The organism is Acinetobacter sp. ANC 4654 (assembly GCF_002135425.1).
Classification (GTDB): Bacteria; Pseudomonadota; Gammaproteobacteria; order Pseudomonadales; family Moraxellaceae; genus Acinetobacter; species Acinetobacter kyonggiensis.
The window spans coordinates 1-230,686 of record NZ_NEGL01000005.1 but is presented as its reverse complement, the minus strand read 5'-3'; the positions used below and the strand labels follow the sequence as shown (position 1 = coordinate 230,686).

The following is a 230,686-nucleotide window of genomic DNA, read 5'->3' as shown; positions in this document are numbered from 1 at the left end:
TATTCTCCAATATAATTGACAATCTCACTTTGAGGTAAATCTAAAATGTTCTTAGTTTGGGTCAAATCTGTTTTCACAATCTGAGCGCAGACTGCGAATAACTGTAAGCTATCTTCAAACGATACTTCTGTTAGAAGTGATTGATTTAATTTTTTAAAGTTTTGCATTTTTAAATCCTCTATTACTTCATTAGTGTTTGATATAAAGCTTCTGTAGTTTTGACTTGTTGAATTTTTAGAGTCTCAAGTGAAAGCATTGTTTCATTATGAGCATGAAAAATTTCTGCTATTTTTACCTGTTGAGGCATCGGTGGCACATTAATTTCAATATCCTTCAATGTACTTGCTGGAATATGCTGGATTGTTGCCCCTTTACTTAAGTTTTTAAGCATGGCTTGACCGTACTGACTATTTAAAAAAGTCACTAAAACCTCAGACAAAATTTTGTCTTGATTAGGTTGAATAACTAAGCAAGTTGCAGGTGCAAAAACTTTTTCACATTCCAGCCCATCGGTAACAAGAGCAGCTCGAAGATTTGTACCTTTTGAAAGGAAAACGATATCACCCACCTTAAGCTGCTTGCGTGTAGCTAAAGACTGTTCAACAAAAACTGATTTAGCACCTAATAAATTGATAAGTCCATTTTCACCAATGTTATGTCCTATGAGAAGGTGACCTTCTTTAAGATTATTGTTGGCATTCTGAATATCCTCAAAACGATTTATGCCTACAGAAATATCCTCGATCATGTCTGAAATTCTAAATAGTTTCATATTACACTCCAAATAGTTTTAGTAAAAATATTTTCTTGTTGAGTGGAAGATATACTGATTGCGATCTTACGTCAATGGTTTTGTGTAAACCTTTTTTATATTTTTATAAAAAATATTTACGGTGGAGATAAGGTTAATTTCATATATGTTTTAGGCTTTAATTAAGAACGGTCTTATTTTTATGGAATCAATTTTTTCGCATCTACATCTAACGCAGTTGCTATTTCATACAGTTTTTCTATGGTTATATTCACTTCACCTCGTTCAATTCTCCCTAAATAGCTACGATCTATGTCGCAGATTAAAGCTAATTTTTCCTGACTAATTTTTTTCTTGAGTCTAGCATTGCGTACTAACTGACCAATTACTACAGATAAATCTGACATTTGATTTCATTTGTTCAAATATCAGAACTATCACTATTTGAGGACTATACATCCACGGACTATAATCCTCTTTTTGGTGTTGGGCAGTTAAGTAGTGAAGAAAAACGTTAAATTACCTCTATATGATGAATTCTTAGAAATTTTTGATAACTATCAAATCAATAATTGGCGGGCAAGACACTTTTGGGAAAAAATAAAACTTGAGGACTGCTATAGAACTAAATGGTACAAAAGCCAAATGTATGCTGGTTTGAAAGTACTTTTAGAGTGTAAGTATTTGGAAGTTGACGAAGAAAAATCAACAAAAACCTCATTCAGTTATAAGGAAACTCCTCGTTTAAATGAACTCAGAGATCGACATAAGAAACAAAAACTTGAAAGATTTTTTAATACTAAAAAGCTAGAGTTGTCAGGTCGAATAAAAGACAAAGAAAATAATATTAATTTTATAAAATCACTGTTAGAAGATGATAAAACATTAGAAAAATATTTTATTAGCCATAAAGAAAAACTAGAGAATGATATTAAAAACATTAATTCAAATATTAAATTAATGGATAATATTTTAAATTAAAAACTTTATAATAATAAAAATAATCGAATAAAAACATAATATTAAATTAATGTTTTTCTACTTGACTCAGTAGAAATGTTTATATATTTTTCATCTAATTTCCTTCAAATTGATCCAATATGGTTAAGTCTATTCAGCAAATAAAAAATGAATTTCATTCAAAAGGAATTACATTTTCAGACTGGGCTAAAGAGAATAATTTTTCACCTGAACTTGTTTATAGAGTTTTAAAAATGAATCGGGTTCCAGTGCGTGGGGAAAGTCATAAAATTGCAATTAAACTAGGAATTAAGGAGCAAAAAAATATGGATTAATTCATTTAATTTTTCTTTTTTAATATACAGAAAGTATAAAGACCCATACGCTAGCGCATGAGTCCTTATAGATTTGTCTTTTACTTGGTCGTGCAAGACATCCATTCTAGTGAACATTGGTTTATTTATCAACGTTTAGAGTGCTTTCTGCTTTCAATTTTCATTTAGTTTGTTCACTAAGAGAATTTATTAATGCAGATAGTAAAAGTGAATGCAAAAGTAGTGCAAGATAATACTGGGGTATTTATTGAAATCCCTATTCTATTAGATGAAAAAAAAGAAGTTATTAAACCATTCTTAGAATTTATTTTAAAATTAAAACGTGATGGTAAGAGTCAATCAACAGTTAGCAATTACACTAGAGCCACGCAACTGTTATTGGAATACATGAATGCAAATCCACATGGTTTTTCCACACCTCAATCTATGTTTGAAACCTTTAGTAGTCGTTTATACACAGGTACAATTAGTGAAGATGGATTAGACCCTTCAGGCTTATATTGGTTGCCCCATAGCAAGCAAGTAGCCCGATTACACATTTATGCATTAAGTCAATTAACGGATTGGCTAGCTGAGAAATATGATGGAGTCTTAATGAATCCATTCATTAAAGCTGACACTCACACTCAACGTCTTAATTACGCAGCATGGTTCCGTAAAAACCAGCATGACTTTCTTGGTCATATCAAAAATAAACATATAAATTCAACTGTTCGTTATGTGCGCAGCATGCAAGGAAAGCATTCGCTAGGTAAACAGATGCAGGATGCTATCGAGTTCCCAGAAAACCAATTTGAAGCATTTTACTTCAAAGGTTTAGGTGGTGCATTGGATCGTCGAGTTGCTCTTCGTGATAAACTTATTTTACTGTTAATGCATGGTGGTGGTTTACGTGAATCAGAGGCTTTACACCTGTGGATAGAAGATGTATTGATTGATCCATTTAATAAGAATAGTGTGAAAGTACGTATTTATCATCCCGAAGGTGGCAAGGCCCCAAATAATTGGCGTGGACGTTCCGGTAAAACCACAAGAGCTGCTTACCTAAAAGAAAAATATGCCTTAAGTCCTAGAAATGACTTGATTGGAAAAAAGCATGTTGGCTGGAAAAGCCGAGTCACTGACAGCAAAGATGAATACCTAGAGGTATATTGGTTTCCAACGATATTTGGAGAGGTTTTTAGAAAACTTTGGCAAGATTATACTCGATTTATGATAGGGATTGAGCGTAATCATCCTTATGCATTTATCAGCTTTCATCGTGATCATAAAGGTCATCCATATACGCTTAATGCTTTCCATGATAATTACCGTAAAGGCTTAAAGCGTATTGGACTCAAACCCAGTAAAGCTGATGGATTATCACCTCACTCACATAGGCACAGTTACGGTAGACGCTTACGCAGGGCTGGTGTACAGGAAATTATAATTAAGAAGTGCCTACACCATGCTTCGTTAGAATCACAAGTAATCTATACAACTCCAACAGCAAAAGAAGTAACTACCAGTCTTAATGCAGCTTCAGCACAATTATTAACTTCAATAGCACCAGTGGAGCGAATAGGTACACCGAGTTGGGAAGTATTAACTATACACGGCTTTAGTGATATTGACCCTAAGGGGTTGTTTACGGGACAGAATCCAAAATTAGGTCAATCTAATGACTATTAAAATGACAAAAAGAAAAAGACACGATGGGCGTTCTTATGATTTAACTTTGCAATGGCTAACGAAAAATCATGGTCAAAAATGGGAGGCATGGCGACAACTTGGTGAAGAATGGATTACCAGTCAAGATACAGGCACTCATTTAAAACTTGATACTTTATGTATGTTTTTCGATATTTATCTTGTACAAACTGTTCCTTGGACTGCTGATGTCGTGACCTTTTTCGTTGGAAAAAATGGATGGCAAGCTTCAACTGTTGAATTTAAAAAAAATGTGTTTGAAAAAACTAATTGTGGTAATAACAAAGGAACGATAGATAAACTTAATTATGCATTTGGTTTTATTGAATGGGTGTTGGATACGCATTTCAGTGAAAAAAGAAATGCTATAAAAAGCATTCGTTTATATTCTAATCCATTTGAAAAAGTCAGTTCTAAAGGAAAGAATACTGAAACTGTTTATAACCCATTACCATATCGCTACATTTGTGATCTCCGGCATATATTGTGTCCAAAAACAAGAGGAAATTTTTTAGATTGGGTATGGGCACAACAACAAACAGGACAAGGTATAACAAGAAGTGGCGATTGGTTTGAAGTCGATGAAAACTTAATCGATAAGAATGACATGGATTGCGTGTGGCGTTGCAAGGAAATAACTCGCAATCATAAGTGCATTACAATTCATCAAATCTGGTCGCCTGTACCAGCGATGGTGTTATTTATTAAATTGCACTTGCCACTGCGAACTTATCAAGTTCGAATGCTAGATTCTGGCGAGGCAGACACGCTACGTTATGAAAATGGTAAATGGATTAAAAACTCACACCCTTTTGCCCTTTATCACCACAATAAAGGGGTGTTTCGGCAATTTAAGGATAATGCTATAGGGTTTGTGTCAACAGGGTTATATATCAGTACGAACAAAACTAATGACCAGAACAAAGATGAATTTGAGCGAGGTTATGAAATCCCTTGGCAAAACGACGATGTCTTGTACTGGCTTGAAAAACTACGTAACTGGCAAGAAAAATATAACCCAATTGATAAGCCTACAGACTGCACTACATTAGAAACAAAACACACAAACGAAAAAATGTCACTGGCTTATCTCAGTGCAATGGGACACATTTGTTTCCTATTTCGTAATGCTGCCGCAAATAATTCAGAGGATAAAACTAAGCCAATTATTGAAAATTCAATTGTCACTCTTTGGTACAAGTTATTACATCAATTAGAGAATAATCTTCTAGTATCAGGGGATACGTTGTTGAATGGTACTCCACTTCGATTAGTACATAACTATGGCGAAAACTATCAAAAATCAAAGAAAAAAACAGAATTTCCTCTGCATAGCCTCCGCGTGTCACTAATTACCTGTTACATCATGGATGCAAAGTTACCTTTACCTGTAGTTTCAAAGCTCTTAGCGGGTCATTCAAGAATTCTTATGACGGTCTATTATACAAAGCTTACCCCTGCGGTAATGAAAGAGAAAATGACGGAAGCGGATAGGCTACTTGATATTAAGTCACAAGAAAGCGTTAAAATCTTTCTTAAAGATGCTGAAATGCATCAAATCGAGTGCAAAATGGCATATAAAGATGGTCAAGCAATTGAAGCCGCTTTGGTTAATCGAAACCCGTTGGGATGGGAAAATCGTCATCATGGATTGTGTTTAGTAGGTGGTAATACAGTTCGGTCTGATGAATCTTCAACGGTAGCTGGCTGTTGGAATGGAGGTGAAGTAAGTAGAAATTCAGCTACAGCTAGTTACAAAATTTATAGCTCAGTGTCACATGGCCCAGAAAACTGTGTACGTTGTCGGTGGTTTATTACTGATGCGCGTTATCTTCCTGCCCTCAACGCTCACCTTAACTTTATGAGCTATAAAGCCCATGAAGCCGCTAATTTAGCTATTAAGTTGGAGGATGATATTGAGAAAATGGAAGAATTCAAATATGAAGCAGAAATGAATAATAAGCCTTTCATAAAACATAATGAATTACAGGCAGTTCAACGCAGATATGAAAAACAATTAGTGGAAGCAGATGAATACACTAAAGATTGGATTGCCACATTTGGCTTAATTCGTCGTTTGATTGAAATCGAACAAGATCGATCTGAAATAGATACCACTAATAAGCTTGTTGCAGTAGGCTCTAAAAACGATATAAAAATTGGTTTTATAGAAACCACATCGGAATTATTACATCTTTCTTTGTTGTGTGATGATGCCGAGATCTATCCTGATATGCTTGATGATGTAAAGAAAACATCCGTTATTCAAGATAGAACTCAAGGTCTAAGCCGAATCATGATGCGCAAAGGCTATATGCCACATTTATTAATGCTAGACAAAGATCAACAGCTTATAGCAGCAAACGCTATGATTCGCCAAATGGCTATACAAGAAAACTCTAGGGATAAACTCGATGGTTTTCAGCAAGTGGTAAGCTATTTAGAGCTTGGTCAATTTATGCTAGATAGTAAACTGCTTGATGCTGGTATGAGTGCTTTAGAGCGGAAAATAAATAAACCTGTAAATGGTATTTCGGTAAAGTCATTAACCAGTAAGGTAGTATATGGAGTTTTAGAAAATGCAGGTTGATATTAATATAACTTTGGAAAACCTTAAAATAGGCAAAACTCAATGCACGCAAAGGTCATTAGATAAACTTAATGCTTTATTAGAAAAGCGGTTTAATGCAGGTGAGAAAGACTATTCTATTGCGACTATTGGTCGTATATCTCAAGCTGATGGTGGTGTTGGTGACGTAAGTATTCGAAATAGAACAGGTCAACACTTTAAGGAGTTGATTAATGCTTGGGCTAGTAAAGCAAAAACTACAATGAAAAAACCGCCGGTGCCTCACTCTCGAAAACACGACACTCCATCTGATATGGATCTATTAAAAAGACTAGATGACCCTGCTATGCGAGCAGTGTTTGGTCAAATCATTACTGAAAAAAACAAATTAAAAGTGGAGAACCGTATTCTTAAACAAAATGTGGAAGTTATTGTTGATATGCGCCCTAACTATGTCAAGGGTATAGAGCAAGCTGTAGAAGTAGTGCCGGCATTAAGAGGAATCTTACTTAATAGCGAAATCGAAGCATTAGAAAATGCAATTAACGAGGGTAACATGGCAAACCGAGGTTGGTTAGTTACAAGATTGGGTGCAGTAAAAGATGAAAATGGTCACTTATTGTTTAAGACAGGATTTGTATCAGCTATACAAAAAATATTGACAGAAATATAAAAACTAACGTGCAGATTACTCGTTAATTTTTATATGCAGTTTTTATATACATATAAAAACTTAGTAGCTATATAACATACTGTATAACAAAGTAAAAACTCGTTATATCTAGTTTTTATATGATTTTAACTAGATATAACATTTGAAGCCTGTTTTTTTTGCTTTTAAGCTTGACCATCGAAGGTGATATTCGAATTTGCATGCATTAAGCGTTCAGTACCTTCTTCAGACAATTTAATTTGTAGACGAAGGTCGTTTGGTGAATCAGCATGTTTCAATGCATCTTTATAGGTAATTTGTTTGGCTTTATACAGGTCAAACAAAGCTTGGTCAAAAGTTTGCATACCAAGCTCACGCGAACGCTTCATCAATTCTTTAATTTCATGTACTTCACCTTTACGGATCAAATCTGAAATTAACGGTGAATTGATTAAAATTTCAATTGCAGCACGACGTGATTTACCATCAACGCTTGGAATCAGTTGTTGGGCCACCATGGCTCTTAAATTAAGTGATAAGTCCATAAACAACTGGTTATGACGGTCAGCATCAAAGAAGTGAATAATACGATCAATCGCTTGGTTGGCATTGTTGGCGTGTAGGGTTGCAAACACTAAGTGACCTGTTTCAGCAAAGGCAATCGCATAATCCATGGTTTCGCGCGAGCGAATCTCACCAATCAAAATCACATCGGGCGCTTGACGCAAGGTATTTTTTAGTGCGATTTCAAATGAGTCGGTATCAATACCCACTTCACGCTGGGTGATGATACAACCTGCATGTTGGTGGATAAATTCAATTGGGTCTTCAATGGTAATGATATGACCTTTAGAATTATGGTTACGATAACCAATAATTGAGGCTAAAGAGGTTGATTTACCCGTACCCGTTGCACCCACGAAAATAATGATGCCACGTTTGGTCATTGCCAATTCTTTTAAAATAGGCGGTAACTTCAGCTCATCCATAGTTGGAATGACGGTTTCGATACGACGTAACACCATACCGGGTTGATCACGTTGTTGAAATGCACTGACACGAAAACGTGCAGTTTTGTCACGGTTACTGATGGCAAAGTTACATTCACGCGTTTCAGCAAATTCCTTGCGCTGTTTCTCGCTCATGATGGAGTTTAAAAGTTGCCCAGTAATTTCACCCGTTAGCTTGGTTTTAGCAATGGGTAAAATTTGACCATTAATTTTCATTGATGGTTCAACATCAGCAGTAATAAACAAGTCTGATGCTTTCTGTTGGATCATCAAATTCAGTAAGTCGTTAAAATCCATAATAAGATCCTAAATCCATTTAAACTTATAAGAATGCTTCTGGTTGTTTCGCCATAGTACGCGCAGTTTGCGGGCTGATAATGCCTTTAGAAACTAAAGTTTTTAGGCTTTGATCCAGTGTGGTCATGCCGTAGTTAGCACCAGTTTGAATGGCAGAGTACATTTGAGCGACTTTGTTTTCGCGGATCAGGTTTCGAATTGCTGGAATACCAATCATGATTTCATGCGCTGCGACACGACCACCGCCATTTTTCTTCAGTAGTGTTTGAGAAATAACAGCTTGTAATGATTCAGAAAGCATGGCACGTACCATGTCTTTTTCTTCAGCAGGGAATACGTCAATCACACGGTCAATGGTTTTTGCCGCAGAAGTGGTATGTAGCGTACCAAAGACCAAATGACCCGTTTCCGCGGCAGTCAATGCCAAACGAATGGTTTCAAGGTCACGCATCTCACCGACCAGAATAATGTCTGGATCTTCACGCAGGGCTGAGCGGAGTGCTTCGTTAAAGCCATGCGTGTCACGATGGACTTCACGTTGGTTGACCAGACATTTTTTCGATTCGTGGACAAATTCGATTGGGTCTTCGACGGTCAAAATATGGTCATAACGCTGATCGTTAATATAATCGACCATTGCGGCAAGGGTGGTTGATTTACCCGAACCCGTTGGCCCTGTAACCAAAACGATACCACGTGGGAAATTACAAATATCTTTGAAGATTTGCCCCATGCCAAGATCTTCAATGGTTAAAACTTTTGATGGAATGGTACGAAATACCGCACCTGCACCGCGGTTTTGGTTGAATGCGTTGACACGGAAACGAGCCACACCCGGTACTTCAAAAGAAAAGTCAGTTTCAAGTTTTTCTTCAAAATCGCGGCGCTGTTTATCATTCATGATGTCGTACACCAATTTGTGTACTTCTTTATGTTCTAAAGCTGGTAAATTGATGCGACGAACTTCACCATCGACACGGATAAGTGGTGGCATACCCGCGGATAAGTGTAAGTCTGATGCCCCATTTTTAGCAGAAAAGGCCAGCAGTTCAGTAATGTCCATAATTTCCCCGAGATCATTTAAATGTTATTTATTTTGTTAGAATAATAAGGCTTTCCCAGAGCTTAACCAACAGTTAGTTTTAAGGGAAAGTGAAAAAAAGCTGAATGAAATGAGAACCTCGTCAATGAATAGTCTTCAAGCATCACGAAATCAAGTTTTACAGCATATTGCCGATGCCTGTAAACAAGCCCAGCGCGAGCCAGAAACCGTACAGTTATTGGCTGTTTCAAAGACTCACCCGAGTGAGTGCTTACGTGAAATGTATCAAGCAGGGCAACGCGCATTTGGTGAAAATTATTTACAAGAGGCTTTGGATAAGATTGAAAATCTAAATGATTTAGCCATTGAATGGCATTTTATCGGGCATGTTCAGCGCAATAAAACCAAACATTTGGCTGCAAGTTTTGCATGGGTGCATGGGGTGGATCGTTTAATGATTGCTGAGCGTTTATCCAAGCAGCGCGAAGCCAATCAAGCGCCACTGAATATTTGTTTACAAGTCAATATTGATGCCCAAGAAAGCAAAGATGGATGTCAGCCCAATGAAGTGGCGGAGTTGGTAAAAAATATTAGCCAATTGCCGCATTTAAAACTGCGTGGTTTGATGGTGATTCCTGCACCTAACAACACCCATGCTTTTCTAGATGCCAAGCAACTTTTTGATGCGGTTAAACAGGAACATGCACAGCCTGAAGACTGGGATACGTTAAGTATGGGCATGTCTGGAGATATGGTTGAAGCCATTGCCGCAGGTTCAACCATGGTACGTGTTGGTACGGCACTTTTCGGTGCGCGAGATTATTCCAATCAAGCATAAAATAGAGCATCAACAAGGCTGAGATTTTACAGCCTTGTTTATTTTTGCTTAACCGACCACTTGAATGGTACTGGCGCCTGCACCCAATGGTTTGACCTGAATTTGTACAGGAATGCGTTCATGCATGTCTTGAATATGCGAGATGAGTACAACTTTACGCCCTTGGTTTTGCAGTTGATCTAAAGCATTCATCACCATGTAGAGTGATGAGGCATCTAAGGTTCCAAAACCTTCATCAATAAACAGCGATTCAATTTTCATTGAACCCGATGCCATATTGGCAATCGCGAGCGATAAGGCAAGCGCAGTCAGGAATGATTCACCGCCTGAAAGGGAAGAGACGGAACGGGTTTCACCATCCATGTCATGATCGACAATCGCTAAGCTCAATGAGTTTTCCAAGCGCTTTAACGTGTAACGCTGAGAAAGCATTGCCAATTGTTGATTGGCATGTTCAAGCAGAATATCTAAATTATATTGTTGGGCGTAATCACGGAAATCTTTGCCTTTAGCGTCCCCAATTAAGCCAGAAATTTTGCCCCAACGATGTTCTTGCTGTTGAATCGCTTGAATTTGATTAGCGAATTGCTTTTGTTTGTCGATATTCCGTTGATGAACTTCCAGTTTGAGTTTGTAACCATCTCGCATGTCTAAGGTCGCTTGCAGATTTTTGACCAAGTTGGTCATTTGAGTTTGTAGTTGTTCAAATTCAATATTGGGCTGTTGTATGGCATGTTGTTGCAGTTGTTCCTGAATGGTTTTTAGCGCAGATTGCACATCATTTAGGCTGCGTTCGGCAGTTTGAATATTTAAACGAATCTGTTGTTGCTGTTCATTCGGAATTTGACGCAGTTGTTCAATCAAGATGGCATCAAAATCAGCATGCTGATTCAGCCATTGTTGGATCTCAAGTGTAGAGGCGGTTTGTTGTATTTCAAGTTGTGTCAGCTGTATTTTGAGTTGATCACGTTGGCGTTTTTGTTGTTCAAACTGTTGACGCGATTGATCGATGTTTTGCCGCGCTTGGTTGAATTGTATGTGTAGATTTTTGCGTTGTTCATCATGTTGAATTAACCATTCATGAGGTTTTTCAACATGAATCTGTGACATCTCAAAAATAAGTGTCATGGCCAATTCTTTATTATTTTGTCCTTGGCGTTCTAAGTCTGATTTTTCTGTTGTAGTGGTTTGAATCTGCTGATTTTTAAAGGCAATGTTTTGTTCAAGTTGCTTGAGGACTTGAATTTTTTCATCCAGTTGTTTGTTTAGAGTATCGGCAGTTTGCAGCAGTTGTAAGCGTTGCATCAGTTGCTGTTCAATGCTTTTAGCTGTGCTGGAGGTCTGGATTTTCCAAGCGTGTTTTTGCTCGGCTGAAAGCAGATCAATCAGGTGTTGAATATTTTGTTCAGCGTGTTGAATAGTCGATAAATGTTGCTGAATGTGTTGAATGGTTTGTAATTGCTCACGTTGATTTTTTTGTGCTTGATTGAGCTGCCCTAAAGTGTGATCAAGCTGTTGAATATCTTGCTGACATTTTTCGGATAATTGAAGCAACTGTTGAGCGGTACTTTCATGCATTGGATTGAAATCGAGTGAGATTTTCATCGTATCCAAAGCAGATTTTAACTGTTGTTCGAGTTGTGCACTTTGCTGTTGTAACTCATTCAAACGCATTGTATTTTGCGTTAAAGCCGCATGCTGTTGGGTGCAAAGCTGTTGTGCTTTTTGCCAGACATCAAAAGATTGCTTTTCAAGTTGAAGCGCCTGTTGCTCTTGCTGTTGTTGTAAGTTTAAAAGTTCTTGTGAGAGGGCAGAATGCTCTTGTTTAAATGGATGTTGTGTACTGCCACAGACCAAGCAAGCCTCACCTTCGAGCAATTGTTCACGCAGCTTTTCGATACTCTCGGTATGTAACAAGCGTTGCTGCTGCAATATACGTTGCAAGCTTTCACGTTCTTGTTTTTGCGTTAGATATTTTTGTTCAGTCTGTTGTTGCTGTTGTGTTGCTTGCTCAAGCTTTTGGGTCAACTCACTGTTCGAGCTTTTTACTTTTTCCTGCTCTGCATAGACTTGGCTGAATTGTTTAAATTGATTTTGAATTAAACCAATATGGTGTACTTGCTGTAATGTTTGCTCACGATTTTGACGCTGATCCACAAGTTTGCTGCTGATTTGATCGTCATTGCCAAATTGCTGTTGTAGTGCATTCAGTTGCTGCTGTTGTTCATTTAAAGCAGTTGTCGCAGCGGCAATATTGCCAAACTGCTGTTCAACGTTTTGGTACTGTTGAATAAAGCGTTGTAGCTGGGTCAAATGTGCCGCTAGACCCGCATCCAAACTGATGAAATGGGCAGATTGATGGAGTTGTTCAGTTTGTACTTGTTGTTGGTCTTTAAGTTTTTCTATCTCTGTATAGAGTTGAATTTGCTTTTGTAATAACGGTTGTTGCTCTTGATTGAGCTGTTGCAAGTTTGCTTGTGTCTTTTTAAATTGCTGACCAATAAATTCACGTTCTTGAATACAGGTTCTGACTTTTTCAATGGCTTGATGATAGGTTTGTTCAAAAGCTTGTTGTGTTTTGAATTGCTCATCAATCTGTTTAAACTGTTTTTCTTCGGCCTGAAAAGTATGTTCAATGACAATGAATTGTTGTTCACTGCTTTGAAGTTGTGGTTGAAGCGCGTGTAATTCAGCGAGCACTTTATGTTGTTGAATCACACTTGGTCGAATAGAGGCAAAGGCTTCAAGCTGTTTCAGTTGTATGCGCTGAGGCGCGAGTTGTTCAAACTGTTGTTGTTGCACTAACAGTTGTTGCTGACGAAGGTGTATATCCGTATCTAATTTTTGCTTGTGTTCAAACCATAATTGTTGCTGTTCTAAAAGCTTTTTTTCAGTTTCTAATGTTTTATATTTGGTATTGATGTTTATAAATTGCTGATTCAGTTCCGCAATTGCTTCATCAGATAGAATTTCAATATGACCGAGAACGTCTTCGAGTTTTTTACGTTCTTTTTCAATGTCAGCGGTTTTTCTAAAGGCAATTTCACCAATTTTGGCAAAGATGTTGGAGTTGGTTAAATATTCAAGCAAAGCACCACGTTCATTGTCACGTGCTTTTAAAAACGCAGTGACTTCGGACTGAGCCAACAGGACTGCACGGGTAAATTGTTCAAAACTAAGTTGGGTAATGTGTTGAATATGGGTTTCAACAGCTTTGGTTTTGTCTGCAACCACTACGCCATCCGTCAGGCAGGTTAAAGAGCGTTGCACATTTTGTAATTTACCCGCGGCATTTTCACGTGCACGTTTAATTTCCCAACGTGCCAAATAGTGTTTCTGATCTTGCGCGACAAAACAAAGTTCCGCAAAGCCATGTCCTGTACCCCGACGTAGTACGGTTAAAGGAGAATTGCTAGCCAGTTCAGAACCATCGACATCAAGCAATTTACCGTCACTGCCTTTTAGGCGGGGGACTTGATTAAATAGCGCAAGACACATGGCATCTAAAATGGTCGACTTTCCTGCACCTGTTTTTCCAATAATGGCAATTAAGCCTGCACTGGCTAAAGGTTCACTTTCAAAATCAATAAAATGTTCGCCAGCAAGAGAGGCCAGATTTTTTATACGTATTGATAAAATTTTCATGACAGATCCTTAAATGCTGTTTTTATCTTCAAGTGAATGACGCGCTTCTTGAACCAAAGTCTGAAAATCTTTGGCTACAGCAGCATCTTGTGCATAGCCTTTGTTTTGCCAGATTTGCTCAAATAATTGTTCTGGCGTTGGCGGCTCAAGCTGAATTTTTGTAGCATGGTTTTGCTGGTCATTATTTTTATACTGGCGTGAAATTTTAACCAGACGATAGCGCTCTTTAGGCAACACATCTTCAAACTGTTGTCTTAAATTAGGTCGTGGCGGGGTATCGGTATAATATTCAATATCGATATATTCACGTTGATCAATATTGTCTATTTTGCCACTTGCTAAGGCTTGGAGTTGGGTAAAGACTTCATTTAGCTCACCACGAATACGGTGTAATTGAATACTGCGAGGAATGTGCAGCGCTTCGAACTGAAGCTGAGATTCAGCAGGCTTTGTGGGGTCAATGGTGACTTCAACCACTTGGTGTTTATAATTAATTTCACTAAAAGACAAAGGAATAGGCGAGCCACTATAACGAATATGTGAATGCTGAACTTTTTGTGGTTTATGCAAGTGTCCTAGCGCGACATAATCAATCACCTCATCAAACAGTGCGGTTGAAAGTGCTTCTTCATTACCAATAATAATTGGGCGTTCAGAGTCAGACGTTTCACCGCCTTGCATATGAGCATGCGACATTAAAATGAGGGCTTGATCATCCGTTTTACGCTTTTTGGCTTCGCTAATCAGTTGTTGATGTAGGTAGCTAATGGCATTTTGGCTATTGCTGGTGTGCTCATTAAAGCCAGTAATTTCTGCACTACGTAAAAAGGGCAGGCTTAAGCACCAAGCGACAATATTCTGATCTACATCATAAATCGGTTGCAGTAACCGTTCGATATCTAAGCTTTTGTCTTCATTCCAACGAATTACGCCGACGGTTCTGGCATTATATTTTTCCAGTAACGGTTCAACTTGTTCAATGCGATAACCAGAATCATGATTTCCGGCAATCATCAGGGTTTGCATATGGGGTGCAAGCGCGTGAGCATCGGCTAAAAATTGGTACAGTTGCTTTTGGGCAGCAGATGCAGGATTGATGACATCAAAAATATCACCTGCAATGAGCAAGGCATTGGGTTGTTTTTGTTTAATTTGTTCAAGTAACCAAGTTAAAAACTGTTCATGTTCATACTGACGTGAGTGATTGTAGAAAAACTGACCTAAATGCCAGTCTGATGTATGAAAAAAATGAACAGCCATGTTTTTTGAAACCCATGAAAAATTGCCTCACTATACTATAGGTAAATAAATGGCTGTAAAGCTAGCTCAATTGTGATTTATAACCTACATTATCAGTTGGAATTTAAAATTTTAGATGATAAATCAAGCTTCACTTTTATTTTTTTTGATTGAAAAATATACTTGGGGTGAGCTATAAAATTAACTGTGCTACAGGGAGTCATAGTACAGATTTAGGTAAGGATGCCTTATGCTGATTAGGCTGAGGTGCATGTTCGAAATGTAAAGTCAGTGTTGTGTATGCTGTAAAAGTGACTTATGCAACTGTGCTGATTGAAATCAAAGTGAGTCAGTCTATGTCAAATAGTCCATTTAAAAATAATCAATTATATAATGAAGTCGTTTATAAAACATTAATTGAGTCGACCCTTGCTATTCCGTGGAGTATCGACTGGGAAAGTAAACAGTTTAGTTATATTGGTCCGCAAATTGAAAAATTGTTGGGTTGGCAACAAGCGTCTTGGAAAACGGTGCAAGATTGGGTCGATCGTATGCATGAGTTGGACCGTGAAAAAACATTTAATCTGTGTGTTGCACAATCGCTTGCAGGTATTGACCATGAAGCAGATTATCGCGCTTTAAAAGCAGATGGATCCTATATTTGGATTCGAGATGTGGTTCATGTGATCCGTACAGAAAATGGCGAAGTGGATTCTTTAGTGGGATTTATGTTTGATATTTCGGAACGTAAAAAACAAGAAGAGCAATTAGAAATATTACAGCGTCAGTTGGAGGAGTTTTCTTATAAAGATGGTTTGACTGGCATTGCGAATCGTCGTTTATTTGATGAATTTTTTGCACGTGAATGGCAAAGTGCCATGCGGTTACAAAAGCCGCTGTCAGTCCTCTTAATTGATCTTGATTATTTTAAACAATATAACGATGGACATGGTCATATTAACGGTGATCAGTGTTTGCGTGAGATTGCTCAATTATGGTCAACCTGCTGTAGTCGTCCACGTGATTTGGTTTCACGTTTTGGTGGCGAAGAATTTGCGGTTGTGTTACCAGAAACCAATGCTGACGCGGCTGTTCAAGTTGCTGAAAACTTAATGCAGGCTTTAAAAAATGCTAAATTACCGCATTGTACATCCACAGTTTCAGAATTTGTCACCTGTAGTATTGGTGTGAAAACCATTATTCCAACAGAACAGTGCGATCAAATGAGCTTCTTAGAGCAGGTCGATCAGAATTTATATCAGGCTAAACAACAAGGGCGCAATTGTTATCAAGCTGACTATGTTGATGCTTTAGAGGATTTAAAAGAGTAATTACTTTTTTGCCCCATAGCCACAACCGCCGAGGGATGGTTATGGGGTTTTTTAAGAATAAAAATATTGCGATTTAATTTTAAATAACGCTGTGCTGATCTAAAACAATTTTTAAACTCATATAACATTGTACGAGTCTTAGACTAATCTTTGAAATGCACAGGAATCCATTGATAGCTTTTTCCATCTGCTGAATAAATATGTCCAATCGCAGGGAAAGGAAGGTGTGGCGCTGCAATGGTTTGCCCGCCTTTTGCATATTCAGCGAATTGTTTTAAACGTGTTTCAACCGCTTTTTTCGGGTCGATATCATAATCAATAGCTGTTTCAGGTTTGTTGAATTGCACGGTATGTGAATGCACAATGTCACCAATAAATACCACGGTTTCATCTTTGGTTTTTAGCTCATAGCTAAAATGCCCTGGTGTGTGCCCTGCGGTATTAATCACTTTAAAGCCCTGAACCTCATCGCCCAATTGATACGTTTTAAAACGCTGTTTAGCTTGATAGGGCGCAAGAGCTTGTTTAATTTTTTCGACAGTCCCTAAGTAACCTGCTTGTTTTTCTTTCGGGAGTTTGCCGACTTGTTTCGGACTTAGCCAATAGTTTGCTTCATCGTTCGATACATAGACCGTTGCATTGGGAAAGTTAGCCACGCCATTTTGACTAATGCCACAGACATGGTCAGGGTGTAAGTGAGTCAGTAAAATGGTATCGACTTGTTCTGGTTTATAGCCTGATGCTTTTAAGTTGCTTAACACTGAACCTAAATGTGCGCCAAAACAACTTGCAGCACCGCTATCCACCAAAACCAGTGAATGACCTGTATTCACGAGGAAGGCATTGACAGAGGTCTGTACACCCTTGGCTTGGTCAGCAGCGTATTTCTTTAAAATTTCATGTACTTCTTTTTCTGGAATGTTTTGAAAGAGTTTAGGCGACATGAAGTTAGTACCATCGAGCAGGGCTGTAATTTGTACATCACCAGCTTGATATTGGTAATAGCCTGAAACCTGTTTTTGTTGCGAGATTGGGGCGGGCGGGGAAAGGGCAAAGGCTGAAATACTGACGAGACTGGAGGCAAATAAAGCTGAAGCAAGTAATTTATTCATTTATAAAGTTTCACAAAATTTGTTGAATTGTCTATTCTTTAGCATGCTATGGAGAACCTTTAAACTCTTTTTTATGAATTGTTATTTCAATAGAATTATTTTTATCATCTGGCATTTTCTGACGCAGATCCTCAACAATTGCAAATACTGTTGAAAATATAGATGATCTTGTTAATTGAATTAAATTTAGGAGGCTATTTTCGAAGTCAGTGATTTTTACATAAGTATGAGTAGAATCATTAGAAAGTTCAAAAGTATCTGGAACTAGAAATAAAATATGATGTTCGAGAGCATTTCGCCAAACTTTATAGAAACCAAATTGTCCATTTTTTTCATTTAAGTCAAAAATAAGACTGTTAATTGCAATCAAAGCAAAATTTTCTTTGCTTTCTAACACAGATTTATTCTGATGCCAAAAATTATTGAAAGCAGTATTTTTCTCAATTTTAAGTGAAAAATACTGACATAAGAAGATTGCTAACTTATCCAATATTGAGAAACACAGCCTGAAACAAGTTCTTAGCTTTTCAGATATTATATTAATGATTTCTTGATCATTTAGTTCTGAATAACAACTTTCATAATCAAACTTAGAGCTATCGGTGAATTTAGACTCGTAGTAAAGTACTCGAATTAAAGAAAACTCAGCCTTAATACGATTCAAGTATTGTTCAAATTGAAGAATATTTTCCGAAGAAATTACACCCTCTAAGAGAGTTAAATTATCTCGTTCATTAGCAATGCATGAACAATACATTCCATGAATATTTAACGTTAAATTTTCTTTAATACACCATTGTCTAAATTCAGACATTTCTGCTAGTTCATCAAGCTTCTTGTTTTTATCATCATCAAAAATAGACATTTTAGATTTTAGGAATTCAATTTTATCTAAGTAATATTGTTTATAGCTCGTAGGTGTAAAAGTAGATAGATATGCAAATTCATAGCCCTTTATAATTTCTTGAATCATTTTTTCACTACGATGATCAAGGAATCTATCAAAGTTTTCTAGGCAGGTACTTCTATTTATAAAAGCCTCAGGATAATCTAATTTTGTTTGGGCTATTCTTTCGTAGATATATATAGCTTCCGAGAAGCGATATTGTTGTTTTAACGTATTAGCTAAATTTATCAAGTTCTGATGGTAAAGATTTGGTTCAGATTCTTTATTTATGGTTTTAAACACCTGCCAATATAGGTTCTTTGCCTCACTATATAGCTGACTTTCCTTGTTGTTTATTAGGTTATTTTTATAGCCAAAATTATTAGCGATACTAATCTTTGCATTGGCTAAATTATAAAATAAATTGTTACCGTACTCTTTTTTATAATGTTCATAATTCTGTTCTAAAATTTGAATACCTTTACGGACAGCAATTTCATTTTTTAAAAATGAACCTGAATCGATGAATTGACTAGCTATATTAAAGTAAAACTGTAAAACAATGCTGTTTGTATCATGTTTATCCAATTCATTTAATATTATTTCACAACCCAATAGAGCCTCAGCCCATTCATCTTGATCAATAGAATTAGAAATTGCTTTTATTGCTTCATTAATCTTTTCTAGTGGAAGTTTCATTTCTAATTTTTAAAAAAAAGCCCTACTAAAATATAGCAGGGCTTTTACTAAGTGTCTAAATCTTAAGACACTTTATCACCAGCTTTAGCACCAGATTCAGGTGAAATCACCCAAACGCCTTCGCCATTCCCCGCTGCAAGTACCATACCGTTAGAAATACCAAAACGCATTTTACGCGGTGCAAGGTTAGCGACCATCACCACCAATTTTCCTTTTAAGTCTTCTGGTTGATAAAACTCACGAATACCGCTAAATACATTACGTGGTTCAGCTTCACCGACATTTAAAGTCAGTTGAAGCAATTTATCAGAACCTTCTACATGAGCAGCTTCAAGTACTTGTGCAACACGTAGGTCAACCTTCATAAAGTCTTCAATGCCAATAATCTCCGCTTCGCCGACTTTAGGTTCAACTTTGGCAGGTGCAGCTTTCTTCTCTTTTTTCTTTTCAACTTTTACAGGTTCAGCCGCAGCCGCTAAAGAGTCTTTAGAAGCATCGACCATTGCCGCAACAGCTTTCGGGTCTACACGCTGCATTAACGGTTGGAACAATGCAATTTCATGATTCACCAAAACAGTTTTACCTGAAGCAAAATCAAAGTTTTCAAGTTTTAAGAAGTCTTGCACTTGCACTGCCAAAGTTGGAAGTACTGGTGCTAAGTAAACAGCCAATTGACGGAATAAGTTAATCCCGACTGAGCAAACATCATGAACTTGTTGTTCTTGACCTTCTTGCTTTGCAAGTGCCCACGGTTTTTTCTCATCAATATATTGGTTGGCTTTATCTGCAAGCGCCATAATTTCACGAATTGCCGCAGAGAATTCACGCGCTTCGTATGCTTGTGCAATCGAATCGCCAGCATCAATAAAGCTTTGCACCAATTCTGGTTCTGCACAAGTTACAGATAATTTATTATCAAAACTTGTATTAATGAACTTCGCGCAACGGCTGGCAATATTCACCACTTTACCGACCAAGTCGGAATTCACTTTTTGCACGAAATCATCTAAGTTTAAGTCAGAATCTTCAACTTTATCAGACAGTTTAGAGGCAAAGTAATAACGTAAATATTCAGGATTTAAATGTTCTAAATACGTTTCAGCTTTAATGAACGTACCACGTGATTTCGACATTTTTTGACCGTTTACAGTCAAGAAACCATTGACGAATAAGCCTGATGGCGTGCGATAGTTTGCACCTTCAAGCATTGCAGGCCAGAACAGCGCGTGGAAATAAACGATGTCTTTACCAATGAAGTGATAGACCTCATTTTGAGAATCTTTTTTCCAATAGTCGTTAAAGTCTAAATCTGGACGTTTGGTTTTAATGTAGTTTTCAAAACTCGACATATAACCAATTGGTGCATCGACCCAAACATAGAAATATTTGTTTGGTGCATCTGGAATTTCAAAACCAAAATATGGCGCATCACGGGAAATATCCCAATCGTTCAAGCCATTTTCAAACCATTCATCGAGTTTGTTGGCAATTGAAACAGGCAAACGACCTTCATCACGTGTCCATTTTTGTAGATATTCAGCAAAATTTGGCAATTTAAAGAAGTAATGATCTGACGATTTTTCAACAGGTGTTGCACCACTTAAGGTTGAACGCGGGTCTAATAGTTCAGTTGCATTATAGGTTGTACCGCAAACTTCACAGGCATCGCCATATTGATCTTCTGCTTTACATTTCGGGCAGGTGCCTTTAATGAAACGATCTGATAGGAACATGCCTTTTTCAGGATCAAAAAGCTGATTTACAGGACGGATTGCAATGTTGCCAGCTTCACGATTTTTAATATAAATTTCTTCCGAACGATTTTTATTTTCATCGCTATTGGTCGAGTCATAATGGTCAAAATGCACGCCAAAACCATCAAAATCACGGATATGTTCTTTTTGAACATTGGCAATTTGCGCTTCAGGTGTAATACCGTTCGCTTCGGCACGTAGCATGATTGCTGTACCGTGAGCATCATCCGCACATACATAAGTCACGTTATGTCCCATTGCACGCATGGCACGAACCCAAATATCTGCTTGGATATAACCGAGTAAGTGACCCATATGGATGGGACCATTGGCGTAAGGAAGGGCATTGGTGACTAAAATATTTCGCACGGATATAACTCTCTCGTTCGTCGTTATGCAAAGTGTTGCAAGGTCAATGATTTTACCTGAGTTAATAGCAAGATGCACAAAGGAATAGGTGAAATGTTTTTAAAAGGTGCTTGAGCCAGTATAAATGGATCGGTCTGATTGAGTATTTATAGCCAATTTGAGTAAGATACTGAAAAAGAAAAATCAATAGGAAATATCTTGTCTAAAAAAAGCATCAAACAGTTCACTGATCTTTCTAATAAAATTTTAGATGGGGTTTTAAAGCTGGTCGGTTATACGTTTATATTGATGTTGGTTGTGATCATCATCTTATATCTTGCATTTTCGATTTGGCTTGGAAACATAAGAGATGAGAAAAATGCAGAAAGGTTGCTACAGAGTCAAAATTATGACCGTCAGACTTTCCCATATTTGGCTGAACCCATATTTTTTTATCAGCGGATGCATGTCGGAGATTCTGGCGCTTGGGTTGTGGTTTATCCTTTAGACGCACTGACTAAAAAAGAATTTTTACTTCAATATCGACATCAAGAAAATAAAGAACAAAGCAATCAGATTGAATGTATCAAACCGACCATCAAAAAACGTTGGAAAAGTTGGCATTCGAATATTCATTATGTACAGCCAGATGAATGGTCAAAGGGGCATAATGATCATAAAGTGCATGACTCTTTTATTGTTTATGGTTCGGAGCAACAGATTAAAATAGTAGAGCGGGCTTGTATGGATCGGCAGTTTAAAAAGCTCGCTAGCAAAGATGTGCGACCTCATCATTATTGGGCAATTTCTGAAAAGAAAAAACTGCTGTTTAGTGTGTATGAAATCGATTGAATTGATGCAGCTAAGCAGTGAATGGATTGCCTAAAGCCTCAAGTCTTGAAGGGCAAAAGCCGTTAAAGCGTATTTTCTTCTATATTCGCTTGGCAATAATAGGGATAATAGTGCCTTAAAGAGATAGCGTATGAGTTACAAGCACATGATCAATGCCGATTTCGAAGATAGTTTTGATGATTTTGAACAACAAGAAGTGACCCGAATTCCGCAACATGAAAAGGGTAAACAACTCGGGCAAAGCATTTTAAAAGATGCTGATCAATATCTACAATCGATGTCTGCTGCTGAACATAAACACCTCATTCAAATGTTAAAAGGACTTGCAACCCATGAGGCTTATTTTGATGTTTTGGCCAATCAGTTAGATCAGCCTATTGACAGTAAAGTTGCCAATGATGCGTTGAACTTGGTGCATATTTGGACGTTGATTAATCAGCATGAAAGCAATGTCGATTTTAATCTTTTAGATGTCATTCATACTGACTATTTCCAAGCTGAATTACTGCAAGCTTTTGATGCACTTGAGATTGGGGAGAATAAAGCTCAACGTCGTCTGGTGATTCAAGAAGCTTTTAAACTGTATGAAATGCAATGTTTTGCAGGCTGTATTCCGCTTTTATATGCGCAATTGGAAGGGTTGTTGACCGATGTGCTGATTGCCAAAGGTTATTTAAAACAGAACCATACCAAGTTTATAGATGTTTATAAAATTGTTCCCGGTTTAAAGGGACATGAAATAAAAAGTTTATGGCATAAGTCGAAAATTGCCTGCGAGTTGAATGTTTATTTTGCTGAATTAGACGCTTATAAAATGGATAGTAGTTCAACTGTGACTATGACCCGTCATAATATTGTACATGGGACAGATGTTGCGCACTTTACGCAGGAACGTAGTTTTGTGCTGTTTATTTGGTTGTTCTCAGTCACGAGCTTTATGAGTACATTGAAGTCTTAATATCATTGGAAGAGGAATGTATGGGCTTTAAATACTAAGCCTAGATTTATAATGGATGATTTGCATAAATCAAAAAATAATCATCAATTGGCAGTGAAATTAATATTGAAAGTTCCTTCTCTTGCGCCATATATGGCTCAGGGAGAAGGTTAGGATGAGGGGATTTTTTTAATAAAATCCTCACCCTGAGCGGTATTCCGCGCAAGTCTCCTTAAAAAGGAGAGGGAATATCCATTGTGAATTTATTATTGTTTAAAAAACGACTTATGAAAGAAGTCTAATGGAACCAATATGCTTAAACTTCTCGCAGAAGATTTTATTCAAATTGATAAAATTGATTTAGTTTTGCCTTTGTATCAAGAGTTGGTGGCAAAGACCAAATTAGAGCAAGGTTGTATCGCTTATGAGCTTTATCATGATCTGCGAGATCAAGGACATTTTGTCTTTGTCGAGGAGTGGGTTGACCGTGCTGCTTTAGATGCACATGTCCAATCTGAGCACTTTCAGCGCCTTGTTCCGCAAATTGATCAATATCAACGAAAACAGGCTATTTTTACTCATATGCAAAGCTTTGAACAGCTGCTTAAAAAAGCATAAGCTTACTTTTCTGTTTCAATCAGTTGCTTAATCTTGATTGCTTTTTCAAAATGATCGAGTTGATGCGTTTTAATCCACCATTCAGCCGCTTGCATTAGAAGTTCAGGATGGTCATTTTTATTGGCGAAAAAAGCATAAAAAGACAGTCCGACATTGTTGCCTTTTTTTGCAATTTTTTCATTGCAAACTTGAATGATTTTTTCACGTAGCTGCTTTTGCATTAATGGGCTCATAGACTAAATGCTTAATTTATTTTTTGATTTTACATTTTTAAGATGCAAGAAAGCATAATCCAAGTGATGTTCAGTTAAAAACGGGGTTATTTTAAAGCTTAATGCTAAAAAATTTAACACTTAAACAATCATGTTCAATTTCTAGCACCGTTGAAATCATTATTTTGGAAAAGTGTTTAAATTAGGGTCATAAATTGCATCATTGTATGACTTCAACTTAAAGTTGGGGGGAAATTGCACTCAAATTGAAATCATACAATATCGCTTTAACTTGATACAATTTAATTAAATTTATAGCTCTCGCCATATTTTATTTTTATCATTTAAAGAAACGGTAAAATTAAAATTTGAATCATCACAGACCAATAAACCTTTAGGTGTGTGCATGAGTACTTTTAAAATAGTACCTTCTTCAAAAATTAAAGGATGACAATTTTCTTTTTTTAGCGTGATTGGTTTTAATAATTCAATAATGATTTTTTCCATATCGCTTCCCCAGCAGTGGCCAGAATGTATTGCAATAATAACATGATTTGCTGCTTGTTTAATCAATTTTACCAAGATTGAGATATACATCAAAAAAAATTAGTATAAGTTTTGGTAATCAATATGCCGCTTATAGCATGGTGTTATTGCATCGCGTGACCCTGAATAATTTTGATTTTTAGCCTTTTTTAAGATGCTTAAATTTGAATATTATTCGATTATTTTTTTAAGATCTTTTTAATTAAAGGCGAATAGTATAGTAACAAACGACTAGAGATCGTCTATTCGGATTTGAAATGTAAATTAAATTTCAGAAAAAGGATAGTCAAATTTATGTTTTTTAAGTTTGTGATGATTTTTTGCTGTGCCGCATCAGTATAATTTTTTGGATGTGATCAAGAACATTTTTTATCCCTGAAGATATTGATATGCTAAGCGTTAGAGGCAGCCACAATCATTGAGTTAAAAGATAGGTGGTGTTGCTTGATGTGCTGCTAGATTAAAAATATTACATGCGAAAAACATTTCACAAACAGTGAATAAGTTGCTACAAAGATGAAAAGACTAGAATAATAGCCGATATCGCCATTTGTCTTAAAGCCTGTTGGGTTTTGATTGATGGGCGAAGTTGCCAATGAAAAATAAAGGAACCCCCAAACCGAATGTTTAAATCTTTTTTTCCGAATCCGAAATGGTTCTTTTTGTCGTTGCTGCTGTGGTTTGTCGTTAATATCAGTTTATGGTATTCCGGTGGTAGTGCTTGGGGCACATTTTTAGGCTTTGCATCAGGCTATACCGATGCTGAATTGCCGATTGGTGTAAGTCGTTTTTGGGCACCTTCATTTTTATGGTTTTATCTGTGGTTCTTTGTCTCGACTGTAATTTTTGCTTTGTTTTGGAAGTTTAAATCGAGCAACCCATGGCAAGGATGGTCTGTTTGGGGATCGGCCTTTATTTTATTTAATATTTGGTTCTCCGTACAAGTCAATGTGGTCGTCAATGCTTGGTATAGCCCATTTTATGACTTAATTCAGAAGATGCTGGGTAGCGGCGGTGGGGATGTCAATTTACTTTATAGTGAAACAATGACGTTTCTATATGTGGCTATGGTTTATGTCACCATTGCCGTGTTTAACCTATTCTTTGTCAGTCATTATATCTTTCGTTGGCGTACAGCCATGAATGACTATTACACCGCACATTGGGAGCAATTACGGCATATTGAAGGGGCATCGCAGCGTATTCAGGAAGATACCATGCGCTTTGCCAAAACCACTGAAAGTTTAGGGGTCAGTTTGATTCAAGCCGTAATGACTTTAATGGCCTTTTTACCCGTGCTATTACAGTTGTCTTCACATGTGAAGCAATTGCCTGTGATTGGTGAGATTCCGTATGCTTTGGTTTTGGCAGCCATTAGTTGGGCTGTACTGGGTACGGTTATATTGATGTTGGTGGGTTATAAATTACCCGGCTTAGAGTTCAATAACCAAAAAGTGGAAGCTGCATATCGTAAAGAGTTGGTGTATGGGGAAGATTATGCTGATCGAGCTGATCCACTCACTTTAAAAGAGCTGTTTAGCAAAGTTCGTTTTAATTATTTCCGTTTATATTTCCATTATGCCTATTTTAATATGGTGCGTATTTGGTATATGCAATTGGACAATCTGTATGGTTTATTTGTGCTCTTTCCCAGTATTGCCGCAGGGGCAATTACGTTGGGTCTAATGATGCAAATTTTAAATGTATTTGGCAATGTACGTCAGTCATTTCAATATTTAATTGAATCTTGGCCGACGATTATTGAATTACTTTCGATTTATAAGCGTTTAAGAGCATTTGAATCGACTTTAGATCGTTGAGTTTCAAGTATAGAAAAGTCCTGAAAAAATGAATGCCAGTCAGTTTGTAAATTGACTGGCATTTTTAATTCTAAAAGTTAAGTGCATAAAATGGTGCAGGAAGTTGTCGCATTTACGCCTTATTTTAAGTCATTAAATGACATTTAAAAGGGTGGTATTCTCGTTATAATGAATTAAAAAATGAGGATAAGAACAATATGAAAGCTTTTCAGCATCTCTTTGTTTTAGTTTGTTTTACTGTAACCAGTTCTGTGGGTTATGCCAAAGCCATTCAAGGCATGTCTTTTGCTCATCAAGATTGGGAAATCTATTGTAGTAATACAGGGACTTGTCGGGCAGCAGGGTATCAGGATGAGCGTATAGAAAATATGCCAGCATCGTTATTAATCATCCGTAAAGCAGGTGAAAAACAGGCTGTTCAGATGAGATTTGCATTATCGGAATATGATCAGACCCTAGATAAAAAAAACCTTAAAAACATTCACTTTTATATCAATGCAAAAGACTTTGGTGTTGTCACCGTCGATGGTTCAGAATCACCGTTATTGGGCGTGCTGAATACAGCACAAGTCAATGGACTATTACAACAAACGCAGAAGAATGTGAATATTGTATTTAAGAATGCCCATTATTCATGGAAAATTTCAGATGCAGGAATGAGCGCTACTTTATTAAAAATGGATGATTTTCAAAAACGTGTTGGTACAGTCGGCGCTTTAGTCAAAAAGGGCACAGCCGATGAATCGAAGGTTTTGGTTGCACAGCCAAAGCTGCTGCTCAAAAAAATTAAAACCACATCTAAGCCTTATTTAGTCCTTAAACCAGAGACCAAACCGTACAAAGCTTTATATGCAATTTTGATGGCAGCACAACCTAAATTGCAAGATGGTCATGGTTTTTGTGAAGGTATTTATACGGAAAATGGTGTGCAATCGCAAAAAATAGAGCTCTATAAACTCAGCAATCAAAAAATTTTAGCAACCACGCTATGTTGGCGTGGCGCATATAACGAAGGTTTTGGCGCGTGGGTCATAGATGGCGCTCTAAAGGGTAAAGCGACCTTTGTGACCGAGTCTGCCTCAGATTTTACTGAGGGTGAGATCAGTAGCTCACAAAAAGGTCGTGGCATTGGTGATTGTTGGTCAATGAGTGAATGGATATGGGACGGCAAAACGTTCATTCAGAGCATAGATCGTTGGTCGGGCATGTGTAAAGGCGTGGCGGCTGGTGGGGTTTGGAATTTAGATTTGATCGAAAGCGTGGTGAGGTAATCGGTTAAAGATTTATTTTTAAATCATGTCGAGATCTATTTATCATAAAGAGAATAGAGCTGAATTTGCTCATCATAGAAAATGTCGAATGTCGAATGTCGAATGTCGAATGTCGAATGTCGAATGTCGAATGGCGTGAAGGATCATCTTGCCTTGACCAATCATGAAAGGTTTAAAAGGGTAAATGAAGTGTTATCTGGTTGTTATTTTAACTTTAAAACCTTTGGAAGTTGGCAATTTCTGGTCTGTTTTGAGTGAAAAGTAAAAACTAAATTTAGTTAAATTGATAATAAAATCAAAGTTTTGTGTTTGTTATTTTTTGTCTTTTCCTATATTTTCTTTTATACAGCATAATTGGGCATTGATACGTGAATTTTAGAACATTAATCTTGATGGGGGGAGTTGGCATCGCTTTACATGGCTGTACCAGCATGGACAGTCTAAGCTCAGATTCAGTTAAAAACTTTACTTCACCTCAGGAATTAATTGCTCAAAAAAATATTAATCATGCAAATGGTCAAGCAAAGGAATATGTTTATGATTGGGGGGCGAAGCAAAGCAATAATGAAGCACAATCCTTATATCCAAGAAAATATTTAACCCATTATTGCTCTGCAAAAGGGGGCAAGTTTACACTTTTGTACAAAAGCAGCATGTCTTTAGTCAAGGACGCATCAGTGAAAAAACGCTTATCTGGCAATAGTCATGTTAAACAAGGAATTGGTGCATATAAGTGTGTGCAAAGTAATGGGCAAAGCTGGATTGTTTCAATTGAACCCACGGCTGAACGTAAGTTCACGGATGGCAGCGAAACGCGTGTGGTTAGCTTACAAAGTAAAGTAATGACGTTTCAAGAAAGTCAAAAATTTTATAAAAATATCTCAACCGATGCTGTGGTTAAAAAGAGTGCTGTAAATAATCAGACCGTGAAAACCACAACCAGCAAAGCGGCTATGGCTAAAGAAAGCGAAATTAAAAAAGAAGACAAGGCCGTGGTTGAATCACCTGTTAAACCCGTCGAAAAGGCGCTTGATACACCTCAACAGCAGCAGCTTAAAGCTTTTGTTGCTGCGCGTCGTGATTTGAACAAAGGGCAAAATCAATTGAATGCCTGTAATAATGCACAGCGTGCGTATAATTTTGGCAAATTACCCAATGCCAATGGTACAAATGTTTATGCTGAGTCGGGGATGTTGGTTGCACGTTGTTTTACCAGTGTGCCGAGTTATAGTAGTCGTTTTTCCAACTCAAAGGCTCAAGCGAAGAATATTTTGCAGAACTTAGCGAATAATCATAATCATGCTGGGGCGAAGCATATGTTGAAACAGTTGAAATAATTTTATCTGCGGGGTAATTCTTGAATAGCGGGCTTGTTTATACAATTTAATGTAGCTGCTATTGGGGTCTCATTTAGTTCGGTCTCATTCCACTGCATTGTAGTGGAATGAGTAAAATAGATCTGCATTTGAAGATTATTTTGACTGGTATTAAAGGGTAATGGTCGCGCCTAAGGCTTTAACAAACTGTGCTAACCACGCAGGGTGAGCCGGCCAAGCAGGGGCAGTGATCAGGTGCCCATCTGTTACCGCTTCAGTCACTGCGATATCTGCATATTGACCGCCTGCAAGTTTAACTTCCGCAGCACATGCAGGGTAAGCCGAGCATAAACGACCTTTAAGTACATCAGCGGCAGCAAGAAGTTGCGCGCCATGACAGACAGAAGCAATGGGTTTTTGTACTGCATCAAATTCACGCACAATTTCAATGACGCGTTCATTCATACGGAGGTATTCGGGAGCACGTCCACCCGGAATGACTAGTCCGACATAGTCCTGAGTATGGACAGCACTGAAGTCATAATTAATGGCGAAATTATGCCCACGTTTTTCACTATAGGTTTGTTCACCTTCAAAGTCGTGAATGGCCGTTGCAATACTGTCACCCGCTTTTTTGTCTGGGCAAACGGCATGTACGGTATAACCTAAACCTGTGAGGAACTGAAAAGGCACCATGGTTTCGTAGTCTTCGGCATAGTCACCAACGAGCATTAAGATTTGTTTTGACATGTTTTCCCTCTTTCTTTTCTTAGATCTGATTTATATAAGGTTTTGTTTTACCATAGCAGAATAAGATGGCTGTTTTAAGTAGGGTATTGTTTTCTTTAGTCGTAGGATTGATGAGGTCTAAAGTCTTTCTTTGAAAAGGTCATACGCTTCAGATATGTAACTTCACAACAGAGTCCTCCCGATAGTAATTCAATGTTAGGAGTTCTTTGGTTACTTTGGGAAAATCCAAAGTAACCAAAGATTTTTGTCATCCGCAGAACTCGTCAAATACCATCTCTTATTAAGTTGTTCGCAGAAACCTTACTTTCTTAATCTTGCGGTGTATACACCTCATGCCTCGAACAACTGCGAATGACGTTGTCATGTGATTTGATAAAGTATTTTATTAGAATATTTTGACTTGTGCAGGATTCGCTTTACCCTTAGATTTTCATGATTTGACCTAAAGAGTTATTAACGCTGTTTCTTCTATCCTATTACTTGTCGTTTCATTCATAGGTTGTGAATTTTCAATAAGCTTAATAAATTTAATACTTTCCGATATATCATCCGCTTTTTAAGACTTAGATTAGAATCTGAAGTGCAACACCATATTCTTTGATTCCAAGCGCATATAACGAAATGCGCTTAAAACATTTAAACTGCTTTATTACTTGAAAATAAATAGATGAAATAAAGAAATGAAACCAATGAAAAATATACTTTTTGTTTGCTGTTTCATGGCACTCAGTTCTGCTGCATTTGCTCAAGAAATAAAAGGAATTTCGACCACTTTGGCTGTACCTTTAGATATTTTGGCGTTTAAAAAAGTACAGTTGAGTCCAAATGAGCAGAATCAATTATGCGCACAAGTGAAAGAGCTTTGTCAGCATCGTGATCAATGGCGTAGCCTAAAAACCGCAGATCAGCGTTTATGGCTATTATCTGGTGCAGATATTGTTCAGTTTAGCGCATCTACAACGGGGCTTAAATTATTGAAAAAATGGCATGTAAATCTCTCAAGTCAAGAAGATGGCACATCTACTGGGCAGTTTGTTTTTCCCAAGCTGTTTCCGATGACACAAAACCGTTATGCCATTGCGGTGATTGATACTTTTTCTGAAATGTATTCGGGTGGTGGAGCTGGGATTGAACGTGCAAGTTTTTATGAGTTAAAAAATTCAGGAGAGATACATCAGTTTATAAACAATTATCCATTTAGCTTTAGCCGAATTATCCGTGCTTGTTTTTCCGAACAGGACTATGAGAGTTCACAAGGCAATTGCCATGATGAAGATGCTTTAAGTTTAGAGATTCGTCCCATCAAACCCATGCTGTGGCAATTCCGCTACCGTTATCATTTAAGTGTCTCACCAGCATCAGATTCAGGTGAAAAATCGTATCAAGGCAGTCGAAACTTGAATATTGATTTAAATAAAGCACCTGAACAACCGAATATTCCTGAAACATGGAATTATGCAGGGCAGGAATAAACTTTGAGACGTTGGTAGAACTATGCCTTCATTGACCGATTTTTCATTTCATAAAAAGCTTTAATGACTGTGGTTCATACAATTTACAGAGTCATAACAGGGGAAATTATAGCTGCTGTGATACAAAGAGACAGATGATTATTTGGAACTTAGTTTATGTCACGTCTTTATACTTCTGCCCAGCGTAGATTTTCTTTTTTAAGCCGCTCTGTGTTGATGGCAGTGGCTCTGTTCGGTACGACACAAATTACGATGGCTGCACCTGCACAAACAGTCGATCAACTCAGTGCTTGTTTAGTGAAAGCCACGACTGCAACGGATAAAACTGCGGTGTTGCAATGGACGTTTGCAGCACTATCGACCCATCCTGACTTAAAAAGTTTTAGCAATGTAACGGATGTACAAAAAGAACAACTCGATAAAAACTTGGCTCAAGTATTACAGCGTATTTTAGTTGAACAATGTTCTGCGCAGACCAAAGCGGTAATTCAGGCTGAGGGTTTGCAGGCAGTGGGTGACAGTTTTCAGGAGTTAGGCAGCATTACGGGGGAAGAAATTTTGAAGAACCCTGAAGTAAAGCAGCAATTAAAAGGTGTGGTGCGTTATTTGGATTTGAATAAATTGGTGATGACTTTTTTAACACCAGATTTGTTTAATAAGTTGGGGATTACGAGATAAAGATAAAAGTATCTCTTTGAAAAAAGAGATACTACTTAAAGTTCTTATTTTTAATGGTAAAAAGAATTGAGTTAAGCATTAAATTTGTTAATATTTGCGTAAAATTTTAAAGTAAGTTATTCAATACATGAAAAAAATAGTCATAAGTTTATTGGTGTTAGGGCTAATGGGTTGTAGTGCAGGGATGGTGAATCAGTCAAAAAAGATGTTAGGTTTAAAACTGTATCAAGATTCTAATGCTGCACACATTGCGAATATTCGTATTGAGCATAAAGATAATTTTGGCGTGAGATTGTATCCAAATGGTTGTATGACATCTATGCAACCTAAATTTCAAATGCTGCCAGAAGTGGCAAGTGTTGGAACATTTAAAGAACAAATGCAGAGTAAACAAATAAATTATAAACAAAAATTGCTTGGTATGCCTTTCCCTCCAAGTGAGATTGGTTTTGCTGAGTTTAAATTGCCAGCTGAACGGTTTTTAGCGATAAGTGCTTATAAAAGCTATCATAATGGTGTTGAACTGCGTGGTTGTGGTGTAGATGCGATTTATAAATTCGCTGCCAATAAAAATTATGAGCTATTAGATAACGCATCAAGTACGCAATGCTCATTAGAAATTAATGAAATTATGACAGATGGTAAGCGAGTTGAATTAAAACCTTTAAAATATCTAAATAATATTAATGAATGGGCTGGCTGTGATGCTCAGCTTGAGGGTTTAAAGTAAATTAAATGGAATTTTAATTTTATAAAAATCCTCTCCCTAACCCTCTCCTTAAAAAGGAGAGGGAACATTCATTATTAAATATATGGTGCTATCAAATTTAGAATGAAAGCTCCTTCTCCCACGGGGAGAAGGCGGGGGATGAGGGATATCAGAAATCACGTATAAAGAAGGGCTTTGAAAGTTGAATGAGTCTTAAGCCTTTGAGTTTGGTGATTGGGATACTTTTTGATTACTTAAGTAGTAGTTTGATTGAGATATTTAGGGTCAACATAGACTTGCTCTTGGATTTCTTTGACGAAACGGACTATGTTCTCAATTAATATTTCAAGGCTTTCTTTGGCAATTTCTATCTTTTTTTGATTTTTCGTATAACCACCTCGATGGGCGCAATCATGTCTAATTTCAACAGCATCTATAAGCCATGTTAAATCTTGTAAATCACATTTAAGAATATCTTTAAACATTGGGATAATTGTCTCCACATTATGGAAAGACATTTCTTGCAATGATTTTAGGACATCTTGTTTTAACAATTCTTTGCCCTGAACTAATTCATGAATTTTATATTTTTTATCTTTGATTTTTCCATCTTTACTAGCTTGTTCCAAAATAAGTTCATCGGAAGACATAACAGCTTTAATAAATGTATTAGATAGATAGTTTTCTAATGTTGCGATTAAAAAGCCATGTAACATTACATAAATTTCATCTTCAAGAAAATCTTGGTAATCTGCATTGAGTATTTTATTAGCTCTTTCTATTTGTGAAGAAAAAATATCAATTGGTTTTGATCTTAAATAAAGCCACTGAAATTCTTCATGTGAGGAGAAGCACATAGTTCGTTGAAAAGCTTTTTTAAATACTTGTTCTGGAAATACTTTTTCTTGTAGTTTGTTAACTAAAACATCCTTAATAATAATAAAATATTGATCTATTAATGCGGTGTTGTTAGAGAAAAAATTATTTATATCAGAATAGTATGAGTCATATTCAGGTAGAGAAAAGAAGCTAGTAGGTAGTGAATCAAGTGCACGATCATTCGCTTCTTTTGAAAAATAATCATTAAAAAATTCGTGAGATGAAATGGGATCTGAAAGAGATTGCCCCTTATATCCTATTTTAATAGCACCTAAATTTATAATTGATGGAGGAGTGATTGTATAATCAATAATCTGTGTATCAAAAGTAACTTTAAAGCCATAATCATCCCAACGACTTTTTGTTAAAAGAATTAAGTAATCTGGTTGTTGAGATAAAGTGGGAATATTCGTATCATCAGTTGATCTAAAATATAATTGTATTTTCATATAGTGCCTATAAATTATAAAAACCCCGCATTAAGCGAGGTTTTTATAACATGAAATCAATTGATTAGCGAATAAATCAACCAATCAACTTCTTCATCAATTCATTTACTTGAGCAGGGTTAGCTTTCCCTTTAGACACTTTCATCACTTGACCGACCAGACCGTTAAAAGCCTTCTCTTTACCCGCTTTGAATTCTTCAACCATTTTTTCATTGGCTGCAAGAACGTCTTTAATAATCGCTTCAATTGCACCTGTGTCAGTTTCTTGCTTCAAGCCTTTTTCGCTAATAATGGCATCGGCAGATTTGCCTTCATCCCACATAAAGCCAAAGACTTGTTTCGCAATTTTACCGCTGATGGTGTTGTCGACAATACGCGCAATCATGCCGCCTAACTGTTCAGCCGAAACAGGGGATTCAGCAAGGTCTAGGCTCGCTTTATTTAAAGCACCTGAGAATTCGCCCATCACCCAGTTTGCAGCGACTTTACCTTGAGCCGCACCGCCAGAAGCCGTCACAACAGCTTCATAGAAGTCTGCCATTTCACGTGAAAGCGTCAATACATGAGCATCGTATTCAGTCACTGCAAAGTCAGCGACAAAACGCTCACGCCGTGTCGCAGGCAATTCAGGCAAAGTCGCACGTGCTGCCTCAATCTGAGCATCAGAAATAATCACAGGCAACAAGTCAGGATCAGGGAAATAACGGTAATCGTTCGCTTCCTCTTTCGAGCGCATTGAACGGGTTTCCATTTTCACAGGATCAAAAAGACGCGTTTCTTGGTCAATTTTGCCATCCCATTCCAAAATTTCCATTTGACGTTCAATTTCAACATTGATCGCTTGTTCAATGAAACGGAATGAGTTGAGGTTTTTAAGCTCACAACGTGTACCAAATTCGTTGCCCGGACGACGCAACGACACGTTACAGTCACAACGGAACGAACCTTCGGCCATGTTGCCGTCAGAAATACCCAACCAACGCACCAAAGTGTGAATCGCTTTAATATAAGCAACCGCTTCTTCAACCGAACGCATGTCAGGTTCAGACACGATTTCAAGTAAAGGTGTGCCAGCACGGTTTAAGTCAATGCCTGACATGCCTTCAAACTGATCGTGAATTGATTTGCCTGCATCTTCTTCAAGATGGGCACGGGTCACGCCAATACGTTTGATAGAGCCATCTTCAAGCTGAATGTCGATATGACCTAAGCCGACAATTGGATTGTCCATTTGGCTAATTTGGTAGCCTTTAGGCGAGTCCGGATAGAAATAGTTTTTACGTGCAAATACCGACGCTTTGTCGATATAAGCATCAATTCCCAAACCAAAACGAATGGCAAGATCAACCACTGCTTTATTCAAAACTGGCAATACACCCGGCATCGCCAAATCAACAAGGCTGGCTTGTGTATTTGGGTCTTGTCCAAAAGTGGTTGATGAACCTGAGAAAATTTTAGAATTTGTGGCGAGTTGAGTATGAATCTCAATCCCGATCACCACTTCCCAACCATCAATCAACAGTGATTTAGCTTTCTTTTGAGCTGTTTTTGAGATATTTGTCATTTATGCATTCTCCTCAGCAATTGCCGCACGTTGAGTATGCCAATCGGTTGCTTGTTGATACTGATGTACTACAGACAACAATTGCGATTCAGACCAATAGTTACCAATCAGTTGTAAGCCAACAGGCAATTGATCTTTGTCAAAACCAACAGGTGCATTGATTGCAGGAAGTCCCGCCAAGTTTACCGCGATGGTGTAAATGTCGCCCAAATACATTTCAACAGGATCTAAAGATGCACCAATTTTATACGCTGTGGTTGGAGCAGAAGGAGCGGCAATCACATCAACAGATTCAAACGCTTTTAAGAAATCTTGTTGAATCAGACGACGTACTTTTTGTGCTTTCACATAGTAAGCATCGTAATAACCAGCAGACAACGCATAAGTACCAATCAAGATACGACGTTGCACTTCAGCACCAAAACCTTCTGAACGTGAGCGTTTGTATAAATCCATCAAATCAACTGGATTTTCACAACGGTAGCCATAACGCACGCCATCATAGCGCTGTAAGTTTGACGATGCTTCGGCAGGGGCAATCAAGTAATACGTTGGAACATAAGCTTCAGTCATGTTGAGATCAATCTCAACCAAGGTTGCGCCCATGTCTTCTAACTTTTTCAATGATTCTTCAACACGTGCTTTAACGTCAGCATCTAAGCCAGCAACATTAAAGTATTGTTTAGGAATACCAATACGTAAACCTTTTACCGCTGTGCCGTTTAGGTTTGCAACATAATCATCAACGTCTTTTTCCATAGACGTTGAATCTTTGTCATCATGACCTGCCATCACGTTCATCAGGTAAGCACAGTCTTCAGCCGAGCGAGCCATTGGACCGCCTTGATCTAAAGATGAGGCATACGCGATCATACCGAAACGTGATACACGACCATAAGTCGGTTTAAGCCCTGTAAGGCCACAGAAGGATGCAGGCTGACGAATTGAGCCACCTGTATCTGTACCTGTAGCAAACGGTGCAAGGTCAGCCGCAACAGCCGCAGCAGAACCACCCGATGAACCACCCGGAACATGATCCAGTGCCCACGGATTTTTGGTTGCGCCAAAGTAAGATGACTCCGAGGTTGAACCCATGGCGAATTCGTCCATGTTCACTTTACCTAAAGTCACCAGACCCGCAAATTTACCTTTCGCTACAACGGTTGCGTCGTAAGGCGAGATAAAGTTATCCAACATTTTAGAACCCGCAGTGGTCTTAATGCCTTGGGTACAAAAAATATCTTTGTGGGCAATTGGTACACCAGTCAGTACAGTTGCAGTACCTGCTTTGATTGCAGTATCCGCAGCATCCGCTTGAGCCAATGCTTGTTCTGGGGTCACGGTTACAAAACTTTGCACTTGAGCATCAATTTTATTAATGCGTTTTAAATAATGTTCAGTCAGTTCGCGAGATGAGAATTTAGCTTGGCTTAAACCCTCAGTGATTTCACGAATCGATAAGCGATGTAAATCAGTCATGAGAAAAAATTCTTTACCTTAAATTTGATTTAATGGGTTTAACTGAATAAAAACTATTCAATCACGCGAGGAACTAAGTACAAGCCATCCTGTGTTGCAGGTGCAACAGCTTGATATTCTTCACGATGATTCTCTTCAGAAACCACGTCTTCACGTAAAGGTTGTGGATGATCAAATGGGCTTTTAAGTGGTTCAACACCATCAGTGTCGATACCTTTTAAGGTTTCCATCATGCCTAAAATTTTATTTAGACTTTGAGCATATTCAGTAGATTGCGTGTCATCTAGCGACAATCGAGCAAGATTGGCGATTGCCGAAACTGTTTGTGCATTTAAATCCGCAGAATGCTGTGCATCCGATGTAGACATAACATCACCTGAGTCAGTATTAAAAAAATTCAAAATATCGTGCGTTATAATAAGCGATTGACTTGTTCAAATCATCACATTTAGTTAAAGTTGCCACCTTGCGTCCACATAAAGTTTAATCGAGAACGTCTCCGTGATTCTAAAAAGACTAATTGGCTTGTTTTCGCCCGATCTAGCCATTGATTTAGGTACAGCAAATACACTTATTTATGCACCAGGACGAGGCATTATATTAAATGAACCGACTGTTGTGGCAATTCGTCATAGTGGTTCACAGAAAATTGTTGCCGCGGTTGGTCTGGATGCAAAGCAAATGCTGGGTCGTACGCCTGCGAATATTTCTGCAATTCGTCCAATGAAAGATGGTGTGATTGCCGATTTTGAAGTCACAGAAACCATGCTGCATCAATTTATCAGTAAAGTGCATGAGAAACGTCTATTTCCACCTGCACCGCGTGTTGTTGTATGTGTGCCATGCAAATCGACATTGGTAGAACGCCGTGCTATCCGTGAAGCGGTTTTTAATGCTGGTGCACGTGATGTTCGTTTAATTGAAGAACCAATGGCTGCGGCAATTGGTGCAGGTATGCCGGTTGAGCAAGCATGTGGTTCAATGGTGGTCGATGTTGGTGGTGGTACGACTGAAATCGCGATTATTTCATTACAAGGCTGTGTCTACGCTGATTCATTACGTATCGGTGGTGATGTATTTGATGAGCAAATCATTAACTACGTCCGTAAAGCACACGGTTGTGTGATTGGTGAAACGACGGCTGAAGTGATTAAAAAAGAAGTCGGTATGGCTTTGCTCGATCCTGACTCAAAAGTACTTGAAATTGAAGTGCGTGGTCGTAATTTGGCAGAAGGCGTGCCGCGTGCAATTACCGTGACTTCGGTTGAAATTGCTCAAGCGATTTCTGATCCATTACAAAATATTGTTTCTGCGGTGAAGTCGGCACTTGAACAAACTCCACCTGAATTGTCTTCTGACATTGCCGAGCGTGGCATTGTATTGACGGGTGGCGGTGCATTATTACGTAATCTAGACAAACTCCTTGCACAAGAAACGGGCTTACCTGTGGTTGTTGCTGAAGATCCATTAACGTGTGTGACTCGTGGTGGCGGTAAAGTCTTAGAATTCTTTGATAATCCAAATCATGACATGCTATTTGTAGGCTAAGTTAAGGACGAGGCGGGTGCAAACAAATCTGTTTTCTAGACAACCGCCATCTTTTCGCTCATTTATCATTGCGGTCATCACATGTTGGGTAGTGCTCTTTTTTAATTGGCACATGCCGCATGTGATTCAACCCGCACGTGATGTCTTGTATGCGGCATATAATCCAATTTATGCCTTAGCAAGTTATCCAGTGTTATCGCGAGAATGGCTCAATCAACAAACCAAGTCCGAGGCGCAGTTACGTCGTGAAAATACCGCGATGCATGCTGAACTTTTACAGGCGCAAGTTCGTCTGCAAAAACTATCTGAACTTTCTGCTGAAAATACGCGTCTAAGAGGCTTACTCGATACTCCACTGATTATTGATGGTCGGATGGAAATTGCAGAAGTGATTGGTACAGATGCAGATCCACTGCGTCATATTATTGTGATTAACCGCGGTGCAAGTAGTCAACTGAAAGTGGGTCAAACGGTACTGGATGACAAAGGCATTATGGGGCAGATCATTAATGTCTATCCACATAGTAGTCGCGTTATGTTGCTGTCGGATAAAGAGCATTCTTTATCTGTACGTTTAGAACATACTGGAATGCGGGCCATTGTTTCGGGTACGGGTGATTTAGGTCATTTGAAAATGGAATATGTTCCAACCAGTGCCAATATTAAAGTGGGTGAAAAAGTCTATAGTTCTGGATTGGGCGCACATTTTCCTGCGGGTTATTTGGTCGGAACCGTGTCTAAGGTGAATCGACATAATTCAGGTGAATTTTCCAAAATTGATGTGATTCCAGCAGCACAGTTGGCCGGTGGACATCATGTGGCCGTTCTATTTTCCGATTCTTTAGCGATGGAGCAACCTTATGCTAATCGCTAAACTGCGTTCTGAAAAAAATCGTGATCCGTTAATTGCGATTGTAATTTCCGTCATTATTTGTTCAGTACTCATCGTTTATCCGTTGTCTTATGCTGTTTCAGGTGCGCGTCCATTATTCATGCTGTTGGTGGTGTTGTTTTGGGTCATGTGTCAGCCAACATGGTGTGGTATTTGGTTTGCTTTTGGGACAGGAATTTTTACTGATCTTTTGGTTGATGCGCCTTTAGGCATGAATGCCTTCAGTTTTGTCGTGATTACCTTTGTGGCAAGATTTTTAACCCGTGAACGACGTATTTTGACTTTTGGTAATCTGTGGGTGATTAGCTTTTTAGCCGTATTGGCTCATTTATTTATCACTTGGATTGCGCAAATTATGGGTGGGTTGCAGTTTTCGATTGCAAGACACTGGCAGCCTTTGTTGAGCAGCATTTTAGTTTTCCCATTGATTTATTTTGTACTTAGAAAATGGCGCATTTAATTCTTGCTTCAAGTTCTCCACGTCGCCGTGAGTTACTGCAACAACTGGGACTCGACTTTGACATTTTTAGTCCAGAAATTGATGAGTCTGTTTCAGTAGGCGAGAACATTGCAGCCTATGTTGAACGACTGGCATGTGCGAAAGCTCAAGCAGTTTTAGAGCAATTCCCAGATGCCATTATTCTTGCTGCTGATACCAGTGTTGGGGTGGATAATCAAATTTTAGGTAAGCCTGAATCTAAGCAACATGCTTTTGAAATGTGGCAATCCATTTCAGGGCGTAAACATGATGTATTTTCAGGTATTTGCGTGCGTACAAGTCGCGAAAAATCAAGTATAGTGGTACGAACGCAGGTTGAGTTTCAAGCATTAAGCCGCAATGATATGGAAGATTATTGGGCAACAGGTGAGCCTTTAGGTAAAGCTGGTGCTTATGCCATTCAGGGGATTGCAGCACGTTATATTCCTCGTATTGAAGGAAGTTATAGTAATGTGGTGGGCTTACCCTTATACGAAACAGTACAGTTATTAAAAGTAGTTAAGGCACTAAATTAACTGCTGAACAAGAATTTTTATAATGTTTTGAGTCTTATTATGTCTGACGAGCTACTGATTAACGTCACCCCTATGGAATGTCGGGTGGCTTTAATCCAAAATGGTACGGTCAATGAATTATTTGTAGAACGCACGGTTAAACGTGGTTTAGTGGGAAATATTTATAAAGGCAAAGTGGTTCGAGTTTTGCCGGGTATGCAAGCGGCATTTGTCGATATTGGTTTATCTCGCACAGCCTTTTTACATATCAATGATATGATCTGGCCACGTAATCAGCCCACACCCAATGTATTTGAATTGCTGCAACCAGGGCAAATTCTTACGGTTCAAGTGATGAAAGACATGCTTGGAACCAAAGGTGCTCGTTTAAGTACGGACCTGTCTATTCCTTCGCGTTATTTAGTCCTCATGCCGTATGGTCATCATATTGGTGTTTCACAGCGCATTGAATCTGAAGAGGAACGTAATCGCTTACGTTCAATGATTGAGCCTATTCAAACCACACATCAGCTACCGGGCAGTGTGATTGTTCGTACGGCTGCCGAAGGGATTCCCGAATCAGAAATTGCTCAAGATATGGCATATTTGGCCAAGCTTTGGGAATTTATTCAACGTAAACAAAAAAGTATTGTGGTGCCTTCACTTATTTTTGAAGAGTTACCTCTTCCGCAACGTGTGATTCGAGATTTAGCCAACGAAGCGACCTCTAAGATTTCTGTTGATTCACGTGAAATTCATGCCAAATTACAAGAATTTGTCGCTGAATTTGTACCCAGTATGCAAACAAGATTGATTCACTATCCAGGTGAACGTCCGATTTTCGATTTATATAATGTCGAAGAAGATATCCAAAAGGCACTACAAACGCGTGTAGCACTGAAGTCTGGTGGATATTTGATGATTGATCAGACTGAAGCCATGACTACCATTGATGTCAATACGGGTTCGTATGTGGGAGGGCGAACACTAGAAGATACGGTGTTTAAAACCAATATGGAGGCAACACAAGTCATTGCACGTCAACTCCGCTTACGTAACTTGGGCGGCATTATTATTATTGACTTCATTGATATGCAAGAAGCACAGCATCGTGAAGAGGTGATGAGTCAGTTCGAGCGTATGCTTGAACGTGATCATGCAAAAACCAAAATTACACAAGTTTCGGAACTGGGTTTGGTTGAAATGACGCGTAAGCGTACCCGTGAATCTTTGGAACATTTACTCTGTGAATCCTGTCCAACATGTCAGGGTCGTGGTTATGTGAAAACGGCAGAGACAGTGTGTTACGAAATTTTTCGAGAAATTTTAAGATATGCACGTGCTTTTGAATCAAAAAGTGGCTTTACTGTGATTGCTCATCCATTGGTGATTGACCGATTGTTAACAGCCGAAGCACCCGCAGTAGCCGATTTAGAGCATTTTATAGGGCGTGTGATTAAGTTTCAGGTGGAAAATTTATATACGCAAGAGCAATACGATATCATTCTGAGTTGAAATTGTAACAGAATATCGTTAAACACTTGTTACATCTGAAATTTTACTTTCGAAGTGTAATTTTTAATACTAGGCATACACAGTAGCCAAAGCCAAATTTTCTCCTTTTGGCTTAGCAAAAAAGAGGTATGACATGAGTATAAGCCAAGTAATTATTAAACAAAGTTCGAAAGTCTTAGATCATAAACCTGCCACTAATAGTGGTTATATTGTGGATGAACAAGGTAAAGAAGTTCAAATTACCACTGCTATGGTTCGTTCAGTCTGCCACCAATTATTAAATCGATGCCGAACTATTAAAAATTAAGGGGCTAATTTTAAGCCCCTTAATTTATTTCAGATTTATTTTTCAGAAATTGCGGTTAACTCACCGCCTGTAACTTTGGGTTTTCTTGACCTACGATTTGTTCAAATCGTTGAATTTCATCTTCTAAGTGGGTCAGTAAGTTTTGTATTTTAGGTAATGCATTTCGGCAACCCGTTAAACCAACTTCTAATTTGTCTAAATAGCTGGTCATCGTGATATTGAGTGCTTGCCCATCTAGGACAATAGATGCAGGGTAGAGCGCATCTAATTTTGCACCATTCCAATACAGCGGTTCGCGTGGTCCAGGTACATTAGAAATGACAATATTAAATGCTTGGCGCTTAGGCATCATGCCTGAAACGATATTGAAGCCAGCTGCACCATAAACCAATGCACTATAGTTCAAAATCTGATTTGAGTTCATGCGCTTAAAACGCTGTTTTGCATTTAATACACTACGACGAATAATTTGTAGGCGTTCTAATGGTGTTTCTTTATTTGTCCCTAAGTTGGCCAAAATCATGGTAATGCGATTCGATACCTCAGAATCATCATCACGAATTGATGCAGGAACCATTGCAATCAGTGGTTTTTTCGGTAAAGCCTGTTGACTAATCAGGTACTCACGTAAAGCCCCTGAGCAAATAGCCAATACCACATCATTAATGGTGACACCCAGCGCTTTAGCAATTTTGCTTAAGCGCTCCAGTTCAAAGGATTGTGCGGCAAAACGACGAGAAGAACTTACTCGTTGATTTAAAATACTGCTAGGTGCTTGAAAGCTAGATACATAATCTGGATTACGTCCCATATCTTTCATAATGGTTTGAGATAGCTCACGGAATACGATCGGGGTGGCTTCAAATTGTTGTTTGATTCCGCCCATAATTTTTTTAAATCTGCTCGACGTTGGTTCTTTCAAGCGTTTAGCACGTGGACCTTCAACACACCAAGGCGGCACAATACTTTTCGCGTCTGGATCCTGTGAGAGCGATTTTTCAACGAGGCGCATGCCTGCAATGCCATCCACCATAGCATGGTGAATTTTAAAGTACATGGCAAAGCGATTACCCTCAATGCCTTCAATAATATTACAGGTCCAAAGTGGCTTGGCACGATCAATCAGGGCACTGTGTTCTTGTGAAATATAGGTTAATAATTCACGGATTCGACCTGGGTGTGGAAGCGCAATATGACGGAAATGATGGTCTAAATCGAATTCTTGGTCTTCATCCCAAAACAGACCATTGAGTTTATTATTAAAAGGTGGAACGGGGATTGATTTTGAACTACGAATATCTGCAACAAGATCTTGAATAAAGGTTTTAGGTGCATGATCGGGAATTTGGAATAGAAAGAGTCCACCAACATGCATCGGTTGCTGTCGCTTTTCTAGTGACAGGAAAATAAAATCAATTGGGTGTAAAGGACGCATAGCGTTGGATGCCTCACTGCAATTTTATTGGCTGTTCATGTCTAAACTTTGAACAGGTTTGTTAGAATTATAAAAACCGTCTTTTTAGTATATCGCTTTTCAAATATAAAAAAACTTATTTCTGTGTAATCATGAGTATAAGAAAAACCACTGATATATAGTGGTTTTTTTGAAAAAAGTTATTTTTTTAAGTTGCCGGAATGCAATCCGCACTCTTTATGGGTTGCTTCTTCCCACCACCAGCGACCTTCACGTTCATGTTGATTTGGAAGGACTGGGCGAGTACAAGGTTCACAACCAATTGAGATAAAACCACGTTCATGGAGTGGATTATAAGGGATTTCCATCATCCGAATATAGTTCCATACGTCGGCACTTGACCAGTTTGCCAAAGGATTATATTTGATCAATTGCTTATCTGGACCTGAAAAACCAGCATCTGCTTGAATAACAGGAATTTCATTACGTGTGCCCGGACTTTGATCTTTACGTTGACCTGTAATCCAGCCATCTAATGTGGCCAGTTTTTTACGTAGTGGTTTTACTTTACGAATACCACAGCACTCTTGATGGCCATCTTCAAAAAAGCTAAAGAAACCTTTTTGTTTGACCAAGCTTTCGATTGCTTCGGATTCAGGAAAGCAAATTTCAATCTCAATATTATAGTGTTTACGCACCGTTTCGATAAATTGATAGGTTTCTGCATGTAAACGTCCCGTATCTAAACTAAAGACACGAAAGGGTTTACCGAGATGAGATGCCATATCAATCAAAACCACATCTTCAGCACCTGAAAATGAAATTGCAATTTCACCTTCTTGGCTTAAAGCCAGTTCTAAAATCTCACTTGGAGACTTATCGGTATATTCAGATGCAAGGGCATCGACAAGGTCAATGGTAGGGATAATTGTCATGACAGTTCCTGGCTATAGGCTTGGATACTTAAAAACCTATATTAATTTAATTCACAATGATTTTAATAGAATTGAAATAATCTGCTTAGCAATAAAAAATAAATACTTATGAATTAAATAGATTTAAAAAACAGCACCTAAGAAATCATTTTTTAAGCTATGATAGCGCAAAATTTTTTCACTGGCATTAGGAGAACCCATGGAAATCGTATGTCTTGATCTTGAGGGTGTGTTAGTTCCAGAAATTTGGATTAACTTCGCAAAAAAAACTGGTATTAAAGCATTAGAAGCAACTACGCGTGATATTCCAGACTACGATGTGTTGATGACGCAACGCTTGAATATCTTAAAAGAGCATGGATTAGGCTTAAATGATATTCAGGATGTCATTGCAGATATGGGACCTTTCCCTGGTGCAAAAGAGTTTGTGAAATGGGTCAGTACTCATTTTCAATTGATTATTCTTTCAGATACATTTTATGAGTTTGCTCATCCATTGATGAAACAGTTGGATTGGCCAACTATTTTTTGTCATAAATTAGAAACTGATGAAAATGGCATGATTGCAGCGTACAAACTTCGCCAACCCGATCAGAAACGTCAAGCGGTTAAAGCACTACATGGTTTGAACTTTCGTGTGATTGCTGCGGGCGATTCGTATAATGATACAACTATGCTCGGTGAGGCTGATCATGGTTTCTTATTCGATGCACCTGAAAATGTGATTGCTGAATTTCCACAATTCCCAGCGATTAACGGTTATGAAGCATTAAAAGAAGCCATTCGTAATGCTTCTGTACGTGATATTCCAGCTTAATTTGATCACTAAGTTATAATAGAGAAGGGCACCATTGGTGCCCTTTCTTATTTAATTTGAATCTTTGTAATCAATTAGAAGCGGTAGCCGATTTTCATACCATAGCCAAGAGCTGTATTGTCTTCAAAGCTACCAGCAACTCTTCCACCCGTTTGGGCTTGAGCATCACCTAACCAGAAGTATTTAACACCCGCTTGGATGAAATAATTCTCAGCAGGACTATATTGACCACCTAAGCCAACATTCCAATAACCTTCAACTGGACCTAAAGTCGTTACTGGGTTACCAGCACCTGAGTCCCAACCAACAGCAGCTGTACCAGACCATTTAGCATTAAATTTATGGCCTAAACCTACTGTTGCAGACCATTGATCATCAGAATAATCAATTAAATTATTTTTTGATTTTTCTTTAAGAACATTCGGTGTAACTGCAAACTGGCTCCAATGTACCCAACGGATATTAGCAAAAGCTAAAGTGTCTTTAGCAATACCTGATTGTAGATCGAGATTCACAGATTGTGGCGTAGTTATTTCAGTTGTGCTACTAGGAAATACTAACTTGCCTAAGCCAAATGTCTCAAATGTTTCGACATCATGTTTAATTTCAGAGCGATAAGTCACTGCAGCTTTTAGTGCAATTGCGGGAATTTGGTAGGCAAAACCTGCTAACCAACCATAAGCACCTTCTTCTTTAAGCGCAATATCATAACCACCTACAGCAGCTGAACCACCATAAGCAGCACCACGAAGGGATACGTCAGCTTTCACGGTTTGATAGACAGGTCCTGCATAAACATTCCAGTTTTTAGTTGGTTGGTAACCAATTAAAGCTGTAATATTATTGGTTTTAACTTCAACACCTGTACCTTGTGTACCGTCGCCAAATGCACCAGCATCAGTTGCGTATTGAGAATCTGCGCCATAAGGCTGGTCATAAAGTAAACCCAAAGAAATTTGATCTGTTGCTTGAATTTTTATAGCAGCAGAAGGAAAGAAGTAGTCTTCGCCCATATCGCTGACTTTATTGCCAGCATTGTCTTTACCTTGAACTTCTGGATCTAAAACTGAAATACCCGCTTCAGCATAGTTTCCCGGTTGTAAAAAGGCTGAAATAGACTGTCCTGAACGATCAAGTCCAGCGGCAAATGTTGCTGTAGTCGGAATTAAACTAAGTAAAATTGCTGAATGAATCGCTGTAAGCTTCATGAATTCTTTTCCTTGAGCCGCTTAATCGTTATTTAAAAGTTACGGGAAAATAACATAAATAAAAAAAGAGTAAATGCTCAGCTCTGATTGGGAAATGAACTGTGTAATTCAAAAAATGAACTTGAATAGAGTAAAAGTACTAATAATTGTTTGGTATGTAAATGATTTATAAGTAAAAAAATAGAGTAATCATTTTAAAAAATGAAAGTAATATAAGGGGTTCTTTTTGATTAAATTTAAAACATATAGAAAGCTAAGTTTAAAAAAACAATAGGCATAATGTAAAAAGACCATAGCAAACTATGGTCTTTTTTAAATATTGAATGACTTAAATTAGAATTTGTAGCCCATTTTCAGGCCGTACGCGATAGCATGGTTGTCTTCAAATTTAGCCACTGAAGCAGGAGTGTTGAATTGAGCTCCTGATTGAGCATCTGCATCACCTAGCCAGAAGTATTTTACACCACCAGCAATGAAGGTTTGCGGTGTTGGGCTGAATTGAGCACCTAAACCAAGGTTCCAGTAACCTTCAGTTGGACCTAATGTAGAAATAGGGTTGCCTGCACCAGAGTCCCAACCTACTGATACATTACCAGCCCATTGTTCGCTTAGTTTACGTCCAACGCCTACAGTTGCTGAAATTTGATCATCAGAATATGCAACTAAGTCAAAGCCATTCGGTTGTCCAACTGCAGGACCAATAGCAGCACTTGCTTTACCAAAAGCGTATGGGCGAATTGCGAATTTAGACCATTCAACCCAACGAACGTTAGCAAATGCAACGGTATTTGCCATGATGCCAGTTTGGAAATCTAAGTTGACAGATTGAGGTGTTGTAATGTCAGTTGAACCTTTATTTGCATTAAGATTAATTAGACCTGGTACTGGTAGAGCTGTTAAGTTTGTGCCAATAGATGATTCTTTAACATCTATAGTATGCTCAATTTCAGAACGATAAGTAAGAGATGCTTTTAAAGCAATTTCAGGAATTTGGTAAGCAACACCTGCTAGCCAACCTGCTGCACCATCTTCGTCAATATTGGCTTTGTAACCTGCAAATCCTGTACTAGGTGAAGCAGTACCACTATATGCTGTACCTTGTAGCTCTACACTTCCTTTTACAGTTTGGTATACACCACCACCATAAATATTCCAGTTTACAGTCGGCTGGAAACCAAAAATTAAAGATAAACTTTGTGTGTCGACTTCAACACTTGTATTGCCCAACGGGCTTGTAAACATATTTGAAGAAGTGTATTCAGCATCTGCACCAAATGGTTGGTCGTAAATTAAACCAACTGAAAAATTATCATTTAACTGTAATTTTAAAGCAGCACTTGGGAAGTAATAGTCTCCCGCCATGTCACCTGTCTCTTGGCTAGTAGGATTGGTAGCTGTAATGTTGGTTTTACCTGAAACAGTTGGGTCTAGAACAGAAAGACCTGCTTCAAAATAGTTGCCTGGCTGTAAAAATGCTGCGATTGATTGACCTGAACGGTCTAAAGCTGCTGCGAATGCACCTGTCATTGGTACGGTTGCAAGGATAATGGCTGTGGTAAGTGTTTTTAATTTCATGCTGTATCTTTCCTTGAGGTACAAATTTTATTACTGAAATTGCTGTTATTTATGTTCAGTGTTCATTTTTGGCAACATCGGTTTTTAAACCTGATATGATTTGTTACTCCATGTGACAAAAATAGCACAATAAAAAAAAGAGTAAATGCTCTAGAAAAACAAATAAGGATAAAAAACTATGTATTTAATTTTTTTTGTTTAAAAAATGTTAATTTTTTTATTTTAAGTTATTGAAAAGTAATTAAATAAATAAAAATTAATGGTGCTTAGTTTTGTTTTTTATTTGGTTATAAAATAATCGTTTATTGTGAGGAATAGAATGTTTATTTGTAGTTTTTATCACACTATTTAACAGTAAGTACCCTACGGAGCTAACGATAATCTTTTAATAGATTATATCATGATGATTGTGGTCTTGCAGAGCAATGCTCCTGATGCAGTATGAAACCATAGATATTCTTCTTTTGGTCGATTAATTGAGCTGATTAAGTCTGCAAATTAGGTGCTGATAGTCCTAACCAGAATAGCGAACTTTTTGTACTTAGCGGTGCGCTTTTTAATCCAAAAGAAGCGAATGCTGTCTTATTTGAATATATTAAAATTTACTACAATTCGGGTAACACAGTATTCTGAAAATAGTTGATTAAGTCCTAAAACCTTTGAACAAAATATTTAAGAATTTATAGGGATGAGGGGCATCATTCCGTAAATTTCATAATTTTTTAATAATTTTGTCTAGCATCAAAAACTGCATAGCCTTGATGTCACTGCAACTTATTGCATGGCCGTGCTTGCTGTTTCAATCCGATGATTTAAACTTTGAATAATGATATTGATATATTTTTCAACATCATCGTTAAAAATCATATATTGCAATGCTAAGCCATAACTTAATGAAATTAACTCAGCAGTAATCGTCTCAATCTGGTTTTGATCTACAGGTTGTGCAGTTGGAATGAGGCAGATTAAAATTTTGGCTACTTCATTTTTATGCGTCTGCCAAACTTTTTGATATTCCAATGCAAAAGATTCGTCACGCGCTGCATATAATTGAAGTTCAATTGATATTTTTAACCATTCAACGTTATTAAAAAAATCGCGTAGCCATACACGGAGTTTTTCAATTGAATGATTAATATTTAAGTCTTCTTTGGATATTATATTTTGCAGTTGAAGATTTTCTTTCTCAAATTGCAGTCGCATTAATTCTAATAAAAAATCTTCTTTATTACTGAAATTTGAATAAAAAGCACCTTGAGTGTAGTTGGCATGTTTAGAAATATTTCTAATAGAAACAGCACCATAACCATGACTGGAAATTAAAGAAAATCCTGACTCAATAAGGGCTAGGCGGGTTTTAAGCTGCTTTTCATCGCGTGATAGTTTTGTTGAATTCATGAAAGCGAAATAAATGAGATAACAATTGATATCTTAAATTTTATGAGATAAATTTGCTACTTATTTTTCAAATATCAGTTGTAATCTGAAAAATAAATATTTTAATTTAGAGATGATTATGAGCCATAGTGCATATAAACGAATAGTTGTTATCAATGGACATCCTTCAAAAAGCAGCTTTAATGCTGCATTGGTCGATGCCTATGTGACTTACGCCGCCCAGTACAATGTTCAGGTCGATTTGATTGAAGTGGGGCAATTGCATTTTGACCCTAATCTCAAAAATGGCTATGAAAAGAGAATGGAATTAGAGCCTGATTTAATCGCAGCTTGGAAAAAAATAGAGCTTGCTGATCATTTGGTCTGGGTTTTTCCTGTGTGGTGGGGTGGACTGCCAGCAGTGACTAAAGGTTTTATTGATCGTGTATTTTTACCGAGTACTGCCTTTAGCTATTATGAAAACAGTAATCGTATTAAAGGCCATTTAGTCAATAAGACAGCAAGAATAATTACCACATTGGATCAGCCAGGTTGGTTCTATAAGTGGTATTTTGCTGAACCAAGTACTCGGCAGCTGAAAAAAACGACCTTAGCGTTTTGTGGTGTCAAAAAGATCAAAACGGTGTATATCGGTTCTGTTCGCGGTTCAAGTGAACTGCAACGTGAAAAATGGTTAAGACAAATGGAAAAGTGTGCAAAGCAGGATTGTAATAATGCTCCAAGCTTGTACTTAAATAATAAGCCAGCAGCAAATTCAGACTGAGCTGTGAAAATGAATGCCTATGTGCAGTGTTTTAGCTTACGGTGGTTGAAGTTGCAGACAATATTGATCATTTAAGCTATTACTTCTGTGGGTGCTGACCATATGGCGAATGTCTAAATAGGCAATACAGTAAAGATTAAATAAGTGATCTATATTTTTAACGCGAAATTTATGGCGTATCGGTTTATTTTCACGACTCTGCTAAAAATCATCTGCTTCACATAAATTTCATGTCGGCTCGATTAAACTCATTCAAACAAAATCTAATAATTTTGAGATTAGGATTAGCCCATGTTCAAAAGTCTTATGCGATGGGTAGATAGTTGGTCCATAACTGTTCAGGCAGAGACCATTTTATCTGAGAAAAAGAAAATTCAATGGCTGCGGATTTTACCCTTTATTATTCTGCATATTGCTTGTCTTGGCGTATTTTGGGTGGGGGTGTCATGGTTTGCAGTTGCCTTCATGCTGATTTTTTATTTGATTCGAATGTTCTCGATTACTGCATTTTTCCATCGTTATTTGTCACATAAGACTTTTCAGACTTCAAGAATGGTGCAATTTATTTTTGTCTTGCTGGGCACGATGAGTGCTCAGCGTGGACCTTTGTGGTGGGCAGCGCACCATCGTTATCACCATCGATTTACTGATACAGAACAGGATCCGCATTCATCTACTCATGGCTTTTGGTATAGCCATGTAGGGTGGTTTTTAAATGAATATAACTTTGCCACACGCAAAGAAGTGATTAAAGATTGGTTGAAATATCCAGAACTTATTTGGCTTGACCGATTTAGCCTTATCGTTGTATTCATGACTGCTGGGGCAATTTATATACTCGGGGAATGGTTGGCTATAGCACATCCTCAAATTGGAACATCGGGTTTACAGTTGTTGGTCTGGGGGTTTGTCATTTCAACTGTATTACTGATTCATGCGACTTTGTGTATTAATTCACTTGCCCATCTCTACGGCAGTCGTGACTTTGAAACCCAAGATCAAAGCCGCAATAATTTATTTTTATCCATTATTACGTTAGGCGAAGGTTGGCATAACAATCATCATTTTTATGCAGGCAGTACACGGCAAGGCTTTTATTGGTGGCAAATTGATATCACTTATTACCTTTTAAAAATGATGTCTTGGTTTGGCTTGGTCTGGGGATTCAAGCCAATTCCAGCACGGGTTTATGAGCTAAGTAAAATAGCGCAATCATCCACGCAAACAAAAAAATTAATTAAGACCAATACAAAGAATATTCAAACTGGGGAGTCTTCATGAAAATTGCCATTATTGGTTCGGGTATTTCTGGGTTATATGCAGCATGGAAACTTTCAAAGCAACATCAAGTGACTGTTTTTGAAAAAAATAATTATTTTGGCGGTCATACAGATACGCATGATTTAGAAATAGAGGGGCAGATGCTTGCTGTCGATAGTGGTTTTATCGTATTTAACGACTATAACTATCCACTTTTTAGTCAAATGATTGCTGAACTTGGGGTCAAAGCTCAAAGTAGTGATATGGGCTTTTCTGTGAATAATCAGGTGACGGGGCTACAATATAATCCATCGAAAAAAATATCATTACTGTGCCGACCGCAGAATTTTTTCAAATCTAATTTTAGAGTAATGTTAGCCGATTTGTTTAGATTTTATGCAGCCAACAAAGAAGTGATGGTCAAGGATTATGATACAACATTAAGTATAGAAAATTATTTAGACCAAAATGGCTATTCAGAGGCCTTCCGCCAAGAGCATTTATATCCTATGTGCGGTGCACTCTGGTCATGCCCAATTGAGCAAGTGGGACAAATTCCTTATAAATTTGTGGTCAGTTTTTTTCAGCACCATCGAATGTTACAGCTCAAAGACCGACCACAATGGCAAACAGTCAAAGGCGGTTCTGCGCGTTATGTTCAAGCCATTCAGCAACAGTCACCCAACATTAAGTTTAAGCAATTGGCTGTCACCAGCGTATCACGCTTATCCGATCAGGTGATTGTTCAAACAGAAGTGGATACGCAGCAGTTTGATTGGGTGGTTTTTGCCAGCCATGCTGATGATAGTCTAAAAATTTTAGCGGATGCGACAGCGCTTGAACAAGATGTACTGGCAAAGTTTTCTTATCAAGATAACCGAATGGTGGTACATAGCGACCTGAGTATTATGCCGAAACGCAAGTCTCAATGGGCGAGCTGGCATGTGCATGTCACCGAAGCTGAAGCTGATGCTGAAGCCGTATTTCAGCATGCAAAGGTTCACTATGGTTTTAGCTACTGGATGAACAAGCTGCAAAATTTATCCTGTAAAACCCAAATTTTTGCCACGCTGAATCCGAATTTCCACATTAATCCCAAGTTTATTTGGGTCGAACGCCAGTATCGACACCCCGTTTTTAATGCAGCAGCCATTGCGGCGCAGACGCGTTGGGCAGAGATTAATGGACAAAATCGCACTTCTTATTGTGGTGCATATTGGGGCTGGGGATTTCATGAAGATGGTGCGCGCAGTGCGGCCAAAGTGGTGGAGCAATTGGCACAGTTCGTAGCCGAGCCTGCTTAGGAGCATGGTATGTTGATGACCTCACTTGCTGTTGCGCCTGCAATGATTAGACATCGTCGCTATTTACCGAAGTCGCATGAATTTGACGCGAAGTTAAGTTACTTATGGTTTGACCCCGATCAGATGGACTGCATTACGCAGCAATCATGGTTGTGGTCATTGAAGCACTGGAGTGTGCTGAGGCTAGATGCAGATGATTTTTTAATTGCAGAGCATGGTTCAATTCGGGAAAAAGTTAAAAAAATACTCCTTAAACAAGTCAATATTATCTTGGCTTCAGACACAGAAATTCGTGTGTTGGCACTACCACGCACCTTGGGTTTTTATTTTAACTCGGTGGTCTTTTATTTTATTTTGGATGCTACCGAACAGCCCATTTTTATTTTGAGTGAAATCACCAATACCCCTTGGAATGAACGTCAGGTTTATATCCACGATTGTCGCGATAAAGCAGTTCAACATTCACATTTTCAAAGCTATTCGTTCGCGTTTGAAAAATCATTTCATGTCTCACCTTTTATGCCGATGGATATGGATTATCGTTGGAGTTTTAATTTTTCAGAACAGCAAAATGTCATCCATATGCAGTTGTTTCAACAGGAGGTACTGCAATTTGATGCCACAATGCGCTTTTCACTGCATCCCATCACAGTTCCTTCACAACACTATCGTTATGCTATTTCCTGTGTCTTTGAACCTTTTAAAATGATGGCGGGTATTTATTGGAACGCTTTTCGTTTATGGACGAAAAAAGTTCCATTTTATCGGCATCCCAAGAAAAACAAGGGAAATACAATATTATGAAAACACTCATTTCCAGTGAACAAGATTCGCTACCTTTGGTTTTACGTAGTTTATTGAAGTTGCGTCACGGTCAAATTATATTTCAAGGGGTGTGGAATGGTTTTGTTGGCGACAGTATTGAGTTAAGTGTTGTTGTTCGAGTTCATAATAAAAAACTGATGGAGTTGATTTTTAAAAATGGTGTATTGGGTGCAGCCGAGGGCTATATTCGGGGCTATTGGAGCACGGATCATTTGGTCGAACTGATCCAAATTTTGGCGCGTAATCGAGATGTTCTCGATAAACTTAATCAAAATATCATTTCTCAAGCCAGCCAAATCTTTTTAAAGGCATGGTACAAAACACGTAAAAACTCAATTGACGGTAGTCGAAAAAATATTGCTGATCATTATGACCTGAGTAATGAGTTCTTTAAGTTGTTTCTTGATCCATCGCTGATGTATTCCAGTGCTGTATTTAAAGAACCGAGTATGAGTTTAGAACAGGCTTCAAATTATAAAAAAGAGCTGATTTGTCAAAAGTTACAACTTAAACCGATGGATCATTTGGTAGAAATTGGCAGTGGTTGGGGCGGGTTTGCAATTTATGCAGCACAAAATTATGGTTGTAAAGTCACCACAATTACCATTTCACAAGCGCAATATGATGAAGCCGTGGCGCGTGTAGACGCGGCTGGTTTGGCGCATCGTGTCGATGTACAGTTGAAGGATTATCGTTTGCTTGAAGGAAAATTCGACAAACTGGTTTCCATTGAAATGATTGAAGCCGTGGGTGAAGCATATTTATCGACCTATTTTAAACAGTGCCACAATTTGTTAAAACCGAAGGGTTTGGCTTTAATTCAGGCGATTACCATTGAAGATGCACGTTATAAAAAAGCGTTAAATACGGTGGATTATATTAAGCGTTATATTTTCCCTGGCAGTTTCATTCCGTGTGTCAGTGTCTTAACTCAAACGGCATCAGAACAAAAATTACGTTTAAAACATTTAGAAGATATTGGACAAAGTTATGCACAAACTTTGCATTGTTGGCGAAAAAACTTTTTAGCTGCACGTGAACAAGTCCTTGCACTGGGTTTTGACGAAAACTTTATCCGTATGTGGGATTTTTACTTGTGCTATTGCGAAGGTGGTTTTAAGGAAGGCGTGATTAGTGATGTGCACCTGTTGTTTGAGGTCAGTGCATATTAAATTTGAATCTTCTGCATGAATTTGCCAAGGAGAACGCTAAATGCTGCTAGATGTATTGTTACTTGACGTTTTCATTATGCTGTTTTGCTGGGTCATTGTGACTTATAACCACCGTGCAGGTTTAGTCGATGTTGCATGGAGTTTTAGTATTGCGCTCAATGTGATCTGGGCTGCATGTGTGCTTGATACTGCGCCTATAGCAGTACGAATTTTCATTGGTCTTGCGAGCAGTATTTGGTTCTTACGCCTGACTTGGCATTTATTGCGTCGTTATTGGCATGAAACCGAAGAAGATCGGCGCTATGCCAATATGCGCCGTGCTTTGGGGGTGTTTCAGCATCTTGGTTTTTTAGCTTTTTTCATGTTTCAAGCGGGTCTTGCGATTCTATTTTCATATCCAATGCTGTCGCTACTGAGTACCACACAGATGCAGTGGAATGACTGGAGCAGTTGGGTACTGAGCGCTGCCGCACTGATTATGCTGGTGGCATTTATGGGTGAAAGTCTGGCCGATCATCAACTGTATTGGTTTAAACAAAATCCTGCCCATCAGGGCAAAACCATGGATCAAGGTTTATGGAAATATTCACGGCATCCAAATTATTTCTTTGAATGGCTGCATTGGTTTGCCTATCCCATTTTAGGTCTTGCGGCTGGGCTGTATGTGTTATGGATTTATCCCGTATTGATGTGGTTGTTTTTGTACTACATCACCGGTATTCCGTTTAGTGAACAACAAGCATTACGGCATCGCGGTCAAAACTACCGAGATTATCAACAGCGCACGTCAATGTTTATTCCTTGGCAACCTAAAGAGTAGAACAACCTATGGATTTTATTATTCAACAGTCGCTAAGAATTGTCGAAAGTGGCTTGCTTCCAGATCAGGCGATTCGTGCTGCAATACGGGGCTTAAGTAAAAAACGCTTAATTCAAGAAGGACGTTATGATCCTGAACAGGGCGCCCAGCGTTATATGGACGTACTGAACATGCTGAAAAGCAGTGAAATTGCCATCGAAACCGATAAGGCCAATGAACAGCATTATGAGTTACCGACTGAGTTTTTTCAGGCGGTACTGGGGAAACGCTTAAAGTACAGTGCAAGTTTATTTGCCGATGCTCAAACCACTTTAGATGAAGCTGAGGAACTGGCTTTAGCGAGCTATTGTCAACGTGCGCAATTACAAGATGGTCAACATATTTTAGAGATCGGTTGTGGTTGGGGATCTTTAAGTTTATGGATGGCGGAGCGGTATCCAAATGCAAGCATCACCGTGGTATCGAATTCTGCAACGCAACGTAAATATATTCAACAACAAGCCAAATTACGACAGTTCAACAATTTGAGTGTAATCACTTGTGATGTGAATGTGCTGGAACTTGAAAGTGGCACATTTGATCGAGTCGTATCGGTGGAAATGTTTGAACATGTACGTAATTATCAAAAACTATTTGAAAAAATAAACACTTGGCTGAAGCCTGAAGGATTACTCTGGTGTCATATTTTTTGTCATCGGTTTTTACATTATCCATTTGAAATTAAGAATGAATATGATTGGATGTCAAAATACTTCTTTAGCGGTGGACTCATGCCATCGGCTTCAACTTTCTTACATTTTCAAGATCATTTACAGTTAGAGCAGCATTGGCAGTGGTCAGGGACACAGTATGAACGGACTGCCAATGCTTGGCTGGAAAATATGGATCGACATGAGCAACGCTTAAAACCCTTATTTGAAAAAACCTATGGCAAGGCTGCCGCAGCGTGGTGGCAACGCTGGAGGATTTTCTTTATGGCCTGTGCTGAATTGTTTGGTTTTGAGCAGGGGCAAGAATGGGTAATTGGTCACTTTTTGTTTAAAAAGAAAGTCCTATAATCTAAATTGAATTTGACACTTAGTTGGTCAGGTAAGGGATGAGTCTATGTTGAAGCTATTTAAGGGCAACCGTGCTCATCCCTTGGGTGAAGTCTTTAATCGTTACTATTGGTTGCAAATTGGACTGATTGCGTTATCGATTGTGATTGGTATTTCATGCAGTGCATGGGTGATTAAAGGCACATTGCTAAAAACGGCGCTTGAACAGGAAATGGAGCATTATTGGATGCGTGTTGAGCGTAATCCAAAGGCTGATTTACCCGATACTAAAAATTTGTATGGTTACCGATGGAGCGAGGTTAGACCAACTAAGTTTCAAAATATGCAGTTAAAATCAGGCATTGACCGTCATTTTATTGATGGCAAAGAGCGCATGACCGTTTATGGAGAACGTAATGGACAGCATGTACTTTTAGTTTTTGGTGAGAGTAACGTCAATAAGCTGGTTTGGTTGTTTGGTTTGGCACCGTTAATGTTTAGTTTGTTTATTCTTTATAGTGTGCTGTGGTGGTGGAATCGTCGTGCGCGCCGATACTTTTCTCCGATTACCCGACTGGCCAATGCTTTAGAAAATATTGACTGGGAACATCAGAATAAAGAAGCGTCACCGTTTCAGGGCATTAGCACGGATGCCAACATGGAAGCGGAATATTTAAAACAAGCACTAGAGAAATATCATCAAGTGTTAAGTGAGTTTATTCGTCGTGAACGTGAGTTTAGCGGTGATGTCAGTCATGAGCTTCGCACACCGTTGACGATTTTAAAAGGCAATGTGCAACTTTGCCAAGCACGTTATGGTGATAACAAAGCTTTTACGCGTTTGGGCAATACCATTGAAGATATGCAGTTATTGGTCGATACCTTGTTGGCAATTGCACGTAATACCACCAATACACTGACCCCAGAACATAAATCACTATTCAATATTTTACAGGAATTACAACTCGATTTAGACAGTGTGGGGCAGGTTAAAGGCATACAGATCAAACTTGAACAGGATGGAGATGAACAGACACGTCAACTTTATCCATCTATGACCAAAATGGTCTTTGGCAATATTTTGCGTAATGCCTTAAATTATTCGCAAGGTTCAGAAATTGATATTATTTTGCAAAAAAATAAAGTGTTAATTGCCGATAACGGCATTGGCATCAATTTACCCAATGATGTGAAAGTACAGGAATTGTCGAGTCGGCAACTCAAACTAGAAACCAAAGGGCATGGTATTGGACTGCAATTGGTACAAAAATTGTGTATGCAATTGGGCTGGCGTGTAGAATTGTTTGATCGTCAATATTATTTAACCATCCAGAGCGATCTTGATTTAAAGCCTTCAACGGGATTGATTGTGGTGGTGTATCTTAGTTAGTTTAAGTTAGGGTAAATCGGTTTCAATTGCAATTTTTAAGCCCACCCCAGATACAGTATGAATCAGTTTCCGGTTGAAAGGTTTGTCGACCATTTTACGTAGATTATAAATATGACTACGTAGCGCATCACTTTCAGGCTCGGCATCCCCCCATAAAGCCATGATAATTTCTTGTTTACTCATCACTTTGGGTGAGTTGCGCATTAATAATTTTAAGAGTTTAAATTGAATTGGCGGGAGTTCGATGCTTTGACCCGCACGGCTTAGACTTTGACGAGCGCTATCTAAAATGAGGTCATGAATTTGCAATTGGCTATTTGAAACCTCACCCAGTGATCTTTTAATTAAAGCCCGAACACGTACCACCAACTCATTAAAGTCGAAAGGTTTGACTAGGTAATCATCGGTGCCTGAAGCAAAACCTTTTAGTTTATCGTCTAAGGTATCGCGTGCAGTCAGCATCAGTACAGGCAGGTCTAAACTTTGTTCTGTCCTTAACCATGCACAAAGATCGTAACCTGAGCCATCTGGCAAATTAATATCTAATAACAGAATATGATACGGATGCTGCCTTAATAAATTGCGTGCGGCATCTAAATTACGTGCATGATCTATGACAAAACCATGCTCTTCTAGAAACTCACACAGGGTAGAGGCAAGCTCGTAATGGTCTTCGACGATGAGGATAAAATGTTTTGTCATAACAATTAATTCTGATGTTTAGTTTAAGAGTTGTTGCTTCAATTTAGCATTAAAAGGCTGTGGCCCTAGCCAAATTTTAAAATACTGATTGGCCTGATCATTTTGAATATGACCTAATTTTTTTTGATTCAGTGACAGGGTTAATGTTTTCGATGGATGTGTATACAGCAAAGCGTATAAATCGCCATTTTTGACAGGTTTATAGAGCTGTGTAATATGATTCAGGGCAGAGCTTTCTTGAAAATTAGTAATATTTTTCTTTAAAAAATGCGTGGCTGCGCGTTTAAATGCCCATTCTGGAATATCTTGAGTATAAGCAAAATTCAGCTGAATACTTTGACTATCCCAAGTCTTTTTACAAGACTGGGCAAAATAGCTGGCTTGGCCGACCTGTTTTTTGCCAATTAAAAGTGGCGCTGTTGCACATGGTTGTAGCGCTGTGTCGAGCGTTAAGGCACTGACCGATAAACTGGTCAGGCAAATAAGGCTTAAGGCGATTTTTTGAATGGTAATAACCATGAGTAAACACCTCCAACATAGGGGAGTGAACGATATAAACCATTTGCTGGATCCCAAAAATCTTGCTGAAAAATAATTTGCTGGGCAGCATTCACTTTAATTTCACTTATTCCGTGTGAAGCCATCTTTTTATCAGTCCCTAAAAATTTGAAATCGTAAGCCATATACCAATGCACATACGCGGAGTCTTGATGATAACTTGTGCTTAATAATTTGACCGTGACATTACTGACACGTTTATTCATGCCTTTGAAATGCTCAACTAAATTTTGTCGTGATGAAAACTGAGACAGTGTGTCATTAATAAAAAGGTGCTCTGCATACAGCGCACTGGCTTGATTTACAAATTCGGGCGTGCCCAACGTATTAAAAGTCGAGGTAAAACGTGTACCAATTGCTAAAGCTTGTGCGTCATTTAGCATGATGCCTGTAATGTCATTCTTGGCGCTATGATAATCAGAGGAATAACTTGGGATATTTTTACATCCAGATAAACACAGTAATGCCAGCAAAGAACTTGCTATTGTTTTACGGTATTTCATGATTATTATCCATCTTGAATCTTATATTGATACTTTAGAGCGATGGGCGTGAATGGAGTGTGAATATTTAAACTTTGAAAAGCTGACTTGCGGTTCAAAAGTTCAGAGTATGATCACTTTACTATTTTGATTGAGAATTTTACGCAAATTTTACGCCTAAGATCATTTCCATGATAGAGAGTTTACGTTGTTGTTTTTCATACTACATTCTGGAATATCCCCGATGTTTAGGATGGAAATGATGGACGCTAAAAACATAGCTCATCAACAGGTAAAGCAGCAAATTAGATGCTTACAATGCAAGACATTTAAAAATATAACATTGACGAATAGAGGCATTTCATCGAGAGGAGAAATGTCATGTTAGAGCTCATTCTACTTGTAGTGATTGTCACGCTTTTGGCTTTTCCGCTCGGAAAATATCTTGCCGCCATTATGCACAACCGTGCAATGAAAATTGATCCACTATTCAATTGGATTGAGAAACCGATTTATGCAATTTTGGGAACCAATCCTAAGCAAGGGATGAATGTTAAAACGTATATCTTGAGTTTTATGTTCAGTTGCACAGTCATTGGTTTTGCGGTGTGGGGCTTGTTTATGGTGCAGGCATGGTTGCCATTCAATCCAAATCATGCACCCAATATGTCATGGGATCTGGCTTTACATAGCATGATTTCCTTTTTGACCAATACCAATCAGCAACATTATTCAGGTCAGGCACAGCTTTCCTATTTATCACAAATGGTTGGAATTGTTGGCTTGCAAGTCATTACCCCAATGATGGGCTTGGCAATGGTGGTTGCCACTGTTCGTGCTTTATTTTTTGAGCGTTCAAATGATCAAACTACGGCAGCATCATCTTTATCGAACCAAAGCTTTACTGAAAAAATTAAAAGTATCAATGTTGGAAACTATTGGGCAGATGTGATTCGTCCAACCTTTCGCTTCTTGATTCCGCTGTGTATGGTTTGGTCATTATTTTTAAACAGCCAAGGTGTACCAGCCACATTTCAGGGTGGGCCAGAAGTTCAAGTTGTTGATCAGACTGCGGAATTAAAAGTACAAAAAATTCCACTCGGCCCCGTTGCACCGATGGTTGCCATTAAGCAACTCGGCAGTAATGGCGGTGGATGGTATGGTCCAAACAGTGCGGTGCCTTTAGAAAATCCAACACCCTTTTCCAACTTTATGGAAATGTTGGCAATCTTATTGATTCCAATCAGTGTAATTTTCATGTTGGGTTTTTTCACCAAACGTCCAAAATTTGCAGCCTTTGTTTTTGGTTCAATGTTGTTGATGTCGGTGATTTCAGCATCAAGTGCAATCTGGTCTGAAAGTCTTTCTCAAACCGCATCACAAATTTCTGCGATGGAAGGTAAAGAAATGCGTTTTGGTGAATCATCTTCTGCGCTATGGGCCGCATTAACCACACAAGTGAATAATGGTTCAGTCAATATGATGCATGATTCTGCATCACCACTGACAGGGCTAGTCGCGCTGTCCGATATGCTGATTAATGCCATTTGGGGCGGTATCGGTTGCGGCTTACAGCAATTCATTATCTATCTGTTTTTGGCTGTGTTTATTGCAGGTTTAATGACTGGGCGTACTCCTGAGCTTTTTGGTCGAAAAATTGAAGCGGGTGAAATCAAACTGCTTGCTGTCGTGATTCTGATTCAGCCGATTGTGATTTTAGGATTGACCTCAATAGCCTTATTTTTTCCTGAACTCACAGGCAACAGTAACCCTGCCTATCATGGCGTTACGCAGGTTTTATATGAATATGTTTCGGCATTTGCCAATAACGGTTCAGGTTTTGAAGGTTTAGCAGATAACACCGTATGGTGGAATGTCACCTGTAGCATGGCCTTATTGCTCGGACGTTTCCCCACTTTAATTATTCCCCTCATTATTGCGACACGTTTAGCCGCTAAACGTCAGGCACCTGAAAGTCACGGTAGCTTAAAAGTGGAAACGCCTACCTTTGCTTTAACCCTAATTGCCATTGTTGTGATGTTGACTCTATTACAATTTATGCCTGTCTTAGTTTTAGGGCCAATCGCTGATCATTTGTTATTGGTTCAAGGCTAAGGAGTGAAATTCATGAATAATTCAGTACAGTCTGAACAAAATACTTCAACGCTTTTTCAAGCTGAAGCATGGAAAGATGCGTTTATTAAACTGTTGCCACAACATGCATTTAAAAACCCAGTGATGGCAATTGTCTGGCTTGGTACGATTGTGACTTTAATCAGTACGATTTTAGGCAAAGCGAACTTTGTTTTTGGTTTGCTTGTGACTCTAATTTTATTTATTACCGTTTTGTTTGCCAATTATGCGGAAGCGATTGCCGAAGCCAAAGGACGTGGTCAGGCCTCCTCACTGAGACAGGCACGTCAAAACTTAACTGCAAGACGTATTGCAAATTTACACGATACTGATGGTGTGCAAATTGCTGCGGCTGCATTAAAGCTCAATGATTTGATCGAGGTGCGTGCAGGTGAACTGATTCCTTCAGATGGTGAAATTGTTCATGGTTTTGCCACCATTAATGAAGCTGCGGTGACAGGCGAGTCTGCACCTGTATTACGTGAGGCAGGAACGGATCGTTCAGGTGTGATTGGCGGAACCAAAGTTTTAACCGATCGTATTATCGTGCAAGTCACAGCAGAAGTGGGCAATAGCTTTTTAGACCGCATGATTGCTTTGGTGGAAGGTTCAAATCGTCAAAAAACACCGAATGAAATTGCACTGGGTATTTTACTGACTGTGATGACGATGACTTTTGTCATTGTTGTAATTAGCTTGCCGATTATTGGTCATTTTCTGAATATTGAAATTAATCCTATTTTGTTGGTGGCTTTATTGGTGTGTTTGATTCCAACCACCATTGGCGGCTTACTGCCTGCGATTGGTATTGCGGGAATGAACCGTGCTTTAAAAGCCAACGTGATTGCAAAATCAGGTAAAGCGGTTGAAATTGCAGGGGATATTGATGTCTTGCTTTTGGATAAAACAGGAACCATTACCTATGGGGATCGTCAGGCGACGGCATTTTATCCATTAGCTGGTGTTTCGGACGCGGAACTTCGTCAAGCTGCGGTATTGACCTCACTTGCAGATCCTACGCCTGAGGGAAAATCTGTGGTTGCACTGGCGAAAGAACAGGGCGAAAAAGTTCATGAACCTGAACAAGCTGAATTTATTCCATTTAATGCTTCAACCCGTATTTCAGGTGTGAATCTGGTCGATGGTCAGCAAATTCGTAAGGGTGCTTTGGATGCGATTTTAAAATTCACCTCACAGGATATTTCCCGTCATAGCGAACTCAGAACCCGTGTTGAACAAGTGGCATCGAAAGGGGCAACGCCTTTAGTTGTTGCTTATGGTCAAAACCTATTGGGTGTGATTGAACTGTCGGATGTGATTAAAGCGGGCATTAAAGAAAAGTTTGCACGTTTACGTGAAATGGGCATTAAAACAGTCATGGTGACTGGGGATAATCCGCTGACTGCTGCTGCCATTGCCGCTGAAGCAGGTGTGGATGATTATATTGCCGAAGCCAGACCTGAAGATAAGTTGAACTGTATTCGTGCTGAACAAAACAAAGGGCATTTGGTTGCGATGGTCGGTGATGGCACCAATGATGCACCAGCACTTGCGCAGGCAGATATAGGCTTGGCGATGAACTCGGGTACGCAAGCGGCCAAAGAAGCAGGCAATATGGTGGATTTAGATTCTGATCCAACCAAATTGTTGGCTGTAGTTGAAATTGGAAAACAACAATTGATTACCCGTGGCGCATTGACGACATTCTCTTTAGCCAACGATATTTCAAAATATTTTGCAATCTTACCTGCACTTTTTGTTGCCGCCATCCCACAAATGAGTGTGCTCAATGTCATGCAATTGGGCAGCTCTGAAAGTGCCATCCTTTCAGCACTAATTTTTAATGCCATCATTATTCCATTACTCATTCCCATTGCTTTACGTGGTGTGAAATTTAAACCGTCAACATCGACACAATTATTACGCCGTAACATGCTGATTTATGGTGTGGGTGGCGTGATATTACCATTTGTTGCAATCAAAGCCATTGATCTGGTGATCAGTCAAATATTGGTCGTTTAAGGAGCTGAACATGAATACTGTACATACAGAACATTTACTACAACCTTCATATGCCTCATTGCTTCGTGCATCTATTGGGTTAACCATTGTTGGTTTGGGTTTATGTGGTTTTTTATATAGTGCAACAGCGACAGGACTGGGACAGCTTTTATTTCCAGCGCAAGCCAATGGCAGTTTGATTGAATTAGATGGAGCGGTTTTAGGTTCAAATTTAGTGGCGCAACCCTTTACTGATCCGAAGTATTTTCAGCCCCGACCTTCGGCAGCCAATTATGATCCTATGGCCATGGCAGGCAGTAATATGGCGAGAACCAATCCTGAATTGACGAAAATGATTGAGCAACGTATAGCGGACATTGAAGCTAGGGACCATATAGAGGGTCGTCAAATTCCAAGTGATTTGGTGACTGCTTCTGGTAGCGGGATTGACCCTGAAATTAGTCTGAAATCGGCCATGATTCAGGTGCAACGTGTTGCAGCGGCTAGACATTTGTCTGATCAGCAGGTGATTGAGCTGATTCAGCAATATACCTTAAAGCCAACCTTTGGCGTGTTGGGGCAAGAGCGTATTAATGTACTTGAGTTAAATTTAGCTTTAGATCAGATAAAAGAATAATTCCTGTATATTTACCAGAAGGGTTGGTCATATTTTTTCACGACGGAGTCCTACCAGATAAAGTTTAATGGTAGGAGCTCGTTTATTACTTTTGTCATGGCAAAAGTAACCAAAACCGTTTGTCATCCGCTGAACTCGTCAAAATGCAATAGTGCTCAAATATTTCGCAGAAACATGATGGAATAGATTACTGTTTGCCTCGAACAGCAGCGGATGACGTTACCGCGTATCCTATTTTTAGTTCGGGTATAAATAATTTATATTTTCGAAAAGCAACATTGTTGATTTAATTATTTTAAAAAGATATTTCTATGGAAAATCGAAATAATAAAGTAGATGTTTTATTGCAACATGCCAAGCGCTATCAATCGGGGCGTTTAACCATCTTTTTAGGTGCTGCCCCAGGGGTAGGAAAAACCTATGCCATGTTGGTTCGAGCGCGTGATTTATTTCAGCAAGGGCAAAATATTGTTATTGCGTATATCGAAACACATGGTCGTGCGGAAACTGAAAGTTTAATTGAGGGATTACCCTGTATTCCCCGAAAAAAAATGCACTATCAAGGGCATCATCTTGAAGAAATGGATTTAGATGCCGTTTTAGCACAGAAAGCGCAAATTGTTTTGGTCGATGAATTTGCCCATACCAATATGCCCGGCAGTCGGCATGAAAAACGCTGGCAGGATATTAATGAACTGCTTGATGCTGGCATTGATGTTTTTACCACCATGAATATTCAGCATCTGGAAAGTTTAAATGATGTGATTTATCAGATTACAGGGATTCGGGTGAAAGAAACAGTACCTGATCGAGTGTTTGAACGTATCCGAGATATTCGCTTAATTGACTTACCAGTTAATGAGTTATTAGAGCGTTTAAATCAGGGCAAAGTGTATATTCCCGAGCAAGTTCAACATGCGCTACAGGGTTTTTTTAATAGTTCAAATTTAACCGCTTTACGTGAACTGGCCATGCAAACGGTTGCCAGTCATGTCGATAGCGATGTGCGTGAAAATTTCGCCTTACAAGGGCTGACCCCGATTCCCCTTAAGAATCATTTGCTGATTATGATTAATGGTTTAGGACAATCTGAAGCTTTGGTACGCGCAGGATGCCGTCTTGCTGAAAATCGTTTAGCCACTTGGACGGTGGTTGCTTTTATGGATGATCAGTATCAGCAGCAAAAAGAGAATCAACAGATCCATCAAACAGATGCACAAAGCAGGGAAATAGAACGGGCTTTGAATTTATGTCGGCAACTTGGTGGGATGACCGAAATTTTATACGGTCAGCAACATGCCAAAATACTGTCAGAATTTGCGCTTGAACGGGGCATTTCAACTTTGGTGTTGGCGCAGGAACAACCTAAAAAATATAGCTTCAACTTTAAATCCAATTTAATTGCGCAGATTTTAAAACATCATCCGCATTTTGAGCTGAGTATTGTTCCGATTCAATCGAAACAAAAAACGCTTCATCCTGTCACTCAAATTGGTTTATTTCTAAGTGTTAAAGAGTCACTATTGGTTTTGTTCACCACAATTGTCAGTATTATCATGGCAAATTTGGGGGAGAGGTATCTCGGCATTGAAGAACTTTCCGTCATTTTTATTACTGCTGTCGTGTTTGTTGCATCCAAAACCCGCATGATTGCAGCCGCATGTTCCGCGATCATTTTCTTCCTTGCATATAATTTTTTCTTTATTGCACCTAAATATACCTTCCAGATTTCGGCACATCAGGGCGTGATTACCGTTGTGGCATTTTTAGCTGCGGCACTGATTGCAAGTCGTTTAGCATCTCGTTTACGTGAGCAAGTGACCGCATTAAAAGCAGCCAATAGCTATAACAGCATTATGCAGGATTTAGGACAGAAGTTATCGACTGCTGTAAATAGTGAGCAGGTCAATGAAATTGCAAAACAAAGTTTAGAAAAAAATCTGCAAGCCGAGGTTCTACTCTATGGTCCTACCCCAGACTTGATGGGTAATGATCATACTGACTCGGCACTTTCAGATAAAGAGAAAATATCGGCAGCATGGAGCATTTCTAATCAGCAACCTTCGGGGCGTTTTACCCAAACTTTGACAGAAAATGAATGGTGGTTTTTGCCGCTTTTGGCATCGAAACAATGTTTGGGTGTGGTCGGCTTGAAGTTTACCCATGCTATGCAAATGCTGAGCGTTGAACAAAAGCGTTTAGCGGAAACCATGATTGAATATATCGCGCAGGCCATTTCACGAACCCAACTGAGTAAAGAATTGGAAATTGCCAATGTGACGTCTGAAACTGAAAAGCTACGTTCAGCCTTGTTATCTTCCGTTTCGCATGATTTACGTTCACCTTTAGCTTCAATGATTGGAGCCGCGGAGACTTTAAGTCATTATCGACATGCGATGGATGAGGCAGATCAAGACAGCCTACTAGAGGCGATTCATTTGGAAGGTGAACGCTTAGATCGTTATATCCAAAATTTATTGGATATGACTCGTTTAGGACATGAAGGCTTAAGTTTGAAACGGGACTGGATTGGAATCGATGAATTGGTCGGGTCAGCCGTGCGCCGTTTAAAGCGATATTTACCGAAAGTTCAGGTACGCATTAGCATGCCTGAAGAGGGGGTGAGTTTATTTGTACATGCTGCTTTAATTGAACAAGCCATTTTTAATGTCTTGGAAAATGCAGCGAAGTTTTCACCTGAAGATGAAGCCGTTGAAATTGAAGTTAAAAAGGTGAATGATGAGCAGGTACAAATTGCAATAAGTGATCAGGGTTTCGGGATACCTGAAGAAGAGCGTAATCGTATTTTTGATATGTTTTATACCATGCAACGTGGCGATCGTGGACAATACGGCACTGGTTTGGGATTGACCATTGTAAAAGCCATTATTGGGGCACATATGGGACAGATTTCAGCCACTGAAGCAAAAAATCATCGCGGAACCTGTATTCGCATTGTATTGCCGATACAGCATGGCATAAATGAGAAATGAATGAAAATGAATGATTTAAATGTTCCAAGCAATGCCGTGAATGTATTAATCATTGATGATGAACCACAAATCCGTAAGTTTTTGGATATTGCCTTACGTGCGCAAGGCTATAAAACTTTTTTGGCAGAAACTGGGCAGAGGGGACTGGAAATACTCGCCTTACAAGGTGCCGATTTGGTCATTTTGGATTTGGGTCTACCTGATTTAGATGGGAAACAGGTTTTAACAGAGCTTCGAGTTTGGTCACAAGTCCCCGTGATTATACTTTCAGTACGTGCGGATGAGACTGAAAAAGTGGCACTTTTGGATGCAGGGGCGAATGACTATGTGACCAAGCCTTTTAGTGTACAAGAGTTGATGGCACGTATACGGGTCATGTTGAGGAATCAGGTTGTACAGACAACAGAATCCGCTCTGTTTGATGATGGGGTATTAAAAATTGATTTTGCCCAACGACAAGTGTTTTTATCCAACGCGCTATTATCTTTAACCCGTAAAGAATTTCAACTCTTGATGCTGCTTGCTCAACATCGTGGGCAATTGATGACCCAACCCCAGATTTTAAAAGAATTATGGGGGCCGACACATCAGCAAGATACGCATTATTTACGCATTTTAGTGGCGAAATTACGCGCTAAGTTACAGGATGATGCCATTCATCCTCAATATATTGCGACGGAGTCAGGCGTGGGGTTAAGGTTTTTAGGTAAAGATGGTTTTCTACTGCATCGGTAAAAGAATAACCACGTTCATTCGTCATGGCGTTATCTTTAAGCATAGATGGAATGTGTCAGATGAATAACAAAAGGCAAACCTGACTCGAGATGATCAGGTTTGCTGTACACAATGCGCTAATGCTTAATTTATATTTCATTATTTTTATTGAATCAGAGTTTATGCTTTATAGGTGGACAGTAAAATACTGGTTTCGGTGTTATAAATTCCTGATATATTTCGTATTCTTTCTAATATTTTATCAAAACTTTCTAAGCTATCTGACTCTAATTCTACCAGTAAATCCCACTTGCCATTGGTCGTATGTAACGTCTGTACTGCCGAATCTAGGCGTAATGCTTTAACAACAGCACGGGTTTGGGTGCCTTCCACCATAATATTCATCCAAGCCCGAATGGTATTTTGGTTGGCACTGGGCTTAATCCGGATGGTATAGCCCATGATAATGCCGCTCATCTCCATATATTCAATTCGTTTTTGAACGGTGGCGCGTGAAACACGAATTTTATTGGCTAAATCGGTAATCGACATTCGGGCATTGTCACGCAGTAAACCAAGGATTTGGCTGTCGGTATCATTCATTTTGATTTTGTCACTTAGCAAATTGATAAAATTTATTTCATTTTAATTAAAATAACAACTTTTTTGAGTCAATTTGATTTTTCATACTATGTCTATGGACGCATACATGACATTTGGAAGCTTGTCTGGATAGATAAAGACCATGTTGTATGGCGTCACCTGTTTTTTTAATGGATTTGATCAAACGAATTTTACAAGGGAAAATATCTATGTCTTTGTCGTATGAAATGGAAAATAGCCGAGCATGGCAGACTTATCTTGCGCAGATTAATCAGGTTACTCCTTATTTAGAAGAAGATTTAATTCCTTTTGTGAATACATTAAAGCGACCAAAACGTGCGCTCATCGTAGATGTACCGATTGTGATGGATGATGGCTCTATTCAGCATTTTGAAGGCTACCGTGTTCAACACAATCTATCGCGTGGCCCGGGTAAAGGCGGAATTCGCTATCATCCAGATGTTGAGCTGAATGAAGTTATGGCATTGGCTGCTTGGATGACCATCAAGACCGCAGTACTGAATTTACCTTATGGTGGTGCCAAAGGCGGCGTTCGCGTCGATCCACGTAAATTGTCTCCTCGTGAGTTAGAGCGTTTGACGCGTCGCTTTACCAGCGAAATTAGCCCGATTATTGGCCCACAAACGGATATTCCAGCACCGGATGTAGGCACCAATGCCGACATTATGGGTTGGATGATGGATACCTATTCCAGCATTAAAGGTCATACCGTGACTAGCGTAGTAACGGGTAAGCCAGTGCACTTGGGTGGTTCATTGGGTCGTGTTCGTGCGACAGGTCGTGGCGTGTTTGTGACGGGCTTAGAAGTTGCCAAAAAAATCAATTTGTCAATTGAAGGCAGTCGTGTGGCGATTCAGGGTTTTGGTAATGTCGGCAGTGAAGCGGCTTACTTATTCCATAAAGCCAATGCCAAAGTGGTTTGTGTACAAGACCATACAGGCACGATCTATAGCGAGCAAGGTTTAGATGTTAAACAATTGCAAGAGCATGTAGCGCAGCATCAAGGTGTCGCAGGCTTCCCAGAAGCAAGCATGATTGATGATCAAGAATTTTGGACTATCGAGATGGATATCCTGATTCCTGCTGCTTTGGAAGGTCAGATTACTGCAGAACGTGCGCAAAATCTTACGGCCAAACTGATCTTGGAAGGTGCCAACGGTCCAACGTATCCAGAAGCTGAAGAGATTTTATTACAGCGTCAGATCAGCATTGTACCCGATGTATTGTGCAACGCTGGCGGGGTAACGGTCAGTTACTTCGAATGGGTACAGGACATGGCGAGCTATTTCTGGACGGAAGATGAAATTAATCAACGTTTGGACAAACTCATGATGTCAGCGGTTGAAGATGTTTGGAGTAAAGCGCAGGAAAAACAATGCAGCTTGCGTACCGCAGCTTACATTTTGGCATGTGAACGCATCTTGAAAGCACGTAAAGAACGCGGAATTTTCCCGGGCTAATCGTCGCTTCGCCACTGTTCACCATTTAGTTTAAGTAAAAATAAAGCCTTATTTATGTAAGGAAGAGGATCTCATGAGCCAAAATTTTCATCCGAATCGCCAAGACTTCAATCAGTATATGGTCCCTGTTTTTGCACCTGCACAATTTATTCCTGTACGAGGCGAAGGTTCTCGTTTGTGGGATCAGGCAGGTAAAGAATATATTGATTTTGCTGGTGGTATTGCCGTTAATGCTTTGGGGCATGCGCATCCTGTAGCGGTTAAAGCCTTGGTCGAACAAGGGCAAAAGCTTTGGCATATTGGCAATGGCTATACCAATGAACCGGTTTTGAATTTGGCAAAACAATTGGTCGAAAGTACTTTTGCCGATAAAGTCTTTTTCTGTAATTCAGGTGCAGAAGCCAATGAAGCGGCATTGAAATTAGCACGTAAGGTGGGCTTGCTTTCAGGTTCTGCCAATAAAAATAAAATTGTCGCTTTTCAAAATGCCTTTCATGGTCGCACATTATTTACTGTGACCGCAGGTGGTCAGCCAAAATATTCACAGGATTTTGCACCGCTGCCTGAAGGTATCCAGCATCTACCATTTAATGATTTGGACGCTGCACGTGCTGCCATTGACGCAGAAACTTGCGCAGTGATTGTCGAGCCGATTCAGGGCGAAGGTGGTGTGATTACCGCAACACCTGAGTTCTTAAAAGGCTTGCGTGAATTGTGTGATCAACATGGTGCTGTGTTGATTTTTGATGAAGTGCAAACAGGTGTGGGCCGTACAGGTTCGCTGTATGCCTACATGAATACTGAAGTGACACCAGACATCTTAACCACAGCGAAAGCTTTGGGCGGTGGTTTCCCCATTGGTGCGATGATCGCTACAGACAAATACGCCAATATGTTTGTGGTGGGTGATCACGGTACAACTTATGGCGGTAACCCGTTGGCGTCTGCGGTGGCAAGCGCGGTATTTGAGTTTATTAATACGCCTGAAGTCTTGAATGGTGTACGTACTCGTGCACAGATTTTTGCCGAAGGCTTAAATGAGCTGAATGCACGCTATGGCCTGTTTGAAGAAATTCGCGGCCAAGGTCTGTTAATCGGCTGTGTACTGAAAGCTGAATATGCTGGCAAGGCCAAAGACATTGTTACCCTTGCGGGTCAGGAAGGCTTGTTGGCTTTGGTGGCTGGCCCGAATGTCGTGCGTTTTACACCGTCATTAATTATTGCTGAAGAGCAGATTAAAGAAGGCTTACAGCGCTTTGACCGTGCTTTAGCGCGTTTCGTTAACGAGAAATAGGCTTCTCGCTATGATGATTGTTAGACATGCAGAGCATAAAGACCTCGACGATATCTATATTTTGGCAGGGAAGTCAGGCATTGGCCTGACCTCTCTTCCACAAAATAAAGAAATTTTGTCTGCCCGTATTTTACGCACCCAAAATACCTTGCAAGGCCAAGCTGCCCAAAGTGAACAGGGCTATCTTTTTGTCTTGGAAGATACCGAATTACAACGTGTGGTGGGGGTCAGCGCAATAGAGGTTTCTGTCGGTCTGACTGAGCCATTTTATAATTATCACGTGGGCAAGCAGGTGCATGCATCACAAGCGCTGAATGTTTATCAGACGCTGAATACGCTGTTTCTAAGTAATGACCATACGGGATGCAGCGAATTATGCACCTTATTTCTTGACCCTGACTTCCGCAAAAATCAGAACGGCAAATTTTTGTCCAAAATCCGCTTCCTATTTATGGCGGCTTTTCAGGACTGCTTTAAAAATACGCTGATTGCTGAAATGCGTGGTTACTCAGATGAAAATGGGCGTTCGCCATTCTGGGATGCGCTGGGTCATCATTTCTTTGATATGGACTTTGCTACCGCAGACTATTTAAGCGGCATTGGTCAGAAAGTCTTTATTGCAGAACTGATGCCACGTTTTCCAGTGTATATGGACCTGCTTCCTTCCGCTGCGCAGCAAGTGATTGCGCAAGTGCATCCACAGACTTTGCCAGCAGCGCATGTGCTGGAAACGGAAGGGCTACGCTATCAGGGCTATGTCGATATTTTTGATGCTGGCCCGACACTGGAAGCTGAAATTAAAGATTTGCGCGCTGTTCAGAACAGCCACGTCTGTAAGGTGAAGGTAGTGCCTGAAGTACAGGAAGGCACCATCCGCTATTTGGTTGCCAATGACTGCTATCAGCATTACCGCGCCATTCTGGTCAGCAATCAGGCGGATCACGCAAGCTTGCCTTTAACTGTCGCACAGGCCGAGGCCTTGGGTGTACAGGCTGGGCAGTGCGTTCGTCTGCTGCCTTTAGATATCATGGAGAAATAATAATGTCACAAGGAAATTTATATATTAACGGAGCATGGTCTCCTGCGCATGGCGCAGTGTGGAACAAACTTGATCCGGTGACTCAACAGCCAATTTGGCAAGGTGCTGAAGCAACTGCGGACGAAGTAGAGCAGGCTTGTCAGTCTGCACGTGCCGCTTTTGTAGCGTGGGCACGTCGTCCTTTAGCAGAACGTCTTGAAATTATTCAACGCTTTGCCACTTTGTTGGAACAGAACAAACAGCAGTTAGCGACGGTGATCAGTCGTGAAACCAGCAAACCACTTTGGGAAACCCTCACTGAAGTTCAGGCGATGATGGGCAAAGTAGCGATTTCAATTCGTGCCTATCATGAGCGTACTGGGGAAAGCCTGACTGAAATGGCGGATGGGGCTGCATCATTGCGCCACCGTCCACATGGCGTATTGGCTGTATTCGGACCGTACAATTTTCCGGGTCATTTACCCAATGGTCATATTGTTCCTGCCTTGATCGCAGGCAATACCGTGGTGTTTAAGCCGAGTGAGTTGACACCGTGGACGGCAGAAGAAACCGTGAAGTTATGGCAAGCCGCAGGTTTACCTGATGGTGTGTTGAACTTGGTTCAAGGTGGTCGTAGCACAGGCGAAGCGCTTGCACAATCAAGTGAAATTGATGGTTTATTGTTCACGGGCAGTGCCAACACAGGCTACCACTTACATCAGCAATTGGCAGGTGCGCCGGAAAAGATTTTGGCGCTCGAAATGGGTGGCAATAACGCACTGATTATTGATGAAATTACCGATATTGATGCTGTAGTGAATTTGACCATTCAATCGGCTTTTGTTTCTGCGGGACAGCGTTGTACTTGTGCACGCCGTTTAATTATTAAAAACGGTACAGAAGGCGATGCCTTCATCCAGCGCTTGCTTGAAGTGACGCGTGATCTGGTGGTCGGTCAATGGGATGCACAGCCGCAACCTTTCATGGGCGGTGTGATTTCCTTAAATGCTGCGCAACAGATTTTACAAGCACAGCAGCGTCTGATTGATTTAGGCGCAACCCCGTTATTGTCAGTGACACAGCCAGATGCGAATAGCAGTCTATTAAGCGCTGGAATTCTTGAAGTGACTGGTGTCAGCAATGTGCCTGATGAAGAATACTTTGGACCACTGAGCTGTATTTACCGCTATGACAACTTTGATGAAGCACTGAAAATTGCCAACGCAACACGTTTTGGTTTGTCTGTTGGCTTAGTTTCTCCAGATCGTGATTTGTTTGAGCGTTTGTTAATTGAAGCACGTGCAGGCATTGTCAACTGGAACAAACCCTTAACTGGCGCTTCAAGTGCAGCACCTTTTGGTGGCGTTGGTGCATCGGGCAACCATCGTGCAAGTGCCTTCTATGCGGCAGATTATTGTGCATGGCCAATGGCATCGCTTGAAAGTGATCAGGTAAATTTACCTGAGAAATTATCGCCAGGCATTGTGCTGTAGTTCAAGGATAGGGAGTTTAAAATGTCAGGCTATGAAATTAATTTTGATGGTTTAGTTGGACCGACGCATCATTATGCGGGATTGTCGTTCGGGAACGAAGCATCGACCAAAAACCGAAATAATGTTTCTAATCCTAAACTTGCTGCCAAGCAAGGCCTTTTAAAAATGAAGGCTTTGTCGGATATGGGCTTGAAGCAAGGCGTATTTGCACCGCAAGAACGTCCACATGTACCGACTTTACGTAAGTTAGGCTTTCGCGGTGATGATCACAGTGTGATTGAACAGGCGATGCGTACATCTCCTGCATTGTTGTCTGCACTCAGTTCAGCGTCATGTATGTGGACAGCAAATGCGGCAACGGTTTCTCCTTCGGCAGACAGTGCGGATGGACGTGTGCATTTTACTGCGGCCAATTTGAATAACAAATTCCATCGTTCTATTGAACATGAAACCACGTCACGTGTTATGGCCGCGATGTTTAATGATGAACGTCATTTTGCTCATCATGCTGCATTGCCACCTGTCTCATTATTTGGCGATGAAGGTGCTGCCAATCATAACCGTTTAGGCGGTGCTTATGATCAAGCCAGCGTACAAGTGTTTGTTTATGGGCAGCAATTTTTGGGTGGCGGTATTGGCCCGAAACATTATCCTGCACGTCAGTCGCTTGAAGCCAGTGAAGCCGTTGCACGCCTACACCAGCTTAATCCTGCGCAAACTGTATTTGTGCAGCAGCATCCGGATGTAATTGACCAAGGTGTCTTCCACAATGACGTGATTGCGGTGAGCAACCAACAGGTCTTATTCCATCACCAGCAAGCCTTCTTAAATCAGACCGAAGCGTTGACTGAAATCCGCCAGAAGATGGCGCATTTAGAACAGGACTTTATTTCGATAGAAGTGCCTGAGCAGCGTGTGTCGGTGCAAGATGCGGTGAATACCTATTTGTTTAACAGTCAGTTGTTGACTCGTCCAGATGGCGGTATGAGCATCGTTGTACCAGAAGAATCGCGTCAAAATAAAGCGGTATGGGACTATCTGAGTGACATGATCCAGATGGGTACACCGATTGATGACATTAAAGTCTTCGACTTGCGTGAAAGCATGCGCAATGGTGGTGGGCCAGCTTGTTTACGCTTGCGTGTCGCGGTAAATGAAGCAGAACTACAAGCGATTAATCCGAATGTGTTGATGAATGACAGTTTGTTCAATCGTTTAAATGTATGGGTAGATCAACATTACCGTGATGCAATGACTCAGCAAGATTTGGCCGACCCGATGTTGTTGATTGAAAGCCGTACGGCATTGGACGAATTAACCCAAATCCTTGGATTGGGTTCAGTTTACCACTTCCAGCAATAGTTCAGCACACGAGTTGAAAGCACATGATTGATTTCTTAGGTCTGGTTTTAGAAGCAAAACAACCCGCGTTATCGCGGGGAGTGCTAGACAGTTTTACATGGGAATGGCTGGCTGAAGGGGTTTTATCTTTGACCCCGAAACAGGCCTATGAAAAAGTTGTGGTGCTTTCAGCAGGTGTACATGGCAATGAAACTGCGCCAATCGAATTATTGGCACAGTTGAGTCAGGATATTTTTACGGGACAGTTGGAACTGAAGGTTCGCTTGCTGTTGATTTTGGGCAACCCTGAAGCGATTCGTTCAGGTCAACGCTATATTGAAAATGACATGAACCGCATGTTTTGCGGTGTACAGCAGCAATTTTTGGCAACGACAGAAGCACAGCGTGTGGTAGAACTGGAGCAAATCGTGACGGATTTCTTCACAAACAGCCATGCGCAAGCGCAGCTTTACCATTATGACCTGCATACGGCTATTCGCCCATCATTGCTGCCAACCTTTGCTTTATTTCCGTACCAAACCCATGCCTATGATGCTGCATTGCTTGCCAGCCTGAATGCTGCGGAGCTTGATGCTGTTGTGTATCACAATGCCGTAGGAAAAACCTTCACACATTTCACCAGTTCAAAATTTCAGGCCGCAAGTGCCACCTTGGAACTGGGACATGCCAAGCCTTTTGGTCAAAATGATTTATTGGCATTCTCTGCCATCGATCAGGTGTTGCGGACTGTATTGAGCGCACAAGATTTGCCAATGCGTAAGAAAAAGGCGATGCAAACCTTTCAGGTCGCGGATTCCATCATTAAAACGGAAGATGATTTTCAGCTTAATGTTGCAGATTCCGCACCTAATTTTTCAGTGTTCCAGTCTGGTGCAGTGATTGCCACACAGCAGGGTAAACCTTATGTGGTGGCGCAGCAGCCGATCTGGATTTTATTTCCCAATCCTCAGGTGAAAAAAGGTCTCAGGGCAGGCCTACTTTTAACTGAAGTCAATTAATTTGTTTTTAAGTGTCATATTTTAAAATGGTGAAATTATAGTTTTAGGCTGCATAGTTTTGGTTAACTTTTTAAATGGAATTAAATATATGGATATTGTTAACAATATAAATTTAATATATTCACGCGAAGATGATTTTTATATTAATCTTCAGCGGGAAGGTTTATATCGTGTTTTATTTAAGCTCATGTTTTTTAATAGAAAGTAATTTTATTTTGGCATGTATGTTGCATCTTGCGACAATTATATCAGGTAACTCTAGATTTTAAGGATATGGAATCTTGCACCTGAATAATATGCAGAATAAGTGTATTAAAAATATGTGTGGCTGAATATTGGATTGCGAAAATCAATGATTGATTTCTGCGTAATCCCATATTTACAACCTGATGTGTTGTAAATTGGAGTAATAAACATGATGAATGGCAACAAGAACAATCGATCAAATGAAGCGCTGGAAGGTGATTTGCTGGGCGGGCATCATTATGAGTCGGTTGAAGAAGAAAAATTAGAGCGGTCACTGACGAACCGGCATATTCAGATGATCGCCATTGGCGGTGCTATTGGCACGGGTCTATTTATGGGATCGGGCAAGACACTGGCTGTGTCGGGCACCTCGATTATTTTGACCTATTTAATTATTGGCTTTTTCTTCTTCTTCGTCATGCGTGCGATGGGAGAGCTTCTGCTTTCCAATACCAACTATAAGTCTTTTGCTGATTTTGCCACGGCTTATTTAGGCCCTTGGGCAGGCTTTTTCTTAGGCTGGTCATATTGGCTAAGCTGGATTGTGACTGCAATTGCGGATGTGATTGTGATTGGCGGCTATGCCCAGTTTTGGTATCCCGATTTACCCGCATGGATACCAGCTTTTAGCTCCATTGCCATTTTAACTTTGCTCAATTTTGTTGCGGTAAAATTGTTTGGTGAAGTCGAATTTTGGTTTGCTCTAATTAAGATTGTCGCGATTATCTTGCTTCTGATGGTGGGGATTTATTTGGTCACCATTGGTTTCGTCTCTCCAGATGGTGTTAAGGCTTCTTTGGCACATGTTGTCGATCGGCAATCCATGTTTCCATATGGCGTGAGTGGTTTCTTAGCAGGCTTCCAGATTGCTGTTTTTGCTTTTGTCGGTATTGAATTGGTTGGGACAACGGCAGCAGAAACCAAAGATCCGCATACTGCTTTACCACGTGCGATTAACTCTATTCCTTTACGAATTTTATTGTTCTACGTTGGCGCACTGGTATGTATTATTGCAGTAACGTCTTGGGCACATATCTCACCTGATAAAAGTCCGTTCGTGGAAATGTTTACCCTCATTGGCTTGCCTGCTGCGGCCAGTATTGTCAACTTTGTTGTCGCAACTTCTGCAATGTCTTCGGCAAACAGCGGCGTCTTTGCCACCAGTCGTATGTTATATGGTTTGGCGGTTGAAAAAGATGCACCTAAAAGCTTTGGTCGCTTGTCAAAAAGCAAAGTGCCTGTGCTTAGTTTGTTGTTTTCGATGTTGTGTGTGGTGATTGGTACATCCATTTTATTTGTTGTGCCGAATGTGATGACGGCCTTTATTATTATTTCTGCCTTTACCTCTATTTTGTGTATTTTCACCTTTGCGATGATTATTTTGTCCTATTTGGCATATCGCAAAAAAGCACCAGAATTACATCAACAATCTGCTTATAAGATGCCGGGTGGGGTCTTTATGGCGTGGATTACCTTGGCTTTTCTGATTTTTGTGGTTGCGATCTTGGCATTAGATCATGACACCATGATTTCTTTGGCTTTTTCACCTTTGTGGTTCATCGGACTCTTTATTGCTTATCGCTACAAGAGTAAAAAATACGTGCAACGTTCATGGATTTTGACCCATGGAAAGCGTATAGAACCTGAGGAATTTAACGAGAATAACTAGGGTCTGTTGAGAATTAGCGAGCATTTGTTGACCTTTGTTATTTAAAAATAGCGGGAAGTAAAATTCAATGAGCAAACTGAATTTACTTCCCGCTTTGACTTGTACAATGCTGACGAATCATAGTCCGTATACAAATCTCATTAAATGTATAACAACTGCTAGGATCATCCATGATGCAAAAGTTGCATCTGATTTAGGCGTTAAATTCGACTGAAGACAAAACCGAAATTGTTTGAAACCAGTTAAAGTGCCTAGTATCAGCTATACGAGATCAGTCATATTATGACCCAAGATCAATTAACGCATGGTGACGAATTCTTCGGCTGAAGTAGGATGTATGGCGACTGTATCGTCAAAGTCTTTTTTGGTGGCACCCATTTTTAGGGCGACGGCAAAACCTTGCAGGATTTCATCCATTCCGTAACCAATACCATGAATACCAATAATTTTTTCCTCTGTGCCAGAACAAATCAATTTCATTTTTGAAACTTGTCGATGCTGCGTGACTGCCGTATACATAGAGGTAAAAGACGAGCTATAGACCTTAATTTGATCTTGACCAAATTGGGCAATGGCTTGTTCTTCGGTTAAACCAACAGTCCCAATAGGGGGATGACTAAACACAACTGTCGGTATATTTTCGTAATTGAGATATTCTTCAGATTTGCCATTGAACAAGCGCTCTGAAAGTTTGCGACCAGCAGCAACGGCAACAGGCGTTAATTCTGCTTTTCCAGTAATATCTCCTACAGCATAAAGACCAGATTGGGTGGTATTTTGAAATTGATCAACTTGAATGTAGCCTGAATCATTCAATTGAATATGGGTACGCTCTAATTTAAGCGCTTTCGTGTTGGGCTCTCTTCCTATCGCCCAGATCAGACAATCAATTATATGCTGCGTGCCATCCTCAAGCTGTAAAAGCAGAGACTGATCTTCGAGTTTGGACACTTTAACCGGAGTCGCTTGCGTATGAACTTGAATGTGATCACTTCGCATACTTTCTAATAAGGTTTTACCTAAAAACTGGTCTAGACTACGTAAAGGCAAATGCTTACGTATGAAAAGTTGAACATCGGAACCTAAAGAATTTAAAACACCTGCGAGTTCAACCGCGATATAACCTGAGCCAATAATTGCGGTACGTTTTGGTAATTTTTGTAATTCAAAGAAACCATTTGAATCAATGCCATGTTCTGCCCCTTCAATATTCGGGCGCGAAGGCTGCGTTCCTGTGGCGATTAAAATATGCTCTGCTGTGAATGTTTCACCGTTGACTTCAATTGTTTTATGATCAAGAAATGTCGCGAAGCCATGAATAACATCGACCTGATTTTTGCTGAGGCCAGATTGATAAGAGGCATGAATTCTTTGGATATAAGCTTGTCTATTTTCGACGAGCTTTTTCCAGTCGAAGCTTTTGAGTTCGCTATTAAAGCCATAATCAGAACCATATTTTTGAATGGCATCCGCAATTTGAGCGGAATACCACATGACTTTTTTAGGCACACAGCCGACATTGACACATGTCCCACCCAGATCACCCGCTTCAATCAAAGCACATTTTTTGCCATAAGACGCAGCACGATTCACCGATGCAATTCCGCCACTCCCTCCACCAATTGCAATGTAGTCATAGTGTTTAGACATAAAGTACCTCGTTCTATTTTCAAGTTATTTTATTTGAGATGGACGCTTGATTGTAAACGCTCAAAGTAAGCATAAAAGAAGTTTAACATTGGCTAAATTTAAGTCATTGCAATGTTTTGTATCCATTTCTGCCAGAAGTTGTTGTTTGTTTGACGCTGAGTATTGACCAATATCTTGTAGCGAGTGATTTGTTTAGCTCACTTTTATGTTAAACAATTTACAGGAAATAATGTAGGGTTTTATCGTGGAAAAGACAGGGTGAAATTGGGATATGAGGAACTGTTGTAAATTTATAAAATCTTAATTTAAATATGAATGATCAGCACCTACAGCGAATACCACGCCAATAATAAATATAGAGCAGTAGATAAAGAACCACAAAATTGCTCGTTTAAATGCTTTATCTGAAATAGAGCTATCGGCATATTGGGGGGCCTTTCTTGAATTTTGATCTTTGTTCATTGTCAAATCTCTATCAATATTGAAGATAAAATGATTATGTAGCGTTTGACTTAAGAGCTGTAGATACAAAAAATGATTAAAAAAATATAACAAATTTTTGTGTTTTGATTCTTTTGTTATCGTGATCTGGATATAAATGCACCATCAGGCTATTTGCCTCAGTCATTTTTTGATTTATGCACGTTATCTAATACATGAATTTGCCTTTATATAAAATCAGCGAGTCAAAATACAGGTGTAAATGAAATCATTGCCAAGAATTTCAATATGTACTGATCCGCTAGAATGATGTTATAAAAATATGCTAGCTTTAGCTTATAGTGATCTTGAGTTGAGATTGTGAACTTTTAACAGACTCTATATAAAACAATATCTTATCGATATTTTTAGGGTCATTTGGGTTTGTGGGCAAAGTTTAAAAACCGATTCTGATGGCATTGTGCTGCATCATGATGTCTAATTTAGACTCAGCCCTGTATTATTTAAATAATGGATTCGTTCGGGATATGATCATGGATGGTTTATCTAAATTTTCTTGGCAGGATATCAAGCATAACTTTTATAACACTGGCGAGCTTCCAGAGTCTATTGAAAAAAATTCGCCTATTATTCAAGCATGGGAGCAATCTAAACAAGCAGGGCTAAGCCCATTTTTCAAAGTGACCTCTTTACAGGGCTTTCCTTTAGACAGCTTGTCATTAGAAGATCAAAATTTAGCTGCGCTTACAGAGGTGGTTTTAGACGATATATGGCAACTATTTGGACAGCAAGATGTCAGTGTCTATTTAATTAATAACCATTCAAAAATTATTGCAGAAAAGCACAATTCCTCCTTGGGTGAAAAATATCATTTTTTACAGCCGGGTCGAATTATTGAACTGTCAACTTTTGGCGCAATTGCTCCCACGTGTAGTATCCGTTCCAAACAACCTATGGTAATGGTGGGGCATCAGCATTATCTGAATGAATTTGCCGATTATTCCTGTGCTTCAGTCCCTGTTTTTAATGGCTGTGGTGATGTATTGGGGGCTTTGAATGTCACTTCTACACGAGGTTTATTGGCAACCAATTGGTTAAGACATTTACTGTATCAAAGCTATGTTTTAGAAAATAAAATTATTTTATCCAAGATAAAAACCAATCAGCGTGTTTTACATTTTCAGCACTCTAAAGATCTGTTACATAATGCTTATGCTGGACTGATTGTGATTGATGAATTTGGACAGGTGCTTAAAGTCAACCAAATGGCATTAAAGTTGTTAAATTGTACTGTTGAGCATTTATTGAAGCAGAATATTTCGGACTTCTTTGTTGCAGAGCATTTTTTCCAACATCAGAGCGAAGCGTCATTTTTTATACAAAGTCATGATCATGCCTTTTTCTATGCTTATTTAGAAACAATCGTTCAGAAGTCACAGGCTATTCATAAGCCAATTCAAACTGCGACGGATGTCGATAAAGCTTTTAAAGCACTTCAAGCGGATATTCCTATATTAATTACGGGTGAAACAGGTACGGGTAAAGATCATTTTGCGCAAAACTTACATCAAAAACTGAATGCAAGTTTGCCCTTTATCTCGATTAATTGTGGCGCAATTCCAGAAAATCTACTTGAAGCTGAATTATTCGGTTATGAGGGCGGTGCATTTACGGGGGCGAAAAAACAGGGTGAAAAAGGGTTGGTTGAATTAGCAGATCAGGGGATTTTATTTTTAGATGAAATTGGTGATTTACCCTTACATTTGCAAGTGAAAATTTTAAGAGTATTGCAAGATCAGCATTTTTACCGTGTCGGTGGGCGTAAGCCCATTAAATCATCATTTCGTTTGATTTGTGCAACCAATCAAAATTTAAAGAAAATGGTGGAACAACAGGCATTTCGCAGTGATTTGTATTATCGGATTAGAGGTTTTGAGGTTTATTTAGAGCCGTTACGCTTACGCGCAGACAAGCAATCTATTCTGCATTCCATTTTAACCAGTTTAGAGGTTTCCGATTGGACACTTCAGGTTGAACAGCAGTTTAATCAATATCCATGGCCGGGAAATATTCGTGAGCTGATTCATGTGCTTAAACTATCCACTGCATTTAAAGAAGGAACGTGTTTAGAACAACTCTGTTTACCCGAATCGCAGGTGTCCTTGCTGACATTAACTGAGGATAGCACTTTACTTCAAGCTAATTTAGAAACGGTGACTAAGCGATTAATTCTTCAGGTCTTACAAGAAGAAAAGGGTAATATTGCGCGTACAGCCAAACGGCTCAATATTTCTAGAACGACGGTATATAAATATTTAGATAGCTAATCTTTAATTTTCGCATCATTAAAAAAGTGATTGTCTGTTTATTGGACAGTCACTTTTTTATTGTGTCCATTTTATGAACATGGGTGAGTTTTTATTTTTATAAGATATTGATTAATAATGTTTAAATTATTGGCATGTAAACTGCAATTATTCTATTGCTCATACTCGATGAACAAGGACTCTGGATGATTTTTGGCAAAGGCTCAACTGATTTAACTGCCATTAAAAGTTCAAAAAAGAGATGAGTCATTAAGGATAATTTGAATGAAAGGAAACATATTATGCATTTTAGGAATAAAAATGCGTTACTTCTCATACTGAGTGGTTTACTCGCACAACATAGCCATGCCATTGATGTGAATGCGGGGGATTATACGGCTTTACCAAGTGGAACCAATGTCGGTGTTTTTTATTATCAACATGGTGAAATGGATGGCTATTATCAAAATGGTGATAAAGCCCGTGCCGAATCTACATCTGATATTGGGATTGCACGCTTCATTCATTACACCGATATTGCAGGCTTAAGAGCAACGCCACAAATTGTTATACCCTTTGGATCGGTGCGTAATACTCAAATTGCTGATGCGCATTTAAACAATGCATCGGGTTTTGCTGACCCCATCATTGCCTCCGCTTTTTGGTTCATCAATCAACCTGAACAAGGCGTTTCTGGTCGCTATCTTGCAGTAACGCCATTTATTTATTTGCCGCTTGGGCAATACGATAAAAATGATGCCGTCAATTTGGGTGAAAACCGTTTTAAATATGATTTGCAATTGGCTTGGGTACAACCGCTTTATGGCAAATTGGGTTTTGAGTTTTATCAAGATGCAATTTGGTATGGCGACAATGATGAAGCAGGCAGTGGCAATCAGACATTGTCTCAAGACACCAGCTATCAAACACAGGTCAATTTACGTTATGACCTGAATGCCAAGCAACGGATTGCCCTTGGTTATGCCGCAAATTATGGTGGTGATCAGTCCCTTGATGGCATCTCGCTTCAACAGAACATGGAAAAACAACAAGCTCGATTTGAGTTCCAGCAAATGGTTAATTCAAGAACCCAATTGAGTGCGCAGTTGGTTTCAGACACTCAGGTCGAAAGCGGATTCAAGAAAGATTTAGGATTGAATTTTCGACTTTTTTACATTTTTTAATTCAAAGCATGGTGTATGACAACACATGAATTGTTTTAGTTTTGCGACTATAAAATTTGAACAGTAAATAAATTGTCTCACTAAATTTTAAGAGGTCATGATGTCTATACTAGCAAAAGAGATTTGGGATAAAAAACTATTCAACGGTTCATGGCAGCCAGCTCAAGCAACTTATAACGTGGTTGAAGTGGCTACAGGTCAAGGACTGGGTGAAATTGGTTATGCCTCTGGAGCAGAGGTTGTAAGTGCTGCGAAAGAAGCGAAATTAGCACAAAAACAATGGTGGTCTTTGTCTTATCAAGAACGCCAAGCGGTATTTGAACGTGCAGCCGCTTTACTCACAGAAAACCAAGCAGATGTCATTGAATGGTTAGTGAAAGAAAGTGGTTCTTTACAACTTAAAGCTGGGTTTGAAGTCAGTATTTGTATACAAGTGCTCAAGCATTGTATTGGTTTACCTGCGGCTGAACAGGGCACATTACTGCCGACACAAAATGGCAAATTAAGTATCGCCAAACGCGTACCCTTAGGTGTGGTTGGGGTCATTTCACCATTTAATTTTCCGCTGTATTTAGCATTACGTGCGGTTGCACCTGCCTTGGCACTAGGCAATGCGGTGGTGCTTAAACCAGATGAACGCACAGCCGTGTGTAGTGGTTATGCGATTGCACGTATTTTTGAACTTGCAGGCTTACCGAAGGGGCTTTTACATGTATTACCGGGCGGTGCTGAAGTTGGGGAAGCACTGACACTAGATAAAAATATTGCCAGTATTCAGTTCACAGGCTCAACAGATGTTGGGCGTATTGTTGGTGCCAATGCCGCAAAGACTTTAAAGAAAGTATCTTTAGAGTTAGGCGGTAAAAACTCGCTGATTATTCTGGATGATGCCGATATTGAGTTGGCTGCCGAAAATATTGCATGGGGTGCATTTTTGCATTCAGGGCAGATTTGTATGACTTCAGGCAAAATTTTGATTCATCAAAATATTTACGAACAAGTCAAACAGCGTGTGATTGAAAAAGTGAAGAACTTTGTGGTGGGTAATCCGTGTGACAGTCAGGTCACCATTGGCCCTCTGATTAATGCTAAACAAGCGCAACGTGTAGAAAAATTGGTGAATGCAGCGGTTGCAGAAGGGGCAACACTGGAAATTGGTGGACATGCTGATGGCGTATTTTTCCAGCCAACTGTACTTTCCAATGTGAGCCAAGATAACCCCATTTTTAGTGAAGAAATTTTTGGCCCTGTTGCCGTTCTCATTTCCTTTAGTACAGATGAACAAGCGATTGAGTTAGCCAATGACGGTGACTATGGACTTTCCGCAGGCATTATTAGCTCAAATGTTGGACGAGGTATGCAGCTTGGTGCTCAGCTCAATGTTGGTTTACTACACATCAATGACCAAACCGTAAATGATGAAACGGTCAATCCATTTGGTGGTTTCGGTGCATCAGGAAATGGAACACGCATAGGCGGCCCTGCCAATGCAGATGAATTTACCCAGTGGCAGTGGATGACCGTACAGGCTCAAGCACCACATTATCCTTTTTAATGACTTGAATGACACATTACAGGAAGTAATCGTATGAACGAAATGAAAGACATTGTTGCCGCAGTGACAGCATGTAAAGGCGCAGACTTTGAGCTGCAAGCGCTTAAAATCCGCCAACCGAAAGGCGATGAAGTGCTGGTGAAAGTGGTCGCCACAGGCATGTGTCATACCGACTTAATTGTCCGTGATCAATATTATCCTGTACCGCTGCCTGCCGTTCTTGGGCATGAAGGGGCGGGCATTATTGAGGCCATTGGCCCGAATGTCACTGACCTTCAAGTCGGCGATCATGTGGTTTTAACCTATGGTTATTGTGGTAAATGTACGCAATGTAATACAGGCAATCCGGCCTATTGTTCAGAGTTTTTTGGCCGCAACTTTAGTGGTGCTGACCTAGAAGGGCACAGTGCAATTTGTACCCATGATCATGCTGTAGTACACGATCACTTTTTTGCTCAGTCCTCCTTTGCAACCCATGCTTTAAGCCGTGAAAACAATACGGTTAAAGTCACCAAAGATGTACCAATCGAGTTATTGGGGCCTTTAGGCTGTGGCATTCAAACGGGTGCTGGTGCGTGTATAAATGCTTTAAAAGTAACACCTGCGAGTAGTTTTGTGACATGGGGTGCGGGTGCTGTTGGCTTAAGTGCATTGCTTGCGGCAAAAGTATGTGGTGCTGCAATCATTATCGCTGTCGATATTGTCGAATCTCGTTTAGAGCTGGCAAAACAGTTGGGCGCAACCCATGTGATTAACAGCAAAACGCAAGATCCTGTCGCTGCAATCAAAGAAATTACGGGTGGTGGGATCAATTTTGCTTTGGAATCCACTGGACGACCTGAAATCTTAAAACAGGGCATTGATGCATTGGGTATTTTAGGCAAAATCGCGGTTGTTGGCGCCCCACCTTTAGGGACAACGGCTCAGTTTGATGTGAATGATTTATTGTTGGGCGGAAAAACAATTCTTGGTGTGGTTGAAGGCAGTGGTTCACCGAAGAAATTTATTCCAGAGTTAGTCACACTGTATCAACAAGGTAAATTTCCATTTGATCAGCTGGTAAAGTTCTATGCTTTTGATGAAATCAATCAAGCTGCTATAGATAGCCAAACAGGGATTACCCTTAAGCCAATTATCAAGATTGGCTGATTTTTGATGACCTGATCATATTGATGTGATCAGGTCATTTCATTTTTAAAAAATGTATAAATAATAAATTCAGGGAACAGAAAAATGGCGGATCAACCTTTTGTGGTAAACACCAATACCATGCCGTGGGAATTTATTCCGATTCCCTTTTTAAATGATGCGCTGCCTGTCAAAACCTGTTTACAGGACCCCGATACAGGCATGATGATTTGGAAGTTACGTTATCCAGCAGGGTTTAGAACCGTGGAGCATTGGCATCATTGTGCGCATGGCATGTATGTATTAGAGGGGCATTTAGTCACCAGTGAGGGCGAGTTTGGACCGGGGAATTTTGTCTGGTTTCCAGAAGGATCGGTAATGTTTCATGGCGCACGGAGTGATAATGATGTGTTAATGCTCTTTATTACCAATAAACCTTTTGACATTCACTTCACCGCAGAAGAAGGAATTCCTGTTTAAATAGATATATAGGAACGAAACAGAGAGATGAAGATTACAGCTTTATGAGCTTTCATTTAGCTGTAATGATCAGAAGTGAAAAATGACTTTTGTATAAAGTATTTTTAATCAATAGGCGAAATTTCTTCAAATCTAAGTGTTTTTGCTTAAAACCAACTAATTGAGTTGGTTTTTTAGCAACATTCACCAAGCTAGGGAGAACTTTGCTTAACCTTCGCTGCATTTAAAGCTAAACTATGACATTCAGTTGTATGTCCGTACTTGGAGTAAACGTATGTCATGGCTTTCTTCGCTTAAATCTGTTTTTTCGCCCTCGCAGGAAGTGAAGGAAGACGAAATCCAAACTGTGCTAGAAGGCTATTTATTGCCAGATTCAAACAATGCACTGAAGGATCGAATTAGCCAAGTGAATGTTGAAGGAAGAGTATTACAAATTACCATTAATACTTATCCTGCCGAAGCAGATCAACTGCAAAAAATTCATGATGATTTGGCGGATGCATTGGAAAAATGTGGCATCCAAGAACTGAATATGCATGTGATTCAGCAAAAACATGCACACGGAGAAGGTTGCTCCACGCATGATCATGGTAAAGAAGGGCATAGTTGTTCTAGTAAACCACCATCTGAAGCGGCAGCAGCTCAAACTGCAAAACTTCCACCTGTGGTGGATGCTTCAGGTAAAACAGCCCAAGCTGAAATGCAAAAACCGCAAGATGAAGACCCAAATAATCCACCTATTCAAAAACCAGCGCCGCAACAAAGAGATGTGCCTAAGCATCCACGTATTCAAAATGTCATCTTGGTTTCATCGGGTAAAGGCGGCGTAGGTAAATCGACGACAACCGTAAATCTGGCTTTGGCATTACAGAAATTGGGCTTAAAAGTGGGTGTTTTAGATGCCGATATTTATGGGCCAAGTATTCCAACCATGTTGGGAAATGCAGGTCGTACTCCCATGATTGAAGCGGAAAATTTTGTTCCGATTGAAGCTTACGGCATGGCTGTTTTATCGATTGGGCATTTAACTGGGGATAATAATACCCCTGTGGCTTGGCGTGGTCCAAAGGCAACAGGTGCATTGATGCAATTGTTTAACCAAACCTTATGGCCAGATCTAGATGTTTTGATGATTGATATGCCACCGGGGACAGGTGATATTCAATTGACACTGGCACAACGTATTCCTGTGACTGGTGCTGTCATTGTGACAACACCGCAAAATGTGGCATTAATGGATGCCATTAAAGGCATTGAACTGTTTAATAAAGTTCAAATTCCAGTCATGGGTGTAGTGGAAAATATGTCGACCCATATTTGTTCAAATTGCGGTCATGAAGAGCAGATTTTTGGGACAGGTGGCGGTGATAAATTATCAGCACAGTATCAAATTCCTTTGCTTGGGCGCTTACCTTTAAATGTACAAATCCGTGAAAATGCAGATGCAGGTAAACCATCTGTAATTGCAGGTGATGATGCCGCAGAAAGCTATCTTGCGATTGCGCAAAAAATTATAGATCAACTGCCTAAAGCGGAAAAACCTCAGAACCGAATTTTCTAAAAGACATGAAAATGCCATTTTAAGAAGCTCAACTTCGGTTGTTATGCTGATCAGTTAAGCATTTTTAAATCCTCCCCTTGCGAAACAGCGTTTCTCATCCTTTTTCAAAGGAGGGAGTTTCAAGAATATAAAATGATTTTAAATTTTCGAGAGTTCCCCTCTTTTTCAAAGAGGGGTTAGGGGAGATTTTTAAATGAGTAATAATTGAATTACCCTTAATTGATCAGCATTACAACCTCGGTTGGGCTTTTTATGATGTGTATATCTACTTTTGTAGTTTATAAAGTGTGATAAAACAAGGATGACGAGGGAAAATCTGAAATTTAAAATGGTTGTCATAACAAGAATAAAGAGATTAGCTTATCTAAAGGTTAGTTGATTATTTGATATAACGACGACGTTTATAATGCTGAATAATGCTCCATCGCCAAAATAATCGAGTAATGACAAATAACAAAATGGCAAAAATGAAAGCTTCCAACACTAAACCTGACAATAGAATTTTTGCCAAACTTAAGTCGATATGCCCGTGACCAAAATGACTAATCCAGTGGCTGATTTGGTGTAAAACACCAAGCATCATATCTTGATCAATCATATTGACCTGAAAGACCTGAGCCCCTAACCAAAAACCAATATATAAAATAGGGATGAGTGTAAAAGGATTGGTGAGCCAAGCGAGACATAAACTAATCGGTAAATTGACTTCAAACAGTAATACCGTCAAAACAATTAAAAGACTATGAAAAGGCAAAGGTAACATGCCCCAAAAGGTGCCAATAAAAATGGCTTTTGAAATGGACTTTCTGTTCACATACCACAGCAACGGATTTAAGGTACGTTGACCAAAAACCTTCATCAGCTTCATATTTGAGACTTTAAGGGGAGAGGGAAGCCATGACCGAAAGAACTGTTTTGCCATAAAAGTAGGATGCTTAAGTAATGAAATATTGTGCCTGAATAGAGCACTAAGTAACAGTTTAACTATCGGTTAATGTAGCGCATTGAGGGCCTTAAATGTGAGAGTCGAAATTTTTATTAACAAATGACGCTTAAGTTATATTGAATATATTTGTCTAACTTTTTAATTTTTATATATTTTTATGAGTGGTTTTAGTGTTTTGGATAAGGTGTGAAATTTCATATTTGCTAAGTATAATAAAGTGATTTACTCTTCGCGCACTCTATATAGAGAGGTCGCATATGATTTCATGGCTGTTCATTGGTTTGGTGGTCACTATTTTATTGACACCTGGCCCAACAAATACATTGCTTGCATCTTCTGGTATACAGGTAGGTGTGCGCCAATCATTACGACTTATTCCAGCAGAATCAATCGGTTATTTAATTTCAATCACTGTTTGGGGGATGATTATTGGGACGGTTTCAAGCCAATTTCCAATTATCCCGATATTACTCAAGCTGTTGAGTGCACTGTATATTATTTTTCTTGCCATTAAACTTTGGAAAACGGCTGATATCGAAGCCAGTTATAATCAACCGACCATTCGCGCACGTGAGTTGTTTTGTGCCACTTTACTCAATCCTAAAGCATTACTTTTTGCGTCTGCTATTTTCCCAACTACAGCTTGGCTGACCATGCAGGCTTATTTACTGCATATGGGGCTGTTTTTGCTTTTGATTGTGCCAATTGCATTGTTTTGGACATTTATCGGTTCTATTTTAGCCTCGAATAAAGTACGTTGGTTAAATCAATCGAACTTACAAAAAACTGCCTCTTTGGTGTTGATTAGTTTCTCTATTCCACTGAGTTATTCTGCTCTTTTAAGTTTTTAAAATAAGGCGATGAAAATGCACATTTGGTAAAAAATGACATCATCGCCTGATCATCATTTCCATTGCAGCCGATTTCAGTTAAAGTACAGCGCAATAATTGATTTAACTATTTTTGGATAGAAAGAATGGCAATTAAGTCTGATCGTTGGATTCGTGAAATGAGCGAAAATCACGGCATGATTGAACCGTATGCAGAAAACCAAGTTCGCTATGATGACGCGGGTGAAAAACTCATTTCTTATGGTGTTTCAAGCTATGGTTATGATGTACGTTGCGCACGTGAATTTAAAGTATTTACCAATGTGCATTCAGTAATTGTCGACCCAAAAAACTTTGATGATAAAAGCTTTATTGATATTGAATCTGATGTGTGTATTATTCCGCCAAATTCATTTGCCTTAGCACGTACGGTCGAATATTTCCGTATTCCACGTAATGTTTTGACGGTATGTTTAGGTAAATCAACCTATGCTCGTTGCGGTATTATTGTGAACGTAACACCACTTGAACCTGAGTGGGAAGGTCATGTTACCTTAGAGTTTTCAAATACAACAAACTTGCCTGCACGTATTTATGCAGGTGAAGGTGTGGCGCAAATGCTATTTTTTGAATCTGATGAAGTATGTGAAACTTCATATAAAGACCGTGGTGGTAAATATCAAGGTCAAACAGGCGTGACTTTGCCGAAAGCATAAATAGTATAAAGAGTTGAATAAGCGGATCATTTTGGTCCGCTTATTTTTTGTCGGATTCATTCATCGGAAACTCCTTACATTTACCCAGTTTTTTTTGCAATTGAATAAATATTCAGCATAATAAAAAGTTGTACAAACTTGGTCAGAATATTGTTGTCATGACAAATAAATAAAAATTTGACGTACCAAGCTTAGGACGAAATGAAAATAATGATGCGGAGCATCTGATAAAAAAGGAAGGTCGTGATGACTCAAAGTTGGAATACAGGATTGAAAAAGTCTTGTTTGGCCAGTGTAATTGCTGTTTTGATGAGCCAATCAGTTTATGCGCTTGAATCTTTGTCAGATGATCACCTTGCAGACACAACGGGTGAAGGCATGGCACTATTACCTGAAAATTTCAAAATGGTTTTTCAGGGTGCCAATGATTTATCGACCGCCTCAAGTTATGGTGTTTTAACCGATTCTGCCGCCTTACTCCAAGCATCGAAAAAAGATACTGGTTTTATACGTATTATTCCGACTGGTGAAAATTATGCCAACCTCACATTAACAGCCGCTCAAGCCGCAGCGAAAAGAACCAAAGCAGACATTTTTATTTATGGTTTAGCACTGTCTGCGAGTAATAGTAATTTAAATCAGCGTTTTAGTAATGTTGGCTTTAACTGGGGAAGTTCTATTAATCCTTGGTTATTTCGTGCAGGTACAGCGAATAATATTCAACAATTTTCGAGTAGTAATGCTGCTGGAGATATTAGTTATTTAGCTTTAGAAGCACCGTTAGCTCAAGTCACTGCAGACGAAAGCGATAATAATATTAAGTTAGGTTTCTGGTTAGATGCATTTTCGCGCAGTTGGAACTCAAGTAATGCCATTAATCCGATTACAGGTGCGCCAGTTGCAAAGCCAGTCGCAGGTGATCCCACCAATGACGTTGATTTAGATAAAAATCAGCGTTTAAGATTGCAGTATGTTGCAAATGGACTAAGTTTGAGTGGTTCACAAATACGACTTTTCCAAACTATGCCATCAACAACACCGCAATATAATCAAACTCTGGGAATGGCCAGTGTTTTACGTTTGAATACCAATGATGATCCTTCAAATCTAAAATTTACTGATGTTGGTTTAGATGCAAAAGCCATTCGCCTAAGTACAGCCACGACAAATGATGGAACATATTCAACGCCCGCATTACAACAAAATTCAGAGGCCCCTTTATTTAATGATAAAGAAGGCATGTACTTATATAGTCCGAATATTAATTTAGTTTTAGGAAATATGTATCAACCCTTTGTTTTGGGCTCTGAAGGCAATAATATTATTTTAGAAGTCACTCGTATACCGAATGTCCCTAATATTTATAAGAAAATTTATACAAATTATGATGTGGCTTATAGCAGTTTGTCTGCGACCAGTGAGTATCAAGGGTCTACTTGTAATGTCTACGTCTGTGGATTTAATACTTCTTCACTGACCTCTGGCTCAAACACCATTAACTATCAAGGAAATAATGCAACGCATAGTAGTATTGCCATTGGTAGTGTAACGCGTGATCCCACCACTAATTTGTTAAAAGCCAATACTGGAGCAGATGCCACAGGCGTTGTATTTAGAAGCCCGACAGGAACGGCAGTGAACTTGGGTTCTGTTGTAATAGATGGTGTGTTGATTCAACATCTTAAGTTTAAAACTACAGGTTTATAGGAAATTGAAATGTTAAATAAAATAGCTATTTCTGTTGCTTTATTACTTACTTGTACGGTTCATGCAGAGTTGGTCGGTCTCGATAATGCAGAATTGTTAGATGTGACTGGGCAGGGAGGTGCAGATTTGAGTTGGACATTGTCTTTAAACCATCAATATGCGAATGATATGAGTAAAAAAGATATTTCTAATTTGGCTCTGGTTAATGAAGGAAATATGACTGGCGCATATTATCAGTATGATTGTGTAGCCAATGTTTTATGTCGTTTTGCTTTTTCTCCAAATAATCATATTGAAAAAGTGAATGGTGTAGACAATAAGAAATGGTTGGTTTTTAAACAGATTCAAGGCACGATTCAAATTGATAAATTTTCTTTAGATGGTTCCACCATTATTAATAAAGATGGTAATCCGCAAACGGCCATGAACCTGACATTTTATGATGATAAGCCATTAAAAATACGTAATTTAGGTTTCTCTAGTTTAGCTGTGGAGAGTAATGGCGAAGAGGGTTATTTAAATAAAAATACCTATACTACCTATAATAATGGGAATGCAGTCCCTAGTTTTGATCAAGGTGCTGAAACAGGATTTATGGGAGTCAATGTGCATGGGAATTTGCATATGTCGGGTAATTTGAAAATCTTTAGTTATAACTGTGCAGGAACAACAAGCAGCCGTTGCTAAATAAAATTTTCGAAAAATAAGGATGTTAGAATGAAAAAAATAACAAAATTAAAATTACTTACGGTATGTATTTTTTTAGCACAACACAGTTATGCGTTAGAGCAATTAAATGATTCTTCACTGAGTACTGTGACAGGGCAAGATGGAATATCCATTACGCATGAAGTGTCTAAGGTGACTGTTGATCAAGTCAATTGGATAGACTATAGCAATACCGGCAGTATGAAATTAGGGCTTCATAATATTGAAGTGAAAGGCTTAGATAACAGTAACATTAAAAGTACCCTTGATTTTGATGTGGGAAAAACAGATCATGGTGCTGGCATCAAAATTCAAGCCAGTATCTCACCCTTTCAAGCAACGATTGAAAAATTGATGTTACTGTGTGGAGCAGCTGACTGCACTACTGCTTCACAAAATTTAGGCTCATTAAGTCTTTCAACGATTTCGCCTTTACAGATTTATCTGCAAACTTCTGCTGGTTTATTTAATCGTGATGAACTAGCACATTTAGATTTCCAATTGCAAAATGCCAGTATTGGTTATGCTTTAAATGGGCAATCGTTAACCTTAAAAGATTTCAATTTCAATTTTTCTGCCGATGGTTATTTGTATTTAGACCAGAATGAGGGAATAGCTTTAACCACAAAAAGTAAAGATGGTCAAACGGATCATATTGTAAATTTAGCTCGGGTAACGGACTTAACGGATGTTGATTCTAGTCGGACGGGGGCAAAAAATCCTGGTGTAAATATTGATTTGCGTTATGGATCAGATCCAAGTAATCAGAAAAATATCATTCGTATGGGAGCATCGGGTGCTGTTACCAACGGTAAGGTCTTTTTTAATGCCAATCAGGCAGGTCTTGCAGAATTTAACTCGGTTAATAATGCATCAGCAAACCTCACAGAAACCACAAAAACAGCAGCAGGTTATGAATTTGCGGGTGCTGGTGGTCTACATATGGGAGTTTCTGCTGACTTTACCCGAAAAGGAAATGCTTTATTAGGGGTTAATGATAATCCTACGACTTTAGAAATTGGACATACTGGGCATGGAAGTTATGCCGTTGAGTTCTCGAACTTATCACCTTTAACCATCCGTAATTCGACCGTTGTTTCAGATCTGAATACACGTAATGCATATATTGATTTTGGTGATCTTTATATTAATACAGCACAAGTCAAAACCTTGAGCTTTATTGTTAATGAGAATGTCAAAAAGGTTCTTGGTGCTGCGAGTACAGATTTAAAATATGACATGACACCAGCAGATAAGGGGCAGAATGTCGCTTTAATTGCCATTCGTGGTATGGATTTTCAAGCAATTGCGCGTAAAGCTCGTTTTATTTCTGATAACTCAATTGCTGAAATTACAAGTTCATCTGGGGAATGGGGAATTGGTTTACCCATCTTTAATTTAAATGCAAATTTAGCATTATTTTCTAAAACTTATAGTTATAACAATACGACAAAATCTGGCTTAGGGTATAACTTGGCCATGTCGACAGAAGGCTATGGTATTGATAAAAAAACCAATGCACTCAGTACAACCTCTATTATTATTGTTGATGGGGCTAAAGGTTTACATGATGAAGAAGTGAATTATTATGCTGGCTTAAGAAATATTGATTCATATTTAAAATCAGATGGGGTTATTGGTTTTGAAAATGATGGCATTTATATTAAAGCGGATAATTTATTATTTGCAGCAAAAGCCGAAATTGCAATAGGACAACTGCCAGGTTCTTTATATAACTGTCAGAGTGGTTCTAATAAGTGTGGTCAAGTTGTTCCAATAGATAATTTTGCCCGTAAAGATGATGTATTAAGTTCAATCGCTTTTAAACTCGATGGTAAAGGTGAGTTATTTATTATTCCAGGTATGAATTCTTCAACAACACCTGATACTAATTTTTTAAGTCTAAAAGCAAATTTTGAATTTAATCCCTTAACGACAGCAGAAAAAAATAATCAATCTGTATTGGGGAGTTATGTGAGCTTTATTACCGATGATGTGAAAAGCAATCAGTCTATTACTTCAACAAGTGTCAATTTAAATAAAATGCAAGGTCATATTGGTCTTGAATCAGCAATTCAGGTCAAAAAAGATAGCGTCGTTTTGGATAATAAAATAACTTTTAATCATCCATCGACATTGTTGACAAAAGCGCAAATTGATGCGGGAAATGTAGGACGTGTATTCCGAGCTGAAATGGCCATGTCTCCATCAGGGAGTATGCAAAAAGTGGCTGAATTTGCGATTACAGGAGGAGCAATGCGCAGTACTTTTGGAATTACACCTAGATAAATCATTATAATACAGGGAAATATAATGAAAAAAACAATAATAGCAAGCATGGCTGCTTCAGCTTTTAGTTTAACCACAATGACCTATGCGATGACGAGTTTGGATGATCAAGCATTATCGAAAGTGGATGGTCAAGCTTTATTGAATTTGGAATATTTACAGGGTAGCAATCAGACTGATGCCTTAGGCGTAAATTATAACCAATCCAATATCGGATTTTACAAACTAGGTTTAAATGCCGAAATGGAGCTGAATGCGAATATTAAAAAGCTTCAGCTCGGTTGTGGCGGTAGCAATGGTGCGGGAAAATGCGATATTGATATTGATAATCTTTCATTGAGCGGATTGCCTGCAAATGCAAACTATACTTCAGATGAGCGAGCTGCGACGTCAGCAAAAATTACCAATCCATTTATTCAGTTTGCAATCAAGAATCCAACGTCTGCTGCAAGCCGTGAGGTTTTAGGCTTTCGGGTCAGCGCAGAAAAAATTTCAGGGTTGATGACATTAGGTACTACAAATGATGTAGATGCTCAAGGGAATGGGATTCCGAATGGTATTAACAGTTTTAGTGGTTATATGAAAACTAAAGCGGCTTCAGGCACAGCTGTAACGGCTGAGAGAACGATGAGTTATTCTGATGTTAATCAGACTATCAATGGAATTGTACAGGGGCGATTATTCGGTAGTAGCTCTGGAACAACATGTCAGTCTGGCTTTCTTGATCCATGTTATGATATTTCCTACTCTTCGAATGATTATAATTTAACATTGTCCTCGACTTCAGCTCCTTTTACTATAGGTTCAACTATTGTCTCTGGAACTCGGATGACCGATGTAACGCTTAAAGGGAGTGGAACAGTAGGTCGAATTGATTTCTCAGGTGATTTAACAGCGACAGTTTTAGGTTTTCTTAATCTTGATAAAACGGTTACGGGAAGTATTACAGGGCTAAAAACGGATATTACGGTGAATCAGAGTTTGGGCTTAATTCATGCACTGTATTTAAATAATCCAGCATCATTATCGTTGCAATCACAAAGTATTTTATGGTCGGGCGCAGCGGTTGGGGCGAATAAGGGCTGGTGGTTGGCGATGGAGGATGAGGTAGAGCTAGGGAGTTTAAGCCCAACGACACAGGTTAAGATTACCAATGAAGTATTAAAACAGACGATTGCAGGAATTAGTAAGGATTTGACAGATAATCCACGTAACTGTGGAAATTTATTAACTGGATGTGTAGGTGGGAGTTCATTGGTCGTAGGAAATGTACCAATGAATTCGACGACATTAGATTTTCCCTTAACCAATTTGACCCTGCAAGGACAAAATTTTCGACCGAACTGCTATGGCGGTGTGAAGTTTTGTTAAGTCTATTCCGTGCTGAAATAGATATAAAAAATCCCGCATAAAGCGGGATTTTTTATATTAAAGAATTATTTGGCAATTTTAGCTAAAAGTTCTTCTTTACTGATATTTACAGACTCAGCATCAGTACGACCTTTGTATTCAAAAGTGCCTGCATCCAAGCCTTTCTCACCAATCACAATACGGTGTGGAATACCGGTCAATTCTAAATCAGAGAATTTAACCCCTGGGCGTTCGTTACGATCATCCAAAATAACGTCATAACCAGCAGCTTGTAATTCTGCATACAGTGCTTCAGCAGCTTCTACCGTACGTGGTGATTTATGGGCATTCATCGGTACAATAGCAACGTCAAAAGGTGCAATAGCAGTAGGCCAAATAATGCCTTTGTCATCGAAGTTTTGTTCAATAGCAGAAGCAACCACACGTGTTACCCCAATGCCATAACAACCCATAGTCACGACCAGCGGTTTACCATCTTCACCTAACACTTTGCAATTGAGTGCTTCAGAGTACTTTTGACCCAATTGGAAGATGTGACCGACTTCGATACCCCGTTTAATTTGTAGTGTACCTTGACCATCAGGAGAAACATCACCTTCAACGACATTGCGTAAGTCGTAAATTTCAGTAAATTGTGCATCACGTTCCCAGTTTACGCCAGTTGCATGTTTGTCGGCTTGGTTTGCACCAGCAACGAAATCTGAGAGTACCGATGCTGCACGGTCAACGATCACCGTTAAGCCTTGTTCAACTAAACCTTGTGGGCCAATGAAACCAGTCACTAAACCAAGCGCAGCAATTTGTTCTTCTGTTGCAAACGTTAAAGGTGAGGCAATCGCAGCATGTTTTTCAGCTTTAATTTCGTTTAATTCGTGGTCACCGCGAAGGAATAATGCAACCACAGGTACATGACCTTTTTCATCTGCTACGCCTTGAACCAAGAGTGCTTTTACTGAATCTTTCGCATCTGATTTTAGAAATGCAGATACATCAGCAATGGTTTTTTGATTGGGTGTATCAACCAGTGTTAATTCTTGCGTTGCTGCTGCGCGTGTGCCAACAAGAACTGCTTCAGCCATTTCGACGTTAGCTGCGTAATCAGATTCTGTTGAGAAGGCAATATCATCTTCACCACTTGAAGCCAAGACATGGAACTCATGTGAACCAGAACCACCAATTGAACCTGTATCTGCCTGTACTGGGCGGAAGTTCAAACCTAAACGGGTAAAGATACGGCAATAGGTATCGTACATCACGTCATAGGTTTCTTGTAATGATGCTTGGTCGACATGGAACGAGTAAGCATCTTTCATGATGAATTCGCGTGAGCGCATTACACCAAAACGTGGACGAATTTCATCACGGAATTTGGTTTGAATTTGGTAAAAGTTGATCGGAAGTTGTTTATAACTTTTCAGCTCATTACGCGCAAGATCGGTAATCACTTCTTCATGCGTAGGGCCAAGTACAAAGTCATTGTTATGACGGTCTTTAAAACGTAGTAGTTCTGGACCATATTGAACAAAACGACCTGATTCTTCCCAAAGGCTTGACGGTTGAGTCACGGGCATGAAGACTTCAAGTGCTCCTGCACGGTTCATTTCTTCACGTACAATCGCTTCCACTTTATTTAGCACACGTACGCCCATTGGCAACCAAGTGTATAAACCCGAAGCCAATTTACGAATCATTCCCGCACGTAACATGAGCTGATGTGAAATAACTTCAGCATCGTTTGGGGTTTCTCTTAACGTAGCAAACAAAAAGCGACTCGCGCGCATGGAAACTGTCCTAAAAATATAAGCATGAAAGCCAGATTATACGATAAAAAAATGAGGCGAACATTTCATAATATCGCTTACCTGCAAATTAACTCGTGAGACACGTTGTAAAATTGAGGCATTATGGAGGTTTTTGAGGTCATTTAACTGAGTGGCGACCACAGGCATAACCATTAAGGTGAGTTGTGTGGACATCACTCCACCATCAATTACAGCAGATGCCATAGAGTACTTTATTTACCATCTCTATCTAAACTTAATACCAGTGGAATAATCTCCATCAGATAGTACAGGTGATGATTGAAATATCATCCCCAATTGGTAAAAGGGGTGGGAAGTATAATGGTAATAGAGTGAGATACAGAGCAATACAGGTCAGTTCAATGGCTAATACCACAATCGTATCACCACTCAGCATATCCAAAATGAGAGAGCCAACATTGTTATCATGCTGATGATACAATTAAAAAATTAAAATAAAGGGAAATGTGTCGTATAGGGAAATGGGTAGGATCAAGTGGTCATTGTAGTCGAACGAAAAGTTCCTCAAAAAGTAAACTTAGCCATCCTAAAAGTGATTTATTCAAGTGTTTTTAAACGCGCGATAATATTGTCGTACTCTGCTTGAGTATTGCGATAGTTTGTTTGTAATGAATTAATAGTTTTCTTTTTTTCTTCAATATTTTTTTGGTTGTAATCTAAGTTGTTTTTTAAGGCAATCGGAGTGGTTTCAGCTTTACGTAAATGTTCCATTTGTTGGCGTTTAAAGTAGATTCGATCATTTTGTAGCTGTTTTAACTGATCTTGTTGAAAGGCAAGTTGTTTTTTAATGTACAGCAATGCATCATCTCGCTTTTTAATGGCGACTTGACTGTTGGTATAGGCTTTTTTAAGTTTTAAGTCTGCTGATTTTTGTTGTGCTTGTACGGCACGTAAGGGGGCTTTCTTTATATCGGCCTCACTATTGTAAGCACGATTACGCTGAATCACTTGCATGTTTTGATCTAAGGCTTCATAACCATGGCGAATATGGTTTGGTGTTACATTTGTACTAATATTGGCTACGCCTTTAGTATCATAGTAACGATACCATGTTGCTTTAAGTGGAGTTTGAGCAAAAATAGATGTAAATTGAAAAATCATTAAAAATAGAAAAATGAATTTTCTAGTCATTTTTTTTTGCGCAATGAAAGCGAGTTTTTGTTTAAACTGACTTTGCACTGTATCCCCCAATGTAATGTTAACTAAATTACTTATTTTGAAGTAATAAAATGGTATATTAGACTCAAAATTGAGAATAAAAAACCATTCTGAATCAAAAAAAAATCGTTGGTCGATAGAAAGTGTGAAGCTGTTGTGGTAAAAGCAAGAAAATGAGTCTTTGTTTGGAAAATGGTCGTTGAAAATGCAAGTAAAGATATGTTAAAAATGTTTGTAACTTGTAATAGAACTTTCTACTCAAATTGTTTGTACACTCAAAAAATGTGAAGGGTCATTAAATGGACGATAAATTCCAAAATCTAAAAGTTATGGTGATTGATGATTCAAAAACCATTCGTCGTACAGCAGAAACATTATTGCAGCGTGAAGGTTTTGAAGTCGTAACAGCAGTAGATGGTTTTGAAGCCTTAGCAAAAATTGCAGAAGCAAATCCTGATATTGTCTTTGTCGATATTATGATGCCTCGTTTGGATGGTTATCAAACTTGCGCATTAATCAAAAATTCTCAAAATTATCAAAATATTCCAGTCATCATGCTATCGAGTAAAGATGGTTTGTTTGATCAGGCAAAAGGTCGTGTTGTGGGGTCGGATGAATATTTAACCAAACCCTTTAGTAAAGATGAATTATTAAACGCAATTCGAAATCACGTAACAGCATAAGTTAATTTTTATTGGGGACAAGCATGTCACGTATCCTTATAGTTGATGATTCACCAACAGAAACATTCCGTTTTAAAGAAATTTTAACCAAAAATGGGTTTGAGGTTATAGAAGCGGCAAATGGTGCTGATGGTGTCACAATGGCACAAGCGGAGTTGCCAGATCTTGTGTTAATGGATGTGGTGATGCCAGGGGTAAATGGTTTTCAAGCAACGCGTCAAATTGCACGTGGAGACACGACAAAACACATTCCAATCGTGATTGTCAGTACCAAAGACCAAGCAACAGACCGAGTTTGGGGAAAACGTCAAGGGGCGAGTGATTATTTAACCAAGCCTGTAGACGAAAAACAATTAATTGATGTGATTAAACACCACCTCAATGCAGGATAAGCTCTATGGCAGCTAATGGATTTATCGAATTACTTCGGCTTGCTAAACGTGGTAATAAAAACTACGTTACAACTGAAAATGAAGTAAACCGATGGTCAGGCATTGCTTTTGAGATGATGGGGCAATATTTTGTTGCCCCTTTAGGTGAAGTAACTGAGGTGATTTATCCACCTAAATATACGCCAGTTCCAAATACTCAATCATGGGTGATGGGGTTGGCTAATATTCGGGGGCGTTTACTTTCAGTGGCTGATTTAGCTCAATATATTTCTGGGCATAGAAGTCAGTTTTCACCTACTCAGAAAGTATTGTGTATTAGTCATAATGACCATTATGTCGGTTTAGTTGTAGATCAAGTTTTGGGGATTCAGCACTTTAATAAGAAAAGTTTTTTTTCTAAAAATAGTGAGTTAGACAGCAATTTAAAAGAATATTGTCAGGGATATTTTTATCAACATAATCAACACTGGCATGTTTTCTTATTTAGTCGTTTATTGCAAAATCCAAAATACATGAATGCATCTATAAAATTTATAAATTAATAGTCGCGCGCTGAAGAATGATGGCGAAAGTCGGGGAGAAGCTGGATGGGCTTTAAACTTAAGAAGAAAAATACAGGTGAAGGCAGCAGTCGTAAGATTGGTGATGTTTTATTCGCTAAGATTCAATCACAGACAGATCAATTATCACGTGTATTTGGTGACAGTGAAAAGTCCAAACCATTAATTTTGGGTGCAGCTTTTTGTCTTGTCTTAGCAATATTCCTGTTATTGTACTTATTCTATAGTGTGCCGCGCAATAATGAGTTAACGCGTAGTGTTGGTGATTTACGTTTGTTATCACAAATGATTTCACGTCAAGCGACTGAAGCAACAGCATCAGGTACGAAAGAATCGATTGATAAATTAAAAAAATCTCAAGAAGCATTTACTAAAAATCTTGAAATTGTGAAAGATATTCATGTTCGTACTCAGCCACTCGTTGACGTAGAGACGCAATGGAAAAAAGTATCAGAAGAAATTGATTTAATTTCTGCGCAACAAAAAATGATTAACCAACTGTATGATACAAATATTGCGATTGGTGAAACCATTCCTGGTATTCAGGCTGAATATAACTTGATGGTTGACCAAATGGCACGTCAAAATATGCCAAGTAATCAGGTTGTTATTGCGAAAAATCAGGTGTTTATTGCAGAACGTATTCTTCGTTCTATCAGTTCTGTATTGACGGGTAGTGAAAACTCTCGTGAATCGGCAGATGACTTTAGTGCCGATACAGAAACGTTTGGTTCTTACCTAAATGCACAGCTCAATGGTAGTGCTGAATTAGGTGTAGAACGCATTACTGATCCAGCTTTACTTGAATCATTAACAGGTATTAAGGCTGAATATGATGATGTATTAAAATCAGCATCTGCAACGATTCTTAAAAACTCAGCACAAATTGTTAAAGTACGTCAGGCCTCTTCTGCAATTTTTGCACAATCAGATGAGTTGTTAGCAAACCTGTATAAATTATCAGTGGGTTCAAGTTTAACCATTGCAATTCCAGGTCTGTTCTTACTTTTATGTTTAGGTGGTTTCTTATTCTGCGTATTCAAATTACTTGGTTTACGTGGTGAATCAGATAAACAGCGTGTAGCACGTTTACAAGAAGAGTATGACCGTAACCAGAATGCAATTTTACGTTTACTTGATGAGATTGCCGATCTTGCAGATGGTGACCTTCGTTCATACGCAACAGTATCTGAAGATTTTACCGGTGCGATTGCCGATTCGATTAACTTCGCAATTGACCAATTACGTGACCTTGTTTCACGTATTACCGATACGTCTCAAGAAGTTGCACAATATACTGCAAATACGCAGGGCATTACCAACCAGTTAGCTGAAGCATCTGAACACCAAGCGCAAGAAATTGCGGGTGCATCTGCCGCAATTAATGAAATGGCTATGTCGATTGACCAAGTATCTTCGAATGCAACAGAGTCTGCGGTGGTTGCGGAACGTTCGGTAAAAATTGCTGCCAACGGTGCTGATGTTGTAAACCGTTCAATTGAAGGGATGGATACAATTCGTGAACAGATTCAAGAAACCTCAAAACGTATTAAACGTTTGGGTGAGTCTTCACAAGAAATTGGTAACATTGTTGCCTTGATTAACGATATTGCCGACCAAACCAACATCTTGGCATTGAATGCAGCAATTCAGGCATCGATGGCAGGTGAAGCAGGTCGTGGTTTCGCCGTGGTAGCGGATGAGGTACAGCGTCTAGCTGAACGTTCAGCATCAGCAACCAAGCAGATTGAAGGTCTGGTAAAAACCATTCAAACAGATACAAACGAAGCTGTAATTTCAATGGAACAAACTACATCTGAGGTTGTTCGTGGTGCGAACTTATCTAAAGATGCGGGCGTGGCATTGGATGAAATTCAAAACGTATCGAGTAACTTGGCGAAATTGATTGCTAACATTTCTGATGCTGCAAAACTACAGTCTGCTTCCGCAGGTCATATTGCAACCACGATGAATGTTGTACAAGAAATTACATCACAAACGACTACAGCAACATTCGATACAGCACGTTCAGTATCTGAATTGGCAAATATGGCCGAATCGCTACGTGAATCTGTAACTGACTTTAAATTACCAGACTAAGGTAAGGCTAAAGCTATGGGGTAATGTGCCTTACTTTCGAGTAAGGCACATCAATAAATCACAGATAAAGCATCGACAAGATGAACTTAGCTTCAAAGTTAGGTCTCGTGTGATGGTGATAATTAAGTTTGAGCGCCCTTCTTGGTGGCAGATAAACGTAAGAAGCCTAAGCTATGAAAGAAATATTAAAAAATTTAGTTGAAACGACTACGCTTCCTGAAGATAGTTATCTTGATCAAGATGCAGAAATTTTAGAAATTTTTGTTGAAGAAATAGAAGAGATCTTCGTTGAATTAAGCACTTTATTTAGCATATGGTTTAAAAGTCCAAGTGATCAAGAAACATTGAGCACAATTCGTCGCCATTTCCATACTCTAAAAGGGTCTGGGCGAATGGTTGGGGCAAAATCATCAGGTGAGTTGGCTTGGACTGTTGAAGACACTTTAAATCGCGCTATTTTGGGTACAATTCCTTTAGATGACAAAGTTCAATACTTTGCTCAAGCGGTATTTAAGATTTATCAATATAAGCTATACCCAGTTTTTAAGAGCGTTCAGCTTGCTGATATTGATTTGCGACCTTTGGTTTTATTGGGTCAGCAAATACAACAAAAATTAAGTTTGGAGCCTGCATTAGAAGAATTACTGGAGCTTTCTACACGTTTAACGACAGAAGATGATATTACTGGTTTAGAATTTAAAGATGAAGAATCCAGTACAGTTGCTACTGAAGCAGAAGATAATAATTATATAGAAGAAACAGTTGCTATCTTTATTGAAGAAGCTGAAGACCATTTAGCGACAATCGATCAGTTCTTGAAAAATGAAGAAGAGCAGACTCAAGATTATAATGGGCTTATTCGTGCCTTACATACTTTACGTGGTAGTTCATCAATGGCTCAAATTGAGCAGATTTTTGAAGCCAGTACTAAAGTAGAAAATTTATTTAAAACCCTATTGCAAGACGATATCATTTCTACATCAAATCAAACGGCATTACTCATTCAGTATGCTGAGTTTGTACGTGATTATTTACATATTTTAAGACAGGGTCAAACACAAAAACTAGATGCAATTTATGAAACATTTAATAATGCATGGAATAATTACGGTTTTGCTTCAACTGAAATAGATGAAGGCGTTAATCCTCAAGGCTTAGTTTCTAAGCTGATTGCATTGAATATTGATTTGTTATTGGATGCTGAGTTCGAGTTTGAGAAACGTGCAAAAGTTGAATATCCAGAATATATACAAGCTTTAACTGAACAAGCGCAACAATTATTAGATCATACGGATAATCGTGCTGCGATTGGAATTCATCAATTTACCCATGAATTAAAGTTAAGTTATGAAACATTGGTATTAAAGCCAGAACTTTTAAATATTGATTATGCGTATGAGTTGTTTGCACAGGCTCATCAAGAATTTATCCATTTGTTTGATACGTTGGCTGCTGGACAACGTGTTATTTTGTCGGCTGATGTTCAGAAAGTATTAAATGATCTTTCTGCTTTCGTTCAGCAAGATTTCGAGCAGTTTGATGAGGTGGAAGCACCTGTAGCAAGCAGCACAGCATTGGCTGTTGTCGATCTTGCGCAGATTTCACAAAAAATCCGTTCTGCTCGCGCTCAAATGCATGCAGCCGATGCGAATCATGATTTTGATACAGATTTGTTGGAGATTTTCTTAGAAGAAGCCGAAGAGCTATTGGTCGGTATTGACCAAGATTTGAATACTTGGGCTAAGGATCAGACCAATACGGCCTCTTTGAATAATTTAATGCGTTATTTGCATACCTTAAAAGGTGGTGCAAATATGATTCAAGCGACTCATATTGGTTTGATTTCACATGAGTTAGAGTCAATTTATGAACGTGTGATTCGTAAACAAATTGAGGTAACGCCACAGCTCGTTAGTATTGTCCGTTTAGTACAAGATGATGTTACGGATCGAATTCAAATTATTCGTGAAAATAATATTGACTATGCTGGCCGTGAATCAATTGAAATTTTACGTAATATTCAAGAGATTGCACAAGGTAAGTTTGTTAGTGTACCTACGCTTGAAACGGTTGCGGCTGAAGTTGAGACATTAGAAGCACCAATTGAAACATTTGAAGTAGAATTTGAGACAGAGCAAGAGCCTGTTTTAGCAGATGTCGCACATTTTGAAAGTCCAGAAGAAAGTATTCGCTTAATTGCAGAAGAAACTTTCTTAGAAGAAGCTGAAGAAATTCTTGAGTCTACAGACGAGTTCTTAACAAAATGGTTTGAGCAACGAAGCGATCGTAGCTTGCTTCTTCAATTACAACGTGCAGCCCACAGCCTTAAAGGTGGCGCACGTATGGTTGAAAATGAACCTGTCGCGGCAATTTCATATCAATTAGAAACTACGTTTGAACAGTTTGCAGTCCATCACTTTAATTCGAATGCTTACGATTTATTATTACAAACGACATTTTCATGGTTGAAGCAGGCCATCTTTGAGCGTGATTATAGTAATTTTGACAGTTTAAGATTAAGTTTAGAATCGATTGAGTTGGTGAATGTCACAGCTCAATTACCAAATCGCGTGGCTCAAGCAAATAGCTTATCAACGCCTAAAATCTTTGAGTTTATTCAAGGTGATGGTGCTGAACCACCTGCTATGTTGGGTGAGTGGGACTTAAGTTCTCAACAAGACAATAGTAATGAGATGATCCGTATTTCTGCCGATTTGGTGGAAAAAATGATCGACTTGTCTGGTGAGAATGCAATTAACCGTTCACGTATTGAAATGGACTTGGGTCAAATCGGTAATACCTTAAATGAGATGGAATTGGCGATGAAGCGTTTAGCTGACCAATTACGTCGAATGGAAGGTGAGTTAGAATCACAAATTATTGCAAAACATGGTTCAGAAAATTCACGTTATGCTGATTTTGACCCATTAGAGATGGATCAATATTCATCTTTAAATCAGTTGTCGAAATCTTTGGCGGAATCTGCATCTGACTTGGTCGATTTTAAAAGAACCTTGGCTGAAAAAATTCGTGATGCTGAAGGCTTGCTTTTACAGCAATCACGTATTCAGGCAGAGATTCAAGAAAGTTTGATGCGTACTCGATTAGTACCATTTTCACGTTTATTGCCTCGTTTACAACGTATTGTTCGTCAGACTTCATCGACCCTCAATCGTCCGACGGAATTGATTGTCAATAATACTGAAGGTGAATTGGACCGTACGATTCTTGAACGCTTGGTCACTCCGTTTGAACATATGCTCCGTAATGCGATTGACCACGGTATTGAAGATACTGAACAGCGTCTGCAAGCTAAAAAAGCAGAAGTCGGTCATATTGAACTCAATATTAGCCGTCAAGGTACTGATGTGTTGGTATCCTTTAGTGATGATGGTAAGGGGATTGATGAGTCTAAGATTCAAGAAAAAGCACTTAACTTAGGTTTGATTAAAGCGGATCAATTCCTTGATAAACAAGAAATTCTTCAATTGATTTTCCATCCTGGGTTCAGTACTGCGAAAGAAGTGACTCAAATTTCTGGTCGTGGTGTTGGTTTGGATGTGGTTCAAAGTGAAATTAAAGCACTGGGTGGACATGTTTCTGTTGACTCTAATCTTGGCGAAGGAACAACATTTACCATTCGAGTCCCAACCACTGTATCGGTGAGTGATGCCTTGATGGTGAAAGCAGGCGATCAACAATTTGCAATTTCACTTGCTCAAATTGACCGTATTGTACGAATTGCACCTTCAACTCTGGAAGCTTATTTTAATAGTAAAGATGACTTCTTTAAAATTGATAACACCAATTACAAGTTACGTTATTTATCTGAATTCGTTTCAAATCAGCCATTACCACGCTTAAGCAATATTGCACATTCTTTACCTGTATTGTTAATTAAGGGCAATAGTGGTCAAACCATTGCGCTGTTGGTCGATCAGTTGATTGGTTCGCGTGCACAAATTGTAGTGAAACCAATTGGTCAACAATTCTCAAGTGTCGGTGTGGTTGCTGGCGCAACGATTTTAGGTAATGGTCAAGTGTGTTTGATTTTAGAAGGTCAAAACATTGCTCGACAAATTCAAGCGACACAACGCATTAAACATATTGCTGATTCGCGAGATTTGTCACGACACAATAATGCACGTCGTTTAATTATGATTGTCGATGACTCGGTGACTGTACGTAAGGTGACTTCACGTTTACTTGAACGTCAAGGTTATGATGTGGTGACAGCTAAAGATGGTGTTGATGCGATAGAACAACTTGAAAATGTGAAACCTGATTTAATGTTGCTCGATATTGAAATGCCACGGATGGATGGTTTTGAAGTCACGAATTTGGTTCGTCATCATGAGGTACATCAAAATTTACCAATTATTATGATTACGTCAAGAACGGGTGAGAAGCATCGTGAACGTGCATTCAGTCTTGGGGTGACACATTATATGGGTAAACCATTCCAAGAAGCAGAATTGCTAAGTAATGTTGAAAATTTGTTAGATGCTATTCAGGGGGCAACTAAATGAGCCAAAATAGTGTTTCCAGCTCTGCTGTTGATAAAATGACGCAACAAGAGTTACATCACCTTATTACTGTATCGACTGGTTTTATTGATGCTTATATTATTGACTGTCATGGGAAAGATGCGATGTTATTACCACAAAACATTGTTTTGTCGGCACTCGATAGCGCCACGGATGTGTCCTTTGTGGAGTGGCATGAGCTTAAATTGCCGGTTTATGCTGTGAATAATCCTGAACATAAAGCTGGAGTTGCATTGGTTATTGAAGGTGATGATGTAAGTCAGCGTTTTGCATTAATGTGTAATGAGATGCCAAAAACCATCCGTTTACGTATTTCTGAAGTCATTGATGAAGAACATGCTTTAAGCGATCCAACAGTATTCCAATATGTGCGTATGGCTGATCAAGTTTTTCATATACCCAATTTAGCCCAAATTCAATCATCTTTAGGCTTTTAATTGTATTGAGTATTTCAAATACGAGACACAAAAAAAGGAACTGTTTATCGTTCCTTTTTTTGTTTTTTGGATTTTAGTTTGCCAATAAACCTTCTAATATTTGTTCGTAAATTTCAGCAAGCGGTTCTAAGTCAGCAACATTTACATGTTCATCAATTTGATGGATGCTGGCATTTAAGACACCAAGCTCAAGCACTTGTGCGCCTGTAGGTGCAATAAAGCGACCATCTGACGTACCACCACTGGTAGAAAGTTCTGTTTCAATTCCAGTGACATTACGAATGGCATTTTGGGCAGCATTGACCAATTCACCGACTGGGGTAAGGAACGGTAAACCCGATAATGTCCATTCAATATCATAATTCACATTATGACGATCAAGAATTTCTAAAGTGCGTGCTTTAAGTTGTTCTGCGGTCACTTCAGTAGAATAGCGGAAGTTAAACAAGGTATGCATGGTTCCTGGTACAACATTGGTTGCACCTGTACCAGAGTGAATATTTGAGATTTGGAAAGACGTTGCAGGGAAATATTCATTGCCATTGTCCCAAACGGTATCGCATAGTTCAGCTAATGCTTTAGAGACAGTGTGAATCGGGTTAATAGCAAGGTGAGGGTAAGCAACATGACCCTGTTTGCCTTTGACTGTAAGCTTGGCATTGAGTGAACCACGACGACCATTTTTAACAATATCACCCAATTGATTGGTGCTTGATGGTTCACCGACCAAACACCACGTCATTTTCTCATTGCGTGCTTCTAAGGCTTCAACCACTTTCACTGTACCGTTAATTGAAGGGCCTTCTTCATCAGAAGTAATCAGAAAGGCAATAGAGCCTTTATGATTTGGATGTTTTGCGATAAAGCGTTCAGATGCAACCACCATAGCTGCAAGTGCAGTTTTCATATCGGCACTACCACGACCGTAAAGTTTACCATCGCGAATTTCTGGTACAAATGGGTCAGAGTTCCAGTCATCTAAACTGCCTGTTGGAACAACATCGGTATGTCCTGCAAAACATAAAACTGGAGCTTGAGTTCCTTTACGTGCCCATAGATTATCGACATCTTCAAAACGCATTGATTCAATATTGAAACCAATTTTTTCTAAACGGTCTGCCATAATGTTTTGGCAACTATGGTCGACTGGCGTCACAGAAGGTTGACGTAATAACTGTAAACTAAGCTCTAGAGTTTCTGAGTGGTTCATACCGGTTAAATCAATCGAAAATGTGCCCAGTATAATAGGGGAATCATGTGGATAAGGTAAGGGGAGTTTTAAATATAAAAAAACCTTATCTAGAAATAAGGTTTTTTTGAGATCAATAACATTACATTTTGTCTTGCGTTTTTTCAGCCGTATTGGTGACTGCATCGCCAGCTTTTGAAACGTCTTTACCAAAACCTTTAAACGTATTACAACCCGTTAAAACAAAAGCCATAATGAGGGACGCAGCAAGAATTTTTTTCATCATCATCTCCAAGTGTGAATCATTATTTTGATGTGGTTTTAGGTTAATTAATGCTCATTGTAAACAATATGAGTTTTTGATGGTAGAAAAGTAACCAATTGTTATGCGTTAGAAGGATTTTTTAAAGACATTACGATAACGTAATTTACTCTTCAAATGTTAATCAACCCAAATATCTCTTTTATCAGATTCTCTTTTAAAACATTGAGAAAGCAGTGGTGCATTTCTAAACATATAGATATGAGATTGATCTTGTTGTTGATACAAACCATTGATCCACCAATGTGCAGTTTCACTACTTATGTCAGCTTGCGGGCAAATCCATTCTTGACGTTGTAAGCGATAAAATGCGGAGTCTTGAGCAGGAATCACACTTCCCCAACAGCCTAAGCGACGTTGTGAATTCACCCAAGTTGGAATGGGGTTTTGTGAATGCTCAATAGGAAGAAAAAGTTGACCTTTTAAGACCGCAAAGCGTTGTTCAATCTGATATTCAAGCGCATCTTCAAATTGAAATTGTTTCTGGCTAAAGTGATTTAATTTTCGTAACAATGTGTCACTACGATTTAAGCCGTACCAATAAGCGAGAGAAAAATCCCGTTCCGCCAAATAATATTTTAAAGCCACTTCCCAGTGTTCAATTTTATTGCTTTCTGTATTTCGCAATAGAAAGTCGAGTTCACCTAAAGTTTTAGGCCCCGCAATTTTTTGAATACTATGACCCAGCAACTCATAGGGGTGATAGCTTTGATCAAGTAACCAAAACCAGATAAACATTTCAAAACGTAGACCTAAACGGGTACTTTTTAGCTGTTGTAAAAAGACTTCTAATTCTTGAGGATGTTGATCTAAATGAAGCAGTCTAGCGTGATAATGTTGAAAATGCGTTGTCCATGTTTTAGTGTTATGCAATTCAAAGGTATATTTTAGTTCCAATTCAGGAGGAATAGAACTTAAAGTATTTGGACTGCATACGCAAAATGCCAACTGCCTAACCAATAAATTTTTAAATTGAAGCCAAGGTTCATGAAGATCAGAAGCTTGATTTAAAGCAAACATAGAAACACCCAACGCTAAATTAAAAAGTGCAGAATTACAACGGATCACAGATAAAAACACTTTATACTACCGCAATTAGTTGTATAGGGCAGTGCTATGAAAATGTTGTTTTGGCGGAGTTTAGTGATGATTTTTGTCATTCTAGGCTTTATCGGAGCGCTTTTACCGGGTATGCCAACAACAGTATTTCTTATTTTAGCAGCTTGGGCCGCATCAAAAGGCTGGCCACAAATGGATGAATGGTTACTCAATCATCCTAAGTATGGTCAAACCTTAAGAGCGTGGCGTGAAAGTGGGACTGTGCCGCGCAAAGCGAAATGGTTTGCCAGTATCATGATGTTGATCAGTGCTATGCTGATGCTATTGACCAATGCACCTGTGTTGGTCAAAGTGTTTACAGATTTGACGATGTTAAGCGTCGCAATTTGGTTGTGGCTACGTCCTGAACCTTCGACTGTACAGATCAAAAAAACCACAGATCAAAAAACCACAGATTAAAGAGCCTGAGTAATACCCATCATGTCATATTCTTTAGCACACGCAGATGTCTGGATTGATTTAGCAGAGCAAACCTTAACTTTACCGAAGCATAATAAGTGTTATCTGATTTCTTCAGGTCAAAATGGCATAGGTGAGCAAGAGAATACAGGGAAGACCCCGAGAGGTTGGCACAAAATTGCACTTAAATTTGGTCAAACAGCGCCTCAAAATGCAGTCTTTATTGCCAGACAAGAAACGGGTGAAATTTATGATCAAGCCCTAGCGGCAGAATTCCCTGAACGGGATTGGATTTTATCTCGTATTCTTTGGTTAAGTGGCTTAGAAGATAATTTTAATCAAGGTGAGGGATGCGACACTTTTAAACGCTATATTTATATACATGGTACGCCAGACAGCGAACCGATGGGCATTCCCATGTCGCATGGCTGTATTCGTATGCGTAATCAGGATGTGATTGAATTGTTTGATCTGATTGCTGAAGAGGCTTTAGTTTTTATTTCCGAACTTAAATTAAATTTAGCGGACTTGGAAATCAGTACAAATAGATAAAACAGCATCTAAAAATAAAATGATTTACTGTTTATTCAAAAATATGAATATTTATTGAGTGAAAATTAGACGATGAATTTAGCTGTTTTTTAGTAAAACCCTAAATAAGTTGCAGAAATTGTTTGTTTTTATAGCGAATCACCTATTTTTTAATCACTCAAACATAAAAAACTCAAAACAGGCAGAAAAGCGTTTGACAGGCTGCATAGATTCTCTATAATGCACCACACAAACGATGAAGTCGTAAAGGGCGCTTAGCTCAGTTGGTAGAGCGTCTGCCTTACAAGCAGAATGTCGGCGGTTCGATCCCGTCAGCGCCCACCAAGTCTTTACGTTAGGTACTTAAAGTGCAGCGGTAGTTCAGTTGGTTAGAATATCGGCCTGTCACGCCGAGGGTCGCGGGTTCGAGTCCCGTCCGCTGCGCCACTTTAGTTCTTAATAAATTGTTTGTACTTTAATAGCGATATTATGTAAGTGCAGCGGTAGTTCAGTTGGTTAGAATATCGGCCTGTCACGCCGAGGGTCGCGGGTTCGAGTCCCGTCCGCTGCGCCATTTACATGATAGACCTTTTAAGGGCGCTTAGCTCAGTTGGTAGAGCGTCTGCCTTACAAGCAGAATGTCGGCGGTTCGATCCCGTCAGCGCCCACCAGATTTTTTGTGATGCAGCGGTAGTTCAGTTGGTTAGAATATCGGCCTGTCACGCCGAGGGTCGCGGGTTCGAGTCCCGTCCGCTGCGCCATCTTAAAATCGAAATGTTAGACCCTTTAAGGGCGCTTAGCTCAGTTGGTAGAGCGTCTGCCTTACAAGCAGAATGTCGGCGGTTCGATCCCGTCAGCGCCCACCATATCTTCGGATATAAAACTTAGTGATAAGTTTACAATGCAGCGGTAGTTCAGTTGGTTAGAATATCGGCCTGTCACGCCGAGGGTCGCGGGTTCGAGTCCCGTCCGCTGCGCCATTTTTCAAACATCCTGATTTTGAAAAATGTGTGACATTAGCATAGATTACGCACAGCGTTGGTCTTGCATCAAAAATTCAATTCTTGAATTTTTTCTTCAGGGCGCTTAGCTCAGTTGGTAGAGCGTCTGCCTTACAAGCAGAATGTCGGCGGTTCGATCCCGTCAGCGCCCACCATATATTCTCCTTGCTCAAATTCTGTTTTTTTCATAGAATCTCAAGCCTATAATAATTTTAAATATTGAAAAACTATGAGAAATCAATATCAACGCAAAGCTGCGTCGAAAAATCAGAATAAAAGTTATAATGCGCAAGATATTTATAAACAATTTATTGAAACGATTGTTGCCCAAGGTTCATTGAGTGCTTTATTTGACGATGGATGGGCTTTATGTGCAACTCCCACAGGTCAGCGTGCTTTCGCAGTATGGCAGCATAAAAGCTTGGCAAAGTTATTGATTAAAGATAACTGGCAAAGGTATCAAATTCAGGAAATTTCACTCAAAGATTTTATTGAAAAAGTAATTCCTTTTTTACGTCAAGAAAATACCTGTATATCTATGGATTTAACCCCTGAAGGGCAAAATGTATTGGTTGCACCCGAAAAATTGCTCTTAGATCTGAAAAAGTATCTGTATCAGATCTATATGCAAAAACCAGAATTATTCAAGGATACGAAACTTCCTTTGCCGCGCAATATCCGTTTAAATTAATTTAATATTCTTGTAAGACCCAACCACTGATAAAAGCAAAGTACTCTCTTAACCATGCGTTATAACGCGTGTTTAAGGGCGTTTCTGCACTGCTCATGATGATATTTTGATAGCCCAGTTTTTTGGCAATAGCTGCTGCTCGCAATGTATGAAAGTCACTGGTCACAATGGCAATTGGCGCAGAGAGTGGAATGTTCTGATCTTTTAAAATGCTCTTTGAGTTCAGTAAATTTAATTCAGTACTGGTACTTTTATCTTCCAAATAAATGCGTTGTAGTGGAATGTTATACTGTTGATATAAATATTTTGCCATAATTTCAGCTTCAGTCTCTTTTTCAGTATAACCAATGCCACCCGTGACAATAAGAATAGCTTTTGTCTGTTGTTGTGCAAGTTCAGCCCCTTTATCTAAGCGTTTAGCTAAAGTTGGAGAGGGTTGACCATTTTGGATACCACTACCTAAAATAATAATCGTTTGTACGGTTTGTTCAGTATTTTGCTGTTGGGTATGTTGGTGAATATAAGCGAAAAATACAGCTACACTGATGAGCCAAAGTAAAAAACCACCCCATGCCCATTGGTAGAGCGCTTTAAGTTGTCCTTTTTGCGCTAAAAAGCGCTGAATGGCACGATAAAAAATGGCATGAATCAGCAATACAAAACCTAGCAATAGGGGTAATACAGTCCCCAGATGAATTTTATTTTGCGAAATTAAAAATAAACCGTCGCAGAACAAAACGCAGCCGAAGATCAAACTAAAAATTCTTTTTATTTTTTCAAACATAAAAACTGTTTTTGTGTAAATGAGATATTTTGCAGTCTAACTGAAGTGAGACATTTTTCTAGTCTTGATTAAAAAAACCGAGCGACTTAGGCTCGGTTTTTTTATCTGATTAAATGGTCTTTTTTTGAATTAATAGACATCGCGACGGTAACGACCTTCTTGACGAAGCTGATCAACCATTGCTTCACCTAGAATCGCAATCAGGGCTTGATCCACATCACTGGCCATACCTTGAATACTACCGCAAACATAAATCGCAGCACCATTGTTGACCCATGCTTGAAGTTCTTGTGCTTGTTCACGAAGTTTATGATGCACATACACTTTGGCTTCTTGATCACGAGAAAAAGCCAAATCAAGGCGTTGTAGCATGCCTGTAGTTTGCCATGCTTCAATGGTGCTTTGATAGAAGAAGTCATGCTCACGTTGACGTTCACCAAAGATTAACCAGTTTTGGGTGTAGTTTTGACGTGTACGCGCATGTAGCAAGCTCATTAAGCCCGCCAAACCTGTACCGTTACCAATACAAATGATAGGGCGGTTATCATCAATCAGGTGGAATGAGTCGTTGGTGCGAATACGCAGTGCAATTTCACTCTTTAATGCGGCATGTTGGGTCAACCAGCCAGAGCCTAAGCCGAGTTGACCTTGAGCATCTGATTGTTGGCGAACCACCAAACGCAATACCTGCTGCGATGGAATACTGGCAATAGAGTATTCACGTGCAGGTAGAGTCTGTAATTGTTCAAGCAAGTGTTCTAAATTGGCAAAAGGTTCAACTTCAGTGGTTAAATCTTTATCCCATAATGCTTGTTCAATTTTGATATTCAGTGATTCAACTGGGCTATGTGCAGCAATATGATATTGCTGCATAAAGTGGGCAATACGCTCAGCACTATTACCGGGTTGAACTTCGGCAATATCACCTGCTTGCCAATGTACTTCATGGGTTGGTTTGAGTTCAATATTAAATGCTGCTGCACCTAGGCTGTCAGGATTGAGTAGATCACGTTGAGTTAATGTCCATGAATCGAATATTTTTTCAATATTCATGGCTTGTAATTCAAGTTGAGTCACTTTTGCTAAAGCCGTATTCCATGCTTGGATTTGCTGATGATTGGCATTATTCACTTCAATGCTAGCAAACAATTGTTTTGCGCCATTTTGTTTTAACCAGTCATCAATAGCGTGCCCGAAACTACAGAAAGTTTCAGGATATTCTTGAGAACCTAAGGCTAAAACAGCATAGTTGAGATGGCTTAAATCAGCTGGTATTGGAAGTATTTTTTTCACAAAACTTGATGCTAAATCTGGTGCTTCACCCGTACCATAGGTACTGACCACAAACAGGACTTGTTCAGTATTTTTTAAGTCATCTACGCTTAGATGTTGTAATGCTTTGACGGTTACAGGTTGACGCGCCTCTTGTAAGCTGGTTGCAGTACGCCATGCCAATTGTTCTGAAGTACCCGTTTGTGTTGCATAAGCAATGAGCCAAGGTTTTGCATTTGGATCGAGCGTGACTGCGGTTGCAGCAAGGCGAGCTTGTTGGGTCAGTTTCTTTTGTTTACGACGTTTGAGATAAAGCATCCAACCTGTCACAAAGAACAATGGCATGACCAACGCAGCAAGCATGGCTAAGAATTGGTATACAGGACCAAAAAAACTACCGCGATGTACAGGCAACATGCTGCTCATGATTTTTTCATTTAATTTTTGATCTTCATAGAGATCCATTTTTTCAATGGTTGAAGTTTGATAATTAAATGTGGCTTTGTTACGAGCACGTTCATGTTGCGGAACGACATCAACAAAGTTTAACTCGATTTTGCCATCGGGGTTTTTCGGTAAATTGACCGTCAGGGTGGAATAGTCACGACCGACTTGTGCATTAAAGCCTGTCCAAGTTTGGGTTAAAGCGAGATTAATTTGCGTTGCTGAGAGTTCTTTTTTCGCCTCTTTGTGCTTTGAATCAGCTTCACCACCAGCTGCCTCATTTTTATTACGCTGTTCACCTGTATTTTGACGATTGCCTTTGCCTTCTTGCATTTCTGCTTGAGGAGACTCAACCCCCAATACTTTATACATGCTATTACGCCACCAGTCATAAGACCAATATAGTCCAGTGCAGGCGAGTAATAAGTAAAAAATTACCACCCAAGTACCCACAACAGCATGTAAATCCCAAAGGAAATTACGACCTTTGAGCTGTGGCTTAATCATGAACCATTGTTTTAAAGAGTGTTTTTTAGGCCAACGTAGATATAAGCCACTCAAAACAAAGAGAATGAGAATGAGAGTCGATGCGCCAGTAATTTGTTTTCCGACAGGGCCGACGGTTAAATTACGATGCAACTGTTGGACAAATTGGAAGAACTCTCGGCCTTTAATTTCAGGCAAAACTGCGGCAGTGTAGGGGTTAATCATCATGTTATAACCCTTACGCGCACCTTCTTTGACAATGTTAATGCTAGAAGAGGCAGTTGGGTCTTTGGCAATAGTAATGCTATTAATTTTTATTGTTGAGTCAGTATTATAGAAGTGCTGATACAGCTCTGCGGGTGTTAACTTATCTCGATTTTCAGCTGGTACGGTATAACTCTCTGGATTGAGCCATTTTTGAATCGGTTGTTCGTATGAGTAAATAGCACCTGTGACACCCATAATAGAGAGAATCAAGCCGGCAGTAATCCCGAGAAACCAGTGGATCTGAAAAAAGATTTTTTTTAACATAGCTGGAAAATGATATGAGTGGTGAACAGTAGTGCATCAATTATAACTGAACATTTAGTAGATACTATGGATTTTGAGAGCGATATATATTCTCATTCTCACTTATATTTGTGGTATTAAAAAACCCCCAATATTTTGGAGGTTTTTTTATTCAAAGAATTTGCCTTACAGCAGATCTTAAACTTGTTTGGCTTCACCAACAGTTTCAGTTAAATGCTTACGAATAGTATTGAATGAAAAGTTTCTTGAATCCATACGTTTTGGCAGAATATAAGCGCCTTGTTGACCTTTTACTTTGAAGTTAATCAACAAAAATTCTGGCGTGTTATACCATTCATAAATATCTTTCCAGCCAATTGCACCAACACCTTCTTGTGCACCCATTTTTTGGCGCATAATCAGACCATGCGGTTGCACGCCTAAACGAATCCCTTTAATTTCCTGAACTGGAAATTCATTCATTTTACGTTTAACGTACCATTCTAAACCGAATTTACGAATCAAGAAGTAAGCAATAACACCGACCAGTGCGACCCAACAAAAAATAGTCGAATAGTTTTTTAATAAGATAATACCCACAATGGATAATACAGCGACGACAGCCATGATAATCCATGATTTAGTGCTGATTTTGTTGGTACTACGCCAAATAGCAAGTTGAGCTTGACGTTGTTCAGCCTCTGAAATTTCATAGTTCACAGGCTGAAGGGTATAAGCGTATAAATTTTTCGCGGTCATAATGAAAATAACAAATTTAGAACTGTAAAAAGTTTAGCATTATTTATAGCAATTCAGTGAGTATATTGTTCCAAAATCATCCTATTTATAATGAGGCTAATTCGGTGGCTTTATCATCACGGTCATGACTCAAACTTTGCTTCAAACGGCTGAGTTGATTCAGGATGCTCAACATTAAAGATAATTGTTGTAACACAATCAGCGCTTTTTGATCATCTTTATTATTTGAGCTTAAGCGTTGCCGAATCGTATCCAACATATTTTGTGCATTAAGATCAGGGGCTTCATCTTTGAGTAAAGATCCTTGAATATTTTCTACAGCAAGATCTAAAAGCGTTAACACTTCTTGATCTTCTATTTTTTCACGATGTGCGCCTAAAGCCGCAATATAACTTAAAAGGGTGTGATTCAAGCATAAAAATTCAAAAGCTAAGCTTTTTTGGGTGGGATCAAAATCGGGTTCTGTGGCTAAGGTTGAAATGAGTGACGCAACTTCTGCATCATTATTATGTGCAGCACGACGGATCACACGATATTTCAAACCATTATTACGGCCATATTTGTATTGCTCTGCAACTTCAGCTAAGTAGTTGCATTGTGCAGTGAGAGAACGATTGATGGTGCGCGATAGACGACGAAATTTCCAGTCGGGGAAAATAAAACTGACCCCAAACCATGCCAATGCACAGCCAATTAATGTATCAATCATCCGAGGTAATGCTGCTGCAAAACCTACACCGTCAAGATTAAAGTTAATCATTGCGAGAATAGTAATAAAAGCAGTGGCTTGAGCATATTGTTTGCTGCGTAATTCAAAAAATAGCACGCCACTTAAAATCAGCAGCAATAATTGTCCCTCAATGGACGGGATAAAGTACAAAATGGCGTAACCTAAAATAATTCCGACCAAAGTGCCGACAATACGTAAACGTAAGCGACGCTTGGTGGCATTAAAATTGGGTTGGCTGACAAAAAGAGCGGTCAATAAAACCCAGTAACCATATTCAATATTGCTCACTTGGACAAAAATATAACCAATCAGTAAGACAATAGAGACACGTATGGCATGTCTAAACAGAACGGATTCGGGGGTTAACTGCTGTTTGATTCGGATAACAATATCATCCCAGCCTTTTAGGTCATCGTCTTTGAGTTGGTTTTCAATATGTTTGGCTCTATCAAATATCATATGACGTTCAGTTTCTACATTCCGCAGTTGAGCATCAATTGCCTTTAAATTTTGATAGAGCGAAAATAGGGCGTTGACCCAGACTTGATCATATTGTTGTTCTGTACGTAACTTTTCTAAAGACAGTTTTAAGTTGGCAAAGCTATGTTTAAAGCGTTTGTTGTGCTGATAGGTTTCACGATGCAAAATGCTGTGGCTTAAATCTTTACAGGCTTTGGCTTGAATAAATAAAATCCGTTGGAAGCGAAATAAAATATCACTGTGTTCAAAAATCTTGACTAGTTTTTGGTAGTCAATATGGGCTGAGTCAGCACGTTCATGAATATCTTGAGCAACAAAATAATATTGTAAGCTACGACGGGTATCTTTTTGTCCTCGGTCACCTTTTAAACGGGTCAGTAGCGCAGTTTTCATTTCATTAAAAATACCGACTAATTTGCCATTTTCTAAGGACAGTTCAATCATACTTTGCTGATAGCTGTGGGGTGTCATATCGACATCAAACAGGTTCGATTTTGCAAAGAGAAAATCACCTAAGGATGAATAACACTGCGATAACTTGTCTTGTACTTGGCGAACGGGAAACAATAAAAAGCTAATGGTTGAAATCACGCCATACCATGCTGCACCAATCACTAAAAGTAAAGGTTGGATATACCAATGGTCAAATAGTCCAACACCTAGCATTGAGTACACAGAAATGACTAAACAGCCATAGGAAATGGTGGCATAACGACGACCCAGCGAGCCAAGTAAGATCCAGCCAATGCAGGAAACAATCAAGCCTAAAGCAAATATAATTGGGTAAGGAAATAGGAAATAAACCGATGCGGCAGTAATAAAAAAACCAATATAAGTATAAATCAGGTTCATGATGCGGACCGAAAAACGGTCATCAATATCACTTAAACCCGCAGCAACCACCCCTAAAGTCAATGGAATAGTGGCGATCTGGTGTCCCATAAAATAAGGAACAAAGGCAGTCCCTGCAAATGCAATGACCATACGCAGGTTATACATAAAGGTGGTGTTATAGGTCGCTTGTTTAATACGCGTGAGCCAAGATTTCAAATTATGTCCTTACCACAAAGTGATCTATGCATCATGAAGTAAAATTATGTGATTTTTCACTCTCAATTCTTAGAAATAATACTATGTACAGTGTAAGCTTGTCTTCAAAGCTATCATTTAAAAATTAAATATCCATATGTCTGTACAACAGTCTACTCCACAATATTCCACGGCATGGATAATGCTGTTGGCATTATTGACATCCTTAGGTCCACTTTCGATAGATATGTACTTGCCCGCGTTGCCGCAAATGGCACAGGATTTTGGCGTAAGTACACAAATGGTTGCCAATACCTTACCTGCATATTTTTTAGGTTTAGCATTGGGACAATTGGTTTATGGGCCATTGAGTGATCGAATTGGACGTAAAGCACCACTGTATTTTGGTTTAATCCTTTATATTGTGGCAAGTATGTTATGTATTTTTGCGACCAATGAATGGAGTTTAATTGCGGCACGTATTTTACAGGCGGTTGGTGGTTGCGTTGGGGTGGTGATTGCTCGCGCTGCGATTCGTGACCGTTTAGATATGCATGCTTCTGCACAAGCTTTTGCCAGTATGATGATTGTGATGGGAATTGCCCCAATTATTGCACCTAGTTTGGGGGCGATGGTGCTTAAGTTTTTTTCTTGGCATGCCGTTTTTGTATTTTTGACTTTGATGGGTGTAGTCTGTCTCTTGTGCGTACATTTTTTCTTTAAAGAAAGTTTAGCGCCTGAACGTCGTTTAAAGTTAAATATTAACCAAATTCTAAATTTATATGCAGTGATTTTAAAAGATGAGAGTTTCCGTTGGCCCATGTTGGCAGGTTGTTTTTCTGGCGGCATTTTATTTTGCTATATCAGTTCATCAGCTTCAGTACTCATGGATGACTATGGTTTAAATCAACAACAATTCGCTTATGCTTTTGGTCTAAATGCTTTTGGTATTATGTTGTTATCGACCCTCAATAAAAAACTTGCCTATAAATTTTCAGTACTGAATCGTTTGAAAATGGGCGGTATGCTACAGCTGTTCGGTGCATCTATTTTATTTATTGTGGGTTTATTCAGTCATAGCCCTTTGTGGATTGTTTTTATCGGCATGTTTTTGGCGGTTTCAGGCATCGGTTTTACTGGGCCGAATGCTATGGCTTTAGCCATGTCTGAGCAAGGTGCGCGAGCAGGAACAGCCAGTGCTATTATGGGCAGTATGCAATTTGCCTGTGGTTTACTTGGTGGGGTGATTTTGAATTTTCTAGTTTGGAATGCACTTTTGAATATGGGAATCTTAATGTTGATTTTTGTTGTCATCACGCTGGTTGCCATTATGAAATTAACACCACCTGTAGAGCATCAAAGCAGTCATCGCTAATATGTGAATAAATAAAAAAGAGACCTTCATTCGGGGTGATGCCAGTCAGTTAAGGGCTTTAGAAATAAAGTCCTTAGCTTTCTAGTTATTCATGACGGAGTCTTATATTTTTTAAATCAAATATTTGGAGCTCATCTATTACTTTGGATAAGCCCAAATGAGAAACTCAAAATATATTTTGAGTTCGCAAGAAAGGCATCTTGCGGTGCTGTGCGCCTCACCGCAAAACTCGCCAAATACCTTTTATTGATTGCTTAATCGCAGAAACCTTACTTTTTCAATCTTGCGGTGTATACACCTCATGCCTCGAACAGTTGCGGATGACGTTTCCGCGTATCGAGTAAAATCATGAATTTAAAAAATAAAATGCCAATCAATTTCTTAATTGACTGGTGTTATTCATTCTGGGTCTCTTTTTTATATGGATGAATTGAATTATTGATCTAAGAAAACAGTAAATTCTTCAACGGCAATACGTGGGGTAATAAAAGTATTCACGATATCATCCGTATCGGCATAGCCTAAAGCAATGGTACAAACCAATTCTTCATCTTCAGGTGCACCCAGTACATCCAGTACAATCGGATGAAAATGATTCCATGCTGCTTGAGGGCAGGTATCGAGACCACGTGCTTTTGCTGCAATCATGACATTTTGAATCATCATGGCAATATCCATTTTAGAACCAATGCCCATGGCTTTGTTGACAGTAAAATACAAGGCGACGGGTGCATCGAACAATTGGTAATTGCGCAGTTGTTGGCGTGCCATTTTTTCTTTTTCACCTTTTTGGATATTTAATAAACCATATAATCCCCAGCCATTTTCACGGCGACGGTCAATGAAGGGTGAAATCCAATTTTCTGGGTAATAAGCAAAGGTTTCTTGATATTGGCTGGCAAGTTCAGGTTGTGTAAATAGCTCGATTTGTGCTTTACAAACACGCTCTACCATTTCATTGCGTTTTTTTCCAGTCACCACATAGATTTTCCAAGGTTGTGTGTTGGTTCCTGAAGGTGCGCGACTGGCTACGCTCAAAATATCTTTGATGATTTGAGCGTCAACCGTTTTATTGAGAAACGCACGAACGGAATGGCGTGAGGTAATGGCATCATCGACATGGTGAACTTGTTGCAAATTCATGAAAATTCCTTTTTAAAAGCAGTTTTTTAGCTGAACTTTACTATATACATTAGTCGAATATTTGTACGCAATACTTTATGTGAATAATAGCTAAGCTAAAGAATATATTCATTATTTTTAAATAAACATAAAGAAATAAGATAGTTTTTCAATCGTTGTTTGACAAAACTGATATTAATAAAGCAGAGAACTTGATAGATTGACAGTTACATATGGTTTACATATGTTGCACTTTTATAATATTTTGAGCTTTTTCACAGTACTACTAGCAGAAAATGCAATGATTTTTGAAGCTTTTTACAAAAATGAATCTATATTTTTCATTCATTTGTTGAGTTGTTCAGGATTATTTATGCACGGATGCGAGATATTTAAATTGGAGATTAGAATGAGTCGCTTACTCAACCGTAAATTTATGGCTAAAAGCCTAGCATTAGCCGTGACAGCTGTAATGGTAAGCACAGCACATGCGGGTAAAGCTGAGCAAGAACAAATTCAACAACTACGTAAAGAAGTTGATGCATTAAAATCTTTAATTCAACAACAACATCAAGTTCAACAACAGCAACAAACTCAAATTGAACAAGTAAAAGCGCAACCTGTACAAATTGCAGCAGTAGCAGTGAAAGCTGAATCGCCACTTACAGGTTTTAAATCTAAAGCAGGCGCAAATGTAAACCTTTATGGTTTTGTCCGTGGCGATGCTAACTACATTATTGAAGGCGCGGATGACGACTTTAATGCAGTACATAAATCTGGTTCTACTGGTGCTCCATTAGTAAATGATAAATTACGTGCGACGGCTAAAACCACACGTATCGGTTTAGATTTTAATACACCTGTTGGCGATGCAAAAGTCGGTGGTAAAGTAGAAGTTGACTTTGCAAGTTCAACTGAAAGCTTGCGTATTCGTCATGCTTATTTGACTTATAACGATTGGTTGTTTGGTCAAACAACCTCGAATTTCCTGTCGAATCATGCACCTGAAATGATTGATTTTAATACTAACCTTGGTGGTGGTACGGCGCGTGTTCCTTTAGTCCGTTATGGTGTTAAATTAGCGCCTGCAACACAATTATTTATTTCTGCTGAGAAAGGTAATAGCTTAGCAACTTTAGCAAGTGCAACAGGTTCTGACCGTATTACTGGTACAGCAGCTGATGTGAAGTATAGTTTGCCTACATTGACTGCTAAGTTAACCCAAGGTTTTGCCGAAGGCAAAGGTTCTGCTTCAGCTCGTGCATTGGTTGAAAATTATAAATCGGCTGTTGCTGATGATAATGAAACTGGCTGGGGTGTTGCAGCAGGTGTTAATTATCAAGTATCTGCGCCATTGAAAGTATCAGCTGATATTTCTCATGTTGTTGGTAATAGCAATTATTTATACGGTGCTAATTCAGCTTATGCTGTGAATACAACGAATAACAGCATTGAACAAAATGAATTTAATGCTGTTCAAGTCGGTGCAACTTATAAATTTTCACCTAACTTCCGTTCGACTTTAGCGTATGGTGCAATTTTTGCTGATGATGATACTGATTATGCAACGCTCAACACTGCGGGTAATGAAAAAGTTCAACAAGCATGGGTTAACTTTATCTATACACCTGTTGCGCCAATTGACTTAGGTGTTGAATACATCAATGGTAAGCGTGATACATTTGCTGGACAGTCATATAAAGATAACCGTGTAGGTTTAATGGCTAAATATAGCTTCTAATAATTTAAAAGTTTAGATAGAGCAAAAGAGGCGATTAATTCGCCTCTTTTTTATTAAAAAATATTGAAATTTGAATGTAATATAAAAAATAATAATTTACAGTAATTGATAAAATTGTAAAAAACTAAAGACATTAATAGCTAAATCTGCATAATGTATCCTCTTTTTTGAACATTACTTACCGTAATACCATTATTATTGTGAGTGATGTATGTTGATTTTTGCATACCCTGCGTGAATCAGCATGACCAGGACTAGAAGCTTTAGATGAGATAATCTCTCATGAGTCAGTCGGTTAGTTGGCATCAAATGAAATGATTCTTTTGTTTTGATCGCTAGAACGTAGTAACTCGCATTGTCTCTTTTTATGATTTTCCATCGTGATGGAAAAAGTCATCTCGCTGTCCTGTAGTTTCATCAAAAATGAATTTTTGTTCTTATACCTTTTTGTTGTATAGCTTTCATTGTGGTTGGGTATTTACCAAATGATGCTTGAAGTTTCATTTCTTTCAAGTGCTAATAAGGCTATAGAACAAAAAGAATCCAACTATTTTATGGACAATAATGATGGAATTTACTTTTAATGCCTTTTATACGCTGATTGCAGCGGTAATCGTTCTTTTATTAGGACGTTTTCTTGTCAATAAAATTGATTTTTTAAAGCGCTATAATATCCCTGAGCCTGTTGCTGGTGGTTTGGTTGCCGCGATTGTTTCATTGTTTGTACACAATATTTGGGGTTTGAGTATCTCGACCAGTAGTGCATTACAAACCAGTTTTATGCTGATTTTCTTTGCTTCTATTGGTCTAAGTGCAAACTTTGCTAAGTTAAAAGAAGGTGGTATCGGGCTGGTTATTTTCCTCGTCTGTGTTGCCTCGTTTATTGTGGTACAAAATTTTGTTGGTATTGGCTTGGCGACTTTATTGGGTATTGACCCTTTAATTGGTCTGATTGCTGGTTCAATTACGCTCACGGGCGGTCATGGTACAGCGGGTGCTTGGGGTGAGATTTTAGAAGTACAGCATGGTATTCAGGGTGCATTAGCCTTGGGTATGGCGAGTGCGACTTTTGGTCTAATTATTGGCGGTATTATTGGTGGTCCTTTAGCTAAAATGTTGATTAATCGTCATCAACTGGCTATCTCTCGTACCAATAAACAAATTGCTGATCGTGACTCAACCCTTAATGCTGATACCGACTCGACTGAGTTTACCCAATTTGAATATCCACATCAGGTTCGTTTAATTACAGCTGATAATGCGATTACTACTTTGGGTATGTTCGCAGCGTGTTTAGCATTTGCTGAATTTATGACGGGCTTTAGTAAAGGCACTTGGTTTGAACTTCCGACCTTTGTTTGGACGTTGGCTGGCGGGGTGATTCTACGGAATGTTCTAGAAGGAATTTTCAAAGTAGAGATCTTTGACCGCGCAATTGACGTATTTGGTAATGCATCATTATCACTTTATTTGGCAATGGCATTACTTTCATTGAAGTTATGGTTGTTGAGCGATTTGGCTGGTCCATTGGTTATTATCTTAGGTGCGCAAACCTTGACGATGGCGCTTTACGCTGCATTTGTAACTTTCCGTGTGATGGGTAAAGATTATGATGCGGCTGTGCTTGCTGCGGGACATTGTGGTTTTGGTATGGGAGCAACACCTACTGCCGTAGCCAATATGCAGGCCATTACCAATATGTACGGCCCATCGCATAAAGCTTTCTTGATTGTTCCATTATGTGGTGCATTCTTTGTCGATTTAATTAATGCGACAGTGATTCAGCTTATTCTTAAGTTTTTTGCATAAGCCTTGATATTGCTATGAAAAGCCTGTTTTTCAGGCTTTTCTTTTTTTTGGCGATGCTGCTATTACGCAAAGCTAACTCAATCAGTGCTGTGTTCTAGAATATTTAGGCTTTACTCGTATTGAGTAAAACTTGAGAAAATATACAGCAGGGCTGCGGAGTGAAGGGCAGGTGAAGTTAAACAAAGTCAGGAAAATAGTGCGATAATGAAGAGGTGAGATGGGCGGATTTATTTGGGGTATTCTTATACAGACTAATCTTTTTAGATGACAGTTTAACGAAATACTACAGTGTAAAAAATGGATCGTTTCTACACTATGCAACTTTTAAAAGCTAAGCTTATTTATCATTAGGTGATTCATGATCAAGATTAAATATGGTTTTATTGCTTTTGCAGTATTCAGTGTTGTGGGCTGCCAAACAATGCCGCAGTCCAAGATTACTGTGGGTTCTACAGGCCTATCTGAATCACCGAGTGTTGAGGCTCAAGTTCGTGCAGATCGGATCAATTTTAAAAAAATAAAGCAACAACAAAGTCGTCCCATCGTGGCTTTGGTACTCGGCAGTGGCGGTGCACGCGGCTATGCACATATCGGTGTGATTAAAGTCTTGGAACAACAGGGTATTCGACCTGACTTTATTGTGGGTACGAGTGCAGGAAGCATTGTCGGTTCAATTTATGCAAGCGGTAAAACAGCGGATGAATTGCGTGACATTGCGTTGAACATGAAAGCCAATGATGTACGTGATATCAAACTGGACATGAAAGGTTTTTTTGATGGCAAAAAAGTTGAAAATTATGTCAATCAACAAGTGAATAATACGCCTTTAGAATTGCTTAAAACACCGATGTATGTGGTGGCGACAGAATTAAAAGAAGGCAAAAAAGTGGTATTTAATTATGGTAACACTGGGCAAGCTGTACGTGCATCAGTGTCTATCCCGAGTATGTTTGTTCCCACAAAGATTGGTGAAGATGAATATGTCGATGGCGGTTTAGTCAGTCCTGTACCTGTCGATGTTGCTCGTGATTTAGGCGCGGATATTATTATTGCAGTCGATATTTTAGCTCAACCGATGCATACTGAAACCAGTAATGTTTGGGGGATGTTTAATCAAAATATTAATATTATGCAGAACCACTTAGCCAGAGAAGAGCTTAAACATGCAAATATCGTGATTCAGCCTGATTTAAGAGAGAAGGGACATATTTTTGATGTCAAAGGTCGTGAAATGACCATACAAGCGGGCATTGATGCAGCACAAAATCAATTACAGCAAATTTCAACGGTCTTTAATCAAAAACAGATGCCACAAGGGCAGAAGCTTCAGCAATTCAGTGTACATGATTAAGCAAACTGATGACTGCAATGATGCAGGTAGATTCAGCAAGTTTAAAATTAGATTTTATTATTCTTTTAAGCCGATGAGTGTGATTTTTTGATCGTAAAATAATCTCATTTGAGTGGGTTATATTGTAAAAGTAAACTAATTTATTGATATTTTTAATGAAAATAAATTAAGTGGCTAAAGGTCTTATTCTATATAATTTTTAGATTAATACTTTTTATTCAATTATTTAAGTTTACCCACTACAAGAAAGTCAATAAACTTCATCTCAATAAATTTGATACAAAAACCTGTATCTATAAGGATGGTTAAATGAATAAGAGTAATCCGAAGATAGAAAAAATTACCATAGGTCATAAAGTCAAAATGGCCTCTATGGAGCATCTGGTTTTTACCGTGATTTCGGAAAATACAGATGGTACATATGGGATTGAAACACAGTTAGATCAGCAAAATGTGCTGAATTATGGAAATATTTCTCAAGAGATGTTACGTAAAGTATAAGTATTTGCTTCATCTTGTTTATTCAGTTTTATCTTAGTCATTCAATATATTAGACCGTACCTGCAAATGGATTTGCATGCATGCTTGATCCGTAACAGGCAAAACATAAGAGAATGAACGGAGAAAGTTTTCAATTTATCGGTGGGTGTTTTTTGTAATAATTCTTTTTGAGCATTTATTCTATAAATCAGTGATATATAAAAAATTAATAATATACAGTGGCTTGAGTTGGTTTTTTGTATCTTTTTGGGAATGCTGCTTTTTTAACTATAAATAATAATGATGATTTTATTGTCAATTGGGACATTCAATTTCTTTGAAAAACGATATAATAATAGTTACATATACTATTGTCTGTTAAAGAGTCTAGAGAACGCGATGTCCCCATTAGATCAAATTGCTCCAGCATTAGATGACCAGGCTGAATTGACCATGTCAGTATTAATGACCCCTGATATGGCAAACTTTTCAGGTAATGTTCATGGTGGAACAATTTTAAAATTGTTGGATCAAGTCGCTTATGCATGTGCTAGCCGCTATTCAGGTTGCTATGTAGTGACTTTGTCGGTCGATAAAGTAAATTTTAAAGAACCGATCCATGTTGGTGAATTGGTTACTTTCCTTGCTAGCGTAAACCATGTGGGTCGGACGTCAATGGAAATCGGGATTCGTGTAGAAGCGCAGAACATTCAAAAGCGTACCGTGCGTCATACCAATAGTTGCTATTTCACCATGGTTGCTGTCGATAAAAGTGGTAAGCCACAACAAATTCCTGCATTAAATTTAGACAATGATTGGAAACGTTGCCGTTTTGAGGCTGCCGAACATCGTAAAGTGGCGCGTCTACAAGAAAGCCATCATCCATCATGTAGTATTTATAAAAAAACTTCATAATGCTACGCATTATTGATTGAATAAACAGACTGCTTCTAAGCGGTCTTTTTTTTGATTCAAAAATAAGATTTACGCTATACAGGCAGCATAAATCAGCATAATATAAAACGATACGTATCGTTTTGTTTGGATGGTGTAATGACTGAAGCGGAAAAAACTTCACGCCGTAAGCAGTGTATTTTAAATGCAGTGTCTGAGGCATTAGAAGAATATGATTATCGTCATTTAACTGTAGAAGACATCGCGGCACGTGCAGGGGTGGGTAAATCTACGATCTATCGCTGGTGGAAGCATAAGTCCGATTTGGTCTTAGATGCGTTTAAAGAACAAACTGCACCTGTGTTTGAATTAGATTTTCAACAAAGTTTGGCATTTAATTTTAACCAGCAACTTTTAAAGTTATCACAAGCATTAAACCATCCTGTGGGTCGAGCCTTATTGGTGGTGATGGCGGAACATCGTGAAGCTGCGGGTGAATTCTTTAAACAGTATTTATTACCACGCCGTGAGCAAATGCGTAAGTTGATTCAAATCGCCATTCAGCGTCATGAAATTATTGCTGAATATCCTTTTGAACTGATGCTGGATACGCTTTATGGCCCAATCCATTATCAAATTATTTTCTTCAATCGAATACCTGATCAAACCTACATTGAACATCTGGTCAGTTTAGTCATGCAACCCATTCTTGTTCAAAATTCACCATAGCTATGCAAGTAAGTTGATCATTATGATTACGACAGCCACTGAGCGTTTATGGAATCGCTCTTTTATCTTGTGCCTTTTTAATAATTTGTTTTTATTTACTTATTATTATGCACTACTGACCATTTTACCGATTTATATCATGAAAAATTTAGGTGGAACGGTAAAAGAAGCGGGTTTGGCATTGACCTTATTTTTGGTGTCTTCGATTGCGGTTCGTCCATTTTCTGGACTGATTGTTGAAAAATTAGGAAAAAAAATAGCGTTCCGTGGTTCAGCATTTTTATTTGTACTTTTTGCGTTCAGCTATTTATTTGCCGATAGTTTGTGGGCTTTATTGGTGATTCGTTTTATTCATGGTATTTGGTTTAGTGTTTTGACTACGGTTACAGTGCCTATTGCCAATGATTTTATTCCCGATCATCGTAAGGGTGAAGGCATGGGATATTTCGTCATGTCGACCAATCTTGCCGTGGTGTTTGGGCCATTGTTGGCATTAACTATTATTCAATTTACTGATTTTAAAAACCTATTTTTAATTTTAGCCAGTGTGGTTTGTCTGGGCTTTATGTTTTGTCTGATGGTTCCTGTAGCAAAAAATCAGATGGATTCAAGTGATGATCAAGGGGTAGAAAAGCGTCTAGGTTTTCATGACATTATTGAAATGCGTGTCGTGCCTATCGGTTTTGTTGCTTTGCTCACTGCATTTGCTTATGCCAGTATTATGAGTTTTATTACCGCATATAGTGAAGCTCAACAGCTGCTTGCCTATACCAGTTTATTTTTTATTGTTTTTGCCATTTCGATGATTATTGTACGTCCTTGGGTGGGTAAAATTTATGATCGTAAAGGTGCGAGTGCGGTGATTTATCCGTCCTTTATTTTCTTTGCGATTGGTTTGGTCATTGTCAGCTTTATCTCCAATCAATGGATGCTTTGGCTCTCTGCTATATTTATTGGTATTGGCTATGGTTCATTATTTCCATGTTTTCAAACGCTGGCTATACAGTCTGTGCCTAAACAGCGCATGGGTCATGCAATTTCGACCTTCTTCACCTTATTTGATTTAGGCATGGCGATGGGTTCAGTGATCCTTGGTTTGATCATTGCCTACTATGGTTATCAAATGACTTATCTATGCTGTGCTGTCATTACTGTGGCAACATTATTTGTCTATAAATACACCGTTTCAGCAACAGTTAAACAACCCAAATAAAGAGGTACGGCCATGGAATTACGTCATTTACGCTATTTCGTTGCAGTGGCAGAAGAGCTGAATTTTACTAAAGCTGCACAGCGTATGTGCACGGTACAACCTTCTTTAAGCCAGCAGATTAAAGACCTTGAACAAGAGGTCGGTGTGCAATTGCTGATTCGCTCGAATCGTAAAGTTGAACTGACTGAAGAAGGCAAAGCATTTTTAAAAGAAGCCTTGTTAAGTTTAGAGCATGCTGAAAAAGCCATTCAAGATGCACGGAAAATTGCCAATTTAAACAAAGACCAACTGAATATTGGTTTTGTTCCTGTGGCTGAAATGAAAATTTTCCCCTATATCATGCCGAATATTCGGGCGCATTTTCCTGAAATTAAAATTAATTTTCATAGTTTGACGGATGCAAATCAATTTAAAGCGTTAAAAAAAGGCGATATTGATATCGCTTTTACGCGCTATGTGGATGAGTCAAGTGAACTTGAGCATGTACAAATTTTTAGTGAGCCTTTGGCTTTAATTGTTCCCAAAGACTCGGCCATTGCTGCACAGCGTCATGTGAGTATTAAGAGCTTTAATCAGCAAGATTTTATTATTAGTGATGAAGTTGCATCACCACAACTGTATAAAATTATTACGGATTTCTTTAAGCAGTCCAAATTGAATGTAAATGTGGTGCAACAATCGACCAATATTTTATTGAATGTCAACTTAGTGGGGATGGGAGTGGGTTGGAGCTTGGTGCCCGCTTATGTGATTCCGCTTTTGGGCGATAAAATTGTGGTAAAAAATACCATTGAGCCGTTGCCGATGATTGACTTGCATGCAAGTTATCGTAAAGGTCAAAAAAATGAAGTCATTGAACTGATTTTAAAAATATTAAAAGAGCAGTTTTATATGGGCTTCTTTTAAAAATCTCAGCATTAAAATTCTAAATGTTGCGCGATGCTTTAAAAAATCAAAAGCATCGTGAGCGATTACACACATCACATAACAATAATGCACAAACTGTTTTAGCTTTTTATAATTAAAATCTAAAACAACAATATAGGCATGATAAGAATGATGAAGTTATATAACAATGCACAATCACGTGGTATGACCCTTTTTCCTTTGCTCAAAGAGTTGGGAATTGCAGAGCAAATTGATCAAATTCAGATTGCTTATGAAGATATGCATAAAGCAGATTATTTGAACATTAATCCTATGGGGAAAGTCCCTTGTTTGGTCGATCAAGGTATCGTAATTTCTGAAACGGCTGCAATATTTACCTATCTGGCCGATAAATATATTGAAAAGGGTTTGGCACCCGCATTGGATGATCCCAAGCGTGGGGCATATTTGAAATGGATGTTTTTTTGTCATGGTCCTTTGACTGAATATATGGATTTGCGCAGTCTTGAAGTATCGAATGAAAGAATCGAACAGAAAAAACGAGGCTTAGCATTTGGTGATCAAGAAACGTTATTTGCCTTTTTAAAACAGGGGATGCAGCAGGCGAATCCTTATTTGCTTGGGGAAAAAATTTCAGCAGCAGATTTATATTTGGGTTACTGGCTGGTTTTTGCAATTGCCTTCAAAATCCTACCTTATCTTGATGAGTTCAAACCTTTTCTTGAATTGATTAAGCAGCGTGATTCGATGAAAGATGTGGTTTGGTTTCAGAAATTAAATGGCTAATCTGTTTTATATGGTTAATTTAATCATCCAGATGAAATAAAAAGACCACGCTTTTGCGTGGTCAGATCTGTAAATATGATTCAGTTGATGAATTATTTTACATGCAGCTTTTTGAACAATTGTTGGCTGACCTGATCTAAAGTTTGTGGAATCGCAAGCGCGGCCACAAAGCGGTCAGGACGTAAAATAACAACAGATTCAGATGTTTTACCAAACCATGTACGAATGTCTGTACCAATATCACCTAAAGTAATCACGCCTTCAAACTTTTTACGGTTTTCATTGCCAAATTGAACTTCAGGAATAATTTGAATGAATTTAACCCCTAATTTTTTCCACACTTGCATATTGGCATCGTTAATTCCCCATTGAGGGTCGACACCCCAAGCGATAATGGCAAAGTCATTGCCAATGATGTCATCCAGTAAAACTTTTTCACCCGACTCCAGTTTTACATGCGGTTGGATGAACATTTTACCAATAGGCGATTCTTTCTTACCATCTGCCAGCAAGGCACCATCGTTATATTTAGGCATAGGTTTAAAACGCATTTCAAGCAAATATTGCTTAATCGGTTTGATGTAATTTAATGCATAAGCAATTCCATCACGGACAAAACCTTGCCATTTTTTCGGTGGCGCAAGCACGTGACCTGCCATCACAGAAAGATCAATCATCGCTTTGGCATGGTCTTTACGTTCAACTTGGTACGAATCCAATAGATCAGCAGTTACTTTACCTTGTACCACCAGCGCAACTTTCCACGCTAAGTTAAAGGCATCTCGCATACCACTGTTATAACCTTGACCTTGCCATACTGGCATAATATGTGCAGCATCACCCGCCAGTAAAATACGCTCGACACGGAACTTATCGGCAATACGTGCATTGTGGGTATAGACCCGTTGACGAATCACTTCAATGTTTTCAGCATTGGGTAAAACTTTAGACAATAATTTTGCAATATTTTCTGCTTTGCTAAGTTCTTCTTGAGTTTCACCGGGCATGACCATAAATTCGAAACGACGAATACCGTGTGGTAAAGCCGCCGATACATATGGGCGTACTGGGTCGCAGCATAAGTAAATGTGCGGTGTGGCTAAAGGATCATTTTCAATGTCGATGACGATCCATTGGTTCGGTGCAGTTTTACCATCAAAAGCAATATTTAAATTACGACGCACAATGGAATTGCCCCCATCACAGGCAATTAAATATTGTGCATGAATAGTTTCTTGTTTTTGATTTTTGTCTTGAAGCTTTAGTGTGACACCATTTGCATCTTGGCTAAATTCATTGAGCTGACGTGAAAATAAGACCTTTGTTGTTGGGTATTGTTTTAAACCTTGCAGTAAAACATTGTCAACTTGAGGTTGAATAAAGGCATTGCGACGTGAGAAACCAAATTCACGAGTCAGTGGTTGAATATCTGCGAAACAGCGACCTTTGGGGGTTAAGAAACGCATCGCATGGTTTGGTGTGGTATGTGGTAATACTTGATCGACTAAACCGAGAGATTGAATGGTACGCAAAGATTCATCATCAATCCCAATCGCACGTGGGTAGTCAATTAAACTATCCAACTGCTCAATAATAGTGACTTGTACGCCTTGCTTACTTAAATAATTCGCAATTGTTAAACCAACAGGACCTGCGCCCAATATAGCTACTTCAGTCGTATAATTCGTTTTGTTTGTGCTCACAGCGAATATCCATTCAATTCACAATAATGCTATTAACGATGAATTTGAGAGGCTGAACAAGCTATGCCATAGTAGATATGTTGATTAAAAAGAAAACATGCCAAAGACTATGTGATATATCAAAACATTGAAAAATATAAAATAATAATAAATTTAACCATACGATTTTTTAAATGAGTAATCATTTTTTTCTATGACTCATAATGACCTTCTTACAGATGAAAAGGCTTTTAAAATTTATAAATGAATTTGAATACGTTGCCATCTGGCAAGGAAGAAATTAAAGTGGAGCCATTCAGCAGATCTTGAGTGTGATTTGAGCTGATGATGACCTGAATTAATGTCCACTTTAGTTAAAAGCGAGTAAGTTTTGAAACTGATTTCTCCAACGCAAGCTGTACCTACTCATATTATTTCTGGATTTTTAGGCGCTGGAAAAACCACTTTGCTGAAGCATTTACTTAGCCAAAAGCCAGAAAATGAAGTCTGGGCCGTGTTGATGAATGAGTTTGGGCAAATTGGGGTCGATCAGCAGATGTTGCCGCAAACCCAAGGCTATGAAGTCAAAGAACTCTTGGGTGGTTGTTTGTGTTGTAGTAGTCAATTACCCATGCAAATTGCTTTATCGCGACTATTGTCAGAAACCAAACCAAACCGATTGTTTATTGAACCGACGGGTTTGGGGCATCCTGCACAATTGTTGGAACAACTGACCGAACTGCATTGGCAGCAAAGTATTGCGATGCGTGCTTTAGTGACCGTGGTGGATGGTTCACGCTTACATGATTGCCAATGGACTGAGCAAAATTTGTATGCCGACCAATTGAAAGCTGCGCAGATTATTGTGGTTTCTCATGCAGATCGTATGGATTTTGTCGATCAGCAAGCCTTAGAAATCTTACAGACAGAATATCAGGCGTATGCACAAACTTGGCTTAGGAGTGGGCAAGCTGATATTGCTCTTGAGCAGATTGATCAGCCTTATATTGGGACTGAACGTAAGATTCAACCTTTACTGAAAATTCAAAAAACATTGCTTGCAGGACAGACTTTGCCTGAAATTAAACAGTTGCCTTATCACTATGTCGAAACGACACAAGGGTATAGCGTGGCAGGCTGGAAATTACCTAAGCGTTGGTTGTTTGATTTTTATCCGTTATTAGATTTGCTCTGTGAGCAACAAAATTGGCTGCGCATTAAAGGTATTTTTAATACCAATCAGGGCTGGAAAACCTTTAATTTTAATCCGCAGCAATTTAATTATCAGTCTTCAGAAGAGGGGATTGATAACCGCATTGAAATTATTGTGCAAGATCAGCGTGATTGGCAACACTTTGAAGATCAATTATTTCAATGTCAGTTAAATGCCGATAATACGGATAAAACAACTCAGCAAATTTAGTTCAAATCTTATATGCTAAGCGCCAAATTTGAGGACTTTTTTATGGCACTTAAAGCAACGATTTATAAGGCTGATTTGAATATTGCCAATATGGATGATCATCAATATGCTGATTATCAGCTGACGATGGCTTTACATCCGTCAGAAACGATTGAGCGCTTGATGGTACGTATTTTGGCATATGCTCGTTTTGCTGATGAAGCTTTAGAGTTTACCAAAGATTTATTTGAAACCAATGAACCTGCTTTGTGGGAAAAAGATTTAACGGGTCAATTGATCAAATGGATTGAAGTCGGTAGTCCAGATGAAGATAAAGTTAAAAAAGCCAGCGCACGCTGTAAACAAGTTGCTGTGGTGACGTATGGCTCGGCTGTTGATGAGTGGTATAAGCGCAACAGTAAATTAAAAACCATGAGTAATGTGCAAGTCTGGAAGTTATCGACTGCCACAACGGATGCTTTGCCACAATTATGCGAACGCACCATGCAGTTACAATTAAATGTGATGGATGGCGAGTGGACGTTAATTGGTGATCAAGCTCAAGTATTGGTTGAATGGGAACAGTTACAGTAAATTATTTGAGGATGCAGGTTTAGGCTTGCATCCGAATAGCAAAATTGCGTATACCTTAAAAACAAGAATTTAAAACAGGTAGATCAATGGATCCTGATTTATATCATTTGCTGATTGCGCTTGGTATTGGTGCAATTATTGGTGCAGAACGTGAGTATAGAAGTAAATCTGCGGGCTTAAGAACCATGATTATGGTCAGTTTAAGTTCATGTTTGTTTACGATTCTATCGTTAAAAATTGGTGTGGAAAACCCTGATCGCTTAGCCGCCAATATCTTAACGGGGCTGGGTTTTCTGGGTGCAGGTGTGATTTTTAAAGATGAAAATCGCATTTCAGGCATTACCACGGCCACCACCATTTGGATGACGGCTGCATTGGGCATGGCTGTGGGTGCGGGCTACGAGCTGTTGAGTCTGTTGGGGACGCTGATTGTTTTGATCGTGTTAATTTTTTTAATTTATGTGCAAGAGCATATTGAGTCACTCAACCAAGCACGAACCTATCGAATTGTTTGTGAATTTCAACAAAAAACATTAGATCAGTACGAAGATTTATTTAAAACTTATAACATGAAGGTTGTCCGTAGCGCACAACATAAAACAGAACATAGAATTAGAGGTCGGTGGATTTTAATTGGTTCAGCGGAAAATCATAAAAAATTGACGGCTTATTTACTCAATGATGCCAATATTGAAGAACTGAGTTTTTAAATGTTGCAACATTCAAATGGGAAGGAATTCAACAGACCCTAATCCAGTTTATACTATGGATCGAAAACATAGCTGTAGGTTGGGTAAATGACAATGTCGAATGAATTAGAAATTATTGATTTGAAAGTGGGTGAAGGCAAAGAAGCGGTCAAAGGTGCGCTGATTACCACGCATTATACAGGTTGGTTAGAAGATGGCACCAAGTTTGACTCATCAATTGACCGTGGTAATTACTTTGAAACAGTGATTGGGACGGGCCGTGTGATTAAAGGATGGGATCAAGGCATTATGGGGATGAAAGTGGGCGGTAAACGTAAATTACTGGTTCCTGCACATTTGGCTTATGGTGAACGTAAAATGGGTAAAGTGATTCCTGCTAATTCAAACCTTATTTTTGAAATTGAATTATTTGACGTAAAAACACGTGATTAAGCACATTGCATGCTTTGATTAAAAAATATTCTACAAGAGACAAGGATGAATCTTGTAGAAGATACAAAAGTTATTTGAGTTTTATTTTTTTATCGTTACATTAAGATATAGCTAAGCGTAATTTAAGGAAGATTCGCTTTTTGTTTAAAATAAAATATTTAATACATTTTCTTAAATTTTTCCTTTTGGCATGTTTATGTTTATTCATGTGGCAAAAATACGCATGTGCACAATATGAAGCTGCGTCTGAGTCTTATTACTTACATCAGAAATTAATTAATCAGGTCGATTTTACCGATAAGACCACCAGTCCGTTAAATGGGCTGTGGCAGTATTATCCCGAACAATTGATTATTAAACCCAGTTCAGTCTTAAAATCAGAAACAGTACAGTTGCCAATTTCTTTCAAAGCACTGACTGGAACCAATCAAACCTACGGCACATTTATTGGGCATTTTAAAATACCGAAACAATATCTTGGGCGGCGTATCGCAATTTTTATTCCGAATCAATATGGTGCTTATCGTATGTACTTAAATGGAGATTTTCTACTCCGTTTAGGTGATGTCGGTCGGGATGCAAAAAGCCATCAAACAGAAAATGCACCTCGAATCGCTTTTTTTGTTGTGAATAAAGAATATTTTACCCTGACCATTCAAGCCTCCAATTTTAATCATCTGCATGGTGGTTTAGAAAACCCCATGCGAATTGGTATTTCTAAAACCGTCAGTCGGCAATACCAACAGTTGATGATGAGTATTGGTTTGGTCTGCGGTGCAGTATTGGGGATTGGAATATTCACCTTAATGTTTTCAATTTTTCAAGGTGTCATTGGGCGCAGTAACATTCGAGTATTTGTCTTTGGTATTTTTATCCTGTTTTTAGCCTTACATAATTTATTTTCAGCACCGTATGCTTACACTGCATTTACCGACATTAGTTGGTTGTGGGGAGCACGATTAGAATATCTGTTTACTTATTTGGCAGTGGTCTTTTTTCTGAGTTATATGTTTTTACTCAATCAGCGCTATTTGCATCCGATTGTGTATTTTGCTGCTATGGTTTTGCTGACGATTGATATTGTGGTCACAGTTTTAACCGTACCAGAAGTATTTCAGCATTTCGCATTTTATAGTTTTATGTTTAGCTTTGTGGTCATTTCAAATTTTGCCTATGGTTTTTATTTAATACTAAAACATAAAGAACCATATTCTATGGTCAATTTATGGGCGGTTATTTTGTTATGTGTCACTTTTTTACATGACTTTTTATTGACGCTTAATTTAATCGACTCTTTTAATCTTTCGTTTATTTCCACCAGTTTTTATGCGCTGCTGATTATGTTCCAGCAGGCAAAAAATTACGCCCATCATACCTATTATATTCAGCAATTGAATGACAATTTAGTGGAGCTGAACAGTTCTTTAGATCACAAAGTACAACAACGTACCTCACAATTGCATCAGTTAAATGAAAAGTTAGCACGGCAAATTCAAATTGATGCATTAACAGGAGCATTTAACCGCCGTGCTTTAAATAATGAAATTCAGCGTTTATTTATGCTGACTCAAAATAATCATACCAACAGCACATTGACCTTTGCTATGTTAGATGTAGATTATTTTAAAAATTATAATGATTACTATGGGCATTTAAAGGGCGATGCCATTTTGAAAGATTTGGTTACGGTGATACAACGGGCTTTACCCGAATCGGCCTATGTTGCACGTTATGGTGGCGAAGAGTTCGCGATTATTTTGCATGATGTCCCACATGCCGTGGTGCTCAATGTTTTGCAGCAGGTGCTTAATGCGGTCAGAAAAAACCACTTTGAACATTTAAATCGACCCGATAAAAAGCAATATGTGACTTTAAGTATGGGCATTGCGTGGATAGATCGAGAGCATCAATATGCAGATATTCATGAATTAATGAAAGCTGCGGATGTGCAACTCTATGCTGCGAAGCATGCTGGGCGAGATCAATATCAAGTGCATAATGCGATAAATAAAGCGAGATGCGCCAAACAAATTTAAAGATGCCTTTCGCGCTGCGGATGATTAAAAATACACAAATGAAGATTGGAAAATCACTTATAAAATAAGCTATTGTTGTTTTTTAACATGTTTGTTTCTTATAAAAATAGTCCTTTAATATTTATTTCAGTTTGGCTTGATAAAAGTGATGTTGCAATAACGCTAGACCATACATCATGCAAGGGAAAGCTCAACATGTTATTGATGGACGATGAGTGTTGTTCAGAGAATAAATAATTTTTGAGTACCATGAAATGAAGACTCGCTTGCTTTCCACTTTGCTTTCAATCTCACTTTCTGCTGTTTTATGGCAGCTTCCTCATTTGGCTTGGAGTGAAACCTTAGCGCATAATCCGACACTGACCGTCATTGGCTATCATGAAATTACCAATCGTAAAAATGCACTGATTCCTGAATATGCCGTAAGCACGACACACTTTAAACAACATATCGCGTGGCTCAAAAATAATGGTTTTCACTTTATTAGTGTGGATCAGCTGATTCAAGCGAATCAAGGTCAATCTCATTTGCCAGAAAAACCAGTTTTATTGACCGTAGATGATGGTTATGCATCTTTTTATCAAAATGCCTATCCGATTATTAAAGCCAATAGCATTCCTGTTGTATTGGCAGTTGTCGGTTCATGGTTAGAGCCGAAAGAAGGTCAAAACATTGATTTTTCAGGTAAACAGATTCAGCGTAATGAAATGTTGTCTTGGTCAGAATTGAAAGAGATGCAGGACAGTGGTTTGGTCGAAATCGCCAATCATAGTTATAACTTACACCGTGGGATTTTAGGCAATCCACAAGGAAATCTTGAATCTGCAGCAGTCACCCGTTTATATGACCGTCAAACTGCACGTTATGAAGATGATTCGCACTATCAAAAACGGATTTTTGATGATTTAAAACAAAATAACCAGTTATTGACAGCACATAGTTTGAAAGCGCCACGGGTCATGGTGTGGCCTTATGGTCACTATAATATGCAAACCGTCAACATGGCGAAACAGTTGGGTATGCCGATTACCATCAGTTTGAATGATGGTGCAGATTCGGCTAAAAGTTCCTTGGGGCAATTGAACCGTATTTTGGTTGAGGGTGATATGAGTATCACCGATTTGGCACAGGAAATTAAAGATCGTCAGCAGAATTTAGGCGATAATAATCGCCCGCAAAAAATTATGCATATCGATTTAGACTATATTTACGATCAAGATCCTGCTCAACAAGAACGTAACCTTGATCATTTACTGGACCGTATTGTAGAGGTGGACGGAAATACCGTGTATTTACAAGCCTTTTCCGACCCCGATGCCAATGGTTCTGCGGATATGGTGTATTTCCCGAATCGTTATTTACCCATGCGTGCAGATTTATTTAATCGAGTTGCATGGCAAATTCAGAGCCGTACCCAAGTCAGCCGCATCTATGCTTGGATGCCATTGTTGGCATGGGAATTACCAAAAAATAATCCTGCTGCACAGGATAGGGTAGAAACTCAACCCACACAGGACGTTAAACATTTAGATATGGGCTATCATCGCCTCAGTCCATTTTCAGCTGATGCACGAAAAATCATAGCCGGTATTTATACCGATTTAGCCAAATCTGTGCCATTTAACGGCATTTTATTTCACGATGACGCGACGTTGTCGGATTATGAAGATGCCAGTCCTGACGCGATGCGGGCTTATGCTTCCATTGGCTTACCGAACGATTTAGCCAAAATTCGCAGTAATGATGCAGACTTACAAAAATGGACAGCCTATAAAACCAAGTACCTTGATGACTTTGCGATGCAACTTGCCAGTGATGTACGTCAGTACCAGCCCTTTTTGCTGACGGCACGAAATTTATATGCACAAGTTGCATTGGAACCTTATGCAGAAAATTGGTATTCCCAGTCATTAGAACAGTCTTTAAAGCGTTATGATTTTACTGCCATTATGGCAATGCCTTATATGGAACAAGCACCGAATCATGATCAGTTTTATCGGAATATTGTGAAGCATGTGAAGCGTTTCCCGAACGGTATGAAGAAAACGGTATTTGAATTACAAACGGTCAATTGGCGTAACAATGAAAAAATTCCATCAGCGGAAATGGTGACCACGATTCAGTCTTTATATAGACAAGGGGTAATGCATGTGGCTTATTATCCAGATGATCCTATTCAAGATCATCCAGATACCGAAGAGTTACGTCAAGTCTTTGAACTGAAATCAGAAGATCTTGTTCCTTAAAAGCAATTGTATTGGTCAATGCTGCTGCATTTTTGGCATTCTGCAAGACTGCCTTTAACCCAAAATTGTAAAAAATCCCGAGTCTAGATCAAACTCGGGATTTTTTAGACTTTGCTACGGACTTGAAATGAATAGAGGGCTAATCCTAGACAGAGTAAAAACAGTCCCAAAATTAAATCTGGGCTTAATTGCTCCTGATTTAGCCAGTTGCCCCAAACCGTCGCCAGCACGGGTGTCATGATGGTAATGAGCATCAGTGTGGTCGGACTGACTTTGTTGAGTAAATCATAATAAAAAATCATCGCCAGTACAGAGGAAAATAAAGCGCTATAGATGAGTGCAATACTGCTCTGTAATGATGGCAATTGAGTTGGCATCTCCGACCAGAAAAAGGGCAACAAACTACCATAGCCGACCCATGATACGAGAGTTGCACCTGTCATTTGGCTGATCGGGTGGATATTCGCATTGACAGAGCGAACTGCAAAAGCAGAAAGGACATAAAGCAGCATTGCAATCAGTTCTAAACCCACGCCCAAATAGTTGAGTGTGAAGCTTTGAGAACCGAATCCGAGTGCGAAAAATAGCCCGAACATGCCCAGCATTAAACCCATCCATTGATAGACACTAAATGCTGCACTTTTAAAAATATAAATGGCCATTAAGCCTGATACCAATGGGGCAATACCATAGATCATTGAAATAATGGCTGAAGGCACTTTGGATGCACCCATATAGCAAAAAGCCATGGAGGCAAATAAGCCAATTGCACCTGCTGCATAGCTGAGTAATGCTTGCGGATGAACGGGTATTTTGATTTTAAAGTAAAGCTGACAGATGCAGGCCATTGTAATAGCCAAGCTAAATCGAATAAATAAACCCCACGCCCAATGAATTTCATTCACTGTCCAGACGGCTGCAAGTGGTGTCAGCGACCAAATCAGCACAACAGTAATAAATTGACCGGTTGTAGCGAGGCGTGAGTTTCGATTTAAAGACGCTGCAACCGGATCGTACAGTGGCGAGGATAAGTCTTTTGAATTGAATGGATTACTCATGGCTTATGTCCTTATTTTTTGGCAATAAAAAAGGCCGCTATTGAGGCGACCTGAAGTGATTTTATGCTGTGATGATTATTCTAAACAATGATCACGGTACAAATTCCAAGGCACCCCGCGTAAAAAGTCCACACGTCGTGAATGGGCCTTGTTGACTGGAATGTCCAAAGCAAAATAATTCACAAGCGGCTCTTGAGGGTATGGAATAGGGAACATGTAGAAAAAATCGATGAATGAATATTTTTTATAGCATAATATTTTAAAAATTGTATGAATTTTATTCAAATTGTTTTATATACTATAAAAATAACAACTATTTACTCGTGAGAGTGATGCCATGCTGAAAGTACTCATATGGTTGTGTTTTTTCATTGTGTTGATTGGATTTTGGAAAGTATTGTTTAAAATTCATATACATCGACATTTTCAGCAATACCGAAAGCAGCAGCAAGAAGATGTAAACAAACCTAGTGTCACTTCTATTGGCGAAATGCCCCTTGTCGTTGAAGCACCTATAGAAAAAGTGGAAGAATATGAACAGCAGCTTTTTGATGATGTCTGCGAAATCTTTTTTGATCAAAAACGGACTGAACGAAATTTGAGTCAAGCAATGTCCGTTCAAGAAGATGTACTGAGAAAAATGCCTGCAAAAACGCAGACCCAAATTCGTCAACTTGATTTAAATGAATGGTCTATTTATTGGACTTTTTACGATCAGTCTTTGGAATACTATGTGGGGTGTTATGGGGTGTTTTATACCCATGTTGACCGTTTCGGAGATGAGCATAAATTTGAAATGAAAGATGAGCATAGCCACGTTTAATCAAACTGACTCGCTTGAGTGCCAATACTTTTAGCTAAAGGATGAAATGCTCTACATCTTTATATGGTTGTTAACTGCTTTAAAATTCTGAGCTTGACCTGATCAAGATAAAAAACATCATCATTGAGGCGGTACATTAAAAGCGCACCTTCATAATCGGCTACGCTTTGTTTGGCTAAAATCTGGGCGTCATGATCGCTTAGTTGAACTTTAAAGAATTGATAAAATGCCATTTCCCAGTCTTTAAAAATACTGCGAATCTTTGCTAAAATATCGGCAGATTGATACAACGCTTCGATAGAAATAATCCCCACTAAACAGCCTTTAACGCCATAACTAAAAAATTCTACCGCACGCTCATGTATCTGTTCAAAATGTTCAACGACGCAAAGTGTTCTATGTTCACCGAGCTTAAATAAATACGTATTTAAATATTGTTGGGTCAGTTCGAGCACATCCATCAATAAAGCTTCTTTACTGGCGTAGTAATAGTAAAAAGACGCTTTGGTCAGTCCACAGGCTTTGGCGAGCATGCCCATACTGGTCGCTGCATATCCATACGTCTTAAACTGTAAGGCACATCTGTTGAGAATTTGCTCTCGGCTAAGTTTCTGTGGACGCATCTATTTGAAGTCTCTATCCATTTTTTGTGGCAATGAAGTCATGAAAGGAATGTAAAATTTCATCCCAGATTTTTTCTGAGCCTTTACGGAAATACCCCATATGTCCAATTTCTTTTAAGCCATAGTCTGAAGCTGAAATATTAATAAATTGCATCGCTGCTTGGCGGTAATGTTGCATAAAAGCATGGCGTGAATTGGGTAAAGCCCAATCATCATCCAATGCAGAGACTGCATAAATAGGGGTTTTCACCTGTGCATATTGTGCAATTAAGGCATGCTGTTCAGGGTCGGCAAAGAAATAAGTTGGGTTTTTACACCATTTCCGCCATTGCTGATAGACCCCAATCGGTAAATCTGCCCCCATATTGAGTTTGCTCCACGGTAAATAGCCTGTGACTGCAACCATCGGTGGGAAAATAATATTCCAAATCACCTGAACCTTCATTTTTTCTTTAAAAGGCATATAACCATGCCAACCTGCGCCCGTGCCAAAGCAATACATTGCCGTCACTTTGGCATGGTTGGGTGCTAAACCCAGTGCTTGTCCACCATAAGAATGCCCGACCATAAAGAGCGGAATGGGATCTTGTGCCAGAAAATCAATGGCCGCAGCAAGGTCTAAAGTGCCCCAGTCTAAGTAAGACATTTTAAAGCCTTTGAGCTGCTTCGGAGCAGAAAGTGCCACACCACGATAATCAAAGGTCAGCACTTGATAGCCAAACTGTGTGGCATATTCAGCAAAGCGACGATAAAACGCTTGTGGAACACCTGTTGCACAGGCCACTACGATATTGGCTTTTATGCCATGTTCTGGTGTGTAAAGTGTGCCAAACAGAGTATATCCATCGCTTGCGGTAAAGGATTGTGTGGCAACACTAAAATGTTGTTTTTGTGGATTCTGATTTAAATAGGGCATAACAAACTCATTTTCTAGGTAGATTTTGACTCAAATTATTGACCTTTAAACTGCGGAGCACGTTTTTGCAGCATAGCCATGACACCTTCTTGTACATCTTGCGTTTTTAACAAGGGGGTGAGGTGCTGTTGTAAATGATAAAAAGCCATTTCAGTGCCATGTTCAGCGGCTTCTTTGGCAGAGGCAAGCGTGGCTTGCACTGCAAGTGGTGCAGCTTGAGCAATGCGTTCAGCCAGTTCAATAGCGCGATTGAGCGGTGCTTCAGGGGTGATTTCATTGATCAGATTTAAATCGAGTGCCGTTGTTGCATCAAAGGCATCACCCGTGAGTAAGTAGCGCATGGCTTTTGACCAACCCGCAGCTTGTACAAAACGGGCTGTTGCACCGCCAAAAGGTAAAATGCCACGTTGTACTTCCATTTGGGCAAATTGAGTATTGTCTTGTGCGATGACAATATCAGCATTTAACATCAGCTCTATTCCTGCGGTATAGCAAAAGCCTTGTACTGCAACAATCACTGGTTTTTTACGTGGTCGTCCACTGGTTCCCCACGGGTTGATGTGCTGCTCATCATAATTAAAGATGCCACTATTGAGCTTGGGTTGTAATTCGACCAAATCTAGGCCTGCGGTAAAGTGATCGCCGTGGGCAAAAATGATTGCACAGCGTAGTTCTGGATGATCTTCATATTCTGTTAAGGCGAGGGATAAGTCATGAATAAGATGACTATCAAAGGCATTTCTTTTTGCTGCACGGTCAAGTCCGATCAAAAATAGATGTCCACGAATTTCACGACTGACTTTACCTTGTTGTTCTGACATTTTTATTCTTCCAAGTTGGTTGTTTTTTATATTTTTAAACGATCGTTAGAAAACTGTCAAATCTGTTCAGTCAAATTTCTGACAGAGGTTTGTAACTACACATTGTGATAGGAAAATGGAAACGCGATGCACAGCGAGTTAACAGACGAATCGGCATAATTTATCTTGCGTTCAGCGCCATTTTTTTCATAATAGCGGCACTATTTATACATTTGTTTATTGCTATGTCACCTTTAGAAATTATTGCAGTCATTATTAGTGTTATTGGTGTGACATTAACGGTTAAACGAAATATGTGGTGTTGGTGGTTTAACTTTGCGGCATTTGTTTTATATGCTTATTTATTTTATGAATTTAAATTGTATGGCGAAACCATCTTGCAGTTCTTTTTTATAGTGGTGAACTTTTATGGTTTCTATCATTGGTTCAAAGGTAAACAGCAAGATCATGAAATTCGTATTGAACCGATTGCTCAAAAAACAGTCATTTTCCAAATATTGTTGGCAGCGTTAGGTGGTTTGATTTTCGGTTTAACTTTAAAACATTTTACCGATGCTGCCGTACCGATGCTCGACTCACAATTGGCTGCTTTTAGTTTACTGGCAACCTATTGGACCAGTCGTAAACATATTGCAACTTGGGTGCTTTGGATTGTTGTCGATATTGTTTATGTGGGCATGTTTATTTATAAAGACTTATTCCTGACTGCGGGCTTATATGCCGCTTTTGTTGGTTTGGCAGCTTTTGGCTGGTGGCAGTGGGAACAGGTGAAAAAGAAACAGGTGCACAGCCATTTTAAGGGTGTATAACCTCTTTTAGGTTGTACTTGGATGAATAAAGATGCTGATTGATTTGGTTCAACATCAATTAACACAATTTGATGAAATGGCAGCACGAATTCAGGCTGCACCTGAAAAATATATCAATTTTGATTCGGTCTCCGATTTTTATAAAGCCAAATGGCTAAATGAGTTTCCAAAAGGAACCACATGGTCAGCCACAGGTCTAGATGATGGTGCTGAACAATTTTATGCAATCATTGAGTATCGAAAGCATTTTGTGAGTATTTCCTGCACCGAGAAAATTGAAATACGCTGTGGCATTCATCTAGAATAGTTTTGTATACTCGGTCAATGACAGCATGACTAAAATTCAATTAAATAAACCGCGCTAAAATATGCTAGATCAGTGCTGATCTAATAGTTTTAAGATATTTAAATAATTAAAAAATAAAGGATAGTAATATGGCACATCGTTTTACCGTCAATGCCACCATTCATGGTGTTTCTTTGGATGAGTTTCGTCGTATAGCAGCAGACCCAGAGATGCATGAGGCTGTTTGTAAACGTATTCCGGGAGAAAAATTAGAAATTTTAGAATCGCAAATTGTGGGTGATATTTACACTTTAAAGCGTGCTTATAATTTGGATGTCAATATTCCAGATATTGCTAAAAAGCTACTTAAAGATGCATTTCGCTTAAAACGTACAGATATTACCAATTTAGATGCTTTGACTTCGACCGTTGAATTGGGCGCAAATTTACCTTTAGAAGCACAAGGTGAGCGCTCTGTTACAGGTAATGCGCAGCAAGTGAATATTCAATTAGATTGGACTATTAAAATTAAAGTGCCACTCATTGGCGGTTTCCTAGAAAAACATGCAGAAGGTGAAATTCGTAAATTTAGTGATTTGGAACTCCAAATTGTTGAAGATGAATTAAAGAAAAATTTAATAGTTTAATTTAAAAGCCTGAGTTATTTAAGCTCGTTCTTTCTCTTGCTTAATTAATCAAATCGCTCTTATTTTTGTAAAATAAGGGCGATTTTTTTATAGAAAATAATGCTCACTTCTACTGAATAGGTTTATTTATTTAAAAAGTTATAATGAACATTATTCAAACTTGTTGTTATGCATCATGGTAGTAAAGAATGAGATGAGACATAGCACCTAAATGTAATACATTGCATGTTTTTGTCGCGGTTTAAAGTCGAATAAAATAAGGCAAGATTGAGAGCAGTATACCTATAGATGCCAACATTGCTGTATTTTCAATGAAGTAGGGAAAGATCATCAGCACTAAACCACAAACCAAAGGTACAGTCACTTTTTGTTTTTTACCATAGATAAAATAGCCCAAACCGATAGAACTAAAAAGAACGCCAAGGAGTAATTGTGTTGTGTTCATCTTTATTATGCTGATGTGGAATTAGGCTGATTATAAAGAAAAAGATTAAATTTAGCTTAAATGATGATGCTTTTTAGGGTAAATATAAAATCAATAGCTGTTGATTCATTTTGAATGTGATCGCCTCAAAAAAATATAAAAAAGATATGCTTAATATTGAAGGAACGTTAGTCTTATTAAAATTTGACATGGTTAAATTGAAATAGAGGAAAGAAAACATGAGTGGAATTTTAGCTGTAGCACAGCGTGGCGAAGTTATCTTAACTTTAAAAGCTGCATCAGTTGTAGAGTCGGAATTGAATAGTTTATGGCTAAATGAACTAGCCGCGGCCATGCAAGCAACTATGCTTGAACGTAATGGTGTTGGTATTGCAGCGCCACAAGTGTATGTGTCTAAACGCATTATTATCGTGGCTTCACGTCCAAATTTACGCTATCCCGATGCACCTGAAATGGATGCTGTGGTGATGGTCAATCCTGAAATTTTAGAACAATCTGAAAGTACCATTTTAGGTGAAGAAGGCTGTTTAAGTGTGCCTAATGAACGTGGGCAAGTGGCTCGGGCGGAAATGATTAAGGTGAGATATTTGACGTTACAAGGTGAGTCAGTTGAAGCCGTATTTCATGGTTTTCCTGCACGGATCGTGCAACATGAAGTTGATCATTTGAATGGGGTGTTGTTTGTGGAAAAAGTTTAAAAATTATTTTTTTAGAATATTAGGGGAAATTTTAGAACCCTATTTTTTCAAAATAGGGTTAGAGAAGACTGTTCATACTAAATGAATTCAGATTTTATTCTAGATCCTTTAATTGTTTAATACGTTCTTGTGTCAAATCAGCATTACATGAAAGTGTAATAAGTTTTGAACCTGCGCCTTGAGCTTGTGTAGCAAAGTAAGCGACGAGTTCATCACAGTGTGTGTTTTTATAGTTTAGCCATGATTTTTGTGAATTTTCTAAAGCTTTTTGACCCATAGTATCTAAAGATTTATAAAGTTTTTGATAGCTTTGGTTCAGTTTGGTTTTGTCTATCTTGAGCTGTTGCTCATAGCAATCAATGCTCTCATAAACATTCGCATTTTTACATTCTGCAAAGGTAAAGTTTGAATATAAAATTAAAATAAGAAAAGAAACACTTTTATTCATTATTAGTTTTAACCATTAAATATTGTATTCAAGATTTTACTAAAAAATTTAGTATTTAGTAATGTTAAAGCCCTACATTTAATAGACTTTGTATCTTGGAGCATATAGTGAAAGCTAATTACTACATGCTCCAAGATCTATTAATACAAAAATGAGTAAATTAATCCCTCCCAACCTCCCTTTAAAAAAGGGAGGAGTTGTCACGTAATTCGTTGGATACGCGAAAGTCCCCCTTTAAAAGGTGAGAAACTACGTTTCGTAAGAGGGGGATTCAATGCTTTTACAATAAAAAATCCCCTCAATCGAGGGGATTTTTACTCCCTCCTTTGCTTAAGGAAGGTCAGGGGGATTTACTTAAATATCAATCGAATCATCCAAATTCGGCATTAACCAACGCTTCGCTTCATCCATAGACCAGCCTTTACGCTCTGCATAACTGTCTAGCTGATCTTGCGCAATTTTACCAACATTAAAGTATTCAGATTGTGGGTTGCTGTAATAGAAACCACTCACGCTTGAAGGTGGCCACATCGCAAAACTTGTGGTTAATTGGGTGCCAATCTTATCAGTAGAACCCAACCAGTCAAACAAAACTGCTTTTTCAGAATGTTCAGGACAAGCAGGGTAACCCGGTGCAGGTCGAATCCCGACATATTTTTCTTTAATTAATTCTTCGTTAGATAGTTGTTCAGAAGCCTGATAACCCCAGAACTCTTTACGAATACGCTCATGTAAATGCTCAGCAAAGGCTTCGGCAAAACGGTCACCTAAAGATTGGGCAAGAATTGCAGAATAGTCATCGCCTTTGGCTTTGTATTCATGGGCCATTTCTTCTGCACCAAAGATTGATATAGTGAAACCACCGAGGTAATCTTCAATGTTTGTCTCTTCAGGTGCAATAAAGTCCGCCAATGATAAATTGGGTTTCTTAGAGACTTTATCTGACTGTTGACGGGTATGTTCAAATTGATGCGTTGCCGTTTGATTTTCATCATAAATGGAAACCGTGTCTGCACCCGTGCGTTTAGCCGAAGCGATATTAAAGACGGCACGAGCATCAAAACGCTTGTTCTCTACAATATCTTTTAACATCAGTTGCGCTTGTTCATACAAATCTGTTGCGGCTTCACCGACAATTTCATCGGTCAAGATGGCAGGGAACTTGCCAGCCAAACTCCAAGAAATAAAGAATGGTGTCCAGTCAAAATAGGGCACTAAGGTTTCAAGTGGGTAATTCTTCAGGACTTGGCTGCCGATAAAATTCGGTTTAGGCGGAACATAGTTGTTCCAATCAACGCTTAAACCATTTTTAATCGATTCTGCATAAGACAATTTTGCAGCTTTAGGCTGTTTGTTGGCAATACGTTCACGGACTTTTTCATATTCAGCACGATGCTCTGCAACAAAAGCAGGTTTCATTTCTTTCGATAGCAATGTTGTTGCAACGCCTACCGCACGTGAAGCATCGGCCACATAAATCACAGCATCATTAAAATATTGTGGATCAATTTTTACCGCAGTATGTGCTTTAGACGTTGTTGCACCACCAATCAATAGTGGAATATTAAAGCCTTTACGCTGCATTTCTTTGGCAACAAACACCATTTCATCCAATGATGGCGTGATCAAACCTGACAGACCAATGATGTCACATTTTTCATCAATGGCCGTTTGTAAAATTTTTTCCGCAGGCACCATTACGCCAAGGTCAACAATGTCATAGCCATTACAACCCAGTACAACACCTACAATGTTTTTACCAATGTCATGGACGTCACCTTTTACGGTAGCCATCAGGATTTTACCTTTCGATTGGCTACCTGATTTTTCAGCTTCGATGTATGGGTTTAACCACGCCACCGCTTGCTTCATCACACGGGCCGATTTCACCACTTGCGGTAAAAACATTTTACCCGAACCAAATAAGTCACCAACCACGTTCATGCCATCCATGAGCGGGCCTTCAATTACATCTAAAGGTCGAGTAGATTTTAAACGGGCTTCTTCGGTATCGACATCAATAAATGCAGTAATACCTTTAACCAGCGCATGTTCAAGACGTTTTTCTACAGGTTGATCACGCCATTCTAAGTTTTCAACTTGTTTTTGTGCAGCACTTTGACCACGGTATTGTTCTGCAACTTCAAGTAGTTTTTCAGTCGCATCCTGACCGCTTTCACCTTGATTCAGGTTGCGAACAACATCTTCAACTGCATCTTTGAGTTCTTTTGGAATATCGTCGTAAATTGCCATTTGGCCTGCATTTACAATACCCATGGTCATGCCTTGTTTAATGGCATAATACAAGAACACCGAGTGAATCGCCTCACGTACAGGCTCATTGCCACGGAATGAGAATGATACGTTCGAAACACCACCTGAAATCATGGCATGGGGAAGATTTTGTTTAATCCAACCTGTCGCTTCAATGAAATCAACCGCGTAGTTATTGTGTTCTTCAATACCCGTTGCCACAGCAAACACGTTCGGGTCAAAAATGATGTCTTCAGCAGGGAAGCCCACATCATTAACCAATACATCATACGAGCGTTTACAGATTTCACGCTTACGTGCCGCAGTATCCGCTTGTCCGGCTTCATCAAAGGCCATGACAATAATAGCAGCACCGTATTGACGGCATAAACGTGCTTTATGTACAAACTCGTCATAACCTTCTTTTAAGGAAATAGAGTTAACAATCGGCTTGCCTTGTACGCATTTTAAGCCAGCTTCAATGATTTCCCATTTTGATGAGTCAATCATGATCGGTACTTTGGAAATTTCAGGCTCGGACGCGACTAAATTTAGGAAATGCACCATCGCGCCTTGCGAATCGAGCATGCCTTCATCCATATTAATGTCGATGACTTGTGCACCTGAAACCACTTGTTGTAGTGCAACATCGAGTGCTTCTGCAAAGTTTTCTTCACGAATTAAACGTAAGAATTTTTTTGACCCTGTGACGTTGGTTCGTTCACCGACATTTACAAACAATGAGTCTTTGGTGATGTTAAAGGGTTCTAAGCCAGAAAGGCGACAAGCGGGTTCAATGTCAGGAATTTGACGCGGCTTAATATCTTTAACTGCATTGTAAATAGCGCGAATATGGTCAGGCGTAGTACCACAGCAGCCACCGGTAATATTAATCAAACCACTCATCGCAAATTCTTTTAAAAATGCTGCGGTTTCTTCTGGTGTTTCATCATAACCACCAAAAGCATTGGGTAAGCCTGCATTTGGATGCGCTGAAACAAAAGTATCTGCAACATCGGCAATGGTTTTTACATGCGGGCGCATGGCATCTGCACCTAGCGCACAGTTAAAACCAATCGAAAGTAAATCGCCATGACGTACCGAATTCCAAAATGCCTCAGCGGTTTGACCCGTTAAGGTACGACCTGAAGCATCGGTAATGGTGCCTGAAATCATCAGGGGTAATTCACGACCAATTTGATTGAAGACTTCTTTCACGGCAAAAATTGCAGCTTTACAGTTAAGTGTATCGAAAACAGTTTCAATCAGAATGATGTCAGAGCCACCCTCAATTAAGGCATGTGTGGCTTGAATATAATTTTCTTTGAGTTCATCAAAAGAAACATTACGAAATGCAGGGTCATTTACATTGGGTGAAATTGAACAGGTACGCGATGTTGGTCCAAGTACACCTGCGACAAAACGAGGTTTATCAGGCGTTGAATATTTTTTACAGGCTTCTTTTGCAATACGTGCTGCTTCAAAGTTAATCTCATGAACCAAATCTTCCATGTGGTAATCCGACATGGAAACGCGCGTACCATTGAAACTGTTGGTTTCAATAATGTCCGCACCTGCATCCAGATAGTCTTCGTGAATGCCTTGAATAATATGCGGTTGCGTCAGCACTAAAAGGTCATTATTGCCTTTTAAATCAGAGGCCCAGTCAGCAAAACGCTCACCCCGATAATCTGCTTCTTCGAGTTTGTGGCGCTGAATCATGGTGCCCATAGCACCATCAATAATCAGAATGCGTTGGGTGAGAAGCTCTTTTAGGGTGGCAAGCGTGGACATAAATAACCCCAATCCGATGGAATACAAAATGGGCATGATTTTAGCAGAATTACACTACATTTGAGGAATATTCAGCCGACTTAGTGAGACACAGTTTTTAAATAACCCTATTTGTGCTGAATTTTTCATCGAATTGAAATATGGCTCAGCTATGATCTGAGTCTAGATAAGAAAAAATTGAGTGATGAACGGAATTAGAAAGATTTTTTATGCAGCGATCCAAATATTTTGAAATATTGCGGTGCAAATTATTTTGAGCTTCAAAGATTGCAAAATGATGGATTTAAAAGAATTTAGCTCCCTAAAATGAAGCGGGAGTGATTTAAATTAGCTCAATTGTTAAAATTTGGCTTTATATGGTACCTGTTTGTCATATAATTGTCACAATTAAATTGAACAATAAGGGGATTTTATTATCCCCTTGAACCGTCTGCATGAATTCTAATATTCCTCCCGTCCAAGATCAGGTGCAATCCGTGCCACAGAAATCGACGAATGTGCATGTTGCCACACCGAAATTTTTTATGCCGGTGTTTCTCACGGTTATTATTTCTACTTTGGTGTACATCGGCTTTCAACTTGCAGCTGATTTGTCACATGTTCCAACTTTAAGTTTATATTCCGTTATTCTTTTAGCCACTGCGCTTTTGATTGCCTTAGGCTTTGAATTTGTCAATGGTTTTCATGACACTGCCAATGCGGTCGCTACGGTCATTTATACCAATGCCTTATCTGCACCTGTTGCTGTGATGTGGGCAGGCTTTTGTAATTTTCTTGGTGTAATGGTTGCAAGTGGTGCTGTTGCTTACGGCATCATTGCTTTATTGCCTGTCGAGTTGATTATGAATGTCAGCTCTGGGGCAGGTTTTGCCATGGTTTTTGCCATGCTAATCGCCGCTATTCTTTGGAACTTAGGGACTTGGTTCTTGGGTATTCCAGCGTCAAGTTCACATACCTTAATTGGTTCGATTTTAGGTGTGGGAATTATGAACTACATCTTGCATGCAGGTAGTGGCGCCAGTGGTGTAGACATGGACCAAGTGATGAAAGTCGGCAAAGCCTTGCTGTTTTCACCTTTAATTGGTTTTGCTTTTGCTGCGGTTGTATTCTTGTTAGTGAAAAAAGTTTTCAAAAAACAAGTCGAACTTTTTCAACCACCTGAAGGTAATAAGCCACCACCACCTTTAATTCGTGCCATCTTAATTTTTACCTGTACAGGCGTTAGTTTTGCACATGGTTCAAACGATGGTCAAAAAGGTATGGGCTTAATTATGCTCATTTTGATTGGTGTTGTGCCGCTCGCGTATTCGTTGAATAAGAACTTAGATACTCAACATATTCAGTCATTTGATCAATTATCAAATCAAACTGCGGCTGTTATGTACGCCAATCATAGCAATATTTCGGATACTCACGCACGTGAAGTCTTGACGTCATACATTCAAACCAAAGAAATGAATAAAGACGTCATTCCTGCTCTGGCAAGTTTAACGGATCATTTGGGTGATCGTGTAGCTCAGTATCGTGATTTAAAAGATATTCCTGAAGCAGATACCTCTATTATTCGTAATGACATGTATTTAAGTAGCACTGCATTTAAGCGTTTAGATAAAAATAAACAGTTACCTGCAATGTCGGAAGCACAAAACAAAGTGGTTAAAGAGTACCGCTCTAACCTAGACTCGTTCTTACAATATATTCCGACTTGGGTGAAAGTTGCAGTGGCACTGGCACTTGGTTTAGGCACCATGGTGGGCTGGAAGCGTATTGTGGTGACAGTGGGTGAGCGTATTGGTAAAAACCATATGACTTATGGTCAGGGTATGTCGGCTGAACTTGTGGCAATGACCACCATTGCAGCAGCAGATGGTTTTGGTATGCCAGTTTCAACCACACACGTTTTGAACAGTGCGGTTGCAGGTACGATGGTTGCCAATAAATCAGGCTTAAACTTCGCAACGGTGAAAACCATTCTTTCCGCATGGGTGTTCACTTTACCAGCCACGATTTGTTTATCTGGTGGTTTGTATTGGTTGTTTTTACAGTTTGTTTAAACAAGCTATATGAAATAAAAAAAACGCTGCAATTGCAGCGTTTTTTTTCTTGGTTTTTTGATGTGGTCTGACTTTGGTCGAAGCTTAGAGAGAACAGATAAACGCCTTATTACAAAGAGTCATTTTGGATTAAAGCCAAAACCGAGTTTTAGCTTTAATGGGTTAAAGATAAAAATTACTTCTTAAATAACCCGTATATTTTCTTCATCGGTAATTTATCATTGGCAAAGCCATAGATTGCTGCAAAAGGCAGAGCGGTACGTGCTAAATAAGCCACACGCCATAAACCACCATGGTTTGCACCTTTCATCATTAATTCTAAAGGATGAGCCAAAGGGGTTTCTGGATTAGCAACCGAGTCAGGATTGCGTAAGTCATGAATCCATAATGCCGCCATAAGTGCATTGGTGGTTTCTGGACTAAATGATTCAACATCAAATAGGCTGGCACCATTAAATGCGGCTTTTAATAACGGATTTTTAGTCACCGAATGGGTTGTGGTTGAAGGTGCAATATTAATACTGACACGTTGCCCAGAATGACGAGCCAAAGTTGCACGCCACTGTTGAATGCGTTTTGCCAAAGCATAGTTGGGGCCTTGTTCCACCACTAAACAATCGGCAATACCATATTCCTTGCCATTATCAGAAGCAATTAAGGTTTTTAGATTTTCTTTGAAGAAATGCTGACCCGAAACAGTGGAAATACTTTTGCTAATAATTTGCTGGGTTTTAGAGCGTTGTTGGAACTTCTCATGTGAAGCCTCTACCACTTCTTTAGGAACGGCATAGACATCGGTTGGCGTACACATAAACATTAAACTGGTGTCAGCCTTTCGCTCACTCACGTATTGCATAATACTGTCCATGGCCATAGAGACACGAACATGTTTTTCACCATCTAAATAAGCAATCGCAGCGAGATCAAGCTGATGTTCACTTTGGGTCAGCCAGTGTGCAATTTCTGGTGTTTGAGTCAGTAAATCGGCCCCCAATTTTTTTTTCAGCGTGGCAGTTGGGGTATTTTCAGCTAATTTTTCTGCGCAGGGTGCATATAGCGTTGCATTGCCTTGTTGAATCGTCTTTAAAATTTTGTCCCAAACACGACTATTGGGTAAATCGACAGCCACGATGTTGGCTTTCCATTTAGATAACCACGTAAGGGGGCCTGCTTCAGAGCCTGCACCAAATAAGACCATGGTACGGTCAGAAAGATTGAACCATTCAGGATGGGCCTGTGCTGCACGTAAAGCATCTGCATGGCTAAGCTCAATAATTCCTGCATCTTGCCATGTTTGAATTTGATCTAGTAAAGCCTGACCTTGCAATTTTTGTCCTTTATAAGGCACATACCATTCAGGTGCAGCATCACTTTCACCTCTAAGCTGAACGGTATGTAAATCTGCGGTATCGACATCATTCATGATGTCTTTGAGTAAATAGCGTTGACCATTGCGATAAAAATCAAAGCTATGATGGGCCTTGTGTAAGCCTTGTTTTGCGATGGTAATTGGATTGTTGGTGCTACGAATACCGTGTTCAACCAAAGCTTTAAAATAGATAGGATAATTTTTACGCCAATTTTTTTCTGTGAGTGCATCCATTGATGATTTATTGTCAACAATAGAAAGGGCTTCAGCAATAATTTCTTTACCTGTCTGAGACGTGCTGGCTTTATTGCTGGCAGAATTGATCGGGAATTGAAGACCATCTAATGAAGTAGACATGCAAAATATCTCGTTTTTTTGATTGTTAATATACAGATGTCTACATTATCTATGCCAAATTGATTTATGGGGTAGCATTTAATGACAAAATTGTGTAAATCTTTTTTAAAATGATTTTTTTTACAATGATTTTAGAGTCTTGAGAAAGAAGGGCAGTAGCGCTTTAAGCTTTAAATCTGCCATCTTAAAAGCTCAGTTTATTTGGCAAGACGTTCAGAGTTTTCTTTAAGCATGCCGTGATCAAATTCAATGACCTAATCAGAGTTTTATTTTTATTCTAAAAAAAGGACGTTGCAATTTAACGTCCTTGAATATTGATAAATAAAGCATAAATTTTAGAAAGGAAGTTGCATCAGCTTATTTAAAAAGTGTGGAAGCACACGTGGTTCTATAATGATGGTCATGATCACACCGTAAGCTGCTCCCCATAAATGGGCACTATGGTTGATGTTCGAATTGCCACGTTTGCCAGACCAAATACTATAGCCAATATATAAAATGGCAAAAATAATTGCAGGCACTGGAATAAAGAAAACAAAAATTAGTTTCCACGGTTCAAATAAAATATAAGCAAACAAGACTGCTGAAACTGCACCAGAAGCACCTAAGCTGGCCCAGCGATGGTCATTTTTATGTTTTAAATAACTGGGAATAATTGCGACAATTAGACCGCCTAAATAAAACAAAACAAAGCCAAGATCAAAAAAATACTGTCGATAAAAACTTTCAATGACACTGCCAAAAAAGAACAGCGTAATCATATTGAAGATTAGGTGTGCGCCATCTGCATGTACAAAACCATGAGTAACAAAGCGATCATATTGCCCACGTTGCATTGCAGGTGGCCAAAAAATAAGGCGGCTCATGACTTTCTGATTTGAAAATGCAATCAGTGAAACAACCACTGTAATGAGGATCAAGCTAACAGTATGGTTAAAAGGTAAATCTAGCATAAAGTGAAGGTTCAGCTTTTAGATATTTGCTTTAATAATGCCATTAAATGAAGGGCTAAGATGAAATTTTATAATAATTCCGACAATTTTAGTTGATTTTTTTTTATTACCCCGCATCTTCAGTTAAAATAGCCACTTCAGCTTGAGGAAATATTATTATGTCGACTGAGAACATCAGCGCTGCAGTTGCAGAAGAAATTCCAAATTTATTGATTACGCCAACAGCACAAGAGTATTTGTTTGATTTACTTGAAAAACAAAATACACCAGGCATTGCTGTACGTGTTTTTGTGGAAAATCCTGGTACGCCACGTGCTGAATGTTGTATGGCATATAGTGCGCCTGAAGAAATTATTCCTACAGACTATAAACAAGATTATCCAAATTTTGCGGCTTATATTGACGCGCCATCTATCCCATATTTGCTAGATGCTGTGATTGATTACAATAAAGACCGTTTTGGTGGGCAATTGACGTTCCGTGCACCTAATTCAAAAGTGCCACGTGTGGGCGCAGATGCTTCAATGGAAGAGCGTATTAGCTATGTATTACAAGCCGAAATTAACCCCGGTCTTGCTGGACATGGTGGTAACTGTGCTTTAGTTGAAATTATTGAAGATGAAGAACATGGTTTAACGGCTGTATTGAAATTTGGTGGTGGTTGCCAAGGCTGTTCAGCCATTGATGTCACACTCAAACAAGGTGTTGAAACGACCTTGAAACAGCATATTCCTGAATTATCTCGTGTGGTTGACCAAACGGATCATACTCAGGCAGAGGGTGCTTATTTTAAATAATTTTTGAAATAAGTTTAGGAAAACCTCCAATTATGGAGGTTTTTTTATGCAGAAAATAAGCATAATTTTTTGAGCTGAACTCAGTTTTAGATTGTGCAGAGAACATATAGGTCAAATTTAAATTGATGATGAAAATCGCTAATTTTGTTTAAAATCCATCAATAAATAGAAAGTATAATGATAATTATTATCAATATCGATTGCAATGTGACTACTTTTTGTTACACTGTGCAACGAAAATTGCAATACTTATCCACTATTTACCACTTGGGGACCTTGAATGACCAAGCATATTATTCGATCTGCATTATCTCTGACAATATTCTCCTTTATGATAGGCGCTACGCATGCTGCTGATTCACAAGAGACTTCAAGTGAAAATCAAATTCAAGAACCAATAAAGTTACAAACTATAGTTGTAACGGCTGAAGAACAGTTGAAACAATCATTGGGTGCTTCTGTTATTACAGAAGAAGATTTAGATAGACTGCCTGTTGTCAATGATATTTCTGAATATGTTCGACGTATGCCAGGTGTTAACTTAACAGGAAATAGTTCAAGTGGTGTACGAGGAAACAATCGTCAAATTGATATTCGTGGTATGGGACCAGAAAACACCTTAATTCTGATTGATGGAAAACCAATTAACTCACGAAATTCAGTTCGATATGGGTGGGGTGGTGAGCGTGATACAAGAGGGGACTCAAATTGGGTTCCAGTTGATGCAATAGAGTCTATTGAAGTTATTCGAGGACCTGCCGCTGCCAGATATGGATCAGGTGCTGCTGGTGGTGTGGTAAATATTAAAACAAAAAAAATTACGAATGAATTACATGGTTCTATTGATCTATATACCAATCAACCTGAGGATTCTAAAGAAGGTGAATCTAATCGAGTTGGCTTTAATGTAAGTGGTCCAATTATCAAAGATATTTTATCTTATCGTTTATATGGTAATTTCAATAAAACAGAGAGTGATGACTGGAATATAAATAACTCTATTGGTAGTACCGCTGCTGGACGAGAGGGGGTCAAAAACAAAGATATTGGTGCTCGTTTAGGTTGGCAAGTTACAGATAATCAGGCGTTAACTTTAGATATTACTGCAAGCCGTCAAGGGAATGTTTTTGCAGGTGATTCACAGTACAGTTCAGATGCAAATGCAAATAATATATTAAAAGAATTACTCGGCACTGAAACGAATACAATGTATAAAGATGGTTATGCCTTGACTCATGAAGGAGAGTGGGATTGGGGGGATAGTAAGTTTATTGCACAATATGACAAAACTAGAAATAAACGTTATTTAGAAGGTCTTGCTGGTAGTACAGAAGGAAGTATCAATACACTTACTGATAAACAAACATCTTTATTAAATACATTAAGATTATCTAGTGAAGTGAATATTCCATTCGATTTTTATGTACCACAAGTATTAACTTTAGGTACAGAATTGGTTGAAGATAAATTTAAAGATTCTTCATCAACAAGGCAGGCAGATGCAACTGGACAATTAGTTTCAGGTAATCGTTCAAAAATGTCTTCTAATATATATTCTGTATATATTGAAGATAATATGCATTTAACAGATAGTACTGATTTAGCATGGACAGTACGTTTTGATGATCACAATAAATCAGGTGATAATTGGAGTCCTGGTCTAAATATTACGCAAAAACTTGGTGATTATTTCACATTAAAAGGTGGCATTGCAAAAGCTTATAAAGCACCAAATATGTATCAAAATGCTGAGGGCTATTTACTTTCTACTCGAGGAAATGGTTGTCCAATTCAATCAAATGGCGTTGCACTATCAAATTGTTATTTATTAGGAAATCCAAATTTAAAACCTGAAACATCTGTTAATAAAGAACTAGGTATCCAGTTCGATAAAGATAATGTGAATGCAAGTTTAGCGTGGTTCAGAAATGACTATGAAGATAAAATCACTTCAGGCACTACAGTTTTAAATACGATTGGTATTTATAATATTTTACAATGGGAAAATACACCTAAAGCACTTGTTCAAGGTTTAGAAGGAAGCCTTAGCCTTAACTTTGATCGTATTAACTGGACCAATAATTTTACTTATATGATGGATTCAAAGGATAAAAAAACAGGTAATCCTTTATCAATTATTCCGAATTACACCATTAATTCTATTTTTAATTATGAAATTAATGATCAATTTGATACCAACTTTGTATTTACACAATATGGTCGTCAAAAACCACGCCAGTTTGCAAAAAGTAATACTGAACAGAATAATGGTATAAATCCTGAATCTGTAAAAAGTTATAGTATTACAGGAATTAATATGGGTTATAAACACAATGACCATTTAAAACTTACTATAGGTGTGAGTAATTTGTTTGATAAACAAATTTTACGTGATAGTAATTCAGATAGTCAGACTTATAATGAACCTGGTCGAGCTTATTATGCTTCAATTAAAACTTCTTTCTAATTGTATAAAAATATTTTTGAACATGATCTAGAGTAGTAATAGTTTATGAATTTCGTTTAATTTTTATATGTTTTTTGAGTGGAAATATATTGCTTTTGCTACACGCTGTGTGAATAGATTAATCGCATGCAAATTTCATAGTTTAAAAATTTGATTTGTGATTCATTTAAGCCCCGAAGTGGCTTGTCAGTATGAAAGTTATTGCTGTAAAAAGATAGAATCATTCAGTTGAACAATTCAAAAATGATTATGTCTTGCATACATTAATTTGTTTGAGAAAAAGTTATTTAAAGTCTTATTTAAAGTCTTATTTTTAGTCAAAACAAGAGTGACCTCAATTGAGGTCACTCTTGTTTTAAATTGTGAAGAGTTGGTGGTTACAAGCGGCTTTTTTCATGCCTGAATATTTAAAATTTTCTGCGCTGTTTCAGCATAATAAAATTTCTCTAAATAGGCTCTGGCACGTTCACGTAAATATTCAGAGGAAACCAAATTTTGCATTACAGGGGCTAATAAATGCTGTAATTCTTGTTGAATCAGCGCTTCATCAATATTTAAATCACGAAGTAATAGGTCAAAACTACGTTCTTGATTACGTACATACCAAGCATAAACACCATCATGAACCTGTTGTTTTAAATATTCTGTTTGACGGATATGATCCCAAATTTCATGCCCTAAATTGACAGTATTGGGAAGGTCTTGAATTTCAATATAGTTCTTCAAGACGCTTAAAGGCCAATCTTTGATTTTATGCCAAAGATTGGCCTGAAAGTGATACAGCTTGTCATTATCAAAATGTTGATTGAGCACATGCTCACTCATTTGGCTCAGTTTCAAAATATTTTTTTGTAAATAATGTCCGATGGTGTCATTTAAATTGGAATCTGTGACCGTCTCTAAAACAGATTTGCCCATTTTCATAAAACTAGACATACCCGGCATGCGTTTAGCCATGACAGAATTATCTAAATAATCTTGAATAGAGTGCTGAATTAATTGGGTAATCATGGCTGAAAAGGCAGGGCTATTCACCACAGTTTTAATTAAACGTTGACGATGAATACTTTTACTTGCCACATATTGGGCAATTTTATCGACGGTGAGTACAGGGATTACATCGGCAATTAGCGTGTTTTCATTGGCAGGATGAATTAAAGCAAAACGAAGATGTTCAGCAATTTGCTCAATGAGAACAGGACTGGCAGGTGTGGCTAAAATTTGCTTTTGTAACAGGGCATTGATGTGTTCAAATGACCAAATTTTCTGTAAGGTTTGTTTTCTAAACCAATGATAAAAATTTAGAAATTCGCTTTGAATGGTGGCAGCATGCGAAAACTCTTGTTCTAAAAAGTCAAGATGAGCATCTATTAATTGCTCAATCATCGGGTGTTTCTGCATACTGTCTCTGCAAGCTAATTTAAAGGAATGAGTTTATCAGCAAGTGGGTTCTTTAGCTTTTGGGTTTTTGCTAGAAAAGGTAAATAGTGTAAAGCCACTTGTTGTTCTGCTTCTAAAATCGGCATATGACCGACATTGTTTAAAATCACAGGCGTTTCTGCACGCTTCAATAAAGATTGTAATTCACTTGCTGCTTCAACATTAATAATTTTATCTTGCTTGCCCCAAAGAATCAGTGTCGGTGCTTCAATGGTACGGGTCAGACGGGCAAAGGATTCAGGGGTGTAAATACGATTGAGTGTCACGATTTGATCAATCATTTTACGGGTTTGTGAAGATTGCGAAATCAGCATTTTTTCTTGTGCTTTTTTAAAGTAAAGCGGTAGTTCAGGTGGTGTTTGCATAACTTGACTGAGTACATCTTCTAAATCACCCGGTTTAGAAACAATCAAATTTTTTAAAAAATAAGGATCTTTGGTATAGGCTGTATTGGCTTTTTTATAAATGCCTGCGCTATTGAGTAAAAATAAACTTTGAGTATCGAAGGGATACTGTGAGGCATAGATGGTTGCAATTGATCCGCCCAGTGAGTGTCCTGCAATATTCAGTTTGGTTTCGATATTAATCGCTTCAACAAAACGACGTAAGCGTTCCGTGACATTGGGCACAGAGAGATCAAAATTATCTGCAACTTTGGTTTCGCCATTGCTTGGCAGGTCTGGAATAATTACATGATAATAAGGCGTTAAAAAATGTGCTACGCCATTCCAATTGTCGCGATTTCCTGCCAAGCCATGAATGAGTAATACTGCGGGTTTATTGCTGGAACCCCCTTCGCTATAGCTCCAAGTAATGTCATCAATTTTTATAGTTTTACTGCGTAAGCCTGCTGCCTGACGTTCTTTGGCGAAATAACTCTGTAAAGAAAGAGGTTCATCTGTCGTCTTATTTGTTGCTGCATATGAAAAATGAGGCACACTGACTGCAAGTGCTAAACACATCGTGCTTAAGATGCGAGATAAAATCGAGTGTGTCTGTATCATTGATCATTATCCTTAATGTGTTCATGACGATAATATTTATAGAGGATATGATAAAAATAATCTAAATTTAGACTGCATTTTATTTTTCTAGAAATGTCTATAGCTTATTGTAAGTATTTTAAAGAAAATGTCACTGTATTGTTTGTTGAATTGGGTAGCTCGAAAGCTTAGAAGTGTGAACTGGATTCATTTTTCATGTGAAATAAAATATTTTGTAACATCGGTATAAACTAAACAGTCATTCTTTTTGCAAGTGACTTTCATTTTCACAGCGATTAAAATGTTGTAACTTCAAAACATTCTGGTGGGAAAGAAATGCTAACAGCTCAAGAAGCTTTAGAACGTCTTAAAATTGGTAACCAACGTTTTGTATCTGGCGAGACGACCCATCATAAACAACTGAGCCATCAGGAACGTGCAGAAATGGCGGGAGACCAAAACCCGTTTGCTATTGTTTTAGGCTGCTCAGACTCTCGTGTTCCTGCTGAAATGGTCTTTGATCAGGGGCTGGGTGATTTATTTGTGATTCGCGTCGCAGGCAATGTGGTTGCACCTTCTCAGGTTGGTAGTGTTGAATTTGCTGCTGAACGTTATGATTGCGCAGTGGTCGTAGTTTTAGGTCACAGTCATTGTGGTGCTATTCAAGCCACGATTGATACATTGATGAACCCTGCCAGTCCACCATCACAAAACTTAATGTCAATTGTAAACCGTGTGCGCCCATCGGTTGAAACCTTGTTGCAGACAGAATTGAAGGATGATTTGGCTAAACTATGCAAACATGCGGTACGATCAAATGTTTTTGCATCTGTGAATCAGTTGCGTCATGGTTCTGCTGTACTGGAAAGCTTGATTGCTAAAGGTAAGTTAAAAGTGGTTGGTGCAGAGTATTCTTTAGAAACAGGTGAAGTTTTATTCTTTGATTTTTAAAATCAAATAAATTTCAATGATTCATAAAAGGCGCTTTATAAGCTAATGCTGATCAGTTAAGGGGTTTTACAATGAACGCCTTAACTTTTTAGTTATTCACGACAGAGTCTTATTGTTTTAAATCCAATTTTTGGAGCTCGTTTGTTCTTTTGTTTAGCCAAAATGAGAATCCTCAAAATATATTTTGAGTTCGTAAGAAAAGCATCTTGAGAATAGTTTTAAATAATTTATTTAAAACTATTCTCATCGCAAAACTCGCTAACTACCGAAAATTAACAAAAAAATTGCAAAAACAATATATTGCCAATGTAGTCCTGCCTCAGACAGTTGCGAATGACGTTTCCGTGTATCAAATAAAATTATGGATTCAAAATAAAAAATGCCAGTCATTTTCTTAACTGACTAGCATTAGTTTATAAAGCGCCTTTTATATAGGGATAAGCATTGTTCAGTAAAATGCTTTGCGCTTTTGCATTCGGGTGAACCAGATCAGATTGCATCAGGTTTTTATTGCCAGCAATTCCTGTTAAAAAGAAGGGCATCAATTTCACTTTGTATTGTTGGCTGACAATACTGTAATTTTTTTCAAAAGCTTGACTATAAGCCGTGCCGTAATTGGGTGGAATTTTCATGCCCAAAACAACCACCGTCGCTTTGGCTTGCTGACTTTGTTGAATTAAATTGGCGAGGTTCTTTTGAATCAAAAGTGGCGATTGACCACGTAAACCATCATTTCCACCCAATTCAATCACCACAATATGCGGTTTATAGGTGTTTAATAATTTAGGTAAACGCGCTACAGCACCACTGCTGGTTTCACCACTCACACTGGCATTGACCACTTTATGTTTTTTCGGATACTGTTGGTCTAAACGCTTTTGTAATAAATAGACCCAACCTTGTTCTGCTTGCATGCCATATGCTGCGCTAATACTGTCCCCCACAATCATAATGGTTTTAGCAGAAACCACGGCTGGAATAAGACACAGGCTGAACATCGCCAAGTAAGAAATTCCACGAATTTTTAAATTGCGATTTTGCATATAGAGATATTATGACCCAAGTTACTCATGATCATTGCATCATGCCACAAGTGATTATTTCTGCCCAGCAACTGACACAAAAGATCAAAATTGCACAAAAAGAACTACGCATTTTTGAAAATTTAAATTTTGAAATTTATGCGGGTGAGCAAGTGGCAATTACGGGGCGTTCGGGTTCAGGAAAATCGACCTTGCTTGGAATTTTGGCGACGTTGGATCAAGCCAGTGCAGGAAAATTAACAGTTTGTGGAGAATCGATTGCTGAATTAAACGAAGAACAACGTGCTTTGGTACGTTTAAAACATATTGGATTTGTTTTTCAATCTTTTCAATTGCTACCGCATTTAACTGCGGTTGAAAATGTGATGTTGCCACTGCGCTTACAAAAGAATTTTAATTTTGCAGCAGCTGAAAAAAAAGCCTTGGCATTGCTGACAAAAGTGGGTTTAGAACGACAAGCGACACAAACGCCCAAAGTCCTTTCTGGTGGTGAGCAGCAACGAGTTGCGATTGCACGGGCTTTGATTAGTGATCCACAAATTATTTTTGCCGATGAACCGACAGGTAATTTAGACACACAAACAGCCCAAGAGATTGAGCAATTATTATTTCAGCTGAATCGTGAATTGGGGACAACCTTGGTTTTGGTGACGCATGATCCAAAACTGGCTGAACAATGCCAGCGTCATTTTGAATTGTTAGATGGACATGTAATTGAACATCGTAACGGTGAGGACTGAAATGAACCCTCTCTTTCAACCGTTACTCAAACAAAGTTTTAAAAGTAGCGGTGTTTACTTACTGATTATTGCGCTGGTTTTGGCAATTAGTGCAACCACAGCACTAAAATTTAGCAATGAACAAATTCAAAATGCCGTGGCACTACAAGCCGCAGAAATGTTAGCAGCGGATTTGGTTCTGACAGATAATCAGCCACTGGAAAAAAAGTGGCAAGACCAAGCCAACCAACTCACGTTACAACAATCTAAAGTCACCACATTTAGTTCAATGGCACATACCCATGAGCAATTTGTGATGGTGAATGTCAAAGCCATTGATGATGCCTTTCCGTTACGTGGAGACATTCGTGTTGTGCCAACAGCAGACAAAATTCAAGCAGGAGAGGTTTGGCTCAGCGTTCGTGCTCTGGATTTATTGCATGTTAAAGTGGGGGATACGGTCAATATTGCCGATGCAAGCTTTAAAGTCACGGCTCAAATTGCCCATGATTCCAATCAGGAATTGGGTTTTTCAGGTTTTTCGCCTACCGTAATTATTTCCCAAGCTGATGTTGCTCGAACCCATGCCATTCAAGTGGGGAGTCGGGTTGAATATCGTTTATTGATTGCGGGTACGGCAGAGCAAACCAAGAAATTTGAACAAAATTTCAAATTGCAGCAAGGTGTTCAAACACCAAGCGCAAATGAACAAACCAGCCTGAGGTTACGCAATGCCAGCGAAGGCAATACGCGTTTAATGAAGCCGATTGCCAATTTAGATACCTTCTTACAACTGACCAATATTTTGACTATTTTGTTGTGTGGTATTGCCATTGCCTTAACCAGTCAGCGCTATGTACAACAAAATCAGGACTATATTGCGCTTATGCGTTGTATTGGCGCAACAAAGGCTCAGATTCTTAACGCATATTTGGCTTTATTGAGTGTGGTTTTAATGGTGGCAATGGCGATTGGCAGTTTAGCGGGAGTTTCACTCGGCTATGGCTTATTGCAACTGATGCTACAGTTGATTCCACATCTGCACATTCAATTTTCTGTGTTGGATTTGTTGCTTGGGCCACTGCCTATCGCAATGCTCACCAGCGCGGTAGTGTTACTCGGATTTATTGTGCCAAGTTTATGGCAACTGTTGAATACACCGCCTATTCGTGTCATTCGTCAGCAAGAAAAAACGGTGCAGTCGATGTTATGGATGCTATTAATGGGCACGGCAAGTTTGGTGCTGTTTAGTATTGTGCTAACTGAAAATATTGTGCTCACTGCTTGGGTGATTGGTGCGATTATTTTATTGTGTACTGTGCTGTATTTGCTAATTTGGGGCGGGCTGAAATTCATCAAAAGCTTAAAAATATCCATTTCAGCTTATGTGCGTGCGCCTTATCAAACGGCTTTTCAAATTACTGCTTTGGCACTGGGTCTAAGTTTAATTACCGTATTGGCGGTGCTGCGAACGGATTTACTGGAGCGTTGGCAGCAACAATTACCTGAAGGTACACCCAATCAATTTGTTTATGGTTTACCACCATTTGATATGCCTGTATTCAAAGCCCAGCTTGAACAACAGGGTTGGCAGAGTACACCATTATATCCCAATATCCGTGGGCGATTGGTGGCGAAAAATGATCAGCCCTTTGCAGAGCAATTGCTGAAAAGCAATAACTCTTTACGCCGTGAATTAAATTTAACCCAAACCGCAGAATATCCGACTGACAATAAAATAGTGCAGGGCAGCGCAGCATTAAAACAGGTTGGTGATGTGTCTGTTGAAGTCAAAACTGCGGAAGAACTGGGGATTAAAATCGGTGATCGGCTGACCTTTAGCTTGCCAGAAGGTTTGGTTCACGCCAAAGTCATTAACTTGCGTAGTGTGGAATGGGAAAGCTTTAGTCCTAATTTTTTCTTTATTTTTGCACCCAAAACCATGGATGAAAATGCAGGCAGTTATTTAGGCAGTTTTTATGTGCCAGAGCAGGATAAAAAGCAATTGGTTTCGGTGATTCAGCAATTTTCCAATACTGTTTTTATTGATGTTAGTTTGATTTTGGATGAAGTCAAACGCTTGGTGAATGTGCTGGTGCAAATTATTACCATTCTGGCGTTATTGGTGAGTGTATCAGGTGTTTTAGTGCTTATTGCTTGCTTGAATTTATTGATGGATGAACGTAAACGTGAAGTGGCTTTGTTACGTTCATTTGGTAGTTCGAAACAAAAGTTAAAACAAATGATGAGCGTGGAGATTGGTTTTATTGGATTTGTGGCGGGTGTGGTTTCTTGTCTGTTTGCAGAAGTAATTAGTGCAATTGCGAGCTATAAAATGAATTTGGCAATTCAGGCACATGGGGAAATTTGGTTGATTTTACCGATTGTCATGACCTTACTGTGTGCCTTGATTGGACGTTATCGCTTAAGTTACCTGTGTGATATTCCACCTTTACAAAGTTTAAGAGAGATCAATCAATGATCTCTCTTATCTGATTTATGCCGCTTAGAAATGAAGTTGTGCGCGCATAGCAGCAAGAATTTGGCGCCAAATGGGTTCAAGGATTTGAACTTGTTGCATGCAGTAATCATAAAATAAATAACAGGTTACTGCACCCACAGCTAAGCCGATATAAATACCCAAATTCGGTTTATGTATCCGTTGTCCCATATACCAAATAATTGCCAATACAGCGCCCATCAGCATACCGCCAATATGGGCTGCATTATTAATTCCGGGCATGGTGAAGCCAATCAATAAGTTAATGCCCATGACCATGACCAAAGTTTTTTTATCTAAAATAAAGCGTTGCTTGGGTAAAACAGGAAATAAAGATAAAACCGTCAATGCACCACCAATGCCCATCACGGCACCAGAAGCACCCGCACTGACGGTTGGAAAAAGTTCAGGGTTTTGGGTTTGAAGTAGTTCGAAGGTATTTTGGATGTCGATGAAACCACTGAGCAAGCTGCCCATAAGACCTGCAAAAATATACACACCTAAATAATAGAATCGACCGAAAAGTTGCTCAGCGACACTGCCAAAAATATAGAGTGCCCACATGTTTAGCATGAGATGGATTAAGCCAAAATGAAAAAACATGCTGGTAAACAGGCGGATGGGTTCCTCTAAAAAGGTTAAAGGTGCATAATCAGCGCCCCAATGAATAGCATCGACAAGACTGGGACTGCTAATATTTACCCCTGTGAGCACTTGCCAGAGAAATAAACTGACATTAATGGCAATAAAAAGTGCAGTCAGCCACCAAAGGTGAACCTCGGGTTTACTTCGAATTGAGGGAGGTGAAAGTTCAGCCATGCTATTCTTTTATAATCTTTGCTATATTTAGCTTCAAGCTTAGCATGAAAAAATAGATATTTTGGAGTAACTCACTGACATGAAAGCTTTTATTGTTCGTAGTTTGTTAATACTTGTCAGTTTGGTACTTTTAGTACAACTTTGGATTTTTGCGAGTCTGGTTTGGTGGCGAACTCATCCGGTTGAAACCACCATGATGATGCGGATAGATTATTGGTCTGAACCGTCTAAGCCAATTAAACATGAATGGCGTGATTATGATCAAATCAGTGACTATTTGAAACATGCGGTGGTTGCAGCAGAAGATGGCAAATTTTTACAACACAACGGTTTCGATTGGGCGGGTATGCAATTCGCCTTAGAGCGTAATAAAGATAAAGGTAAAGTGGTTGCAGGTGGTTCAACGATTTCACAGCAATTGGCAAAAAATCTATTTTTATACAATAAGCGTTCATTTTTGCGTAAAGGTCAAGAAGCGGTTGCCACGTGGATGATGGAGCGGGTCTGGTCAAAAGAACGGATTTTAGAAGTATATTTAAATTCAGTTGAGTTTGGTGAAAATATTTATGGTGTGGAAGCAGCAACACAGCATTATTTTGGTAAAAGTTCGAAAAACTTATCGCGTGAACAAGCCGCTTTCTTAGCCGCGATTTTACCGAATCCAAAATATTATCAAGACCATCGTGAAGATCGGAAATTAAAGTATCGTAAACGGATGATTCAAAAATATATGCGTTATAGCCATATTCCTTAATTCTTTACTGTAAAAAAGCCCAAATTATTGGGCTTTTTTTTATGAAATTGTCACAATTTTGAAGCATACTTAAGTAAATACGAATTACTTTAAAATATGCATAGGTTAGGTATGAATACTGCAGCAGACCCATCTCCTACACAAATAGAATATACATATAATGATCGCTATATTAACCGTGAACTTTCTATTCTAGATTTTCATCTTCGTGTATTAGAACAGGCGGTTGATCCTCTGCATCCTTTGCTTGATCGCATGAATTTTTTGCTTATTTTTTCCCGTAATCTGGATGAATTTTTTGAAATTCGTTTTGCTGGTTTGATGGAGCAACTTGATTTAGGCAATGAAAGTCGCAGCCCTGATGGTTTAACCCCAAAACAAGTGCTAGATACTATTTCTAAAACAGCACACGCAGCAATTGAACGCCAATACCGTATTTTAAATGAAGCAATTTTGCCTAAATTACGTGAAGAAGACATTTGTTTTTTACGTCGTGGTGAGCTTACACCTGCTCAGTCTGCTTGGATTAAAAAGTATTTCCAAGAACAAGTTGCCCCTGTTCTGACCCCAATTAGCCTTGATCCAGCTCATCCATTTCCGCGTTTGGTGAATAAAAGTTTAAACTTTATTGTGACTTTGGAAGGGAAAGATGCCTTTGGTCGTCAAATTGATTTAGCTGTTGTTCCAGCACCGCGTTCATTACCTCGCGTGGTACGTTTACCTGATGAGCTAACCGATGGCAAAGAACATCATGTTATGTTGTCTGCCATCATTCATGAACATGTGTCCGACTTATTCCCGGGTATGACTGCGACAGGTTGCTATCAATTTCGCGTAACACGTAATGCAGATTTGGCATTAAATGAAGATGTTGAAGACTTAGCCAAAGCATTGAAAGGCGAATTGAACTCACGCCGTTTTGGTCGTGCGGTACGTTTAGAAGTGACCCACAATTGTCCTGAACATATTTATGAATATTTACTCGATGAATTTGATCTTGAAAAAGAGCAACTTTATAAAGTGGATGGCCCAGTTAATCTTGCACGATTACTTTCGAATTTTAAACGTCCACATTTACGTTATGATTCACATACACCCATTATTCCAAAAGTTCTGAAAAAATCTGAAAATATTTTTTCTGCTATGCAGAAACAAGACATTCTGTTACATCACCCATTTGAATCATTTGCACCTGTGATTAATTTATTGCGTGAAGCTGCACGTGATCCGCAAGTGCTTGCGATTAAGCAAACTTTGTACCGTAGTGGTCCCGATTCTGAAATTGTACAAGTGTTGGCAGAAGCCGCGCGCAATGGTAAAGAAGTCACCGCAGTCATTGAATTACGTGCCCGTTTTGATGAAGAGTCAAATATTGAAGTGGCAAATGTACTGCAAGAAGCGGGTGCTGTGGTGGTCTATGGCATTGTGGGTTATAAAACCCATGCCAAAATGATTTTGGTGGTACGCCGTGAAAATAACAAGCTCGTGCGTTATGTGCATCTAGGTACAGGTAACTATCACGCGGGCAATGCGCGTATTTATACTGACTATGGGTTGCTCACCACAGATAAAGAGCTATGTGAAGATGTACATCGTATTTTTCAAGAATTGACAGGTATGGGGAAAATGGCGAAGTTAAAGAAACTTCTGCATGCGCCATTTACCTTACATGCGCAACTTGTGAACTATATTGATGAAGAAATTGCCAATGCTAAAGCAGGTAAGTCTGCACAAATTATTGTCAAAGTGAATGCTTTAACTGAAATGCAGCTGATTAACAAGTTGTATGAAGCATCTCAAGCAGGCGTACAAATTGATTTAATTATTCGCTCTATTTGTTGTTTGCGTCCGGGTTTGCCGGGGCTTTCAGAAAATATTCGAGTGCGTTCAATTGTCGGACGTTTCTTAGAGCATACCCGTGTTTATTACTTTGGTAATAATGGCAATGCTCGAATTTACTGCTCAAGTGCCGATTGGATGGATCGTAATTTATTTAATCGTGTTGAGGCATGTTTCCCAATTGAAGATCCAGCGCTGAAAAAACGTATTTATCAGCAAGGTTTATTGACTTATTTACAAGATAACCAACAAGCATGGTTGTTGCAAGGAGATGGAACGTGGGTACGTGCTCATGTTGCGTCAGGTCAAGCGCCACATAATGCGCAAAGAATATTACTAGGCTTAATTAAATAATTTACTCGTAAGTCCTAAAATAAAGGAGTCTTCGGACTCTTTTATTTTATCTCGATACTACTTTTGAGATAAAAGGGAATTCGGGATATCTCATGCTATAAACAGGTAATTTTTTGATAAATATTTTTAATATGACCTTCAATCTTATATAAGGGCACAGTAAGCTGTTGTGCAATTTGTTGTGGGCTCAGTCCCTCTGATATTAAAGTCAAAATGTCATTTTCAATCGCTGTTAGGTGTATGGGTTGGTTTCTTTCAGTTGTTGTTTGGGTTTTATTAATGCCAAGTTGATGTGACAAAATATATTGCGCTAAAGCGTAATGAATGGGCGCGCCGCCACGTAGAATAGTTTTAATGTGGCTGAAAATTTTTGCTTCAGTATGTTCATAAAAAATATAGCCTTGTACACCCGCTTGAATTGCAGCAAACAGTAAAGAGGTCTCGTGCTGGGCTAAGACCACAATAATATATGCATCTGGATGAATCTTTTTTATTCTTCTTATAAATGAAGTTTTTTCTGATTGATTAAGATATAAATCAATCAAGATTAAATTGGGTAAATGTTGTTGCAATAATTGTTCAGCTTCAATCAGATTATCAGTATGAATCATTAATTCTGCCGGATAACCTAATCGCATGAGAATATTTTCGGATAGATGATTAAAAGTGGGTTGATCTTTTATCATCATAATAGGAACAGGTAATGTTAGTTCACCCACTAGGTATTTCTCACAATGGTTTTCTATTTTATTGAGTCACTTTGCTATAAAGTGAATGAAAGCGCTATCCCAAGAAATTGGTAATTTATAAGGTTTGAGGTAAACTTAAGTATTTGTTGAATAATACATATTTAAAAAATGTATATTTATTGTGTTTTTATTTTAAATTATTTTTGTTTGCAGCAGAGTGCTTTTGGGCAATGAAAAAATCCCTATTTATGGGGATACAAAAAACAGATTGAACCTTCTACTATGACAGCACTTCTTATTAGTCTGGCTAATTAGTAGTACTTCAACTTATCGGGAATCTAATATTTTATTGCTCTATTGAGTCATAATCTGTTTTTATCTTGAATGGCTTATCTGTATAGATAAGCCATTTTTTTATTTAAAAAAATATGAAAAATGTTTTAAGTTTGCATTCCATGAATTGATTTGCGTTAGGTGAATATGGAGTATAAAAAATTGAACATAAAAAAAGGAGCGATTGCTCCTTTTAATATATAGATGGTTTTTTAGTGAAGATTTTTGGTGATTTTTTGAAAAATTTGCAACAGCACATCAAATTCACTTTGCAATGGGGTGCTTTTACGCGTGACCAATGCAAGGGTACGACTTGGTGCTGCCTCAATCGCTTTGACCACTAAATCTGGATTTGCTTTAATCATATTGGTATGAATTGCAATTTCAGGAAGTAGGGTAAAACCTAAATCTGAAGAAACCATTTCTACTAATGTTGGCAATGAACTTGCTTTTAAGCGATGATCATTTTTACGTTCGCCAATTGGACAAGCACTCAAAGCATGATTACGTAGACAATGACCTTCTTCAAGCAAGACTAAACGCGATAGATCTAAGTCATCTAAAGAGTTTGCATTATTCGCATTTTGGTCTAATTTATTACAGACCAAATAAAGGTTTTCTTTTGCGATTTCAGCAACTTTTAAGCCACGCGTATCAAAAGGTAGAGCCAAAACAATCATATCGAGATTGCCATGTTCTAGTTTTTCGACGATTTTTTCACTTTGTGCTTCGTGCAAATGCAATTGAATTTTAGGAAGTTGTTTATGAACTTCATCTAAAAGTTTCGATAAAATAAAAGGTGCAATGGTTGGGATGATTCCCAAATGTAAATCACCAGTTAAAGGCTCGCTCATCTCACGACTTAAACGCATCAAGTCTTGTGCATCTGCCAATAGAACACGGGCTCGGGCAACAACCTGCTCGCCTAGCGGAGTTAAACGTACATTTTGGCGGTCGCGTTCAACGAGTACTCCACCTAACAAGCGCTCTAACTCCATGATCCCGCCTGACAAAGTCGATTGGGTCACAAATGAACGACGCGCAGCTTCAGTAAAATGCAGCGTTTCAGACAGTGTAACGAGATATGACAGCTGTCTTAAAGATGGTAATGCAGCCATAGTGTCCTAATGTTTTGATTTAAAGTGATCAGCAAATAATCCGCTAAGATATGGAATAAAATGCGGAGGCATATCATGCCCCATTCCATCAATTAATTCAAACTTAGCATCTGTAATTGCCTTTGCAACGGCTTTGCCATGACTCGGTGGAATTAAACGATCCCGAGAGCCATGTACCACGAGGGTCGGTTGCTGAATTTGCTTACCCAATTGTAGCAAAGAACCCGTACATAATATTGCTAAAAATTGTTGAAGTACACCCGCTGGATAATAACTTCGTTGATATAACTTGCGTGCGGTCTGAATAATTTCAATTTGGTTGATATATCCGGGTGAACCAATAATATTAAATACTTTTACACTATGATTCACAATACCATCTTCGTCGGTAGATTCAGGTTTACCAATCAGACTAAAAAGTTGTTTTGGAAAGGGGGGGGGGAGTAAGGGTTGATTGTTACTGGTAAACATTAGCCCTAGGTTGCTTACTTTTTGAGGGTGTTTTGCTGCCAGAATTTGCGCAATCATTCCCCCCATTGAAGCTCCGAGCACCGAGACATTATCAAGTTCTAAATGATCAATTAACAATGCAGCATCTTCTGCCATATCATATAAATTATAGGGTGCGCCTTGGTTTTCTAAACCTAAAGCAAAGCGACCCATGAGTTTTAATGTATTGAGTCGTGGACCTGAATGACGAATTTTTGAAGACAACCCAATATCTCGGTTGTCAAAACGAATGACTCGATAACCTTGGTCTATAAGTGATTTACAGAAAAAATCAGGCCAGAATAACAGTTGCGCACCTAAACCCATAATCAGCATGATTGCAGGATGTTCAGGCTTTCCACCTATTTCGACATGCAGCTCAATACCATTGCTTAAAGTGACTTTGGTTTCATGCATAAACGAAGTATATGGAGAGCCCGTGAATGTGAGTGCGCTATTCATTGTTATTTTCCTAAAAAAGGACATTTTTTTGAAAAAACATCCTTTATATTAAAACCTTAAACTGCTACAGGAATCAAGTCAGGTACTAATTTAGTTAGGCTTAAACGTTGTTTTGCCGCAGTTGCACCCAAGAGTACAAAACCACGTAAGGTATTTTGATTATCGAAAGCTTTTGCAATCATGCCATCTTCTAGTTCTTCTGTCTCCCACGTGACATCTACGTCAATTGGTGCTGGAAGTACAGTCAGTGGTGCAGTAGGTGTTTTAACGGCAACAGGCATTGCAGGATAGTGAACATGAGTGTTGTCACCATTTAAGGTTTTTGCTAAAGCGCGGGCTTGTTGCATGATTGGCATCACGTAAGGTAGCAGTAGACCATTGACTTCTGCACAGTCCCCAATTGCATAAATATCGGCTTGATTGGTTTCTAAAAGACCATTGGTCAAGATTCCACGGCTACATGTAATCTTGGTCGCTTTGGCTAATTCTACGTTGGGTTGCAAACCAATTGCAGAAAGGACAATGTCTGCAATGACAGACTGACCATTGGCTAGAGTAATTTGATAGTCGCCATTTTCAACTTTGGTGACTTTTTCAACCGTTGTCCCCAATACAAAGTGAATGCCAATATTTTCTAATTTTTCTTGGAACGAAGATGCAACATATTCAGGAATGAGACGTCCTAAAGGTTGAGCTGCTAAATCAATCACAGTGACTTGATGTTCAGTGTTTTGTAAGTCATTGGCAAATTCACAGCCAATCAGACCTGCACCTAAAATCACGACACGTTTGTCTTGACGTATAGCCAAATTTTTACGGAAAGTTTTGTAGTCATTCAAATTGTTAACCACATGAATGTCATCACTACCATCACCAGCAATGGCTAAGCGAACTGGATTTGCGCCAACAGCGAGAACCAATTTTGAGTAGGGCTGAGTACTTTGTTGCCCCTCTTTTTCTAAAATGAGTTGATGTTGTTCGGACTGAATTTCTTTGACCCAAGTATGTGCTTCAATACGCATCTGTAGTTGGGCACTCATTTTAATGGCATCACCCAAAGCGATTTGTTCTGGTGCTTTGTTACCAACCAAAGCATTTGACAGCGTGGGTTTAGCATAGTTTACCGCATCATCTGCACAAATCATGACCAGTTCATGCTCGGGATTTAGCTTGCGAAACTCACGTGCTGCGGTATAACCGGCCATACCTGAACCAATGATGACGATAGGGTGCATAGTTTTCTCCAAACGGTTTTCTAAAAGATGTAAAAAAGACCATGCGCTATGGTCTTTTGTATCAATGATTAGATTTCAATCATTTCAAAATCAACTTTTGATACACCACAATCCGGACATGTCCAATCATCTGGGATGTCTTCCCATTTCGTGCCTGCGACAATACCATCTTGTGGCCAACCTTCAGCTTCGTTATAAATCCATCCACAAACGATGCATTGATACTTTTTCATTTGACTCTCCAAAGCACTGACTTTTTAAAAAGTGAAGTCAGTAAAAATCCATATACAGCTTGACTCTAGTGATATGACTTTCAATGTACATATTCAAGCAAATTTTTACGCAGTTCCAGCGTTAATGTAAAGCAAATATCTGAGTTTAGTGAGTGAATTTGAAAGCAGAATTGCAGATGAGGACAAAACTTGTCATAAAAAGGCTGAAATATCATTTTTGTTTAACAATATGAATTAAATATACGCCTTTAAATAGCGCTGAATGAAAGGTGTATGTAAAGATTTAGATCACTTTTTTAAGTTTAAAAGTCAGTCTCTAGACTAAGGTCGAGGAGAAAAAGAATATCCGATTTGTTATTTTAGAATTGGCTAAATTTATACCTATTATTTATTTAATAAAATTAAGTACTTATGCATTATTTTTGTGTTTGGTTGTATTTTACGGGTGGTTGTTTACTGGTCATTCAGTGCATAAAGCGCTAAAATTGACATATTCTCTTTTTAAATTACTTTTCTCCCCATGAGCAATCTGTCTACAACTTTGTGGTCTAAAATTCGTACTGTCCAAAATTTCCCTAAACCTGGGATTTGTTTCTTTGATTTAACACCATTATTTATAGGAAATATTGAGCTATTAACAGATGCGTTAATTGCAAGTATTCCTGCTGAAAAGTTGCAAGAAGTAGATAGCTTTGTTGCTGTTGAAGCTCGTGGTTTTGTTCTTGCGAGCTTGTTGGCACAGCGTTTAGGCAAAGGTCTATTACTGGTTCGTAAAGCGGGTAAGTTACCGCCACCCGTGGTTGGAGTAGGCTACAGCTTAGAATATGGTATGGATCGTTTAGAAATGTCTGCTGAAATTGAGCCGCAAAAAATTATTATTGTGGATGATGTGTTGGCAACGGGCGGTACTTTAAAAGCAGTGAAACAATTGGTGGATAAATGCAACCATGAACTCTTGGGTGCCAGTATTTTCCTAGATTTACCTGACCTACATACTGATTTAGGTTTAACGGTTTGGTCAGTATTGGATGATAAAAGTCAGCCAGAAAAAGCTGTTGCATAAACGATCATAAATGATAAAAAGCCTTGGTTAATCCAAGGCTTTTTTACTTCAAGAAATGTATTTGCAAATGTTGAATTAAGTCATTTAAGTTTTCAGGGCTGGCTAAACGGTGATGTCCACCTTCAACAGCTTGAACAAGCATATATGGTTCAAGCTGTTCTTTCACTGCATGCATATCCAGCACTTCATCACCTAGCTCTAAATAAGCAATTTGAGCAATTTCATGTTCTAGATCATTTTCGGCAATCGGTGGGTAGTCTTCCCGAAAATTTGGGTTGAGACTTGGATTGGCAATAATTGCTGGAATTTTATGTAAGGCTGACATTTTGAGTGCCCAATAAGCACCTAAGCTGTGTCCCACCAATATTTCAGGTTTAATTTTGACGATAATGTCGTGATAAAAATTGGCGACAGTCTGAAAAGTAAGATTGCGATAATCGATATCAATGCAATACTTATGGTTGGCATCAATGGCATGGAATTTGGTCGATTCACGAGAAGAATCTAGTCCATGTAAAAATAAGATTTTTGAAGTACATGTACTCATTATTTTATCATTCACTCTGTCTTTATTTACAAAGATAGAAAGAGTTGAATAGTTTCCTTTTCAACTATTTTGCTTAAATCATTGTAAGGGACTCTGGTGAACAAAGAAGTTAGCTTTTGGTCTAAGAAATAGGCTGAATCAATAGCGTAGGTGTGTATTCAGATTGGAAGGTAATAGCTAAAACTGTTTTTCTGAATCAAAAGGGCAGTGGTGAAGCTGTTTTGAGTAAATCAATACTTTTGTTTGGCAATAAGTCATACGAAACTTTTACTGAATCTGCTATGCTATGCAACTTCCGTTTTTTACACATATACGAGGCAGAGATGACGCAACCTAACGCTCAATCGACTTCTGAACAACAAATTTCCGAAAACGATTTAATTGCACAGCGTCATGCCAAGTTAAAGCATATTGAACAACATGCTAAGGAAAAGGGCACTAGCCCTTGGCCGAACACCTTTAAACGTGAACACTACGCTCAAGATTTACAAGATCAATTTGCAGATCAGTCTAAAGAAGAAATTGAAGCTGGTGAAAAAGTTTATGTAAAAGTTGCAGGTCGTGTGATGTTGAACCGTGGTTCATTCATCGTGATTCAAGATATGACTGGTCGTATTCAACTTTATGTTGCGCGTAAAGAATTAGATCCAGAAGTACTTGCAACCATTAAAGGTTTAGACCTTGGTGATATTATTGCTGTTGAAGGTTATATCGGTCGTTCTGGTAAAGGCGATCTTTATGTTCATATTGAACACTTCGAACTTTTAACCAAATCACTGCGTCCACTTCCAGATAAATTTCATGGTTTAAACGATACCGAAATGAAGTATCGTAAACGTTATCTTGATTTGATGGTGAACGACGAAACACGTAAAACTTTTGAAATCCGTGCCAAAGTTGTTGCGGGTATGCGTGCATTTTTAACGGAACAGCGTTTCATGGAAGTTGAAACGCCAATGATGCATGTGATTCCGGGTGGTGCATCTGCGCGTCCATTTGAAACACACCACAATGCACTTGATATGCCATTGTATTTACGTATTGCCCCTGAGCTTTACTTAAAACGCCTAGTGGTTGGTGGTTTTGAACGCGTATTCGAAATTAACCGTAACTTCCGTAATGAAGGTGTTTCGACGCGCCATAACCCAGAATTCACCATGATCGAATTCTACCAAGCGTATGCAGATTACAAAGATTTGATGGCTTTGACTGAAAATATGCTGGAAAAATTAGCGCTCGATATTTTGGGTTCGACCGATGTGCCTTATCAAGGTGAAGTGTTTAGCTTCAAAGGTCCATTTAAGAAAATTTCGATGTTTGATGCCATTCTTGAACATAATCCAAACCTCACGCCAGAAAATGTGGCTGACCGTGAATTTTTGGCTAAATTTATTCAAGAAGAATTGAAAGAAAAAGTAAAACCGAGTTTTGGTTTAGGTCGACTTCAAACCATTGTATTTGAAGAAACGGTGGAAACTAAACTGCGCCAACCAACATTCATTACCGAATATCCAGCGGAAACTTCACCATTGGCGCGTCGTAATGATCATAATGCACACATTACCGATCGTTTTGAGTTCTTTATTGGTGGTCGTGAATTGGCGAATGGTTTCTCAGAATTAAATGACCCAATTGACCAAGCAGAACGTTTCCAAGCGCAAGTTGAAGAGAAAGATGCAGGTGATGATGAAGCAATGCATTACGATGCTGACTTCATTGAAGCACTTGAATATGGTCTTCCTCCAACAGCGGGTCAGGGTATTGGTATTGACCGTTTGGTGATGTTGTTTGCTGATGCAGCAAGTATCCGTGATGTGATTTTATTCCCTCACATGCGTCATAAAAACTAAGTCTTAAAATGAGAGTGAATACCAGTCAGTTGAGATTTGACTGGTATTTTCATCTTAATGCAGTGATGCATGACTCAATCTTATCTTAAATAATCCTTAGCTTTGCTATTGTTAAAAACCTTGAAAGGTTAGCCCCAAAGTAGCAAGCCCATATCGACGATCCAAACGCGATGCAGTCACTCCATTATACAAAAATGGTATATTTCCGACAAAATTGTGTTGGTAAAATTCCCCTTTCATAAAGGTCGATATTTTTGGGGTAACATCGTAGCTGAGTTTAAGGCCAAGACTATGATTGTTGTTAACTGGCGTATTACCAAAATTACGAACGCGGTCATCAATGTTGTCTCGCCATAAATGCTGATACTGGTAGGCAATCTGACTTTCAAATTGACGATATCTCCAGTTCCATGAACCGCCTAAGCTGGTAAAATAAGCGTTATAGTTCAGATCATCTTGAATCTCAATGCCATAATCACTGGCATTACCTGAAATATTCAGTTGGTTGATCAATAGATTATCGATAGAGCAGGGTTTATTTAACTTTCCTGAATATTGATTACTGGAATTAATATTGATATCCATCAAACAACCTTTATATTTTGCTTGAATATCTAAGCTATCTACTTTGACTTGGCTGTAACCGACTCCAGCAAATAAATTGATTTGATTCATGGGGTCAATCTTTCGAGAAAAAACACCATTGAGTTGAAATTGTAAGTCTTGCGGTTGATTGACCTGAAGCTGTTCAAGCCTTTGTTGGTTAACGATGGTTGCTGTAGATTTATTTAGCTCACTGGCCTGATCTCCCCATAGCGTTGCAGCAATGAAAAAACGATCTTTTTTGTTTAAATTTAACTCAGGGAAATAGCGGATCCCCAGTGAGCCAGAGTGAATGGTATTGGTGTCTTGAGCATAATCAATTTCTCTGTACCAATATGATCCATCAACAATCCACTGTGGATGAAACTGGTATTCCATGGCAAAATGTGCACCCATGTAGTCGCCAGCGTTGTTATTCTGTACGCCTTCACTTTGTCTTATATCCAGAAAGTCAATGCGGTCATTCACTGCATTTAGTTCTGCTGTAAATTTTAAAGATGATTTGGTTTCTTTTGCTAAGCTCTGTGCCTGTAAAAAAAGATCTTCAGGTGCAGCATATAAACCAGTTGGGCATATACATGCAGTATATATAATTAAATTATGATATTTCATATAATCCAAAGACAAATATTTAAATGCTGAAGATAAAAATGCCAGCTTGAAGGCTGGCATTGAATGGATTAATTTAGTTTAAAGTGAGCGACTAAGCTTGATCCTTGGAATTGAATTCCATTCACATTGATCGTATCATTTTGTAGTCCAAGAGCTGGATCCACTGTATAGGTGATAGGTAATACATAAGCCGATGCCTGTACTAAATCATTCACGGCAAGTTTGTCAATGTATAGATTATAATATTTCTGTAGGGTTGGACTGCTACTTACAACACTTGCTAGCGGAATTGAACCGTTGCTGACATTAATAACGATATCTGTTTGGGTAATAAACTCTAATTGAGTTACATCTTTAAGAGTTGAAGCAATATTAACCTTGGTATTCGACGGAATTTTAGCACTGAGTATTGTACCATCCTGTTTAAAGGTTACTTGAATATTATGAATGATGACATCTAGGTTTTCTTTTGCTGCGCCACGGCTACCATCGAGTTTAAAACCTAATTTAATCGTATCGGTTAATTCAGACTTGGTATTATTGAGTTTAAAGTTGACAGCCAAGGCAGTACTTAGGTTTGCATGACTTAACGCTAATGGTGCAGCAGTAGATGCTTTAAGTTCTGCCAATGAATAACCTGCTAAAGTAAAATCAGCATAAATTGGCGTTTTTAAGCTCTCTTTAATTGCCTGTGCTGGACTGTTAGGGTCTTGTAACGCTACGTTTAAAGCTGCTTGTAAATCCTCGCCCTTTCCACCTGACTGTGCAATCTTATTGATCTCTGTTGATACGGTGGTAATATTACCGCTGATATTACCTTGAATATTAGGATCTATTTGTACGCTAGGATCATTGATGGTTGTCCCAGCCATGGTTACAGCAGCAGTAAGAATGTCAGTTAAAGCAGTTGCTTGAAGTTCACCATTACTATTAAATAGATTTTTCCCTTGAGTCTTTAATGCACTTGCGATAGTCGAAAAAGCAATTTGTGTAGCCTGTTCTTGCGTCAATGCGACAGAGCCATCACTTTTGTTGATGGCTTGGAAGTTATCTTCAATTTGAGTTGCAAGTTGTTGTAGCGTGAAAATTACCGCCATTTCTTTTGCGCTGCCATCCGTGACAGGGTTGTATGACTTAATATTTGCTGCTGTTACAGTGGTCAGACCGAGATTATTTAAAACGACCTGAAGGTCACCAGAGCCAAGATAATATTCAAGTGATGTAAGTGGACTCGCAACTAAATCATTATTTGAAATGTTTTGTAAATCTGTTTTTTTGATTTTCAGTGTGCCAGTAAATGGAAGTCCTGTTCCTATATCTGTACCGCCAGTAATGGTAATTGCGGAGTTATTACAGTCGGCAGTGGTCTCAAAAGAGAATTGACCTTGTAAATCTGTTGTGGTTGTCAGGCCATTACAGTCATCAAATTTTACAGTGGCATTCTTTAAATAGAAATCGACAGCAGCCCCCGAAATTGATTTTGGTGCAAAGGGTGTTGTTGAGCTATTATTGCTACCATCGCTACCAGCACACGCAGTAAGTAATGTTGTTATCGTTGTTGCGAGAAAAGTATATTTTATATATTTGTTAAGTAACATATTTTAAACCCCGTATGAATTATAATCAGCTCTCGTTATTTATAACAAATTAAGAATTTAAAAAGAAGAACAAAATAAAGTTTATTTTATATACAAAAAATTTCTAAATATTAAATAAAAATGTTTAGTTTTAAAGTGGTTTATACATGGTAGTTGTTATAATCGTATAGACAAAAAAATACGCAACGATTGGGGTGATCATTGCGTATAACAACGAAGCTGTTTTCACAGTTTCGGTTAAGGAGAATGTTAAAACTCGATAGAGCTTTAAACACTAAAAACATCATAAAATGAATGATCAGTCATTTCATCATGCTTTCAGTTAAGTTGTGTTAATTAAAGTTAATAACTATTTGTGAGTGTGATTTATTTATCATTTTCTGAGCATAAAAAAGCCTTTCTACATAAAGAAAGGCTTTTTTATGATTAAACATGTTTAGAAGTGAAACATGCCTAAACCCGATTTAATTTCATCAAGTGTCTGCTGGGTAATATCGCGACATTTATCTGTACCTGTTTTTAAGATATCCATGATGTAATCGGGATCTTTAGCCAGTTCGAGACGACGTTCACGAATCGGTGTAATCAACTCTTTCAGCACACCTTCAAGGCGTTTTTTCACAGTGCCATCGCCTAAACCACCACGACGATAATGTGCTTTTAACTCTTCAACTTCTTCTTTATTTGGATCAAAAGCATCTAAATAAGTAAATACAATATTGCCTTCGACTTGACCTGGATCTTCAATTCTTAAATGATTCGGGTCGGTATACATGGCATTGACTGCTTTTTTAATGTCTTTGTCAGAAGCATCCAGCACAATGGTATTGCCTAATGATTTAGACATTTTTGCTTTGCCATCAAAACCGGGTAAACGACTCATGTTTGAAAGCAGAGCTTTACATTCGGGTAGCACATCATGACCAATTTGACGATTTAAACGACGAATAATTTCATTGGTCTGTTCAATCATTGGAATTTGGTCATCACCAACAGGAACGACTGATGCTTTAAAAGCAGTAATATCTGCTGCTTGTGCAACTGGATAGCATAAGAAGCCAGCAGGAATATCACGTTCAAAACCACGGAGTTGAATCTCTGCTTTAATGGTTGGGTTGCGTTCTAAACGTGACACCGTTACAAAGTTGAGATACAACATGGTCAATTCATTTAATGCAGGTAAGCATGACTGAACGCAAATTGTTGTTTTGGTTGGATCAATGCCGACGGCAAGATAATCTGTTGCCACTTCAATAATATTGCGACGTACTTTTTCAAAGTTATCTGCATTATCTGTTAAGGCTTGAGCATCAGCAAGGAGGAGATGTTGATGGTGAGAATCTTGTAATCCTACACGTGAACGTAAAGAACCTACAAAATGACCTAAATGAAGTTGTCCAGTTGGGCGGTCGCCAGTCAAAATAACAGGACGATTGTCTTGATTACTCATTATCTCTTTATTCCAAAGTTGTTAACACAACATGTATCTGCTGATGGATTGCCATATTGTACGGCATAATGTTTTTTAATGTCAGACACTATAAAAACAGAAGCTTGAAAAAATAAAAAGAATTTAATGAAGTTGATACAGTTTTCTTATATTTGTATTTAAAATACCCTATAGACACCTCAAGGATAAAAAGAATGGCGAGTAGCTTATTAATATTATTAGACGATATTGCCACCGTATTAGATGACGTTGCTGTAATGAGTAAAATGGCGGCAAAAAAAACGGCTGGGGTGTTGGGAGATGATTTAGCGCTGAATGCACAACAAGTCAGTGGTGTTCGTTCTGAACGCGAATTACCTGTGGTTTGGAGTGTCGCAAAAGGTTCATTCATTAATAAATTAATTCTTGTACCTCTAGCTTTACTGATTAGTGTCGTTGCACCGTGGCTCATTAATCCTTTATTGATGATTGGTGGTTTATTTTTGTGCTATGAGGGCGTAGAAAAAGTTCTGCATAGTTTGCATCATAAAAAAGCTCAAACAGAAGAAGCTGCACAAGCAGAACTGGTCGAAATAGAAACAGATTTAGTCACTTTTGAAAAAGATAAAGTTAAAGGGGCTATTCGAACGGACTTTATTTTATCTGCTGAAATTGTGGTAATTTCATTGGGTACGGTTGCCACAGCTGCATTTGGTACTAAAGTCCTAGTGCTTTCAGTGATTGCAATTTTAATGACTGTGGGGGTTTATGGTTTTGTTGCCATGATTGTGAAAATTGATGATTTAGGTTTATATTTAACCGAGCAAGCATCAAGTCTTAAGCAAAGTATTGGACGTGGATTGTTAGCATTTGCACCTAAATTAATGAAGACTCTGACTTTTGTGGGAACCATTGCGATGTTCTTGGTCGGTGGTGGGATTATTAACCATGCTGTGCCTCTGATTCATCATTGGAGTGAAGATTCAGTCGATTATATTGAACATATTCCAACAGTTGGCAATATTGTGGGTGCAATTACACCTACTTTAATTAATTTTGCTATTGGTTTTGTTGCGGGATTATTGGTTCTCGTGATGGTGAATTTCATTCAAAAGTTTTGGCCTAAATCCAAACAAGCATGAGCATCAATGCGCGGTAAAATCAAATAAATACAAGCTAAAGGAATATCACTATGCGCTGGAAAGGACGTCGTGTAAGTAGCAATGTTGAAGACCGCCGTGGTGGTGGAGGTGTTAAGGCGGGTGGTATTAGTATTTTAGGTCTTGTGGTTGCCTTTGTGGCGTGGAAGTTTTTTGGGGTTGACCCGCAACAAGCCTATCAAGCCACGAAGCAAGTCACATCACAAGCACAACCCACTGAAACGAAAGGCTTGGATCATCCCACAGCAGAACAGCAAGAAGCCATGGATTTTATTGGGACAGTCTTAGCAGATACCGAAGATACGTGGACGCAAGTCTTTCAACAGCAATTAAATAGTCAGTATGTTGCACCTAAATTGGTGATGTTTAGTGGAGTTGTGAATTCAGGCTGTGGTACAGCACAATCTGCGATGGGGCCATTTTATTGTCCTGCCGATCGAAAAGTTTATATTGATACGACTTTCTTTAAAGATATGCGTCAGCAAATGGGTATTTCGGGTGAGCAAAATGCGACCGAGTTATCTCGCCAAGACCAAGCGGGAGATTTTGCCCAAGCCTATGTGGTTGCGCATGAAGTCGGGCACCATTTACAAACCTTGTTGGGTATTTCCGATCAAGTGCAAAAAGCACGTGCTCAATCCAGTGAGGTGCAAGGTAATCAACTCTCTGTGCGTCAGGAATTGCAAGCAGACTGCTTTGCAGGAATTTGGGCACATCATAATCAACAACGCACCCAATTTTTAGAGCAAGGTGATATTGAAGAAGCGATGGATGCAGCGCATAAAATTGGCGATGATTATTTGCAAAAACGTGCTACAGGGCAGGTTGTGCCCGATAGTTTTACTCATGGTAGTAGTGAGCAACGCATGAAATGGTTTCAAACTGGTTTGAAATCAGGAAAGATCAACGATTGTGACACTTTTAATCAAGCGATTTAAGAAAATAAAAAGAGGATTTAAAACCCTCTTTTATTTTAAATTTTTAGCGACTTAAAAACTTTTTAAAGTTACGGATAATTCGAATAGAGACGTAAAGTGCAGCTAAAGCAAAGAGGCTGATGCTAAAAACAATATATTTTAAACTTGAAATATCGGCTTGATAAAATTGCTGAATTTGTTGTTTAGAATAAGACCACTGTTGCTGTTTTTGTGTCAGACTATCTTGATAATTAACGTCTTTAATATAATACTGTTGAGCAACTTTTAATAAATTAATCTGTTTGATTTGTCGAGTATGTGACTGGTTATAGGCATCCGTACAAATATCTTGTAAATAATGTTCGCAGTTTACTTTTGCAATATAGCCATTATGTGCAATCAGAATATAAATCGCTTTATCGGGTCGTTTATTATTCGAAACTAAAACCAGTTGTTCTTGAGTGGTCGATTTGAGCGAAATTTGTTGTGCTTGTTGGAAAGCTTGATCTGCATTTAAAATATCTTTGCTTTTTGAATAGATACTGAAAAATAAAGCGATTGTAATGAGAAAAATCACAACTGCAAAAAAAAGTCGAAATAGCGTTTTAACTGTTTGATGCATGAATAAATTCAACTTAATAGAGAGCTAGAAGAAAGCGTTGATACATTCAGCACTTTGATGGTGGTCTATGTTAATTCATTACTGAAAATATGTAAAAAACTTAACGATAGCCAAAAATAATTTAGCAGCTTAAAACTGATTGTTGGCTATAAAATTTTTTTTAAAAAGTCTTTTTCATGAATTGTACTCAGGTTGTTTTTATATTAAATGTTGTTCTAGACTAGCAGCATGAGTAAGTAAAATCATTTGTTCTCAAGGTCGAATGAGATGATTTAAGGACCATATATGCCACAACATGCCGGTACTTCCAGTGATGAATTAGCACGGCAAATATTACAGGTGGTTGCTTTAATTCCTTATGGAAAAGTGGCTTCATATGGACAACTTGCAAAGCTGGCAGGCTTGCCTAAACATGCACGTTTAGTTGGTTATGTTTTAAAACATCTGGATCAAGGGGCTGAAATTCCTTGGCATCGAGTGATTAATTCACAAGGGAGAATTAGCCTAAGTAAATTGGATCATTGCGGGGACAATATTCAACGCTTAAAACTATTAGACGAGGGCGTAATGGTTATTGCAGATAAGATTAATTTAAAACAATATCAATGGATGAATGATTGATCGATGAATAACTGAAATTGAATGAGAGTAGGGATTTTCCCATCTTTAGAGAAAGATGGGAAAAAGACAAGGATTATGGTTGACGAACAATTAAGACAGGAACATGAGATTCGCCTAGTAAGCTTTGTGCGACGCTGCCAAGGAATAACTTTTTAAAACCTGTACGACCATGTGAGCCAATGATAATCAGGTCAGCATGCAGTTCTTCTGCTGCTCGGATGATTTCACGATGAATCACTTGTCCTTCAAGCAGTTTGGTTTCTACTTCAATGCCTTGTTCATTAAATTTTGCTTTAGCGGCAGCAAGTGATTCCTCAATTGATGTACGAGCACGTTCTATTAAATCATTTGTTTGACTCGCAGAAATATATTCTGCTGCAATATATGGGTCGAGTACTAAAGCCTGAACCACTGTAATTTTACTGCCAAATGCTTTAGCAAATTCAACTGCTTTTTCAACGGCTGCATGTGATGTTTCTGAACCGTCAACTGGCACTAAAATATTATGATAAGCCATGTGAATTTCTCCTTATAATCGTTACTAAAACAGATGCGTTATAGAACTATAAATTGTTGTTTGTTAAAGCAGCTTACATTTTGATACTAACTACATTTTTTCTAAAATAAAACCTAGTAATTTCATGGGGATAATTCGTCACCGTAAAGTACTATTTCTAATTTAATCTAACATGTATTGCTTTGGAATATAGAGGCTTTAAAACTAAAGTCTGATGAAATTGTAAGCAGATTTTTTATTTGAAAGGATATGAAATATGCCTTTGAAAAATGGCATATCATAAGTGTAGTAACTTACTAATAATGAAATAGAAATGACTGAATTGAACCAGCTGGATTGGTAATAAGATAATTTTGAAAAGGGTTAAGTATTTTAAGAAAGAATTAAAATCTAACATGGTAAATGATGAGGTTTATCGTTTGTTTAAACTAAGATGCATGTTTTTTAAACAAAGTAAATTTGAACATCAGCAATTTGATGAAGAAAATTGGTCATTATATGCAGCGCTACAATTAGCGATTATGGGAGATTGCCCTTAAAGAGCTGCATTTTTAAGGGGGTATGAGCGAACAATGAAAGATCATAGATTTTCAAAATATTGAATTAAGTCCCCCACATCATCCTTCTGCAATTGTTCCCGCATCTTTAAAAACTGTTTTTCATCTAACTCATACAGCTGAAGTGAAAGCAGTTTTTCTATATCTTCCTCAGGAAAGCGGTATTTAATGATTTTTGCAGGTACGCCACCCACCACAGCATAGGCTGGAACATCTTTAGTCACAACAGCACCTGTCGCAACTACAGCGCCTTCGCCAAGCTTCACACCTTGCATAATCATCGCTCTGCTACCAATCCAGCAGCCATCACCAATAATTGTATCGCCAGCAGGGACAAAACTACGTGTATCGAATGGAAAGGCTGAAATCCAGTCGGTACGGTGTAATTGGTTACCGCCCATCATAATCACGCATTCAGCACCAAAACAGACAAAGTTACCAATATGGAGCTGATCTATCGGTTTTTCAACCGTAGCAGGTTTGTCATGTAGATAACGCACCACACAGCGCTCAAAACCTTGATCCCAGTAAGCGCTGTAATAGCTGTAATTCCCTTTAATATAGATATTGGGATTCTTCACTGTTTTCGAGATGAATTCGAATTCACACCAATGTTTTAGAGGGGAATTAATCAGTTGCTCAGACATGGGAATACAGCATTGGGAGGTGAGAGAATTATAACTTAAAATAAACCCCTCTTTGAAAAAGAGGGGTTTGGGGAGATTATTTAAATAACTGAATGAGGATTCAAAGAATAAAAATACTCTTTCGCAGTAGTGTTGCCTATCTCCTCAAAGAGAAAGGCTGATCAGATATTATGATTGATAAGCGTAATTCCGAATTAGGTGAAAAAATTCCAAAAAGCCTTAAACCAATGTGAAATAAGATTTGGAAACAGAAAACCACAAAGCGCTGAAATAAATGCAGTGATTAATATAATGTTTACTGAACTTGTATGGGTATTAATATAAAAAGACCATGCAACAGCAACCATCACACCTAAGAAGATTCCACCAATTGCATAATAAAAAGTTTGTATTAAGCGCTCATCCATTTTTCATTGTCATTTTATGTTGTTGATTGAATTGTGATCGAATGAAAAACAAAAATCCCCTCAAAAGAGGGGATCTGGAAAGCGATGAATCTTTAAAAATTAAAGATATTCAACTTTCACAATTTCGTATTCCACTTCACCTTGGGGAGTGGTAATTTTTGCTTCATCGCCTTCGCTTTTACCCAAAAGACCACGAGCAATCGGTGAGTTCACAGAGATCTTATTGATCTTAAAGTCTGCTTCGTCATCACCTACAATTTTATAGGTTTTCTTTTCTTCAGTGTCCAGATTTTCAATCGTTACGGTCACACCAAAAACAACACGGCCATTTTGCTCAAGTGATTTAATATCAATTTCTTGAGCTGCACCAAGTTTGCCTTCAATATCCTGAATACGACCTTCACAGAAGCCTTGTTGCTCGCGAGCAGCATGGTATTCTGCATTTTCTTTTAAATCCCCATGTTCACGCGCTTCAGCAATTGCAGCAATAATGCGTGGACGATCAACCGATTTAAGTTGAAGTAATTCTTTCTCTAAGGCAATTTTGCCTTCAGGTGTCATAGGATAACGTTTCATTGTTGTCCCTCACAGTTGTTATGTATTAAAAAATACAGATTAAAAATAAAAAAATCCCGCCACCGATAAGGTGACGGGACCTATCGGTAACTTAATTAGTCTTTAGTAAGGTCTTGCAAGCGGTAAACATCCATTGGTAATTGGATTGCTAGAGCTTGGCATACTGCTTCTGCACCATTCAAAGTAGTCGTGTTATACACTTTACCTTGAAGTGCTGAACGGCGGATCGAGAATGAATCTTCTTGAGCCTGTTTACCTTCAGTTGTGTTAATAACAAGGTGAATTTCGCCATTTTTAATGCGATCCACAATGTGAGGACGACCTTCAGTAACCTTGTTCACGCGTTCACACTCAAGACCAGCTTCGCTGATTACCTTAAATGTACCATCAGTCGCAAGAATCTTGAAGCCTAAATTGATTAGTTGTTTTGCAATTGCAACTGCACGTGGTTTATCTGATTCACGTACAGAGATAAATGCATGCTTGATTTCACCTTCAGTTGGTAGACCTGGTAAACGTTCATTGGCACCAAGTACCGCTTTATAGAACGCTTCGCCAAAAGTTTTACCAACACCCATTACTTCACCTGTAGATTTCATTTCAGGGCCAAGAATAGGGTCAACACCAGGGAATTTCGAGAATGGGAACACGGCTTCTTTTACTGCAAAGTGGGTTGGGATAATTTCTTTAGTAAATCCTTGAGATACTAAAGATTGACCCGCCATACAACGTGCAGCAACTTTTGCCAATGATTCGCCAATACACTTAGACACGAACGGTACAGTACGTGATGCACGTGGGTTCACTTCAAGAATATAAACGTCATTGCCTTTAACTGCAAACTGAACGTTCATCAAACCAATGACACCAAGCTCTTTTGCCATCGCCACAGTTTGGCGGCGCATTTCATCCTGTACTTCATTTGATAATGAATAAGGAGGAATAGAACATGCAGAGTCACCAGAGTGAATACCCGCTTGTTCAATGTGCTGCATAATACCGCCAATCACAACGTCTTTACCGTCAGATACGCAGTCTACGTCAACTTCAATTGCGTCATCTAAGAAACGGTCAAGAAGAACAGGAGCTTCGTTCGATGCCTGAACCGCATCACGTAAGTAACGTTTAAGCTCGTCATCGTTGTATACGATTTCCATCGCACGACCACCAAGTACATACGAAGGACGTACAACAAGTGGATAACCAACTTTAGATGCTTCAGCCATGCCTTCTTCAGCAGATTTTACAATACTGTTGTTTGGTTGACGAAGTTGTAAACGTTGAATCATTTGTTGGAAACGTTCACGATCTTCTGCACGGTCAATCGCGTCAGGTGATGTACCGATAATTGGCGCACCCGCTTCTTCTAAAGCACGAGCCAATTTTAACGGAGTCTGACCACCGTACTGTACGATAATGCCTTTAGGCTTCTCAATACGCACGATTTCAAGTACATCTTCTAAAGTGATTGGTTCGAAGTACAAACGATCTGATGTGTCATAGTCAGTAGAAACAGTTTCAGGGTTACAGTTCACCATGATTGTTTCGTAGCCGTCTTCACGCATTGCAAGGGCCGCGTGTACACAGCAGTAATCGAACTCGATGCCTTGACCAATACGGTTAGGACCGCCACCAATCACCATGATCTTGTCTTTGGTCGATGGGTTCGCTTCACATTCTTCATCGTAAGTTGAGTACATGTACGCAGTGTCAGATTCAAACTCTGCAGCACAGGTATCCACACGTTTGTAAACTGGCATTACGCCTAAGTTCCAACGGTGTTTACGGAATTGTTTTTGTGAAATGCCCATCAAATCTGCAATACGAAGGTCAGATAAACCTTTACGTTTGAACGAACGGATGTTATCGGCATTTAAATCACCAAAGCCAAGTGTTTTTACTTGTTCTTCAGTTTTAACAATGTCTTCAATTTGAATCAGGAACCATTTGTCGATATTGGTTGCAGCAAAAACTTCGTCTAAGCTAAAACCATGACGGAATGCATCTGCGATATACCAAATACGCTCAGGACCCGGAACTTTAAGTTCGTGTAAGATCTTTTCGCGCGCGCCTTCAGCGCCAACCGCAATTTGTTCGTCAAAACCACATACGCCAACTTCAAGACCACGAAGCGCTTTTTGCAGAGATTCTTGGAAGTTACGACCAATCGCCATCACTTCACCGACAGATTTCATCTGTGTGGTTAGAATTGCTTCAGCTTGTGGGAATTTCTCGAAGTTAAAACGAGGAATTTTGGTAACGACATAGTCAATCGACGGTTCGAATGACGCAGGAGTAATACCACCAGTGATGTCATTTTTCAATTCATCAAGGGTATAACCGACAGCCAATTTCGCAGCGATACGTGCAATTGGGAAACCTGTTGCTTTCGATGCAAGTGCAGATGAACGTGATACACGTGGATTCATCTCGATCACAACCATACGACCGTCTTTCGGGTTAATACCGAATTGAACGTTCGAACCACCTGTTTCAACACCAATTTCACGCAGAACAGCAATCGATGCATTACGCATGATTTGGTATTCTTTGTCAGTGAGTGTTTGTGCAGGTGCAACAGTGATTGAGTCACCTGTATGCACACCCATTGGGTCGAAGTTTTCAATCGCACAGACGATAATACAGTTGTCGTTTTTGTCACGAACAACTTCCATTTCGTATTCTTTCCAACCAATCAACGATTCATCGATTAACAGTTGGTGAGTTGGCGATAGGTCGAAACCACGTTCACAGATTTCAATGAATTCGTCACGGTTGTAAGCAATACCACCGCCTGAACCACCCATGGTGAATGATGGACGAATAATCGAAGGGAAGCCCAATTTTGCTTGGATTTCGAATGCTTCTTCCATCGTGCTTGCAACAGCAGCACGTGGACATTCAAGACCAATACGACGCATCGCATCATCAAACAATTTACGGTCTTCTGCCATTTCAATGGCATCTTTACTCGCACCAATTAATTCAACATTGTATTTCGCTAAAATACCGTGCTCATCCAGTGCAAGCGCACAGTTCAATGCTGTTTGACCACCCATGGTTGGGAGGACTGCATCTGGACGTTCTTTTTCAATAATTTGTGCAACAGTCTGCCAAGTAATCGGTTCGATATACGTTGCATCTGCCATGCTTGGGTCGGTCATAATAGTGGCTGGGTTAGAGTTCACTAAAATAACGCGATAACCTTCTTCACGAAGTGCTTTACATGCTTGTGCACCTGAGTAATCGAACTCACATGCTTGACCGATCACAATCGGACCTGCACCAATAATTAAGATGCTTTTAATGTCTGTACGTTTAGCCATGATCGCTTCCTTAATTACTTCTTAGATGCTTCGATAAGTTCGATGAAATGATCGAATAATGGTGCACAGTCATGTGGACCAGGGCTCGCTTCAGGGTGACCTTGGAAGCTAAACGCTGGCTTGTCAGTGCGATGCATACCTTGAAGGGTTTGATCGAACAATGATTTGTGCGTCGCTTTTAGGTTTGCAGGTAATGTATCAATATCAACTGCAAAGCCATGATTCTGAGAAGTAATCATCACTGTACCATCTTCAAGATTTTGTACAGGATGGTTGGCACCGTGGTGACCGTGAGGCATTTTTACCGTTTTAGCACCAGAAGCAAGGGCTAGAATTTGGTGACCGAGGCAAATACCAAATACAGGTAAATTTGTGGTTTCAACAATGGTTTTTACAGCTTCAATTGCATAATCACATGCCGCTGGATCGCCAGGGCCATTCGATAAGAACACACCGTCTGGATTTAATGCGAGAACTTTTTCTGCAGGCGTTTGAGCTGGAACTACAGTCAGTTTGCATCCACGATCCGTCAGCATACGTAAGATGTTGGTTTTGACACCGTAATCATATGCCACAACATGGAATTTAAGTTCAGGTTGAGAGAAGCCTTGACCCAGTGTCCAAGAACCTTCCGTCCATTCAAAACCTTCTGGATCGCAGCATTCTTTAGCAAGGTCTAGACCATCCAAGCCACCGAAAGCACGTGCTTTTTCTAAAGCTTCTTCTTCTGTGATATTTTCACCAGCAAGGATACAACCATTTTGCGCACCTTTCGCACGTAAAATTCGTGTCAATTTACGTGTGTCAATGTCAGCAATCGCAACAACATTATGTTGTTCTAGGTATTCACCTAAAGATTGATCAGCACGGAAATTGCTATGCAATAAAGGTAGGTCACGGATAATTAAACCGTTTGCCCATACTTTATGAATTCGACCTGACTCAGCGTCTTCTTCGTTGCAACCAGTATTACCAATATGTGGGTAAGTCAAAGTTACAAGCTGTTGTGCATAACTTGGGTCAGTCAAAATTTCTTGATAGCCAGTCATGGCAGTATTAAAAACGACTTCACCAGTCGTACTACCCGATGCACCGATAGACGTACCTTTAAAGATCGTTCCATCTGCGAGGGCTAAAATGGCGGGAGTGCTCAAACCAAAGCTCCTGAAATTTAGGCTGTAAAAAAGCGAGAAGACGAAAAAAAAGGAAGGCTATTTTTTTAACCAACCCTCCTATGTCTGCTCGCTTGAACTTAACAGCGCATTATACGGACGAAGTGTCTTGAAGTCCATTTAATTTATACTGAATATGCAATATAAATGCCTTGTAATTTATGTGGGAGTCTGCTCTTAAATCGTGTATATAAAATGTAAGCAAATAAGAATTGTCTGACAAATCAAAACTTAAATTTTATCAAATAGCGCTAGGCTATAGTTCTTATCTAATAACTACAGGAACAAAATCATGACTATAGAGCAAAAACAGGTTAAAGCTAAAACAGTATTAAAAGAAGTCGTTGCTGAAAGTGCTGAAAAGCTGGAACAAGTCTCTAAAGAAGCACAACAGAAAGTAACAGAAGTGGTTGCAGTGGTTACTGAAAGTGCTGAGAAATTGGAACAGGCCTCTAAAGAAGCTCAGCACAAAGTAACAGAAGCAGTTGCTGAATCAGCTGAAAATATTAAGGTTGAAGCTCAGGAATTACAAAGTAATGTACAAGATCAAATCCAAAGTTTGAAACAAGATATTATTCAGCGTATCGAACTTATTAAAAAGCAATTAAATTTTTCACCAAAAGATTTAGGCGAATTAAAAGAGTTTGTGAAATCTGAATTAAATGCTGTCATTAACGATTTATCTAAACTGGGTAAAGAGTTAAAAGAAGATGTCAGCCAAATTTCAGTTAAACATAAAGATACTTTAACTGAAACATTGAAACGTTCGAAAGAACATACCTTAGAAGCATGGAAAAAAGTGGTTCCACAGAAAGACGAAGCCACTAAAACAGAGAGCGATGCAGCGCTTAAAAGTTAATTGCGTGTGTAAATGTAAAAAATAAAAAAGTGAACGATGTAAAATGCATGGTTCACTTTTTTATGATCTGTTGTTCTTCTTTAAAAGAGATGGATCCTTTTCCTTGCGGGAAATAGTGTTTTATTTCTTGCTCAGGATAAAGAAGTTGGATGTTAGACGCATTGCTCACTATTTGAAAAGATATTTTATTTAAGCTGAGTAAGTCACAGACAATAAAAAAGTGAGGTGCTATGCCTCACTTTTTTATTTATCGAATATTAATGCGCTAGCTTAGAGCTGATGCAGCCAATCACGTTTATTGTGAAAGTCTGCATTTGGGCTACTGTGTTGCATCGCATAGTATTGATTACCTTGCGAAGTTTTAAGCACAGCACTTAAGCTTAAAAATAAATTCGACCATTGTAATTTGTGCTTTAACATAAACTCGGTGAGATCCAAATTCACACTTAAACCGTAATGTGTGCGTTTGAGTTGGTTGAGTTCAATGTCATGCGCTGCTTGCGGAGGCATATCTTCAGGATAACGATATTCCTCAAACTGATAAACCTGCCAAGCTTGTGAAGGCGAGAGGTTAATCTCACGATAGAAATCTTCACCGTGAACGCCAATAAAAATTTCATAACAGGTTTGTTCCCATAAGAAATCTTGGCGTGGGTTTCCACTCACCAATTCAGGCCATTGCATGAGTTGATTGGGATCACGTAACCAATAGCCCACATTTAAAGTATATGGACCTTGTTGTTCAATCGCTCCCACAAGGGATATAGATTGAAAGCGACGATCAAAAGCGCTAAGTTCGTAACTGGCCATAAAGCTTAGTTAGACAAATTTGCGTGGCGTACAAGGTTTGAAAGTTTTGGATTTTGTTTGGCTGCTTTTTTGTAAAGCAATGCAATTTTACCAATTGTTTGTACAACTTCAGCACCAGTTACTTGAGCAATTTCGCTAATTGCAGCAGTACGAGCTTCACGATCTTCACCCGCAATTTTAACTTTGATGAGTTCGTGATCATTTAAAGCGCGGTTTGTTTCTTCAATGACACTTTCAGTCAAACCTTGACCACCAAGCATAACCACAGGGTTAAGCGCATGTCCGATTTGACGCAAACGTTTGCGTTCATGAATTGATAAAGCCGCCATAAAGATAACCTAATTTTAAAAACGGCTTAGTATAACAAATGCCAAGTTTAAACGCTTTATATTCTGTTGAAATAATCGATTTGAATTATTGAAAAAAACATCACCAAAGATCAGATTTAGATACAGATGTATACTGCAAGGCATGTATTTTTCACGTACAATCATGAATTAGCAGTTTTTTATTATTTAGAGAGTTATGGCGACACGCATTACCAACCCAAAGTTATCGAAAAGTAGTCGAGATTGGATGAGAGAGCATTTAGACGATCCTTTTGTGAAAAAAGCACAAAAGGAAGGTTATCGTGCGCGTGCTGCTTATAAGCTGCTTGAAATGCAAGAAAAATACAAAATTATTAAACCTGGTATGACGGTTGTTGACCTTGGTGCTGCACCAGGAAGTTGGTCGCAAATTGCTGGAAAACTGGTGGGTGATAAAGGCTTACTTATCGCTTCTGATATCTTGGAAATGGATGCATTACCTGATGTAACCTTTTTACAAGGTGACTTCCGCGAGGAAGAAGTTTTCGAAAAATTGTTAAATATTTTAAATGGACGGACTGTAGACGTTGTAATTTCAGATATGGCCCCCAATACATCAGGTAATAAGGCTGTAGATCAACCTCGTCAAATTTACTTGTGTGAACTTGCTTTAGATTTTGCCAATAAGGTTTTAGGGCCTAAAGGTCAATTTGTAGTGAAGGTTTTCCAAGGTATTGGATTTGATGAGTTCCGTAAACAAATTGTAGATAGCTTTGATGTACTAAAAACAGCAAAACCTGCTGCTTCGCGTGCCCGTTCGAAAGAAGTATTTTTGATCGGACAGGGGCGTAAGAAGGCTTCTAAATAAAGTTTACTTGCCAAGACGTTAAAAATTGTGCATTTTGTACTTTTTTAAAATATTGCAAAAGCTGGTCTTTAGCTTAAATTAAGGTCACCCATTTTGGGCATGATCAAATTAGATTGATATGGGAATAAAGCTTTGAGCGATCTCTTCAAGAATGCCGTATTGTGGCTGGTTATACTCGGTGTACTGATCCTTATTTTCAGTAACATCAGTGACCGCAATCAACCGACTGCACTGAATTATTCAGAGTTTGTTTCAGCTGTGAATGCTGGTCAAATTAAGCAAGTCACAATTGATGGTGAAAGAATTCGTGGTGAAAAAACAAACGGTTCAGAGTTTGAAAGTATTCGCCCTGCGATTCAAGATCCAGACCTTATGCCAAGCCTCATTAAAAACAATGTTGTCGTAGAAGGTACTGCACCTGCACGTCAAGGTTTGTTGATGCAGCTTCTTATCGCTAGCTTCCCTGTACTTTTAATCATTTTGTTATTCATGTTCTTTATGCGCAACATGGGTGGCGGTGCAGGTGGTAAAAGCGGCCCAATGAGTTTTGGTAAATCTAAAGCAAAAATGCTTTCAGAAGACCAAATTAAAGTAACATTTAGTGATGTTGCTGGCTGTGATGAAGCTAAACAAGAAGTTGTTGAAATTGTTGATTTCTTAAAAGATCCAACCAAATTTAAACGCCTAGGTGCAAGTATTCCACGTGGTGTTTTAATGGTGGGTCCTCCAGGTACAGGTAAAACTCTAATTGCCAAAGCCATTGCTGGCGAAGCAAAAGTGCCATTCTTTAGTATTTCTGGTTCTGATTTTGTTGAAATGTTCGTTGGTGTGGGTGCGTCCCGTGTCCGTGATATGTTTGAACAAGCCAAACGCCATGCACCATGTATCATCTTTATTGATGAGATCGATGCTGTTGGTCGTCATCGTGGTTCGGGTACAGGTGGTGGTCATGATGAACGTGAGCAAACACTGAACCAAATGCTGGTAGAAATGGATGGTTTTGAAGGTAATGAAGGTATTATCGTCATTGCTGCAACAAACCGAGCAGATGTACTGGATAAAGCTTTACTTCGTCCGGGTCGTTTTGACCGTCAAGTGATGGTTGGTCTTCCAGACATTAAGGGTCGTGAACAAATTTTAAATGTTCACATGAAGAAATTACCGTCAGTAACAGGTGTAGATGTCAAAGTTCTTGCACGTGGTACACCGGGTTTTTCTGGTGCACAATTGGCAAACCTTGTAAACGAAGCAGCATTATTTGCAGCACGTCGTAACAAGAATACTGTCGATATGCATGATTTTGAAGATGCAAAAGATAAGTTGTACATGGGTCCTGAACGTAAATCGATGGTGCTTCGTGATGAAGAACGTCGTGCTACGGCTTACCATGAAGCAGGTCATGCGATTGTGGCTGAAAGTTTACCGGGTACAGATCCTGTGCATAAAGTCACTATTATGCCGCGTGGTTGGGCTTTAGGTGTGACTTGGCAGTTACCTGAATTCGATCAAACTAGCCATTATAAAGACAAAATGTTGAATGAACTTTCAATTTTGTTTGGTGGTCGTATTGCTGAAGAAGTATTCATTAATCAAATGTCTACAGGTGCATCAAACGATTTTGAACGTGCAACTAAAATGGCACGTGCAATGGTTACGAAGTACGGTATGTCTGACAAGATGGGTGTGATGGTGTATGAAGAAGATGCACAGCAATCCTTCATGGGCAGCATCGGTAGTCGTAGTATTTCTGAAACCACACAGTTAGAAGTGGATCGTGAAATTCGCCGTATTTTGGATGAGCAATATAAAATTGCACGCGATATCTTAGAAAGTAAGAAAGATATTGCTCATGCAATGGTGAAAGCGTTAATGGAATGGGAAACCATAGATCGTGACCAAATCCGTGACATCATGGAAGGTCGTGAACCACAACCACCTAAGGTATATGTTGCTGAAAATCCAGTGATTGATGTAACACCAAAGGATGGTCCTGTAACACCACCACCATTACCTGCAAATTAATTAAAAGCTTTATATAAAAAAGAGTCTCAATAGAGGCTCTTTTTTATGTTTAAAAGTTGAATTTTTGAGAACATTTCAGCAAGAATAAAAGTCACTCTTGATACACTGTGCTTAGATATTTTAGGAAAGTTACTATGCGATTGATGCCATTACCCAAACGAGTATTGCAATGTGGAACATTGCGCTTGGATTTATCTCAACCGCATGTGATGGGGATTCTCAATGTTACGCCTGATTCTTTTAGTGATGGTGGGAAGTATAATACACAAGAGCAAGCCATAGCGTATGCGCTGCAAATGATGGCTGATGGGGCAACCGTGATTGATGTGGGTGGGGAGTCTACCCGACCGGGTGCCTCAAGTGTTGAAGTTGAAGAAGAAATTCGTCGTGTCGTGCCTGTGGTTAAAGAATTATCTAAGCATAATGTTGTTATCTCAATTGATACTTCACAGCCTGAAGTCATAAAGGCTGCGGTAAAAGCAGGTGCACATATTTGGAATGATGTTCGTGCTTTAACCCGCCCACACGCTTTAGTTACTGCAGCTGAGCTGAATATACCCATCATTATTATGCATATGCGTGGTGAACCAACCACGATGAATCAGTTGGATCAATATAATGACGTAACAGTTGATGTAATGGGGGAATTACAACAACGTGTTAATGATGCCCTTAAAGTGGGGGTGAAGCCTGAAAATATTATGATTGATCCCGGTTTTGGTTTTGCTAAAAATGCACAGCAAAACTTAAAACTACTGCAACAATTTTATAAATTAAACCAAATGGGTTATCCGGTTCTATCTGCATTATCTCGTAAGCGGTTTATTGGTGAAGCATTGGGTGGAGCAGATGCTCAAAACCGTGCTGTAGGTTCGGTAGCAGCACATTTGATCAGTATTCAACAAGGTGCCAGTATGGTGCGTGCGCATGATGTAAAAGCGATGTCAGATGCAATTCAGGTTTGGCAAGCCATGCAGTCGGCTTAAGTTGAGGTAAGCCAGTTTGATTGGTGCAACTGGCTTGCCGTATTGATTTGTTAGCGCAAAATTACATAAAGGCAGTATGATAAAAATAAAAGTTGTTTATAGTGCAGAAATCTATTGATTTGTTTTTGATAATAACAACTTAGGATAAGTAATAATGTTTAAACTTAAATTTTTGACCGTCACGGTAAGTACATTCATATTGGCTGCTTGTGGACAAATGCCATCTCAGCAAATGAGAATGGGTGAAGTTGCGGTATTGTCGATGCCAGCGCCAGCGTTGAATATCGCTGCATATGAACGCGTCCAGCCATTGGTAGAAAATACTGAGAATTATCAAAAAATTGACACAAATTCTGTACATAGTGTTGCTCAGCAGCCTATTTCTACATTTAGTATTGATGTCGATACAGGAAGTTATACCAATGTACGTCGTTTTTTAACGAAAGAAGCACAGTTGCCCCCAGTCGATGCTGTGCGTATTGAGGAAATGGTCAATTATTTTAATTATGATTATCCTGAGCAGCAGGGAAAGCATCCATTTTCAGTTTCGACGGAAACTGTTAATTCACCTTGGCAACCAAATGCCAAAATTATTCGAATTGGGATTAGGGCTAAAGATATTGCAGCTCAACAATTACCCCCAGCAAATTTGGTTTTCTTAGTTGATGTCTCGGGCAGTATGGATGCAGAGAATAAATTACCTTTAGTCAAGAAGACTCTTTCGCTATTGACTGAGCAATTACGCCCGCAAGATAAAGTCACGATTGTCACTTATGCCAGTGGAGAGGATTTAGCCTTGGCTCCAACCTCTGGTGTAGAGAAAGATAAAATCCTAAAAGTCATTCATCGCTTGAAAGCGGGAGGTGCAACTTCAGGCGAGCGTGCCATTCAATTGGCATATGAGCAGGCAGAGAAGTCTTATATTAAAGCAGGAATTAACCGAATCTTGATTGCGACAGATGGTGACTTTAATGTGGGCATTACCGATTTTAATACACTAAAAGGTATGATTGCTGAAAAGCGTAAATCAGGTATTTCATTTACCACTTTGGGTTTTGGTAGTGGTAATTATGATGAGCAGTTGATGGAACAGCTTGCAGATGCTGGTGATGGTAACTATAGCTATATTGATAACGAGCGTGAGGCTAAAAAAGTGTTGCAACGTCAGTTGTCCTCTACTTTGGCAACGGTTGCGCAAGATGTTAAAATACAAGTCGAATTTAACCCAGCGACAGTTAAGGAATATCGCCTGATTGGTTATGAAAATCGCTTGTTAAAAAATGAAGATTTTAATAATGATCAAGTCGATGCTGGGGATATTGGTGCAGGGCATACTGTTACGGCACTCTATGAAATTATTCCTGTAGGGCAAAAAGGGTGGTTAAGTGAACCACGCTATCAAGCTGCACCTACAGCTTTAGCCTCGCTTAAACATGAGTATGCTGATGTAAATTTACGTTATAAATTGCCTAACCAAACACAAAGTATTTTGCTGAATTCACCTGTACACATTACGAGTAAGCCTTTGGCACAGGCCAGTACAGATACTCGTTTTGCCATTGCGGTTGCCGCGTATGGACAGCAACTTCGAGGTGGTCAGTACAATGCAAATATGCAATGGGATGACATTTTACGCTTAGCACAAAGTGCTGCAAAACCAGATACATTTGGCTTACGTGAAGAATTTATTGATTTATTGAAAATAGCAAAAAGTCTAAGTTCGGAGCAGAAAAAATCGTAGATGGTTGGGTTGTTTGAAGTAATGTAAACGAGCGGATGGAAATCTGCTCGTTTTTTCATTTGGTAAAATGTAAAGTTTATGTTATACAAGCTCGCTTTAATGCGTGTCTTTTTTGAGTTTTATATGTTTGAAGATTTACTTCTCCCTATGTTTGATGATGAATATTATCCAGATATTCTTGTCGCTGAAGTTAAACAGATCATTAAGCAGTTTGCGAAGAAAATAGCAAAAACGGATCTATCTGAAGTCGAAATTTATCGTTTTGCTGCTGAAACCGTTGTATCCATTAATAAAATGAAGCTACAGTTTGATGATCTTGATTCATCATTAGATGACACGGCAGCGGATTATATTGCTGAAGCGATGATGATGGTGGCACAAGATAATGGCTACATGAATATTGAAATGGAAGAATTGGTGTCGAATAGAGAGTGGTGATGCACTCTTTATTTTTAAAGTTTATTTAAATCTGACAATAAATCTGAAAGATGGCAACTTTCTTTAAGATGTACGTCTAATATCTCATCTACGGCTAAATGATATCGTTCATTTTTTTCATAAGCGCTGGCTTTAAGGCTGAGCCAAAAATGAGTGTCTTGTTTTAGTCGTTTTCGAATTATGTCTTCATCTTGAATATGCTTGAAATCAAGAAGATATTGATTTTTCGCTAAATTACAGCGCTGTAAGATCAGTTGATCTTTATCTTGTATGATTGTTCCAGAAAATAAATCATAAAGAACATCTACCTTGTCTGTTGCAACTAATTCTTCAGCATGGCTAAAAGGTGAAGTAATGAGTAAAAAGAAGCTGATATAGAACAGATGCTGTAATCCGTTGAAATTCATGTTTTATATTTCTTGTTCTGTGCTTGTTGGTATTTTAATAATTCAGACATAAAAAAACCAGCATAAGCTGGGATTTTTATTGCACCATTTTAAGAAGTATTAAAATGGTGCCCGAGGCCAGACTCGAACTGGCACGCTTTGTGGGCGGGGGATTTTAAATCCCCTGTGTCTACCGATTTCACCACTCGGGCATGAGCGCAATAATAGAGGACGAATGAAAACTTGGCAAGTATCTTTACGTTTGTTTGCTTTCTTTTCAATCAATTCATGTGCTTATCTAGCAAAATTCTTTATTTTTTATCAAGAAACAATAAATTGTCATGATTCTTTCATCGATTTGAGATCATAAAGCAACAATCCTTTTTTATATTAAAAGAATAAAAAATAAGGAAAAATATGATGTCTTTGAAAATTTCACGCCGTGAACTTCTGCAAAAAACCTTGGCCAGTTTTGGGGCTTTATCTTTACCGATATCACTGACGGCTTGTGGAGGGGATTCTGATGATGGCATGCAATCTGATAGTGTGAAAGCAGATTTTTTACATGGTGTTGCCAGTGGTGACCCTTTAAAAGATAAGGTTATTTTATGGACGCGTCTTACACCGAATGATGTATCTTTGCGTTTAGAGGTCATTTGGGAAATTGCTTTAGATCAAAAATTTATCCAATTGGTTAATACTGGCAAAGTACAAACTGCACAAGCACAAGATTTTACCGTAAAAGTCGATGCCAATAAATTAAAATCAAATCAGCGTTATTACTACCGATTCCGTTATGGCAATGTTATTTCACCTATAGGGCAAACCAAAACATTGCCTGAAATTAGCAATACAGTGAGTTTTGCGGTCTGTTCTTGTTCTAACTATCCAGCAGGTTATTTCCATGTTTATCAGGAAATAGCCAAACAGGATGTAGATGTGGTCATTCATCTAGGAGACTATATTTATGAATATGGTAAAGACGGCTATGCCACAGAAGATGCTGCTAAATTGGGGCGGGAGTTGGCTTTAGATAATAATAAAGAAATAATTACATTGGACGATTATCGTAAGCGTTATGCTTTATATCGAAAAGATATCGCTTTACAAATGGTACATCAGCGTCATCCCTTTATTGTGATTTGGGATGATCATGAACTAGCGAATGATACATGGAAAGATGGCGCGGAAAACCATACAGAAGAAACAGAAAGTAATAAAAATGAAGGTAAATTTATAGCGCGTAAAATTGCAGCGCTGCAAGCTTATTTTGAATGGATGCCTATACGTCCTGTTTCAGACAATGATCATTTAAATATTTATCGTCAATTTAATTTTGGCACCTTGGTGCAGTTGACTATGTTAGATACACGCATCTTAGCACGTGATCGACAGTTAGATTATGCTGACTACATGACAGCGCAGGGAATGGATTTTCAGCGTTTTCAACAAGATTTAAATCATCCAATGCGGACGTTAATGGGGTATAAGCAATTGCAGTGGCTACAGGCTCAATTAGAGCAATCTACAGCGACTTGGAATGTACTTGGCCAACAAGTACTGATGAGTAAAATGCTGATTCCTGCGGAACTTTTGCTGCCGTTAAGCCAGATGGATATTGTGGCTTTAAACCAAAAAATTCCAGAATTAGTCACTTTGAAAATGCGAGCTTTACAGGGTGATCCAAGCCTAACAGAAAGAGAAAAAGCACGTTTAACTTTAGTGGCACCCTATAATTTAGATGCTTGGGATGGTTACACTGCGGAGCGTGAAATACTCTATGCGACCTTGAGGAAAATTGATAAAAAGGTCGTGGTTTTAGCGGGTGATACGCACAATGCATGGGCATCGGATTTACACAGTCAAAGTGGTGAACATGTTGGCTTGGAACTGGCGACCAGTTCAGTGTCTTCACCAGGTTTGGAAAAATATTTAAATATTCCCTTGGCACAATTACAACAATTTGAGTTGGCTTTCACAACTTTAATTGATGAACTAAATTATTGTAATTTAAACCAACGTGGCTATTTAACAGTGCATTTTACTACGCAGCAGATGCAAGCAAACTGGGTGTTTGTGAATACCATTAAAGACCGACAGTATACCGTCGATCATGATCGTTCTTATCAAGTTTTGGTAGACAGTATGCTCAATGATATAAAAGCCGAACCAAAAATTGCTTAACTTGCGGTGCTCAAAAACTGGGTAGGGAAACTCAGTTTTGGGCGCTACATTAAGCTATCTAAATAGGTCTCGATATCCACATGTTTATGGGTTTTGCACAAATCATTTTCATAACGAATCAGTTGAATATAGAGGTCAATAAATTGTTGTTCTTGTTGTTGCAGTGCATTGCGTTTTTCTGAATTTTTAGCACTGAATAAACGCTTGAATTTAATCTTTAAAATTTGTTTATATGACCAAAAACAGATTCGACGCGTTTCTTGTAGATAAAAATATTGTTCATTTTGAGTGTCAGCACGGAACATATTTTCTTTATAAAAGCGTACAAAACCAAAACTTAAGGCAAGAAAAAAAAGAATAATCTGTAAAAAAATACTTTCAATATAGGCAATATTAATGGCTTGTAGCAGAATCAGCCCTGCTAATTTAATCGGGGTATGACGAAGTTGTTGATATAAAGAGGTTGAACTGTGTTTGATTTGTTTAATCACCAATGGAGTATATAGCATAAACAACAACATGATGGCTAAAACAGCAATGCCATAGGAACGAAAGTGATCAAATTGTGGCAATTGAACTGAGATGAAATGACCCAAACTCATTGAAAGAGAGATAAATATCATTGCCGCAAGAAGCCAAGGAATCAGTTCTTTAAGTTCATCTAAAATGCCTTTGGTTTTGATCATACTATAAAACAAAAAATTTCTTTTAAAGGCGGTTGGGTGTTGTTCCCGCATTTGTTTTAAAAAAAGCGCAGTTTGTTTGTTGCTGATCATAAGAATCAAGAGCACATAAAAATGAACTGTAATATAAATGATTTAATGACATTTGGCAGAAAAAAATGGCGCTATGATTTATGAATCAGCAATTAACCGCTGTTATTTTTATTTTCAGTAGAATGAGCAGTTAGGTTTCGGGATTTCTGAGGATTAATCTACAATAGACTTCTTTCATAAGTCGTTTTTTGATCAACATAAATTGTTTGAAAGCCAAAATTTAAAAAAAAATTCTAGGAAGTATTGGATTCATGAGTGTGGCATGGATGCCACACGTTTCCCATCCTTGCGCTGCATTTTAAAGCAATGCTTAAAACTGGCTCAGGATGTCGTGTATGGGAAACAAAAGCTTTTTCTTGCGGACTCAAAATATATTTTGAGATCCTCATTTTGACCTTTCAAAAGTAGAGATAATGCCTACGCAAAGGCATAAAAATTGAAGTACTCAAAATGAGGCAATGCAAATTTCAAATAATCGAATATTAATTTTTTTAATTTATGCAAGTTATCTAATATTGTTTTATCTGAAAAATTATTAATTGAAGCCACGATTTAGATCAATTGGTTTTGCCACTCATCAAGTTGTTTTAGCGATTATTTTAGCTGTGCTATACGTGAAGAATATGCTGAACTAGATTTTATTCCTGTATTAAATGGTGATTTATGCGAAAATAGTGCTTTATTATTTTGTCCAAGGACAGTTCATGACTGATCAATCTCCTGAATCTTTAAGCGATATCGAAATTTTAGACATTTTACAGTCCATGAAAAACGATGAGCTGAATACTGAAGCGAAAGAGATTATCTTGAATGGTGGTAAAGCGGGTCGTCAAGAAGCATATAAGCAAGCCATTGTTGCTTTGCATAATGCTTTTGAAAAAAACTTTGTTGAAGCGGTCACTTTGGCATTGGGACTAAATGCAGGACAAGCGAAAAAGATTAAATATAAAAAAGATCGTATCCGTATTTTGAAAGTGCGCGGCATTGATTATATGGCAATTGATGGTGCTGAAACTGCTCAGGTTTTATCACAAGTTGCACAAGCCATTGTTCGTGAAGATGCCATTGTAACGAATGGTTTGCACAATATTTTCCCATTTTGGAAAGAAGGCTGGCCAATGGTTCAGTTTGATAATGCCTACAATATTTTAGAAGATGATATTCGAATTCATTATGCTCTGGTGATTAAAAGCTTGATTGAACACTTTAGATAATCTTTGTAAATAGTTAAAAAGCACCTTCATGAAGGTGCTTTTTTATGTCATCTTGCTTTTTTGCAACAGCCTAACCTAAAATTTAAGCGACGATTTACTCTGCTTCTTCTTGAGTTTCATTTTCTGTGGGTTTTTCAAGTAATCGAGTAACCAGTAATTGGTCTATCTTGAAATGGTCGACATCGACCACTTCAAATTTATAACCATCAAAATCCACGGCATCGGCAGGGCGTGGAATTTTGCGCAACTTATACATCATAAAACCAGCGATAGTCTCATAATTTTCATCATCTGGCATTTCATTAATTTCAAGCGCATGTTTGATATCTTCAATAGGCGTGCTGCCATCAATCAGCCATGAATTGTTATCACGTTTAATAATTTGCTGATCTGCTTCAATCGGAGTCACCCAATCGCCCATAACGGTAATCATAATATCGGAAAGGGTAATCACACCAACAACCAAGGCATATTCGTTAATAACAACCGCAAATTTCTCTTTGGTTGAACGGAACCGATCCAGTAATTCAGACAAGGTTAATGTATCTGGAATCGTGAGTACGTTACGAATAGTATTTTCGTTCAATTGCAGTAAAGATTGATTGTTCAGAATGCGCACTAAAATATCTTTGGCATCAATATAGCCAATCACATCATCAATATTTTCACTGCACACTACAAACTTAGAATATGGATATTCTGCTAGTTTTTGGCGAATGCTGGCTTCAGACTCTTTTAAAGTAAAAAACACCACATTTTCACGTGTGGTCATGCTTGAAGGTACATTGCGTTCTTCAAGTTCAAATACATTTTCAATAAAATGATGTTCTTGCTTTTGTAGCACACCGGCTTGTGCACCAGCATCCATGACGGCTGAAATATCTGCGAAGGTAATATTATCGTCACGAATGGTATTAACTTTAAACAAACGAAACAATAAATTTGCGATGGCATTAATAATCCAAGCCAATGGTTTGCAGACTTTAATAAAGATTTGAATTGGATTAATGACAGAGACCGCAATTTTTTCTGGTGCGATCATCGCCAAGCGTTTCGGCATTAAATCTGCAAAAAGAATAAATAGTGAGGTCACTAAGGTAAAGGAGAGTACGAAACCAATCGTTTCCGTCCAAGGACCTTGATAAATACGATCAATCAGCGTGACAAAATAGGGGCGAAAGGCAGCCTCACCTAAAATACCACCCAGAATGGCAACGGCATTTAAGCCAATTTGTGAAGCAGCAAAGAAGTCAGCAGATTGTGCTTGTAAGTCTAAAACTCTTTGTGCGCGTTCATCGCCAGATTCGGCAAGAATTTTAAGTTTGACCTTACGTGCACCAGCAAGGGCAATTTCAGTTAAAGAGAGGAAACCGGCTCCTGCAATCAGTATTACGATGATGAGGATATTCTGGAAAAGGCTCACGAATCCACCTGTAGATCATCATTATTATGGAATATTTTTAACACAAAAGAACGAGAGGTAGTAAAGAGATTACTACCTCGATAGGCACAGTATAAGCTTAAAAAAGAAGAATTTAAGAATTTTTCTGTTTAATAATGCGAAAATTGTGAGTTATTCATAAGAAATTCACGATTTTCTTCTTCAATCATTTGACGAGCAACGTACAGAATAAGCTGGCGTAACCAGCGGTGTGCAGGATGATGATGCAATAGCGGACACCAAGCCATTTTTAATTCAAATTCAGGAATATAGAATGGTGGATCTTTAATCAGCAAATTTGAATTGTTTGATTGTAGATGTGCAATACGGCTTGGCAGCGTTGCAATCAAATCGACATTCGATGCCAAAAGAGCAGGCATTTGATAATGACGGGTAAAGACGGAAATCTTACGTTTTTGACCAATACGCTCGAGTGCTTGATCAATCCAACCCAGTCCAGCCTGTTTTTCAGGATTTACCCCGAAACCAACGCCCATGCCTGTTTTAGACACCCAAATATGCTGTGCATCTAGATAGCTTTTGAGATTAAGGTTATTTGCAGCAGGATGTTTGTTATTGAGCAAGCAGGAAAAACTGTCGCGCCAAACCAAAACTTGGTGAAAACTTTGTGGAATTTCATTAAAGCGATTAATGGCCAAATCAACTTTGCCTTGCTCCATGTCACGGTATGACACGTCACTTGGGGTTAGAAAATCAAGAACAACATTTGGCGCTTCGGACCGTAGGGCTTTGACTAGACGAGGAACCAGCGTTGCTTCAGCATAGTCGGAGGTCATAATGCGGAAGACACGGTTCGAGGTATAAGGACGAAATTCGGTACGTGGTTCCAAGATCATGGATAAATCAGACAAGGCATCACGAATACGGGGTTGAAGTTCGAGTGCGCGTTCTGTTGGGGTCATCCCTTCAGAAGAGCGAATAAGGAGAGGATCATTAAATAAATTACGTAAACGACGTAAAATATTACTCATGGCGGGTTGGGTAACGCCCAATTGTTCTGCTGCGCGGGTTACATTTTTTTCACGTAAAAGTACATCGAGGTAAATTAATAGATTGAGGTCGACACGCTCCAAATTCATATAAGAAATACCGATAATCAAGCCATGAAATTATGTTGATTATGCCATAAGCAGCAAGGCTTGTGTAGGAAATATGATGAAAAAAAAGACGTTATAAAATAGAATCATATATGGTTCTATTATGGTGCAGCATGTTCTTTTTTGTTGCAAATTCTGTGACATGATGAACTTGTTTTTAATTCAGCTGTATATAATTTCTGATCTAAAGTGACTCCGCATTTTGTATTTTAACGATTAAAGGATGGGGACTATAATTGCAAGCAGATAAACCTTATTGCACTTTTATTCGAGGCGGTTAAATGCAATTTATTTTAATGTGATTGTCGTTCGGAAGCCTTAAGTTTAGATCGCGTAGCCGTTTTTTAAAATCCTGAATATTGACTTGATGGCGACGAAAGCTTAGCTACTTAATAGGGTGAAATTATAAGCTGTGATTATTTTAAACCTACTGCTCATAAAACAGGTAAAAGCTGAGTTATTGTATAAAAACAGTCTTGTTGATAAGTTTGAGACTTAGGTCTAATAAAGAAAAATAGGGAGCTGAATCTATTTTTACTGTGAAAAATAAAAAAGGAAAACTTCTTTAAAAGAATAAAAACAATAACTTGATAAAAAACAGCATAATTATAATACGACTTTGATCTACATATTTTTTAAATAAATATTGAAAATCAACACAGAATATTGGATTAATTTTTTGACTCGATCTAAGCTGTATCCATAACAACGAAGCGCTCTAAATCTGAACAATTGAATACCGAGCAGATTTATTCCTTCGATTGATGAAATCCTAATATTATTACAGGAAATATCATGACTCAATATCAAACAGCAGTAGATGCAATCCGCGAATTAAAAGCAAAATTCGGTAGCACATGGCGCGATATTAGCCCAGAAGATGCTGCGCGTATGCAAATGCAAAACCAATTCAAAACTGGTTTAGATATTGCTAAATATACCGCTGCGATTATGCGTCGTGATATGGCGGCTTATGATGCTGATTCTAGTCAATACACTCAGTCTTTAGGCTGCTGGCACGGTTTCATCGCGCAACAAAAAATGATTGCGAACAAAAAATACTTCGGTACAACTGACCGTCGTTACATCTACCTTTCTGGTTGGATGGTTGCTGCGCTTCGTTCAGAATTCGGTCCACTTCCTGACCAATCTATGCACGAAAAAACTTCAGTACCTGCTTTGATCGAAGAAATCTACACTTTCCTTCGTCAAGCAGATGCAAAAGAATTAAACGATTTGTTCCGTGCGCTTAAAAAAGCAAACGAAGCTGGTGATACTGCTAAAGCTGCTGAAATCACTGCTCAAATCGACGGTTTCCAAACTCACGTTGTGCCAATTATTGCGGACATCGATGCTGGTTTCGGTAACGAAGAAGCGACTTACTTACTTGCTCGTAAAATGATCGAAGCTGGTGCTTGTGCGCTTCAAATTGAAAACCAAGTATCTGATGCTAAACAGTGTGGTCACCAAGCTGGTAAAGTAACTGTTCCACATGAAGACTTCATCTCTAAAATCCATGCATTACGTTATGCATTTTTAGAAATGGGTGTTGATGACGGTATCATCGTTGCACGTACTGACTCTGAAGGCGCTGACTTAACTCAGAAAATCCCAGTGGTTAAAGAGTCAGGCGACATCGCTTCTCAATACATCGGTTTCCTAGACACAGTTGAAATTGACATTGCTGATGCTCAAGAAGACGAAATCTTGATCAAACGTGATGGTAAATTACACCGTCCTAAACGTTTAGCTTCTGGCTTGTACCAGTTCCGTGAAGGTACTCAAATTGACCGTGTGGTACTTGACTGCGTATCTAGTTTACAAAACGGTGCTGATCTTCTTTGGATTGAAACTGCGACTCCAAACGTTGAAGAAATCGCTCACATGGTTAACCGTGTGAAAGAAACAGTTCCAAATGCGAAGCTTGTTTATAACAACAGCCCATCATTCAACTGGACTTTAAACTTCCGTCAACAGTCTTATGACCGTTTCGTTGCTGAAGGTAAAGACGTTTCTGCTTATGACCGTGCTAAATTAATGAGCGCTGAGTATGACGAAACTGAATTAGCTGCTGATGCTGATGAAAAAGTTCGTACATTCCAAGCAGATGCTTCTCGTGAAGCGGGTGTGTTCCATCACTTGATCACACTTCCGACTTACCACACAGCTGCTCTTTCTACACATGAGCTTGCTAAAGGTTACTTCGGCGATCAAGGTATGCTTGCTTATGTTGCTGGCGTACAACGTAAAGAAATCCGCGGTACAATCGCATGTGTTAAACACCAAGCAATGGCTGGTTCTGACATCGGTGATGATCACAAAGAAATCTTCTCTGGTGACAATGCATTGAAAGCGCATGATGATGCTAAAAACACAATGAACCAATTCGGTGGTTAATCCTCCAAACTGATTCAGAAAAAACCCTGCGAAAGCAGGGTTTTTTTTATGGCTTTTAATTGAAATAAGCGCAAGCTATAAAGACTAAGCTAAAGATTAAGTAAGCTATAAGATTTACATTTATATGATGAACTTCAATGGTTAAGAGATTAAAATCAGCAGCCATGTGATAAAAATAATACTTAAAGCCACAAATTGCGCGGCACTGCCCATATCTTTGGCATTTTTTGAAAGTACATGTTTTTCTAAAGAAATACGATCTACAACTGCTTCAATCGCAGAATTAAATAATTCCACAATCAGTGCAAATAAACAAACAGCAATCATTAATGCTTGTTCTACACGCGATACATCAACTAAAAAACTACTGGGAATGAGTACGACATTTAAAAATGTAATTTGCCGAAAAGCGGCTTCATTGGAAAATGCAGCTTTAAAACCAGCAAGAGAATATGAGGTGGCATTGATAATGCGTTTCAAGCCTGTTGAGCCTTTGAAGGGAGAGTGTGGGGTCATAACTCAAATTTTTCATCAATTTCAGACAAAATAGAGCAAATTTATTAAACCGAGATTAATTTCCAAAAGGTTTATTTAAAAAATGATAGTTTTAAGCGAGTGTTAACCGTGTGATGATAAATAAGGAAAATTATCATAGGATAATTTTGATTCTATATTGCCCATCTTCATTGTTTCTCCTTATTTGTAGTAAAAAATTATTTTTCTGTTAAATGTTATTGTGTTTTGAATTTTAGTTACTGAATATCAAAATAAATTTGCTAAATTAAAAAACAGTTTTGAATGTTTAGCAATCTCACCTTTTTATACTGCGATCAAGTCATATGCTGTCGAAATTTTTTATTCAACGCCCCATCTTTGCTGGCGTATTGGCTATTATTGTAATGGCTTTTGGGCTTTTCGCAGTGTTGAATTTACCCGTAGAGCGCTATCCTGACATTGCACCACCACGCATTACGGTAAGTGCAACGTATACGGGGGCATCGGCTGAAACGGTAGAAGAGAGTGTTACCCAAGTTTTAGAACAGCAAATTAAAGGCATTGATGATTTGCTGTATTTTAGTTCCAGTAGTGATTCATCTGGTCGTAGTCGAATTAGTATAAGTTTTGAAAATGGCACAGATCCAGATACCGCTCAAGTTCAAGTGCAAAATGCCATTAATGGTGTGCTGAATCGTTTACCTGAAGATGTTCAGCGTCAAGGAGTCAATGTCTTTAAGTCACTGGGCGATACTCATATGGTGATTGGCTTGTACGATGCTTCGGGAAAAAGTGACAATATTGAGTTGTCCGATTATATGATGACCCATTTGGAGCAAGATTTAGCCCGTATTGAAGGCATTGGTGAGGTGGATGTTTTTGGCTCACAATATGCCATGCGCATTTGGTTAAATCCCTTAAAATTAAAACAATATAACTTAATGCCCAGTGATATTCGTGCCGCAGTCGAAGCACAGAACACCCAAGTGGCAGCTGGGGCAATCGGTGACTTACCTGTTGTAAAAGATCAGTATTTAAATGCCAAAGTGACTTCAGGCTCACGTTTAAAAAGCGTCGAGGAATTTGAGAATATCATTGTTAAATCGACCAGAGACGGCAGTTTTATCTATTTAAAAGATGTTGCACGCATTGAGCTAGGTGCGGAAAACTATCAGTCGTTTAATACCATTAATGGTTTTCCCTCTGCGGGAATGGGCATTTCCTTAGCTTCAGGTGCCAACGCCTTAGCTACTTCAGCTTTAATTAAGGCTGAAGTCGATCATCTGACGACACAATTGCCTGATGGCTATCAGCTAGTTTATCCACGGGATAATACGCCATTTGTCCAAGAATCGATTAAGGAAGTGGTTAAAACACTGTTTGAAGCCATTTTGTTGGTGATCGTGGTGATGTTTATTTTTCTACAAAATTGGCGAGCGACACTGATTCCAACCATTACTGTGCCCGTGGTGATTTTGGGGACGATGGCGGTGTTGTCTGTGCTGGGTATGAGTATTAATACTTTAACTTTATTCGCCTTGGTTTTGGCGATCGGGCTTTTGGTTGATGATGCCATTGTGGTGGTTGAAAATGTTGAACGCTTGATGCACGAGAAAAATTTAACTGCAAAACAAGCATCCATTGAGTCGATGCAAGAAATTAGTGGTGCATTGATTGGGATTACCTTAGTGCTGACGGCGGTATTTATTCCGATGGCATTTTTTAGTGGCTCGACTGGGGTGATTTATCGCCAATTTTCAATGACTTTAGTGGCTGCAATGGCTCTATCCTTGGCTGTGGCACTGATTTTAACCCCCGCTTTATGCGCGCTAATTTTAAAACCGAATCCACAACCTGCCAAATGGGCACTGTGGTTTAATCAAAAGTTAGAGGGTTTAAAGCAGCATTATTTAAAATTATCCAAGTTGACGATTCAGCACAAAGCTATTTCCCTCGTTGTTTTTGTGGCATTAATTACTGTTTTTGCATTGTTTTATCGTGCTTTACCCACCAGTTTTATTCCCAGTGAAGATCAGGGGATTTTAAATGTGCAGTTTAAACTGGTTGATGGCGCACCGATGTCAAAAAGTCGAGACATTGGTGAACAGATTCGACAATATTTCTTAGAACATGAAAAAGAGAATGTCAATTTGGTGATGATTCGTTATGGGCGTAATTTTTCTGGCACAGGGCAAAATTTGGGTCAGGGCTTTATTGCATTAAAACATTGGGATGAGCGTTCTGGGCAAGAAAACTCAGCGCAAGCCATCCGTGAGCGTGCTTTAAAATATTTTAAAAGTAATCCGAATGCACAAATTAGTGTGAGTTTGCCATCTTCGGTCAGCGGTTTAGGTCAAACTGATGGACTGGATTTCTGGATTCGTGATGTGAATGGTCAAGGTCGTCAGTATCTAGAGCGTGAATTTAAGCAATTACAGCAACAAGCAAAACAATATGCGACTTTTGAAAACCTTGACAAGCGCTCTAATCCAGATAAAGCTGAACTCAAGGTCAATGTTGATCAGAAACTTGCCATGGCAAATGGGTTGTCGCAAACTGCCATTAATAGCACATTGTCTAGTGCATGGGGCGGCAGCTATATCAATGATTTTATTGACCGTGGTCGGATTAAACGGGTCATGATGCAAGGGGATGCCGAATTCCGTTCTAAGCCAGAAGATTTGCAATATTGGTCTGTGCGTAATGATCTAAATCAAATGGTTTCCTTTAGTCAGTTTGCCAATGTGACTTGGAGTGGTGGCCCTGAAGTGGTCAATCGCTATATGGGTTATACGGCATTGCAAATGGAAGCGGATACCGCTAAAAATGTCAGTTCGGGAGCTGCCATGCAAGATGTCGGTAAGCTGGTTGAACAGCAATCTGGCATTGATGTGGCATGGAGCGGTTTATCTTTTGAAGAGCAAAAATCTAGTAACCAATCACTGCTGTTATATCTGGTGTCGATTGGCTTTATTTTTCTATGCTTAGCTGCACTTTATGAAAGTTGGTCTATTCCGACTGCCGTGATGAGTGCGATTCCGCTCGGGATAGGTGGCAATATCTTATTTAGTTACTTTGTCGGATTTCCCAATGATATTTATTTCCAAATTGCGTTACTGACCACCATTGGCTTGTCTTGTAAAAATGCCATTTTAATTGTTGAATTTGCATCCTTAGCGCAGCAACAAGGTAAAAATGCGATTGAAGCTGCATTGGAAGGTGCGAGCCTACGCTTACGTCCCATTCTGATGACGTCATTGGCATTTGGTGCAGGTGTGATTCCATTGGTTTTTGCTTTTGGTGCGGGTGCTGCGAGTCGTCAGGAAATTGGCGTGAGTGTGTTAGGTGGGGTTATTTTTGCAACCATTTTGGTGCTGATTTTTATTCCATTTATGTATGTATTGATACGAACACTGTTTAAAGCTAAGTCTGTTAGCAAAAGATAAGTGATTAAATTGTTTATGTTTTGTTGTAAAAGTTGAGAAAGGTAAAAGTTATTTGTAGTATTGCTGCGCCGTATGAACGGTTTGATGAGGATTAAATCCCTAAATGGACAGGTACAGTTGTCAGAAACACCAAACTTCAAACATCTATATTTACCAACATGATTATGTGGGTCTATTCGGCAGATAAAATGATAGCCGTTGCAGCCTCATTACGTATGTTAGGTAATAGGGGCGAGCATGAGCTACAACAACTTTTTATACCTTTTAAATGATGCGTTAAGCAATCATGACATTTCATTGGCATTAGACTCTGTCAAAACATTTAAAGCCGCAGATTTAGCTGATATTTTGGCGCAATTGCCTTTAGAAAATAGTCAAAAACTGCTGCTGAATCTTCCTGCACGCGCCTATGTATTTTCATATTTAAAACCAGAAGAACAAGTGAAATTTGCACAAGTGTTAACGCGAATAGACTTGGCAGAAATTATGGGGGAAATGCCTTCAGATAAGCGTGTCGATTTATTTAAATGTTTAGATCACGAGCAGCAAAATGCTTTATTGCCTGCATTGGCACAGGCCGAACGTGAAGATATTCGACAGCTCTCTTCTTATGTCGAAGGTACGGCAGGGGCAATTATGAGCTCTGAATATGCCACCCTAAAGCCGAATATTTCGGTAAAAGATGCCATTAAAATGTTGCGTTATGAAGCACCTGACACAGAAACCATTTATTTGGCTTATGTACTTGATGAAGCAAGAAAGTTACTTGGTGTTTTGTCACTTAAACAATTAATACTTGCCGAAGAAGAAAATAATATTAGTGATTTAATGGCTACCGATATTATTTTTGCATATTTTGATACTGATCAGGATGAAGTAGCCAAAACCATTGCGCGTTATGACTTACTGGCATTACCCATTGTAGATCATGCTGGTGTGATGGTGGGTATTGTGACATATGATGATGCGATGGATGTGGCCAGTGAAGAGGCAACGGAAGATTTTTTAAAATCTGGTGCTGTTGATGCATCATCTAAACTGAGTCTTAAATCTGCCTCGATATTACAGCTCTATCAAAAACGGGTGTATTGGTTGGTATTTCTTGTTTTTGGTAGTTTGTTATCAGGTCTGGGGATTGCACATTTTGAAGACATCATTGCTGCAAATATTGTATTGGTCTTCTTTTTACCCTTACTGGTTGGAAGTGGCGGAAATGCAGGCTCTCAATCGGCAACTCTGATGGTACGTGCATTAGCAACGGGCGATGTGCATTTTAAAGACTGGTTCTATTTATTGGGACGTGAAGGTTTGGTTGCTCTATGTTTAGGAGGAACAATGGCGCTTGCAGTTTCACTTTTGGGATATTACCGAGGTGATGAAATGGTCGCTTTAGTGCTTGCTCTGAGTATGATGGGTATTGTGCTTTTGGGCTGTTTAATTGGAATGAGTTTGCCTTTTGTGCTCAATCGTTTTGGATTTGATCCTGCAAGTGCATCTGCACCATTGGTGACATCTATTTGTGATGCGACAGGTGTTCTGGTCTATTTATTTATCGCTTCACAGTTATTGCTATAGCGATATAGATAATAAATATACACACTTATTTTCAATTTATACTTTATTCTCAGAGCGATAACACAAATGTTTAAACAAGGCTAAAACATGGTTGCGGTTGAAAAAGAAAAAAAATTAACACAGCAAGAGGTGCTGCGATTAGAACGAGATTTAGCCAAGTTTGCCAATATGATGGATTCGGTGGTGCGTATTCCATTTACCAAACAAGGGGTCGGGGCAGACGCTGCGTTAAGTACTATTCCTGTTGCGGGTGATGTTGCGGGGTTTGCACTGACGTGTTATGCCATTTATAAAGCCAAACAAATTGGCGTGCCTCAAAGTAAATTAAATTCAGTGATGAAATTGGCCATGATGGATGCAGTCATTGGTTTTATTCCGGTGATTGGTACTATTTTTGATATTTTTATTCGCCCAAGCCGCAGGGCTTTAACTGTTGTACATGAGCATATTCGAGCTGAATATCAGATTCAGAGCGATGTACATGTGCTGCATCCCTTTTTACATGAAAGCTTAGAGCGTAAACAGCAGACGTCAAAATTTTGGCGTAATCCCATCGTCGCATGGATTTGGCTACATATTCCTGATCTTTTAGGGCTCATTGTTCTCGTGCTTATGTTGGCTGCGATGTGGTTTGGACTGAGTTGGTTATGGCACTGGTTTCAAGGTTTGAATGTCTAGTTCATTTTTAGGATAAAAAATAATGGATTATATTGCTGCAAATTTACCTGCAATTGATTTTGAGGCGACACGAAATTTTTATGCCATGTTGGGCTTTCAATGTATTTACCAATCAGATATATGGATGATGCTAGAAAAAGACAGTTTCAAGCTTGAGTTTTTTCATCACCCAGAATTAGACCCGAAAACATCTTGGCATAGCGCATGTATCCGTGTACAGGATTTATCAATTTTAGATCAGGCTTGGCGTCTTTTAGATTGGTCAGCATTTCCCAATGCACGTATTACCGAAATTGAGCCATTGGGGGGAGTGAGGCTTTTTTGTGTGATTGATCTGAATGGCAGTTTATTACGCTGTATTGAGCATCATTAAAAAAAGCCTCCATGTTGGAGGCTTTTTGATATCTATTCAATAAAAAATATTATGGACAATTCAATAGTTGTAATGCTGCTACACGTTGCTCAATTGTTGGGTGAGTTTGGAACAAAGCCGCTAAACTAAAGCCTTGTTCTTTACCTTCCGTAATTGCGAATGCTTTCATTTCTTTTGGCATCTGATCAGGTAATTCTGATTCAGCCTGTAAGCGTAATAATGCAGAGATCATCGCTTGTTTACCGGCTAAACGTGCACCCGCTTCATCGGCACGATATTCACGGTAACGTGAGAACCACATCACAATAGAAGAGGCAAGAATACCAAACACAATATCCAATACGATGGTAATACCAAAGTAAGCTAATCCAGGTGCTTCGCCATCTTCACGACCAAATACATTACGGTCAATAAAGTCACCCACAACACGAGCAAAGAACATCACGAAGGCATTGACTACGCCTTGTACAAGAGCAAGAGTCACCATGTCGCCATTGGCAACGTGACCAATTTCATGCGCAAGGACAGCACGCAGCTCATCTTTGTTCATGCGTTCGAGCAAACCCGTTGAAACGGCAACTAAAGCATCGTTCTTGTTCCAACCTGTGGCAAAAGCATTTGATTGATAAGAAGGGAAAATACCCACTTCTGGCATATTGATACCAGAACGTTGAGCCAATTGCGCAACTTCTTGTAATAACCATGCTTCCGCTTGGTTACGAGGCGCATTTGGGTCAATCAGTTCAGTACCCGTGGTTTTTTTCGCCATCCATTTAGACATGAATAGAGAAATGAGTGAACCAACCATACCAAAGACAAAACAGATAACCAGTAGGTTGCCTAAATTTAAGCCACCCGCGCCATGGTAACTACCGACACCGAAGAGTGACAAAATAATGCCAGCTACCACCAGTACCGCGAGGTTGGTAAGCAAGAACAAACCAATCCGCATCATTGAGAAAATCCTCTTATAATAAAAAAATAATCTGATTTCTGAATCAAAAATCATCTTTTTAAATATGAGGTGTAAGCCTTAAAAATTCAAGGAAAAAAATCAGTAATTCTGTTTAATGATGGTATTTACTGGCTGAGTTTTTTAATCGGCAATTGAGATTTTAGCAGAAGCTGTGGCATGTGCCGTGGCGTATGAGCGCATTGGGGCATCAGTATAACTACCATCAGATGCCATAATAATTTGACGTTGTTCACTGTAACGAGAGGGTGATGCTTCATCTGGAGTTGATTGTGCAATAATTTTAGCATTATCTGGACGGCTATCACGATTTGAACTCGAGCTTAAACCGACGCCATTTGAGTATAGGTTGCTGAAACGACTGCTGACGCGTCTGACATAATCTTGGGTTTCTTTAAATGGCGGAATACCACCGTATTTAGCAACATTGCCTTCACCCGCATTGTAGCTGGCTAAAACCAATGACGTATTGCCATTAAAACGTTTCGTCAACCATGCTAAATATTTTGCACCCGCCATAATGTTTTGTTGTGGATCAAAAGCATTGGATACATTAAAACGTCGTGCTGTGGCAGGCATGAGTTGCATCAGTCCTTGTGCACCCACAGGGGAGCGAGCATTGACATTAAATCCAGATTCAGTATGCATGACAGCTTTAATTAAGCCTTCAGAAATACCGTGTTGTGATGCTGCTTGCTTAATAATATGGTCAAACGCATTCTTATTGCGACTGTAGCTTGGTAAAACTGATGCTTCAGAATTTCCCCAGTTCGTATAACTGTGCATATTACTGTCAGGATAATAGGTTTTTTTTTCAACTTTTAAATGACTATATCGACCTTGTTTATTGGTCAGTAAGGTCGTGCCATTGGACTCTTTGAGTTGATAAATGGTTTGACCCGCGTAACTGGTCGCTGTAACAAAACTAACTGTTACATACCCCAAAATATAAAATCCAATACTTACAATGTTATTTTTCATTTTTTAATGTAGAAAAAATCTGCCTCAAACAGTTAAATAGCAGTTTAACAAAAAAAAATAGGATAGAAAGTATTTCTAAATTTATTTCTCGTTGAGTTTGTAAAAAGCAAGTGCTAATTGTAGAGATAGTAATCAAAAAATATTTAATTTTTTTTTAATCAGGATAACTTGACACAATTAAACCATTGATTTTTATTTAATTTTAAATTGATTAAAAAGTGATCAATTTAAATAGAAGCCTTAAATAATAGGTCGGAGACCGTGTCAAGCCTTTTGAAATCCACAAAGTTATCCACAGGTTTTGTGGACAACTGTGGGAAAGTACAAACTGTAAGCATTGTGGGTGAAATTTGAACTCAAACGGTCAAAATAGCATGGGGTTAATGACATCAAAATGACAGCAATGATCAATTTTCAGAAAATAAATTCTTTTGGTGCGATATGCAGCTGAATCGGATAAAATCGCGCGGTATTTTTATTTATGGTTTATCTCGTCTATGTACTCGCCAGTTGAGTCCGAACAAGGATTTAATTTCAAACCAGAACTGCCTACAAGTTCGGCATATTACCGTTTGTTGAAAAAGATTCGCCGTCAAGTCGGTCATGCCATTCGTGATTTTAAAATGCTCGAAGAAGGTGACAAGGTAATGGTATGTATTTCTGGTGGTAAAGACAGTTATACCTTGCTGGACATCATGTTGCAGTTTAAACGTATTGCACCCATAAACTTTGATGTTGTTGCGGTTAACCTTGACCAAAAGCAACCCGGCTTTCCAGAAGATGTGTTACCGCGTTATTTAGAAGAAAATAATATTCCATATTATATTTTGGAAAAAGACACGTATAGCATTACCAAAAAGTTAACCCCTGAAGGTAAAACCTATTGTGCCGTGTGTTCACGCTTACGCCGTGGTTCTTTATATGGTTTTGCGCAAGAAATTGGGGCAACTAAAGTCGCTTTAGGTCATCATCGTGATGACATTATGGCAACCTTCTTCTTGAACTTATTTCATGGCGGTAGCTTAAAAGCGATGCCACCAAAACTGTTGTCCTCTGACAAAAAGAATATCTTGATTCGTCCACTGGCTTATGTGGAAGAAAAAGATATTATTAAGTATGCAGAAATGCGACAGTTCCCGATTATTCCTTGTAACTTATGTGGTTCACAGGAAAATTTACAGCGCGCAATGATTAATAATATGTTGCGTGAATGGGATGCAGAATATCCGAAGCGTTTACATAGTATTTTTGGTGCGATGCAAAACGTATCGCCTTCACAATTGGCCGATCGTGAGTTATTTGATTTTGAAGCTTTAGATGAGCAACGTGAGATTGATTTCACAGGAAGTTGTTCAACTGAAGATGAAGCACCAAACAAACGCATTAATATGGTCAATTTAGGTTTTGCGGCAGAATAATGCTGACTTTAAACACCAATTTTAGGATTGGTGTTTATTTTATATATCTGATTTATTTAATAAATGTATTAAAAGTATTAAAATTGAACGTCCAGTGCAAAAAACTTTAAGCAGAAAACAATTTTACATGCTATAACAGGCGTCAAGCACAATAGCTTCACAAAGATGTTGTCTGGATAGGCGACACAAATGAACAAATAAATTGAGGAAACATCATGCCTGCCTTTTTAACTGATGATTGGTTTTCAACAGTAGAGACTTTAACTGCTCAAGCTGGTAACTTAAACTTGCCACCTGCACTTGCAAATTTAGCAATCAATTTAGTGGTTGCAGATTCAGAGGGCAATACTGAATTGTCTTTGGATGGTGGAGCAATCAAAAAAGGTCTATCTTCAAATGCGAAAACGACATTGAATATGGATGGTGAAACACTTCGCAAAGTGTTCCTAGAGTTTGATATGGCTGCCGCAATGCAAGCATTTATGACAGGTAAAATTAAAGTTCAAGGTGATATGTCACAATTAATGGCTTTACAAACTGCGAAGCCAAGCCAAGAACAAAAAGATTTATTTAAAAAAGTGCTTGAGCAAACAGCTTAAGTCTTTTGAACAAAAAAAAGCTTAGCTGGATTGCTAAGCTTTTTTTTGTCTACAGTACACAGATTAGATGTTAACTAACTGTGGTGTAGATTTAATATGTTCCAAATAGGCACGGATACGCGTTACATATTGAACTGCTTGTCGATAACGACCATTGCTGGCTTTGTTGTTATCTAAATAACTGTACAAATTCACCCAATTGTTGGGGTTTTTACCTTGTGCCTTGATTCGATTTTGAATCTGATTGACTGCACCGGGTCCCATATTGTAAGCCACCAGTGCGTACCAATTACGATCTGGGAGGGGTACATCCTGATATCGATCTAACATCTGGTCGTAATATTTAGCACCACCTTCAATACTTTGTGCAGGGTCAGTTCGATTACTCACACCCATCGCTTTTGCTGTACTGTTGGTGAGCATCATTAAACCACGAACACCTGTAGGCGAAACTGAGTTTGGTTTCAGATACGATTCCTGATAACCAATAGCAGCCAATAAATGCCAATCTAAATCATATTTTTCAGCCGTATTTTTAAAGCTAGCTTTATAAATAGGCATGCGTTGATTTAAATCACGTTGAATGCTGTCCCATGATTCTTCTTTCACGACATTCTGATTATAGAATGAAGCCAGTTGACGAATCGAGCCAGATTGTTTGCCCTGACAGACAAAACCACTCGCGGTTTGGGTCAGTGGGTCATCAGCATGTTTAAAGACCCAATTCAGGTTGGTATCTAAACCATTTTTTTGCAAGCTGTTTAAATCACCACACGTTGCTGAAAATGAAGCTAAATGCTTTTTCTCGATTGAGCTTACATCCGCAGTGGTCATGGCAAAGTTTGCTTTACCTTGCGAGATCCATTTAAGTGCTGTGGCATTGTCTGGTACTGTTTTAAACACTAAATTAACGTTTAAACTATTGGCGTAGTTGCGTGCTAGGTCATAACCAAAACCATGTAGATGAGAACCATCTTTAAATACCGTAGTCGAATTTTCGACTGAAACGACAGTTAATTGCTTGTCGTTTACGACAGAATCGTATTGGTACGATTTACTTGCATTAATGCTGTGAAATGGAATTAGCAGTGTACTAAATGCAAGAACTTTTAATGAGAGAGAGGACTTTAAAGAGTTAAGGCTAAGCCTCACTCCAGAAGTTGAACTACTGTGCATGTTGTCTCCGCTACAAGTAATTTATGCCCTAAAAAGTAAAGACAAACATGCCTCAGACTTTTTCAAGTTTGATAAATTCAATAAGGGTTGGGCAGTCATGACGTCATTCAAAAATGACATTGGATTAAAAGAAGAATAATGTAGAATTTCTACATAGATTAAAAAATAGGCAACTTGAAAACATGAGCGCATAATAAGGCTGAAAAATAAACTTGTCAAATTTTGTACTAATTTTTTTTAAAATATGTAGTATAAATAACTGATTTAATTTAATAATTAATTTTATAAACTTTAGTTCTGTTTGAAAATTAGATAAAATAGCGCATTATTGTCAATAAATTGTAAGCATAACATCAAAAAATACTATGAAATCTAACTTAATTACACGTGCTGGACACGACAAATTGGTCGCGGAATTACAACATTTATGGCATGAAGAACGACCCGAAATTACTAAAAAAGTGAACTGGGCTGCGAGTCTGGGCGACCGCAGTGAAAATGCGGATTACCAATATAATAAGCAAATTTTACGCAAGATAGACCGCCGTGTTCGTTACTTAGGTAAGCGTTTAGAAGAGTTTAAAATTATTGATTTTTCCCCTGAACAAGAAGGGAAAGTATATTTTGGTGCTTGGGTTGAGATTGAGAATGATCAAGGTGAAAAAATCACGGTGCGTATTGTTGGGGTAGATGAAATTTATGATCACCACCCACAACATATTTCAATTGGTTCACCTATGGCGCAAGCGTTGCTTGGAAAACAAGTCGATGATGAGGTTGAAGTGGTGACACCATCAGGAAAAAAATTGTGGTATATCAATGAAATTCGTTATGAAAAGCCTGAAAAATAGTCAAAATGATGGATTTTGATTTTATTTTAAGCAGTCAGTAAGAAAAAAGTATAAAAATGTTTGCTAAGATTGGATTTTATTTATATCATAGCCGCCATTGGAAGCGTGGCAGAGCGGTTTAATGCACCGGTCTTGAAAACCGACGAGGGTGTGAGTCCTCCGTGAGTTCGAATCTCACCGCTTCCGCCAAATTTTGAATTAAGTCCTTGTATTTGCAAGGGCTTTTTTCTTGTCTGTAGTTTTACCCCACAACCTACCCCACATAAAAAATTGGATTGGATCAAACTAAAACCAACAATATAAGACAGGTTAGGACAGCTACTTTATTTGGTTTAATGTACTTTCATGTTATCGAAGTCTGATTTTATATTGATATTATTCTTTTAATATCAGTAATGAAGTATTAAATTGATAAAAAAGGGGAATGGTTCTGTAAAATAATGTTGAAAAATAAAAGTTATAAAGTGAATGCTAGTCATCAATTAATTAACTGCGTTACTGAAATTTACGAAGTGATAAGTCGATTTAACTTGTATGATTTAAAGAAGGGTAATGATGAACAAATTGCTAAAATAGCATCAGAAAAATTAAGTTATAAAAAAGATGACAGTATTACTGAAGAAAGTGTTATCGCTCTTATCCAAAGAATGAATACGTGGAAAGTAAGCAGTTTTGATCACTTTTCTGAGGCTACAAGGCTTTTATTTGGTGATGATAGGCTTCAATTTAAACGAGTTGATGTTTCGCATAAGGTTTCTTACAGTGGACTTTCTAAGCTTGCGGAAATAAAAAATAGCTCGCCAGAATCGAGTTCTATATTTCAGTTGATAGGCAACAACGATTATCATCCGTTGATTCGTTGCGGTCTATTCACTTGGATAATGCTCAAGCACCCCATTTTTGATGATACTGATGTCAATATCTTAATGGCTGGCTTATGGCAAAACATTATTCTACTTGAGTGGAAACCTATTCTTTATCATGTTCTTGCGCATGATTGTTTTTGGATGATGGATTCGATTTCTGATCGTAATCTTTCTATACTCCTGCTTTCTAATGATCCGAGCGAATTTATTGAGTTTAATCTGGATACCATTTTAAAGATGCTGAAAGAAATAATAGAACGTCAAGATTTATTATTTGCGAACAAGATCGATAAACTCCAAAACGGACAAGGTAAAACAGAGCAAGTTGCTGTAAGCAGTACAGGGGATGGATATCATGAAAGTGTTGAAGTATGTGATCCAGTCGTAAACTCAAGTCGAATCGAAATTCAAGAGAGTAGTGTTGCTGTAAAGAGTGAACCTTATGTAAATACCAAGAGACTCATTTCGAAGATGATTGAAGATAAAGAATATTCTATTAATGATTTAATGGTATTGCTTGAAATGAAACATAGGGGAACTTTCTCTAAAAATTATTTAGGCCCAGCTTTGGACTTAAACCTTATTAAGATGACAATTCCAGATAAGCCTACAAGTAAAAATCAACGATATGTACTTAATGCAGATATTATTTAATTAGACTGAATTCAAGAAATGCCAAACCTTGAGTTTTATAGAAATGTATTGAAGTTAAAGACGTGCTATGAAATTACTCAAACCAATATCGGATGAAGATCAAAAATTACTTTTAACTGATAATTATTATTCTGCTTTAAAAATGTTACCCATTTTGTTTGAAGAAGTCATCGAAAGGCGATTTTCTTCATCTGATATTGAGGCGATAAGGAAAACACTTGAAATACAGCATTTCAGTTTTAAAATGATTTCATTTGTCATCTATGCTCCTTTTATTGTACGTCAGTGGGTAAGAGGAAACAGCTTTGTTGAGTTTAGAAGTGAACAATTATTAAGCTTAGCTAGTGGTAGACAAAATTTAGGGAACTTTATTCACCTCACATCACTGTTTAACTATGTTGCCGAGAACTTATTCTCGATGAGTGTATTTAAATATAATAGACCTCTTGCGAAAGTAAAAACCACCTCAATCTAAGTTTTATGAGATATCAGAAATTAAACCGTTTTTCAGATTCTGAATTCAAACGCTTGGTTGGCGTACCTCGGCAAGTTTTTACCGAAATGGTAGAGGTTTTAGAAAAAGCAGAATCACTCAAAAAGAAATCAGGTCGTCCTCATACTTTAGCTATAGAGGATCAGTTGTTATTAACGCTCAATTACTTACGGAACTACAGTACTCAACTGGAATTGGCGGCAAATTACCATATCGCTGAAAGCAATGTGAATCGAACCATTAAAAAAGTTGAAGATGCATTAATGAAATCAAGACGTTTTACTCTGCCAAAACGAAGCATTACCACAGCAGACGAACACTTTAACTGGGTCATTATTGATGCCACAGAATGTTCAATAGAACGCCCGAAAAAAAAATCAGAGTAAGTTCTACAGTGGTAAAAAGAAGAAACATACGCTAAAAGCACAAGTGATCTATCATCCGAAGAGCAAACAAATCATAGGGATCGATGTATCAAATGGCAGTCAGCATGATATTAAACTGGCAAGAAAAACGGTTAAGAAATTCAAACATTGTGAATATGTTCTGACGGATTTAGGGTACTATGGATTAGAGCAAGAGGGCTTTAAATTATTGATGCCGATCAAGAAAAAGAAGAATTCCCCTTTATTTGATGCTGAAAAAAAGTACAATAAAAAGATTGGAAAAATACGAGTTGTGATCGAACACATTAATAGTCAATTGAAAACATTTAGAATATTAAGTGAACGATATCGAAATAGACGGAAAAGATTTGGTTTACGCGTCAACTTAATAGCTGCATTGGTAAACCGAATCAACTCGCAATAACAACTTTCGCAAGAGATCTACTATATATATATACACCCCTACCTATAAACAAGAATTCGGTTTGGAGAAATATGCTCCACATCCTGAATGGGTAAAGTTTTCAGGATATGCTGAAACGAAAGATATGTATCTGCAAAAAGATAATACAGGGAAAATTATCACACTATTGGAGTGTAATAATTATGTAATGAAAGGGTTGTCTGCCCCAAGATGTAACATGCGTTGGAATCTAGAGCCTTTTATGAAAGTTCAAATAGAAGCATATTTTCAACGAGCTCATTTAAAAGATTGGCAATTAATTAGAAAAAATTCAGAAAAACTCATTAAGAGCTTTGCAGTAGATCCAAAAACTTTAAAACGAATTAATAATTAAATAAGGTAAATCACATGAGTATAATCCCGACAATGTTTGAAATTTTGTCATGGTATTTATATGGTAAAGGTACTAAACCTAATGATTTTTTTGGATGAGAAATAATGAAGTTATCAAATAAAATTATTTTTTTTAGTATTTTTATATTACTAATTTATTCGGTAGTTAAACTTATTGCTTGGCAGTATGAAGCATATAATGAAAGAAGAGGATATTGTACAGCAGAAGGGAAATTTTTAAGTGATGAAGAAAAGTTAAAAAATATACGTGTGAATTTGATTGTTCATCATTTGCAAAGCCGATCTAAACATTATGATCACTATAAATTTAGCATTGTAGGAATATCAAAATATGATCTTTCAAATGAGGAAAAAGTTATTGATCTGATGACACAGGCTGATTTTAATAAATCATGGATAGAAAATCTAGGTATTATCGCAATTGGTTCAATTCCAGAATATATCGATAGACGTACATGTCTACGTGATCCTCGACGATGTTATGACTTTAGTAAATCTAATAATGGTTTGGTGACATTATGGAATGATGATAATAGTATTAATATAGAATATATAAAATCTCTACCTGAAAATTATTCAATAATAACGAGAGAGGGAAGTGGTGTTGACTTAGACATTTATCCACTATCTACACTGCAACAGATCGATGCCAAGCACTACAGAATATCAAGGTATAGCATAAATCAGAGATGTTGTGATCAAGAAGAAATTGAAAGACGAACCCCATTTGTAGGTAACAATCTTGTTAATAATAGTGACCCTGCGAAGACAGCAGCATACCGCCGTGGGGAAATTAGTATTACACCAGAGCCTGAATTACGTTTAGATCAAATTGATGGGGTAATAATTGATGACTTCTATGTATCAGATTTATATGCTGATTCATTATTAAATCAACCCCAGCAAGTACAAAAATATGGACTACTTTGGAGTACAGGTGGTCTAAGAAAACCTGTGTATAAAAAAAATATGAAGCAAGAAATATCCATCACAGCCTGTGGCACCATTGTAGAAAAAAATTAAATTAATCAAGAGGAAAACAATATGAGTACCATTCCAAATATGTATCAAATCATTAGTTATTATCTATATGGACAAACAACCAAACCTGAGGATGCCCTAGATGAACGGATTGTTAATTTTCATAAAGATGACCGTTTGCCCATTACTGTCAATGCACTGGAGTTTATGACCACAGGGGCAGGTCGCTATGCACAGGTTGGAAACTTCTTGGCAGTTCGGAAGTTTTTGGCAGGTGAATATAATAGCTTTTTAGTAAAAGGAACATCCTATAGCTTTTTAAGTTTATTAAAGGATGATGTGTGCTGAAATTGCAGGAGACTTCCACTTGGGAGATTCTAGGCAGCCGACTTATAAAAACTCTCTGCCATTTGATTCGGTGTCTTAAAATCCAGACCTTTCTGAATTCTACTTTGATTATAAAATAGCTCTACGTATTTTGTAATATCTGCTTTTGCTT

The 230,686-nt window shown here is 38.6% G+C and carries 198 protein-coding genes, 10 tRNA genes and 1 pseudogene (1 of these 209 cut by a window edge); 129 read left to right on the top strand and 80 right to left on the bottom strand.

Going from position 1 to position 230,686, the window contains the following annotated elements; translation table 11 throughout:
* The 3 genes from B9T24_RS09745 to B9T24_RS09735 all read right to left on the bottom strand — a co-directional run.
* On the bottom strand, window positions 1-167 hold the beginning of the coding sequence (locus B9T24_RS09745) for an HsdM family class I SAM-dependent methyltransferase (protein ID WP_086165583.1). The gene continues 1,108 nt to the left of window position 1, outside the view; the window shows 167 of its 1,275 coding nt (coding positions 1-167); its start codon is at window positions 165-167; its stop codon lies off the left edge, out of view.
* A gap of 14 nt (window positions 168-181) precedes the next feature.
* The gene (locus tag B9T24_RS09740) at window positions 182-772 is read right to left on the bottom strand and encodes a restriction endonuclease subunit S (protein WP_086165582.1); all 591 of its coding nucleotides are present in this window, start codon (window positions 770-772) and stop codon (window positions 182-184) included.
* Between the two features lie 179 nt (window positions 773-951).
* On the bottom strand, window positions 952-1,158 hold the full coding sequence (locus B9T24_RS09735; RefSeq protein ID WP_086165581.1) for a helix-turn-helix domain-containing protein: 207 nt from the start codon (window positions 1,156-1,158) through the stop codon (window positions 952-954).
* Window positions 1,159-1,252: 94 nt separating this feature from the next.
* Between B9T24_RS09735 and B9T24_RS09730 the strand changes: the two genes are divergently transcribed.
* From B9T24_RS09730 to gmtX, 5 genes are all read left to right on the top strand, one after another.
* Window positions 1,253-1,732, top strand: coding sequence for a hypothetical protein (locus B9T24_RS09730; protein WP_086165580.1), 480 nt, complete (start codon window positions 1,253-1,255; stop codon window positions 1,730-1,732).
* Window positions 1,733-1,851: 119 nt separating this feature from the next.
* On the top strand, window positions 1,852-2,046 hold the full coding sequence (locus B9T24_RS09725) for a DNA-binding protein (RefSeq protein WP_086165579.1): 195 nt from the start codon (window positions 1,852-1,854) through the stop codon (window positions 2,044-2,046).
* A gap of 192 nt (window positions 2,047-2,238) precedes the next feature.
* Window positions 2,239-3,717 (top strand): gamma-mobile-trio recombinase GmtY, encoded by a 1,479-nt coding sequence (gene gmtY, locus B9T24_RS09720; protein ID WP_086165578.1) that lies wholly within the window; start codon window positions 2,239-2,241, stop codon window positions 3,715-3,717.
* Entirely contained in the window at window positions 3,707-6,325 is a 2,619-nt protein-coding gene (locus B9T24_RS09715) for an integrase family protein (protein ID WP_086165577.1), read from the top strand. The genes gmtY and B9T24_RS09715 overlap by 11 nt, the downstream gene beginning before the upstream one ends.
* Window positions 6,315-6,977, top strand: a complete 663-nt coding sequence (gene gmtX, locus B9T24_RS09710; protein WP_086165576.1) for a gamma-mobile-trio protein GmtX — start codon at window positions 6,315-6,317, stop codon at window positions 6,975-6,977. Before B9T24_RS09715 ends, gmtX begins: the two co-directional genes overlap by 11 nt.
* Before the next feature lie 164 nt (window positions 6,978-7,141).
* Here gmtX and B9T24_RS09705 read toward each other — a convergent pair whose 3' ends face one another.
* Entirely contained in the window at window positions 7,142-8,263 is a 1,122-nt protein-coding gene (locus B9T24_RS09705; RefSeq protein WP_086165575.1) for a PilT/PilU family type 4a pilus ATPase, read from the bottom strand.
* 25 nt (window positions 8,264-8,288) lie between these two features.
* Complete coding sequence (locus B9T24_RS09700) at window positions 8,289-9,326, bottom strand: type IV pilus twitching motility protein PilT (RefSeq protein WP_004648049.1); 1,038 nt, start codon at window positions 9,324-9,326, stop codon at window positions 8,289-8,291.
* Between the two features lie 124 nt (window positions 9,327-9,450).
* On the opposite strand from B9T24_RS09700, the gene B9T24_RS09695 reads away from it, so the two are divergent.
* The gene (locus B9T24_RS09695) at window positions 9,451-10,143 is read left to right on the top strand and encodes a YggS family pyridoxal phosphate-dependent enzyme (RefSeq protein WP_086165574.1); all 693 of its coding nucleotides are present in this window, start codon (window positions 9,451-9,453) and stop codon (window positions 10,141-10,143) included.
* A gap of 48 nt (window positions 10,144-10,191) precedes the next feature.
* On the opposite strand, the gene B9T24_RS09690 is transcribed toward B9T24_RS09695, so the two are convergent.
* Window positions 10,192-13,788, bottom strand: coding sequence for an SbcC/MukB-like Walker B domain-containing protein (locus B9T24_RS09690; protein WP_086165573.1), 3,597 nt, complete (start codon window positions 13,786-13,788; stop codon window positions 10,192-10,194).
* Window positions 13,789-13,797: 9 nt separating this feature from the next.
* Window positions 13,798-15,048 carry an exonuclease SbcCD subunit D C-terminal domain-containing protein gene (locus B9T24_RS09685; protein ID WP_086165572.1) on the bottom strand — a complete coding sequence of 417 codons (1,251 nt, stop codon included), beginning with the start codon at window positions 15,046-15,048 and terminating at the stop codon, window positions 13,798-13,800.
* Window positions 15,049-15,383: 335 nt separating this feature from the next.
* Here B9T24_RS09685 and B9T24_RS09680 point away from each other — a divergent pair, with 335 nt between their 5' ends.
* Window positions 15,384-16,358, top strand: coding sequence for a GGDEF domain-containing protein (locus tag B9T24_RS09680; protein ID WP_086165616.1), 975 nt, complete (start codon window positions 15,384-15,386; stop codon window positions 16,356-16,358).
* A gap of 143 nt (window positions 16,359-16,501) precedes the next feature.
* Here the strand turns inward: B9T24_RS09680 and B9T24_RS09675 are convergent, their stop codons facing one another.
* The 3 genes from B9T24_RS09675 to metG form a co-directional block, all read right to left on the bottom strand.
* Window positions 16,502-17,470, bottom strand: a complete 969-nt coding sequence (locus tag B9T24_RS09675; RefSeq protein WP_086165571.1) for an MBL fold metallo-hydrolase — start codon at window positions 17,468-17,470, stop codon at window positions 16,502-16,504.
* 46 nt (window positions 17,471-17,516) lie between these two features.
* On the bottom strand, window positions 17,517-19,055 hold the full coding sequence (locus tag B9T24_RS09670; RefSeq protein ID WP_086165570.1) for an LA2681 family HEPN domain-containing protein: 1,539 nt from the start codon (window positions 19,053-19,055) through the stop codon (window positions 17,517-17,519).
* A 62-nt stretch (window positions 19,056-19,117) separates the two neighbouring features.
* Window positions 19,118-21,178: a methionine--tRNA ligase gene (gene metG, locus B9T24_RS09665; protein ID WP_086165569.1), complete on the bottom strand. Its 2,061-nt coding sequence runs from the start codon at window positions 21,176-21,178 to the stop codon at window positions 19,118-19,120.
* 198 nt (window positions 21,179-21,376) lie between these two features.
* Between metG and B9T24_RS09660 the strand changes: the two genes are divergently transcribed.
* From B9T24_RS09660 to B9T24_RS09650, 3 genes are all read left to right on the top strand, one after another.
* Entirely contained in the window at window positions 21,377-22,009 is a 633-nt protein-coding gene (locus B9T24_RS09660; RefSeq protein ID WP_143223742.1) for a hypothetical protein, read from the top strand.
* A gap of 130 nt (window positions 22,010-22,139) precedes the next feature.
* The gene (locus B9T24_RS09655) at window positions 22,140-22,967 is read left to right on the top strand and encodes a hypothetical protein (RefSeq protein ID WP_416224355.1); all 828 of its coding nucleotides are present in this window, start codon (window positions 22,140-22,142) and stop codon (window positions 22,965-22,967) included.
* 291 nt (window positions 22,968-23,258) lie between these two features.
* Complete coding sequence (locus B9T24_RS09650; RefSeq protein WP_086165567.1) at window positions 23,259-23,564, top strand: putative quinol monooxygenase; 306 nt, start codon at window positions 23,259-23,261, stop codon at window positions 23,562-23,564.
* Window positions 23,565-23,566: 2 nt separating this feature from the next.
* Here B9T24_RS09650 and B9T24_RS09645 read toward each other — a convergent pair whose 3' ends face one another.
* Both B9T24_RS09645 and B9T24_RS09640 read right to left on the bottom strand, forming a co-directional pair.
* Window positions 23,567-23,785 carry a DUF6500 family protein gene (locus B9T24_RS09645; protein ID WP_086165566.1) on the bottom strand — a complete coding sequence of 73 codons (219 nt, stop codon included), beginning with the start codon at window positions 23,783-23,785 and terminating at the stop codon, window positions 23,567-23,569.
* Between the two features lie 303 nt (window positions 23,786-24,088).
* Window positions 24,089-24,283: a hypothetical protein gene (locus tag B9T24_RS09640; RefSeq protein WP_086165614.1), complete on the bottom strand. Its 195-nt coding sequence runs from the start codon at window positions 24,281-24,283 to the stop codon at window positions 24,089-24,091.
* A gap of 662 nt (window positions 24,284-24,945) precedes the next feature.
* Here B9T24_RS09640 and sbmA point away from each other — a divergent pair.
* From sbmA to B9T24_RS09625, 3 genes are all read left to right on the top strand, one after another.
* Window positions 24,946-26,142, top strand: coding sequence for a peptide antibiotic transporter SbmA (sbmA, locus tag B9T24_RS09635; RefSeq protein WP_086165565.1), 1,197 nt, complete (start codon window positions 24,946-24,948; stop codon window positions 26,140-26,142).
* Window positions 26,143-26,339: 197 nt separating this feature from the next.
* The gene (locus tag B9T24_RS09630) at window positions 26,340-27,413 is read left to right on the top strand and encodes a DUF1176 domain-containing protein (protein ID WP_086165564.1); all 1,074 of its coding nucleotides are present in this window, start codon (window positions 26,340-26,342) and stop codon (window positions 27,411-27,413) included.
* Between the two features lie 368 nt (window positions 27,414-27,781).
* Window positions 27,782-28,750: a hypothetical protein gene (locus tag B9T24_RS09625; RefSeq protein ID WP_228145702.1), complete on the top strand. Its 969-nt coding sequence runs from the start codon at window positions 27,782-27,784 to the stop codon at window positions 28,748-28,750.
* 150 nt (window positions 28,751-28,900) lie between these two features.
* Here the strand turns inward: B9T24_RS09625 and B9T24_RS09620 are convergent, their stop codons facing one another.
* Complete coding sequence (locus tag B9T24_RS09620) at window positions 28,901-29,479, bottom strand: DJ-1/PfpI family protein (protein ID WP_086165562.1); 579 nt, start codon at window positions 29,477-29,479, stop codon at window positions 28,901-28,903.
* Between the two features lie 719 nt (window positions 29,480-30,198).
* On the opposite strand from B9T24_RS09620, the gene B9T24_RS09615 reads away from it, so the two are divergent.
* The 3 genes from B9T24_RS09615 to B9T24_RS09605 all read left to right on the top strand — a co-directional run bounded on the left by B9T24_RS09615 (window position 30,199) and on the right by B9T24_RS09605 (window position 32,359).
* Window positions 30,199-30,951, top strand: coding sequence for a hypothetical protein (locus B9T24_RS09615; protein ID WP_086165561.1), 753 nt, complete (start codon window positions 30,199-30,201; stop codon window positions 30,949-30,951).
* Between the two features lie 156 nt (window positions 30,952-31,107).
* Window positions 31,108-31,629 (top strand): hypothetical protein, encoded by a 522-nt coding sequence (locus tag B9T24_RS09610; protein WP_086165560.1) that lies wholly within the window; start codon window positions 31,108-31,110, stop codon window positions 31,627-31,629.
* A 205-nt stretch (window positions 31,630-31,834) separates the two neighbouring features.
* Entirely contained in the window at window positions 31,835-32,359 is a 525-nt protein-coding gene (locus tag B9T24_RS09605) for a hypothetical protein (RefSeq protein ID WP_322853451.1), read from the top strand.
* A gap of 233 nt (window positions 32,360-32,592) precedes the next feature.
* Here B9T24_RS09605 and B9T24_RS09600 read toward each other — a convergent pair whose 3' ends face one another.
* From B9T24_RS09600 to gatC, 4 genes are all read right to left on the bottom strand, one after another.
* Window positions 32,593-33,666, bottom strand: a complete 1,074-nt coding sequence (locus B9T24_RS09600; protein WP_086165558.1) for a hypothetical protein — start codon at window positions 33,664-33,666, stop codon at window positions 32,593-32,595.
* Between the two features lie 76 nt (window positions 33,667-33,742).
* A complete protein-coding gene (gatB, locus tag B9T24_RS09595; protein WP_086165557.1) occupies window positions 33,743-35,230 on the bottom strand; it encodes an Asp-tRNA(Asn)/Glu-tRNA(Gln) amidotransferase subunit GatB in 1,488 nt (495 codons plus the stop codon).
* Complete coding sequence (gene gatA, locus B9T24_RS09590; protein WP_086165556.1) at window positions 35,231-36,709, bottom strand: Asp-tRNA(Asn)/Glu-tRNA(Gln) amidotransferase subunit GatA; 1,479 nt, start codon at window positions 36,707-36,709, stop codon at window positions 35,231-35,233.
* A 53-nt stretch (window positions 36,710-36,762) separates the two neighbouring features.
* Window positions 36,763-37,077: an Asp-tRNA(Asn)/Glu-tRNA(Gln) amidotransferase subunit GatC gene (gene gatC / locus B9T24_RS09585; protein ID WP_086165555.1), complete on the bottom strand. Its 315-nt coding sequence runs from the start codon at window positions 37,075-37,077 to the stop codon at window positions 36,763-36,765.
* Window positions 37,078-37,210: 133 nt separating this feature from the next.
* Here gatC and B9T24_RS09580 point away from each other — a divergent pair, with 133 nt between their 5' ends.
* The 6 genes from B9T24_RS09580 (at window position 37,211) to B9T24_RS16905 (ending at window position 41,964) form a co-directional block, all read left to right on the top strand.
* Window positions 37,211-38,257: a rod shape-determining protein gene (locus tag B9T24_RS09580; RefSeq protein WP_004648075.1), complete on the top strand. Its 1,047-nt coding sequence runs from the start codon at window positions 37,211-37,213 to the stop codon at window positions 38,255-38,257.
* Between the two features lie 16 nt (window positions 38,258-38,273).
* Entirely contained in the window at window positions 38,274-39,131 is an 858-nt protein-coding gene (gene mreC / locus B9T24_RS09575) for a rod shape-determining protein MreC (protein ID WP_004648076.1), read from the top strand.
* Window positions 39,118-39,609: a rod shape-determining protein MreD gene (gene mreD, locus B9T24_RS09570; protein ID WP_086165554.1), complete on the top strand. Its 492-nt coding sequence runs from the start codon at window positions 39,118-39,120 to the stop codon at window positions 39,607-39,609. Before mreC ends, mreD begins: the two co-directional genes overlap by 14 nt.
* Window positions 39,597-40,163, top strand: coding sequence for a Maf-like protein (locus tag B9T24_RS09565; protein ID WP_086165553.1), 567 nt, complete (start codon window positions 39,597-39,599; stop codon window positions 40,161-40,163). The genes mreD and B9T24_RS09565 overlap by 13 nt, the downstream gene beginning before the upstream one ends.
* 39 nt (window positions 40,164-40,202) lie before the next feature.
* Window positions 40,203-41,657 carry a ribonuclease G gene (gene rng / locus B9T24_RS09560; RefSeq protein WP_086165552.1) on the top strand — a complete coding sequence of 485 codons (1,455 nt, stop codon included), beginning with the start codon at window positions 40,203-40,205 and terminating at the stop codon, window positions 41,655-41,657.
* Between the two features lie 133 nt (window positions 41,658-41,790).
* On the top strand, window positions 41,791-41,964 hold the full coding sequence (locus B9T24_RS16905; protein WP_086165551.1) for a PA1571 family protein: 174 nt from the start codon (window positions 41,791-41,793) through the stop codon (window positions 41,962-41,964).
* Window positions 41,965-42,019: 55 nt separating this feature from the next.
* On the opposite strand, the gene B9T24_RS09550 is transcribed toward B9T24_RS16905, so the two are convergent.
* Together B9T24_RS09550 and B9T24_RS09545 are read right to left on the bottom strand one after the other, a co-directional pair.
* On the bottom strand, window positions 42,020-43,399 hold the full coding sequence (locus B9T24_RS09550) for a WS/DGAT/MGAT family O-acyltransferase (RefSeq protein ID WP_086165550.1): 1,380 nt from the start codon (window positions 43,397-43,399) through the stop codon (window positions 42,020-42,022).
* A 179-nt stretch (window positions 43,400-43,578) separates the two neighbouring features.
* Window positions 43,579-44,313, bottom strand: coding sequence for a phosphoadenylyl-sulfate reductase (locus B9T24_RS09545; RefSeq protein WP_004648083.1), 735 nt, complete (start codon window positions 44,311-44,313; stop codon window positions 43,579-43,581).
* A 199-nt stretch (window positions 44,314-44,512) separates the two neighbouring features.
* On the opposite strand from B9T24_RS09545, the gene thrH reads away from it, so the two are divergent.
* Window positions 44,513-45,130 (top strand): bifunctional phosphoserine phosphatase/homoserine phosphotransferase ThrH, encoded by a 618-nt coding sequence (thrH, locus tag B9T24_RS09540; RefSeq protein ID WP_086165549.1) that lies wholly within the window; start codon window positions 44,513-44,515, stop codon window positions 45,128-45,130.
* Window positions 45,131-45,204: 74 nt separating this feature from the next.
* Here the strand turns inward: thrH and B9T24_RS09535 are convergent, their stop codons facing one another.
* From B9T24_RS09535 to B9T24_RS09525, 3 genes are all read right to left on the bottom strand, one after another.
* Window positions 45,205-46,338 (bottom strand): OmpP1/FadL family transporter, encoded by a 1,134-nt coding sequence (locus B9T24_RS09535; protein ID WP_086165548.1) that lies wholly within the window; start codon window positions 46,336-46,338, stop codon window positions 45,205-45,207.
* Between the two features lie 333 nt (window positions 46,339-46,671).
* Window positions 46,672-47,913, bottom strand: coding sequence for an OmpP1/FadL family transporter (locus B9T24_RS09530; RefSeq protein ID WP_086165547.1), 1,242 nt, complete (start codon window positions 47,911-47,913; stop codon window positions 46,672-46,674).
* A 774-nt stretch (window positions 47,914-48,687) separates the two neighbouring features.
* Window positions 48,688-49,311: a TetR/AcrR family transcriptional regulator gene (locus B9T24_RS09525; RefSeq protein ID WP_086165546.1), complete on the bottom strand. Its 624-nt coding sequence runs from the start codon at window positions 49,309-49,311 to the stop codon at window positions 48,688-48,690.
* A 118-nt stretch (window positions 49,312-49,429) separates the two neighbouring features.
* Here B9T24_RS09525 and B9T24_RS09520 point away from each other — a divergent pair, with 118 nt between their 5' ends.
* From B9T24_RS09520 to B9T24_RS09485, 8 genes are all read left to right on the top strand, one after another.
* Window positions 49,430-50,074, top strand: coding sequence for an NAD(P)H-dependent oxidoreductase (locus B9T24_RS09520; protein ID WP_086165545.1), 645 nt, complete (start codon window positions 49,430-49,432; stop codon window positions 50,072-50,074).
* A gap of 291 nt (window positions 50,075-50,365) precedes the next feature.
* Window positions 50,366-51,355, top strand: coding sequence for an acyl-CoA desaturase (locus B9T24_RS09515; RefSeq protein WP_086165544.1), 990 nt, complete (start codon window positions 50,366-50,368; stop codon window positions 51,353-51,355).
* A complete protein-coding gene (locus B9T24_RS09510) occupies window positions 51,352-52,638 on the top strand; it encodes an NAD(P)/FAD-dependent oxidoreductase (RefSeq protein ID WP_086165543.1) in 1,287 nt (428 codons plus the stop codon). The genes B9T24_RS09515 and B9T24_RS09510 overlap by 4 nt, the downstream gene beginning before the upstream one ends.
* 9 nt (window positions 52,639-52,647) lie before the next feature.
* Complete coding sequence (locus tag B9T24_RS09505) at window positions 52,648-53,442, top strand: DUF1365 domain-containing protein (RefSeq protein WP_086165542.1); 795 nt, start codon at window positions 52,648-52,650, stop codon at window positions 53,440-53,442.
* Window positions 53,439-54,635, top strand: coding sequence for an SAM-dependent methyltransferase (locus B9T24_RS09500; RefSeq protein ID WP_086165541.1), 1,197 nt, complete (start codon window positions 53,439-53,441; stop codon window positions 54,633-54,635). The genes B9T24_RS09505 and B9T24_RS09500 overlap by 4 nt, the downstream gene beginning before the upstream one ends.
* Window positions 54,636-54,675: 40 nt before the next feature.
* Window positions 54,676-55,455 carry a DUF1295 domain-containing protein gene (locus B9T24_RS09495; RefSeq protein WP_086165540.1) on the top strand — a complete coding sequence of 260 codons (780 nt, stop codon included), beginning with the start codon at window positions 54,676-54,678 and terminating at the stop codon, window positions 55,453-55,455.
* Window positions 55,456-55,463: 8 nt separating this feature from the next.
* A complete protein-coding gene (locus B9T24_RS09490) occupies window positions 55,464-56,513 on the top strand; it encodes an SAM-dependent methyltransferase (protein ID WP_086165539.1) in 1,050 nt (349 codons plus the stop codon).
* 46 nt (window positions 56,514-56,559) lie between these two features.
* Window positions 56,560-57,882, top strand: a complete 1,323-nt coding sequence (locus B9T24_RS09485; protein ID WP_086165538.1) for a sensor histidine kinase — start codon at window positions 56,560-56,562, stop codon at window positions 57,880-57,882.
* Window positions 57,883-57,888: 6 nt separating this feature from the next.
* On the opposite strand, the gene B9T24_RS09480 is transcribed toward B9T24_RS09485, so the two are convergent.
* The 3 genes from B9T24_RS09480 to B9T24_RS09470 are packed head-to-tail and all read right to left on the bottom strand — an operon-like array spanning window position 57,889 to window position 59,645.
* Window positions 57,889-58,584, bottom strand: a complete 696-nt coding sequence (locus B9T24_RS09480) for a response regulator transcription factor (protein ID WP_086165537.1) — start codon at window positions 58,582-58,584, stop codon at window positions 57,889-57,891.
* Between the two features lie 18 nt (window positions 58,585-58,602).
* The gene (locus B9T24_RS09475; protein ID WP_086165536.1) at window positions 58,603-59,103 is read right to left on the bottom strand and encodes a chalcone isomerase family protein; all 501 of its coding nucleotides are present in this window, start codon (window positions 59,101-59,103) and stop codon (window positions 58,603-58,605) included.
* Window positions 59,073-59,645, bottom strand: a complete 573-nt coding sequence (locus B9T24_RS09470) for a DUF2358 domain-containing protein (protein WP_086165535.1) — start codon at window positions 59,643-59,645, stop codon at window positions 59,073-59,075. The genes B9T24_RS09475 and B9T24_RS09470 overlap by 31 nt, the downstream gene beginning before the upstream one ends.
* A 360-nt stretch (window positions 59,646-60,005) precedes the next feature.
* Here B9T24_RS09470 and kdpA point away from each other — a divergent pair, with 360 nt between their 5' ends.
* The 5 genes from kdpA to B9T24_RS09445 all read left to right on the top strand — a co-directional run bounded on the left by kdpA (window position 60,006) and on the right by B9T24_RS09445 (window position 68,123).
* The gene (gene kdpA / locus B9T24_RS09465) at window positions 60,006-61,739 is read left to right on the top strand and encodes a potassium-transporting ATPase subunit KdpA (RefSeq protein ID WP_086165534.1); all 1,734 of its coding nucleotides are present in this window, start codon (window positions 60,006-60,008) and stop codon (window positions 61,737-61,739) included.
* A 12-nt stretch (window positions 61,740-61,751) separates the two neighbouring features.
* Window positions 61,752-63,779 carry a potassium-transporting ATPase subunit KdpB gene (gene kdpB, locus B9T24_RS09460; protein ID WP_086165533.1) on the top strand — a complete coding sequence of 676 codons (2,028 nt, stop codon included), beginning with the start codon at window positions 61,752-61,754 and terminating at the stop codon, window positions 63,777-63,779.
* Window positions 63,780-63,789: 10 nt separating this feature from the next.
* Window positions 63,790-64,395 (top strand): potassium-transporting ATPase subunit KdpC, encoded by a 606-nt coding sequence (gene kdpC, locus B9T24_RS09455; RefSeq protein WP_086165532.1) that lies wholly within the window; start codon window positions 63,790-63,792, stop codon window positions 64,393-64,395.
* A 311-nt stretch (window positions 64,396-64,706) separates the two neighbouring features.
* A complete protein-coding gene (locus B9T24_RS09450) occupies window positions 64,707-67,388 on the top strand; it encodes a sensor histidine kinase (RefSeq protein WP_086165531.1) in 2,682 nt (893 codons plus the stop codon).
* Window positions 67,389-67,394: 6 nt separating this feature from the next.
* Window positions 67,395-68,123 (top strand): response regulator, encoded by a 729-nt coding sequence (locus B9T24_RS09445; RefSeq protein WP_086165613.1) that lies wholly within the window; start codon window positions 67,395-67,397, stop codon window positions 68,121-68,123.
* Window positions 68,124-68,282: 159 nt separating this feature from the next.
* Here B9T24_RS09445 and B9T24_RS09440 read toward each other — a convergent pair whose 3' ends face one another.
* Window positions 68,283-68,705 (bottom strand): Lrp/AsnC family transcriptional regulator, encoded by a 423-nt coding sequence (locus tag B9T24_RS09440; RefSeq protein WP_086165530.1) that lies wholly within the window; start codon window positions 68,703-68,705, stop codon window positions 68,283-68,285.
* A 209-nt stretch (window positions 68,706-68,914) separates the two neighbouring features.
* Between B9T24_RS09440 and B9T24_RS09435 the strand changes: the two genes are divergently transcribed.
* The 7 genes from B9T24_RS09435 (at window position 68,915) to B9T24_RS09405 (ending at window position 78,266) form a co-directional block, all read left to right on the top strand.
* A complete protein-coding gene (locus B9T24_RS09435) occupies window positions 68,915-70,186 on the top strand; it encodes a Glu/Leu/Phe/Val family dehydrogenase (protein WP_086165612.1) in 1,272 nt (423 codons plus the stop codon).
* 73 nt (window positions 70,187-70,259) lie between these two features.
* The gene (locus B9T24_RS09430; protein ID WP_086165529.1) at window positions 70,260-71,480 is read left to right on the top strand and encodes an aspartate aminotransferase family protein; all 1,221 of its coding nucleotides are present in this window, start codon (window positions 70,260-70,262) and stop codon (window positions 71,478-71,480) included.
* A gap of 10 nt (window positions 71,481-71,490) precedes the next feature.
* Entirely contained in the window at window positions 71,491-72,519 is a 1,029-nt protein-coding gene (astA, locus tag B9T24_RS09425) for an arginine N-succinyltransferase (RefSeq protein ID WP_086165528.1), read from the top strand.
* 2 nt (window positions 72,520-72,521) lie between these two features.
* Window positions 72,522-73,991, top strand: coding sequence for a succinylglutamate-semialdehyde dehydrogenase (gene astD / locus B9T24_RS09420; RefSeq protein ID WP_086165527.1), 1,470 nt, complete (start codon window positions 72,522-72,524; stop codon window positions 73,989-73,991).
* Between the two features lie 21 nt (window positions 73,992-74,012).
* Window positions 74,013-75,353, top strand: a complete 1,341-nt coding sequence (gene astB / locus B9T24_RS09415) for an N-succinylarginine dihydrolase (RefSeq protein ID WP_086165526.1) — start codon at window positions 74,013-74,015, stop codon at window positions 75,351-75,353.
* A 23-nt stretch (window positions 75,354-75,376) separates the two neighbouring features.
* Entirely contained in the window at window positions 75,377-76,351 is a 975-nt protein-coding gene (gene astE / locus B9T24_RS09410) for a succinylglutamate desuccinylase (protein ID WP_086165525.1), read from the top strand.
* A gap of 415 nt (window positions 76,352-76,766) precedes the next feature.
* Window positions 76,767-78,266 carry an amino acid permease gene (locus B9T24_RS09405; RefSeq protein ID WP_086165524.1) on the top strand — a complete coding sequence of 500 codons (1,500 nt, stop codon included), beginning with the start codon at window positions 76,767-76,769 and terminating at the stop codon, window positions 78,264-78,266.
* Between the two features lie 297 nt (window positions 78,267-78,563).
* Here B9T24_RS09405 and gorA read toward each other — a convergent pair whose 3' ends face one another.
* On the bottom strand, window positions 78,564-79,916 hold the full coding sequence (gene gorA / locus B9T24_RS09400) for a glutathione-disulfide reductase (RefSeq protein WP_086165523.1): 1,353 nt from the start codon (window positions 79,914-79,916) through the stop codon (window positions 78,564-78,566).
* A 300-nt stretch (window positions 79,917-80,216) separates the two neighbouring features.
* Entirely contained in the window at window positions 80,217-80,378 is a 162-nt protein-coding gene (locus B9T24_RS16900) for a hypothetical protein (protein ID WP_171264882.1), read from the bottom strand.
* 512 nt (window positions 80,379-80,890) lie between these two features.
* Here B9T24_RS16900 and B9T24_RS09395 point away from each other — a divergent pair.
* From B9T24_RS09395 to apbC, 6 genes are all read left to right on the top strand, one after another.
* Entirely contained in the window at window positions 80,891-82,684 is a 1,794-nt protein-coding gene (locus B9T24_RS09395; RefSeq protein WP_086165611.1) for a sigma-54-dependent Fis family transcriptional regulator, read from the top strand.
* A 281-nt stretch (window positions 82,685-82,965) separates the two neighbouring features.
* Entirely contained in the window at window positions 82,966-83,847 is an 882-nt protein-coding gene (locus tag B9T24_RS09390; RefSeq protein ID WP_086165522.1) for a transporter, read from the top strand.
* Between the two features lie 100 nt (window positions 83,848-83,947).
* Entirely contained in the window at window positions 83,948-85,402 is a 1,455-nt protein-coding gene (locus tag B9T24_RS09385; protein WP_086165521.1) for a benzaldehyde dehydrogenase, read from the top strand.
* A 33-nt stretch (window positions 85,403-85,435) separates the two neighbouring features.
* Complete coding sequence (locus B9T24_RS09380; RefSeq protein WP_086165520.1) at window positions 85,436-86,551, top strand: NAD(P)-dependent alcohol dehydrogenase; 1,116 nt, start codon at window positions 85,436-85,438, stop codon at window positions 86,549-86,551.
* An 84-nt stretch (window positions 86,552-86,635) separates the two neighbouring features.
* Complete coding sequence (locus B9T24_RS09375; RefSeq protein WP_086165519.1) at window positions 86,636-87,010, top strand: cupin domain-containing protein; 375 nt, start codon at window positions 86,636-86,638, stop codon at window positions 87,008-87,010.
* A gap of 274 nt (window positions 87,011-87,284) precedes the next feature.
* Entirely contained in the window at window positions 87,285-88,571 is a 1,287-nt protein-coding gene (gene apbC / locus B9T24_RS09370; protein ID WP_086165518.1) for an iron-sulfur cluster carrier protein ApbC, read from the top strand.
* A 379-nt stretch (window positions 88,572-88,950) separates the two neighbouring features.
* On the opposite strand, the gene B9T24_RS09365 is transcribed toward apbC, so the two are convergent.
* Entirely contained in the window at window positions 88,951-89,493 is a 543-nt protein-coding gene (locus B9T24_RS09365; RefSeq protein WP_086165517.1) for a DUF2062 domain-containing protein, read from the bottom strand.
* A 281-nt stretch (window positions 89,494-89,774) separates the two neighbouring features.
* On the opposite strand from B9T24_RS09365, the gene B9T24_RS09360 reads away from it, so the two are divergent.
* The 6 genes from B9T24_RS09360 to B9T24_RS09335 all read left to right on the top strand — a co-directional run bounded on the left by B9T24_RS09360 (window position 89,775) and on the right by B9T24_RS09335 (window position 97,138).
* The gene (locus B9T24_RS09360) at window positions 89,775-90,368 is read left to right on the top strand and encodes a LysE family translocator (protein WP_086165516.1); all 594 of its coding nucleotides are present in this window, start codon (window positions 89,775-89,777) and stop codon (window positions 90,366-90,368) included.
* 125 nt (window positions 90,369-90,493) lie between these two features.
* Complete coding sequence (dcd, locus tag B9T24_RS09355; RefSeq protein WP_004648130.1) at window positions 90,494-91,063, top strand: dCTP deaminase; 570 nt, start codon at window positions 90,494-90,496, stop codon at window positions 91,061-91,063.
* A 246-nt stretch (window positions 91,064-91,309) separates the two neighbouring features.
* The gene (locus B9T24_RS09350; RefSeq protein ID WP_086165515.1) at window positions 91,310-92,770 is read left to right on the top strand and encodes a hypothetical protein; all 1,461 of its coding nucleotides are present in this window, start codon (window positions 91,310-91,312) and stop codon (window positions 92,768-92,770) included.
* Between the two features lie 9 nt (window positions 92,771-92,779).
* Window positions 92,780-93,457 (top strand): hypothetical protein, encoded by a 678-nt coding sequence (locus tag B9T24_RS09345; protein ID WP_086165514.1) that lies wholly within the window; start codon window positions 92,780-92,782, stop codon window positions 93,455-93,457.
* A 30-nt stretch (window positions 93,458-93,487) separates the two neighbouring features.
* A complete protein-coding gene (locus tag B9T24_RS09340; protein WP_086165513.1) occupies window positions 93,488-95,767 on the top strand; it encodes a DUF6160 family protein in 2,280 nt (759 codons plus the stop codon).
* Window positions 95,768-95,791: 24 nt separating this feature from the next.
* Complete coding sequence (locus B9T24_RS09335; protein ID WP_086165512.1) at window positions 95,792-97,138, top strand: hypothetical protein; 1,347 nt, start codon at window positions 95,792-95,794, stop codon at window positions 97,136-97,138.
* Between the two features lie 65 nt (window positions 97,139-97,203).
* Here B9T24_RS09335 and B9T24_RS09330 read toward each other — a convergent pair whose 3' ends face one another.
* Window positions 97,204-98,919, bottom strand: coding sequence for a proline--tRNA ligase (locus tag B9T24_RS09330; RefSeq protein WP_086165511.1), 1,716 nt, complete (start codon window positions 98,917-98,919; stop codon window positions 97,204-97,206).
* 579 nt (window positions 98,920-99,498) lie between these two features.
* The gene (locus B9T24_RS09320; RefSeq protein WP_086165610.1) at window positions 99,499-100,092 is read right to left on the bottom strand and encodes a hypothetical protein; all 594 of its coding nucleotides are present in this window, start codon (window positions 100,090-100,092) and stop codon (window positions 99,499-99,501) included.
* A 326-nt stretch (window positions 100,093-100,418) separates the two neighbouring features.
* On the opposite strand from B9T24_RS09320, the gene pilG reads away from it, so the two are divergent.
* The 6 genes from pilG to B9T24_RS09290 all read left to right on the top strand — a co-directional run bounded on the left by pilG (window position 100,419) and on the right by B9T24_RS09290 (window position 108,838).
* A complete protein-coding gene (gene pilG, locus B9T24_RS09315; protein ID WP_004648137.1) occupies window positions 100,419-100,802 on the top strand; it encodes a twitching motility response regulator PilG in 384 nt (127 codons plus the stop codon).
* Window positions 100,803-100,825: 23 nt separating this feature from the next.
* Window positions 100,826-101,194: a response regulator gene (locus tag B9T24_RS09310; protein ID WP_004648139.1), complete on the top strand. Its 369-nt coding sequence runs from the start codon at window positions 100,826-100,828 to the stop codon at window positions 101,192-101,194.
* A 5-nt stretch (window positions 101,195-101,199) separates the two neighbouring features.
* Window positions 101,200-101,736, top strand: coding sequence for a chemotaxis protein CheW (locus B9T24_RS09305; protein ID WP_004648140.1), 537 nt, complete (start codon window positions 101,200-101,202; stop codon window positions 101,734-101,736).
* 45 nt (window positions 101,737-101,781) lie between these two features.
* On the top strand, window positions 101,782-103,854 hold the full coding sequence (locus tag B9T24_RS09300) for a methyl-accepting chemotaxis protein (RefSeq protein WP_086165509.1): 2,073 nt from the start codon (window positions 101,782-101,784) through the stop codon (window positions 103,852-103,854).
* 173 nt (window positions 103,855-104,027) lie between these two features.
* Window positions 104,028-108,383 (top strand): Hpt domain-containing protein, encoded by a 4,356-nt coding sequence (locus B9T24_RS09295; RefSeq protein WP_086165508.1) that lies wholly within the window; start codon window positions 104,028-104,030, stop codon window positions 108,381-108,383.
* Window positions 108,380-108,838 (top strand): hypothetical protein, encoded by a 459-nt coding sequence (locus B9T24_RS09290; protein WP_086165507.1) that lies wholly within the window; start codon window positions 108,380-108,382, stop codon window positions 108,836-108,838. Before B9T24_RS09295 ends, B9T24_RS09290 begins: the two co-directional genes overlap by 4 nt.
* A 73-nt stretch (window positions 108,839-108,911) precedes the next feature.
* Here the strand turns inward: B9T24_RS09290 and dapE are convergent, their stop codons facing one another.
* The 3 genes from dapE to B9T24_RS09275 form a co-directional block, all read right to left on the bottom strand.
* Window positions 108,912-110,048 (bottom strand): succinyl-diaminopimelate desuccinylase, encoded by a 1,137-nt coding sequence (gene dapE / locus B9T24_RS09285; RefSeq protein WP_086165506.1) that lies wholly within the window; start codon window positions 110,046-110,048, stop codon window positions 108,912-108,914.
* Between the two features lie 121 nt (window positions 110,049-110,169).
* The gene (locus tag B9T24_RS09280; protein ID WP_086165505.1) at window positions 110,170-110,313 is read right to left on the bottom strand and encodes an entericidin A/B family lipoprotein; all 144 of its coding nucleotides are present in this window, start codon (window positions 110,311-110,313) and stop codon (window positions 110,170-110,172) included.
* A 156-nt stretch (window positions 110,314-110,469) separates the two neighbouring features.
* On the bottom strand, window positions 110,470-111,369 hold the full coding sequence (locus tag B9T24_RS09275) for a DUF1853 family protein (RefSeq protein WP_086165609.1): 900 nt from the start codon (window positions 111,367-111,369) through the stop codon (window positions 110,470-110,472).
* Between the two features lie 96 nt (window positions 111,370-111,465).
* On the opposite strand from B9T24_RS09275, the gene B9T24_RS09270 reads away from it, so the two are divergent.
* The 11 genes from B9T24_RS09270 to B9T24_RS09220 all read left to right on the top strand — a co-directional run bounded on the left by B9T24_RS09270 (window position 111,466) and on the right by B9T24_RS09220 (window position 114,090).
* The gene (locus B9T24_RS09270; protein ID WP_086165504.1) at window positions 111,466-111,867 is read left to right on the top strand and encodes a YbaN family protein; all 402 of its coding nucleotides are present in this window, start codon (window positions 111,466-111,468) and stop codon (window positions 111,865-111,867) included.
* Between the two features lie 21 nt (window positions 111,868-111,888).
* Window positions 111,889-112,419 (top strand): cell wall-recycling L,D-carboxypeptidase ElsL, encoded by a 531-nt coding sequence (gene elsL / locus B9T24_RS09265; protein WP_086165503.1) that lies wholly within the window; start codon window positions 111,889-111,891, stop codon window positions 112,417-112,419.
* Window positions 112,420-112,667: 248 nt separating this feature from the next.
* Window positions 112,668-112,743: transfer RNA gene (locus B9T24_RS09260), tRNA-Val, on the top strand.
* Window positions 112,744-112,768: 25 nt separating this feature from the next.
* Window positions 112,769-112,845, top strand: a tRNA-Asp gene (locus B9T24_RS09255).
* 50 nt (window positions 112,846-112,895) lie between these two features.
* A tRNA-Asp gene (locus B9T24_RS09250) sits at window positions 112,896-112,972 on the top strand.
* 21 nt (window positions 112,973-112,993) lie between these two features.
* A tRNA-Val gene (locus tag B9T24_RS09245) sits at window positions 112,994-113,069 on the top strand.
* Window positions 113,070-113,082: 13 nt separating this feature from the next.
* Window positions 113,083-113,159 (top strand) — tRNA-Asp (locus tag B9T24_RS09240).
* A 29-nt stretch (window positions 113,160-113,188) separates the two neighbouring features.
* A tRNA-Val gene (locus B9T24_RS09235) sits at window positions 113,189-113,264 on the top strand.
* 37 nt (window positions 113,265-113,301) lie between these two features.
* Window positions 113,302-113,378, top strand: a tRNA-Asp gene (locus tag B9T24_RS09230).
* 100 nt (window positions 113,379-113,478) lie between these two features.
* A tRNA-Val gene (locus B9T24_RS09225) sits at window positions 113,479-113,554 on the top strand.
* 74 nt (window positions 113,555-113,628) lie between these two features.
* Entirely contained in the window at window positions 113,629-114,090 is a 462-nt protein-coding gene (locus tag B9T24_RS09220; protein ID WP_086165502.1) for a DUF2750 domain-containing protein, read from the top strand.
* 1 nt (window position 114,091) lies between these two features.
* Here the strand turns inward: B9T24_RS09220 and B9T24_RS09215 are convergent, their stop codons facing one another.
* From B9T24_RS09215 to yccS, 4 genes are all read right to left on the bottom strand, one after another.
* Window positions 114,092-114,874: a YdcF family protein gene (locus tag B9T24_RS09215; RefSeq protein WP_086165501.1), complete on the bottom strand. Its 783-nt coding sequence runs from the start codon at window positions 114,872-114,874 to the stop codon at window positions 114,092-114,094.
* Between the two features lie 129 nt (window positions 114,875-115,003).
* Complete coding sequence (locus tag B9T24_RS09210; protein WP_086165500.1) at window positions 115,004-117,607, bottom strand: PepSY domain-containing protein; 2,604 nt, start codon at window positions 117,605-117,607, stop codon at window positions 115,004-115,006.
* A 177-nt stretch (window positions 117,608-117,784) separates the two neighbouring features.
* Window positions 117,785-118,345: a YcxB family protein gene (locus B9T24_RS09205; protein ID WP_086165499.1), complete on the bottom strand. Its 561-nt coding sequence runs from the start codon at window positions 118,343-118,345 to the stop codon at window positions 117,785-117,787.
* Between the two features lie 85 nt (window positions 118,346-118,430).
* Window positions 118,431-120,605, bottom strand: coding sequence for a YccS family putative transporter (gene yccS / locus B9T24_RS09200; RefSeq protein WP_086165498.1), 2,175 nt, complete (start codon window positions 120,603-120,605; stop codon window positions 118,431-118,433).
* 136 nt (window positions 120,606-120,741) lie between these two features.
* Between yccS and B9T24_RS09195 the strand changes: the two genes are divergently transcribed.
* The gene (locus tag B9T24_RS09195) at window positions 120,742-121,959 is read left to right on the top strand and encodes a multidrug effflux MFS transporter (RefSeq protein WP_086165497.1); all 1,218 of its coding nucleotides are present in this window, start codon (window positions 120,742-120,744) and stop codon (window positions 121,957-121,959) included.
* Between the two features lie 435 nt (window positions 121,960-122,394).
* On the opposite strand, the gene B9T24_RS09190 is transcribed toward B9T24_RS09195, so the two are convergent.
* Complete coding sequence (locus B9T24_RS09190) at window positions 122,395-123,102, bottom strand: nitroreductase (protein WP_086165496.1); 708 nt, start codon at window positions 123,100-123,102, stop codon at window positions 122,395-122,397.
* 388 nt (window positions 123,103-123,490) lie between these two features.
* Here B9T24_RS09190 and B9T24_RS09185 point away from each other — a divergent pair, with 388 nt between their 5' ends.
* The 9 genes from B9T24_RS09185 to B9T24_RS09145 all read left to right on the top strand — a co-directional run bounded on the left by B9T24_RS09185 (window position 123,491) and on the right by B9T24_RS09145 (window position 132,972).
* On the top strand, window positions 123,491-124,822 hold the full coding sequence (locus B9T24_RS09185) for a DcaP family trimeric outer membrane transporter (protein WP_086165495.1): 1,332 nt from the start codon (window positions 123,491-123,493) through the stop codon (window positions 124,820-124,822).
* Window positions 124,823-125,389: 567 nt separating this feature from the next.
* Window positions 125,390-126,631 carry a sodium/glutamate symporter gene (gltS, locus tag B9T24_RS09180; protein ID WP_086165494.1) on the top strand — a complete coding sequence of 414 codons (1,242 nt, stop codon included), beginning with the start codon at window positions 125,390-125,392 and terminating at the stop codon, window positions 126,629-126,631.
* 358 nt (window positions 126,632-126,989) lie between these two features.
* A complete protein-coding gene (locus B9T24_RS09175; RefSeq protein WP_086165493.1) occupies window positions 126,990-127,982 on the top strand; it encodes a patatin-like phospholipase family protein in 993 nt (330 codons plus the stop codon).
* Window positions 127,983-128,291: 309 nt separating this feature from the next.
* The gene (locus B9T24_RS09170) at window positions 128,292-128,483 is read left to right on the top strand and encodes a hypothetical protein (protein WP_086165492.1); all 192 of its coding nucleotides are present in this window, start codon (window positions 128,292-128,294) and stop codon (window positions 128,481-128,483) included.
* 378 nt (window positions 128,484-128,861) lie between these two features.
* Window positions 128,862-129,377 (top strand): acyl-CoA thioesterase, encoded by a 516-nt coding sequence (locus B9T24_RS09165; protein ID WP_074944010.1) that lies wholly within the window; start codon window positions 128,862-128,864, stop codon window positions 129,375-129,377.
* Between the two features lie 138 nt (window positions 129,378-129,515).
* Window positions 129,516-130,085, top strand: a complete 570-nt coding sequence (locus tag B9T24_RS09160; RefSeq protein WP_086165491.1) for a TetR/AcrR family transcriptional regulator — start codon at window positions 129,516-129,518, stop codon at window positions 130,083-130,085.
* A 25-nt stretch (window positions 130,086-130,110) separates the two neighbouring features.
* Window positions 130,111-131,298 (top strand): MFS transporter, encoded by a 1,188-nt coding sequence (locus B9T24_RS09155; protein ID WP_171264886.1) that lies wholly within the window; start codon window positions 130,111-130,113, stop codon window positions 131,296-131,298.
* Window positions 131,299-131,310: 12 nt separating this feature from the next.
* Window positions 131,311-132,204, top strand: coding sequence for a LysR substrate-binding domain-containing protein (locus B9T24_RS09150; RefSeq protein WP_004648167.1), 894 nt, complete (start codon window positions 131,311-131,313; stop codon window positions 132,202-132,204).
* Between the two features lie 153 nt (window positions 132,205-132,357).
* A complete protein-coding gene (locus tag B9T24_RS09145) occupies window positions 132,358-132,972 on the top strand; it encodes a glutathione S-transferase family protein (protein WP_086165607.1) in 615 nt (204 codons plus the stop codon).
* Between the two features lie 92 nt (window positions 132,973-133,064).
* On the opposite strand, the gene B9T24_RS09140 is transcribed toward B9T24_RS09145, so the two are convergent.
* Window positions 133,065-134,675, bottom strand: a complete 1,611-nt coding sequence (locus tag B9T24_RS09140; RefSeq protein ID WP_086165490.1) for a bifunctional 3-(3-hydroxy-phenyl)propionate/3-hydroxycinnamic acid hydroxylase — start codon at window positions 134,673-134,675, stop codon at window positions 133,065-133,067.
* Between the two features lie 370 nt (window positions 134,676-135,045).
* Between B9T24_RS09140 and B9T24_RS09135 the strand changes: the two genes are divergently transcribed.
* The 6 genes from B9T24_RS09135 to pgaB all read left to right on the top strand — a co-directional run bounded on the left by B9T24_RS09135 (window position 135,046) and on the right by pgaB (window position 142,074).
* A complete protein-coding gene (locus B9T24_RS09135) occupies window positions 135,046-136,077 on the top strand; it encodes a CobW family GTP-binding protein (protein ID WP_086165489.1) in 1,032 nt (343 codons plus the stop codon).
* 42 nt (window positions 136,078-136,119) lie between these two features.
* Window positions 136,120-136,650 (top strand): YaeQ family protein, encoded by a 531-nt coding sequence (locus B9T24_RS09130; RefSeq protein ID WP_004648171.1) that lies wholly within the window; start codon window positions 136,120-136,122, stop codon window positions 136,648-136,650.
* An 86-nt stretch (window positions 136,651-136,736) separates the two neighbouring features.
* A complete protein-coding gene (locus B9T24_RS09125; RefSeq protein WP_086165488.1) occupies window positions 136,737-137,360 on the top strand; it encodes an MgtC/SapB family protein in 624 nt (207 codons plus the stop codon).
* Window positions 137,361-137,453: 93 nt separating this feature from the next.
* Window positions 137,454-137,792 carry an FKBP-type peptidyl-prolyl cis-trans isomerase gene (locus tag B9T24_RS09120; RefSeq protein ID WP_074944032.1) on the top strand — a complete coding sequence of 113 codons (339 nt, stop codon included), beginning with the start codon at window positions 137,454-137,456 and terminating at the stop codon, window positions 137,790-137,792.
* A 206-nt stretch (window positions 137,793-137,998) separates the two neighbouring features.
* Window positions 137,999-139,828, top strand: coding sequence for a diguanylate cyclase (locus tag B9T24_RS09115; RefSeq protein WP_171264881.1), 1,830 nt, complete (start codon window positions 137,999-138,001; stop codon window positions 139,826-139,828).
* A 254-nt stretch (window positions 139,829-140,082) separates the two neighbouring features.
* On the top strand, window positions 140,083-142,074 hold the full coding sequence (pgaB, locus tag B9T24_RS09110) for a poly-beta-1,6-N-acetyl-D-glucosamine N-deacetylase PgaB (RefSeq protein ID WP_086165486.1): 1,992 nt from the start codon (window positions 140,083-140,085) through the stop codon (window positions 142,072-142,074).
* A 104-nt stretch (window positions 142,075-142,178) separates the two neighbouring features.
* Here pgaB and B9T24_RS09105 read toward each other — a convergent pair whose 3' ends face one another.
* On the bottom strand, window positions 142,179-143,132 hold the full coding sequence (locus tag B9T24_RS09105) for a DMT family transporter (protein ID WP_086165485.1): 954 nt from the start codon (window positions 143,130-143,132) through the stop codon (window positions 142,179-142,181).
* 337 nt (window positions 143,133-143,469) lie between these two features.
* Between B9T24_RS09105 and B9T24_RS09100 the strand changes: the two genes are divergently transcribed.
* On the top strand, window positions 143,470-143,955 hold the full coding sequence (locus tag B9T24_RS09100) for a hypothetical protein (protein ID WP_086165484.1): 486 nt from the start codon (window positions 143,470-143,472) through the stop codon (window positions 143,953-143,955).
* Window positions 143,956-144,014: 59 nt separating this feature from the next.
* Here the strand turns inward: B9T24_RS09100 and B9T24_RS09095 are convergent, their stop codons facing one another.
* The 3 genes from B9T24_RS09095 to B9T24_RS09085 are packed head-to-tail and all read right to left on the bottom strand — an operon-like array spanning window position 144,015 to window position 146,315.
* Entirely contained in the window at window positions 144,015-144,578 is a 564-nt protein-coding gene (locus B9T24_RS09095) for a TetR/AcrR family transcriptional regulator (protein ID WP_086165483.1), read from the bottom strand.
* A 13-nt stretch (window positions 144,579-144,591) separates the two neighbouring features.
* Window positions 144,592-145,494: an alpha/beta fold hydrolase gene (locus B9T24_RS09090; RefSeq protein WP_086165482.1), complete on the bottom strand. Its 903-nt coding sequence runs from the start codon at window positions 145,492-145,494 to the stop codon at window positions 144,592-144,594.
* 35 nt (window positions 145,495-145,529) lie between these two features.
* Window positions 145,530-146,315, bottom strand: a complete 786-nt coding sequence (locus B9T24_RS09085) for a crotonase/enoyl-CoA hydratase family protein (protein WP_086165481.1) — start codon at window positions 146,313-146,315, stop codon at window positions 145,530-145,532.
* A 224-nt stretch (window positions 146,316-146,539) separates the two neighbouring features.
* Between B9T24_RS09085 and pnuC the strand changes: the two genes are divergently transcribed.
* The 3 genes from pnuC (at window position 146,540) to B9T24_RS09070 (ending at window position 148,057) form a co-directional block, all read left to right on the top strand.
* Entirely contained in the window at window positions 146,540-147,124 is a 585-nt protein-coding gene (gene pnuC, locus B9T24_RS09080) for a nicotinamide riboside transporter PnuC (protein WP_086165480.1), read from the top strand.
* Between the two features lie 31 nt (window positions 147,125-147,155).
* Entirely contained in the window at window positions 147,156-147,431 is a 276-nt protein-coding gene (locus B9T24_RS09075) for a hypothetical protein (protein ID WP_086165479.1), read from the top strand.
* A gap of 128 nt (window positions 147,432-147,559) precedes the next feature.
* Window positions 147,560-148,057: a DUF2505 family protein gene (locus tag B9T24_RS09070; RefSeq protein ID WP_086165478.1), complete on the top strand. Its 498-nt coding sequence runs from the start codon at window positions 147,560-147,562 to the stop codon at window positions 148,055-148,057.
* 241 nt (window positions 148,058-148,298) lie between these two features.
* Here B9T24_RS09070 and B9T24_RS09065 read toward each other — a convergent pair whose 3' ends face one another.
* Window positions 148,299-148,502: a hypothetical protein gene (locus B9T24_RS09065; protein WP_034696433.1), complete on the bottom strand. Its 204-nt coding sequence runs from the start codon at window positions 148,500-148,502 to the stop codon at window positions 148,299-148,301.
* Between the two features lie 218 nt (window positions 148,503-148,720).
* On the opposite strand from B9T24_RS09065, the gene def reads away from it, so the two are divergent.
* Entirely contained in the window at window positions 148,721-149,200 is a 480-nt protein-coding gene (gene def, locus B9T24_RS09060; RefSeq protein WP_086165477.1) for a peptide deformylase, read from the top strand.
* A gap of 94 nt (window positions 149,201-149,294) precedes the next feature.
* Here the strand turns inward: def and B9T24_RS09055 are convergent, their stop codons facing one another.
* Window positions 149,295-149,648, bottom strand: coding sequence for a lysozyme inhibitor LprI family protein (locus tag B9T24_RS09055; protein ID WP_086165476.1), 354 nt, complete (start codon window positions 149,646-149,648; stop codon window positions 149,295-149,297).
* A 354-nt stretch (window positions 149,649-150,002) separates the two neighbouring features.
* Entirely contained in the window at window positions 150,003-153,695 is a 3,693-nt protein-coding gene (gene metH, locus B9T24_RS09050; protein WP_086165475.1) for a methionine synthase, read from the bottom strand.
* A gap of 434 nt (window positions 153,696-154,129) precedes the next feature.
* On the opposite strand from metH, the gene B9T24_RS09045 reads away from it, so the two are divergent.
* Window positions 154,130-155,749 (top strand): inorganic phosphate transporter, encoded by a 1,620-nt coding sequence (locus B9T24_RS09045; protein ID WP_086165474.1) that lies wholly within the window; start codon window positions 154,130-154,132, stop codon window positions 155,747-155,749.
* A 175-nt stretch (window positions 155,750-155,924) separates the two neighbouring features.
* Here the strand turns inward: B9T24_RS09045 and B9T24_RS09040 are convergent, their stop codons facing one another.
* Together B9T24_RS09040 and B9T24_RS09035 are read right to left on the bottom strand one after the other, a co-directional pair.
* A complete protein-coding gene (locus tag B9T24_RS09040) occupies window positions 155,925-157,475 on the bottom strand; it encodes a hypothetical protein (RefSeq protein ID WP_086165473.1) in 1,551 nt (516 codons plus the stop codon).
* 335 nt (window positions 157,476-157,810) lie between these two features.
* Window positions 157,811-158,428, bottom strand: a complete 618-nt coding sequence (locus B9T24_RS09035) for a rhomboid family intramembrane serine protease (protein WP_086165472.1) — start codon at window positions 158,426-158,428, stop codon at window positions 157,811-157,813.
* Between the two features lie 158 nt (window positions 158,429-158,586).
* Between B9T24_RS09035 and nfuA the strand changes: the two genes are divergently transcribed.
* Entirely contained in the window at window positions 158,587-159,225 is a 639-nt protein-coding gene (nfuA, locus tag B9T24_RS09030; RefSeq protein WP_086165471.1) for a Fe-S biogenesis protein NfuA, read from the top strand.
* 280 nt (window positions 159,226-159,505) lie between these two features.
* On the top strand, window positions 159,506-161,692 hold the full coding sequence (locus B9T24_RS09025) for a TonB-dependent siderophore receptor (RefSeq protein WP_086165470.1): 2,187 nt from the start codon (window positions 159,506-159,508) through the stop codon (window positions 161,690-161,692).
* A 393-nt stretch (window positions 161,693-162,085) separates the two neighbouring features.
* On the opposite strand, the gene B9T24_RS09020 is transcribed toward B9T24_RS09025, so the two are convergent.
* Both B9T24_RS09020 and B9T24_RS09015 read right to left on the bottom strand, forming a co-directional pair.
* A complete protein-coding gene (locus tag B9T24_RS09020) occupies window positions 162,086-163,093 on the bottom strand; it encodes a hypothetical protein (protein ID WP_086165469.1) in 1,008 nt (335 codons plus the stop codon).
* A 14-nt stretch (window positions 163,094-163,107) separates the two neighbouring features.
* Window positions 163,108-164,136: an alpha/beta fold hydrolase gene (locus tag B9T24_RS09015; RefSeq protein ID WP_086165468.1), complete on the bottom strand. Its 1,029-nt coding sequence runs from the start codon at window positions 164,134-164,136 to the stop codon at window positions 163,108-163,110.
* 315 nt (window positions 164,137-164,451) lie between these two features.
* On the opposite strand from B9T24_RS09015, the gene B9T24_RS09010 reads away from it, so the two are divergent.
* Window positions 164,452-165,066 (top strand): carbonic anhydrase, encoded by a 615-nt coding sequence (locus tag B9T24_RS09010; protein ID WP_074944081.1) that lies wholly within the window; start codon window positions 164,452-164,454, stop codon window positions 165,064-165,066.
* A 413-nt stretch (window positions 165,067-165,479) separates the two neighbouring features.
* Here the strand turns inward: B9T24_RS09010 and B9T24_RS09005 are convergent, their stop codons facing one another.
* Window positions 165,480-166,064: an arylesterase gene (locus tag B9T24_RS09005; protein ID WP_416224357.1), complete on the bottom strand. Its 585-nt coding sequence runs from the start codon at window positions 166,062-166,064 to the stop codon at window positions 165,480-165,482.
* 56 nt (window positions 166,065-166,120) lie between these two features.
* Here B9T24_RS09005 and B9T24_RS09000 point away from each other — a divergent pair, with 56 nt between their 5' ends.
* The gene (locus B9T24_RS09000; RefSeq protein WP_086165466.1) at window positions 166,121-166,849 is read left to right on the top strand and encodes an ABC transporter ATP-binding protein; all 729 of its coding nucleotides are present in this window, start codon (window positions 166,121-166,123) and stop codon (window positions 166,847-166,849) included.
* Between the two features lies 1 nt (window position 166,850).
* Complete coding sequence (locus tag B9T24_RS08995) at window positions 166,851-169,310, top strand: ABC transporter permease (RefSeq protein WP_086165465.1); 2,460 nt, start codon at window positions 166,851-166,853, stop codon at window positions 169,308-169,310.
* A gap of 24 nt (window positions 169,311-169,334) precedes the next feature.
* Here the strand turns inward: B9T24_RS08995 and B9T24_RS08990 are convergent, their stop codons facing one another.
* Window positions 169,335-170,147: a rhomboid family intramembrane serine protease gene (locus B9T24_RS08990; protein WP_086165464.1), complete on the bottom strand. Its 813-nt coding sequence runs from the start codon at window positions 170,145-170,147 to the stop codon at window positions 169,335-169,337.
* Between the two features lie 79 nt (window positions 170,148-170,226).
* On the opposite strand from B9T24_RS08990, the gene mtgA reads away from it, so the two are divergent.
* Together mtgA and ppk1 are read left to right on the top strand one after the other, a co-directional pair.
* Entirely contained in the window at window positions 170,227-170,901 is a 675-nt protein-coding gene (mtgA, locus tag B9T24_RS08985; protein WP_086165463.1) for a monofunctional biosynthetic peptidoglycan transglycosylase, read from the top strand.
* Between the two features lie 111 nt (window positions 170,902-171,012).
* Window positions 171,013-173,094: a polyphosphate kinase 1 gene (gene ppk1 / locus B9T24_RS08980; RefSeq protein WP_086165462.1), complete on the top strand. Its 2,082-nt coding sequence runs from the start codon at window positions 171,013-171,015 to the stop codon at window positions 173,092-173,094.
* 95 nt (window positions 173,095-173,189) lie between these two features.
* Here ppk1 and B9T24_RS08975 read toward each other — a convergent pair whose 3' ends face one another.
* The 5 genes from B9T24_RS08975 to rubA form a co-directional block, all read right to left on the bottom strand.
* Complete coding sequence (locus B9T24_RS08975; RefSeq protein WP_086165461.1) at window positions 173,190-173,813, bottom strand: response regulator transcription factor; 624 nt, start codon at window positions 173,811-173,813, stop codon at window positions 173,190-173,192.
* A gap of 515 nt (window positions 173,814-174,328) precedes the next feature.
* A complete protein-coding gene (oxyR, locus tag B9T24_RS08970) occupies window positions 174,329-175,234 on the bottom strand; it encodes a LysR family transcriptional regulator OxyR (protein WP_086165460.1) in 906 nt (301 codons plus the stop codon).
* Between the two features lie 6 nt (window positions 175,235-175,240).
* Window positions 175,241-176,185 (bottom strand): esterase EstB, encoded by a 945-nt coding sequence (gene estB / locus B9T24_RS08965; protein WP_086165459.1) that lies wholly within the window; start codon window positions 176,183-176,185, stop codon window positions 175,241-175,243.
* A gap of 56 nt (window positions 176,186-176,241) precedes the next feature.
* Window positions 176,242-177,420, bottom strand: coding sequence for an NAD(P)/FAD-dependent oxidoreductase (locus B9T24_RS08960; protein ID WP_086165458.1), 1,179 nt, complete (start codon window positions 177,418-177,420; stop codon window positions 176,242-176,244).
* Window positions 177,421-177,488: 68 nt separating this feature from the next.
* Window positions 177,489-177,653 carry a rubredoxin RubA gene (rubA, locus tag B9T24_RS08955; RefSeq protein ID WP_004648213.1) on the bottom strand — a complete coding sequence of 55 codons (165 nt, stop codon included), beginning with the start codon at window positions 177,651-177,653 and terminating at the stop codon, window positions 177,489-177,491.
* 520 nt (window positions 177,654-178,173) lie between these two features.
* Here rubA and B9T24_RS08950 point away from each other — a divergent pair.
* The gene (locus B9T24_RS08950; RefSeq protein WP_086165457.1) at window positions 178,174-178,716 is read left to right on the top strand and encodes an adenine phosphoribosyltransferase; all 543 of its coding nucleotides are present in this window, start codon (window positions 178,174-178,176) and stop codon (window positions 178,714-178,716) included.
* 43 nt (window positions 178,717-178,759) lie between these two features.
* On the opposite strand, the gene B9T24_RS08945 is transcribed toward B9T24_RS08950, so the two are convergent.
* Window positions 178,760-179,263, bottom strand: a complete 504-nt coding sequence (locus B9T24_RS08945) for a YqiA/YcfP family alpha/beta fold hydrolase (protein WP_086165456.1) — start codon at window positions 179,261-179,263, stop codon at window positions 178,760-178,762.
* 323 nt (window positions 179,264-179,586) lie between these two features.
* Here B9T24_RS08945 and lysS point away from each other — a divergent pair, with 323 nt between their 5' ends.
* The gene (lysS, locus tag B9T24_RS08940; RefSeq protein WP_086165455.1) at window positions 179,587-181,113 is read left to right on the top strand and encodes a lysine--tRNA ligase; all 1,527 of its coding nucleotides are present in this window, start codon (window positions 179,587-179,589) and stop codon (window positions 181,111-181,113) included.
* Window positions 181,114-181,224: 111 nt separating this feature from the next.
* On the opposite strand, the gene B9T24_RS08935 is transcribed toward lysS, so the two are convergent.
* From B9T24_RS08935 to trpS, 3 genes are all read right to left on the bottom strand, one after another.
* Window positions 181,225-182,328, bottom strand: coding sequence for a hypothetical protein (locus tag B9T24_RS08935; protein ID WP_086165606.1), 1,104 nt, complete (start codon window positions 182,326-182,328; stop codon window positions 181,225-181,227).
* A 68-nt stretch (window positions 182,329-182,396) separates the two neighbouring features.
* Window positions 182,397-183,926 carry a hypothetical protein gene (locus B9T24_RS08930; RefSeq protein WP_086165454.1) on the bottom strand — a complete coding sequence of 510 codons (1,530 nt, stop codon included), beginning with the start codon at window positions 183,924-183,926 and terminating at the stop codon, window positions 182,397-182,399.
* Between the two features lie 436 nt (window positions 183,927-184,362).
* Window positions 184,363-185,376, bottom strand: a complete 1,014-nt coding sequence (gene trpS, locus B9T24_RS08925) for a tryptophan--tRNA ligase (RefSeq protein WP_074944120.1) — start codon at window positions 185,374-185,376, stop codon at window positions 184,363-184,365.
* Between the two features lie 194 nt (window positions 185,377-185,570).
* Here trpS and B9T24_RS08920 point away from each other — a divergent pair, with 194 nt between their 5' ends.
* On the top strand, window positions 185,571-186,497 hold the full coding sequence (locus B9T24_RS08920) for a DUF808 domain-containing protein (protein WP_086165453.1): 927 nt from the start codon (window positions 185,571-185,573) through the stop codon (window positions 186,495-186,497).
* Between the two features lie 50 nt (window positions 186,498-186,547).
* On the top strand, window positions 186,548-187,453 hold the full coding sequence (locus B9T24_RS08915; protein WP_086165452.1) for a neutral zinc metallopeptidase: 906 nt from the start codon (window positions 186,548-186,550) through the stop codon (window positions 187,451-187,453).
* Between the two features lie 43 nt (window positions 187,454-187,496).
* Here the strand turns inward: B9T24_RS08915 and B9T24_RS08910 are convergent, their stop codons facing one another.
* On the bottom strand, window positions 187,497-188,054 hold the full coding sequence (locus tag B9T24_RS08910) for a hypothetical protein (RefSeq protein ID WP_086165451.1): 558 nt from the start codon (window positions 188,052-188,054) through the stop codon (window positions 187,497-187,499).
* 285 nt (window positions 188,055-188,339) lie between these two features.
* Between B9T24_RS08910 and B9T24_RS08905 the strand changes: the two genes are divergently transcribed.
* Entirely contained in the window at window positions 188,340-188,675 is a 336-nt protein-coding gene (locus tag B9T24_RS08905) for an MGMT family protein (protein WP_086165450.1), read from the top strand.
* 73 nt (window positions 188,676-188,748) lie between these two features.
* Here B9T24_RS08905 and B9T24_RS08900 read toward each other — a convergent pair whose 3' ends face one another.
* From B9T24_RS08900 to carA, 5 genes are all read right to left on the bottom strand, one after another.
* Entirely contained in the window at window positions 188,749-189,192 is a 444-nt protein-coding gene (locus tag B9T24_RS08900; RefSeq protein WP_074944131.1) for a universal stress protein, read from the bottom strand.
* Between the two features lie 580 nt (window positions 189,193-189,772).
* A complete protein-coding gene (locus B9T24_RS08890; protein ID WP_086165449.1) occupies window positions 189,773-190,396 on the bottom strand; it encodes a CatB-related O-acetyltransferase in 624 nt (207 codons plus the stop codon).
* A 506-nt stretch (window positions 190,397-190,902) separates the two neighbouring features.
* Complete coding sequence (gene greA / locus B9T24_RS08880) at window positions 190,903-191,379, bottom strand: transcription elongation factor GreA (protein WP_086165447.1); 477 nt, start codon at window positions 191,377-191,379, stop codon at window positions 190,903-190,905.
* 95 nt (window positions 191,380-191,474) lie between these two features.
* The gene (gene carB, locus B9T24_RS08875) at window positions 191,475-194,705 is read right to left on the bottom strand and encodes a carbamoyl-phosphate synthase large subunit (protein ID WP_086165446.1); all 3,231 of its coding nucleotides are present in this window, start codon (window positions 194,703-194,705) and stop codon (window positions 191,475-191,477) included.
* Between the two features lie 14 nt (window positions 194,706-194,719).
* Entirely contained in the window at window positions 194,720-195,859 is a 1,140-nt protein-coding gene (gene carA, locus B9T24_RS08870) for a glutamine-hydrolyzing carbamoyl-phosphate synthase small subunit (RefSeq protein WP_086165445.1), read from the bottom strand.
* 310 nt (window positions 195,860-196,169) lie between these two features.
* On the opposite strand from carA, the gene B9T24_RS08865 reads away from it, so the two are divergent.
* The gene (locus B9T24_RS08865; RefSeq protein WP_086165444.1) at window positions 196,170-196,736 is read left to right on the top strand and encodes a hypothetical protein; all 567 of its coding nucleotides are present in this window, start codon (window positions 196,170-196,172) and stop codon (window positions 196,734-196,736) included.
* Window positions 196,737-197,006: 270 nt separating this feature from the next.
* On the opposite strand, the gene B9T24_RS08860 is transcribed toward B9T24_RS08865, so the two are convergent.
* Window positions 197,007-197,546, bottom strand: a complete 540-nt coding sequence (locus B9T24_RS08860; protein WP_086165443.1) for a DOMON-like domain-containing protein — start codon at window positions 197,544-197,546, stop codon at window positions 197,007-197,009.
* A gap of 5 nt (window positions 197,547-197,551) precedes the next feature.
* Entirely contained in the window at window positions 197,552-197,875 is a 324-nt protein-coding gene (gene yhbY / locus B9T24_RS08855) for a ribosome assembly RNA-binding protein YhbY (protein WP_004648235.1), read from the bottom strand.
* A gap of 196 nt (window positions 197,876-198,071) precedes the next feature.
* On the opposite strand from yhbY, the gene rlmE reads away from it, so the two are divergent.
* The 5 genes from rlmE to B9T24_RS08830 all read left to right on the top strand — a co-directional run bounded on the left by rlmE (window position 198,072) and on the right by B9T24_RS08830 (window position 203,909).
* Window positions 198,072-198,722: a 23S rRNA (uridine(2552)-2'-O)-methyltransferase RlmE gene (gene rlmE, locus B9T24_RS08850; RefSeq protein ID WP_086165442.1), complete on the top strand. Its 651-nt coding sequence runs from the start codon at window positions 198,072-198,074 to the stop codon at window positions 198,720-198,722.
* 132 nt (window positions 198,723-198,854) lie between these two features.
* Window positions 198,855-200,744, top strand: a complete 1,890-nt coding sequence (gene ftsH / locus B9T24_RS08845; RefSeq protein WP_086165441.1) for an ATP-dependent zinc metalloprotease FtsH — start codon at window positions 198,855-198,857, stop codon at window positions 200,742-200,744.
* A 134-nt stretch (window positions 200,745-200,878) separates the two neighbouring features.
* Window positions 200,879-201,730 (top strand): dihydropteroate synthase, encoded by an 852-nt coding sequence (folP, locus tag B9T24_RS08840; RefSeq protein WP_086165440.1) that lies wholly within the window; start codon window positions 200,879-200,881, stop codon window positions 201,728-201,730.
* 154 nt (window positions 201,731-201,884) lie between these two features.
* The gene (locus B9T24_RS08835) at window positions 201,885-203,471 is read left to right on the top strand and encodes a vWA domain-containing protein (RefSeq protein ID WP_086165439.1); all 1,587 of its coding nucleotides are present in this window, start codon (window positions 201,885-201,887) and stop codon (window positions 203,469-203,471) included.
* Between the two features lie 123 nt (window positions 203,472-203,594).
* Window positions 203,595-203,909, top strand: coding sequence for a DUF5713 family protein (locus tag B9T24_RS08830; protein ID WP_086165438.1), 315 nt, complete (start codon window positions 203,595-203,597; stop codon window positions 203,907-203,909).
* A gap of 14 nt (window positions 203,910-203,923) precedes the next feature.
* On the opposite strand, the gene B9T24_RS08825 is transcribed toward B9T24_RS08830, so the two are convergent.
* Together B9T24_RS08825 and B9T24_RS08820 are read right to left on the bottom strand one after the other, a co-directional pair.
* Entirely contained in the window at window positions 203,924-204,316 is a 393-nt protein-coding gene (locus tag B9T24_RS08825; RefSeq protein ID WP_086165437.1) for a hypothetical protein, read from the bottom strand.
* Window positions 204,317-204,421: 105 nt separating this feature from the next.
* Window positions 204,422-204,507: transfer RNA gene (locus tag B9T24_RS08820), tRNA-Leu, on the bottom strand.
* Between the two features lie 208 nt (window positions 204,508-204,715).
* Between B9T24_RS08820 and B9T24_RS08815 the strand changes: the two genes are divergently transcribed.
* Entirely contained in the window at window positions 204,716-206,479 is a 1,764-nt protein-coding gene (locus B9T24_RS08815) for an alkaline phosphatase D family protein (RefSeq protein WP_086165436.1), read from the top strand.
* A 44-nt stretch (window positions 206,480-206,523) separates the two neighbouring features.
* On the opposite strand, the gene B9T24_RS08810 is transcribed toward B9T24_RS08815, so the two are convergent.
* Window positions 206,524-207,255: a hypothetical protein gene (locus B9T24_RS08810; RefSeq protein ID WP_086165435.1), complete on the bottom strand. Its 732-nt coding sequence runs from the start codon at window positions 207,253-207,255 to the stop codon at window positions 206,524-206,526.
* Window positions 207,256-207,959: 704 nt separating this feature from the next.
* Between B9T24_RS08810 and B9T24_RS08805 the strand changes: the two genes are divergently transcribed.
* Window positions 207,960-208,469 (top strand): hypothetical protein, encoded by a 510-nt coding sequence (locus tag B9T24_RS08805; protein WP_086165605.1) that lies wholly within the window; start codon window positions 207,960-207,962, stop codon window positions 208,467-208,469.
* A gap of 94 nt (window positions 208,470-208,563) precedes the next feature.
* Here B9T24_RS08805 and B9T24_RS08800 read toward each other — a convergent pair whose 3' ends face one another.
* Both B9T24_RS08800 and B9T24_RS08795 read right to left on the bottom strand, forming a co-directional pair.
* On the bottom strand, window positions 208,564-209,892 hold the full coding sequence (locus tag B9T24_RS08800; RefSeq protein ID WP_086165434.1) for a hemolysin family protein: 1,329 nt from the start codon (window positions 209,890-209,892) through the stop codon (window positions 208,564-208,566).
* 128 nt (window positions 209,893-210,020) lie between these two features.
* Window positions 210,021-211,010: a LysR family transcriptional regulator gene (locus B9T24_RS08795; RefSeq protein WP_086165433.1), complete on the bottom strand. Its 990-nt coding sequence runs from the start codon at window positions 211,008-211,010 to the stop codon at window positions 210,021-210,023.
* A gap of 813 nt (window positions 211,011-211,823) precedes the next feature.
* On the opposite strand from B9T24_RS08795, the gene B9T24_RS08790 reads away from it, so the two are divergent.
* Complete coding sequence (locus tag B9T24_RS08790) at window positions 211,824-213,425, top strand: isocitrate lyase (RefSeq protein WP_086165432.1); 1,602 nt, start codon at window positions 211,824-211,826, stop codon at window positions 213,423-213,425.
* A gap of 141 nt (window positions 213,426-213,566) precedes the next feature.
* Here the strand turns inward: B9T24_RS08790 and B9T24_RS08785 are convergent, their stop codons facing one another.
* Window positions 213,567-213,941 carry a diacylglycerol kinase gene (locus B9T24_RS08785; RefSeq protein WP_086165431.1) on the bottom strand — a complete coding sequence of 125 codons (375 nt, stop codon included), beginning with the start codon at window positions 213,939-213,941 and terminating at the stop codon, window positions 213,567-213,569.
* 323 nt (window positions 213,942-214,264) lie between these two features.
* Between B9T24_RS08785 and B9T24_RS08780 the strand changes: the two genes are divergently transcribed.
* The 4 genes from B9T24_RS08780 to B9T24_RS08765 all read left to right on the top strand — a co-directional run bounded on the left by B9T24_RS08780 (window position 214,265) and on the right by B9T24_RS08765 (window position 219,992).
* A complete protein-coding gene (locus B9T24_RS08780) occupies window positions 214,265-217,366 on the top strand; it encodes a multidrug efflux RND transporter permease subunit (RefSeq protein WP_086165430.1) in 3,102 nt (1,033 codons plus the stop codon).
* A gap of 237 nt (window positions 217,367-217,603) precedes the next feature.
* On the top strand, window positions 217,604-218,941 hold the full coding sequence (mgtE, locus tag B9T24_RS08775) for a magnesium transporter (protein ID WP_086165429.1): 1,338 nt from the start codon (window positions 217,604-217,606) through the stop codon (window positions 218,939-218,941).
* Between the two features lie 87 nt (window positions 218,942-219,028).
* Window positions 219,029-219,619, top strand: a complete 591-nt coding sequence (locus B9T24_RS08770; RefSeq protein ID WP_086165428.1) for a DUF4112 domain-containing protein — start codon at window positions 219,029-219,031, stop codon at window positions 219,617-219,619.
* A gap of 19 nt (window positions 219,620-219,638) precedes the next feature.
* Window positions 219,639-219,992 (top strand): hypothetical protein, encoded by a 354-nt coding sequence (locus tag B9T24_RS08765; RefSeq protein ID WP_171264883.1) that lies wholly within the window; start codon window positions 219,639-219,641, stop codon window positions 219,990-219,992.
* Window positions 219,993-220,041: 49 nt separating this feature from the next.
* Here the strand turns inward: B9T24_RS08765 and htpX are convergent, their stop codons facing one another.
* Both htpX and B9T24_RS08755 read right to left on the bottom strand, forming a co-directional pair.
* Window positions 220,042-220,947 (bottom strand): protease HtpX, encoded by a 906-nt coding sequence (gene htpX / locus B9T24_RS08760; protein ID WP_086165426.1) that lies wholly within the window; start codon window positions 220,945-220,947, stop codon window positions 220,042-220,044.
* Between the two features lie 141 nt (window positions 220,948-221,088).
* Entirely contained in the window at window positions 221,089-221,946 is an 858-nt protein-coding gene (locus tag B9T24_RS08755) for a lytic transglycosylase domain-containing protein (RefSeq protein WP_086165425.1), read from the bottom strand.
* A 497-nt stretch (window positions 221,947-222,443) separates the two neighbouring features.
* On the opposite strand from B9T24_RS08755, the gene ttcA reads away from it, so the two are divergent.
* Together ttcA and B9T24_RS08745 are read left to right on the top strand one after the other, a co-directional pair.
* Entirely contained in the window at window positions 222,444-223,364 is a 921-nt protein-coding gene (gene ttcA / locus B9T24_RS08750; RefSeq protein ID WP_086165424.1) for a tRNA 2-thiocytidine(32) synthetase TtcA, read from the top strand.
* 215 nt (window positions 223,365-223,579) lie between these two features.
* A complete protein-coding gene (locus B9T24_RS08745) occupies window positions 223,580-223,963 on the top strand; it encodes an SCP2 sterol-binding domain-containing protein (RefSeq protein ID WP_004648257.1) in 384 nt (127 codons plus the stop codon).
* 63 nt (window positions 223,964-224,026) lie between these two features.
* On the opposite strand, the gene B9T24_RS08740 is transcribed toward B9T24_RS08745, so the two are convergent.
* A complete protein-coding gene (locus B9T24_RS08740; RefSeq protein WP_086165423.1) occupies window positions 224,027-225,139 on the bottom strand; it encodes a transglycosylase SLT domain-containing protein in 1,113 nt (370 codons plus the stop codon).
* Between the two features lie 365 nt (window positions 225,140-225,504).
* Here B9T24_RS08740 and greB point away from each other — a divergent pair, with 365 nt between their 5' ends.
* The 8 genes from greB to B9T24_RS08700 all read left to right on the top strand — a co-directional run bounded on the left by greB (window position 225,505) and on the right by B9T24_RS08700 (window position 230,535).
* The gene (gene greB / locus B9T24_RS08735; RefSeq protein WP_086165422.1) at window positions 225,505-225,990 is read left to right on the top strand and encodes a transcription elongation factor GreB; all 486 of its coding nucleotides are present in this window, start codon (window positions 225,505-225,507) and stop codon (window positions 225,988-225,990) included.
* 99 nt (window positions 225,991-226,089) lie between these two features.
* A tRNA-Ser gene (locus B9T24_RS08730) sits at window positions 226,090-226,179 on the top strand.
* Window positions 226,180-226,430: 251 nt separating this feature from the next.
* The gene (locus tag B9T24_RS08725; RefSeq protein WP_086165421.1) at window positions 226,431-227,510 is read left to right on the top strand and encodes a Fic family protein; all 1,080 of its coding nucleotides are present in this window, start codon (window positions 226,431-226,433) and stop codon (window positions 227,508-227,510) included.
* A gap of 67 nt (window positions 227,511-227,577) precedes the next feature.
* Window positions 227,578-227,985 carry a hypothetical protein gene (locus tag B9T24_RS08720; protein WP_086165420.1) on the top strand — a complete coding sequence of 136 codons (408 nt, stop codon included), beginning with the start codon at window positions 227,578-227,580 and terminating at the stop codon, window positions 227,983-227,985.
* A 5-nt stretch (window positions 227,986-227,990) separates the two neighbouring features.
* Window positions 227,991-228,813, top strand: a protein-coding gene (locus B9T24_RS08715) for an IS5 family transposase (protein ID WP_143223741.1) whose coding sequence is annotated in 2 segments (ribosomal slippage) — window positions 227,991-228,371 and window positions 228,373-228,813 — 822 coding nt in all. Because the reading frame shifts where the segments join, the coding sequence is not laid out codon by codon here.
* 61 nt (window positions 228,814-228,874) lie between these two features.
* Window positions 228,875-229,186 (top strand): hypothetical protein, encoded by a 312-nt coding sequence (locus B9T24_RS08710; protein WP_213032948.1) that lies wholly within the window; start codon window positions 228,875-228,877, stop codon window positions 229,184-229,186.
* Window positions 229,187-229,290: 104 nt separating this feature from the next.
* Window positions 229,291-230,229, top strand: coding sequence for a hypothetical protein (locus B9T24_RS08705; RefSeq protein WP_086165419.1), 939 nt, complete (start codon window positions 229,291-229,293; stop codon window positions 230,227-230,229).
* A gap of 21 nt (window positions 230,230-230,250) precedes the next feature.
* Window positions 230,251-230,535, top strand: coding sequence for a hypothetical protein (locus tag B9T24_RS08700; RefSeq protein WP_086165418.1), 285 nt, complete (start codon window positions 230,251-230,253; stop codon window positions 230,533-230,535).
* Window positions 230,536-230,564: 29 nt separating this feature from the next.
* Here B9T24_RS08700 and B9T24_RS16790 read toward each other — a convergent pair.
* A pseudogene (locus B9T24_RS16790) lies at window positions 230,565-230,686 on the bottom strand (IS3 family transposase); the annotation flags it as partial.

What these genes read in the sequence shown, in the direction of transcription:
- B9T24_RS08910 (WP_086165451.1), bottom strand. Translation starts at nt 188,054, where the DNA reads ATGCATCAAACAGTTAAAACGCTATTTCGACTTTTTTTTGCAGTTGTG.
- B9T24_RS09550 (WP_086165550.1), bottom strand. Translation starts at nt 43,399, where the DNA reads ATGCGTCCTTTACACCCAATTGATTTTATTTTCCTGTCACTAGAAAAG.
- B9T24_RS09430 (WP_086165529.1), top strand. Translation starts at nt 70,260, where the DNA reads ATGAGCCAAAATTTTCATCCGAATCGCCAAGACTTCAATCAGTATATG.
- B9T24_RS08705 (WP_086165419.1), top strand. Translation starts at nt 229,291, where the DNA reads ATGAAGTTATCAAATAAAATTATTTTTTTTAGTATTTTTATATTACTA.
- yhbY (WP_004648235.1), bottom strand. Translation starts at nt 197,875, where the DNA reads ATGGCGGCTTTATCAATTCATGAACGCAAACGTTTGCGTCAAATCGGA.
- rubA (WP_004648213.1), bottom strand. Translation starts at nt 177,653, where the DNA reads ATGAAAAAGTATCAATGCATCGTTTGTGGATGGATTTATAACGAAGCT.
- def (WP_086165477.1), top strand. Translation starts at nt 148,721, where the DNA reads ATGAGTGGAATTTTAGCTGTAGCACAGCGTGGCGAAGTTATCTTAACT.
- elsL (WP_086165503.1), top strand. Translation starts at nt 111,889, where the DNA reads ATGTCATATTCTTTAGCACACGCAGATGTCTGGATTGATTTAGCAGAG.
- B9T24_RS09090 (WP_086165482.1), bottom strand. Translation starts at nt 145,494, where the DNA reads ATGCCCTATTTAAATCAGAATCCACAAAAACAACATTTTAGTGTTGCC.
- kdpB (WP_086165533.1), top strand. Translation starts at nt 61,752, where the DNA reads ATGAATAATTCAGTACAGTCTGAACAAAATACTTCAACGCTTTTTCAA.
- B9T24_RS09615 (WP_086165561.1), top strand. Translation starts at nt 30,199, where the DNA reads ATGGCACTCAGTTCTGCTGCATTTGCTCAAGAAATAAAAGGAATTTCG.
- B9T24_RS09565 (WP_086165553.1), top strand. Translation starts at nt 39,597, where the DNA reads ATGGCGCATTTAATTCTTGCTTCAAGTTCTCCACGTCGCCGTGAGTTA.
- B9T24_RS09360 (WP_086165516.1), top strand. Translation starts at nt 89,775, where the DNA reads ATGATTTCATGGCTGTTCATTGGTTTGGTGGTCACTATTTTATTGACA.
- B9T24_RS09655 (WP_416224355.1), top strand. Translation starts at nt 22,140, where the DNA reads ATGAGTTACAAGCACATGATCAATGCCGATTTCGAAGATAGTTTTGAT.
- B9T24_RS09380 (WP_086165520.1), top strand. Translation starts at nt 85,436, where the DNA reads ATGAACGAAATGAAAGACATTGTTGCCGCAGTGACAGCATGTAAAGGC.
- B9T24_RS09735 (WP_086165581.1), bottom strand. Translation starts at nt 1,158, where the DNA reads ATGTCAGATTTATCTGTAGTAATTGGTCAGTTAGTACGCAATGCTAGA.
- B9T24_RS08945 (WP_086165456.1), bottom strand. Translation starts at nt 179,263, where the DNA reads ATGAGTACATGTACTTCAAAAATCTTATTTTTACATGGACTAGATTCT.
- B9T24_RS09515 (WP_086165544.1), top strand. Translation starts at nt 50,366, where the DNA reads ATGTTCAAAAGTCTTATGCGATGGGTAGATAGTTGGTCCATAACTGTT.
- kdpA (WP_086165534.1), top strand. Translation starts at nt 60,006, where the DNA reads ATGTTAGAGCTCATTCTACTTGTAGTGATTGTCACGCTTTTGGCTTTT.
- B9T24_RS09715 (WP_086165577.1), top strand. Translation starts at nt 3,707, where the DNA reads ATGACTATTAAAATGACAAAAAGAAAAAGACACGATGGGCGTTCTTAT.
- B9T24_RS09150 (WP_004648167.1), top strand. Translation starts at nt 131,311, where the DNA reads ATGGAATTACGTCATTTACGCTATTTCGTTGCAGTGGCAGAAGAGCTG.
- B9T24_RS09210 (WP_086165500.1), bottom strand. Translation starts at nt 117,607, where the DNA reads ATGTTAAAAAAAATCTTTTTTCAGATCCACTGGTTTCTCGGGATTACT.
- trpS (WP_074944120.1), bottom strand. Translation starts at nt 185,376, where the DNA reads ATGAGTAATCAAGACAATCGTCCTGTTATTTTGACTGGCGACCGCCCA.
- ppk1 (WP_086165462.1), top strand. Translation starts at nt 171,013, where the DNA reads ATGAATACTGCAGCAGACCCATCTCCTACACAAATAGAATATACATAT.
- B9T24_RS09640 (WP_086165614.1), bottom strand. Translation starts at nt 24,283, where the DNA reads ATGGAAAAAATCATTATTGAATTATTAAAACCAATCACGCTAAAAAAA.
- B9T24_RS08920 (WP_086165453.1), top strand. Translation starts at nt 185,571, where the DNA reads ATGGCGAGTAGCTTATTAATATTATTAGACGATATTGCCACCGTATTA.
- rlmE (WP_086165442.1), top strand. Translation starts at nt 198,072, where the DNA reads ATGGCGACACGCATTACCAACCCAAAGTTATCGAAAAGTAGTCGAGAT.
- thrH (WP_086165549.1), top strand. Translation starts at nt 44,513, where the DNA reads ATGGAAATCGTATGTCTTGATCTTGAGGGTGTGTTAGTTCCAGAAATT.
- B9T24_RS08865 (WP_086165444.1), top strand. Translation starts at nt 196,170, where the DNA reads ATGACTATAGAGCAAAAACAGGTTAAAGCTAAAACAGTATTAAAAGAA.
- B9T24_RS09100 (WP_086165484.1), top strand. Translation starts at nt 143,470, where the DNA reads ATGCTGAAAGTACTCATATGGTTGTGTTTTTTCATTGTGTTGATTGGA.
- B9T24_RS09670 (WP_086165570.1), bottom strand. Translation starts at nt 19,055, where the DNA reads ATGAAACTTCCACTAGAAAAGATTAATGAAGCAATAAAAGCAATTTCT.
- B9T24_RS09700 (WP_004648049.1), bottom strand. Translation starts at nt 9,326, where the DNA reads ATGGACATTACTGAACTGCTGGCCTTTTCTGCTAAAAATGGGGCATCA.
- B9T24_RS08830 (WP_086165438.1), top strand. Translation starts at nt 203,595, where the DNA reads ATGTTTGAAGATTTACTTCTCCCTATGTTTGATGATGAATATTATCCA.
- B9T24_RS09190 (WP_086165496.1), bottom strand. Translation starts at nt 123,102, where the DNA reads ATGAATTTGCAACAAGTTCACCATGTCGATGATGCCATTACCTCACGC.
- B9T24_RS09175 (WP_086165493.1), top strand. Translation starts at nt 126,990, where the DNA reads ATGATCAAGATTAAATATGGTTTTATTGCTTTTGCAGTATTCAGTGTT.
- astD (WP_086165527.1), top strand. Translation starts at nt 72,522, where the DNA reads ATGTCACAAGGAAATTTATATATTAACGGAGCATGGTCTCCTGCGCAT.
- B9T24_RS09470 (WP_086165535.1), bottom strand. Translation starts at nt 59,645, where the DNA reads ATGAAATACCGTAAAACAATAGCAAGTTCTTTGCTGGCATTACTGTGT.
- B9T24_RS09495 (WP_086165540.1), top strand. Translation starts at nt 54,676, where the DNA reads ATGCTGCTAGATGTATTGTTACTTGACGTTTTCATTATGCTGTTTTGC.
- B9T24_RS16900 (WP_171264882.1), bottom strand. Translation starts at nt 80,378, where the DNA reads ATGAACAAAGATCAAAATTCAAGAAAGGCCCCCCAATATGCCGATAGC.
- gmtY (WP_086165578.1), top strand. Translation starts at nt 2,239, where the DNA reads ATGCAGATAGTAAAAGTGAATGCAAAAGTAGTGCAAGATAATACTGGG.
- B9T24_RS09480 (WP_086165537.1), bottom strand. Translation starts at nt 58,584, where the DNA reads ATGACAAAACATTTTATCCTCATCGTCGAAGACCATTACGAGCTTGCC.
- B9T24_RS09490 (WP_086165539.1), top strand. Translation starts at nt 55,464, where the DNA reads ATGGATTTTATTATTCAACAGTCGCTAAGAATTGTCGAAAGTGGCTTG.
- B9T24_RS09485 (WP_086165538.1), top strand. Translation starts at nt 56,560, where the DNA reads ATGTTGAAGCTATTTAAGGGCAACCGTGCTCATCCCTTGGGTGAAGTC.
- B9T24_RS09005 (WP_416224357.1), bottom strand. Translation starts at nt 166,064, where the DNA reads ATGTTCAGCCTGTGTCTTATTCCAGCCGTGGTTTCTGCTAAAACCATT.
- B9T24_RS09600 (WP_086165558.1), bottom strand. Translation starts at nt 33,666, where the DNA reads ATGAAAATACAATTATATTTTAGATCAACTGATGATACGAATATTCCC.
- gmtX (WP_086165576.1), top strand. Translation starts at nt 6,315, where the DNA reads ATGCAGGTTGATATTAATATAACTTTGGAAAACCTTAAAATAGGCAAA.
- pgaB (WP_086165486.1), top strand. Translation starts at nt 140,083, where the DNA reads ATGAAGACTCGCTTGCTTTCCACTTTGCTTTCAATCTCACTTTCTGCT.
- B9T24_RS09605 (WP_322853451.1), top strand. Translation starts at nt 31,835, where the DNA reads ATGTTAGGTTTAAAACTGTATCAAGATTCTAATGCTGCACACATTGCG.
- folP (WP_086165440.1), top strand. Translation starts at nt 200,879, where the DNA reads ATGCGATTGATGCCATTACCCAAACGAGTATTGCAATGTGGAACATTG.
- B9T24_RS09120 (WP_074944032.1), top strand. Translation starts at nt 137,454, where the DNA reads ATGTCGAATGAATTAGAAATTATTGATTTGAAAGTGGGTGAAGGCAAA.
- B9T24_RS09705 (WP_086165575.1), bottom strand. Translation starts at nt 8,263, where the DNA reads ATGGATTTTAACGACTTACTGAATTTGATGATCCAACAGAAAGCATCA.
- apbC (WP_086165518.1), top strand. Translation starts at nt 87,285, where the DNA reads ATGTCATGGCTTTCTTCGCTTAAATCTGTTTTTTCGCCCTCGCAGGAA.
- B9T24_RS09530 (WP_086165547.1), bottom strand. Translation starts at nt 47,913, where the DNA reads ATGAAATTAAAAACACTTACCACAGCCATTATCCTTGCAACCGTACCA.
- mreD (WP_086165554.1), top strand. Translation starts at nt 39,118, where the DNA reads ATGCTAATCGCTAAACTGCGTTCTGAAAAAAATCGTGATCCGTTAATT.
- carB (WP_086165446.1), bottom strand. Translation starts at nt 194,705, where the DNA reads ATGGCTAAACGTACAGACATTAAAAGCATCTTAATTATTGGTGCAGGT.
- B9T24_RS08900 (WP_074944131.1), bottom strand. Translation starts at nt 189,192, where the DNA reads ATGGCTTATCATAATATTTTAGTGCCAGTTGACGGTTCAGAAACATCA.
- oxyR (WP_086165460.1), bottom strand. Translation starts at nt 175,234, where the DNA reads ATGGCTGCATTACCATCTTTAAGACAGCTGTCATATCTCGTTACACTG.
- gltS (WP_086165494.1), top strand. Translation starts at nt 125,390, where the DNA reads ATGGAATTTACTTTTAATGCCTTTTATACGCTGATTGCAGCGGTAATC.
- B9T24_RS08795 (WP_086165433.1), bottom strand. Translation starts at nt 211,010, where the DNA reads ATGAATTTGGAGCGTGTCGACCTCAATCTATTAATTTACCTCGATGTA.
- B9T24_RS09435 (WP_086165612.1), top strand. Translation starts at nt 68,915, where the DNA reads ATGTCTTTGTCGTATGAAATGGAAAATAGCCGAGCATGGCAGACTTAT.
- B9T24_RS09500 (WP_086165541.1), top strand. Translation starts at nt 53,439, where the DNA reads ATGAAAACACTCATTTCCAGTGAACAAGATTCGCTACCTTTGGTTTTA.
- B9T24_RS09650 (WP_086165567.1), top strand. Translation starts at nt 23,259, where the DNA reads ATGCTTAAACTTCTCGCAGAAGATTTTATTCAAATTGATAAAATTGAT.
- B9T24_RS09185 (WP_086165495.1), top strand. Translation starts at nt 123,491, where the DNA reads ATGAGTCGCTTACTCAACCGTAAATTTATGGCTAAAAGCCTAGCATTA.
- gorA (WP_086165523.1), bottom strand. Translation starts at nt 79,916, where the DNA reads ATGTCTAAACACTATGACTACATTGCAATTGGTGGAGGGAGTGGCGGA.
- B9T24_RS09445 (WP_086165613.1), top strand. Translation starts at nt 67,395, where the DNA reads ATGAATGATTTAAATGTTCCAAGCAATGCCGTGAATGTATTAATCATT.
- B9T24_RS09725 (WP_086165579.1), top strand. Translation starts at nt 1,852, where the DNA reads ATGGTTAAGTCTATTCAGCAAATAAAAAATGAATTTCATTCAAAAGGA.
- B9T24_RS09000 (WP_086165466.1), top strand. Translation starts at nt 166,121, where the DNA reads ATGACCCAAGTTACTCATGATCATTGCATCATGCCACAAGTGATTATT.
- B9T24_RS09105 (WP_086165485.1), bottom strand. Translation starts at nt 143,132, where the DNA reads ATGAGTAATCCATTCAATTCAAAAGACTTATCCTCGCCACTGTACGAT.
- greB (WP_086165422.1), top strand. Translation starts at nt 225,505, where the DNA reads ATGAAATCTAACTTAATTACACGTGCTGGACACGACAAATTGGTCGCG.
- gatB (WP_086165557.1), bottom strand. Translation starts at nt 35,230, where the DNA reads ATGACAAATATCTCAAAAACAGCTCAAAAGAAAGCTAAATCACTGTTG.
- B9T24_RS09045 (WP_086165474.1), top strand. Translation starts at nt 154,130, where the DNA reads ATGAATTCTAATATTCCTCCCGTCCAAGATCAGGTGCAATCCGTGCCA.
- nfuA (WP_086165471.1), top strand. Translation starts at nt 158,587, where the DNA reads ATGTCGACTGAGAACATCAGCGCTGCAGTTGCAGAAGAAATTCCAAAT.
- astB (WP_086165526.1), top strand. Translation starts at nt 74,013, where the DNA reads ATGTCAGGCTATGAAATTAATTTTGATGGTTTAGTTGGACCGACGCAT.
- B9T24_RS09010 (WP_074944081.1), top strand. Translation starts at nt 164,452, where the DNA reads ATGCTAACAGCTCAAGAAGCTTTAGAACGTCTTAAAATTGGTAACCAA.
- B9T24_RS09405 (WP_086165524.1), top strand. Translation starts at nt 76,767, where the DNA reads ATGATGAATGGCAACAAGAACAATCGATCAAATGAAGCGCTGGAAGGT.
- B9T24_RS08905 (WP_086165450.1), top strand. Translation starts at nt 188,340, where the DNA reads ATGCCACAACATGCCGGTACTTCCAGTGATGAATTAGCACGGCAAATA.
- B9T24_RS09125 (WP_086165488.1), top strand. Translation starts at nt 136,737, where the DNA reads ATGGATCCTGATTTATATCATTTGCTGATTGCGCTTGGTATTGGTGCA.
- lysS (WP_086165455.1), top strand. Translation starts at nt 179,587, where the DNA reads ATGACGCAACCTAACGCTCAATCGACTTCTGAACAACAAATTTCCGAA.
- B9T24_RS09295 (WP_086165508.1), top strand. Translation starts at nt 104,028, where the DNA reads ATGAAAGAAATATTAAAAAATTTAGTTGAAACGACTACGCTTCCTGAA.
- B9T24_RS16905 (WP_086165551.1), top strand. Translation starts at nt 41,791, where the DNA reads ATGAGTATAAGCCAAGTAATTATTAAACAAAGTTCGAAAGTCTTAGAT.
- B9T24_RS09695 (WP_086165574.1), top strand. Translation starts at nt 9,451, where the DNA reads ATGAATAGTCTTCAAGCATCACGAAATCAAGTTTTACAGCATATTGCC.
- B9T24_RS09740 (WP_086165582.1), bottom strand. Translation starts at nt 772, where the DNA reads ATGAAACTATTTAGAATTTCAGACATGATCGAGGATATTTCTGTAGGC.
- B9T24_RS09075 (WP_086165479.1), top strand. Translation starts at nt 147,156, where the DNA reads ATGCTGATTGATTTGGTTCAACATCAATTAACACAATTTGATGAAATG.
- mtgA (WP_086165463.1), top strand. Translation starts at nt 170,227, where the DNA reads ATGAAAGCTTTTATTGTTCGTAGTTTGTTAATACTTGTCAGTTTGGTA.
- B9T24_RS09020 (WP_086165469.1), bottom strand. Translation starts at nt 163,093, where the DNA reads ATGCAGAAACACCCGATGATTGAGCAATTAATAGATGCTCATCTTGAC.
- ttcA (WP_086165424.1), top strand. Translation starts at nt 222,444, where the DNA reads ATGTACTCGCCAGTTGAGTCCGAACAAGGATTTAATTTCAAACCAGAA.
- B9T24_RS09365 (WP_086165517.1), bottom strand. Translation starts at nt 89,493, where the DNA reads ATGGCAAAACAGTTCTTTCGGTCATGGCTTCCCTCTCCCCTTAAAGTC.
- B9T24_RS08745 (WP_004648257.1), top strand. Translation starts at nt 223,580, where the DNA reads ATGCCTGCCTTTTTAACTGATGATTGGTTTTCAACAGTAGAGACTTTA.
- B9T24_RS08960 (WP_086165458.1), bottom strand. Translation starts at nt 177,420, where the DNA reads ATGCACCCTATCGTCATCATTGGTTCAGGTATGGCCGGTTATACCGCA.
- B9T24_RS08805 (WP_086165605.1), top strand. Translation starts at nt 207,960, where the DNA reads ATGACTGATCAATCTCCTGAATCTTTAAGCGATATCGAAATTTTAGAC.
- B9T24_RS09535 (WP_086165548.1), bottom strand. Translation starts at nt 46,338, where the DNA reads ATGAAGCTTACAGCGATTCATTCAGCAATTTTACTTAGTTTAATTCCG.
- B9T24_RS08700 (WP_086165418.1), top strand. Translation starts at nt 230,251, where the DNA reads ATGAGTACCATTCCAAATATGTATCAAATCATTAGTTATTATCTATAT.
- B9T24_RS09610 (WP_086165560.1), top strand. Translation starts at nt 31,108, where the DNA reads ATGTCACGTCTTTATACTTCTGCCCAGCGTAGATTTTCTTTTTTAAGC.
- B9T24_RS08780 (WP_086165430.1), top strand. Translation starts at nt 214,265, where the DNA reads ATGCTGTCGAAATTTTTTATTCAACGCCCCATCTTTGCTGGCGTATTG.
- B9T24_RS08770 (WP_086165428.1), top strand. Translation starts at nt 219,029, where the DNA reads ATGGTTGCGGTTGAAAAAGAAAAAAAATTAACACAGCAAGAGGTGCTG.
- B9T24_RS09350 (WP_086165515.1), top strand. Translation starts at nt 91,310, where the DNA reads ATGACTCAAAGTTGGAATACAGGATTGAAAAAGTCTTGTTTGGCCAGT.
- B9T24_RS09450 (WP_086165531.1), top strand. Translation starts at nt 64,707, where the DNA reads ATGGAAAATCGAAATAATAAAGTAGATGTTTTATTGCAACATGCCAAG.
- B9T24_RS09160 (WP_086165491.1), top strand. Translation starts at nt 129,516, where the DNA reads ATGACTGAAGCGGAAAAAACTTCACGCCGTAAGCAGTGTATTTTAAAT.
- B9T24_RS09015 (WP_086165468.1), bottom strand. Translation starts at nt 164,136, where the DNA reads ATGATACAGACACACTCGATTTTATCTCGCATCTTAAGCACGATGTGT.
- B9T24_RS08790 (WP_086165432.1), top strand. Translation starts at nt 211,824, where the DNA reads ATGACTCAATATCAAACAGCAGTAGATGCAATCCGCGAATTAAAAGCA.
- B9T24_RS09385 (WP_086165521.1), top strand. Translation starts at nt 83,948, where the DNA reads ATGTCTATACTAGCAAAAGAGATTTGGGATAAAAAACTATTCAACGGT.
- B9T24_RS08825 (WP_086165437.1), bottom strand. Translation starts at nt 204,316, where the DNA reads ATGAATTTCAACGGATTACAGCATCTGTTCTATATCAGCTTCTTTTTA.
- B9T24_RS09375 (WP_086165519.1), top strand. Translation starts at nt 86,636, where the DNA reads ATGGCGGATCAACCTTTTGTGGTAAACACCAATACCATGCCGTGGGAA.
- metH (WP_086165475.1), bottom strand. Translation starts at nt 153,695, where the DNA reads ATGTCCACGCTTGCCACCCTAAAAGAGCTTCTCACCCAACGCATTCTG.
- B9T24_RS09025 (WP_086165470.1), top strand. Translation starts at nt 159,506, where the DNA reads ATGACCAAGCATATTATTCGATCTGCATTATCTCTGACAATATTCTCC.
- pnuC (WP_086165480.1), top strand. Translation starts at nt 146,540, where the DNA reads ATGTCACCTTTAGAAATTATTGCAGTCATTATTAGTGTTATTGGTGTG.
- B9T24_RS09440 (WP_086165530.1), bottom strand. Translation starts at nt 68,705, where the DNA reads ATGAATGATACCGACAGCCAAATCCTTGGTTTACTGCGTGACAATGCC.
- B9T24_RS09220 (WP_086165502.1), top strand. Translation starts at nt 113,629, where the DNA reads ATGAGAAATCAATATCAACGCAAAGCTGCGTCGAAAAATCAGAATAAA.
- dcd (WP_004648130.1), top strand. Translation starts at nt 90,494, where the DNA reads ATGGCAATTAAGTCTGATCGTTGGATTCGTGAAATGAGCGAAAATCAC.
- B9T24_RS09205 (WP_086165499.1), bottom strand. Translation starts at nt 118,345, where the DNA reads ATGACCGCGAAAAATTTATACGCTTATACCCTTCAGCCTGTGAACTAT.
- B9T24_RS08950 (WP_086165457.1), top strand. Translation starts at nt 178,174, where the DNA reads ATGAGCAATCTGTCTACAACTTTGTGGTCTAAAATTCGTACTGTCCAA.
- B9T24_RS09310 (WP_004648139.1), top strand. Translation starts at nt 100,826, where the DNA reads ATGTCACGTATCCTTATAGTTGATGATTCACCAACAGAAACATTCCGT.
- B9T24_RS08990 (WP_086165464.1), bottom strand. Translation starts at nt 170,147, where the DNA reads ATGGCTGAACTTTCACCTCCCTCAATTCGAAGTAAACCCGAGGTTCAC.
- B9T24_RS08915 (WP_086165452.1), top strand. Translation starts at nt 186,548, where the DNA reads ATGCGCTGGAAAGGACGTCGTGTAAGTAGCAATGTTGAAGACCGCCGT.
- B9T24_RS09065 (WP_034696433.1), bottom strand. Translation starts at nt 148,502, where the DNA reads ATGAACACAACACAATTACTCCTTGGCGTTCTTTTTAGTTCTATCGGT.
- B9T24_RS09330 (WP_086165511.1), bottom strand. Translation starts at nt 98,919, where the DNA reads ATGCGCGCGAGTCGCTTTTTGTTTGCTACGTTAAGAGAAACCCCAAAC.
- mgtE (WP_086165429.1), top strand. Translation starts at nt 217,604, where the DNA reads ATGAGCTACAACAACTTTTTATACCTTTTAAATGATGCGTTAAGCAAT.
- gatA (WP_086165556.1), bottom strand. Translation starts at nt 36,709, where the DNA reads ATGACTGATTTACATCGCTTATCGATTCGTGAAATCACTGAGGGTTTA.
- B9T24_RS09290 (WP_086165507.1), top strand. Translation starts at nt 108,380, where the DNA reads ATGAGCCAAAATAGTGTTTCCAGCTCTGCTGTTGATAAAATGACGCAA.
- htpX (WP_086165426.1), bottom strand. Translation starts at nt 220,947, where the DNA reads ATGATGCGGATTGGTTTGTTCTTGCTTACCAACCTCGCGGTACTGGTG.
- B9T24_RS09675 (WP_086165571.1), bottom strand. Translation starts at nt 17,470, where the DNA reads ATGAATAAATTACTTGCTTCAGCTTTATTTGCCTCCAGTCTCGTCAGT.
- B9T24_RS09115 (WP_171264881.1), top strand. Translation starts at nt 137,999, where the DNA reads ATGTGGCAAAAATACGCATGTGCACAATATGAAGCTGCGTCTGAGTCT.
- B9T24_RS09630 (WP_086165564.1), top strand. Translation starts at nt 26,340, where the DNA reads ATGAAAGCTTTTCAGCATCTCTTTGTTTTAGTTTGTTTTACTGTAACC.
- B9T24_RS08835 (WP_086165439.1), top strand. Translation starts at nt 201,885, where the DNA reads ATGTTTAAACTTAAATTTTTGACCGTCACGGTAAGTACATTCATATTG.
- B9T24_RS08740 (WP_086165423.1), bottom strand. Translation starts at nt 225,139, where the DNA reads ATGCACAGTAGTTCAACTTCTGGAGTGAGGCTTAGCCTTAACTCTTTA.
- B9T24_RS09085 (WP_086165481.1), bottom strand. Translation starts at nt 146,315, where the DNA reads ATGTCAGAACAACAAGGTAAAGTCAGTCGTGAAATTCGTGGACATCTA.
- B9T24_RS09390 (WP_086165522.1), top strand. Translation starts at nt 82,966, where the DNA reads ATGCATTTTAGGAATAAAAATGCGTTACTTCTCATACTGAGTGGTTTA.
- B9T24_RS09055 (WP_086165476.1), bottom strand. Translation starts at nt 149,648, where the DNA reads ATGAATAAAAGTGTTTCTTTTCTTATTTTAATTTTATATTCAAACTTT.
- B9T24_RS09395 (WP_086165611.1), top strand. Translation starts at nt 80,891, where the DNA reads ATGGATGGTTTATCTAAATTTTCTTGGCAGGATATCAAGCATAACTTT.
- B9T24_RS09165 (WP_074944010.1), top strand. Translation starts at nt 128,862, where the DNA reads ATGTCCCCATTAGATCAAATTGCTCCAGCATTAGATGACCAGGCTGAA.
- B9T24_RS08995 (WP_086165465.1), top strand. Translation starts at nt 166,851, where the DNA reads ATGAACCCTCTCTTTCAACCGTTACTCAAACAAAGTTTTAAAAGTAGC.
- B9T24_RS08720 (WP_086165420.1), top strand. Translation starts at nt 227,578, where the DNA reads ATGAAATTACTCAAACCAATATCGGATGAAGATCAAAAATTACTTTTA.
- B9T24_RS08935 (WP_086165606.1), bottom strand. Translation starts at nt 182,328, where the DNA reads ATGAAATATCATAATTTAATTATATATACTGCATGTATATGCCCAACT.
- estB (WP_086165459.1), bottom strand. Translation starts at nt 176,185, where the DNA reads ATGAATAGCGCACTCACATTCACGGGCTCTCCATATACTTCGTTTATG.
- B9T24_RS08785 (WP_086165431.1), bottom strand. Translation starts at nt 213,941, where the DNA reads ATGACCCCACACTCTCCCTTCAAAGGCTCAACAGGCTTGAAACGCATT.
- pilG (WP_004648137.1), top strand. Translation starts at nt 100,419, where the DNA reads ATGGACGATAAATTCCAAAATCTAAAAGTTATGGTGATTGATGATTCA.
- B9T24_RS09300 (WP_086165509.1), top strand. Translation starts at nt 101,782, where the DNA reads ATGGGCTTTAAACTTAAGAAGAAAAATACAGGTGAAGGCAGCAGTCGT.
- B9T24_RS09545 (WP_004648083.1), bottom strand. Translation starts at nt 44,313, where the DNA reads ATGACAATTATCCCTACCATTGACCTTGTCGATGCCCTTGCATCTGAA.
- B9T24_RS09195 (WP_086165497.1), top strand. Translation starts at nt 120,742, where the DNA reads ATGTCTGTACAACAGTCTACTCCACAATATTCCACGGCATGGATAATG.
- B9T24_RS09215 (WP_086165501.1), bottom strand. Translation starts at nt 114,874, where the DNA reads ATGTTTGAAAAAATAAAAAGAATTTTTAGTTTGATCTTCGGCTGCGTT.
- B9T24_RS09525 (WP_086165546.1), bottom strand. Translation starts at nt 49,311, where the DNA reads ATGAATTCAACAAAACTATCACGCGATGAAAAGCAGCTTAAAACCCGC.
- B9T24_RS09685 (WP_086165572.1), bottom strand. Translation starts at nt 15,048, where the DNA reads ATGGCTGTTCATTTTTTTCATACATCAGACTGGCATTTAGGTCAGTTT.
- B9T24_RS09130 (WP_004648171.1), top strand. Translation starts at nt 136,120, where the DNA reads ATGGCACTTAAAGCAACGATTTATAAGGCTGATTTGAATATTGCCAAT.
- B9T24_RS09475 (WP_086165536.1), bottom strand. Translation starts at nt 59,103, where the DNA reads ATGGTTATTACCATTCAAAAAATCGCCTTAAGCCTTATTTGCCTGACC.
- B9T24_RS09305 (WP_004648140.1), top strand. Translation starts at nt 101,200, where the DNA reads ATGGCAGCTAATGGATTTATCGAATTACTTCGGCTTGCTAAACGTGGT.
- B9T24_RS09270 (WP_086165504.1), top strand. Translation starts at nt 111,466, where the DNA reads ATGAAAATGTTGTTTTGGCGGAGTTTAGTGATGATTTTTGTCATTCTA.
- B9T24_RS09145 (WP_086165607.1), top strand. Translation starts at nt 132,358, where the DNA reads ATGAAGTTATATAACAATGCACAATCACGTGGTATGACCCTTTTTCCT.
- B9T24_RS09040 (WP_086165473.1), bottom strand. Translation starts at nt 157,475, where the DNA reads ATGTCTACTTCATTAGATGGTCTTCAATTCCCGATCAATTCTGCCAGC.
- B9T24_RS09035 (WP_086165472.1), bottom strand. Translation starts at nt 158,428, where the DNA reads ATGCTAGATTTACCTTTTAACCATACTGTTAGCTTGATCCTCATTACA.
- B9T24_RS09690 (WP_086165573.1), bottom strand. Translation starts at nt 13,788, where the DNA reads ATGAAAATTTTATCAATACGTATAAAAAATCTGGCCTCTCTTGCTGGC.
- B9T24_RS09510 (WP_086165543.1), top strand. Translation starts at nt 51,352, where the DNA reads ATGAAAATTGCCATTATTGGTTCGGGTATTTCTGGGTTATATGCAGCA.
- B9T24_RS08930 (WP_086165454.1), bottom strand. Translation starts at nt 183,926, where the DNA reads ATGTTACTTAACAAATATATAAAATATACTTTTCTCGCAACAACGATA.
- B9T24_RS09520 (WP_086165545.1), top strand. Translation starts at nt 49,430, where the DNA reads ATGAGCCATAGTGCATATAAACGAATAGTTGTTATCAATGGACATCCT.
- sbmA (WP_086165565.1), top strand. Translation starts at nt 24,946, where the DNA reads ATGTTTAAATCTTTTTTTCCGAATCCGAAATGGTTCTTTTTGTCGTTG.
- kdpC (WP_086165532.1), top strand. Translation starts at nt 63,790, where the DNA reads ATGAATACTGTACATACAGAACATTTACTACAACCTTCATATGCCTCA.
- astA (WP_086165528.1), top strand. Translation starts at nt 71,491, where the DNA reads ATGATGATTGTTAGACATGCAGAGCATAAAGACCTCGACGATATCTAT.
- B9T24_RS09680 (WP_086165616.1), top strand. Translation starts at nt 15,384, where the DNA reads ATGTCAAATAGTCCATTTAAAAATAATCAATTATATAATGAAGTCGTT.
- B9T24_RS09645 (WP_086165566.1), bottom strand. Translation starts at nt 23,785, where the DNA reads ATGCAAAAGCAGCTACGTGAAAAAATCATTCAAGTTTGCAATGAAAAA.
- B9T24_RS09275 (WP_086165609.1), bottom strand. Translation starts at nt 111,369, where the DNA reads ATGTTTGCTTTAAATCAAGCTTCTGATCTTCATGAACCTTGGCTTCAA.
- B9T24_RS08725 (WP_086165421.1), top strand. Translation starts at nt 226,431, where the DNA reads ATGTTGAAAAATAAAAGTTATAAAGTGAATGCTAGTCATCAATTAATT.
- B9T24_RS09070 (WP_086165478.1), top strand. Translation starts at nt 147,560, where the DNA reads ATGGCACATCGTTTTACCGTCAATGCCACCATTCATGGTGTTTCTTTG.
- B9T24_RS09340 (WP_086165513.1), top strand. Translation starts at nt 93,488, where the DNA reads ATGAAAAAAATAACAAAATTAAAATTACTTACGGTATGTATTTTTTTA.
- astE (WP_086165525.1), top strand. Translation starts at nt 75,377, where the DNA reads ATGATTGATTTCTTAGGTCTGGTTTTAGAAGCAAAACAACCCGCGTTA.
- B9T24_RS08815 (WP_086165436.1), top strand. Translation starts at nt 204,716, where the DNA reads ATGTCTTTGAAAATTTCACGCCGTGAACTTCTGCAAAAAACCTTGGCC.
- B9T24_RS09620 (WP_086165562.1), bottom strand. Translation starts at nt 29,479, where the DNA reads ATGTCAAAACAAATCTTAATGCTCGTTGGTGACTATGCCGAAGACTAC.
- B9T24_RS08860 (WP_086165443.1), bottom strand. Translation starts at nt 197,546, where the DNA reads ATGGCCAGTTACGAACTTAGCGCTTTTGATCGTCGCTTTCAATCTATA.
- B9T24_RS09505 (WP_086165542.1), top strand. Translation starts at nt 52,648, where the DNA reads ATGTTGATGACCTCACTTGCTGTTGCGCCTGCAATGATTAGACATCGT.
- B9T24_RS09320 (WP_086165610.1), bottom strand. Translation starts at nt 100,092, where the DNA reads ATGACTAGAAAATTCATTTTTCTATTTTTAATGATTTTTCAATTTACA.
- dapE (WP_086165506.1), bottom strand. Translation starts at nt 110,048, where the DNA reads ATGAACCACTCAGAAACTCTAGAGCTTAGTTTACAGTTATTACGTCAA.
- gatC (WP_086165555.1), bottom strand. Translation starts at nt 37,077, where the DNA reads ATGTCTACATCGGATGCACAGCATTCTGCGGATTTAAATGCACAAACA.
- B9T24_RS09095 (WP_086165483.1), bottom strand. Translation starts at nt 144,578, where the DNA reads ATGCGTCCACAGAAACTTAGCCGAGAGCAAATTCTCAACAGATGTGCC.
- B9T24_RS08755 (WP_086165425.1), bottom strand. Translation starts at nt 221,946, where the DNA reads ATGAAAAATAACATTGTAAGTATTGGATTTTATATTTTGGGGTATGTA.
- rng (WP_086165552.1), top strand. Translation starts at nt 40,203, where the DNA reads ATGTCTGACGAGCTACTGATTAACGTCACCCCTATGGAATGTCGGGTG.
- B9T24_RS08810 (WP_086165435.1), bottom strand. Translation starts at nt 207,255, where the DNA reads ATGATCAGCAACAAACAAACTGCGCTTTTTTTAAAACAAATGCGGGAA.
- B9T24_RS09335 (WP_086165512.1), top strand. Translation starts at nt 95,792, where the DNA reads ATGAAAAAAACAATAATAGCAAGCATGGCTGCTTCAGCTTTTAGTTTA.
- B9T24_RS08890 (WP_086165449.1), bottom strand. Translation starts at nt 190,396, where the DNA reads ATGTCTGAGCAACTGATTAATTCCCCTCTAAAACATTGGTGTGAATTC.
- greA (WP_086165447.1), bottom strand. Translation starts at nt 191,379, where the DNA reads ATGAAACGTTATCCTATGACACCTGAAGGCAAAATTGCCTTAGAGAAA.
- B9T24_RS09280 (WP_086165505.1), bottom strand. Translation starts at nt 110,313, where the DNA reads ATGATGAAAAAAATTCTTGCTGCGTCCCTCATTATGGCTTTTGTTTTA.
- B9T24_RS09170 (WP_086165492.1), top strand. Translation starts at nt 128,292, where the DNA reads ATGAATAAGAGTAATCCGAAGATAGAAAAAATTACCATAGGTCATAAA.
- B9T24_RS09345 (WP_086165514.1), top strand. Translation starts at nt 92,780, where the DNA reads ATGTTAAATAAAATAGCTATTTCTGTTGCTTTATTACTTACTTGTACG.